The sequence below is a fragment of the Streptomyces sp. NPDC050988 genome (genome assembly GCF_044456225.1).
Classification (GTDB): Bacteria; Actinomycetota; Actinomycetes; order Streptomycetales; family Streptomycetaceae; genus Streptomyces.
On record NZ_JBITFQ010000007.1, the window covers coordinates 1 to 225,079 of the forward strand.

A 225,079-nucleotide genomic window follows, 5' to 3' on the forward strand; every position below is an offset into this window, starting at 1 on the left:
ATCATCTTCGTCGACACCGAAGCCTCCAACTGGACCTTCGACCCCGTCCGCAAGCAGTACTACTGGCACCGCTTCTTCTCCCACCAACCCGACCTCAACTTCGAAAACCCCGCCGTCCAGGAAGAGATCGTCTCCGCGCTGCGGTTCTGGCTCGACCTGGGCATCGACGGCTTCCGCCTCGACGCCGTCCCCTACCTCTTCGCCGAAGAGGGCACCGACTGCGAAAACCTGCCCGCCACGCACGAGGTACTCAAGCGGGTGCGGGCCGAGATCGACGCCCACTACCCCGACACCGTCCTGCTCGCCGAGGCCAACCAGTGGCCCGAAGACGTCGTCGACTACTTCGGCGACTACAGCGCCGGCGGCGACGAATGCCACATGGCGTTCCACTTCCCCGTCATGCCCCGCATCTTCATGGCCGTGCGCCGCGAATCCCGCTACCCGGTCTCGGAAATCCTCGCGAAAACCCCGGCGATCCCCTCCGGCTGCCAGTGGGGCATCTTCCTGCGCAACCACGACGAGCTGACCCTGGAAATGGTCACCGACGAAGAACGCGACTACATGTACGCGGAATACGCCAAAGACCCGCGCATGCGCGCCAACATCGGCATCCGACGGCGGCTGGCCACCCTCCTGGACAACGACCGCAACCAGATCGAACTCTTCACCGCCCTGCTGCTGTCCCTGCCCGGCAGCCCGATCCTGTACTACGGCGACGAGATCGGCATGGGCGACAACATCTGGCTCGGCGACCGCGACGCCGTCCGCACCCCCATGCAGTGGACCCCGGACCGCAACGCCGGTTTCTCCTCCTGCGACCCGGGACGGCTGTACCTGCCGACGATCATGGATCCGGTCTACGGCTACCAGGTCACCAACGTCGAAGCCTCGATGTCGTCCCCGTCGTCGCTGCTGCACTGGACCCGGCGCATGATCGAGATCCGCAAGCAGAACCCCGCCTTCGGCCTGGGCTCCTACACCGAACTGCCCTCCTCCAACCCCGCCGTCATCGCCTTCCTCCGCGAACACGGCGACGACCTCGTCCTGTGCGTCCACAACTTCTCCCGCTTCGCCCAGCCCACCGAACTCGACCTGCAAGCCTTCAACGGACGCCACCCCGTCGAACTCATCGGCGGCGTCCGCTTCCCCGCCATCGGCGAACTCCCCTACCTCCTCACCCTCGCCGGACACGGCTTCTACTGGTTCCGACTCCGCGCGGTAGCTCCCCACACCAAACAGCGATTGATGGTGTGCGCCTGAAAGGACGGGTCGCCATGCGCAAGGTCGTATCACCCCGCCCCAGCAGTCACAGTCCGGCTCTTCTGCTGACGTCTCTCGCGGGACTGCTGCGGACGTGGTTGCCGGAGCAGCGTTGGTTCGCGGGCAAGGGCCGGCGGGTCACGGAGCTGGCGCTGCTGTCGGCGACCGAGCTGCATCCGGGATGCCTGCATCTCCTGGTCAGTACGCGGCACGACACCGCCGCCCATCTGCCCGGGGACTGCTACCAGTTGCTTCTCGGTGTCCGGGAGGTCCTGCCGCCGCGGCTGGCCCACACCCGTATCGGCCGGGCGAGCGAGGGACCGCTGGCCGGAATGATGGTGTACGACGCCCTTCAGGAGCCCCGGTCGGCGGACCTGCTCCTGGAGCGGCTGCGCACTCCGGGGACGGTGGGCCCGCTGCGGTTCGAGCGCGAGGCGCATGTGGCGATCCCCGCCGGTCTCACTCCGCGTCTCCTCGACGCGGAGCAGTCCAACTCCTCGCTGGTGTACGGGAATTCGTACATCCTGAAGATCTTCCGGCGCGTCCAGCCCGGCATCAACCCGGATCTCGAGGTGCCCTGGGCGCTGGCCCGGCAGGGCTGCACGCGCGTACCCGCACCGGTGGCATGGTTCCGGACCTCGCAGCCGCAGGCGGCGACGCTCGGCGTCCTGCAGCCCTTCCTGCGCGATGCCGCCGACGGGTGGACCCTGGCCCTTGAATCACTGTCCGCGGGAAGGGACTTCACCGACGAGGCGTTCGAACTGGGGCGGGCGACGGCCGAGGTGCACCTGGCGCTGGCCGGCGCGTTCGCCCTCGGCGCCCCGGTCGGACGCCGGAGCAGACGGCTCGCCGCCTCGATGAACGAGCGGCTGGACGCCACGAGCCGGTCGGTGCCGGACCTCCTGCCGTACGTGGACGGACTGCGGGGTGCCTTCGACGCGCTGGCCGCCCTCGACTCGGGCCGTCCGGTGCAGCGGATCCACGGCGATCTCCATCTCGGTCAGGTGTTGCGGGCCGGGAAACGGTGGTTCGTCATCGACTTCGAGGGCGAACCGGCCCGCCCGATCGCCGAGCGACGGCACCCCCAGCCTCCCGTACGCGATGTCGCGGGCATGCTCCGCTCCTTCGACTACGCCGCCCGCAGCCGTCGCCCGTGGCGTCCGGAGTGGGCACGGCGCTGCCGGGACGCGTACTGCGCGGGGTATGCCGCCCAGGCACGCTGGGACCCGCGCGCCGAGCCGGAGTTGCTGCGCGCGTACGAGACGGACCGGGCCGTGTACGAGGTGCTGTACGAGGCCCGGCACCGGCCCGACTGGCTGCCCGTACCGATGGCGGCGATCGCCCGCCTCGCGGAGTTCGCCCCCGCATCCTCCGGCCCTGGTTCGCAGAAGCCGGTCCCGTCCTTCCACAGCGCTCAAGGAGGCTGAACCCGTGGCCCGCAACATCACCGCAGCCGTGACTCTTCCGGTGACCGAGGACGTCCGGCCCGCAGTGCGGCCGCCGGCGTTCCCCATGGACCTGACGGACCGGGAGCGTCTGCTGTCGGGCGCCCACCACGATCCTCATGCGCTGCTGGGGGCCCATCCCGTGCAGGACGGGGTCGTCTTCCGCGCGTTGCGGCCGTTCGCGACGGCCGTGGCCGTGTCGTTGGCGGACGGGCGGCGCATCGAGCTGGACAGCGAGGGTGACGGGCTCTTCTCGGGTGTGCTGTCGCTCGATTCGCTTCCCGAGTACACCTTGCTGGTCAGATACGAGGGCGGTGGCGAGCTGGCGGTGCAGGATCCCTACCGGTTCCTGCCCTCGCTCGGTGAGTTCGATCTGCATCTGTTCGGCGAAGGGCGGCACGAACAGCTGTGGAAGGCGCTCGGTGCCGAGCCGATGGCCCACCAGGGCGTGGCCGGCACCCGCTTCACCGTCTGGGCACCGAACGCGCGGGGCGTCCGGGTGGCCGGGGACTTCAGCCACTGGGACGGGACCGCGTTCCCGATGCGGTCCCTGGGCTCGTCCGGGGTGTGGGAATTGTTCCTGCCGGGCATCGGCGAGGGCGCGCGGTACAAGTTCGAGATCACCTCGCGGCACGGCCACCGGTTCCTCAAGGCCGACCCGATGGCACGCCGGGCCGAGGTGCCGCCCGCGACGGCGTCGATCGTGACGGCGTCCCACTACGAGTGGGGCGACCAGGACTGGCTGGCGCACCGCGGGGACATCGCCGTGCACGAGGCGCCGTTCTCCGTCTACGAGATCCATCTGCCGTCCTGGCGACCTGGACTGACGTATCGTCAACTGGCGGAGGAACTCCCGGCGTACGTCAAGGACCTGGGCTTCACCCATGTTCAGCTGATGCCGGTGGCGGAGCACCCCTTCGGCGGTTCATGGGGCTATCAGGTCACGGGTTTCTACGCGCCCACGGCTCGGCTCGGCACGCCGGACGACTTCAAGTACCTGGTCGACGCGCTGCACCGGGCCGGGATCGGCGTGATCATGGACTGGGTGCCCGCCCACTTCCCGAAGGACGACTGGGCGCTGGCCCGCTTCGACGGGGAGCCGCTGTACGAGCCGGGCGACTCGCGCCGCGCCGAGCATCCCGACTGGGGGACCTACGAGTTCGACTACGGGCGCACCGAGGTGCGGAACTTCCTGGTCGCCAACGCGGTGTACTGGTGCGAGGAGTTCCACATCGACGGCCTGCGGGTCGACGCGGTGGCGTCCATGCTCTACCTCGACTACTCCCGCGAGCCCGGGCAGTGGACGCCCAACATCCACGGCGGGCGCGAGGATCTCGCCGCGGTCGCGTTCCTCCAGGAGATGAACGCGACGGTGTACCGGCGGGTGCCGGGTGTCATGACCATCGCCGAGGAGTCGACCGCCTGGGAGGGGGTGACCCGCCCCACCGACAGTGGTGGTCTGGGGTTCGGTCTGAAGTGGAACATGGGCTGGATGCACGACTCGCTCGAGTACATCGCCCACGAGCCCGTCCATCGCAAGTACCACCACAACGAGATGACGTTCTCGATGGTGTACGCGTACAGCGAGAACTACGTCCTGCCGATCTCCCACGACGAAGTCGTCCACGGCAAGCAGTCGTTGGTGTCGAAGATGCCGGGCGACTGGTGGCAGCAGCGGGCCACACACCGGGCGTATCTCGGCTTCATGTGGGCGCACCCCGGCAAGCAACTCCTCTTCATGGGGCAGGAGTTCGCGCAGGGTGCGGAGTGGTCCGAGGCGCACGGGCCCGACTGGTGGCTCCTCGACCCGTCGTACACGGCCGCCGCCGATCACCAGGGTGTGCGGGACCTCGTCCGGGAGCTCAATCGTCAGTACGGGGTGACGCGGGCGCTCTGGGAGCGGGACTGCGATCCCTCCGGGTTCGCCTGGGTGGCGGGGGGTGCGGCGGAGGACAACGTCTTCGCGTTCCTGCGGTTCGACGCGGACGGCTCGCCGTTGCTCGCCGTGTCCAACTTCTCGCCGGTTGTCCGGCACGAGTACCGGCTCGGGGTTCCGGATGACGTGCCCGCCTGGGGGGAGGTCCTGAACACCGATGCCGTGTGCTTCGGGGGCAGCGGTGTGACGGGGCTCGGCCCCGTCAAGGCTGAGGCCCAGGGGGAGCAGGGGTGGCCGGCGAGTATCCGACTCACACTGCCTCCGCTGGCTACGGTGTGGCTGCGCCCGGCTTAGCTTTTTCTCGCCCCCGCCGCCCCTACCCATTCCCGTCCCCTGGGGCTCCGCCCCAGACCCCGTGGGGGTTTGTTGTCGGGTGCGGGCCGGTGGGGGCTTGTCGCGCAGTTCCCCGCGCCCCTAAAAACCCTAGGGGCGCGGGGAACTGCGCAATCTTTTGGGGGTTCGGGGGCGAAGCCCCTGAGTCAGGGACGGGAATGGGTAGGGGCGGCGGGGGCGAAAAAGGCCTACACACTCCCCCGATACCGCCGCAACGCCGGCATCATCGCCGCCAGAACCAGCATCATGACGACCACCAACAGCCCGCCACCGGCGACAGCCGTACGGGCACCCAGGGCGGAGCCGGCCGTCCCGTGGAGGACGTCGGCAAGGCGCGGACCCCCCGCGACGACGACCGTGAAGACACCCTGCATACGGCCCCGCAGCTCGTCGGTCACGGCCGACAGAAGGATCGCCCCGCGGAAGACCATGGAGACCATGTCGGCAACCCCGGCGGCGGCGAGGAACGCCACACCCACCCACAGATTGGAACTCAGGCCAAAACCCGTGATGGCCACACCCCAGGCGACCACCGCGGCAATGACCATGAGCCCGTGCCGCCGCGCACGCGAGAACGTCCCGGACATCAGCCCACCGAGCACCGCACCGATCGGAATCGCCGCGAACAGAAGCCCCAGCGCGAGCCCCTCGCCGTACGGGGCGTACGTCTGGGCGGCGAGCTGCGGGAACAGGGCACGCGGCATACCGAAGACCATGGCGATGATGTCGGCGAGGAAGGACAGCAGGAGCACCTGGTTGAGGGAGATGTAGCGGAAGCCCTCCGCGATCCCCCGCAACCCTGCCCGCCCGGCGGCCGCCGTGGTGGCGCCCAGGGGCGGCAGGGCGGGAAGCCGGTAGACCGCCCATACCGTGGCGCACAGGGCCAGGGCGTCGATCAGGTACAGCTCGGCGAGGCCCACGACGGGGATGAGGGCTCCGGCCAGCAACGGTCCGGCGACGAGGCCGGTCTGCATGACGGTCGAGCCGAGGGCGTTCGCCGCGGCCAGTTCGTCCTTGGGGACCAGTCGGGCGATGGACGCCTGGCGGGCCGGGGAGTTGAGGCCGAAGAACGCCTGTTGGACGGCGAGCAGCACCATCAGGACGCCGACCGACTCGAGTCCGGTGACGGCCTGTATCCAGAAGAGCAGGGAGGTGACGGCTATCCCGATGTTCGTGACGAGGAGGAGCTTGCGCCGGTCCACGCTGTCGGCGATCGCACCGCCCCACAGCGCGAAGACGACGAGGGGCAGGAGCCCCGCGAAGCTCGCGTAGCCGACCCAGGCCGAGGATCCGGTGATGTCGTAGATCTGCTTGGGTACGGCGACGGCGGTGAGCTGGCTGCCCACGGCCGTGACGATGGTCGAGGACCAGAGGCGGCGGTAGGCGGGTCGGCGCAGCGGCCGGGTGTCCATGGCCCAGAGGCGCCAGCCGCCGCGCCTCTCCGGTTCCGCCGGGTCGGCCGGCTCCCGCGCCCCGGTCTCCGATTCCGCGCTGTTTTCCGGACCACTCTTGCTCGTGTCCACGCCCGTCCTGGTTCCTCGACCTGATTGCTTCGACCTGATTGCTCGATACATCTTTCGATTCGAGGATCACTATCGCCGATGCGGGGCCACCTTCGCCCGGCGGACCGATCCGTGGACGGGACGACACCGGACGGCAGGCGGACAGCCAGGCGTGTCAGCCGGTCGCGTCAGTCCGTCGTACTCGCGTCCTCGACCGTCACCAGAAGCGCTGCCGCCTGCTCACGGGCGTGGTCGAGTGCGCCGGGAAAGATGCGGAGACCGTGGGCGACGAGGGCGCCCTCGTGGAGCAGCATCAGAGTGCGGCCCAGGGAGTCGGCCGAGGCGGGCGCGAGAGGGCGTACGAGGTCGGTGAACAGGGTGAGCATCCACTGCTTCTGGCCGGTGATGATCGCGTACGCCGGATGGGACGTGTCGTCGATCTCCGCGTGGGCGTTGACCATGCTGCAACCCCGCGGACTGGACGCGTCCATCCACGCGCGCGAGGCCTCGAAGACGGCGAGGACGCCGTCGTGCGGGGTCCGGGCCGCGTCGACTCGGGGTGCGAGGAAGGCCCGCCAGCGCTCGTCGCGATCGGCGAGGTACTCGACGACGATCTGCTCCTTCGAGCCGAACCGGTCGTAGAGCGTCTTCTTCGTGACGCCGGCCTCGGCCGCGATGAGGTCGACGCCGACGGCATGGATACCGCGGTCGTAGAACAGCCGCCCGGCCGCCTCCAGAGCCCGCCGGGCGCCGGGGGTCAGCGGCACTCGGCGCGGCCCGTTCGAGGTGGTCGACGTACTCGACGTACTCGACGGGCTCTGCGCGCTCTGCGTCTTCGAGGTGCTCATTTCTCCATAGTAGACCGATCTGTATACTCGATGCCAGGTATACAGATCGGTCTACTTCGGTCGGTCGTCCGGCCTTGGAGGTGTGCGGTGTCGTGAACATCCTGTTGTCGATCGCGTTCGTCGGAGCCTGGAGCTCCGGTTTCATCGGGGCCAAGCTCGGGTCGGGCAGCGCCCCGGCCGTCACGCTCCTCATGTGGCGCTTCCTGCCGCTGGCCCTCGTCCTGGGCGTCGTCGCGCTGACCGCGACGCGGGCTTCGTGGCGTGGGCTCACACCCCGCGTTCTCGTCCGGCAGGCCGCCGTGGGGGCGCTGTCGCAGAGCGGCTATCTCCTGACGGTCTACTACGCGATAGAGCTGGGCGTCTCCAGCGGCACTACGGCTCTGATCGACGGCACGCAGCCCCTGGTGGCCGGAGCACTGGCCGGGCCGCTGCTGGGCCTGCCGGTGTCGCGCAGGCAGTGGCTCGGACTGGGGCTGGGCGTGACCGGTGTCGCCGTCGTCACCGTGGCCGACGCGGGCGCCGGGACGGGCGTCGCGTGGTGGGCGTATCTCGTGCCGTTCCTCGGCATGCTCTCCCTGGTGGCGGCGACCTTCCTGGACCGCCGGTCCCGTACGGACGTCCGCCCGATGGTGTCGATGACGGTCCACGCCGTCACAAGTGCCGTCGTGTTCACGGCACTTGCCGCGGCCACGGGGGCGGTGACACCACCCGCGAGCGGCTCCTTCTGGACCGCGGTGGTGTGGCTCGTGGTGCTCTCCACCTTCGGCGGGTACGGGCTGTACTGGCTGATCCTCCGGCGGTCGGGGGTGACCAAGGTCAACACCCTGATGTTCCTGATGGCCCCCGTCACGGCCGTGTGGGGTGCGCTGATGTTCGGCGAACCCTTCGGGACGCAGACGGTGGTGGGACTGGCACTCGGCCTCCTGGCCGTCGCCGTCGTCCACCGAGGAGACCGCCACGACCACCACAGCCACCACAGCCACCACGACCGCCACGCCCGCGACCGCGACGGCCAGGACCGCCAACAGCCTCCGGCCCCGGGGTCGTTCACGCCCCGGCGATCAGCGTGGCACCGAGCGCGATCATCATCGCGGCGACCAGAGCGTCCAGTACGCGCCACGCCGACGGCCGGGCCAGGAAGCGGCTGAGCAGCCGGGCGCCGAAGCCCAGCGCGGCGAACCAGACCAGGCTGGCGAGGACTGCGCCGAGGCCGAAGGTCCAGCGCAGCGGGCCGCGGTCGGCCGCGATGGAGCCGAGCAGGAACACGGTGTCCAGGTAGACGTGCGGGTTGAGCCAGGTCATCGCCAGACAGGTGAGTACGGCCCGCCGTCGCGAGCCGGCCGTCCCCGTCTCCACGATCAGCGCCGAGGGCCGGAACACCCTGCGTACGGCGAGATAGCCGTAGGCGATGAGGAAGGCGCCGCCGATCAGCGCGACCGCGGTCAGCGCTTCCGGCCAGGCCACCACCACCGCGCCGACACCGCCGACGCCGAGCGCGATGAGTGCCGCGTCGGACAGGGCGCAGATGCCCACCACCGCGAGCACGGCGTCCCTGCGGATGCCCTGCCGCAGGACGAAGGCGTTCTGTGCGCCGATGGCGACGATGAGGGAGAGGCCGGTGCCGAACCCGGCGGCAGCGGCGGTCAGAGTGCTGGTCACAGGGACACGCTAGGAAGGCGGTCGTCAAGAGTACAGCTAAAGATTCTTACGTATCATTAGCACTCGTGATGACAGAGCTTCCCCTCGACCAGGTGCGTACCCTGCTGGCCGTCGTCGACGAGGGCACGTTCGACGCGGCGGCCACGGTGCTGCATGTGACGCCGTCGGCGGTGAGCCAGCGGGTCAAGGCGCTCGAACAGCGCACGGGGCGCGTCCTGTTGATGCGCACGAAGCCGGTCCGGCCGACCGAGTCCGGCGAGGTCGTCGTGCGGTTCGCGCGCCAACTGGCCCGGCTTGAGGACGAGGCCAGGACCGAGCTCGGCATGTCGGGCGCCGACGAGCCGACGCGGCTGTCGATCGCGGTGAACTCCGACTCGCTGGCGACCTGGTTCCTGCCCGCGCTCGCCCGCGTACCGGAGGAACTCGGCCTCTGCTACGAGTTGCGCCGCGAGGACCAGGACCACACGGCCGCGCTGCTGCGCGAGGGGCTGGTGATGGCGGCGGTGACCTCGTCGCCGGAGGCGGTCACGGGTTGTTCCGTGCGGAGTCTCGGGCGTATGCGGTACGTCCCGGTGGCCGGCCCCGATTTCGCCCCGCGGCGCCTCGGCGGGTGGCCGAACACGCCGTTGCGGGATGTGATCGGCGACGCGCCCGTGGTGGCCTTCGACCGACGTGACGATCTCCAGGACGCGTTCGTCCGGGGGCTCAAACGCGGTCGCGGCGCGGCGAGTTCACTGCGGCATCTCGTGCCGACCTCGGAGGGGTTCGTCGACGCCGTCGCGGCCGGAATGGGGTGGGGCATGGCTCCCGAGGTGCAGGCGGCGCCGCTGCTCGACGCGGGACGGCTCGTCAATCTCGCGCCGGACTCGAAGATCTACGTTCCCCTGTACTGGCAGCAGTGGAAGCTCGACTTCCCCGCGCTCGCCGCCGTGTCCGAGGCCGTCGCGGCGGCGGCCTCCGAGGCCCTGGACTCGGGGCGAGGCCGCTGATTCTCGACCGGAGCGGCTCTGACCAGAAGCGCTCTGCCTTTCCAGGCGTCAGGAAGCCGGACCCTGGCCCGCTTCCCTCTCCAGGAAGCTGATCACCTGGGCGGCGAGACCGTCCGCGGCGGATTCCGGGCGGGCACCGACGCCGATCGCCGGCTCGTGCAAGCCGATGCCGCCTGACCAGAGGTAGCGCTCGGTCCACTCGTCGTCGACCTTCAACTGGACCTGGATGTCCACGTGGGAGAGGCCGCTTTCAGGAGCCGCGGCGAACAGGACCGCGGTGGCCCGCCGCAGTGGATAGACGTCGAAGCCCTCGATGAACTGCGAGTTGCGCCAGTCCAGAAACGCGCTCTCGCCGTCGGTTCCGATACGGATGTCGAGCTGGCCGTCTTCGAGATGAATGCCGAAATGCTCGGTCGTCCGGTTTTCGACGGTCACCCGGAATCGGAAGTAGATCAGGCCCTCGGCCGCGTCGTCACGCCCGCGCGGCGGTTCCGCCTTCTCCAAGCCGTGGACGCGAATGCGCAGGCCGGCGTGCTCATCGTCGTACTCCTGCCAGTCCCCGACCACATTCGGCTCGTACACAGTTCACCTCTCGACCTCCGAGGGCTGCTGTCTATCTGTGCGCGCGACGAGGTGTCAAATGAGCGGAATGGTCGCTGGCCAGGGATTTCACCCGTCTTGATCGCTGATCAAGCCGTGCCCAGCCAGAACCGCACTCACAGGCGTCACGGCCGTCACCCCGGCGTGCTGCACATCACGTCCCCGAGCCACGCCTTGAGCCCAGGCCGCCGATGCCGCGGCGAGAGCTCGCCGAAGACGCCTCACAGCTTCGAACCGGCAGCGCGCCCCGCACCATGGCGACCTGGCGCAACCTCGCCATCGGCGCCCTACACATCGTCGGCACCCACAACATCGCCGCCGCACTCCGCACCAATTCCCGCCACCCGAAACGCCCGCTCGCACTATTCGGCCTCACGTGATCACGAACCGGACATCACGCGACCATGCCGAAAGCCCTGCCCCGCCAGCAAGCCCGGCAAGCCCTCCGTCAAATGACACCGACGAGACGAGAGGGGGGAATTACGCGAACTTTCCAGCGAGCGCCTGCGAGCGGTCAGGAAATCCCCGCGTGCGCGGGAAACCCTGCGCGGGAAACAACGCGCCAACAACACCCTCACCGGACCGACACGGGAGCATCCCCGCGCGCGTGGGGATGCTCCCGCCCGCCAGCGCCGTCGCCCGGGAAGCACTCCTCTGACAGGCGCTGCGCCGCTTACTTTCTTCAAAGCAGAAAAAACTTTCCTGCCGAGTGGAATGGTCGCACTCTTGGCGGACAGCAGCCCCGCCCGACGCCTCAGTGGAGGAACAAAACCATGGTCGACCCTGCACTCGCCGCCGCCACCGTACGCGCTGACTGGCGTCCCCACCAGGGCGTCAACGCCCTGGGCACCTGGCGCCAATGGCTCACCCGCCACCCCGTGGGAGGCGCCCTGCTCGCGGGCGCCGTCGCCACGCACATGGCAACAATGTTCGGCATCTGGTTCCACGGAATCGGACTACCCGACCTCAACTGGCCTGCTGTCAACGGAGCAGTGATCTTTCCCCAGGCGGACAGCGTCGCTCAATACTGGGCTGGATTCGTCGTACACAGCTTCGACGGCCTCGTCTTTGCATTGCTGTATGCGCTACTCGTTCATCCCAGACTGCCTTTCCGCAACAGCAACGTCGGCAACGTCGTGAAGGGCATGCTTTACGGGACCATTCTCGCCGTCGTCAGCATTGGCTTCATGGTGCCCTACGTGTACTTCCCGCACAGCGGGGCCGGGGTGTTCTCCACGGGCTTCGGGTCCAAAATGATCTTTGCCATATTCCTCTGGCACTGGGCCTACGGATTCTTCCTCGGCACGGTTTACGACCCCACTGAAGCCGACTGACGCACGACGCATACGAGTACGCCGCCCTCGATCACCTCGCGCAGTGCGTCGTCGCGATCGCGGGCAGACTCAAAGGCTGAGATGTGACGTCCTACGCCTGCGGCCTTTCCAGCCGCAGGCGGGCTATCCGCCCGTGCGTGCCTCGACCGTGCCGCGATTGATCGCGGCCGCCGTGTCGGACAGGGCGCTCACCCACTCCGGAATCTGATCGCGCTGAAAGCGCGCGCTCGGCAACGCGAGCGCGACCGCGGCGATAGGCGGATCCACCGGGCCTCCTACGGGCACCGCGATCGCGGTGAGACCGGTCTCCGTCCGCTCGGCGTTGATCGCGAAGCCGCGCTTGCGAGCCATGGTGAGTTCGCGGCGCAACCGGGTGAGGTCGACATCGGCCCGTCCTTCGTACAACGCGGTGACCTCGTCCTGCGGCAGGGCGGCGAGCAGTGTGGTGCCGCCCGAGGTGAGGTGCGACGGCAACGTCCGGCCCTCCCGGCTGCCCACCCGCAACGTCCGCACGCACTCTGCGGACGCGATGAACCGAGTCTCGGTCCCCGCCAGCACCATGAGGTTGACCGACTCCTGCACCCGGTCGACGAGCGCCTGCATGTGCGGCCGGGCGACTCGGCGCAGCAGTGCCACGGGCGCCTCGGTGGCGATCGCCGGACGTAGCACGTCGCCGGACTGGTAGCGCCGGTCGGGCCGCTGCTCGGCGAAGCCCCGGTAGACCAGCATGGCGAGCAGCCGGTGCGCCGTCGATGGGGAGACCCCCAGCCGTTCCGCGGCGTCGCTGACCCGCAGCGGACCCTCCTGCTGCAACACGATCGCGAGATGCAGGGCGTGGTCGACCGAGGTGATCGGGTAGGGCGGCTCATTCCTCATAGCAGAAAAATTTATCCTGCTGGAAAGAACTTTGTAAGACTTGCGGCAGCTCTCCCCGCGCTTGGGCTCAAGCGGCAGAGGGTCCGGCTCACGACGGGGAGGTTCCCATGACGCAAGGCACGTCCGTACCACCCGACCAGGCCGCAGACGCCGCCGGCCAGCCCGAGCGGACCCCGGCGCTGGAGGCCCTCTACCGCACCTTCGAGCAGCAACTGCTGATCCCGCTCTGGACGCAGATCGGCGACCTGATGCCGCCGTTCCCGGAAGCCAGCGCGGTGCCCCATCGATGGCGTTGGAAAGACCTGCTCCCGGCGGCCGAGCAGGCCGGGGAGCTGGTCCCGGTCGGCCGCGGCGGTGAACGACGCGCGATCGCCCTCGCCAACCCGGGCCTCGGCGGCCGGCCCTTCGCCACCTCGACATTGTGGGCGGCGATCCAGTACCTCAACCCCGGCGAGGATGCCCCGGTCCATCGGCACAGTCAGAACGCGTTCCGCTTCGTGGTCGAGGGCGAAGGGGTGTGGACGGTCGTCAACGGCGATCCGGTTGCCATGCGGCGCGGCGACTTCCTCCCGCAGGCCGGCTGGAACTGGCACGGCCACCACAACCGGAGCCACCACGCCATGGCCTGGATCGACGGTCTCGACATCCCGTTCCAGCACTACACCGAGGCCACCTTCTTCGAGTTCGGCACGGACGAGGTGGAAACCCGTGAGACGCCGGAGCGGTCCCGCTCGGAGAGGCTGTGGGGGCATCCCGGACTGCGCCCGCTGACGCACCTGCGGCCGAGCCCGGCGACCCCGCTGCTGGCCTATCGCTGGGAGTACACCGATCGGGCCCTGACCGAGCAACTGGCGCTGGAGGCGGACGGTTACCGCGTGACCGCCGAGGCCGGCCATGCCGCGGTCCGCTACACGAACCCCACCACCGGCGACGATGTCCTGCCGACGCTGCGTACGGAATTCCACCGGCTCGCCCCGGACACCGGGACCGCCGGGCGCAGGGAGGTCGGCTCCTCGGTCTTCCAGGTCTTCGATGGCAACGGCCGGGTGACCGTCGGCGAGTCGAGCTGGACCGTCGAGCGCGGAGACCTGTTCGTCGTCCCCTCGTGGCAGCCGTTGTCCTTCGAGACCGGGACCGGCATGGACCTCTTCCGCTTCACCGACGCACCGATCTTCGAGCGGCTCGGCCTGCACCGCTCCCACCAGGATGGAGTAACCGCATGAAGCTCGCGACCGTACGCGTCGACAACGGGTTCCGCACGGCACGCGTCGAGGACGGCGGCTACGTCGACATCGGTCCCGGCGACGTCGGCGAGCTGCTCGGCCGGCCGGACTGGCGCGCCGCTGCAGCCGCGAAGGACGGACCACTGTTCACCGTGGAGCCGTCCCGGCTCGCCCCCGTCGTCACACGTCCCGGAAAGATCGTCTGCGTCGGGCTGAACTACCGCAGCCACATCACCGAGATGGGACGCGACCTGCCGGAGGTCCCCACCCTGTTCGCGAAGTTCCCAGAAGCGCTGATCGGTCCGAACGACACGCTGACGCTGCCGCCCGAGTCCGACGCGGTGGACTGGGAGGCCGAGCTCGTGGTGGTCATCGGACGCAGCATCCGGCGCGGTGACCGGGCGGAGGCCGAGGCAGCGATCGCGGGGTACACCGTGCTGAACGACGTGACCCTGCGCGACTGGCAATTCCGCACCCGCGAGTGGCTGCAGGGCAAGACCTGGGAGGCCACGACCCCGCTCGGCCCGTGCATGGTCACCCCGGACGAGTTGCCGTCCGACGCCGAGATCAGCTGCACCGTCGACGACGAGGTCGTGCAGAAATCCACCATCGGCGACCTGGTGTTCGACGCCCCGGACCTGGTCGGTTACGTGTCGACCATCGTGACCCTGCAGCCCGGCGACCTGATCGCGACCGGCACGACCGGGGGAGTGGGTCACGCCCGCAAGCCTCCGCGCTATCTGCAGGACGGCCAGACCCTCGTGACGCGCGTGCAGGGCATCGGCGAGCTGACAACACCGGTACGTCGGGAGCCGACCCCGTGACCTCGACCTCTTCGCAGTGGATGGCCGAGGGGCACGAGTATTTCCTGTCGTGCCTCAAGAACATCAGCGACCGGGAGCTCGACGGGCCGAGCAGGCTGCCCGGCTGGAGCGGCCGGCACCTGCTGTCCCACGTCGGCCACAACGCCCGGGCCCTGGCCAGGCTGGCGCACTGGGCGGCGACCGGTGAGCAGACGCCGATGTACGCGACCACGTCCGCCCGCGCGGAGGAGATCGACGTCGGCGCCCGGTGGCCCGCCGGGCAGTTGCGCGACTTCGTCGTGACAGAGCAGGACCTGCTGACCGGCGCGCTCAGCCGCATCTCCGGCGGCCGATGGCAGTTTCCCGTCGTCACGGCGCAAGGCCGCACCGTACCGGCGAGCACGATTCCCTGGCTGCGCAGCCGCGAAGTCTGGATCCACGCCCGCGACCTCCCGTCGGGCGGCGACTTCACGGACTTTCCGGAGGCCTTCCTCGATGCGCTGATCGACGACGCGCTCGAGCGCCGGCGCGCCACGCGATCCCTCGACCTCGACGTCCAGGCCACCGATCGTCCGGCGCGGCCCGGCGGGGGCGGTGAGCAACAGCTGCTGGGCACCGCGGCAGATCTCGCCCGATGGCTCACCCGGGGAGAACGGTCCCCGGCGCTGCGCATCCGCAGCGGCATTCCGGTGCCACAGCTTTCGCCTTGGCTCTAGCGTTGCCCGGTTTGCCTCCAGGCCGGACGATCAGGTTCCGGCGACGGGGTCTTCACGGAGAGGGAGACATCATGTCGACAACCATCACGGCCGCCGTCGCTCCGAGCACCGGTCGGCCGCTCGCCATCCAGCAGCTCCAGCTCGACGATCTCTGCCCGGACGAGGTGCGGGTACGTATGGTGGCAACCGGCGTCTGCCACACGGACGCCAATGTGCGCAACGGCTTCATGCCCACGCCGCTTCCTGCCGTGCTGGGCCACGAGGGCGCCGGCGTCGTGGAGGCCGTCGGTGGCGGCGTCACCTCCGTGGCGCCCGGCGACCATGTCGTGCTGTCGGCCGCCTACTGCGGGCGCTGCCGCACGTGTCGCGCCGGGCTCATGGCGTACTGCGAGGACCTGATGGCGCAGGACTTCGGCGGTCGGCGCCGCGACGGCTCGACCTCACTGAGCTCCGCGGACGGGCCGGTCTCGTCCCACTTCTTCGGCCAGTCGTCGTTCGCCACGCACGCGAACGTCGTCGAGACCGCCGTCGTCAAAGTCAGCCCGGACGTCCCGCTGCAGACGCTGGCGCCGCTCGGTTGCGGCATGCAGACCGGCGCCGGCACCGTCCTGAACGAACTGCACCCCGAGGCCGGCAGCTCGCTCGTGGTCTTCGGTGTCGGCGCGGTCGGCGCCGCCGCCGTCATGGCGGCGCGCGTGGCGGGCTGCACCACCGTGATCGGTGTCGACCTGCACGAATCCCGGCTCGAGGTGGCCGAGCGGATCGGCGCCACCCACACCGTCAACCCGGCGACCACCGACGTCGTGGAAGCGATCGCGAAGATCACTCGTGGCGACGGTGTCCAGTACGCCCTGGACACCACCGCAGTCCCCGCGGTGCTGCGCCAGGCCGCGACCAGCCTGGCGATCCGGGGCACCCTGGCCCTTGTCGGCGCTTCGCCTGCCGGTACAGACGTGGGCTTCGAGATCGGTGAGTCCTTGGTCAAGGGATGGACCTTCAAGACCGTGATTCAGGGCAGCGCCGTGCCTCAGGTGTTCATCCCCCGGCTCGTCGATCTGTGGCAGCAGGGCCGTTTCCCGTTCGACGAACTCGTCCAGACCTACGCCTTCGACGACATCAACACCGCCTTCGCGGATTCCGCGAGCGGCAAGGTCATCAAGCCCGTCATCGTCTTCTGAGCCCACCTGTGGTGGAACCCAGGCCAGTCCGTTGTACGGCACTGCCGTCCGGCACCCTCTGATCGCGTCCGTCAAAGGAGATACATCGATGATCAACGACGCCGAGCTCCCGCACGCCCGCCACTACATTGCCGGCGAGTGGATCGATTCCGGCAGACGCACCGAGTCCCGTAGTCCGGCCACCGGCGAAATACTGGGCACGTTCGCCGACGGTGGCGCCGAGGAGGCGAGGGCGGCGATCGTCGCTGCCCGCCACACCTTCGACACCACGGGCTGGTCCCGTAACCGCGATCTGCGGGCCAAGGCCCTGTTCGAGATGGCCGACCTGCTCGAGCAGCGCCAGGAGGAATTCATCGGTCTGCTGGCCCGCGAGAACGGCAAGATCCTCGGTGAGGCCGGGTTCGAGATCAGCCTGACGATCCCGAAGTTGCGCTACTACGCCGCGCTGGCTCTGGCCGACCACGGGAGCAGCGCCGAGGTGAAGCCGGGCCTGTACTCGATGACCTTGCGCGAAGCGGCCGGGGTCGCCGGCGTCATCGCGCCGTGGAACTCGCCGGTCGTACTGGCGGTGCGGTCGTTCGCCCCGGCCCTGGCCGCCGGCTGCACTGTCGTGGTCAAGCTGCCGGGCCAGACCGGCCTGGTCAACGGCCTGCTCAGCGAACTTGTCGCCGCGACGACCAGCCTGCCGGCCGGTGTGCTGAACATCTTCACCGAGTCCGGCAACGACGGTGCGCCCCTGCTGGTCTCCTCGCCGGACGTGGACGTGGTCAGCTACACCGGGTCGACCGCGGTCGGCCGGAAGATCATGGAGCAGGCGGCGCCGACGCTCAAGCCGCTGTCGCTGGAACTCGGTGGCAAGAGCCCGATGCTGGTGTTCGACGACGCCGACCTGGATGTCGTCGTGCCGGTGCTCACCAAGGCCGTCACCACCTTTGCCGGCCAGTTCTGCATGACCGGCAGCCGCATCCTGGCGCAGCGAGGCATAGCCGACGAACTCCGCCGCCGGATGGTCAACTCGCTCACCGCCGTGAAGGTCGGGCCGGGCGACGACCCGGCGAGCGAGATGGGCGCCATGATCGACGAGCGCAGTGCCGAGCGCGTCGAGGGGCTCGTGGCCGATGCGGCCGGCTACGCCGACGTCCTTCTCCGGGGCGCGCGGGACGGGGTGTTCATCCATCCGTCCCTGGTCGAGGTCGAGGATGTCACCGCGCCGATCGTGCAGCAGGAGGTGTTCGGCCCGGTCGCCACCTTCGAGGTCTTCGACACCGAGGCGCAGGCCGTGCAGCGGGCCAACGCGACCGAGTACGGCCTGGCCGCCTCGATCTGGACCCGCGACGTCGACCGCCCGCTCCGCGTCGGCCGCGAGATCAAGGCAGGCACGGTCTGGACCAACACCTGGGCCGTGGTCCACGACCAGTTCGAGGAAGGCGGCTTCAGGCAGTCCGGCATGGGCCGGCTCAACGGCGTACGCGGGCTGGAGGAATTCCAGGAGACCAAGCACCTCGTCCACCCCGTCGCGGCCATCGGCTGACCTCACACCATCGCGAGCCACCTTCATGACGACGATGCGCGCGGTCGTGCTCACCGAGCCCGGCCCGGTCGACAACCTCCAACTGCGTGACCTGCCCCTCCCGCATCCCCGCCCGGGGTGGGTCCGCATCGCGGTCAGGGTGTTCGGGCTCAACCGCTCCGAGCTGCACCTGCGTCTCGGCATGGCTGAGGGCGTACGGCTGCCGATCGTGCCCGGCATCGAGGCCGTCGGTGTCGTCGACGCCGCACCCGGCAGCGACCTGCGCCCCGGCCGGCAGGTCGCCGCGATGATGGGCGGGATGGGCCGCGCCTACAACGGCGGATATGCCGAGTACACGGTCGTGCCACGGGGCCAGGTCGTGCCGTTCCGGTCGGACCTGCCCTGGTCGGTGCTCGGCGCCGTACCGGAAACCCTGCAGACCGCCCACGGATCACTGACCACCGGGCTCGACCTTCAGCCCGGGCAGACCCTGCTCATCCGCGGCGGCACCTCGGCCCTCGGGTTCGCCACCGGGGCCCTGGCCAAGGACCTCGGCGCGACGGTGCCGGCCACCACCCGCCAGCGCGACCGGCTCGACATTCTCGCCGCGCACGGGGTCGGTCACCCGATCCTGGGCGACGGTGCCGTGGCCGGGCAGGTCCGCCGGATCGTCCCGGGCGGGGTCGACGCCGCGCTGGAACTCGTCGGTACGCCGACCCTGCCCGACACGCTGTCCGCGACGCGCGTCCACGGCACCGTCTGCTTCGCCGGGATGCTGTCGAACCAGTGGACGGTCCCGGACTTCTATCCGATCGCGTACCTGCCGCGCGGGGTGCGGCTGACCGCGTACGGCGCGGAAGGGTGAGCAATGATGCGCGCCCCCTTCCAACTCCCCGCCGTCCTGGGACACGAGGGGGTGGGCATCGTCGAGGCCGTCGGCACCCACGAGTCGGCGACCTCGCACCCGGCGACCGGGTGGGAATGAGCTTCACGCCGTGCGGTGTCCGCACGAACTGCCGATGCGGCGACTCCGGACAAAGCGGCCTGGGTGGCCTCAACGGCCCTCGCGGGCTCACCGAGTTGCGGGCGGACAGGACCTACGTCCAGATCCTCGGCTGATGACCTGACCACTCCTTTGTCGTGCCAGAACTCGACAGGCGTTTCTGGCAGTAACCACTCCTGGAAGGAACCAGTTCATGTCCAACCGTCGTACCCTGCTGCGCAACAGCGCCGCCGCCCTCGGCGCCACCGCCCTCGGCGCCTTCGTCTCCGCCCCCGCGGAGGCTCGGACACGACAGCAGCCCCGATCGTCCAATGCGCGGCAGCATGCCGAGATCGTGGCGGTACTGAGGAGCTATGAGCGAGCGCTGAATGCCAGTGATGTCGCAGGCGTGGTGCGGCTGTATACCGCCGATGCCGTGTTGATGGCCCCGAACGCTCCGGCCGCGATCGGCACCGATGCCGTGAGCGCGGCGTACACGGGTATCTTTCAGGCGATTGACCTTGATCTCGCCTTCGAGGTCGCCGAAGTACACGTCGTGTCTCCCGAATGGGCGTTTCTGCGAAGCACCTCCAATGGCTCCGTAGTTGTCCTGGCCAATGGCGCGCAGATCCCGAGTAGCAACCAGGAGTTGTTCGTGCTGCAGAAGTGCGAAGGCCGTTGGAAGCTGGCCCGCTACAGCTTCTCGTCGGTCCTGCCTTCGGCGTAGTAGGGCCACGGGGTCCATCACCTTTGGCGATCTGCAGCTCACCGCCGTAGGCGGTGAGCTGCAGATCTTCGCCGCTTCAACGCGCGCGGGGCCCTGTTCAGCCGCCGGCCCGGCCCGAAGAGCGGGCACATCTCCCGCTAAGGAACGAAACGGGCCACCGTGTTGACGAAAGGGACGTCCAGGTGCGGAGATGCTCCTGCGACATGACGGCCGACCGTGAGGGCAGGGCAAGCGAGCGATGGCATTGCAGATCAGCGCCACCAACCCGGAGCATCCCGCGCTCCTGCTCGACCTGCCGTGGCAGCTGCCCCTGGAGGAGTGGCCGGAGCACTACCTGGTGCCACTGCCTCGGGGCATCTCGCGGCACGTGGTGCGCTACGCGCGCGCCGGCACGGAGGTCGTGGCGGTCAAGGAACTCGCCGAACGGCCCGCCCTGCGGGAGTACGAGCTGCTGCGCAGTCTCGACCGGCTGAACATCCCGTCGGTGGACCCGCTCGCCGTGGTCACCGGCCGCACCGACGAGGGCGGCGAGCCGCTGGAATCCGTACTGATCACCCGCCATCTGGGCGGCTCGATGCCCTACCGGTCGATGTTCGAGACGACGATGCGACCCGCCACCATGCACCGGCTCATGGACGCGCTGGCCGTGCTGCTCGTCCGGCTCCATCTCGCCGGGTTCGCCTGGGGCGACTGCTCGCTGTCCAACACACTGTTCCGGCGGGACGCGGGCGCGTACGCCGCGTATCTCGTCGACGCCGAGACCGGGGAGCTGCATCCGCAACTCAGCCCGGGGCAGCGCGAGTACGACCTGGACCTCGCGCGCGTGAACATCAGCGGGGAGCTGCTGGACCTGGAGGCGTCCGGCGCCCTCCACCCGTCGGTGGACCCGATCGAGTTCGGTATGGAGATCTGCGCGCGCTACCACCGGCTGTGGGAGGAGCTGACCCGCACGTCCGTGTACCCGGCGGGCAAGCACCACTACATCGACCGCCGCATCCGCCGCCTCAACGACCTCGGTTTCGACATCGCCGAGATGCAGATCGCGCACTCCTCGAACGGTGACACGGTCACGTTCGTGCCGAAGGTCGTCGACGCGGGCCACCACCAGCGCCAGTTGCTGCGGCTGACCGGGCTCGACGCCGAGGAGAACCAGGCGCGGCGGCTGCTGAACGACCTGGAGGCCTGGATGGCCACCCAGGACGACTACGCGCCCGGCGATCCGCTCGCCGCCCGCCCGGAGGTGCTGGCCCACCGCTGGGTGCGGGACGTCTTCCGCCCGACCGTGCGTGCCGTACCGCACGAGCTGCGCGGCTCGATGGATCCGGCCGAGCTGTACCACGGGCTCCTCGAACACCGCTGGTATCTGTCCGAGCGGGCCCAGCACGACATCGGCCTGGACACAGCGGTCGAGGACTACGTCAAGAACATCCTGCCCCCGATGCGGGACGCGCTGCCGCCGCCGACGGACGATCCCGCAGCCTCGGTCTGAGACGAACGGTCAGGCCGACGGGACGACCGCCACCGGGCAGGGCGCGTGGTGCATGGCCGCATGGGCCACCGAACCCACCCGTGCGCCGACGGCGGAGCGGTGCGCGCGCCGGCCCACCACCAGCAGCTGGGCCGGCGCCGCCGCCGTGAGCAGTACCTCGCCCGCACTGCCCATCTCGACGTGCTGTGTCACTCGCACCTGGGGGAACCGCTCCTCCCAGGGCCGCAGCGCCTCCGCGAGCGCCTTGTTCTCGTACTGCTCCAGTCCCCCGGCCTCGTCGGCGAGCTTCAGCGAGGCGGGGCTGAAGGTGAAGACGGTGGGCAGGCTCCAGGCCCGTACGACACGCACGCCGGCGCCGCGTGCCGCGGCCGTCTCGAACGCGAACTCCAGTGCCGCCGCGCTGTCGTCCGGGCCGCCCTGCTGCCCGACGACGATCTCGCGCCCGGCCGCCTCGGACTCGGCGAGATCCCCGGCGCGTACGAGGACGACGGGCCGCGCGGACTCGGCGACCACCTGCTGTCCGACGGAGCCGAGCAGGAATCCGACGATCGCCCCGTGCCCGCGGGTGCCGAGCACCAGCGTCTCGGCGTCAGCCGCCGCGGCGACCAGCGCCTCGACCCGGTCGCCTTCGAGAAGGTCGGTGGTCACCGGCAGGTCCGCGTGCCGGTCGGTGACCTCGCGTGCGGTCTCGGCCAGCGCGTCCCGCACGTCCCCGGTCCGGTCCTCGCCGTCGGACTTCTCCCAGGCGTGCACCACACGCAGCGCCAGTGAACGGCGTACCGCCTCCCTGGCCGCCCAGTGCACTGCGGCCAGGGATTCGGCGGAACCGTCTACTCCCACGGTGATCGGGCGGGTCATGTGACAGCCTCCGTCGCGTTGGTTGATGTGCCCACGCTACAGAGCCATTACGCCGGCCCGCACGGCGGTGCTGTCAGCTCGTCAGACGGGCGAGTTCGGGCGATGCGTCAGCGTGATGCCTCGGTGTTTCGCCTCAGCGCGCTGCTCGTGCGGAGCAGTCGAGGCTCTTGAGGTCGACGGCGTCGGCCATCGCCTGCATGCCCTTGTCGTTGGGGTGCAGACGGTCGCCGCCGTCGAAGACGGGGAGGATGCGCTCGTGGTCGTAGGGGCTGCGGAGGATGCGGTCGAAGTCGGTGACGGCGTCGAACTCCCCGCTGTCCCGGATGAATTGGTTGATCTCCTGGCGTACGGACTCGGCGGCGGTGTCCCACTCGTACCAGCCCTTGAAGGGCGCGACGGTGGCTCCGACCACGCACTTCCCCGCTTTGTGGGCGCGGTCGATGATCTCGCGATAGCCCTTGATCATGTCCTGGGCCGTGACACCGGAGTGGGCCTTGATGTCGTTGACGCCCTCGAAGAGGAACACCGTGCGGACGCCCGGCAGGGAGAGGACGTCACGGTCCAGCCGGTTGAGGGCGCTTTGCCCAGCGCCGTCCGTGAGGACCTTGTTTCCGGAGATTCCCTCGTTGGCAACTCCCTTGACCTGACCGGTCGTTGCCTTCAGCCGACGGGCTAGGTAGTCGGGCCAGCGGCGGTTCAGATCGCTCGTGGACTGCCAGCCGTCCGTGATGGAGTCGCCGAGCGCGACCACGGCCCCGGTGGCCGAACTCGTCCGTACGGACACGGCGTCGAGGTAGAACCACGAGCCGATCGGCTGGGTCCAGGAGGTCGCGGCCTCCTCGCCCGTGTGGTCGCCCTCCGCTGCGTACGAGGTCTGCATGGCCATGGAGTGCCCGGTGGCCGTGCCGCTCGCCTCGCTGGTGTGGATACTGACGGCCAGGTCGGTCGCGGCGGGCAGCTTGCCGGGGAGCGGGTCGCTGTACGCGGTGGCGCCGGCCGGGACCGTGACGGAGCGGGAGCCACCGAACGTCAGCCGCTTGTTGGTGCCGCGGACCACGGTGGCGCCCTCCTGCCGGATGCCGGCGTAGACGCTGTCGAAGGTCAGCGGCCGGTCGCCGAAGGCGTTGGAGAGCCGGATGCGCAGGTCGTCCCCGGCGACGCTGGTGCGCACGATCAGGCGGTAGCTGCGGTCGTTGACGGCGTCGCCGATGCGGTCCGCGCTCGCGCCCCAGGTGACGACGTCGTGCCGCTGCGCGGCGGCGGCTTCGGCCGTGGTCGCGTGTGTGTCGGCCGGCCGCGCCGCCGCGGGCGTCACGTGGACGCCCGCGGCGATCAACAGCAGGACGGCCAGACGGCCGCCCGCTCGGGCGAAACGGGCCGTCATCGGGCGAAGTCCCGCAGCGTGACGGACCCGCCGGGCTTCAGCGTCACCGTCCGGGACGTGTTGCCGTACGCCACCGTCGTGGTCCGGCCGCCGACGCTGTGGAGCCGGGCCTCGGTGGGCTTCCCGTCGCGCCAGCGCAGGTCGACGGTGAAGCCGCCGCGGACGCCGACTCCCGTGACGGAGCCGGACTTCGCCCAGGCGTCGGGCAGGGCCGGGAGCAGCTCCAGGTGGCCCGGGCGGGAGTAGAGGAGCATCTCGATCATCGCCGCGGGTGTACCGAAGTTGGCCTCGATCTGGAAGATGCCGCGGCCCTTCTCCACTTCGTAGATGTCGAAGAGGTTGGGGGCGGTGCCGTTGCCGCCGTCGATCGACGGGCGGAGGTTGTTGACGACCAGCTGGTAGGCCTTGTCCGCGTCCTTGAGCCGGGCCCAGCACAGACTGCGCCAGGCGTTGGCCCAGCCGAAGCTCTCCATGCCGCGTGCGGCGAGCAGGGCCGTGGCTCCCTCGACGATCTCCGGCGGGGTGGAGTCGTCGGGGCGGATCCGGTCTCCGGGGAAGAGCCCGATCAGCGGGGACAGGTGGCGGTGGGTGGTCTCGCCGAGGTTGTCGGGCGACATCCACTCCTCCAGCCAGCCCGTCTTCGGGCTCACCTTCGGCATGTAAAGCCGCTTCTGGAGGCCACCGATCTTCTTCGCGTAGGCGGAGTCCTTCTTCAACTCCTTGGACGCGGTGAGGAAGTGGTCGAACAGCACCCACACCAGTTCCTGCGCGTACGTCATGCCCTTCGCGTCCTGCGGGCCGTGCTCGGGCGACCAGTCCTTGTCGTCGATGAGCACTTCCTGCGAGGTGCCGGGGAGCGTCGTCGTGATCAGTCGCGCCTCCCAGAACTCGCAGGCACCCTTGAGGAGCGGGTAGATCCTCGCGAGATGGGAGCGCGACCGGGTGAACTCGTAGTGCTCCCACAGGGTCGTGCACAGCCAGGCGTTGCCCGCCGGATGCCACCACCAGCCGCTTCCGCCATGGATGTTGGTGGAGAAGGCGACGGCCCAGCCGGCGACCTTCCCGGTGGAGTTGCGGAAGCGGTTGCGCGGGTCGTTGTAGAGGTCGTTGGTGAGTTTCGTCCAGGACGGGAACTGGGCGAGGCAGTAGTCGGTGAGCGCGTCGAAGCACTGGGACAGCCCGGCCCGGTCGGCCATCCAGTAGTTCATCTGGATGTTGATGTCCGTGTGGTAGTCGCCCATCCAGTCCGGGTCGTTGCCGTCGAGCCACAGCCCCTGGAGGTTGAGCGGGAGGCTGCCGCGGGATCCGGAGATCATCAGATAGCGGCCGAACTGCAGGTAGGCGGCCTCCAGTTCGGGATCGGGCTCGCCGTCCCGGGCCCGCGCCCCGAGCCGGTCCCAGGTGTCGAGTGAGCGCTGCTCGTCCGACGACGTGCCGAGCGAGATGTCCAACTGCTCGAACAGCTCGCGGTGGTCGGCTACATGGGTGCGCAGCAGGGTGTCCGCCGAGTGGTCCGCCGCGTCACGGACCTTCGTACGGGCCAGCCGCTCGGGGTCGAGAGACGGATCGCGGTAGCCCTTGGCGGCGTCGGGCGCGTAGTTGGTGCCGCCGCTCACCACGACGGTCAGTTCCCTGCAGCCGGAGAAGTCGATCCGCGGGCCGTTCACCCGGACGCTGCCGCCGCTGCTCGACGCCTTCACGGCCGCGCCGTAGCGCAGACCGTTCGGGAAGGCGGCCCCGAAGGAGGTGCCCGTCACGCTCTCGTCGTGCGTCCCCTCCAGGGAGATGCTGCCGGTGTAACGGCCGCCGCCGCTCTGGGAGAAGTGCAGGACGATCGCGTCGTCCGGGCGGCTGGCGAAGATCTGCCGCTTGTACGTCACTCCGGAGCGGACGTACGACGCAGTCACCACGCCCTGCGCAAGGTCGAGGGTGCGGCGGTAGCCGTTCACGGCGCCCAGGTCGTGGTCGGGGATGTCGACGGTGAGGCGGGCCAGGAGCGTGAAGGACCCGAAGTTCTCGCGGTCGTAGGGGAATTGGCCGTCCGAGTCGAGCTTGTCGTTGAGGCCGCCGGTCCACATGGTGGCGTCGGTGATCAGGAGGAGTTCACGGCCGGGGTCGTTGCTCGCGAGGGCGCCGAGGCGGCCGTTGCCGACGGGCAGGCCCTGTTCGATCATCGAGTGCTCGTCGCCGGGCGACTGCCACCACAGCTGGTTCCGTGAACTCCCCTTCGGGAACGGGGCTTCGGCGGGGCGCTGAGGTGCGGCCGACGCGGTGAAGGCGGGCAGGCCGCCGAGGGCGGTGGCGACGCCGGCCGCCGCGGCCAGTGAGAGGAGTCTTCGTCTGCTGGGCTCGGTCGGGTTGTTGTCCATGGTGCGGCTCCAAGGGGATGAGAACGGCGGTCAGGACGACTTCGGGACGTCGATGCGGTCGATGTCCGGGGCGTAGCCGGTGCCGCTGTCGAAGGTGATGGTGTTGGCGCCGGCCTTGAGGGTGACGGGCACGCTGACGGTCTCGGCGGTTCCCCAGTCCCCGGTGGAGGGGAACTTGTGGTGCCTGGCGCCGTTGCCGTTCGCGGAGACGTCGATCGAGCGGGCGTCACCGCTGACGTAGGCGACCTTCACCATGTACGTGCCGGCCTTGGCGACGACGACGTCGTTGAAGCGGAGCTTGCCGCCGACGTAGAGGTTGCCGACCTTCTTGCCGCCCGAGCAGGCGGAGCAGTCGGCGACGGAGGCGTTGCCGCTGAGGGCGTTGGCGGTCGACTCGGCCTCGTAGCCGGTCGAGGAGAGCGCGGCGCCGCGCGGGGTGACGGTGAACAGGCGGGAGCCGTGGGCGGGCAGGGCCTGCGTCACCTTGTTCGTGTGCGTGCCGAGGTTCTCGCGGTTCCACAGGTCCCGTACGGAGGCCTTGCCGGTGAAGCCGAGGGTCGACCAGTCGGCGGTGACGGGGGCGGGAGAGTCGGCGAGGTTGAACAGGGCGACGGTGTAGCTGCCGTCGGCGTTCTTGGCCGCCCACACCTGCTGCGGGTCGGACGGGGTGACCGGACGGGCGGGCGGTGTGCTGCCCTGGTTGAGGGCGATGACCTCGCGGTTGGTCAGCAGCGACACGCCGTAGGAGTCGAGTTTGGTCAGGTCGTCACCGGTGTAGAGCGGGGACTTGGCGATGGCCCACAGGGTCGCGTAGCTCTGCCGCTCGGCCTTGGTGAGGCCGTCCATCTGGCCGTTGCCGACGTCCAGGGAGTCCAGGTCGTTCCAGCCGCCGGCACCTGCGTGGCGGGTCCAGCCGGGGGCGTCATCCCAGCGGTCGTCGACCGAGTTCTCCCAGCTGACAAGGGTGTTGCAGTAGCACTCGACATCGGTGTCGATGCGCCAGCCGTTGGAGTACTTCTTCCAGTCGGCGACCCGGCCGATGTCGAGCGACCAGGAGATCTCCAGGTGGATCGGACGGCCGGTGGCGGCGATGGCCTTCTGCCAGGCGGCGACGTCGGCAACGTTGTCGTACTGGTCGCCGTTCTTGCCGGAACCCGGTCCGACCCCGTCGAGCTTGAGGAAGTCGTAGCCCCAGTCCGCGAAGAGCCGGGCCTGCGAGTCGACGTACTTCTGGGCGCAGGGGTTGGAGAAGTCGAGCTTGTAGGCGCTGTCCCAGCCGTTGGTGGTGCGCAGGTCGCTGTACACGATGTCGGCGGTCGTGCAGCCCTCGGCGTTCCAGATGGGGGTCTTGCCCTCCCCGTACGCCTCCTTCTCCAGGCCGACGGGCAGGTAGATGCCCGCCTTGAGTCCCTTGCCGTGGATGTGGTCGGCGATCGGCTTCATGCCGCGCGGGAAGCGGTTCGGGTCCGCCTTCTGACGGGCGTACTCGTCGAATCCGGGCTTCCAGTCCTTGGCACGCCACCATCCGGCGTCGAGGTTGACGTACTCGTATCCGTACGGCTTGAGCTTGGCCGCGAGGGCGTCCGCCTGCTTGAGGACGTTCTTCTCGGTGAGGTAGCTGTAGTCGCCGTCGGGGTTGAGGCCGGGGTACTTCGAGGACTGCATGCTCCAACTCGACCAGCCCATGTAGGGCTTGGCCGCGACCGCCTCGGCACCGGCGTCGGCGATGGACGTGGATGTGATGGTGGGAGTGGTGGCGGTGGGCGTGGCGGCCTGGGCCGCCGGGAGGGTCGTCGCCATGGCCGCGGTGAGGGCCACGACGAGCACGGCTCTGGTGGAGCGACGGGCGGGGGTACCGGGAGAGTACGAGGATGACCTCATGGGTCGGACCTCCAGTGATGGGTTCGGCTCTGCGCGGGTGCGGTGATGCGTTGGTGCGGTGGGGCAGTGATGTGTCGGTCCGGTGGGGCGGGAACTTCCTTGGAGGCCAAGGAGCTTGACGGCCCGTCAGGAGTCCATCAGGAATCCGTCAGGAGGTGGGGCGGCTCATCCCTGGCCGCGGGTCGGACCACTGATGAAGGACTGGATGGCGGTGGCCGCGGCTCCGCGCGCCCACTCGTCGAAGGGCAACGGACGTGTCAGCAGGTCGCATCGCGCGGCCGTGCCGAACGCCGACGCGGTGAAGGCATCGCGGATCTGCTCGGCGAACAGGTCGTACGCGGCGAGACCCTCGCCGGAGATGATCACGCGCTGGGGCCCCATGAGGTTGGCGACGGTCGCGATGGCCCGGCCGATCGCCTCCCCGGCCCGCGCGTACACCTCGCGGGCGCCTGGGTCGCCCCGGCGGGCCAGGTCGACGGCCTGCGCGGCGTCGGCCACCGGCAGGCGGGTCGCCTCGCGCACCGCTGCGACGATCGCGGGGTCCGCGGCGATGGCCTCGGCGCACCCGTGGTTTCCGCAGTGGCACGGGGGTCCCGTCGGGTCGATGACCACGTGCCCGATCTCGCCGGCCACCCCGTGCGCGCCCGACACGACCTTGCCGTGCACGACCAGGCCGCAGCCGATGCCCGCACCGACCGTCACCACCGCGAAGTCGGAGAGGCCGATGCCCGCGCCGAACCACTGCTGGGCGACGGTCAGGGCCCGGACGTCGTTGTCGACGGTGACCGGCAGTCCGGTTGTCGTCTCCATGAGTTCGGCGAGGGGAAGGTCGCGCCACTCCAGGAAGGGCGAGAAGCGCACCTCTCCGGCGGCGCGGTCCACATCGCCGGAGACGGCGACGCCGAGCCCTTGGACCTGGACGCCGAACCCGTCGGCCTCCGCGAGGAGTTCCTGCGCGAGGGCGGCGACCGAGGCGAGCACGGCCTTCGGTTCGCGGTCGTCGAGGGGTACGTGCCGGGCGACGCGGATCCGGCAGCACAGGTCGGTCAGCACGGCGATGATCTCGTCGCCGGTGATCTTGACGCCGATGAACAGGGCCCGTCCGCCGTCCACCCGTACGGGGTTGGCGGGCCGCCCCAGGGACGGGCGTGCCTCGTCTCCCGCGTCCTCCACCAGGTACCCGGCCTCGATCAGCGGCCGGACCGCCTTCGTGATCGCGGCCGCCGAAAGACCGGTCCGGACGGCCATGTCCGACCGGGTGAGCGGGCCGTGGGACAGCACGGTGGTGAAGATCTGGGCAGCGGCCGGCGTGTGTGCCGGGAACGCCTCCGTACCAGGAGTCGAGCGCATGCCCGGAACCTAGGTCCGTTCTTTTCCGCCGTCAATAAAAGAAGCAAGGATCCTTTGAAGAGGGGGGATTTGACGCTTTGGCCCTACGGATGCACCCCATCACCGGATATCGCACCGGCACTTGCCCGGCGCCATCCCCTCTCATGCTTGAAGTCCATGGCCTCCTGGCATGCTGCCTCCATGCCGATACCGACAGGGCCCCGCCCGCCCGTTGCCACTTCCACCGCTCCGGTCGACGGCCTGCGGATCCAGGCGCGTCGGCTCACCCAGGAGGTGAGCGGGGCGGGGCGCGTGCTCGACGACGTGTCCCTCATCGCCGCGCCCGGGCGGATCGTCGTGATCGCCGGGAGCAGCGGCGCGGGCAAGACGGTGCTGCTGGAAACGCTCGCGGGACTGCGGTCGGCCGGCGAAGGTTCCGTACTGCACGACGGGGCCCAACCGGGCCCGCCCGGACCGGAGTTCGGGTTCGTGCCGCAGGAGGACATCCTGCACCGCGACCTCCCACTGCACCGGACTCTGGTGTACGCGGCGGGTTTGCGGATGCCACCGGGGACGTCCGCCGAGTCGGTCACCGCTGCCGTCGACCGGGTCCTGGACACGCTGGGGCTGGCACACCGGGCCGGTACGCCCGTCCGCGCACTGAGCGGTGGCGAACGCAAACGGGCAAGCATCGCCGCCGAGTTGCTCACCAGACCGCGGGCGCTCTTCCTCGACGAACCCACGTCCGGGCTCGATCCCGTCACCGGGGCGGCCCTGTTGCGGACCCTGCGCGCCCTCGCCGAGCACGGCACCACCATCGTCCTGACCACCCATGTCCTCGCGGACCTCCTCCGTGGCGACGACGTCGTGTTCCTGGCCCCGGGCGGACAGGTCGCGTACACGGGTGAACCGGGCGCCCTGTGCCGGGAGTTCGGGGTCGGCACGGTCGAGGAGGTGTACGAAGCGGTGTCCGGCGGCGCGCGCATCGAACCCGCGGTGTCCCCTGGACCTGGAGAGCCCGCGGAGTCCGAGAACGGCGCGGTCCGTCCTCAGCCGCCGGGGTCACGGCCTCGCGTCGGCGCCGTACTCCAGTGGTCGCTCCTCACCCGGCGCGGAACGGCTCTGCTGCTGCACAACCGGCTCTCGGTCGCTGTGCTGGCCGGTTCGCCCGTGATGATCGTGGCGATGTTCGCGGTGCTGTTCCGCGCGGGCGCGTTCGATCCGGCGGACCCGGATCCGGGGTCGACCGCGATGATCATGTTCTGGATCGCGTTCGGCGCGTTCTTCTTCGGGTTGACCTACGGCCTGTTGCAGATCTGCACGGAACTGCCCGTGCTCCGCCGCGAATGGCTGGCCGGGCTGCGGATCGGCCCGTACGTGGCGTCCAAGCTCACCACCATGCTCCCGGTGCTGGCGTCTGCGGACGCCCTGCTCCTCGCCGTGCTGCGCGCCCTGGACCGGCTGCCCGCGGCGGGCTGGGACACGTACGTCTCGCTGTTCGTGTCGAGCGTGCTGGCCTCGGCGGCCGCCCTCGCCCTGGGGCTGCTCGCCTCCGCCGCCGTGACGGACCCGGGGCAGGCGACGCTGATGCTGCCGCTGCTCTGCTTCCCTCAGGTGCTGTTCTCGGGGGCGTTCGTGCCGGTGCCCCGGATGACGGCGGCCGGAGAGGCGATCAGCTGGGCGATGACCAACCGGTGGGCGTTCGAGGCGCTGGGCAGCGGTATCGGCCTGGAGTCCCTGTGGCGCGACGGTGCCTCCCGGCTGGGACCGCCCCTGCTGGACTCGTACGGTGACTCGTTCGCCCATCCCGCGAGCCGGGGCTGGCTGATCCTGGCCGGGTTCACCCTGCTGTTCCTGGCGGCGACGTGGGCGGTGCTGGTGCGCAAGTGCCGGAACGGGGTGGTGCGTGGGCGGGCGGGAAGATGAGCCGACGCCTGTCGATCGCTCAGCAGCCCGCCCTCGCCTCCAGTCCGGTGGCGCCTGGCACCCGGTCCCGGTAGGTCTCCCGTACGAACGTCAGGAACGTCTCGATGTCCCTGGGCTGTGACGACAGGCCGAGCGAGATCCGGACGGCGCCCGCCGACGGCAGACGCAGCAGCTCCAAGTACTCCTCCAGGGACGCGACTTGGCGGCGTGCGGCCGAGCGCAGCCGTCGCGGTGCCAGGGCGAAGGCCGCCTCGCCCGCGCCCGGATTGCAGAAGCAGCCGGTGCGCAGCGAGATCCCGCGCCGGGCGCTGTCGCGGGTGACGACCCGTTCGTCGATGACACGGCCGTCGGCACCCAGCAGGTTCAGCGCGACCGTTCCGCCGCGGGCCACCAGGTCGACGGGACCGTACATCCTGACCAGCGGCGAACCATCGCTGTGCCGCAACTGCCTTAGCCCCGCAAGGAGTTGACTGGTCAGCGCGGTGACGTGGGCGTGCACGCGATCCATGCCGATGTTGTCGATCCACTCCAGCCCGGCCGTCACGTCGGGAACGGACAGGAAGTTGACCGTGCCGTCCTCGAAGGCCGCCTCGTCGTCCGCGAGGACGTGCCACTGCGCCTGCGCGCTCACCGCGTAGATGGTGCCGCCGGAAAACCAGGGGCGTCGCAGCCTGGCGAGCGCGTCCCGGCGAGCGATCAGGCTGCCGACGCCGGTGGGGTGGCCGAAGACCTTGTACCAGCTGACGACCGTGAAGTCGGGGTGGTACCGGCTCAGGTCAAGGGTGTTGGCGGGTACGTACGCCGCCGCGTCGAGCAGGACATCGTAGCCGCGCGCCTGGGCCGCCGCGATCCAGGTGAGCGGGTGCTGGACTCCGGTGAAGTTGCTCTGCGCCGGGTAGGCGAGCAGGCCGTGCGGGCGGTCGCCGGCGCGGCCCCGCCGCGGGCCCGGGCCGAGTCTGAGCCCGCGTCCGAGTCCGCGTCCGAGTCCGGGGCCGCGTTCGCGCGCGGGCAGGGCGGCTCTCAGCCGCTGCTCGTCCATCCGCAGCCCGGGGCCGCTCACGGGTACGTACACCGTGGCCGCGCCGCGCGAACGCGCGTACTCCCGCAGGCCGTTCACCGAGTTGTGGTTGTCCAGCGACATCACCAGCCTGCTGCGGCGGGTGAAGGGGTACGCCTCGCCGACCAGTCGCAGCGCGCCGGTCGCGTTGGCGGTGAAGACCACGGCGTATTCGGCCGGGTCCGCGTTGAAGTGGCGGAGGACCGCGCGGCGGGCCTGGGACAGCAGTTCTCCCGAGGCGCGGGAGGCGGGGCTCTCGGAGTGCGGGTTGCCGAAGAGTCCGCCGGTGATGCGGGCGGCGCTCGCCCGCACGAGCGAGGTCGGCGGAAGCCCTGCTCCAGTGTGGTCGAGGTAGGTGTGCCCACCGGCGTCGAGGTAGTCGAAGTCCTCGTCCCGTAAGTCCGCCAAGTCCCGCGTGTGGGCGTCGTCTTCGGGTATGTGGCCGGTGGTCTGCGCCTTGTCCACTGATCCTCCCGCATGAGAGGCCCGGCCCGTCCCCGAGTCCTGGGCCGGGCACGGTCTCCCAACATCATGCTGCCATTCGTCCCGGTGGGAAGAGGCTGCCGGGAATCGGCGCGATCGTGCCGCTGGGGCCGGAGCGACCCGGTCAGTCAGAGGGTGCCGACGGGCTCGGCCAGGACGGTGGTGACTCCGCGTGCGCGCAGTTCGGCGAGGATGCCGGGGTCGGCCGTGCCGTCCGTGACCAGGGTCCAGCCCTCGGGGAGGGTGGCCCAGGCGTGGAAGGGGCGGCGGCCCAGCTTGGCCGAGTGGGCGAGTACGTAGACGTGGTCGGCGCGGCGGGCCATGAGCTCCTTGAGGCGGGTCTGACGCAGGTCGGCCTCGCAGATCCCGTGCTCCGGCGAGACGCCGTCGGTGCCGAGGAAGACCCGGTCGAAGGTGAGCCGTTCGAGGGCCGCCTCGGTCAACGGGCCGACGAAGCCCTGGCTCAGCGGTCTGAGGGTGCCGCCGAGGCACTCGACGTGCACCGTCTCGACGTCGGCGAGTTCCTGAAGCGCCGTCAGTCCGGTGGTCGCGATGGTCACGTCCTTGGCCGTACGCAGTTCGTGTGCGAGCGCGCCGACCGTGGAGCCCGCGTCGAGGAGCAGGGTCTCGCCGGGCTGGACCTGGGCCGCCGCCCAGCGCGCGATGGCACGCTTGGCGTCGTAGGCCTCGCCGGTGCGCTGGCGCAGCGAGGCCTCCGGGTGCGCGGACAGGGCCATCGCGCCGCCGTACGTACGGGCGAGCCGTCCGTCGGTGGTGAGCCTGGCGAGGTCACGGCGGATGGTGGAGGCCGTGACGCCGAACAGCTGGGAGAGTTCCTCCACGCTGGTCAGGCCGGTGGTGGTGGCGAGTTGGACGATCCGGTCGCGCCGGGCCTTGGAGCCGATCGCAGACATCAGTCTCTGTCCTCTGGTGTCCTGTGGTGCCGATGGTGCCGATGGTGCCGACGGGCCGGGGTCAGCGGGCGGCGGCCGGAGCGGATGACATCTCGGCGGCCTGGCGCAGCGCCTCGACCATGCTACCGGCCTCGGCGCGGCCCGTTCCGGCGATGTCGAAGGCGGTGCCGTGGTCGACGGAGGTGCGGATGACCGGCAGGCCCACGGTGAGGTTGACGCCCGCCTCGATGCCGAGGACCTTCACCGGGCCGTGGCCCTGGTCGTGGTACATGGCGACGATGAGGTCGTAGTCGCCGCGCCCTGCGAGGTAGAAGGCCGTGTCGGCGGGGAGCGGACCGCGGGCGTCGATGCCGTCGGCGCGCAGGACCTCCAGGGCGGGGACGATCTTCGTCTCCTCCTCGCCGTAGCCGAACAGACCGTTCTCGCCCGCGTGCGGGTTGATTCCGCACACCCCGATCACGGGTGCCTCGACGCCCGCGCGGACCATCGCGTCGTGGCCGCGGCGCACGGTGCGCTCGACGAGTCCGGGCTCGATCCGGTTGACGGCGTCGATCAGACCGATGTGCGTGGTGACGTGGATGACCTTCACCTTGGGAGTCGACAGCATCATCGACACCTCCTCGACGCCGGTGAGATGGGCGAGGAGTTCGGTGTGTCCGGGGTAAAGGTGCCCGGCGGCGTGCAGGGCCTCCTTGTTGAGGGGCGCGGTGCAGATGCCGTGGACGTCTCCGTTCAGGGCGAGTTCGGCGGCGACCCGGATGTACTGGTACGCGGCGTCGCCGGCCTTCGCCGAGAGGGCGCCCCAGGGGAGGTCGGCGGGGAGCAGACCGAGGTCGACGACGTTGATGCGGCCGGGTGTGAACTCGGCCTGGGCGGGGGCGTCGACGGGCACGATGTCGCAGGTGACGCCGAGGATGCGGGCCGCCTCCCGGAGGCGTTCGGCGTCGCCGATGACGACGGGGCGGCAGCCGCGCAGGGTGTCGGCGTTCAGCAGGGCCGGGACGATGACCTCCGGTCCGATGCCGGCGCCGTCGCCCATGGTCACCGCGATGATCGGGAGCGGACGTCCGGCGGTGCCGGGCTGCTCGGCGGGCGCGGCGGTGGGGGCTGCGTTCACGTGGGTTCTCCTAGCGGGGCGGACGGGACGGGTGGGGCGACCGGCCGGCCGACGGGCGGCTGGTCGGAAAGCGGCTGGTCGGGGAGCGGCGCGAGGCCGGGGCGCAGTGCGCGCGCGATGCGCAGCAGTGAGTCGGTGTCGCCGTAGCTGCCGGGTCGGGTGACGACGCGACGGCCGTCGGCGGTGCGGGAGCGGACGGCGCCGTGGTGGATCTGGTCGAGCGGCAGGAGTTCGCGGATGCCGAGTGCGTCGAGGACCCGGCGGGCGGTCTCGCCGCCGGTCAGGACGAGGTCGCTGTCGTGCGCGGCCTCGGCGACCGCGTGGGCCAGACCGGCGGCGAGGCTGCGAGCCGCGCCGGGGTAGACGGCGTGGGTGCCGTCGATGCTGACAACGGTCACTCCGTCCGGCGTTCGGCCGCCTTCTGTACGGATGTTCAGGGGTGGCCGGGAGGAGTGATCGGTGAGGGTGTGCGCGGGCAGCGGTACGTGGTGCGCACCGGCCGCGACGAGTTGCGCGATCTGCGCAACGGCGGTGGGTTCGGCGGTGCCGACCACCACCAGCAGGGGTCTGGAGGGGGTGCCATCGAGGGCCGGTGACACGTCGTCGGCTCGTGCGGGACCGGGCGTGTCCGTTCCGGTGGGATGGCACAGGTCGGCTTCAGCGGATCGGTCGCCGTCCGTTCCCGGGAGCCCGGCCCCGGCCGCCAGATCCGCCTGATCCGCCTGATCCGCCAGGTCCGCCTGATCCGCCAGGTCCGCCCGGTCCGCCCGGTCCGCCCGGTCCGCCCGGGCGAGCCTGCGTCCCAGTGCCGCCGCGAGCCCGCCCGTGCCCATCAGGCGTATCCCCGGACCGAGTCGGAGTGCCGCCTCGGCGATCGCGTCGAGGTCCGTGTCCGTCTCCGCGTCGCACACCGGGTGGTATCCCTCGGCGACGAGCGCCCGTAGCCGGTCGTGCAGCGCCGGTTCGGGCGCGCGCACCGTCGCCAGTGGCACCACCCGCGTGGGTACGCCACCCAGGGCGGCCCCCACCGATACGGGCGCCGCGCCCGACTCCGCGCGCCAGGCGTCCGTCCTGTGCAGGGCGGTGCCGTGCAGGTTGACGACGCCCTCGCGGACGGTACGGCCGGCCACCGGCAGGGCGGGTGCGATCACGACGCCCGTGGCACCGGTCGCGTAGGCGGCCGCCTCGGCTGCGAGGTTGCCCCGCAGCAGCGAGTCGATCTTCTTCAGGACAACGCCTCCGTCGGCGTACGCCAGCGCGGCCCGTACCGCGTTCGCCGCGTCCTCCGGGGCCAGCTGCCGGGTGTCGAGGTCCAGGACGACGGATTCGCCGTCGCGCGGAGGTGCCGCGGCGGGGCCCAGCACGATCCGCCCGCGCAGACCGAGCGCGGCGGCGACCTCGGCGGCGCCGGACAGGTCGTCCGCGAGGGCGAACACGCGGGGCGCGAGCACCGTGCGGGTGGTGCGGGACACGCGGACCTCCTTCGACGGGTACCTGTTCGGACGGTCCGGACAGGCGGACGGCCTCGGCGCCGATGATGACACAGCTTGCGTGAAGTGCGCGAGAGGTCTTGCGCACTTCGCGCAGTCGTGCCACCTTTTCCGGCGCGACACCTGTTCGTCGCCCGGTGTCCGGGCGACGTCAGCGAGAGCCGGTCGCCCTCCAGAATCCGAGAAGGTCGACGATGACCCCAACTCCTCACCTCCTTCCCCCGCCCGGACCGTCCAGCCGCCGGACCGTGCGGCGTGCCGTGCACGAGGCGCTCTCCCGGGTCGGCCCGGATCTGCGGTTGTGGCTGCGGCTGCGGCCCCGGCTCGTTCACGCCGACCGGTTCGAGAGGACCGCGCCCGCCGCGTGGAGCCTGCGGCTGCGGGAAGGTGTCCGCCACCGGGAGGGCGGCCCGTCACCGTCCCGGATGAGGAGGCCACACTCTTCTCCCACGCCCGCCAAGTCCGTCACGTCTGCCACCACCCCCGCATCCCCCGCATCGGAAGGAAACCGCTCGTGACCACCGGCATCACCCTGCCGAACACCACTGTCCCGCTCTCCCGGCTGGTCCTCGGCACCATGACGTTCGGCGACACGGTGGACGCCACCGGAGCGGCGGCCATGCTCGATGCCGCGCTCGACGCCGGGATCACCGGCGTCGACACGGCCAACGGCTACGCGGGCGGCGAGAGCGAACGCATCCTCGCCGGGCTCCTGCCGGGCCGCCGCGACCGGATCGTCCTGGCGACCAAGGCCGGGATCCCGCACCCCGACCAGGGGGAGCACGCCCCGCTCTCCGCCGCCGGACTGCGGGCCGCCCTGGAGGGCAGCCTCAAGCGGCTCGGCACCGACTCGGTCGACCTCCTCTACCTCCACCAGCCCGACCGCGCGACCCCGCTCGCCGAAACCCTCGCCACCGTCGCCGAGTTCGCCGCCGAGGGCAGGATCCGTGCCCTCGGCGTCTCCAACTACGCGGCCTGGCAGATCGCCGAACTCGTACGCGTCGCCGAGGAGGTGGGCGCGCCGCGTCCCGTCGTCGCCCAGCAGCTGCACAACCTGCTCGCGCGACGTATCGAGGAGGAGTACGTCGAGTACGCCGCCGTCAGCGGCCTGCGCACGATGGTCTACAACCCGCTCGGCGGAGGCCTGCTCACCGGCCGGCACCGCTTCGAACAGGCCCCGGAATCAGGGCGGTTCGGAGATTCCCGGGTCGCCGCCATGTACCGGGAGCGCTACTGGGACGAGCGCCTCTTCTCCGCGGTCGACCGGCTCGCCGCCGTCGCGGACGCCGCGTGCATGCCGCTCACCGACCTGGCCCTGCGCTGGCTCCTGAGCCGCGACTCCACCGACGCGTTGCTGCTCGGCGGGTCGAAGACGTCGCATCTGCTCGCCAACATCGCCGCCGCGCAGGCCGGTCCGCTGCCGGCCGATGTGATGGCGGCCTGTGACGAGGTCGGGGTGGGGTTGCGGGGGCCGATGCCCGCGTACAACCGGTAACCGAGGCAGCACTTCCGGTGCGGGTCGTTCGTGGCTGGTCGCGCAGTTCCCCGCGCCCCTTACGGGGCGCCCCTCCGCAGCCCCCCACCCACCTAGACCGGCCAACCATCCGTCAGTCATCCAAAGTCGCTTGAACTGTACGAACCCTCAAGGAGCCCCCATGTCCACCCCCTCCCCCGGAACCCCTGCCGCTTTCGCGGCCGCCCTGCGTGCCCGTGAACCGCTGGTCGGCTACTGGTCCGTCCTCGATTCGCCGGTCTCGACCGAGCGCATCGCCCGTCTCGGCTACGACTATGTGGCGCTGGACGCCCAGCACGGGCTGTTGGAGTACGCGGGCGTGCTGGCCTCGCTGACGGCGATCGACACCAAGGGGTCGACCGCGGTCGGTCTGGTCCGGGTCGAGGCCAATGACCCGATGCCGATCGGCAAGGCGCTGGACGCGGGCGCGGCCGGTGTCATCGTCCCGCTCGTCGACAACGCGCGGGACGCCGCCGACGCGGTGGCCGCCGTGCGCTATCCACCACTCGGCAAGCGCTCGTACGGACCCATGCGCTCGGGCCTGCGCATCGGACCCAACCCCGCCGACGCCCACGCGCAGACCGTGGTCCTCGCGATGATCGAGACCGCCCAGGGCCTCGCCAACGTGGACGAGATCTGCGCGACCGACGGACTCGACGGGGTCTACATCGGCCCCTCCGACCTGCGCATCGCGCTCGGCGGTACCACCTCCACCGACCCGGCGGTCGCGGACGAGTTCGAGGCCGCGCTGGTCAGGGTGCGGGAGGCCGCCGCGGCCGCGGGGATCGCCGTCGGCGTCCACAACGCGGACGGCGCCAGCGCCGCCAAGCGCCTCGCCGAGGGCTTCACGTATGTCACCGTCGCCTGTGATCTCGTCCATCTGGAGCAGGCCGCGAGTCAGCACCTGACCTCGGCACGCGCCTCGGGGCTCGTCCGATGAGGTCGCGACCGACGCTCGCGGACGGCGCCGTGCACCGGAGCGTGCCGCACGGCACTTGGGCGGACCGGGGGCTCCCCGTATGACGACGACCCTCATCACCACGCCCACCTTCTCCCGCCACTCCCCCGAGCCCTGGCGGATCCTGGAACAGGCGGGCGCGGGCCCGGTGCGCCCGTACGACAACACCGCGCTGCCGGGCAGCGAACTGCGCGAGCGGATCGGCGGGGTCGACGCACTGGTGGTCGGCATGGACGCCGTCACCGCCGACGTCATCGACTCGGCAGACCGGCTCAAGGTCATCGCGAAGCACGGTGTCGGCGTCGACACCATCGACGTGGCCGCCGCTCGGGCCCGAGGCATCCCCGTGGTGTGCGCGCCCGGCAGCAACTCCCGTGCGGTCGCCGAGTTCACCTTCGGGCTCATCATGGACGCCAACCGCCGCATCACCGCGTCCCACCAGCGTGTGGCGCAGGGTCAGTGGCCCAAGCTGTTCGGGCCCGAACTCGCCGGAAAGACCCTGGCCGTGGTGGGCTTCGGCCGCATCGGGCGCCTGCTCACCACCTACGCCCTCGCCTTCGGCATGACCGTCCTCGCGCACGATCCGTACGTCGACGACGCGGACATCCGCGCGCTCGACGCCACGCCCGCCCCGCTGGACGACTGCCTGGCCCGTGCGGACATCGTCAGCCTGCATCTGCCCGCGACGTCCGGCGCGGGCCCGCTCCTGGACCACCGCCGGCTCGCCGCCATGAAGCCGGGCGCGTTGCTGGTGAACGCCGCCCGGGGCGGGCTCGTCGACGAGGAGGCACTCGCGGCGCTCCTCGTCGAGGGCCACCTGGGCGGAGCCGCGCTCGACGCCTTCGCACACGAGCCGCTCGGCGACAGCCCACTGCGCACCGCCCCGAACGTCCTGCTCACCTCGCACATGGCGGCATGCAGCCACGAGGCCAACCGCACGATGGGCGCGATGATCGCCGAAGACGTCGTACGGGTCCTCGCGGGCCGGCAACCGCTGCGCGCGGCCCACTGAACCGTCCGCCCTCCCCTGAACCGTCCGCCCTCCCCGAAGCCCCGCAGAACCCTCCCCTCCCCCGTCCCCGAGTCCGGGCAACGACGCCGGACACCTCGAAGGACCCCGCCATGCCTGAAACGACTGCCCGGACGGCATCCGCCGCCGTCCCGACCGAACCCGACCCGTACGCCCTGCGCGCCGAGGACGTCCGCGAGGCGCCGACCACCTTCACCGGGCGGCTGCGCCATCTCGGCCCCGGTTTCGTCCTGTCGGCCGCCGTGGTCGGCTCCGGCGAACTCATCGTGACCACCTCGCTCGGCGCGCGCGCCGGGTTCGTGCTGCTGTGGCTGGTCGTCATCAGCACCGGGGTGAAGGTGTGGGTGCAGATGGAGCTGGCCCGCTGGACGATCCTCAACGGCCGTACCGCGCTGGAGGGTTACCGCGAGGTCGGCCCGCGGATCGGCCCCGTGAGCTGGATCAACTGGCTCTGGATCGGGATGGACTTCGCCAAGATGTTCCAGCGGGGCGGCATCATCGGCGGCACGGCGGCCGCCTGCTCCGTGATGTGGCCGATCACCGGCGAGGCACTGAGCTACCGTTCGCTCGCGGTGTGGACGGTGCTCGTCACCGCCCTCGCCGTGGTGCTGCTCAGGACGGGCAAGTACAACATCGTCGAGCAGCTCTGCGTGGCGTCCGTGGTCGTCTTCACCGTGGCGACCGTGGCGCTGGCACTCGGGCTTCCGCTGACCGAATTCGGTTACGGGACCGGCGAGTTGGGCGAAGGCCTCAGCTTCCTGATACCCGCGGGCACGGCCGGGGTGGCACTGGCCATGTTCGGGATCACCGGTGTCGGCGCCGACGAGATGACCACGTACACCTACTGGTGCATCGAGAAGGGCTACGCCCGCTGGACGGGTCCGGACGACGGGACCGAGGAGCGTGCGCGGCGGGCCGAGGGGTGGCTGAAGGTGATGCGGCTGGACGTCGCCGCCGGATGGCTGGTCTGCACGCTCTGCACCCTCTCGTTCTACGTCATCGGGGCGGCCGTGCTGCATCCGCAGAATCTGGTGCCTGAGGGCAACTCGATGATCACCACCCTGTCCCGCATCTACACCGACACGATGGGCCCCTGGGCCGAGTACCTCTTCCTCATCGGCGCGTTCACCGTGCTCTTCTCGACGCTCGTCGGATCGACGGCCAGCGTGCCGCGGCTGTGGACCAACACGCTCGGGCTTCTCGGGATCATCGACTGGCACGACGTCCGCGTACGGCGGCGCACGATCCAGATCCTGACCTGGTGCCTGCCGGCGATCTGGGCGTCCTTCTTCCTATTCGTGCAGTCGCCGGTGCTGATGGTGCAGATCGGTGGCATCGGCGGCGGAATCTTCCTGCTCGCCGTGGTGATCGCGGCATGGCGTCTTCGGTCCACGGGTGTCGATAAGCGCTTCCGGGGCAGCCCATGGCTGACCGTGGCGCTCGCCGTCAGCAGCGCGGCGATCGTGTTCCTCGGTGTCTACGGCGTGCTGGACGTCTTCGGCGTCAGCCTCACGGGATCCTGAGCCGGCCGGATCCGTACGGAGCAAAGGGCCAGGTCAGACCTCCGGAGCTCCCGATGGCCGCCGCCGACCGGGGGAAGGAGAATGGGTTGGTCGGCGCGCGGCGGCCGCGCCCTGCGGCAGGTCGCGGGAGAGAGCGGCGGGTCGTGGGAGAGGTGAGCGGCGATGACCGACCTCCTGGGCTCGTTGCCCGACCACCACAGACGGCTGCTCCGTGAGGCGCCTCCCGGTGTGGAACTGGCCTCGCGGCCGATGCTCGCCACGCTGAGCGACCGTCGCGACTTCCCCGGCGAGTGGCTTTTCGAACGGAAGCTGGACGGGGTCAGGGTCCTGGCGGTCCGGGAGAACGGGCGGACGCTGCTCCTCTCCCGCGCCGGCAATCGCCTCAACGACACCTACCCCGAGATCGTCGAGGCGCTCGCCGCGCAGTCGTGCACGGACTTCACCGTCGACGGCGAGATCGTCGCGTTCTCCCGCGGCCGTACCGACTTCTCCCGCCTCCAGCAGCGCATGGGGCTCACCCGGCGCCGGGACATCGAGGCGAGCGGCGTCGCCGTGACGTACTACGTGTTCGATGTGCTCCGTCTGGAGGGCGCGGACCTGACTCGGGTGCCGTTGCGTACGCGCAAGTCGCTGCTCCGACGGACCCTGACCTACCGTGCGCCGCTGCGCATGACGATGCATCGCAACGATGGTGGGGCCGAGTTGCTGGCCGACGCGTGTGCCCGGGGCTGGGAGGGACTGATCGCGAAACGGGCGAAGAGCCTTTACCAGCCCCGCCGTTCGCCGGACTGGCTCAAGCTGAAGTGTTCCCGGGCGCAGGAGTTCGTGGTCGGCGGCTTCACCGAAGGAGGCGGCACCCGGGCCGGGTTCGGCGCGCTGCTGCTCGGCCACTACGAAGCGGACCGGCTGCGGTACTCGGGCAAGGTGGGCACGGGCTTCGACCGTCGTACGCTCGTCGGGCTGCGTGGAGTCCTCGACGAACTCCGCGTCCCCGCGTCGCCGTTCAGCGACCGGGTGCGTGAGTCGGGCGCGCACTGGGTGGAGCCGAGGCTGGTCGCGCAGATCGCGTTCACGGAGTGGACCCGGGACGGCATGCTGCGGCACCCGCGGTTCCTCGGCGTGCGTGACGACAAAGCGGCACGGGACATCGTGCGCGAGCGGCCTTCCGCCTGAGCGACCGGGGGCGTCGGAACACGGGACGCCCCCGCCGGGCGCAGGGGCCTGAGCCCTGTGCGGCCGTCCGGGGGCGTACCAACGCGTGGGGTCCGTCTACCGCCCGGACTTCTTGGCGCGCTCGGAGGCCTTCGCGGCGAGCTCCTGGGCCCGGCCCGTCATCTGCTCGCCCCGGCCCTCGGTCTCCATGGGCATGTCGCCCATGGCCCGGCCGGCGGTCTCCTTCATCTTGCCCTTCATCTGCTTGGCCTTGCCCTTTGACTTACCCATGGTCTTCCGTCCTTCGATGAGGGTTGGACTGGCGTAACCACCCTGCGCCCGGCACTCGCCCTTCGCAATCCGTGAGCGCCTCATCACCATGTGTATTCAGGTGAATGCTGGGTAGGTGCCGCGCTGGCATGCGCCCGGTCGAGTGGTGACGATGGACTGGAGCGACGCAGTCACACAGAGAAGCGACGACATAGACCTTGCACGTGTTCCGACCTCGGAGGGGAACGGATGACCTCGGACGCCGGCTCGAAGGCGGAGGAGCCGGGGCGCGACCTCCCCGACCGGGCCGCGCCCGACGAGGACGCGCCCCGGATCGCCGAACTGCAGGAGGAGATCGGCCAGTTGAAGGAGGCCGTGACCTCTCATGCCGTCGTGGACCAGGCGATCGGCATGATGGTGGCACTCGGCCGGGTGACGCCCGACGACGGTTGGGCCGTACTTCGGGAAGTGTCCCAGCACACCAACATCAAACTGCGGAATGTCGCGGAGATGATCCTCGTCTGGGGACAGAAGGGGGATCTCCCGCCGGATGTCCGAGCCACGCTGGAAGACACTCTCGACCGCTATGGACCCACATCGCTTCCGGAAGATTCTCCGCCACTGCGATGAGGGTGTTTTAGTCAGCGCGCACTGGTTAGTTCGAGAGGTGGCAGTTCACTGGCAAACCGCTCCCGGGAGGGTTCGGCAGTGAGCTCGCCACTCAGCCGCCCGGCCCGGGAAGTCCCGTGACGGGCGGTTGACTCACCCTCTCCGTCAGCCGCCACGGCCTCCGCCAGGGCCTCGTCGCGCACCTTGGCGCAGCAGCCGTTGAGCAGCCGGGAGACGTGCATCTGCGAGATGCCGAGCTGCTCCGCGATGCGGCTCTGGGTCATGCCCCGGAAGAAGCGCAGGTACAGGATGGTCCGCTCGCGTTCGGGGAGCGCCGCCAGACACGGCTTCACGGCCTCGCGGTCGATCACGAGGTCGAACCCGGAGTCGGACTCCCCCAGGGCGTCCCCCAGCGCGTAGCCGTCGTCGCTGCCGGGCAGTTCGGCGTCCAGGGAGAGAGCGGTGAAGCTGTCGAGGGCCTCGAATCCGGCGCGCACGTCGTCCTCGGTCATGTGCGCGTACGCGGCGATCTCGGCGATGGTGGGGTTGCCGCCCGGCGCCGTCTGTGACAGCTCCTTGACGGCGGCGCGGACCCGGTTGCGCAGGTCCTGGACCCGCCGCGGCACATGGAGGACCCACATGTGGTCGCGGAAGTGGCGCTTGATCTCGCCGGTGATGGTCGGGATCGCATAGCTCTCGAAGGCGTTGCCGCGCTCGGGAGCGTACCGGTCGACGGCCTTGACGAGGCCGAGAGCCGCCACCTGACCGAGATCCTCGACGGACTCACCTCGCCCCCGGTAGCGCAGGGCGATGCGGTTCGCCATGGGCAGCCAGGCCCGCACCAGCTCGTCACGCAGGGCTTGCCGCTCGGGCCCGTCGGGCAGGGCGGCCAGGCGTACGAAGTCCGCGGCCGAGTCGGGGGCGTCGTCGTGCGGGTGCTGCTTCGTTCTGACGGTGATTCGCATGGCGCGTCGCATCTCCCTCAGAGGGTGCTGACGGGACAGTCACCATGGGAGTGAGGCGCGCACGGACTGCTCTGGACACACCCGCGATCTGGCGGAGCCAGCTCCCACGGACGTGCCTCCTGTCCGAAGCACTAATAGACCAACTTCCCAAATTCGGTCATTCCAAAACGAAGCACCGAATATCGAGAGCCCGCCGCGACAATCAATAACCGACCGGTCGCGCAAAGTGACGAAGTGGCAAAGTCGCGAAGCAGCGACGTGAATCGAATCGGGGGCGACGAATTTCGGCGGGGGTGCCGACGGATTCGCCGGAAAACACGCTCCCGTGAATTTGCGCGCGGATATCAAAACCCGATTCGGGAGGGCATGCGACCCTCGCGTCCGGGCCTCGGGTGGTCGAGACCCTGTTTCGGTCGGCGGCGCCGGGTACTCGCCGGGGATGGACAACGACACGACACAACTGGCCCTCTCCGGCGCGGTGGTGGGCGGAGTGGTGCCGTTCCTGGTGGGCGTCGTCATCGTCGGCGCCCTGATCTGGGCCGTGTGGTGGGGCCGTCGGATCCGAGCCCAGGAGCCCGGCCCGCCCCGCCCCGAGGAACAGCCCCGGCTGCCCGACTCCGGCCCCGTGGGCGAGGTCCGCGAACGGCGCGACCCCGCCGAGATGCCCCGCGGCAACCATCGGCTGACCTCGCACCGGCTCCCCGGCCACGGAAACAGCCCGACCCGCCGCGCGACGAAGCAGAAGCCTCCGACCTCGAACGAGAACAACGGCGGAGGCTACGACAGCGGAGGCCCCGGCCGAACCTGACGCGAACGACGCGCAACGCACACCCGGACCCGGACCGGGACCGAACCCGCACCCGCACCCGCACCCGCACCCGCAGGGGTCCCCGCGGCAGGACACCAAAAAAGGAGCCCTCACACCGGCGGGCATCTGCTTCACTCGGCGCATGCTGAAGATCGGATCCGTGGTGTTGGGTGTAGGGGATGTCCCGCGTGCGACAGCATTCTGGACGGAGGCTCTCGGGTACGTCCCGCGCGACGAGCCGGAGGACGACTGGGTGGTGCTGGTGCCCGCGCAAGGGGCCACGGGCCCCCAACTGTCGCTCGGTCTGAGCGAGACGCCGGTCCAGGACTATCCGCGGGTCCATCTGGACCTCTACGCCGGAGACGCGGCGGATCAGGCCGCCGAGGTCGAGCGATTGGTCTCCCTCGGTGCCCAGCGGGTCGACTGGGACCGGTATCCCGACGACCCGGACTTCGTGGTGCTGGCCGACCCCGACGGAAACCGCTTCTGCGTCATCGACACCGGCCGGGAGTGACATCCGCAGCCGCTCCGACCGCAGGGCGACGGCACGTCTGAGGCGCGAGCGGCTCACGAGGCATCGGCGTACGCCGGCCGGGGCACCCGGCGCGGATGGGTGCCCTTCTCGCGCTGGCCTCGGCAACCTGCTACGGCATTGTCGACTTCGCCGGTGGACTGCTGTCCCGCCGCATTCACTTCGCCGTGGTCACTTTTCTCGGGCAGATCGGCGGGCTGCTGCTGGCGCTCATGTTGGCCTCGGCGCTGCCCGCGGACGCCGTACGGTCCGCCGATGTGCTGTGGGGAGCGCTGTCCGGGGTGGGCAGCGGTGCGGCCATGCATTTCCTCAACCGCGGTCTGAGCCGCGGCGCCATGAGCATCGTGGTTCCGGTGAGCGCCGTGACCGGGGTGGCGCTGTCCGTGCTGTGCGGCGTCTGCTTTCTGGGCGACCGGCCGACTCCCCTGGCCTGGCTGGGCATCTGCGTGACAGTGCCCGCGCTGTGGTGCGTCTCCGGTGGGGGCGACCGCGGTACTGGTACGGCACGGGCGACCGTGGACGGTCTGCTCGCAAGCGCGGGGGTGGCGGTGCAGTACATCGGGCTGGCGCAGGCCGATCCAGGGAGCGGGGTGTGGCCCGTGGTCGCCGGGCGCGTGACGGCCGTCGTCCTGCTGCTGCCGAGCGCCTGGCGGTACCGCTCGCGGTTCCGCCAGGCGCCCTGGCCCCTGGCCCAGGCCGTCGTGATCGGCGCGGGCGCGGCCCTCGGCCTGGTGCTCTATCTGTGGGCGGCTCAGCAGCAGATGCTGGCCCTTGCCGTCGTCCTGGCATCGCTGTACCCGGCGATACCGACGGTGCTGGGGCTTGCGCTGCTGAACGAGAAGGTCAGCCGATGGCAGGTCTCCGGACTGCTCGGCGCAGGCGGCGCCGTCGTCCTGCTGACCTTGGGATGAGCCGGCCCGGCCGGTCGTGTCCGCACGTCCGTGCCGGTCACGTCCACCGAGACCGGCAACGCTTTCGCGCGGCTTCGACGGGCCGTCCGCTGCTGCTCAATCCTGCTGGACGCCCCGGACGATTCGGCCGACGAACTCCGCGGCCCGCTCCGGATTCTCCTCGAACCAGTCGCCGAGGTGTTCCCGGACGCCCTCCTCAACACAGCCCCGCACGTCGGTGTTGCCCAGCAGCCCGCGCGTGGCGCCGAGGTATTCGGGACGGTCGAGCTTCACCGACACGACTGCCGTGAGGCTCCTGCAGATCCGGTCGGCGCCGGGATCAGGTTCCGCCGCCGGCAACCCGTGTGCCCGTGCGTACGCGGTGACCGCGGCCGCCACTCCGTCGCGGAAGCCCTCCACGTGCGTACCGCCCTGGTGAGTGGCCCGGCTGTTGGCGAAGCTGCGCATCCGCTCCTCGCGCGAGCCGCACCACAGGAGGGCCACCTCCATCGCCCCCGCCATCCGCGGGTCCTCCCGTTCGAAACCGATGACGTCCGGGTGGACGGCCGCCCCCGTCTCCGCGTGGAGGGCGGCCACGAAGTCCCGTACTCCCTCCGGGAACCGGAACGAGACCGCCCGGGCCTCGCCGCCCGTAGGACGTTCGTCGGTCAGCGAGATCCCCAGGCCCCGGTTGAGGAAGGCCACCTGCCGGAATCGCTCGGCCAGCACGGCGAACGAGCATCTCGTCGTCTGGAAGATCTCGCTGTCGGGCCAGAAGGCGACGGTCGTTCCGCTTCCGGTCGCGGACCCCGTGGTGGCGGACGGGGTGACCTCGACGCCTCTCGCGTACTCGTGGATCCGGCGGCCCCCCTCGGACGGCACCTCGGCCGTCAGCCGGCTCGACAGGGCGTTGGCGACGAAGAGCCCCCCACCGAGATGGCCCACTTCCGCGATGTGTCGGCCACTGGGCTCGGGCCCGGCGGGAAAGCCGGTCAGCAGCGCTTCGAGATCCGGGCCCAAGGTGTTTCCGACGGCCTCGAAGGGACCCCCCGTCCCGTCGTCGGTGACCCGTACGCCGCCGTCGGGCGTGAGCGTGACGGCGACGGAGCCGCCGCCGCGGGCCAGGACCTGGTTCACCGCTCGGCCGACGACGTCGAACACCAGTTGATGCAGGCCGCGTTCGCCGGTCGAGCCGACCCACATCCCGGGCCGTTTCCGAACGGCTTCCCGCCCCTCCAGCACCTCGATCCGGGCAGCGTCGTACCCCGTGCCTTCCTCACTCACAAAGACCCCTCCCATGGCGTCCAGTAGGCCTCCCCAGGCTAGGAGAAATCCAGGAAAACACCAGGTCAGAGCGGTTTCGCCGAGACCGTGGACGGGCGGGTGAGGGCCCGCCCGGAAGTGGTCGACCCGGGGCCCGCGCACCGCGCCCAGAACGCGTCCGAGGGCCCACCGAAGCCGCGTACGACCCCGTTCAGGGCGCCTCCGAGGCCCTCAATTCCGGTACGTGGGAAGGGCACTTGGGGCTCTGCGGACCGGGAGGACTACGCATCGTCCGAGGCCGCGTCAGCCGACCATGTCGAAGTGGGCCCGGGCCCGGTCGAAGTGGCGGCCGGCCAGGTCGTCCCGGCGAATCACCCAGTGGACGACGCCCAGGTCACCCTCGGTCACACCCTCGCCCCCGACCTCCGCGAGCAGCACCCAGTCACCCGGGCCGTGGTCGTGATCCGTGATGGGATCGGCGTTCCAGACCCACGGGAAGCCGCCCATCTGTACCAGTCCGTCCGTCGTCATCTCGCCGCAGGTCTTCCACCACACGGATCCCAGCTCGCTGCCGTGCGGGAACTCCTCGGTGTCCGAACCGCGGTTGGGCAGCGAGGGCGTGATCGTCAGATGCAGATCCCGGGCCGGGCGGACCTCCGGCAGCCACTCGCAGCTCGAAGCGCGTTCGGAGACGGGCGTGCCGACCGGGACGTAGACGAGCCGGTGCCAGTCGTCGCCGCTCCACGGGTCCTCCGTGTCCGCGAAGAAGAGCAACGTGCCGTCCTCGGGCAGCGGGAGGTCCGTCGCGCCCGGTGGGACGGCCGCGAGGTCGACCGCGGCGAGGAACGGCAGGTCCGGCGCGGGCTCGTCATTGGGCATGGGCGGCAACCCACCCAGCCGTCCGGCAAGCGGGCCGGCGAGCGGCGCCTCACCGGCGAGGCCCAGCATCGCGCAACGACGGGCGGTGTCGAGCCACCGCTCGACCTCGTCCTCGGGTAAACCACGGCTGCGGGCTTCGTCGCGGAACGGATCCATCGATGTCATTCGCAGGGTATGCCGGCGCTGGTCACGTCTCCTCCCGCGGCGAAATGAACCGGTCGCGGGCCCCGACAGCCGACGCCGTTCCGGCCCAACCGGCAGACACCGGAGAGGTGTTGGGTTCGATCGCCGTGCGTCGACTGTCGGGGCCCGGTCACTTCACGAAGCGGTACTTCAGATGAGTGGCCAGAGGGGTGCCGACCACGCCGACCGGCTCAAGGCGCCGCCCGGCGCCCAGTCCCTCGAAGAGCCTCAACCCCTCCCCGAGGAGCGCGGGCACCACGTGCAGCTGCAACTCGTCGATGAGCCCTTCCCGCAGGTACTGCTGCACCGTGCTCGCCCCGCCCGCGATGTCGACGTTCCGGTCCCCCGCGGCGGCCTTCGCCCGGTCGAGCGCGCTGTGGATACCGTCGGTGACGAAAGTGAAGGTGGTGCCGCCCTCTTTGACGAGGGTCGGCCGGGGCCGGTGGGTGAGGACGAAGACCGGGGCCCGGAAGGGTGGGTTGTCGCCCCAGAACTCCTCGCCGGTGTCGTACATCATCCGGCCCATGACCACCGCTCCGGTGGCGTCGAACCACTCGCGCATCAGCTCGGAGTCGCGGTTCTCCTCCCCGCCCGTCATGCCCTGGCGCTCGCGCCAGCTCGCCAGGTTGTGGATCCACTCAAAGAGCGGCTCGGCGCCGTCGCCTCCCGGGTTGTCGATGGCGACATTGGCGCCGGCGATGTAGCCGTCGAGGGAGATAGCCATATCCGCGGTTACGGTCACGATGGGTGCTCCTGAGTCCTGGAGGTGCTGCCTACACCCTTGCGTCGATCGGGACCCGGCGCATTCGACATGGCTTCCGAAAGTTGTCGGTGCTCTTCCGCGATCCCGCAGCCACGGACCGCGATAGCACACACATTCGAATACATGGGTACCCTGGAAGCATGTCCACGCACCTCCAGGGTTCACTGTTCGACCAGACCGACGAGGTCCGCCTCGGCCCGCTCGACGGGCTGCGCCGGACCGTGCTCGGCGACGGGGCGTGGATCGATCTGCTGCCGGGCTGGCTGCACGGGGCGGACGCGCTGTTCGCGCGGCTGGCCGCCGAGGTGCCCTGGCGGGCCGAGCGGCGGCAGATGTACGAGCACATGGTGGACGTGCCGCGGCTGCTCGCGTTCTACGGTGCCGACGACGCGCTGCCGGACCCCGTCCTGGACGAGGCCCGGGAGGCCCTGTCCGCGCACTACGCCGACGAGCTGGGGGAACCGTTCACCACCGCCGGGCTCTGCTTCTACCGCGACGGCCGGGACAGCGTGGCCTGGCACGGGGACCGGATCGGCCGGGGCGCTCGCGAGGACACGATGGTCGCCATCCTGTCCGTGGGCGCTCCGCGCGACCTGCTGCTACGGCCAAGACGGGGCGGCACCCCGGTGCGGCGCCCTCTCGGACACGGCGACCTGATCGTGATGGGCGGCTCCTGCCAGCGCACCTGGGAACACGCGATCCCCAAGAGCGCCCGGGCGGCGGGTCCCCGGATCAGTGTCCAGTTCCGCCCGCACGGCGTGCAGTGACCCTCCGCGGGGGCGCCGACCGCCACGGCGCCCCGACGCACTCACGACGCCCCGACGCACTACGGATGAGGGACCGGCTCCTGCCGACGGCGCCGCCACGACCGGGCGCGCCGTGGTTCCTGGTCCGGCAGCCAGCCGAAGGCCAGGCAGCTGCCGACGACGCCGAGGACCAGCCCGATGAAGAAGCCGCCCAGGTTCGAGGTGACCCAGGTCCCCAGGGAGAGCAGGGCACCGAGGATCGAGTAGAAGAGGCGCTGGGCGGGGTTGAAGAGGATCAGCAGGCCGAGAATCAGCATGAGGGTCGGCAGGAGGTAGCCGGCCAGGCCCTGCATGCCGATGTGCATGACGACCTTCAGTGACGCCTTCTCCGTGATCAGGATCTCGGCTCCGCCCAGGGCGAGCAGCAGCCCGCCCCAGAAAGGACGGGCCGCGCGCCAGCGCCGGAAGGCGACCATCAGCAGCCCTTGTCGCTGAAGCTCAGCTTCAGACCGGGGAGCTTGAAGACCGCCGCGGTGGTGGCGTAGTTCGTCTGCCGCAGGTTGGCGATGCGGACGGTGTCGGCCTGCTGGCTGAAGACGCCCTTCGGACCCTGCGAGTGGGACTTGTCGAGCGTGCTGGCGTCGTTGCCGATCTCGATGTTGTCGAAGGACGCGTCGCCCGAGAGCTCGGTGGAGTCGGTGGTGAGGTTGACCGCGGACACCTTCTGGCTGCCCTCGCCGGCCCTGATGAGCAGGTTCGTACCGCCGAGGTCCACGCTCTGACAGAGTTTGGTGAGGGTCGCCTTCTTGATCGCGGAGACCACCACGAGGACCTGGCCACCGGTATCACCCTCGTTGGGGCTGCCCTCGGCCATCTGGTCAAGTCCGCCGTACTGCGCGAAGCCCTCACCGTTGAGCTCCGTGGCGGTGACGGTGAACGGCATGCCGGAGATCGCGAACTGCACGCCCAGGGCCCCCTGGGCAGTCATGATCATCAGGCCGGCCGCGACCGCGGTGGCAGGCACCGCCATCACCGCGGCGCGGCGCAGACGGACCCGCCCGCGTCTCTCGGAGCCTTCTGCGCTCTCCGAGATGGAACCGCTTTCCGGCACTTCGGAGGGCTCGGGGGTGGAACCGGCTGACGAGGTGGCGTCCGAGGACGAGGCCATTTTCTGCTCCCAGGGGCGTGTATCAGTGCGGGTAGGGCTTCAGTGGCACGTTGTCCTGGCGCGGACAGCGCCTACCGCGTACGCCTCCTCACACCTCCCGGTGGGCGCAAGGGCTTTCTCGTTACGCAGCAGTAACCGCGACGGAAGTTACCCCCGGTAAGCAATGAGGGTCAAGCACCTTGTGGAAAAAGGAAGTCGGAGATGTGACCAAGCCGTGGAGAGTCCTCCTTCGGCGCCTGTCCGACGCCAACTGCCGCACTCCGCGCAGGCATTGAACTTCCGTCAACTTCCCTGCTGCACCTTGACGTTGAACATCACTCAGGTCTACAACTCTCCCTGGTTAGCACGGATCCGTGGCGCCGGATCCGTCCCGCGGCGCACGTCGACTCCCGGGCTCCATCCCGTCACACGGTCGGCAGGCCGGTCACATGGTCGACAGACCCGACACACGACCGGCCGACCGCACGTGCGGTCCGCATCCACTCCTCCATGGCACCGGCACGGTCGCTTTCCCCCCTCCTGGACCGCGCCCGGTCGCCCTGCCGCCGGTCCCGTGCCGGAGGCCGTCCATCGACGCCTCCGGCCAATCTCCCGGCAGCCACCGCCGGTCCGTCGCGTACGGAGAAGGCGCGACGGACCGGCGGCGGCCCAGCTCCCCCACCCCTCTCTCGGAATGAGGCACACCCGCATGCGTACTCGGACCTCCCTCGCACTGTCCGCCGCCGTCACGGCGCTCGCCCTCTCGGCGGCCGGCCCGGCCTCCGCGGCCGACGGCTCGGTCCTGACCACCGGTGGCGCAGGCGGTACCGCCGTCGCGGCCGGCGCCGTACTCAACTCCTCGCTGGCCGCCGGCACCAGTGCCACGCTCTACTCCAGCAGCACCGGCACGAGCGGTCTCTCCTGCACGTCGTCGAAGTTCGTCGCCTCGGTCGTCGACAACCCGGCCGCGCCCGGCACGGCCACCGAGTCGGTCACCGAGCACACCTTCGACAGCAGCAGTTGCACCAGCAACGTCGTCGGCGTACTCGGCGTCACCAGCATCAAGGTCGACAACCTGCCCTACACCTCGGCCGTGGGCTCCGACGGCTCGGTCACCATCACACCGGCCGCCGGCTCAACCATCCAGACAACCGTCGTGCTGCGTACGCTCCTTGGCAGCATCACCTGCGTCTACCAGGCACCCAGCCTGTCCGGCACGGCCGACAACGCCGACAACAGCATCTCGTTCAGCAAGCAGCAGTTCACGAAGTTCTCCGGCTCGTCGCTGTGCTTCAGCAACGGCTACTTCACCGCCAAGTACGCCCCGGTCACCGACACGACGCAGACCGGCAGCCCGGCGGTCTTCGTCAACTGACGCGGACCGGCAACCCGCATACGAACGCCTGTGGGGCGGGGAGAGATCTCCCCGCCCCACAGGCGTTCACGGTTCACTTCAGGTCGCTCTTCTTCATGTAGCCCGAGTCGATGAGCACCTGCTCGTAGTTGCCCTTGTCGACGCTCACGGGCTCAAGGAGGTACGCGGGCACGACCTTCTTGCCGTTGTCGTACGTCCTGGTGTCGTTGACCGCCGGCTTCTTATCGTGGACGACGGAGTTGACCATGTAGGAGGTGACCAGTGCCAGCTCGCGGGTGTCCTTGTAGACGGTCTGGGTCTGCTCGCCGTCCACGATCGACTTGATGGAGGGCGCCTCGGCGTCCTGGCCGGTGACGATGGGCAGCGGCTTCCCCGCACCTCCGTACCCGTGCTCCTTCAGCGCGTTGAGGATGCCGATGGACATTCCGTCGTACGGCGAGAGGACCGCGTCGATGGTCTGGCCGTTGTACTTCGAGTCGAGGATCTTGTTCATGCGCTTCTCCGCCGTGGGGCCGTCCCAGCGGAGGGTGGTGACCTGGTCGAGATCCGTCTCCCCGGATCTGACGATCAGGTCGCCGTTCTGGATGTAGGGCTCCAGCACTTCCATCGAGGCGTCGTAGAAGTAGCGCGTGTTGTTGTCGTCGGGCGAACCCGCGAAGAGCTCGATGGTGAACGGGCCCTTGCGGCTGCCGTTGACGAGCCCCAGCGACTCCACGATGAAGTCGGCCTGCTGCGAGCCGACCTTCACGTTGTCGAAGGACGCGTAGTAGTTGACGGCGTCGCTGCCGAGGATCAGCCGGTCGTAGGAGATCACGGGGATACCGGAGTCCTTGGCCTTGCTCAGGACGTCGGTGAAGGCACGCCCGTCGACCGAGGCGATGACGAGGGCGTCCACGCCGTCGTCGATCATGGCCTCCACCTGCGCGACCTGGTTCTTCGGGTCGTTGTCGGCGTACTTCAAGGTGGTGTTGTATCCGAACCCCTTGAGCTCGTCGACCATGTTCCGGCCATCGTCGATCCACCGCTGCGACGTCTTCGTGGGCATGGCGATCCCCACGGATGCGGTCCCGTCACCGCTGCCGGCGTCGGAACCTTCACCGCATGAGGCGAGAGAGAGGGTCAGGACCGTGGATATGGCCGCAGCTACGGTCGTGCGGGCGCGCATGCTCATTGTTCCTCACTGGGTGACAGGCAGTCGGTGGGACTCGGCGACCGCGTGTGCGCCGGGCGGCCGACGGCCGTCGTCCACGCCCGGCCGGAACGGCAGATCGTGAGGGAGACGTCCGCAGCGCACGGTTCCAGGGCGGAGTCCGTTGTGCGTCGTTCGGTGCCGAGGTCGCGCCGAGGCTGCCTTGACAAGGGGGTTCGGGGCGCCGCACCGGAAGGGCTCGTACTGGTACCGGTGGCGGACGCCGAGGGTCGGCCGGTGCCCGGGCGCGTGGAGCCTTCCGGAATCGGCTGGACTCACCGGGTCGCGGTGAGGGTGGAGCGTCAGACCGGACGGTATGTCTCTCGCGTTTGGGCTCCGCTGAACCCGCACACGACAAGCCGGGGTGACCGGCCTCCACGGGCGCGGACTCGAACGTGGGTGCGCGGGGAGCGTATCCCGGCGTACGCCCCCCGTGGCGCTCTTTCATCACATTAGTTGCGACGGCGCACGATCGGCCTGGCCAGGGCGATCGCCACTTACGGCCTTATGTGGACGATCCGGTTCCTAGTAGTCGTCCCGCTCGGCCAGTTGCTCGATCGCGCGGACAACGACATCGACGTGTGCACGGACCGCCGGCATCCGACCGTCCCACGACTCGCTTCCGGGTACTTCGGAATCGGAGGGCTCCATGAGGCTGTCCTGGCCGCCGAGGTAGAGGGAGCGCGCACGGGCCAGTACGGGCCGGTGCCGGTCCGGGAGGCGGTCGAGCGCCCAGGAGGCCGCCGCGTCCTTCGAGGTGACGGTGCCGGTCGCGAGGGTCGTCCAGACGCGGGCGAGCGTCAGCAGGACGTTGCGGGTGTCCGACGCGAGGTCGGCCAGCAGTTCCGGCACCCCGGCGACGATCGCACGCCGGAGGTCGTCGTGCGGCACGGGGTCGAGGAGCCGCGCGGGCGGCGGCCCGAAGAGCGGGGTGTCCCCGAGGAGGATCATCGTGATCAGCGGCGCCAGATCGGGCATGACCGCCGGGGCGGGCACCTCTCCCCGCTCGAACTCCTCGCGCAGCCACTCGCCGTAGAGGAACTCGCAGCGCGGCGGATACCGCCAGGGCCGGACGTCCCCTTGGGCGACGACGATCAGCTCGACCGGCCGACCCGGCTCTCCGCTCCGGGCGCCGCGGCCGGAGATCCAGAGCAGCCCATCGAGCAGGTCCCGTCGCTCGCGATCCGTCATGCGTCGCCGGGCGACGACGAACACGTCGAGGTCACTGTCGGGCCGCAGGCCGCCGAGGACGGCCGAGCCGTGCAGAAAGACGCCCGCCACTTCCGCGCCGAGTACGTCGCGCACCAGGCGGAGGACCTGATCGAGCTGGGGCCGGTGGTCGCTCATGGCACGGATCGTAGGCGGACCGAAGGTGGGCATTCACGTCAGTTTCCAGGCGTGATCGACACCACGGGACGCAAGGGAACCCGGAAGATCACCGCCACGAGCCGCGCAGAGAAACGAAGTTCCCTGGCAGGGGCCTCCGCCGGCCCTCTCCACAGCAAGATCACCCTTGTTCAATCTTGTATGACATGTAGCGAATTGTCCGTATCGCAGCCAACCAGGTCGCCACGGTTTCCCCGCTCCCCCAAGGGCCCGATAGGCATACGAATCGTCAACCGGCCCAATTCCGGCGGCATATGCGACAGCGCCTGCCCCCGGACCGAGCACAAGGACGTATCCGCATGCCCGATCCCACTCGCCGTCTCGCACTGCGAGGCGCGGCCGGACTGGCCGTCACCGCCGGCGCGTTCACCGCGCTCTCTCCTTCGCCGGCCTCCGCCGCGGACCACCACGGCGGGCCCACCCCCGCACCCTCCCCCGCGCCCTTCGACTTCGACGAGGTCTACCGAGGCCGTCGAATACAGGGCCGTCCGTCCGGCGGAGGCCATCACCACGGCGCGGGTTACGCGGTGTTCGTGGACGGCGTCGAGCTGCACGTGATGCGCAACGCCGACGGCACCTGGATCAGCGTCGTGAGCCACTACGACCCGGTGCCGAACCCGCGCACGGCGGCCCGCGCCGCCGTCGAGGAGCTCCAGGGCGCGCCCCTCGTCCCTTTCAACTGACCTACAGAGCAATGGAGTTCACCGCAATGACCGTACGCAAGAACCAGGCGAACCTGACCGCCGACGAGAAGCGCAGGCTGGTCGCCGCGCTGATCGAGCTGAAGCGCACCGGCCGGTACGACGGCTTCGTCACGACCCACAACGCGTTCATCCTCGGCGACACGGACAGCGGCGAACGGGTCGGCCACCGTTCACCCTCGTTCCTGCCCTGGCACCGCAGATTCCTCCTGGAGTTCGAGCGGGCGCTGCAGTCGGTGGACGCCTCCGTGGCGCTGCCGTACTGGGACTGGAGCGCCGACCGCACGACCCGGGCCGCCCTGTGGGGGCCGGACTTCCTCGGTGGCACGGGCCGCTCCGTCGACGGACGGGTCACGGACGGTCCGTTCGCCGCGTCCACCGGCGACTGGCCCATATCCGTACGCGTCGACACGCGCACGTATCTGCGCCGCTCGCTCGGCGGCAGCGGCCGTCAACTGCCCACCCCCGCCGAGGTCGAGTCCGTACTCGCCATGTCCACCTACGACATGGCACCGTGGAACAGCGCCTCCGACGGCTTCCGCAACCACCTGGAGGGGTGGCGGGGCGTCAACCTCCACAACCGCGTCCATGTGTGGGTGGGCGGGCAGATGGCCACCGGTGTCTCCCCGAACGACCCGGTCTTCTGGCTGCACCACGCGTACGTGGACAAGCTGTGGGCCGAGTGGCAGCGCAGACACCCGGCCTCCGGCTACCTGCCCCTCGCGGGCACACCGGACGTCGTCGACCGCGGCGAGACCATGAAGCCGTGGAACGACTCCACACCCGCCGACCTGCTGGACCACACGAGGCACTACACCTTCGACACGGCCTGACCGCCGCAACCCGACGACAGCGGGCCCGCCCTCGGCCTCACGGCCCGGGCGGGTCCACCGCGTCGCTCAGAGGCCCGGGTCGCAGCATCCGTCCCGGCGCATCAGGCGTCCGACGTCCAGCCAGTCGTCTTCGCCCGCCGCGTGGCGTGCCGCGCGTTCGGGGACCGGCTCGTACGCGGCGACGAGGTCGTCGGTCGTGTACGGCACCCCGCCCCGGAGTACGGAGACGGTTCGTACGAGCGTGTCGAAGTCCTCGAACGGGTCGCCGTCCACGATGGTCAGGTCGGCGAGTTTGCCGGGCTCGACCGTGCCGAGGTCGTCCTCGACACCGAAGAGTCGGGCGGGCAGCACGGTCACGGTGCGCAGGGCCGCCGCCGGGGACAGGCCGCCCCGGTGCAGTGCGCGCAGTCCGATGTGGAGGGAGAGGCCGACGGCGACGAGCGGCTGGTCGGTGCCGAGGGCGACGATGCCTCCGGCGGCCAGGATCCGCCGGTAGATGTCGGTCTCCGTGCGCAGCGTGGCCAGTTGGGCCGGGGTCGGCGGCACGCCCGCCCCCTGCCGGACCAGGGCGGCGTCCCAGGGCGGCATCACGGCGGTGACCCGGGGGTCGTCGGCGAGCCCGGGGTCCGCGCCGAGGAGCGGCGCGGAGGTGAACGGTGTGGCGATCAGGCCGAAGTTGACGCCGCGTGCCGTGTAGATCTCCAGCAGGTCCTGGTAGGCGCGCCCGGAAGCGGTGATCGCGTGTCCGGACTCGTAGCGCTGGGTGGCCTGCAGATGGGTCGTCAGATCCTGTCCCAGTTGCACGCCGGGCGAGAGCAGATGGCTGCCCGAGCGCACGCCGAGCCGCTCGTGTCCGAACCGGGCCGCCTCCTCCATCACCCAACTCGGCGCCCGTACATAGGTTTTCACGAAGTCCCAGTCCAGCGCGGCACCCCGTTCCAGTGAGCGCCGCAGCCCGTCCCTGGTCCGGTGGGCACGCCCCATGCTGTACGCGACCCGGGAGCCGTCGAGCAGTTCGCCGGTGGTCAGCAGCCGGGGCCCGGCGAGCTGACCCGCCGTCACTGCCTCGCGGATCCGGGCCTGTTCGTAGGCGAACCCGCCGAGGGACACGGCGGTCGTGATGCCGTAGGTGAGCTGGCCGACGGTCTGCCGGCCGCCGTAGGTGACCTGCCACGGGTGGGTGTGCGTGTCCCACAGCCCCGGCACGACGGTCCGCTCCGAGGCGTCGATCAGGCGCAGGGCCGTGCGTCGGCGGTGCGGTTCGACGGCGGTGACGCGGCCGCCACGCACGACGATGTCGACGTCGTCCCGTACGGACTCGCCGGTACCGTCCCACAGTTGACCGGCGTGCACCACCGTGTCGGCCGGTGCCGGGCGGCGCTGGTCGAGCGGCACGCGGACGGTACGGGCCGGGCCGCCGTCGACGCCGATGAGCCGCAGCCGAGTGCCGGACAGGTACAGCAGGGTCTTCGAGTCGCCGGACCAGGACGGGTGGTCGGCCGGTTCGGTCGTGAGGGTGCGCAGGGCACCGCGCGGGGTGCCGTCGGGTGCGACGGGCAGCAGGCACAGCGCGGACTCGACGATCACCGCCATCCAGCGCCCGTCGGGCGACCAGACGGGCCCCGAGTCGTACCGGTCGGAGAGCGAGACATGCGGCGCGACCGCGTGCAGCCGGTCCGTACCGGTCGTGGTGTCGACGACGCGGACGAGGTTGTAGCCCTCCCGGAAACGGAGGTTGAGGCGGTTGCGGTCGCAGAGGGCGAGGTAGCGGCCGTCCGGCGACCAACTGGGCCGGCCGGGCAGACCGCCCGCGCCGAGCGGCGTCGCCAGCACCTGTTCCGCACCGGCCGCGAGGTCCCGGACGACGAGCCGCCCGCTCATGTCGAGGCAGGCAAGCCGTTTCCCGTCGGGCGAGAGCGCCGGATGCACCCGGCCCCCGGTGGCGAGCGCGGTCTCCTCGCCGGTGGCCAGATCTCGCCGGTACACGCCGAGCAGCCCGTCGCGGTCGTCCGCGTACAGCAGTGAGCGTCCGTCGCGCGCCCACGAGGGGCCCAGCAGGTAGCCGGTGGGTGCCGACCGGCGCAGCCGCTCCGGCGCCCGGCCTCCCGAACTGTCGGCCACCCAGAGCGAGTTGAGGGCGGCGAAGGCGACCTGCCGCCCGTCGGGCGAGAGCGCGGGCAGGTGGATGCCCCGCACCGGCCGCGCCCGTCCCGCCTCACCCAGGTCGTACTCCTTGACCTGATAGCGCGGCCGGTCCACGGGCAGTACGCCCTCGAAGGGGATCGCGTCCGCCTCGGCCGGCTTCTCCGGTCGCACGACGGTGAAGCTGCCGTCCACGGTGAGCAGCAGCTCGCCCTCGGGTGTCCAGCGGGGAGGCACCGGCGCGATGTCCCCGGCGACCGCGACGGGTTCACCGTCGACGACCAGCGTGCACGAGCCGTTGGGTGACGCGGTGGTCCGCAGATACGCCAGGCGGCGGCCGTCCGCCGCGAGGACGGGGGCCACGATCTGGGCGGCCGCGGTCTCGGTGTGCTCCACGACGACCGGGCCCGCGCCCGACGCGGGGACGGCGGCGACGGTCCGGGCGTCGAGCCCGAGGCCGTTGGCGGTGGTGACGCCCTTCGCCCGGACGAAGAGGATCCGCTTCCCGTCCGGCGACCACGTGGGGTCGAAGTCCTCCCACGCCCCGTCCTGCGCAGGACCCTCCTGCCCCGGCAGACCGGTCACCCGGGCGATGTCACCGGAACGCAGGTCCAGTACATGGATGCGGTACGGACTGCCGGTCACCTGGTCGCCGCCGCGCTCGGAGGCGAAGGCGATCCGGGTGCCGTCGGGCGACCAAGCCGGTCCCCGGTCGTCCCAGGGCCCGTCGGTGCGCTGCCGTACGTCCGAGCCGTCGGGCCGCATCGTCCAGATGTGGAAGCCGCCGCCCCGGTAGGCGCAGAAGGCGATGAGCTTGCCGTCGGGGGCGTGCACGGGACGGTTCGGTTCGAGGTCCGCCGGGGTGAGCGGTACGGCCTTGCCACCGGTGCGCGGGAGGGACCAGAGCACGTTCTGGACCTCGGCGATCAGCCGGCCCCCGCCGGGCGCGAGGGTCGCCGAGCCGTTGGTGGCCGCCGTGAAGGACAGCGAGAGCTCGCGGGGCGGCTGCGCGGCGGCCGGCGCGACACCCATGGCGGTGACGGCACCGGCGGCGCCCGCGGCCGCGAGGAGTTGACGACGGGAAGGGGAGAGAGGGAGGGAGAAGCCAGGATTGAAGGCGGCGTTGCTCCGGTCACGGTCCATGACTCGGAACGCTCGCGCATCTCCCGGCGCGTGAGCAACACCGCCATTCTCGCCAAAAGGGTGGGACGTTGACGAGACGTCAGCCCCGCTTGGCGTGCAGGGTCCGCGCGACCTTCGGGCCCAGCCACCGCTTGAGTCTGCGCAGCGCTTCGAGCTGTCCTGCCGCCCGGTCGATCCGGTAGTAGAGCTGCGGGGGAATGTACGGGAGCAGCGGGGAGTGCCGTTGACCCAGGAGCGCGAACATCTGGGCCGGAGGCAGGCCGATGTAGCGCGGCAGGCTCTCGTACCACTGGGCGCTGTGCCGGGCCGCGCTCTGCACGGAGAGCAGCGCGGCCTTGCGCTCCTTCTCGTACGCGGCAAGGGCGGGGGCGAGTTCGGGCTCCGCGCGCAGGGAGTGTGCGAGTGCGATGGCGTCCTCCAGGGCGAGGGTGGTGCCCGCGCCGATGGAGTAGTGCGTGGTGTGGGCGGCGTCGCCCAGCAGGACGACGTTGCCGTGGGACCAGGCGCGGTTGGTGAGGGTGCGGAAGTTCAGCCACTGCGCGCTGCCGCCGGTGTTCGCCCGGCCGATCAGCCGGTGCCCGTCCAGCAGCTTGACGAAGAGCTCTTCCAGGCGGACGAGGCCCTCGGTCTCGTCCGCCCGGTCGAGGCCGAGGCCCGTCCAGGTCTCCGGGGAGCACTCGACGACACAGGTGCTGTGGTCCGCGCTGAACCCGTAGGCGTAGCACCAGATCCAGCCGTGCGGTGTGTCCACGAAGGCGAAGGTGAACGCGTCGAAGACCTTCGTGGTGCCCAGCCAGATGTACTTGTTCCGGCCGAGCCCGACCTCCGTGCCGAAGTGGCCCGAGTGCCGCTCGCGCACCCCGCTGTGGACGCCGTCGCAGGCGACGACCAGGTCGGCGTCGGGCAGTCGGTCCCCGTCGGCGATCTCGTTCTCGTACTGGACGCGTACGCCCAGGGAGCGGGCCCGCTCGGCGAGAAGGTCCAGCAGCTGCCTGCGGCCGATGCCGAAGCCCTCGTCGCCGTGGTGCGTCGTCGTACGGTCGCCGACGTGCGCGACCCCGTCGCTCCAGCGGACCGAGTTCTCCTTGACGGCGCGCGCCGACTCCGGGTCGCCCTCGTGCAGTTTGTCGAGCAGGCTCCCCCAGTACGTCACCCCCCATCCGTAGGTGGAACCGGCCGGGTTCCGTTCATGGACCGTGATGTCGTGGTCCGGGTCCTGAAGCTTCATCAGGATCGAGAAGTACAGGCCGGCGGGCCCACCGCCGACGCAGGCGATCTTCACACGCACACCCCACTGTTCGCTCAAGGTGATCAATCGACAGCACAGAGTAGGGGTGCGACCGGGGGCACGCCGACGTCCCGCGCCGCGTGTCGGACCGGCTCGCCGGTGGTGAAGCGGGCGAACCTGGGCATTCGAAGAGGAGCAGCGGACGAGCCGGGGAAGGGCTGATGGACACCAACACATGGATTCTGGTTCTCGCCGTCGCGGCCGTGCTCGCGGTGGCCCTCGGGGCGGCGGTCGTCCTGCTGGTCCGACTGGTCCGTACGCGGCGGGACCTCCGCCGCGCCGGGCTGCCGACCGGTCCCCGCTGGGTCTTCTGGGGAGCGGTCGCCTATGTCGTGCTGCCGACCGACCTCATGCCCGACCCCGCCTATTTCGACGACATCGGTGTACTGCTCCTGGCGCTGCGGTCGATGCGCGCTTCGTCCGACCCCCTGCGCTGAGGTGCCCGCGGATCTGCTTGGCTGTGTCCGTCAGGCAGGGACCTCTAGGTCGGGACGATCATGCAGGCAGACATCCATCAAGTCGCCGACGGCATCCATCTGGTACACGGCAGCAACACCAACTGGGTGATTCTCACGGAGGGGGACGCCGTCACCCTGGTGGACACGGGCTACCCCGGAGACCGCGAGAGCCTCCTCGCCTCCCTGTCGGCCGTGGGCAGTTCGCCCGAAGCGGTCGCGGCCGTACTCGTCACGCACGCCCACAACGACCACATCGGCTCGGCCGAGTACCTCAGTCACACGTACGGCACGCCGGTCTACACCCACGAGGCCGAAGTCCCGCACGCGCGCCGGGACTTCCTCCATCAGGTGAACATCGGCAAGGTGCTGCGGAACGCCTGGCGGCCCGGTGTGGTGCCGTGGGCCGTGCACGCGCTGCGCTCCGGCGGCACCGCCCACATCCCGGTGACCGAGCCGCGGCCGTTCCCCGGTGAGGGCGCTCTCGACCTGCCCGGCCGCCCCGTTCCCGTGCACACCCCCGGCCACACGGCGGGCCACTGCGCCTTCCATCTGCCGGACGCGGGCGTCGTCATATCGGGCGACGGGCTGGTCAGCGGACACCCCACCTCACGCGTGAGCGGCCCGCAGTTGCTGCCCACGATGTTCCACCGGGACCTCCCCGGCGCACTGTCCTCGCTGGACGCCTTCGAGGCGCTCTCGGGTGACGTCCTGCTGCCCGGTCACGGCCCCGTGCACCGCGGTTCCGTACGCGAGGCGGCCCAGCGGGCCCGGGAACGGGCCGCCTGACCCGATCAGACGTCTACGGACGGCCGCCCGTCGTCCACGGACCGACCGTCGCCGCGTACCACTTCGAGGTACGCGGCGATCGCGTCCCGGTTGCGGGCGAGGCAGTCGATGCGCCGGGTCATGCGGTCGAGTTCGATCTCCAGCGTGGTCAGCATCTCCGGAGTCGGATCGGGGAAATGGATGGTGCCGGGCCCGTCGAGGCAGGGCAGGATCTGCTTGATGATCCGGGTCGGCAGTCCGGCGTCGAGCAGTCCTCGGATCTGCTGGCGCGCTCCGGCAGCTCTCCGATCCGTATCAGACCGACCTCGCCCTTCGCCGCTTGACCTTGACATCAATGTGAGGGTTCGGGCATACGCGGCATGAGCACCCACACCACAGAACCGGCCGGTTCCTCCGAGGTGGCCGAGGGAGCCGAGAGCCGCGGGCTCCGGTTCCCTGCAGGGGGCGACCGGTTGTTCTGAAGCTGCGGGCCGTCCATGGCCGAGCGCGCGGGTCCCCGCGCCCCTTTCAGGGCGCGGGGACCCGAAGGCTTTGGCTTTTAGGGGCGCGGGGAACTGCGCGACAAGCCCCCACCGGCCCGCAGCCGACAACTACCAGCGGGCTTCCACCTGCTCCTTGATGCGCCTGTCGTACAGGCCCGAGATCGCGGCCAGCGTCTCCGCGGAAAGCGGCGACAGCTTGCCGGCCTCCGCGTTCGCGCGGGCCTGCTCGGGCGAACGGGCACCGGGGATGACCGTGGTGACGCCGGGCTGCTGAACGATCCAGGCCAGCGCCAGCTGGGCCGGAGTGACGCCCTCGGGAGCGAGCGCGGAGAACTCGGCCGCCGCCTCGACCCCCGTGGCGTAGTCGACACCGGAGAACGTCTCGCCCTGGTCGAAGGCCTCACCATGGCGGTTGAACGTACGGTGGTCGTTCTCCGCGAAGACCGTGTCCTTCGTGTACTTGCCGGAGAGCAGCCCGGAGGCGAGGGGCACGCGGGCGATGATGCCGACGCCGGCCTCCCGCGCCGCGGGCAGGACCCGCTGGAGGGGCTTCATGCGGAACGGGTTGAGGATGATCTGGACGCTGGCCACACCCGGCCGGGCGATCGCGGTCAGCGCCTCGTCACAGGTCTCGACGCTCACGCCGTACGCGGCGATCCGCTCCTCCTCGACCAGGGTGTCGAGGGCGTCGAACACCTCGTCCGACGAGTAGACGGAGGTCGGCGGGCAGTGCAACTGCACCAGGTCGATGCGGTCGACACCGAGGTTGCGGCGCGAACGGTCGTTCCAGGCACGGAAGTTGTCGAGTACGTAGTTCTCGGGGACCTGGTCGACCCGGCGGCCCATCTTGGTCGCGACCAGCACATGCAGGTCGGGCCTGCTCTGCACGAAGGTGGCGATGGTCTCCTCGCTGCGCCCGTCCCCGTACACGTCGGCCGTGTCGAAGAACGTCACGCCCGACTCGGCGGCGGCCTCCAGGACCGCGAGGGCTTCCTTGTCGTCCACGTCGCCCCAGTCGGCGCCGAGTTGCCATGTGCCGAGTCCCACGACCGATGCGTGCTGTCCTGACCTGCCGAATTCGCGCTCATCCATGGGGGCAGTCTGGCACCCGGTCCCGGATTCCTCGGACTCAGCCCCCGTACGGCGGACCCGTTCAGGCGACGGCCGCGGTGAGGGCGACTCCGGTGAGGCGTTCGGCCTCGGTCCACAGGCGGCGGTTCGCCTCGGTGTTCAGGGCGCGGCGCGTGATGCGGGCGGTGGCGGTCGGGCCGACCAGTCCGAACCTGCCACCCGGGCCGTAGTACCCGCCCGCCGTCGCCTCGGGACTCGTGGCGGCGTACAGCAGCGGTTCGGCGCCCTCCTCGACCTGCTGCTTGGGCAGGATGCCGACAGTGGTGAACCGCGCGTGCCTCGGCGTGTCGCTGCCGATGCTGGCACCGGCGGTCTGGAGGTTGGTCACGGTGTAGCCGGGGTGCGCGGCCGTGCTCAGCAGGTTCCAGTCGCGCTCGGCGGCGACGGCCGCCAGCTGTCGGGCCATCATCAGATCGGCGAGCTTGGACTGGGCGTACGACAGCATCGGGCTGTAGCGGCGGCGCTCCCACTGGAGGTCGCCGAACGAGATACGGCCGTAGGTCGTGACAATGCTGCTCATGGTCGTCACGCGCGGCGCCGGTGCGGCGAGCAGGGCGGGCAGCAGTCGGATCGTGAGGGCGAACGGGCCGAGGTAGTTGCTGCCCATCTGCAGTTCGAAGCCGTCGGCGGTGGTCATCCGGGTGGGCGGAGCCATCACTCCGGCGTTGTTCACGAGCAGGTCGAGCGGGGTGCCGTCGGCCAGGATCCCGTCGGCGAAGGCCTCGACGGAGGCCAGGTCCGCCAGGTCGACGCGCCGTACCTCCAGCTGTGCGTGCGGGTGCCGGGCCAGGATCTCGGCGCGGGCCCGCTCGCCCTTGGCGACGGTCCGCACGGCCATGACGACACGGGCGCCGGCCTCCGCGAGACGGCGTGCCGTCTCCTTGCCCGTACCGCTGTTGGCGCCGGTGACGACGGCGAATTTCCCTGTCTGATCGGGGACGACGTACGAGGTGGCCACGGTGACTCCTTCGGTGTTCGCGCGGCACTCCAAGAAATAGGAGACCGCCGGTCTGTTGCGTTTCAAGCTAGCAGACCGCCGGTCCGATAACAACAGACCGGGGGTCTGTAGACTGCGGCCATGGCAAACACCTTCCAGCGCGCCCGCAGCGAGGAGCAGCGCGCCGTGCGCCGCGAGGCGATCCTGGACACCACGGCCGCGATGCTCGGCGAGATGCCCGTGGCACAGGTGAGCCTCAACGAACTGAGCCGCCGGGTGGGGCTCGCGAAGTCGAACGTGCTGCGCTACTTCGAGTCCCGCGAGGCCGTCCTCCTGGAACTGCTCGGTGCCGCGTCGCGGGAACTGCTGGTGCATCTCGACACCGCGCTTCCCGAGGCCGTCGACGCCGACGCCCCGGTGACCGAGCGGGCCGACCGGCTCGCCGCGGCCCTGACCGACGCACTCGCCGAGCGTCCGGTGCTCTGTGACCTGATCAGCGCGCAGGGCGCGGTACTGGAGCGGAACGTGTCGACGGAGGTCGCCGCCCAGTACAAGCGCTCCTCCATCGACAACGCCTTCGCCCTGGCGGAGCGGGTCCGCACCCACGTACCCGAACTCGACGAGCGGGACGCCGTACGGTTCGTCGTCGGCATGCTGATGGTGGTCACGGCCGCCTGGCCGCACGCGCACCCGTCGCCCGCCGTGCTCGCGGTCTACGAGTCCGACCCCGAACTGGCGGTCCTGCGCCTCGACTTCACCACGACCCTGCGGGAGTCGCTCGAGGTCCTGCTGTCCGGCCTGCTGGCCCGGGCGGCAGGCTGACGAAGCCGGGGGGCCGGGGCTGAAGAACAGGGGGCCGGGGCTCAGGAACCCGCGCGCACCCGTGGGACGTTGTCCGTGCAGCGCCCCTCGGGGCGGGCACAGTGACCAGCACCCCGACAGGCGGCACGATGAGCGAGTTGGTTCCCGGCGGCAATCTGCCCCTGCCCGGCGGCATCCTGACCCTTCATGTGCCCGGCCCGTTCGACGTGTCCGCGCTCATTACGGACGACAGCGGCAAGGTGCGCGGCGACGGCGACTTCGTGTTCTACAACCAGCCGACCGCGCCCGGTGCGCGGCTGCACGGCGAGACGCTCACCGTGGACCCGCCCGCGCTGCGGACCGGGGCGAGCCGTGTCACCGTCGTCGTCAGCCCCGCCGAGCCCGGCACCGCACTGGGCCGGCTCCCCGCTCCGACCCTGCGCGTGACCGGCCCTGGCGGCGGTGTGCTCGCCCGCTTCACCCCGCCCCGCCCCCAGCAGGAGACGGTGCTGCTGCTCGCCGAGATCTACCGCCGCGGGACCGCGTGGAAGCTGCGCGCCCTGGGCCAGGGGTACGCGGACGGACTCGCCGGGATAGCCCGGGACTTCGGGGTCGAGGTGAGCGAGGACGCCGACGCGGGGGCGAACGGCCGTACCTCTCCCGGGAGTTCCGGCGTCCCGGGAGCCAGGGGCGCCGGTGTCGCGACGGCCCTGAACGCCGCGCGTGCGGGGCTCGGTCGGCTCCGGGGGTCGGGTCGCGCCCCGGCCGGGAGCTCCGGTCGCACTCCGACGGGCAGCACGAGTCGTCCCACGGCCGGAAGCCCGGCTCGTCCCCCGGCCGGGAGCACCGGACGCACGCCCGCCGGGAGCACCGCCTGGAATGCCGGCAGCGCTTCGGCCGGAGGGCCCTCTGCCGCCGCTCCCGGCGTCGCGGGGCCCGCCCCCAACGAGTTCCTCGGTCTCGTGAACTCCGCCCGCGCCACCGTCGGCGCCTCGCCGGTGTCCCTCGACGCCCGCCTCACCGCCGCGGCGCACACGCATGCCGCCGGCATGGCCGCGCGGGGCAGCCTGGGCTCCGAGGGCGCGGACGGGCTCTCGGTCTACCAGCGCCTCACCGCGAGCGGCTACGCGTATCTCACGGTGGGCGAACACCTGGTCTCCGGCCCGCGCGACGCCGCGGAGTTCGTGGAGTACTGCCTGTCCTCAGAGCAGTCCCGGCGCACGATCCACGACCCGGCGTTCACCGAGGCCGGTGTGGCGTACGTGCCCGACGGCCGCTCCGGCACCCTCTACTGGACGGCGCTGTGGGCCCGGCCCCTCACCCACGGCGGGCTGGCGCAGACGGCCGCGGAGGTCGTGACGCTCACCAACGCCGAGCGGGCCAGGGCCGGTCTGCGACCGCTGGCCGTGGACTCCCTGCTCACCAACGCGGCGCAGGCGCACAGCGCGGACATGGTGGCCCGCGCGTTCTACTCCCACACCTCCCCCGACGGCAGCGAGCCCTGGCACCGGGCCGCGGCCGCGGGCAGCACCCGACGCACCATCGGCGAGAACATCGCGTGCGGCCAGCGCTCCGCCGCCGAGGTCGTCCAGGGCTGGATGGACAGCCCCGGCCACCGCGCCAACATCCTCAAGCCGGCCTTCACCCACATAGGCGTCGGCTTCGCGGGCGGCGGCTCGGCGGGCACGTACTGGACACAGCTCTTCGGCGCCTGACCCCGTCCCGCCGAGAATTCTTCGCCGCAGGTCAGAGGCCTGTTAACGATGATGACAACGGTCACCGGTGCAGCCTTTGCCGATCTCCGCGAGGTGCGCTTCACTGCGGAGGTCGGACACCGTATCGAGGGGGACACACATGACCAGCGCGCACCACGACCACCACGGGTCGGACGGGCACGCGGGGCACTCGCACGGTGTGTCGGCGGACGCGGACCGCCGCTGGCTCGCGATCGCGCTGACGCTGATCACCACGTTCATGGCGGCCGAGGTCGTCATCGGCATCCTCGCCCAGTCGCTCGCCCTGATCTCCGACGCGGCGCACATGCTGACCGACGCCGTGTCGATCGTGCTGGCGCTCATCGCGATGCGGCTGGCCGCGCGGCCGGCCCGCGGCGGCTTCACGTACGGCCTCAAGCGCGCCGAGATCCTCTCCGCCCAGGCGAACGGGCTCACGCTGCTGCTGCTCGGCGCCTGGCTGGCGTACGAGGCGGTACGGCGGCTGATCGATCCGCCCGAGGTGGAGGGCGGGCTGGTGTTCGGCACGGCCCTGGCGGGGATCGTGGTGAACATCGCGGCGGCCTGGTGCATCTCGAAGGCCAACCGCTCCTCGCTCAATGTCGAGGGGGCCTACCAGCACATACTCAACGACCTGTTCGCGTTCATCGGTACCGCGATCGCCGGTCTCATCGTGCTGCTGACGGGCTTCGCGCGGGCCGACGCCATCGCCACGCTGGTCGTGGTGGTCCTCATGTTCAAGGCGGGCTACGGGCTCGTACGGGAGTCGGGGCGGATCTTCCTGGAGGCGGCGCCCGCGCACCTCGATCCGGACGACATCGGTGACCAGCTGGTCGCGCACCCCTCGGTCTCCGAGGTGCACGACCTGCACGTGTGGACCATCACGTCGGGGCAGCCGGCGTTGTCCGCGCACATCCTGGTCGAGCCCGTCGCGGACTGCCACACGGTGCGCCGGGACCTGGAGAAGATCCTGCAGAGCGACCACGAGATCACTCACACCACCCTCCAGGTCGACCACGCCCCGGCCGAGGTTCTGGAGGTCCGCACCGGGGCCGCCTCCGACGACGGCTCGCACTGCGAGGCCCCACACGGCCCGGTGCACCGCGACGAGCCGCATCCTCACTGAACACCGGGGACGCGGGCGGGAGTTCACCAGGGCGGTGACCCCGCGCCGGAGAATCCGGTCGCGTCCGGCGATGTGATCGTGCACGATGCCCGCATGACGTCGACCCGAAAGGACCGTGCCGCGTAGGCGGCCCGGTGCCGTCCGCGCCGAGCGGTGGCGGCCCTCCAGACATGTGACCGTCCGCCGGATCGGTGGTGTCTCCGCGCGCACCCGCGCGGCCGTCCGCCGGATCGAGGCGGAGCATCTGTGGCGCGACGCCGTCGCCGACTCGCTCGCCACGTACGAGTCCGCCCTTCGCTTGCCCTGGCAGGACCTCGCCGCGTGGCTGATCGACGTGAACTGCCCCTGCTGCTGTCCGCTCGAAGCCAGGGACACGCTGGAGGACGCCCTGTACCGGCTGCCGCCGGGCGCCCGCGCGGATCTCAGGCGCCGACTCGCCCGCGCCGACGAGGAGTTGGCGCGGCGGACCCTTCCCGAACCGCTGAGGCGTGGGACTCCTCAGTGGCAGCCGCCCGGGGCCTGGTGGCGGCAGCGGCTCCTGGAACGGTGAGGGCCGGGGCTTCGCCGAGGGCAGAACGCGATGACCTCGCCGAATCGCGCCGCGCTTTCTAGGGTGGAGAGGTGAGCAGCCACGCGTCCGACGAAGCCCGTGTCATTCCCCTGCGACCCGTACCGGCCGCGCCGGCGAAGCCGGAGGAGCCTGCCCCCAAGGAGCCGTTGTGGCGTGACGTCGTGGGAGACGTCCTGCGGCGCGAGCGGCTCGCCCAGGAGCGGACGCTCAAGGACGTGGCCGACGCGGCCCGGATCTCGATGCCGTACCTCTCCGAGCTGGAGCGGGGCCGCAAGGAGGCCTCGTCCGAGGTCCTCGCGGCCGCCGCGCACGCGCTCGGGCTCGGCCTCGCCGATCTGCTCGCCCTGGCGCACCGCAGGCTCGCGCGACCGGCCCAGCCCCTCAGGTCCCGGCCCCTGACGTCCCAGCCCCTCGGGTCCGGGTCCCGCACCGCGCCCCGGCGCACCGAGGCGCGGTCCCGGCTGGGCGACATCCGCCTCGCCGCCTGAGGCCCAGAAGCACAGATACCCGAGACCCTGAGTCCGCTGAGGCTCCGCGGCGGCGGCCCCGTCACCCGTCAGGCCGCCGCGGGCACCAGCCGTCGGCTGAGCACCTCGTCGGCCAGTCCGTACGCCACCGCCTCCCGCGCGGTGAAGATCTTGTCGCGGTCCATGTCGGCGCGCAGGGTCTCGACGGGATGGTGGGTGTGCAGGGACAGGACCTCCTCGACCTGGGAGCGGATGCGGATCATCTCCTTGGCCTGGAGGCTCAGGTCGGAGACCGTGCCCCGCGCGCCGCCGCTCGCGGGCTGGCCGAGCAGCACCCGCGCGTGTTCCAGGATGAAGCGCCGGCCGGGGTCTCCCCCGGCCAGGAGCACCGCGGCGGTCGAGGCGGCCTGACCGACGCAGAACGTCGAGATGGGCGCGCCCACGTAACCCATCGTGTCGTAGATCGCCATCAGTGAAGTGAACGATCCGCCGGGCGAGTTGAGGTAGATCGCGATCTCGCGCTCGGGAGCGGACGACTCCAGGTGGAGCAGTTGCGCGATGACGACGTTGGCGACGCCGTCGTCGATCTCGGTGCCGAGGAAGATGATCCGCTCGGACAGCAGCCGGCTGTAGATGTCGTACGCGCGCTCGCCCTGCGGGGTGCGCTCGACCACGTTCGGGATCGTGTACTGGCTCATGTCAGAGTCCCATCCGTCGCTTCGAGGAGGCCGGGCGGACGTCGTCGAGTGACTCAACGACCCGGTCGACCATGCCGTACTCCCTGGCCTGTTCGGCGGTGAACCAGCGGTCGCGGTCGCCGTCGCGCCCGATCGTCTCCACGCTCTGGCCGGTGTGTTCGGCGGTGATCCGCTCGATCGTCTCCTTGGTGAACTGGAGGTTCTCGGCCTGGATGGCGATGTCGGCGGTCGTGCCACCGATGCCTGCCGAGGGCTGGTGCATCATGATCCGCGCGTTCGGGAGCGAGTAGCGCTTGCCCGGGGTGCCGACGGTGAGCAGGAACTGCCCCATGCTCGCGGCGAAGCCCATGGCGAGGGTCGACACGTCGTTCGGGATGAGCCGCATCGTGTCGTAGATCGCCAGGCCCGCGTGCACCGATCCGCCCGGGCTGTTGATGTAGAGGCCGATGTCGGTGCGCGAGTCCTCCGCGGAGAGCAGGAGCAGCTGGGCGCAGACCCGGTTGGCGGAGACCTCGTCGACCTGTGTGCCGAGGAACACGATGCGCTGGTTGAGGAGTTGGGCGGCGAGGTGGTCGTCGAACCGGGACGGCGGGGTGTCCCCCTCCTCGGCCCTCGGTTCCAGGGTGCTGCTGAATCGTGCCATCGCTCCTCCTTGTGGTGACGCGGCCGGGATCACCGCTGTGTCTCCACCCTCGGCCGGACCACGGCGGCGCGGAAGGAATCTCGGCCCGCAGCAGATTCGCCAACAGCAGAGCCGACGCGGAGCCCACTGAGCCCAAACAGAGCTCCCGGAGCGAGCAGGGGCTACTTCGTCACCACCAGCGAGAACTCGTACAGATCACCCCGGCACAACGACTCGCCGTACTCCACGACATGCCCCGTGTCGTCGAACGCCGTGCGTCGTACGAGCAGGGCGGCTGAGCCCTCCTTGACGCCGAGGAGGCGGGCCTGGCGGCCGGTCACGTTCACCGCCCGGATCTGCTGGGTCGCACGGACCACCCTCACTCCGTGGGTGTTCTGCAGCGCTTCGGACAGTGAGCCCTTGAGGAGGGACTCGTCCAGGCTCGGGAAGCGTTCGGCGGAGAGGTGGACGGTCTCCAGGCAGATGGGGAAGTCGTCGCCGAGACGCAGCCGTTCGATGCGGTGCAGGGCGGTGCCGGGATCGACGCCGAGGGCCGTGGCGTGGTGCAGGTCGGCCTCGACGACCTCGGCGGCGAGGAGTTCGGCGCTGGGGTGGTAGCCGCGCGAGCGCAGGTCCTCGGAGAACGAGGTCAGCGTCGACGTCTTGGTGATCTGGGGGTGCGAGACGAAGGTGCCCACACCGCGCACGCTGCGGATGAGGCCGTCCTCGCGCAGTGCCTGGAGCGCGCGCCGGGCGGTCGCTCTGCTGACGTCGTAGCGTTCGGCGAGCTGCCGTTCGGTGGGCAAGGCCTCGTCGGGCCGCATCCGGGCGATGTCGGCCTGGAGCAGCCGACGCAGCGCCTCGTGCTTGAAGGACTCCGTCTTGTAGGAGTCCGCGTCCGGGCCGTCGTCCCTGCGCCTGTCTTCGAGCGTCACAATCAGCGCCTGTCCTTGAGCATCACGATCACTCCGCGGTTCGCACGTGTCCGCTAGCCCCGAGAGGCGCGGTAACGGGGCATCAGCGTACGCACCACGGCAAGGGTCGCGGCGGCGGTGTCCGGGCCGGGCGTCGCCTGCTCACTCCGTTCAGTGGTCCAGCGCTCCTCCCATTCGATCAGGGAGGCCTCGAACTCCTGGGCGCGGTAAGGGGATCCGGTGTCGAGTGCCCGCTCGATGTGCTCGTACCAGCGTCGCCAGCGCGGGAGGTAGAACGAACGGACCAGGCCGGCCCAGTGCCGGCCCGAGTAGTCGTGCAGCTCGCTGTGGGAGTGCCCCCAGACCGTGAGGATCCGTCGCGCGTTGGCCTCGTACAGCTCGGCCTCGGCGGGGGTGGACGCCCAGCTGTCGGCTTCGGCGAGCCAGGTGTCCAGCCGGTGTTCGGGACGGGTGGCCAGCAGTGTGTCCAGGTCCTCGATGGTGGTGAGCAGTTCGTCGGCGGCGGCTCGGAAGCGGTCGGCGTCGCGCGCCAGGGCCGCGTCCGCCGCCCTGCGCTGCTGGTCGCACGCCACGTGGGTGAGCACCTGCGCGGTGACGTCGCACAGGTCCCGGCCGAGCGGGCCCGCGCTGTCCTCCTCCGTCGTCTCACCGGCCAGGAGCGTCCACGCCTCGGCCAGACCGGGTGGCACGGACGGCGAGGGCGGCGCCGCCAGGTGCACCGGCGGCTCGGGGCGCAGGTCCCCCTGCAGTGTGGGCCGGCAGACGACGACGGAGCCCGGTGGTCCTGGGCCGTCCGCGTCGTAGACGGTGGCGTGGAGCAGTTCCCAGGCGCGGAGCAGACCGGGGGTTCGGCGTCCGTACCGGGCCTCCGCCCAGTCTTCCAGCCATGCTCGTACGTCCTTGACCGAGCCGTTCCAGGCAACGTCGGCCAGCAGTTCGTACAGGACGGGGTCGCCGCCGAAGGCCTCCATGCTCGCGCCGACTCCGGAGAGCGAACCGCCGCGTGCGTCGGCGCTCGCCTCGGCGGGACCGGCGGCGATCTCGTCCAGTTTCCCGTAGAGCCCGGGCCGCCCGCCCAGGCTGTGGAGCATGCACCACACCCAGGGTTTTCCCCGGTGGCCGTCGGTCTGCCGCCAGACCGGCTTGTGCTCCGCCCACAGGTCCAGGATGAGCATGCGGTCGTCCGGGATGGCGTCGAGGAAGGCCCGGGTCCGGTCCGGTGTCCAGTAGTCGGAGCGGTAGGAGAAGGGCCATGCCTGGAGCACCCAGGTGGCCTCGCCGTCCACCGCGGTCATGGCGCCGTGCACGGCGCGCGCGACCCGGGCGATGTCGGCGGGGTCGGTCACCGGCGGGATCGTCTCGATGAAGGGGTCGGCCGCGTAGAGGTGGTCGGTGCCGAAGAGGCGGGTCTGCTCGGTCAGCAGCGCGGTGCCGAACTCCTCGAACAGCGGGTCGCGGGGGTCCAGGATGCCGACCTCGAAGTCCCACCAGGGAAGGGTCGTCGACCGGGCGCCCCGGCCCGTGATGAGTTCGCGGGGCACATGGCCGGAGAAGCCCTGGAGGATCGGGCGCATGCCGAGCGCGCGCTCCCGGTCCAGGATGCGGCGGCCCAGGTCCGCGTGGCCGTCGATCCAGCTCTGCGGCAGTGGCCCGCCCCAACTGTCCAGTGAGGCGAGCCAGTTCCACGGGAGGTGGGCCGGGCCGCCGAGGAAGCGCCGGGCGGTCTCGTCGTCGAGGCCGGTGCGCAGGAGGGCTTGTTGCCAGGCGGCCTCCGCGCCGGTCATCGCGAGCGGTGTGGTCACGCCGTGCAGCGCCATCCAGTCGATGTGGCGCTCCCAGCGGTCCCAGTCCCAGAACGCCGTGGTGTAGCCGAAGGTGCAGACGTTGAAGTGGTAGCGGTGGAGGTAGGGGGAGGTCGTCCGGGCGGCCGTGCCGGTGCTGGGCAGGCGGTCCGGCAGCCGGGGCACGGGGGAGTCCCAGGTGATCTGCGTCCGGCAGGCGGTGCGCAGATACCAGCGCAGCGCCGAGGCGACCGCCACACCGCTGGACCCGCGCAGCGTCACACCGCCCGGCCCGGCGTCGACCTCGAACCAGTCGGGCCTGCCGACGTCGTGCCCGTCCCCTACGGGCACGACGTCGGCGGTGAACTCCGCGGCCCTGTCCCCGAGGAGCCGCTGGAGAAGTTGTCGGGCGGACTGATTCTCCGATGCCTGTGGTCCGTACCACATGCGGCTCAGGTTAGGACGGGTGTGCGGGGTGGTCAAGGAACAAAGCTGTTGTGACAGCACACTTGTCCGGAGGGCTGGGCAGTCGCACGGCCCTCTGGTACGGTCCACAGCCACGCGGACGGCTCCCGCAGCCACGCAGACGGCCTCGCAGCCATGCAAACGGCTCCCGCTCGACACCCCAGGTGGTCTCGACACGATGAACGCCGATCTCGCCTACTTCGCCGCTCTCCAGGAGAACCTCACCGCGCTGACCGACGCCGAGCGGCCCGCGATCGAGCGCGCCGCCGCTGCCATCGCGGACAGCATCGCCGCCGGAGGTGTCGTCCACTACTTCGGCAGCGGCCACTCCCAACTCGTCGCGATCGAGCCGCTGTTGCGTGCGGGCGGCCTCGCGCCGGTCAACGTGATCGCCGACCCGGCGTTGTCCCCAGCCGCCCCTCGGCACGCGGGTGCGGCCGAGCGCGTCGGCGGCTACGCGGCGGCGATCCTGAGCACGGCGGACATCCGGGACGGCGAGGTGGTGGTCGTCGTCTCCAACTCCGGCATCAACGCCGTACCGGTCGAATTCGCCCTGGGCGCCCGCGCGTTGGGGGCGACGGTCGTCGCCGTCACCAGCCGGGCCCACTCGATGGGCGCCGAGTCCCGGCATGTCGACGGGCGGCGCCTGCTCGACGTGGCCGACATCGTCATCGACACGCACGGCCGCCCGGGTGACGCGGTGGTGCCCCTGGGAGACCACACCGTGGGCGCCCTGTCGACTGTCGTCGGGGCGGCGATCGTCAACGCCCTGACCTGTCGGGCAGCCGAGCTGCTCATCGAACTCCACGGCCAGGCACCGCCGTTGATCGTCAGTCAGAACACCGGCGGTGACGCCGAGCGCCACAACAGCGCCCTACTGGAGAAGGTCAGGGACCGCTGTCCGCGGGGCTGACACACCGATCCGAACACCGAGACCACGCCGAGACGCCGAGACGCCGAGACTACGCAAGGAGGCCGATGATGGAGAGGACGCACCGGGTGCTGCGCCGCCGCGTCGCGGCGACGGTCTGTGCCGCCGCCCTCGTGTTGCCGCTCACCGCCTGCGACGCCCTGACCCCCGGGAGCGCAGCTGCGGTGCCCGGTCCGCGCAGTGTGCCGTCGTCGACCGCCGTGCCGGACGGGGACACCACCCTGCGTCTGCAGTTCGCCGACGCCCCGTTGATGGTCGACGCGCTGATCGCCGCGTTCGAGAAGGACCACCCGAACATCAGTGTCGAGCCGCAGTACAAGACGTTCTCGGACTACGTGCAGAACCTGAAGCTCACGATGACCTCGGACACCGCCCCCGACATCGCGCAGTACGCGGTCGGGATGACCGATCTCGCGGCGGACGGCCACATCCTCGACCTTGCGCCCTATCGGGAGGCGTACGGCTGGGACGAGGCCATTCCCCCGGTCAGCCTCGACCAGTTGACGGCGGGGCAGACCAGCGAGGCCACCGGCGGGCGCGCCCTGTTCGGGGTCCCGGCCGGTCTGTCGATGACCGGCATCTACTACAACAAAGAGCTCGCGAAGAAGGCCGGCATCGACGGTCCGCCCAAGACGGTGGCGGAGTTCGAGGACCAGCTCGCCGCGGCCAAGGACGCGGACCTGACACCGCTCGGCGTCGGCGCGCTCGACTCCGGCGGCCTGCACCTGTGGGCCGCGCTGCTCAACCAGTTGATGCCGACGGATGATTACTGGGACTGGGTGAACGGCACCAAGGGCGCGACCATCGAAACGCCGGCCGCGGTCACGGCCAGCAAGATGGTCATCGACTGGGGCCGCAAGGGCTACTACAACGACTCCGCCAACGGCACCGCTCAGGTGGACTCCACCGCCCAGTTCGCCAAGGGCGACAGTGTCTTCCTCATCAACGGCAACTGGGCGGCAGGGCAGTTGGCGACCGTCATGGGAGACAACGTCGGCTTCTTCCCGATGCCGGGCGAACAGGCCTCCGCCCCCACCGTGGCCTCGGGCTTCAGCGTCTCCTACGCCGTCTCGTCCAGGACCGAACACCCCGAGGCGGCAGGCGCGTTCCTCGACTTCCTGACCACTCCCGAGGCCGGCCAGATCATCAGCGACAACGGCTTCATGCCACCCAACCCCGACGCCGTGAAGAAGCCGGAAGGCGTGCTCGCCGACATCGCGGAGGGCCACCGCAGGGCGGTCGCCGACGACGGGATCACGACGTTCCCCGACTTCGCCGCCCCCGCCATGCTCGACCGGCTGCGCTCCGGCGTCCAGAAACTCATCGCGAACCGCATAGATCCCTCGGACTACCTCGACTCACTTCAGGACGAGTGGGAGGAACATCATGCCGAGTAGGCCGCCGGTCCAACAGCCCCCGGACCTCCGGGTCCAGCCGCCGGAGGTCCGGGCCCAGTCCCCGGGCGCCCGCCGGCGCGGCTCGTATCGCGGCTATGTGTACGTGCTGCCCGCGTTCGCCGTCTACTTCTGCTTCGCGGTGCTGCCCGCCCTGCACACGGCGTACCTCTCGCTGTTCGAGTGGGACGGCGTGACGCTGGGCGACTGGGTCGGCCTCGGCAACTACCAGGAGATCTTCCAGGACTCCATCCTGCGCCGATCCGTGCTCAACGCCCTGGTGCTGGTGGTGTTCTTCTCCTTCATTCCCATCGTGGTCGGCCTGGCGATGACCGGTCTGCTGGCCCGTTTCCGGCGGCCCGGCATGGGGGCGTACCGCTTTCTGTTCATGCTGCCGCAGGTCGTCCCGCTCGTCGCCGTCGGCGTGACCTGGCGCTGGCTGTACGGGGACGACGGGCTGGTGAACCAGACGTTCCGCGCGGTCGGTCTGGACGGGGTGACCCGGGCGTGGCTCGGCGACTTCGGCGCCGCGCTGATCGCCGTGGGCCTCGTCGGCACCTGGGTGCTGAGCGGGCTGTGCATGATGCTCTTCCTCAGCGGCGTACAGAAGGTGGATCCCAGCCTGTACGAGGCGGCCCGGCTCGACGGGGCAGGACCTGTCCGGGAGTTCGTCTCCGTCACCCTGCCGCATCTGCGCGGCGAACTCGCCGTCGCGATGACCGTGACCACGGTGGCCGCGCTCGCCAGCTTCGACATCGTGTACGTGACGACGAACGGCGGCCCCGGCGAACAGACGACCGTTCCGGGCCTGCTCGTGTACCGACTGGCGTTCTCCGAGGGCAAGGTGGGGCTCGCCGCGGCCCTGGCCGTCGTCCTCGGCTGTCTGATACTCGGGATCGTCTATCTCATCAACCGTCTGTCGAGGTCGGAGTCATGAACACCGCCACGCGCCAGGAACGCTGGTCGGGTTACGCGCTGCTGACGGTCATGGCGATCGCCGTCGTGATCCCGTTCCTCAGTGTCTTCCTCGCCTCCCTGCAGCCCGCGGGCACGCCAGTGGTGGGACTGACCTGGCCGGAGCGGTGGAGCTGGGACAACTACGAACAGGCGTGGTCGGTGGCCGGGTTCTCCGACCTGATCCAGCACAGCCTCACCATCGCGGTCGGTGTGGTCCCCGCCTCCCTGGTCCTGGCGGCGCTGGCGGGCTACGCGCTCGGCACGATGAAACTCCCGGGCGGCAACGCGGTCGCGGCCTTCTTCATCGCCGGACTCACCATCCCGGTCGAACTGATCGTGGTCCCGCTCTACTTCGACCTGCGGGGTCTCGGCCTGACCAACTCGTACCTGGGTGTGATCCTGGTGGAGATCGCGCTGTTCATGCCGTTCAGCGTGTTCTGGATGCGCACCCACTTCCAGTCGACCCCGCCGTCGCTGGTGGAGGCGGCCCGGATCGACGGTGCCTCGTCGGCCACGATCCTCCTGAGGATCCTGCTTCCACTGGCCAGGCCGTCCCTGATGACACTCGGGCTGCTGGTGTTCATGTGGTCGTGGAACCAGTTCCTGCTGGTGCTGGTGCTCATCCAGGACACCACCAAGCACACGGCGCCCGCGGGCCTCGGTTTCTTCGTCGGTCAGAACAGCACGGACATCCCCACGCTGGCGGCGGGGACGATCATCGTGATGCTGCCGATCCTGATCCTCTTCGTGATCTTCCAGCGCAGCTTCATCGCGGGGCTGCTCCAGGGGGCGATGAAGGGCTGACGCCAGGCGCCAGGGAGGCGGCTCGCCCGGTCAGGCAGGTCAGGCCGGTCAGGCGGCCTTCGACGAGTCCGTATGCGAATGGCCGGAGTCCGTGTGCGAATGGGCGCGCGGAGAGGCCGCCGCCCACTCCAGGACGAGCCGCTGGTACTCCCGCCGCTGCTCGCCGCTCAGCGTCCCACCGCTCCGCAGCCACAGGGCTCGGATCTCCTCGTTGACCTCGGCGGCCGATCGCTTCGGCGCGATCGACGCGCGGCGGTGGGTGGTGGACATGCCGTGAATCATACGGGCCCCCGCGTGAAGACCATGTGAGGAGTCACTGTCAGCAGGACTACTTACCGGTAGCCCCCGCATGGCCATGTCCGGCGGCCACCCGATAGCCAGGTCCGGCAGCCGTTCCACAGCCGGGTCCGGCAGCCGTTCCACAGCCAGGTCAGGCCGCCCCCGCGCCGAGGACGAGCACCTGGATCGCCAGGACAGCGCCGCCCCGCGCCCAGTCGTGGAAGTCGGACACCTTGGTCTCCAGATTGACCGGCTCCGCCTGCGGGTGGCGGTTGGCGAGGATGGCCGCCTCGATGTCCGGGCCGGCAACGTCGACCAGGCCCACACCCTCGCCGGCGAGGACGATCTTCTGGGGCATGGCGAAGTTGGAGATCTGCGCGATCAGGGTGCCCAGGGCGCGGGCCGCCTCGCCGATGACGCGGGCGGCCATGGGCTCACCCTCGGCGGCCAGGGCGAGGATCTCCTCATACGAGAAGTCACGGCCGGTGGCGGCCCGGATCTGGTAACGGATGCTGGGAATGCCCAGCAGGGAAACGGCGCTGCCGCGCTCCCCGTCGGGGGTGAGCGGGCCGTGGGGGTTCACGATCCAGGCGCGGCCGACACCCAGTCCGTCCTCGGGAGTTCCGACCCTCTTGCCGCCGCTCACCAGTCCGTAGCCGACGCCCGCGCCGATCGTGAGCACCGCGAACCGCTCCAGGCCGCGGCCGGCGCCGAACCACCGCTCGGCCTCGACGAGTGCGGACACATCGTTGTCGACGACGGCGGGCAGCCCTGTGCGCTCCTCGGCGAGTCGGGCCAGGGGGACCTCGCGCCAGCCGAGAAAGGCCGACTCGTCGACTACGGACCGGTCCGAGGAACGTCCGCCGAGGCCGATACCGATACCGGCGAGGCCGGGGAAGTCACGTGCGAACGCGCCGGTCAGCTCCCCCAGCACGTCCACGACGTGGGCCGGGTCATGGCTGGTGATGGGCAGGTCGCGGCGGGCGACGATATCGCTCTTGAGGGTGGTGACGACGCCGTAGACCATGTCCTGGGTGATCTTGAACCCGGCGAAGGTGCGGGACTCGGCGACGATGTCGAGCGGCTGGGACGGGCGGCCCTGGCGCACCTCGAGCAGCGCGGCGCCCTCGGGGACCTCGATCAGCAGTCCCGACTCTATGAGCGGCTTCGTCAGCCGGGTGAGACTGCCTGCTGAGAGGTCGAGCCGACGGGCGATGTCGCTGCGCGACAGAGGGCCGTGCGTCAGCACCTCGATGGCGACGGCACGCTCACCGGGACTGAGCGGCAGCCAGCTGGCGGCACGTGCGGTCATGAACGAACCCCCACATTGTTTCTTTCGACGCAGAAGTAATGACACCACCCTATGTCGTCGAACCTCCCCGGGAAAAGATGCGTGCACACCTCTTGACGGCTGGATTCTTTCGGACCAAAAGTAAGTGGCCCGAGGACGAGCCGCAGACGAGGGAGTCTCCTGATGACCGTCGCCTCCAGCCCTCCGTCGCGTCTGCCATTGCGCGACATCGAGGGGACACAGCCGAAGCCGAGAGCCCGCGAGAAACGAGAACGCGACGGTGGCGGACGTGGTGACGGCGCCCTCGCGGCCCTGTTCATCGCTCCGGCCATGCTGGGCTTCCTGGTCTTCCTGCTGTGGCCGACGCTGCGGGGCATCTATCTGAGCTTCACCCGCTTCAATCTGCTGACCCCGGCGGAGTGGGTGGGGCTCGACAACTACCGGCGCATGGTCAACGACCCCATCTTCTGGGACTCGTTGAAGGTCACGGTCGAGTACGTGTTCATCAACATCGGCGTGCAGACGGTCTCCGCACTGGCCATCGCCGTCCTCCTCCAGCGGCTCACGCAGTCGGCGGTGCTGCGGGGCATAGTGCTGACGCCGTATCTGATGTCGAACGTCGTCGCCGGCATCGTCTGGCTGTGGATGCTCGACACCCAGCTCGGCATCGGCAACGAGATCATCGCGGGCCTGGGCTTCGACCGCATCCCGTTCCTCGCGGACGAGACCTGGGCGATCCCGACCATCGCGCTGATCAACGTCTGGCGGCACGTCGGCTACACCGCGCTGCTGCTCTTCGCCGGGCTCCAGGCCATCCCGAACGACATGTACGAGGCGGCGAGGGTCGACGGCGCGAGCGAGTGGCGGATGTTCTCGCGCATCACCATGCCGCTGCTGCGGCCGGTGCTCGCGGTGGTCCTGATCATGACCGTGATCGGTTCGTTCCAGGTCTTCGACACCGTCGCGGTGACGACCAACGGCGGTCCGGCGAACGCCACCAACGTGCTCCAGTTCTACATCTACGGCTCGGCGTTCGGCCGCTTCCAGTTCGGCTACGCCTCCGCGATGTCCGTGGCACTCCTGGTCGTGCTCAGCGCGATCACCATCCTCCAGTACCGGCTCACCCGGGCCGGACAGACCGACCTCGGCTGAGCGGAAGGAGACACCGACATGGCTGCCGTGACAACACCACCGCCGACCACGACGACGACCGTACGACGCACCAGGCGCAGACCCTCCTTCGGGCGGGTCGTGGCCTGGACGGTGATGGGGGCGATCATGCTGATCACCCTGCTGCCGTTCTACTGGATCCTGCGCACCGCGCTCTCCACCAACGCCGGGATCTCGGCCGACCCGGCCTCGCCCCTGCCGGTCGACCCGACGAGCGGCGGCTTCGCCCGAGCCCTCGGCCTGCAGTCCACGAAGGAGGCGATCGCGCAGGGCGGCGCGGGTGGCGGGCTCGACTTCTGGCGCTATCTGCTCAACTCGGTGATCGTCTCCACACTGATCACCGGCTGCCAGATGTTGTTCTCCGCGATGGCCGCGTACGCCTTCGCCCGGCTGCGGTGGCGCGGCCGGGACAAGGTCTTCGCCCTCTTCCTGGGCGGACTGATGGTGCCGACGATCTTCACCCTGCTGCCGAACTTCGTCCTCATCAAGCAACTCGGTCTGATCGACTCGCTGTTGGGCATCGCCCTGCCCACCATGTTCATGACGCCCTTCGCGGTGTTCTTCCTGCGCCAGTTCTTCATGAACATTCCGCGCGAGGTCGAGGAGGCGGCCCTGCTCGACGGCGCCGGGAAAGTCCGGATCTTCTTCCGGGTGCTGCTGCCGATGGCGGCCACCCCGGTGATCACGCTGTCCGTGCTGACGTACATCACGTCCTGGAACGACTACTTCTGGCCGCTGATGGTGTCGTACAGCGACAGCTCCCGCGTGCTCACAGTCGCCCTGGCGATCTTCCGGGCACAGAGCCCTCAGACCGGCATCGACTGGTCGGGGCTCATGGCGGCGACCCTCATCGCGGCGCTCCCGATGCTCGCGCTCTTCGCGTTCTTCGCGCGCCGGATCGTCAGCTCCATCAGCTTCACCGGAATCAAGTAGGAGGCACCCGATGCGATTCCGAACGCTCGTCGCACTGACCGGAGCGATGGCACTGTCCCTGGCGGGGTGCGCGAATGGCGACTCCACCGGATCGTCGTCGAACACCGTGACGTACTGGCTGTGGGACGCCAACCAGCTGCCCGCGTACGAGGCCTGCGCCAAGGACTTCAAGAAGCAGAACCCCGGCCTGAACGTGAAGATCACACAGATGGGCTGGGACGACTACTGGACCAAACTCACCGCGAGCTTCATCGCGGGCACGGAGCCCGACGTCTTCACCGACCACATCGTGAAGTTCGGGCAGTTCGCCGACCTGAAGGTGCTGGAGCCGCTCGACGAACTTCCCTCGACCAAGGGCATCAAGGACGCCGACTACCAGCCGGGCCTCGCCGCCAACTGGATCGGACAGGACGGCCACCGCTACGGCTCCCCGAAGGACTGGGACACCGTCGCCCTCTTCTACAACAAGAAGATGACCGAGCAGGCGGGCGTCGACGCGAAGACGCTGAACGGCCTCGACTGGAACCCGAAGGACGGCGGTACGTTCGAGAAGACCATCGCCCATCTCACCATCGACAAGAACGGCAAACGGGGCGACGAGCGGGGCTTCGACAAGAACAACGTCAAGGTGTACGGCCTGGCCACCAACGGCGGCGGCGACGGCGACGGCCAGACGCAGTGGAGCAACTTCGCCGCCTCCGCGGGCTGGACCTACACGAACCAGAAGCGCTGGGGCGACCACTACAACTACGACAGCAAGACCTTCCAGTCGGTCATGAAGTGGTACTTCGGCCTGGCGAAGAAGGGCTACATGGTCCCCTTCACCGACTGGAACTCCCAGTCCAACCAGGCCAACACACAGGTGGCCGCGGGCAAGGCGGCGACGGCGTTCGACGGTGCCTGGATGATCTCCAGCTACGACGCCTTCAAGGGCATGGACATCGGCACCGCCCTCACGCCGACCGGCCCGACCGGCAAACGGGCCACCATGATGAACGGCCTCGCGGACTCCATCACCAAGAACGCCCCCAACAAGGAGGGCGCCGAGAAATGGGTGGCGTATCTGGCCTCCGACGAGTGCCAGACGACCGTCGGCAAGTTCGGCATCGTCTTCCCGGCGACCCCCGGCGGTACGGACGCGGCCGTCGCCGCCTACAAGAAGAAGGGCATCGACGTCACGGCCTTCACCCGTCCGGTGGACGAGAAGAAGACCTTCACGACCTTCTCCTACCCGATCACCGACTACGCGGCGGACGTGCTCGCGTTGATGAAGCCCGCCATGCAGGACATCTTCGGCAACGACGCGCCGGTGAGCGGGCTCGACGAGACCAACAGCCAGATCAACTCGCTCCTTTCGCAGTAACTCCCCTCCCTGTCACCCGTGTCACCGAAGGGCATCTTCATGACGTTCTCCCTCGGCATCGTCGGCGCCGGCCAGTTCTCCGGTCAGTTCGCGAAGCTGTTTCTTGCCCACCCGGGCGTCGGCGAGGTCCACGTCACGGATCTCCTGCCCGAGCGAGCGGAGCAACTGGCCGCCGCCGAGGGCCTGACGGGAACCTTCCCCTCGTACGAGGCGATGCTGGAGTCGAAGGCCGTCGACGCCGTCGCGATCTTCACCCAGCGCTGGACCCACGGCCCGCTGGTGCTCCAGGGGCTGAACGCCGGCAAGCACGTCTACTCGGCGGTGCCCATGGCGATCACCCGCGAGGAGATCGCGGCGATCATCGACGCGGTACGGGCCACCGGACTGACGTACATGATGGGCGAGACCAGCCAGTACAACCCGGCGACCGTGCACGCCCGCAACCAGATCGCCGACGGGGCTTTCGGACGGCTCTTCTACGCCGAGGGCGACTATGTGCACGACATGGACCTCGGGTTCTACGAGGCCTACCAGTACAGCGGCGGCGAGAACTGGAAGGAGACCGCCAGCTATCCCCCGCTGCTCTACCCCACGCACTCGGTGGGCGGGGTCCTCGGTGCCTGGCAGACGCACGCGGTGAGTGTGTCCGCGATCGGGGTCAAGGACGATCGCGGGGACGGGGTCTTCGACGAGGACGTCAGCCAGTTCGGCAACGACTTCTCGAACGCGACCGCGCTGTTCGAGGTCGCGGGCGGCGGCTCGTTCCGTACGAACGAGTTCCGGCGGGTGGGCTATCCCTCGCACATCCGGGAGTCGCGTTTCCGGTTCTTCGGGACGGACGCCAGCATGGAGCAGCTGGCGACGGTGGCCTTCTGGCAGGACAAGAAGGGGGTCAAGGACATCAGTGAACTCCTCGAGCCCAAGCCCACCATGGCTCCGGACGACCCGTCCCTCCAGCACATCGCGCCGGACCTGCGGGCTGCCTTCACCTCAGGCTCGGCGCCGGTGCACGACCGGGCGCGACTGCCCCGGGAGTTCGACAACCTGCACAACGGGCACGAAGGGAGCCACCACTTCCTGGTGGACGACTTCGTCACCGCGGTGAACACGCGCACACTGCCGTCGGTGAACGCGTGGGTGGCCGCCCGCTACACCCTGCCGGGCATCGTCGCGCACGACTCCGCGCGGCAGGGTGGGGCGAGGCTGGAGATCCCGGACTTCGGAGACCCGAGCTGATCAACCGTCGACTCCCGTCGCCCCGCCCTCTTTCGGGGCGCGGCCGTGGTCGCCCATGCCCGCGTCGCGTGCCCGGGCGACGGCGGCGGCGCGGTCGGAGACCTGGAGCTTGTACAGAATCGACGACACGTGGTTGCGGACGGTCTTCTCCGACAGGAACAGCCGTCCGGCGATCTGGTGGTTGCCGCAGCCGAGCGCGACGAGATCCAGCACCTCTCGTTCGCGCTCGGTCAGTCCGGGGAAGACCTTCGCCGCGTACTCGCGGTGCGCCCCGGTGAAGAAGTCCACGATCCGCCGGGCCACCGCTCCGCCGTAGACCGCGTCTCCGGCGGCCACGGTGAGGACGGCCCGGACGATCTCCGCGGAGTCGGTGTCCTTGAGTAGGTAGCCGCGGGCCCCGGAGCGGAGCGCGCCGAACAGTGCCTGGTCGCCCTCGTGCATGGTCAGCACCAGGACTCCCAGCGCGGGGTGACGCGCCAGCAGCGCGCGCGTGGCGGCGGTGCCGTCGAGGCCGGGCATGGCCAGGTCGGTCACGACGACGTCGGGTGCCGTACGGTCGACGGCCGCCAGCAGATCGTCGCCGTTCGCGGCCTCGGCGACGACCTCGACGTCCCCGCTCGAAGCCAGTGCGGCGGCCAGGCCGTAGCGGTACATGGGGTGGTCGTCGGCGATGACCACGCGGACAGCGCGGGACCCGTTGCTCACCGCTCCTCCATCTGGCTCGCTGGGCGTTCTCTCGTCTGTGCAGCGTCGCGCCTGTGGTGTCCCGGTGGCCATGCTTCCGGTCCCGGTCCCGCCGGTCGATCCGCCCGGTGGCGACGGGACCCGCACCCCGCGCCGGGACGGCGGTTCCGCGCGAGCATGGTTTCCCTTCCCCGCACCGGCATCGCGGCCGCGGCATGCGACCGCCTCGGTGTCATGTTCGCGGGAACCGTCCCGTCACCCGCACAGAGGGAGTCCCATGTCGTCGAACCACCACCACTCCACCGGCGCCTCGCGGCTGTCGACCGTGATCGCCTCCGTCCCTCCTCTTCTCGCCGCCACCATCGGACTGCTGCTGCACACGCACAACGCCGAACAGGTCGCCCAACTCACGGCCGGCGTGGCCACGTTGATCATGGCCGGTCTGCCACTGCTGCAACGCTCCACCACCGCGGACTGCCGGCGGGCTGCCGGTCCCCCGGGCGGGCCGGTCCCCGTCCTCGGACCACGGCCCGGGGTCGTGCCGAGCCGTACCACCGTCGTCCTGACGACGGTGCTGGGTGTCGCGGCGTTCTGGCTGCTCTATCTGCTCACCACCTGGCTGGGGCTGGGCAGCCTGGGGTACTGGAGCGGCGAATACCCCGACGACCCGTCGGAGGTCTACCGCGCCATCGCGCTGCGCAGTCTCCCGGTCCTGCTGCCCGGCGTCTTCGCGGTCGCTGTCGCCATGGCGCACCGGCTGCACCACGTGGCCAGGCCGGCCCTGATCACGACGAGCGCCCTGTACACCGCCGCGGTGCTCACCACCAACGCGGTGCTGGTGCACCACTGGCGCAGCGAGCCGTTGCCGGAGAACGTGTACGTGCCTCTCCTGCTCGGTGTGCTCGCCTGGCTGGTCTGCCTGCTCGCCCACTGGTACGCCGCCCGCACCCAGGAACTCTTCGACGCCTTGCAGGCGGTCAGGATGGAGTTGCGGCGCGGTGCGCAAGGAGGTCGTCCCTCCGACGGTGCCGAGGAGCTGGCAGGGGTCGAGTGAACGCACTGGGCCGTCGGGGCCGGCCGGAGTGCGGGGCGGCGGGGGGGGGGGGGGGGGGGGGGGGGGGGGGGGGGCCGCCGGGGGGGGGGGCCCCGCGCCCCCCCCCCCCCCGCGGCACGTCTCATCCCGTCGGACCCGTCGGACCCGTCGGGCTCATCGGGCTCATCGGGCTCATCGGGCTCGTCGGGCTCTTCCTCACCAGACGCACTGCGTCCGCCGCCCGTACGAGCCCGTATCCCGTCGCGTTGTCCGGTCCGCGGCCGGCAATGCCACCGGTGTCCTTGTTGCTCCTTCCACTGGTGACGTCGAGAGCACTGTTCTGGAGCGCCGCACGGACTCCTGCCAGTGACAGATTGGGATCGGCCTCCAACAACAGGGCGCAGACACCGGCTACTTGGGGGGCGGCGGCGGAGGTGCCGCTCAGGACCACCCATCCGTCACCGGGCGAGGTCCCGTCCCCCTTCGGATACGGTTCCTTCGCGCGCCGCTGATCGATGGCGGAGCCCGGAGGGGCCGGCAGCAGGATGTACGCCCCTCCTGGCAGCATCCCGACCAGACCACACACGTCGGGAACGTCGCGCCCCGGATACACGGCGCTGGTGAACCCACTCGCGTAGTTGGACGCCTCCAGGTTCCCGTGCTCGTCCAGATACACCCCGCCTGCGGCGATGACGTCCGGGTGCTGGGCCGGATAGGCGTGATGGCCGTTGCCCGCGGCGCACACCACGACGATACCGGCCTCCACCGCGAGCGACACCGACTCCGCCAGGACGACATTGATGGCGTCCAGGAAGGGGCTCTTGGCCTGGTACGCCAGGCTCATGCTGATGATGTCGGGCCTCTGCGACTGGCGCCTGGCCGTGTCGAAGGCCCCGATCACGTTGGTGTCCCGGGCCTTGACCATGGTGAAGTCGATACCGGGCGCCACCGCGAACGCGTTGGCCGACTCACAGGTGCCGTGCCCGTCCTCGTCGACTCCGGGGTCCGCGGTCCCCGGGCCCAGGACGACAGTGCCGTTCAGACCCTCGTCCACGAAGTACGGGACACGTTCCCACCCGGTGTCCACCATGGTGAGACGGACCCCGGCGCCGGTGATCTCCTCGTCACGCGCGGCTCGCGCGCCCAGATGCTGGGCCACGTCGCCGAGCGTCAGGTGCCAGTAGCCGAGCTCCGGAGGACTGCCGGGGCCGGACAGCCTGGTGGCGGGCTGCTCCAATGCCACGCCTTCCAGGAACTGGGCGGCCGCTCCCCGGGGCCGCGGCGTGATGAGTCCGGGCCGGTCGGCCCTGGCGCTGTCGAGGAACGTCCGGGTGTCACGCATCTCCACCGCCCCCGGCTGGATGACCTCCCGTTCCTCCGTGACCAGGGACGTCTCGAAGTAGCTCTCGTACAGGGCCGGTGGACCGGCGATGTTGATCGTCGCCTCTCCACGGTCGAGGACGGTGAATCCCACACGCTGGAGTTCTTCGACAGCGTCCTGGATCACCTGTGTCTGCGAGACGAAGTCCTGTGCGTTGTGGGCTCCGATGGAGCCCGCGTCGAAGAGGGATGTGCCCCCTTGCGAATGGGGTGACGCCTGGGCGTACACCAGATGCGGCAGTCGGTCGTTGATTTGGTAGGCCACGGACACTTACCCCCGATACATCAGGGCCGGGTCGCTGGAACCGCCAGCGCCACGGTCAGCGGGCCGTCCACGAACACGAGCCCGGCCTCCGAGAATTCATTGAGTACGCGCTGCACCCCCTCGACGGATCCCCGCAGCCCCAGCCTCTCCCGCACCGCGCCCGCCGTGACAGGGCGATCGCAGCAGGCGAGGTAGAGGTCGGCCGCCGGACCCTCAAGGAAGTAGGTGCCTTCGGTCTCCTTCCGTCTCCTGTCGTGGATCTGGACGTAGTGCGGGGCCTGCCGGTACTCCAGTACCGGCCTGTCGTCGCTCTGCCAGGCGCTCTCCCAGTCGGCGATGGCCCTGCGCAGGGCCGTGTAGTCGTCCTCCGGGAGTGCCCCCTCGATGTCACAGCTGAAGAAGTAGGCGACCTTGTCGAGGTCGACGTCCACGGGGTAGACGTGGGTGTAGGCGGCCACGGGCCGCAGGTCGCGCAGCAGCTTCTCCCCGTCCGAGAAGAGCGGGCTGAAGCGCTCCATCGTGAGGCGGCCGGCGCTGTCCGGCGGCTTGAGGTGCCGCAAGTGCGGCACTGCGGCGGTCTGTTCGGAACAGTCCTGGCGCGTCTCGCCCGGAAAACCCCAGAGCAGGTTCCAGGAGACGTCGATTCCGTAGTGCTGCGCCCAGCGAAGGAGGTTGATGTTCTGTGCGGCGGTCACACCTTTGCGCATCAGCCGCAGCACCCGGGAACTCAGCGACTCGATGCCGGGCTGGATCTGCGACACCCCGGCCTCCGCAAGGAGTTTGAGCTGCGCACGGGAGAGGTTCGCCTTGACCTCGTAGAAGATCTCGTAGCGTGCGTCGCTGTCGACCAGGGCAGGAAAGAGCGTCCGGAAGTACCGCATGTCGACGATGTTGTCGACGGCCTCGAACCGGAAGCTGCGGTATCTGCGCGCCTGGTGCGCGAACTCGTCCAGGACGCGCTCGGCCGACTTGGACCGGAAGTGCATGGACTCCGCGTTCAGACCGCAGAACGTGCAGTGGTGTTTCATGCCCCACCAGCAGCCACGGGCGGTCTCCAGGGGGAGATACACCGCGCGGGACGCCGTTCGGGGCAGGAGCCCGAGGTTTTCGGCGCGCTGGAAGTACTCGTCGTAGTCGGGTATCGGCAGGTCGTCGAGCCGCTGGACGAGCGGCGCCTGCGGCCCGGTCACCACCTTGCCGTCCACCCTGCGTGCCAGCCCGGGCACGGCGCCGAGGTCGCCGTCGTCGGCCAGGGCGTGCAGCAGCAGGGGGAACGCCGTGTCGGCCTCGCCGATCACCGCCGCGTCGATGCACTCGACGGTACTTACCAGCTCCACGCCCATGCAGGAGTCGAAGTTGGCCCCGCCGAACAGGGTGAAGAGCTCCGGATGCCGCTCCTTCAGCCGTCGGGCCAGCGCGATGGAGGCCGTGTTCTGCTGGAACGTCGAGGTGAAGCCCACAAGACGGAACTCGTCCCACGGGTACGCGTCGACGAGCGCTTCGAGATAGGCGGGGACGTCGTGGTGCCTGATCTGCAGGAGGCGGTCCCTCAGGCGTGCGGGGGATGTGCCTTGGGCCCGCGCGATCTCGTCGGCGTACACATCGAGGAACCAGTCCTGCGGATCGGGCGCGGCGGATCCGAAGGCGTCCAGCGAGAACAGCCAGTCCCCTACCAGATGGCCGGACCGGTCGGCCAGCGCCCGATACTCATCCACACCGAGTCCTGCGGCGAAATCGAGGTTCGCGTGCAGGGTACGCGCCGGGAAACCGTGCGCCCGCGCGATGGCGCTCAGCAGCCCGATCTGGAGGGAGGGCCGCCTGTCGTCCATGAACGGCATGCACACCAGGAGCACGGGCCAGGCGTCGCGCCGCGGATCACATGCACTCGACATCGCCGGCCCCCTCCCCCTGTGTCATGGCGTCGATGGGTGGAACTGTGTGGCGTCACTCCTCGGCGGGTTCTGCTCGCGGCAGCTTCTCTTCGGCGCGCGTGTCCTTGGGCTCCGGAGCCGGCTCTCCCTCGTACAGTTCGCTGACCTTGAACGCCTTGGAGTTCCGTTTCGGGTCGGAACCCGGGACGAAGGTGAACGACGCGTCGGCGAACACCGCGCGCCGCGCGTCCGCAAGCACCGCATCCCTGTCGCCCGCGAAAACCCCGTTCCCGGCGTCCGCGAGCACCGCGCGGTTCTCGTCGACGAGCAGTGTGCCTGCCACGTCGAAGACCATGGTCAGCGCCCTTCTGTCCGACTCGGTGAACTCCCTCCCCAAGGAGCCCAGTTTGTTCGCGAGATGCTCGACTTCCTGCCAGTCAACCTGTTCCTTGCTCACGGAATGACCCCCGTTCACAGACCTGTCGAAGGCGGCTCTGCACCGAATGCCGGGGAGTCTGACGACGGGACACCCCTTCGTCAAGTACCGCCATTTTCCTGACGATTGGGCTCCGGATCGGCGCGCAGACGGGCGCGTACCTCGGCGGCCTTGCGATGCCCGAGCTCCTCCAGCAGCACGGCCGCGCGCTGCCAGGCCGCCCGGGCCGAGCCGGGATCACCGGCCGCCTGGTGCAGGTCACCGAGGGAGGACAGGGTGTCGGCCTCGTTGTAGCGGTCGCCGATCTCCCGGTAGATGGCCAGGGCCTGGCGATAGCTTCCGGCGGCCTGCTCGTGCTGGTGGAGGCGCTGGTGCACATGGCCGAGGCTGTCCCAGGTGTCGGCCTGGTCGAAGCGGTCTCCCGCCTGTTCGAGCAGCCGCAGGGCCCACTCGCAGTGGGCAAGTGCCTCCTCGTGCCTGCCGAGTTGGGAGCAGAACCAGCCGACCGCGTTCAGGGCCCTGGCCTGCCCGGTGCGGTGTCCGGCGGCCTCGAACAGGGCCACCGCCTGCCAGGCGTGGTCGAGGGCCTCGACGTACTGTCCCTTCTGGTCCCCCAGCCACGTGAACGTCCGATGCGCGTGCGCTTGCCCGAGGGGATCGCCGAGCGCCTCGAACAGGTCCAGGGCCTGCCGCATGTGGGTGGCGACGTCCTCATACCGGCTGAGCCTCATGTACGCATAGGCCAGACATCCGTGGGTCACCGCCTGACCGTGGGTACTCCCTTCACGCCGTGCGGCCTCCAGCGCGCGCCGGTACAGGGTCACGGAGTCGTGCCAGTGCCCGCGGCGGTCGAGGTAGGGCCGCAGGGTCCACGCCAACTGCCAGGCGTGGGCGTCCAGTCGGCCGCTCAGGGCCTGCTGCTGCACCGCGAGGAGCACCGCGTGCTCGCCGAGGAACCAGGACAGCGCCTCGTTGTGCCCGGTGAACTCCTCCCCGGTGACCGGAGGTTGCGGAGGTGTGAGAGTGATGGGGTCGTCCCGGTGCGGGTTCAGGTGCAGGCCCGCGTTGTAGGCGCTGTGCAGGTAGTGGTCGAGCATCCGGTGGACCGCCGACTGCCGGTCCGCGGGAGCCTCGTGGGTCAGGGCGAGTTCACCGGCGTAGACACGCAACAGGTCGTGGAAGGCATAACGGCCGGCCTCGGTCTCGGTGAGCAGGTGACTGTTCGTCAGTTCGGTGAGCAGCGGCCGGACCTGGCCCGGCGGCAGTCCGGCGAGACCGGCGACCGCGGATGCGCTGATGTCGGGACCCGGGTGCAGTCCCAGCAGCCGGAACAGCCGGGCGGCGGGTTCCGTGAGCCGCTGATAGGACCAGGAGAACACCTTGCGGACGTCTGTGGACGCGTCGCCGCCGTCGAGCAGGTCCAGCGCCCCGCCCGCGACGCGGAGTTCCTTGGCCAGGGCCGCCAGGGGCTGTTGCGGGTGGGTGGCCGCGTGCGCGGCCACGATGGCCAGAGCGAGCGGGAGGCGCGCGCAGGAGGAGATGATGTCCCGCAGCGCGCCGGGTTCCGCGGCGAGGCGGTGCGGTCCGATGCGGCGGCCCAGTACGTCCGCCGCTTCCGCACCGGACATCAGGTCGAGGGCGACCGGCTGGGCTCCGTCGGTGATCAGCAGGCCGGTGAGCCGGTTGCGGCTCGTGATGACGCTGAAGCAGTCCGGCGAGCCGGGCAGCAGCGGACGCACCTGGTCCGCGTCCTGGGCGTTGTCGAGGACGACAAGCATGCGCCGGTTCGCCAACAGGCTCCGGTACAGGCCGACTTGGCCCTGCAGATCGATGGGGATCCGCTTGGGCGGCACGTCGAGGGCGTCCAGGAAGCCGCGGATCGCCTCGGCCGGCCGCATGGCACGGCCGCTCGGGTCGTAGCCGCGGAGGTTGACGTAGAGCTGCCCGTCGGGGAAGCGGTCCCGGACCCGGTGCGCCCAGTGCACGGCCAGAGTGGTCTTGCCGACTCCGGCCGTGCCCCGGATGGCAGTGATCACCACCGCGCCGCTCCCGCTTCCCCCGCCGCCTGTGCCGCCCGTGACGCCCGTGACGCCTGTGCCGGTCTCCGGCAGGAGGGAGTCCAGTTGGGCGAGCGCCTCGTGCCGTCCCACGAATCCGGCCACGGGATGGGGCAGTTGGGCGGGGGTCACCGTCGTCGGGGGGTCGGCATCCGTCGCCGTCCGGTCCGTGACGACGACCCGAGCCATCGCCTTCGTATCCTTGTCCGGGCGCGCGTCGAGGTCCGGATCGCCGGCCAGGATCCTCGCGTGCAGGCGCTGCAGCCGCTGCCCCGGCTCGATGCCCAGCTCGTCACGCAGCCGACGACGGGCCTGGCGGTAGGCGGCCAGTGCCTCCGCCTGCCGCCCGGAGCGGTGCAGGGCCAGCATGAGCAGACCGTGCAGCCCTTCCCGCAGCGGGTGGTCGACGGTGAGCTGCCGTATCTCGCCCACGAGGTCGAAGTCGTCCCCGAGCAGCAGGTCCGCCTCGATGCGCTCCTCCAGCACGCTGAGGCGCCGCTCGGCGAGCCGGTCCCGCTCCGCGTCCAGCAGCGGACTGGCCATGCCCTCGCAGACCCGGCCGTGCCACAGCCGCAGGGCGGTGTGCAGGCTCTCCCCGGCCGTGTGCAGGTCGCCGCGGGCCCGGGCGGCGTGTGCCGTGTCGATCAGCTGGTCGAACACCCGCACGTCGAGCCGTCCCGATCCGAGGGTCAGCAGATAGCCGGCGTCGGTCCAGGCCAGCAGACCTGAGGGCGCCCGGGGCATGCGGTCGGGCTCCAGCACCCGACGCAGTCCAGAGACGTGCCGTTGCAGCAGGTTGGCCGCCCGGGCCGGTGCCGCCCGACCCCAGACCGCGTCGACGAGCCGGTCCCGCCCGACCGGGCTGTCGGCGTGCAGGAGCAGCACGGCGAGCACCACGCGCTGCTGCATCTGCCCCAGGTCCAACTCGGTCTCGCCGCACCATGCCCGCAGCGGTCCCAGGAGTTGGAAACGCAGTTCAGTGAACGGCTCTCGCCCAGTCATCACGAGCCCCACCCCAAGCAGCAAGGACAGCGACCGCCCTCCGCCTGCTGTCCAAGCTAGCGCCGAACCGGCACCGGCATGGCCTCCTCGCCGCACGACCTGGAGTGCAACGGCTCCTGCAGCGGCGGCTGCAACCGCGCCTCACAGGATGTGTGCGAACCGGAGCGGCGGCCAGGACGTGGCTCCCCGCTTCGGCCCCCACTCCGACGACCACCGACGAGGACCACATGACCGACCTCCTGACCGCAGCCCGGGCCGAGGCGTTGTTCAGCAGCGACCTGGTCACGGACTCCGAACCGACCCGTTCCGAGATCGCCGCGGCCATCCGGCAGGCGATCGCCCTCCTCGGCGGCAGCCGCGGCTGCGCGTGTGCCCTCGCCTGGGCCTATGGCGAGCGCCCCGAGACCGCCGTGCCCCGGATGCGCTGGGCCCTGCGACAGGTCCTGGTCGCCTACCCGCGGAGGAGTCCGTGGCTGCCCGAGGGCGGCGACCCCACCGGCTGACGGCTCCACCCGTCGAGCCCCACTCGGGATACCGCACCCGCGGCACACCACGCCGCCCGAGTCACCCGGCCGCGCCAGGAATCCCCCGCCCCGGCCGCAACGGGCACCGCCCGATCCCTCCGCGCACGGTTCCGCGCGCAGCAAGCACAGCGACCACAGCGACCGCAGCGACCACGAGAGGACAGAGCAGATGAAGGGAAAAGCACGGACCACCGGCCGCCCCGCACCCCCGCGCCCGTCGGGGACCGACGTCCGGCGCGCGCCGGGGACCCCGCCGGCGATGGTCGTGCAGATCTGCCTGGCCTTCCAACTCGCCCTCTGCGGCTTCTTCCTGGAACAGGCCGGGACGGCCCTCGCCCTCTACGGCACCGTCTCGGTGGGCGCCTTGCTGCTCGGCACGCGGCAGGACCCTCGGTCGTACCGTGCCACCCCTGTTCTCAGCCCTCCGGCCGGGGCCGTGCCGCAGCCACAACCCGCGGACCCGGAATCGGAGACCGAAGCACGCCTCAGGCAGGCCGTCGAGGTGGAGCGTGCCAGGCTGCGCCACGATCTCCACGACGGGCTCGGGCCCCTGCTGTCCGGCATCGGCCTGTGTGCCCAGGCGCTGTCGGATCTGCTCGGCGAGCGAGGGCTGGAGACCGAGCACGACCTGCTGGACCGCATCCGTGCCGAAGTCCTGAACGCCACGGCGGAGATCCGTCGCCTCGTCGACGAACTACCCCCTGCGGCCGTCGAGATGCGGGGACTTGTCGAAGCGCTGCGTCACCACGCCCGTTTCGCGCGGCCGACGACGGCGGTCGAGATCGTGGCGTCGGAGCTGCCGTTGCTGCCTCCGGCACTGGAGGCCGCCGTGTACCGGATCGCCACGGAGGCGATGACCAACGTCGTGCGCCACGCGCACGCCCGGCACGCCCGCGTCACCCTGGCGGCCCGGGACCGCTCGCTGCGGATCAGCATCGCCGACGACGGCCAGGGCATCACGTCACCGCCGACAGGAACAGGTCTGATGTCCATGCGCCGCCGTGCCGCGGATCTGGGCGGCACCCTGGCCATCCGTACGGCGCCGGGACGCGGGACCGAGGTGACCGTCACGCTCCCCCTGGCGCCCGGCCGGACCTGCTGAGCCCGGAACCCCGCCGACGTGTCCCACGCCGCGGGGGATTCCCGCCCGGTCCGGACAGGACTGCCGCCCCGCGCGCCCGCCGAACCGGGCGCCGCACGGTGGGAGCCGTCAACCACCAGCCAGTCCTCTTCAAGGAGTCACCACACATGGCAACTGGAACCTTCCAGACCCTCCCCGTACCGACCACCGCACTCGACGGGCGCATCAGCGCGATCGTCCTGGACCCCGGGGGCAACCCGGCCGACGTCGTCGCCAAGGGCACGCCGGTCACCGTACGGGTCGACTGGAACCTCACCGGGTTCCTCGTTCCGCTGATCGCCGGCAGCTGGAACCTGCACGTCAGCGTCGACGAGATCGGCGGCTCGCACGACTTCAACCACCCGACGCCGCCGCAGTCCGTCCCGCTGAACGGCACCTCCGGATACCAGCAGGACATCGTCCTCACGACACTGCAGGCCGGGCGTACCTACGCGCTCGTCGCCTCCCTCACCTACCGCAACGCCGCCGGCGCGCCCGCGTCGCTCGGCGGCTACGTGAACGTCGGCACGGTCAACGTCCTCCTCTGACCGCCGACAGCTCCGCCGAACCACCATCACACCGGGGGAGTCCGCGTCCCGTCCCGCCTCGCCGGCGGGGCGGGACGCGGGCATGTGCGGTCAGGTGCCGGGCTTGTGGCCGTACACGTAGACGTCGTCGTTCTTCTTCAGGAGCGACCAGTACTTCTTGGCGTCCGTCTTCGTCATGTTGACGCAGCCGTGCGAGCCGGGCGGGTTCCACATGCTCACGCCGACCGAGTGGAAGGCCTGGCCGCCGTCGAAGAACTGGCTGTAGGGCATGGGCACGTCGTAGATCGTCGAGACGTGGTCGATGTTCCGCCAGTAGATCTTCTTCAGACCGGTGCGGGTCTCGTACCCGTTGCGGCCGGTGCGGACCGGCACCGGGCCGTACACGAGGGTCCTGCCGTCCTGGATCCAGCTGAGCTGGAGCGTGAGGTTCACACAGGCGATGCGGCCCTTGTTGACCGGGCATTTGCCGTCCCTGTTGGGGTTCTTCCCGACGGCCTTCTGCTTGTTCATCAGATCCATCACGCCCCAGGTGACGGAGCCGGCGTAGCCGATGTTCGGGGTGATGCCGTGCTTGGTCTGGAAGGCTTTGATCGCCTTGCAGTCGGCGGCCGACTGCCTGCCGTCCACCGGCCGGCCGAGGAACTTCTCGACCTTCTTCTGGTACGGGCCGGTCTGCGTGGTGCAGCTCGCCGCCTGGGCCGGAGCCGCGCCGAGCGCGACGGCCAGCGGCGCCATCAGTCCGGTGACCCCCAGTACGACGGCTGCCCGTCTGCCTATGTCCCCCATGATCAGGCCCTTCTCGTTCGTTCCGGTCAATCTCTGCCAGCTAGACCCACTCGGGGCGGAATGGGTTGTGGGGGCGGCCGGGCTGAGACGAAACGATGACATTCCGCGCCGTGGCGTACTTGATCGTGAGTAGCCGGGAGGGTTGGCGCCGACGACGGGACGGGGCTCAGCTGGTCGTCTTCGCCTACCGGTCCGGGCTCGTGCGGGCACCGCGCCGAGACGTGACGGCGGGCCGATTCGTAGCGGCGCCTTCGGGCTCGGTCCCGTACGGGGAGCCGCGCCCGGAACCCCTTGTGGTGGGCGCCACACCTGGACGGTGGAGCTCCACCCGGCCGACGCCCGCAGGGGTCGTCGCCAGCTCTTTCCGTGCGTCGGCTCCCGCGGCACCGGGTGCGTGACCGACCCCGTGGACGCTCAACTGCCGTATCAATCGGTCAAGTTCGGCCATTGTCGGGTGTGGCGGCGGCATGATGTGCGGCATGGACCAAGCCAACACGGTCATCTGGGCGACCGCCCTCGGTATCGGGGGGACCTTGGCCGCCGGGCTGACCGGACCGCTGCTCCATGCCAGGTCCTCGCGTCGGCAGGCACAGGAGCAGGAGACCTTCCAGGTCCGGCACCGTCTGCGTGACGAGCGGCGTGCCGCCTTCGCGGCCGTGCTCGACGAGTGTGAGGCGTTCCGGCAGAACATCAACGCGGTCATCGAGGCCCGCGTGGCTCTGGAATGGCGGAGCGAGGACGAGCATCGAGGGCTGTGGGAGCCGACCGTGGCCGCCCTGGGCGCGCTGAGTCGGGCGGCCACGAACGTCGCCATCACCGGCCCCGCGCCGATGGGCGAGCTGGCCGACACCGTCCACGCGGCGGCCGTCCGGCACGCGGACGTCTGGCGCATGCGGCTGGATCTCGACGACCGCCTCGTGCGGAACGGTCAGGCGGACAGTGACCTCATCGACGCCCGCAGACAGTTCATCGCCGCGGCGGAGAAGGTCCTGGCCCCGCCCGACCGGGGCACCCGGCAGCGGGGCGCGCTGCGGCGTTCACGGTGAAGAGGGTCCGACAAGGGGACGAGGGTCCGACAAAAGGCCGACAAGAGGTCGGCAAGAGCCGGCAAAGGGCCAGTTTCCCCCGACTGGACCGGGATTTCCGTGGGGTGGCCTGCCTACGCTGCCGCTCATGGACCGCGTACTCGCCGACGATCTCTCCCGGCTCCCCGAACTCCTCCAGTCCGCCCGTGACTTCGCCGCCCGTGAGGTGTCGGGGCTCGAAGCGCGGCCCGTGGCCCACCTGGGCAAGGCTCCGGACGCCGAGCCGCTGCCGGCCGGGGGCGCGGGTGCCGAGGGCGCTCTCGCGCGGTTCGCCGAGCGGTGGGCGCCGGGGTTCTCCGCCTCCGCGGGCCCTCGCTATCTCGGTTTCGTGACCGGGGGCGCGACCCCGGCCGCTCTCACCGGGGACTGGCTGACCAGCGCGTACGACCAGAACGCCACCGGCTCCGGCGATTCGTCGGCGACCGCGCTGGAGCACGAGACGCTGGGCTGGCTGCGCGAACTGTTCGGTCTGGGCGAGGCGCACAGCGGCGCGTTCGTGACCGGTGCGACCGTCTCGAACACCGTCGGGCTGGCCCTCGCGCGGGAGTGGCTGGGCGAGCGTCTGGGCGTTTCCGTGTCCGAGGCGGGTGTCGCCGCGCTCGGACCGGTCGACGTGCTGTCCGGCAGCCCGCACTCCAGCATTCCCAAGGCCCTGTCCGTCCTGGGCATCGGCCGTGACCGGCTGCGTACGGTGCCGGTGCTGCCCGGTGGGCGGGAAGCCGTCGACGTGGCGCGGCTGGCCGAGGCGCTCGACGAGCTGGACGGGCGGCCTGCCGTCGTCGTGGCCAATGCCGGGACCGTGAACACGGTGGACTTCGATGACCTGCGGGCGATCGCGGGGCTCAAGGAGCGGTACGGCTTCTGGCTGCACGTGGACGCCGCCTTCGGCGGTTTCGCCGCGCTGTCCCCGGAGCACGCGCATCTGACCGAGGGCCTCGACGCCGCCGACTCGGTCTGCGTCGACCTTCACAAGTGGCTCAACGTCCCCTACGACGCGGCCGTGCAGTTCACCCGCCACCGGGATCTCCAGGTGCGGGTCTTCCACAACGCGTCGCCGTATCTCGGACTGCCCACCGGGGAGCCCGACTTCGTCCACCTGACACCCGAGAACTCACGCCGGCTTCGCGCGCTCCCGGCCTGGTTCTCACTCGCCGCGTACGGCCGTGAAGGACACCGGGAGATCGTGGAACGGAACATCGCGCTCGCCCGGCGCCTGGGTGACCGGATCACCGACGCACCGGGCCTGCGGCTGCTGGCGCCGGTCCGCCTGAACGTCGTCTGTTTCACGCTCGACGGGGACCCCACCCGGGAGCGGGTGCACGCGCTGGGCCGGGCCGTCGCCGAATCCGGCGAGGCGTTCATGACGCCGACCTTCTACGAGGGGACACACGCGATGCGGGCCGCGTTCAGCAACTGGCGTACGACAGAGGCCGATACGGACCGGGTGGCCGATGCCCTGGAGCGTGCGGTCAGCTCTTTGTGACGGGTACTGCTCCGAGGGCACAGGCCTGAACGGCTCTTCCCCCTTGGGTCCCGCTGTGCTTGTCTGGGGGCCGTTTTCGGTGGCCGGGGCGGGAGTTGCCGTATGCGCAAGCCGTGGATGGTCGGGGTACTGGCCGGGTTACTGCTGCTCGGCGCGTGCGGGGACCCCTCGTCCGGCCCCGAGTCCGCGGCGCCGCCCGTCCCCTCGGCGCCCAAGGCATCCTCGACGACGCATCAGCGGCCGGCCGCCACCCCCGGAGCGGAGACCGACACCGAGACCGAGCCCAACACCGAGGCCGGCACCGGAGCCAGCGCCGGGGCCGGGGCACCCTCACAGCGCGCCCGCCCCACCGTCCTCTACCTCGGCGACTCCCTCGCCATGGAGAACCAGAAGGTCCTCGGCGGCCTGATGCGCGACGAGTTGAAGGCCCGCTACACCAGCGCCCCGTACTCGGGCACCACTCTCTGCGACTACCTGGAAGGCACGGGCAAGGACTCGCTCGTACCGCCGAAGGACAAGGCCGCCGCACTGGTGCGTACGCTGCGGCCGGACTTCGTGGTGCTGCAGTTCTGGGGCAACGCGTGGGGCTACACGCCGTGCATGGACGGCATCACCCATGACAAGGCGCGGGACAAGTACTTCGCGCGGTACACCGCCGACGCTCGGCGACTGACCGACCAGATCGCGGGCGCGGCGGGCGGGGACCGGCCGAAGGTCGTCTGGGTGCTCCAGGGTCCGGACCCCATGACGCCCGACCGGGTCCGCCGCGTCAACGCCGTCTACGAGCGGCAGGCCGCCGCCTCCGGGGACCTGCTCGCGGACGCCGGCAAGGCGGTGAGCCCGGCCTCGGCCCGCTACACGTGGAGCCAGTACCTTCCGTGCACCGCGTACGAACGCGAGCACACGGCGTACTGCACCCAGCCGGGCAGCGGCCGGACCGCCCTGCACATCGACGACGACTACCTGCACTTCTGTCTGGTCCCCACCACCACGACGCCCAGGCCCTGCCCGGTCCGCTCCCCCGGCATCCTGCGCATCACCCGGGCGATCACCCGGGCCGTGGCCGCACAACTGGACTGACCCCTGCGGTCCGGTCCCAGGTGGCGGCGGTGACGCCCCGTTCGCGCAGTACGGTCTTGCGGACCTTGCCGGTCTCGGTGAGCGGCAGTTCCGGGACGGTCTCGATGAAGCGGGGCACGGCGAAGGTGGGCAGCTCACGCCGGCAGTGACGTACCAGGTCGTGAGGGTCCAGGACGCTTCCCGGTCGCGGGAGCACCGCCACCATGACCTCGTCCTCCGCCAGTTCCGAAGCCACCGGGAAGGCCGCCACATCGGCGACCGCGGGATGCGAACGGACGGCCGACTCCACCTCGTACGAGGAGATGTTCTCGCCGCGGCGGCGGATGACATCCTTGACCCGGTCGACGAAGCGGTACGAGCCGTCGGGCTCGCGGATCACCCGATCGCCCGTACGTCGCCAGGAGTCGGGATGTCGGTCGCGGTCGCCCAAGTAGCCGGTGGAGAAGGCGAATCGCCGATGGCTGCGGACGACCAGCTCTCCGGCTGTGCCGTCCGGGACGGGAGCGAGGTGTTCGTCGACCACGCGGGCGGAGAAACCGTCGCGCAATGTGCCCATGCGGCCGGGGCGCTGGGCTTCCGGGGTCGAGCCGATGACGAGGTTCGTCTCCGTGGAGCCGAAACCGTCGACGAGGGTGACGCCGAAGCGCTCGCGGAACGGCTGCCAGGCGGAGACGGGAGTGGCCGGTGACAGGCCGCGCCAGGCACGGTGCCCGCGGTCGTGCCTGCCGGGCGGCTGCGCCAGCAGCATGGGCGCCATCGCGCCGAGCAGGTACACGGCGGTGGCCCCGGCCTCGGTCACCTGGTCCCAGTACCGCGTGGCGGAGAACCGCTCCCCGATGACGCAGGTGGCGCCCACGGTCATGGCGTGCGCGAGCGTGTTGAGGGCGTTGGTGTGGAACAGCGGGAGGCACGTGTGGAGCACATCGTCGGCGGTGAGGCGCAGCGAGTCCGCGACGTTGCGGCCCCACCAGACGGTCTGGGCGTGGGGACAGCGCACGCCGCGCGGGGTCCCGGTGGTTCCCGAGGTGAACAGGACGAATGCGGTGTCGTCCGGGCGGGCAGGTGTCGGCAGGACCGCGGGGGCCTCGCCCGGCACCGGGACGGCCTCCTCCCCCAGCACCCACAGCGTGCCGCGGAAGCCGGCCTCCACGGCCCGGTCCGCCGGCCCGGCCTCCGCGAGCAGGAACGACGGTTCCGCCTCGCGCAGGACGTGCCTCAGGCCCTGGCCACGCAGGCCGGTGTTCAGCGGTATCAGGACCGCGCCGAGCCAGGCGCAGCCGAGGATCAGGTCGACGAACTCGATCCGGTTGCCTGCCATGACGGCGACGCGGTCGCCCGGCCGGCAGCCGCGTGCCACGAGGGCTCCCGCCGTCTCCGCCGCCGCCCCGAGGGACTGCCGGTACGTCCGGGTCACGTCTCCCACACGCAGGAAGACCCGGTCGCCGAACTCCTCGGCGGCTGAGGCCAGGAGGCCCGGCACGGTCATGGCGTCCACCACGGCACCGGGGTGTCCGTTCGCCTCGACTCCCGATTGCTCAATCACCTCAACACACCGTTGGCGCGCAGATGTTGGATCCGTTCCGGGGACAGTCCCGCCACGTCGCGCAGTACCGCGTCGGTGTCGGCGCCGAGTACGGGCGCGGGCTCGCGGATGCCGCCAGGTGTGCGCGTGAGGGTGATCGGCACACCCTCGTGGAGGAAGGCTCCCGCGACCGGATGCTCCTTGTAGACGTAGAAGCCGCGGGCCCGCAACTGCGGGTCGTGTTCGACGAGTTCGCGGCCGTCCTGTACGGCTCCGGCGGGGATGCCGCGCGTCTGGAGCAGTTCGGCGGCGGCGTCGGCGGACATCGTGCGGGCCCAGGTGCCGAGCGCGGCGTCGACCAGTGCGGATTCACGCCTTCGTGCCTCGGCGGTACGGGTCCTCTCGTCGGTGGCGAGTTCGGGGCGGCCGATGACCTCGCAGAGGGCCGCCCATTCGGTGTCGTCGCGCACGCTGACGGCCAGCCAGCGGTCGGCGCCCAGGGACCGGTACACGCCCTGCGGGCTCCATGTCGGGTGGCTGTTTCCGGCCGGCCCCGCCGTCGTCCCGCGCAGGAGGCTGGTGCCCATGTGGGCCGTGATCGCCTCCAGTTGGGACAGGTCGATGTGCTGGCCGCGTCCGGTTCCGGCGCGGTGTTCCAGCGCGGCGATCGTGGCCAGCGCCGCCTGGAGGCCCGCCACGATGTCTCCGTGGCCGTAGATCACCCCGACCACGTCGTCCGGTCCCCAGCCGGTCAGTCCGGTCAGCCCCGAACTCGCCGACACGGTGTCCGCGTACGACACCCAGCCGTTGCGCGGACCGGTGTGCCCCAAGCCCGACATGCTGACGTACACGATGTCCGGGTTGATCGCGCGCAGCGCCTCGTGTCCCAGGCCGAGCTTGGTCATGACCGTGGAGCTGAAGTTCTCGACGAGGACGTCGCTTTGGGCGATGAGGTCGCGGAGTACGGCGACACCCTCCTCGGTGCGGGTGTCCAGGGCGATACTCCGCTTGTTCCGGTTGACCTCGTTGAAGTAGCCGTTGGTGTTCGGGTCCGTGTGAGGGCCCCGGGACAGGTGCATGAAGGGTGCGAACCGCGTGGGGTCCGGTCGGCCCGCGGACTCGACTTTGATCACTTCTGCGCCGTGGTCGGCCAGGATCTTGGTGCAGTACGGGCCGGCGAGCACCCAGGTCAGGTCCAGGACGCGGACGCCGTCCAGGGCGGGCCGCCGTACGGGCTCGTCGTGCGCCGGTGTCGTACATGTCGCGCGGAGCGGATCGTCGAGCAGGCTCTGGTCGTCGCCCAAGCCTGGCACGACGAGTTCCGTCCTGCGGCGGCCTTCGGGAAACGCGAAGGGGAAACCGAGGTCGGTCCGCTCCCCCTCGGGTGTCGTGACCCGGGTGAAGAAGTCGCGGGCGGCGAGCTGCGGGTTGTCCGGCAGTTCGTGGGGCAGGTCGACGGCGGCCCAGGGCAGCTTCCTGGCCTGGGCCTGCCGGGCGAACTCGGCCTTCGGCCGGGTGCCCACGAAGTCCTGGACGACCTTGAAGACGTGGTCCTGGTGTTTCTTGCGTTCGACCGGGTCCTGCCAGCGCGGCTCGGCGAGGTCGGCGTCCGCGTTCTCCTCGCGCAGCCAGTCGAGCAGCGCGTCCCACATGCGGGGGCTGCCGCCGAGCCCTCCGCCGAGGTGCCCGTCGACCGCGCGGAACAGCCCGTGCGGGACCAGCGGATGCACGCTGCCCGGGCGCGGCGGGACCCGGTCCTCGTGCAGGTAGGCGAGGGTTCCGGCCTCCAGGGCCGCTGCCACGCACGCCTGCGCGGAGACGTCGATGAGCTGCCCCGGTCCGCGGCGCCGTGCGCGCAGGCCGAGCAGGGCGGCGATCGCCGCGTTGACGCCCGCGAGCTGCTCTGCCTGGTTCTCCGGGAGGCGCAGCGGCGGACCGTCGGGGGCGCCGACCTGCGCGAGCATCCCGCCGAGGGCGGCCACCACGAGGTCGGTGCCCTGCCAGTCACTGCGGGGCCCCACCAGCCCGAACGGGGTGACGCGTACGTGTACGAGGTGATCGAGTCCCCCGGCGGCCGCCTCCGCGCCGTGCGGGGTGCCGTCGAGCAGGATGTCGGCGCCCCGCAGCAGTCGGCGCAGCTGTGCGGTTCCGTCGGGCGCGGCGAGGTCGACGGTCACCGAGCGCTTCCCGGCGTGCCAGTGGACGAACGCGTCACCGCCCTGTTCCCGGCGGGTCTCGTCGCCTTCCGGGGGCTCGACCAACACGACCTCGTGACCGAGCCCGACGAGCAGCCGGCCCGCGAAACGGGCGAACGGGCTGGACAGTTCAACAACACGCGGAGCCGGCTCGGTCACGTTTCCTCCGGGAGGGTCTGTCGGATACAAGCGGCCTGTGTGGACCCCGGTGCAGTACCGCGCCCCGAAAGGGGCGCGGGGAACTGCGCGATCAACCCCCACCGGCCCGCAGATTGATCACTGCTTCCGAGCGGAACTCAACGCTGGTTCAGGAAGCCCGTGACCACGCTGTGGTAGTCGTACGGCCGTTCCTCCTGCGGATGGTGGGAGGCCTCGCTCATGATGTGCAGATTGCCCCTGGGGACCATGCGGGCCAGCATCAGCGGGTAGTCCGGGGTCAGGAACGCGTCGTACATGCCCCACAGGAAGAGCGTCGGCGCGGCGATGAGGCCGAGTTCGACGGTGAGGTCCTGCCAGTCGCCGCGCGGGTTGTCGGAGGCGCCGGCCAGCGCGGTCTCCTCGGGGTCCAGGCTCTGCTCAAAGCGGAGCGTCACCGTGCCGTCGGGGACGGCGTCGGCGTCGTACCACTCCAGACGCGCGATCAGCTCGCGCATCTTCTCCCAGGACGGGCCCGAGCCGCCGTAGTACACGTCGCGGGCGTTGCGTCCGCGACGGCCGCCTTCCGGGAGTGGGGCGAGCGGGCCGTGGAAGACGGGCATGCTGCCGGTGATCACCAACGACCGTACGCGCTCGGGGTACTTGGCAGCCAGGTTGAGCGCGATCGTGCCGCCCCACGAGTTGCAGACGAAGTCGGCGCGCTCCACGCCGAGGGTGTCGAGGAGTGCCACGGTCTTTGCCGCGTGGTAGTCCCACATGGGGCCCTCGATGACGGGCTTCGCGGATTTCCCGTACTGCAGGATGTCGACGAGGAGGCACCGGCGGTCCGCGGCGAACAGAGGTGCCACCTGCCCGAAGTCGGACCAGCCGGTGCACCCGGGGCCGCCGCCGTGCAGGAAGACGGTGGGACTGCCCTCCCCCAGCTCGACGTAGTGGTACTTGACGCCGTCCGCTTCCGCGTAGGTGCCCTCCGGGGGCGCCTGGATGTCCATGAGGTCCATCCCCCGATGCTGTGACAGCGGTGCTGACCCGCCCAAGCGGATCGGTCCGCTGAGCGGGCCGGGTCCATGGCCGTCGTGCGCCACGTACGTCTACCGTCCCCCGGGCACGACCGAGTGAGGGGAGGCCGCGGATGTCCGCGTGGGAGTCGGCCGAGGAACGGGCCCGGGCGTTGATCGGTCTCTGGGAACGGCGGCCGCTCGGGGTCGTACGGGCCGAGGACGCGGCCGAGTTCGCGCGGGCGGCCGGGGAGAGCGACCTGCGGCTGATCGATCCCGGCCGGGCCGACTTCATCGTCCATCCGATGTACGCGGTGAGTCTGCTGCGCGCTGCTCCCGGCGCGGATCCGGCGGAGTTCCGGCCGGACGGCATGTACCGGGACGAGGTCCCCGGCACCGACGGCCTCGACGTCCGCCTCATGGCGGGCGGCCAGCATGTGCGCTGGCTGGGCGAGGTGCGGGTCGGCGACCGGATCGAAATGCGGCGGGCCGTGACGGCCGTCGAGCGCAAGAGCACGGGGTTCCTGCTGCTGACGGTCGAGAAGGTGTACGGCACGGAGGAGGGCACGTTGGTCGAGGTCACAGAAAGGTTCATCGTGCGATGACCGATCAGGTCCAGTCCGTACAGCCGGTCGAGCTGACGCCGGACGCCGTCACCCTGCTGCGGTTCGGTGCGGTCACCCGCAACGCCCATCGCATCCACTACGACACCGAGTTCGCCCGCTCCGAGGGGCTGGCCGGGCCGGTCGTCATGGCGCAGCTGCACGGCTGTCTCTTCCACCGCGCCGCGGCCGAGTTCGTGGGCCCGGGCGGCCGGGTACGGGAGGTGAGCTGGCAGAACCGGACGCCCGCGTACGCCGGTGATCGCCTGGTGGTGACGGGCGAAGTGCGGTCGGTGGACCCCGCCGGCGGGGAGATCACCCTCGACCTGGTGGAGCGCTGCGGGCCGGAGGGTGTGGTGTGCTGCCGGGGCCATGCGGTGGTGATCCCGCCGCAGGACGGCGATGTCGTACCCCTCTGACACGATTCCCGGACGACGACCTCGCACGCCGAAGTGCCCGAGCTCCTGGAGGACATCGAGCCCTGGGACGTACGGGGCAAACACCACCGGCCCGACGCCGTGAACATCGGTCTCATCGACTCCGTCGGCCGCGTCTCGCACAGGTCCGGCCCGAGGGCGCTGCCCGCCCTGGAAGGCCGGCAGCGCCCTCGGGCCGGGGTCAGCCCAGCTCCAGCACCACCTTGCCGATCGCCTCCCCGCTGCGAAGCCGGCCCACCGCCTCCTCCAGCCCGTCGAGGCCGTACCGCTCTATCGGCAGGGTCAGTTCCCCCGTGCGCAGTTCGCCGAGCAGCCGTTCCGCGTCCGCCTTGACCTCACTGCCCCGGGTCATCAGGTTGACCGGCAGCAGGGAGACGTCCGCGAGGAGAAAGTCCGCGAGGTCCACGGTGAACTCACGGCCCGCGGTGTAGCCGACCAGGGCGGCACGGCCGCGGGGGCGTATCAGGGGCAGGGCGTCCCGCAGGACCGGGCCGCCCACCGTGTCGATGACGACGTCGACCGGGCCGCCCACCGACTCGGCCGACAGGTCCGCTGCCAGCAGGGGCTTGGCGGCGGCCGGGACGTGGTCGAGTTTGCCGGGGCGGCCGACCACGCCGATCACCTCGGCCCCGGCCCGCGCGGCGACCTGCACGGTCAGGGATCCGACCGCGCCCGCCGCTCCGGTCACCAGCACCCGCTCCCCCGGCTGGACGTCGGCGACCACATGGACGGCCGCCCAGGCCGTGCCCGCCGGGGAGAAGTAGCTGCATGCCAGCGCCGGGTCGGTGCCTTCCGGAACCGCCTGCACCGCCGCGTCCGGCACCAGCGCGTGCTCCGCCCAGCAGCCGTCCCGCCGCATCCCCAGGCCCTTGCCGCCGAGCCGGACCAGGCTGCCCTCGGGGTGGGTGTCCGAGGCGAGCACGATTCCGCAGCCGGTGGTACCGGGGACCGCCGGAAGGTCGGGCAGGATCCCGAACTTGCCGTCCACGACGTTGAGATCGAGGTGGGCCACCTGCGCCGCCCGCATCCGTACGAGGGTGTGGCCGGGCTGCGGCTCCGGAACGGGCCGCTCCACCGGGCGCGGCAGCGAGCCGAACCGGTCGAGCAGGAGGGCACGGGATGTCCCGGAACTCACAGTTTCACTCCGTATCGCAGCAGGACCCGGGACGCCACGATCCGCAGCACCCGGTCGAACACGAACCCCAGGATGCCCAGGGTGATGATGCCGACGAAGACCCAGTCGATCCGCCCGTAGTTGCGGGAGGTCCAGATCAGCGAACCGAGCCCGACCTGGGCGGCGACGATCTCGGCGGAGACGATGGTCAGGAAGCTGTTGCCCATGGCCAGGCGCGCCCCGGTGACGATGTGCGGAACCGTCGACGGCAGCACGATCCCCAGAAGGATCTGCCGGCGGCTCGCGCCCAGACTGGCCGCCGCCCGCAGCTTCGACTCGTTCACCGCCATCACCCCGGCGCTGGTGTTGAGGGTGACGATGAAGACGGCCGTGTAGAAGATCAGGACGACCTTCGACGACTCCCCGATGCCGAGCCACACCACGGCAAGGGTCACGAAGGCGATGGGCGGGATGAAACGGAAGAACTCGATGTACGGGTCGAGGAGTTGGCGTACGACCTTGATCTGGCCCACCAGCAGGCCGACCGGGACCCCGACCAGCACGCCGAGTCCCCAGCCGATCAGGATGCGGCGGCTGGAGGCGATGATCGAGTTGGTGAGGGTGCCGTCGCTCGCCAGCTCCCGGGCGGCGGACAGGGTCTGGCTCGGGGAGGCGACCAGCGAGGGGCCGTACCGCATCGCCAGCAGTTGCCAGATGCCGACGCCGGCGAGGACGGACAGGATGTAGACGCCGGCGGTGCGCAGTGTCCGTACGCCCGTCCGGATCGCGCGGCGATCAGTACCCGTGGCGGTGGCGCCCGCCGCAACGACGGTCATCGTGCGTCCCCCTCCGGGTCGAGGCCCTGGTCGCGCAGGGCTTTGCGTACCTCTTCGCCGATGTCCTGCCGCAGGGCGCGGCGCAGCTCCAGGGCGGCCGGGTCGGACTCCTCCCGGGGCCTGGGAAGGTCCACCGGATAGACGGACTTGACGGAAGCCGCCGGGCCCGCGGTCATCACCGCGATGCGGTCGGCCAGCAGGATCGCCTCGTCGATGTCGTGGGTGACGAAGACGACGGTGCAACCCGAGGCGCGCCAGATGCGGTCGGTCTCCTCCTGCATGACCTGCCGGGTCTGCGCGTCGAGCGCGCCGAACGGCTCGTCCATCAGTACGACGTTCGGTTCGTTGGCCAACACCCGGGCGATCTGCACGCGTTGGCGCATGCCGCCGCTCAACTGGCCCGGAAACCGGTCCGCGCAGTGCCGCAGCCCGACCAGGCCGAGGTACTCGTCGGCCAGCCGCGCCTGCACCGCGCGGGAGCGGCCGCGCATCCTCGGCCCGAACACCACGTTCTGTCGGACCGTCATCCAGTCGAAGAGGGCCTCGCTGCTCTGGAAGACCATGCCGAGGTCGGGATCGGGGCCGGAGACGGGCGCGCCGCCGACCGTGAGGCTGCCCGAGTCCACGGTGGTGAAGCCTGCCATGGCGGACAGCAGGGTGGACTTGCCGCAGCCACTCGGACCGAGCAGACAGAGGAACTCACCGGCGTCGATGTCCAGGGAGATGTCCCGGACGGCCTCGAAGGAGCCGAAGCGGATGCCGACGCCCTCGGCGCACAGGGCCGCGCCGCGTCCGTCGCCGAGACCGGCTTCGGGGCGGTCGGTCTCGATGGCCTTCGTCATCAGGATCCCTTCACGTTGTCGGTGAACCAGCCGCGCTGGACGACCGCCGTGACATCGGGTTTCGCCTTGACATTGCCGCTGTCGAGGACGAACTGGGCCGTGTTCTGGTACCCCTTGAGGTCCGCGTCGGTGAAATCACGTACACCGAAGTCGATCTCCTTGATCGCGGTCACGGTCTGCGCCGCCGGGACCTTCACGGCCTTCTCGGTCGCCTCGGCCGCCGTCTGCGGATCGGACTCGGTCAGCCGTGCCGCCTCCTCCAGAGCCTCGGCGACCTTGACGGCGGTGTCGGTGTTGGACTTCAGCCAGTCGGACTTGGTGAGCAGCCACTGGGCGTACGTCAGCCCGTAGGCGCCGGTGTTCTCCAGGACCTTGCCGCCCTGCTCGACGCCCTTGGTGGGCCACGGCTCCCACAGCACGTACGCGTCGACGTCGCCCTTCTGCATCAGGGCGGGGATCTCCGGCGGGTCGGCGGTGACGAACTCGACCGACTTCGGGTCGATGTTCTTCGACTCCAGGAACCGGGTCGCCGCCATCTCGGACAGTCCCGGGGCGATGGCCATCTTGCGGATCTTCGAGGGGGACGTGACCTTCGGCCCGAGCACGACCTTCAGATACTTCCCGGACTGTTCGTACACCAGCAGGGACCGCAGGTCGGGGGACTGCTGGAGCATGCTGATGGTGGTGGTGTCCGAGTTCCCGGACATCTGCACCTGCCCGGCGACCAGGTTGTTGACGCCCTCGCTGCCCTGCCCGAACTGCACGAGCTGCACGTCGACGCCGTGCTTGGCCCACAGCCCTTCGGCGTCGGCGAGGAAGAAGGGCGCGTACGAGGCGTCGATGCCGACGCCGATGCGGATCGTGGGACCCGCGGCGTCGTTGCCGGCGGCGGTCGAGTCGGTGGTGCCGGCGCCGCACGCGGTGAGCGCGAGCAGCGCGGCGGTGAGAGCTGCGGGGCCTGCGAGGAAGCGTCGGGTGCTGAACGGTGTCTGCATGGGGCACCTCAGGGGTTGCGGCAAGTCGTCGGAGTGGGGCCCTGGAATTGGCGCACCGTAGAACGCGGGATGCCGAGGACGCATCGACGAAGGTCCGCTGAGCGGGACTCGCAGGTCACGGCCGGGTCCGCGGCCCGGCCCCACTGCCCGGATCGGTGCGGTCTGCTCAGCGAGACAGGTCCCTTGGACGGATCCCTCGTCGACCGCATGCTCGCAATCACCGTTCACCCGGCAGCAGGAGGACACGCACGATGACGGTCGAGGACTCGCCCGACGCACCACCCCCTGTCCGGAGCCGCCGCAGACCCGCGGAGCCCGGCCGGCAGGACTGGAAGTCGTGGCCCCACTACGACGCGGCCGGAGCGGGTTTCCGCGGCTACTGGTATCCGGTCACCTGGTCCAGCCAGATCACGGACAAACCGCTCCCGTTCACCATCTGCGGCGAGAAGATCACCCTGATCCGGGACGGCGGCACGGCGTACGCGCTGCACAACCGCTGCCCGCACCGCGGGGTGCCGCTGTCCGAGGGCGACCAGCAGTTCCCCGGCACGGTGAGCTGCCCGTACCACGGCTGGACCTTCGATCTGCCGACCGGGAAGCTGGCCGCGGTCATCACCGACGGGCCCGGCTGCCGGCTGACCGGCAAGGTGTCGGTCCGTACGTACTCCGTCGAGGAGCGGCTCGGCATGGTGTGGGTGTACATCCCCCTCGCCGACGAGGAGCCGCACCCGATCGACTCGCAGCTGCCGGAGGAGCTCGTCTCCAACGCCTTCGTGATGGGCGGCCGGATCGACCCGCGCAGCGGCAACTGGCGCTTCGCCTGCGAGAACGGCTTCGACGAGGGACACGCCAAGTACCTGCACCGCACGGCCCTGTGGCGGCTGTTCAAACCCATGCCGACCTGGAACATCACACGGATCGTGCCCAAGGGCCGCTGGATCTTCCGCGTGCAGGACGAGGTCTACTGGGAGGCGGAGTTCCCGGGAGTCGGCCGCTGGACCAACAAACGCTGGTGGAAGTTCCAGCCGCCGAAGGAAACCTTCAACATCGGCAACACCGGCAAGGCCGACAAGATCAACCCGACGATCGAGGCCCAGGAGTTCCCCGGCTTCGCGTCCCTGTCGATGCCCGGTGTACTGCGCATCGCCTACCCGAACTTCATCCACTACGAGTTCTACGTCCCGGTCGACGAGGACAACCACCGCTATGTCGGCGTGATGGTCAACTTCACCGAGGGCTGGGACACCCTGCGCTTCTACGGCAAGTACCTGGGCGCGATCCGCTGGCTGTTCCACGGCCAGTTCTCCGGCCAGGACGCCTGGATGGTCGACATCACGGACGCGCCCCCGGAGAAGCTCTACCGGCCCGACATCTCGCTGACCGCCTGGCGGAATCTCAGCGAGGAGGAGTACGGCAAGAAGCTGGCCGCGACGGGCACCGACGGTAAGGAGGCCTGACCATGGGCCGCACACTGCTCACTCTGCTGATCGGCGCCGGGATCGCGATCGGGCTCCCGCTCGCGAAAAAGCGCTTCGAGCGCACCACCATGACCCAGGTCCACAGGATCAACCAGTGAGCGCCGCGGGCGAGTTGGCGGGCCTGGACGACAAGCGGGCCGCCTGGGCCGCCGAGGCCTGGAAACACGTCACCGCCGACCGGCTGCGCGACCTGATCACCGGGCTCGTCGACATCCCGTCCCCGACCGGTGACGAGGCCCCGCTCGCCACGTACATCGCCGACACGCTGAAAGCGGCCGGCTGCCGGGCCGCGGTCCAGCCCCTCGACGACCGGCAGGCCAACGCCTGGGCCCGGCTCGACGGCGACGGCACCGGCCCGGACCTGATGCTGTACGCGCCCATCGACACCCTGACCGTGGGCGAGGAGAACGAGGATCTCCCCTGGATCGGGCCGGAGCTGCGGGACGACATGCGCCCGAGGGCCACCGTGTACGACGACCTGGTCGTCGGTCTGGGGGCCTCCAACCCGAAGGGGCACGCCGCCTGCGTGATGATGGCCGCCGAGGCGATCGCGCTGGCCGGAATCCCGCTCACGGGCGATCTGGTGGCGGCGTTCGGCGCGGGCGGCATGCCCACCAACGCCCGGCCGGGCAGCGTCAGGCGCAACACCGGCCAGGGCGCGGGCTGTTCGTTCCTCCTGGAGCAGGGCCTGTGGACCGACTACGCGGTCATCGCCAAGCCCGGCTGGACGGTCTCGTGGGACGAGGTGGGCCTCGTCTGGTTCGAGGTCACGGTCCGCGGCACACACACCTATGTCGGCTCGCGCCACCGGCTGCCCTACGACAACGCCATCGCCCGCGCCGGAGAGGTCGTCCGGCACCTGGAGGAGTGGTTCGTCGAGTACGCCGAGCGGCACACCGTCGGCACGGTCGCCCCGCAGGGCATCGTCTCGTCGGTGCGCGGCGGCTGGCCCCGGATGGCGGCGGTCACCCCGGCCGCCTGCACCCTCATGGTGGACCTGCGCATCGGCCCCGACACCACGCCGATGCGCGCCAAGCGGGAGTTCGCCGCCGCGCTCGACGCGATCCGCGACAAGCTGCCCGGCCTCGATGTCACGGCCGAGATGGTCCTGGCCATCCCCGGGACACGTACGGCACCGGACAACTGGATCACCCGCAGTGCCACGGCCGCCTGGGCGGCGTTCGAGGGCCGCGGACACGAGGCGATCCTCGGCAACAGCGGCGCCACCGACGCCAACATCCTGCGCGGACGCGGCATCCCCACGGTCCGTGTCGGCATGCCGAAGGTGAGCGAGGCGGAGACGCCGTTCGACATCGACTTCGCCCGCGGCATGAACACCGTCTCCGTACGGGCCATGGAGCGGCTCACGCGCCATCTGGTCCGTACAGCCGTCGACACCGTCACCCGCTCCCGCGCCGAACTGGAGCCGGAGTCCGAAGGAGAACCGGCATGACCGAGATCGTCCTGGGTGTGGGCGCGTCGCACAGCACGCTGATGAACACCCACTGGGAGGAGACCTTCCTCAAGGACCGTGCCGAGCGGTTCCGGGACGCGCTCGCCGAGGCGCGCGAGGCGCTCGCCGCGGCCCGTCCCGACACGGTGATCCTCGTCGGCTCCAACCACTTCCGGGGCTTCTGGCTCGACCTGATCCCCAGCTTCACCATCGGCGTCGGCGAGTGCGTGGCCAGCGGCGAGTCCGGTACTCCGAAGGGCCCGCAGCCGGTCGACATCCCACTCGCCCGGCACCTCGCCAACTCCCTTGTCGAGGAAGGCGGTTTCGACCCCGCCTTCTCCGCCCGCCTCCAGATCGACCACGGCCAGTCGCACGCCATCCAGTACCTCCTGGAGGGCCTGGACGTGGACCTCGTACCGATCGTCGTGAACGTCTTCGCCCCTCCCCTGCCCACGCTCACGCGCTGCGAGGAACTGGGCCGGGCGATCCGGGACGCCGTACTGGCCTTCCCCGGCGACCGGCGCGTCGCCGTGGTCGGCTCGGGCGGGCTCTCGCACCGGCTGCCCTGGCCCGACTGGCGTGAACCGCAGGGCGACGACGAGGAGTTCATGGTCGGCGCCTGGCTGAACGGCCGGGAGAACTGGCAGGACTACGACGTCAGGCGCCGCGAGATCATCCGGGCCGCCGAGGCCTCGCTCAACCCCGAGTTCGACGAGGAGTTCCTGTCCCTCGTCTCGCGCGGCGAGATACGGAACATCACCGCGTACTCCACCGAGGAGCTGGAGAAGGTCGCGGGCAACGGGGCGCAGGAGCTGCGTACCTGGCTGCTGATGTCGGCCGTGCTCGACCACGTGCCCGGCCGCCGGCTGGCGTACGAGCCGATGCCCGAGTGGCTCACCGGGATGGCCGTCGCCGTCCTCGACCCCGCACACCCCCAGGAAGGGCAGTCATGAGTATCTGGACCGAACTGTCGGGCATCGACTACCGCCACGCGTACGTCGAGACCGGCGACGTCACCACCCGCGCCCTCCAGGCCGGCCCCGAGGACGGCGAGCACGTCGTCTTCCTGCACGGCACGACCGGCCATCTGGAGGCGTTCGTCCGCAACATCCCGGCGCACGCCTCGGCCGGCTACCGCTGCCACGCCATCGACATGCTCGGCCACGGCTACACCGGCAAGCCGGACCGCCCGGGTGAAATACCCACCTACGTCGAGCACTTGATGGCCTACCTGGACGCGGTGGGCGCCGAACGCGCGCACCTGGTCGGCGAGTCGCTGGGCGGCTGGGTGGGCTCTTGGGCGGCTAGCGAGTACCCGGAGCGGGTCGCCTCCCTGCAACTGCTGTGCATGGGCGGCACGAAGGTCAACCCGGCGGTGATGGAGCGGCTGAAGACCTCCACCCGGGCCGCCGCCGTCAACGAGGAGATCTCCTACACCCGGGACCGGCTGCGGCTGCTGTGGGCCGAGTGGGACGAGGAGTTGGGGGACGAGCTGACGCAGGTCCGCTACGAGATCTACCACCACCCCGACTTCCAGAAGAACCTGCACAACCTGCTGGCGTTGCAGGAGGTCGAGGCCCGCGAGCGCAATCTGCTCCGCCCCGACCGCATGGCGCGGATCAAGGCCCCGACCCTGGTGGTCTGGGGCAACAAGAACCCGCTCGGCGACGTCCCGGAGGCCGAGGCGATCGCCGCCGCGATTCCCGGGTCCCGCCTTGAGGTCTTCAATGAGTGCGGGCACTGGCCGCAGCACGAGAAGGCCGATCTCTACAACCCGCTCAGCCTGGCGTTTCTCTCCAAATCGTCGTGAGGTGCCTGCCATGACCGTCATCCCGATCGACCACGCCGAATCGCCCTCCGCGTCCGCGGATGCGCCTGTCTCTCCCTTTCCCGACCCGATGAACTCCGTCCTCGGCAAGGTCCGGCCCATCCTCGAGGCGTTCACCGTCGACGACAGTTCCCTCTCCCTCGCCGACCTGGTGCGTCGTACGGGCGTGGCGAAGGCCACCGTGCACCGGCTCTGTCAGGAGCTGGTCGTCTGGGGGCTGTTGGAGAGAGCGGGGTGCAACTACCGGCTCGGGCTGAGGCTGTTCGAGATCGGGCAGCGGGTGCACCGGCAGCGGATCCTGCGCGAGGTGGCCCAGCCGTACATGGAGGACCTTCTGCTGGCCACGCGGGAGACCATCCACTTCGCGATCCACGACGGGCTCGACGTCGTCTATCTGGAGAAGATCCTGCCCCACCGGGGGCTGAGCGAGGAGTCCCGGGTGGCAGGCCGGCTTCCGCTGTACTGCACCGCCACCGGCAAGGCGATCCTCGCCTTCTCCCCCGCCACCCTGTTCGGTGAGGTGGTCAGGAACGGGCTGAAACCGTTCACGCGCCACACCATCACCTCACCCGGTCTGCTGCGCGGTCAGCTGGAGCGGATCCGGGAGCAGGGCATCGCCACCGAGGCGGAGGAGATCCGGCTCGGCTACATGAGCATGGCCGTACCGGTCTTCGGCCGTCAGGACGCTCCGGCGGGCGCGCTGTCCATCACCGCTCCCACCTACCGGGTGGACGCCGCGGCGCACGCGAGCGCGCTGCGCGCGGCGGGTCTGGGCATCGGCCGGGCGTTGCGGGCGGCCCTGTGAGCGTGTTGGACGACGTGCTGTCCCGGGCCCGTGGCCTGATCGGCCGGTGGGAGGACGAGGACTGCGGCACGGTGACCGTCAAGGACTTCTGCCGGTACGCGGCGGCGGTCGACGACCTCGGCTATCTGCGGCGGGCGCGGGACCGGGAGGCGTCCGGGCAACCGGTCGAGGCTCCGGCACTCTTCCTCGCGGCGACCATGAGCTGGGAGGACGGGCCCGCCGAGGAGGAGCTGCGGCCGGACGGCCTGGCCGTCAGGGAGTCACCCTGCACCCAGGGCCTCCCGGTGCGCCAGGTGCACGGCGGACAGGCGGTGCGCCTGACCCGGGCCCCGCTCGCGGGCACCCGGGTCACAGCGTCGCGTGCGGTCACCTCGGCCGAGCGGAAGCACGGCCGGTCCGGCGACTTCGTACTCCTCGGCCTCACCACCCGCTACACCTCGCCGGACGGGACCGAACTGACCGCCGTGGACGAGACGGTCGTCGTCCTGGCCGCCCTCCCGAAGAGAGCCACCGCGTGAACACTCCTGCCGCCGTCGGCGATGTCTGCCCACCGCGCCGGTACTCCCACAGCAGGCTGCAGCTGTTCCGGTTCAGCGCCGTGTCGTGGAACTCCCACCGCATCCACTACGACGCCGGGTTCGCCGCGTCCGAGGGCTTCTCCGACGTGGTCGTGCAGTCGACGCTGCACGGTCAGACGCTCACCCGGTACGCGCTGGAGTGGGCCGGGCCCGACGCCTGCCTGGAGTCGGTGAGCTGGCGCAACGTCGCGACCGCCGTGGCCGGCGAACCGCTCACCTGGAACGCCACCGTGCGTACGGTGGCGCCCTGCGACTCAGGGATGCGGGTGACGCTCGACGTCTCCGTGCTCCGGGACGACGGCGCCCCCTGTGTCACAGGGCAGATCGACCTCACGTGCCGTGCTGGTCGATGATCTTGCGCAACTCGACGACCTCTCACATGGTCATGGCCTGGTACACGAGGTTTCGCAGTTGACGGCGGACGGGCGTTCGGTGCTTGCCCCATGTGACGACCTGGGTGCAGAACACGGCCGTGACACTGTCGACCGGGTCCACGAAGAAGTGGGTGTTCGCCGCACCGGACCAGCCGAACTCCCCCTTGTTGCCGAACGAACCCGCGACCACGGGATCCGTGACGACATAGAAGCCCAGCCCGAACCCACAGCCGCGATGCTCGTCGTCGGGGTACCGCCCGAAGGAGTTCAGATCGGCGTCCCCGGGCAGGTGGTTCGTCGTCATGAGCGCGAGCGTCCGGGGGCCGAGCAGCCGCTCGCCGTCCAGTTCACCGCCGCGTACGAGCATGGTCGCGAACCGGTGGTAGTCCTCCAGGGTCGACACCAGTCCGGGGACACCGCTGCCGGACGGGAACTGGGCCGGCTCCCGGAAGGTGCGGTGCAGTTCCTGGTTCACGGCGAGCCGGCCCGACTCGGGTTCCGGGCTGTAGACCTCCGCCAGGTCCGTCACGCGCTCGGGCGCGAGCGAGAAGGCCGTGTCGGTCATCTTCAGCGGGCCGAGCACATTCATCTCGATGAACCTGTCGAGGGTCTCGCCGCTGCAGACCTCGATGATCCGGCCCAGTACGTCGACGCCGAGGGAGTAGTTCCACGCGGTGCCCGGTTCGAACAGCAGTGGCAGGCCGCCCACATCGGCACACATCTGCTGGAGGGTCGTACCCGGCAGCGGAAGCACGTCATGGCCCGCCTGGCGGTACAGCGCGTCCACCGGGTCCATGTGGGCCAGCCCGAGGGTCAGCCCGGCGGTGTGCGTGAGCAGGTGGCCCACGGTCACCGGGTGAGCTGCCGGGCGGACCCGTACGCTCCCCGGCGACCCGCCGTCGTACACCGCCATGTCCGCGAACTCGGGGATGTACGCGCTGACCGGGTCGTCGAGTCCGAGCAGACCCCGCTCCACCAGCATCATGGCAGCGACCGACGTCACCGGTTTCGTCATGGAGTAGAGGCGCCACAGGGTTGTGGGCTCGACCGGCAGTCCGAGTTCGAGGTCCCGGAGGCCGCCGCCCGCCGCGTAGACGGGTTCTCCATGGCGGGCCACGAGCGCCGACCAGCCCGGGATGACCCCGAGTTCCGTCTGCCGGTCGAAGAACTCGGCGATCCGCCCCAGCCGTTCCGCGCTGAAACCGGACTTCTCCGGGGGCTTGGTGACGCCGAAACGGCCGTCGAACTGCTGCATGTGGACCTCCGTGTACGGGAGTTGGGGACCGCGCGCGTCAGCGGGCGGCGGGAGTCGGGGCGCTGTCGACCCCGGCCGCCGCCAGTAGCCGTTGTGTGTAGGGATGCTCCGGGGCGGCGTAGACGTCCTCGGTCGTGCCCCTCTCCACGACGTCACCGCGGTACAGGACGACGATCCGCTGGGCGAGATGCCGTACTACGGCGAGGTCGTGGGAGATGAAGAGGTAGCTGACGCCGGTCTCCCGTTGGAGATCGGTGAAGAGGTTCAGGACCTGTGCCTGGACCGACAGGTCGAGCGCGCTGACCGGCTCGTCGCACACGATGAGTTTCGGCGACATCACCAGGGCCCGGGCGATCGCGATCCGCTGCCGTTGGCCTCCGGAGAACTGGCGCGGGTATCGGTCGGCGGCCTCGGCCGGCAGCCCCACCAGCGCCAGCACCTCCCGTACCCGCTCAAGGACCACGGACCGTTCGTCCCGCGAATGCACCAGAAGCGGTTCGGCCAGGGTCTGGCCCACGGTCAGCGCCGGGTTGAGAGAACCGTTGGGGTCCTGGAAGACGGCCTGGATGCTCTTGCTCAGCTCCCTGCGCCGGGCACCGACGGCATGGGTGATGTCCTGGCCGTCGAACAGGATCGTGCCCCGCGTGGCGGCCGTCAGACCGAGCACGGCACGGCCCAAGGTGGACTTGCCGGAACCGGACTCCCCGACCAGAGCGACGGTCTCGCCCGGCCGGATGTCCAGGGACACGTCCCGGATGGCCGGAGTGCCCTTGCCACGACGGTGGTAGGACACCGACAGATCGCGGATGTCGAGCAGCGGCCGTTCGGTCGTGCTCACGAAGACACCTCCAGCTCTTCCCCTGCCAGGATGCAGCGGGCGACACCCAGGTCATCGGGCTGCACGAGGACGATCGGCGCCTCTGTGCACTGGGAGACACGATCGGGACACCGGTCGGCGAAGTGACAGCCGACGGGCCACTGCCCCGGGGGCGGCACAGTGCCGGGGATGGTCGGGATGGGCTCGCCCACCGTCGCCAGCCGCGGGTTCGCCGCGAGCAGCTTGCGCGTGTACGGGTGCGTCGGCGCGGTCATGACGCGGTCCGTCGGACCAGCTTCCACCACCTGGCCCGCGTACATGACCAGGGCGGTGTCGCATGCCTCCGCGATGACGTCCCAGTCGTGGCTGATCATCAGCAGGGCCATGCCCGTGTCCCGCTGGATCGTGCGCAGCAGCTGGACGATCTCGCGCTGGACGGTGACGTCGAGCGCGGTGGTCGGTTCGTCGGCGACGAGGATACGCGGGCGCCCGGCCAGCGCCACGGCGATGGAGACGCGCTGCGCCATGCCGCCCGAGATCTGCGACGGGCGCAGCTTCAGGACCCGGTCCGGATCGGGGAGTTGCACCTGGGCGAGGAGTTCACGGGCCCGGAGCGTGGCTTCCTTGCGGGAGAGCTTCTCGTGGGTGCGCACGGCCTCGCGCAGCAGGTTGCCGATGGTGAACAGAGGGTCGAGGCCGACCATGGGCTCCTGCGAGATGAAGGCGATGGTGCCGCCGCGCAGTGCACGCCACTGAGCTGCCCGGAACGAGCCGACGTCGGTGCCGTCGATCTCGACCGTGCCCGAGGAGACGCGGGCCCCGGTCGGCAGCAGGCCGAGCACCGCCAGCCCTGTCATGGATTTGCCGCACCCGGATTCGCCGACCAGTCCCACACTGCGGCCCTGCCCCACGGACAGGCTCACGTCGCTGATCAGATCGGCCTCACCCTGCGCGGTGTCCGCGGTGACGGTCACCCTGGTGAGCCGTACGACCGGATCCGGCTCCGCCAGCAGCCAGGCGTCGTCGGACTCCAGTACCTTCGCGGCGGCCACCGCCGGGGCGGATGTCCTGCGGCGCCGGGTCGGCGTCGCGTGTGACGCGCCGGACCAGCGCTCGGCGAGCATGTCGCGCAGGCCGTCGCCGAGGACGATCAGCGCCGCGGCCGTGACGGCGACGAGACCGCCGGTCGGGATGGCCAGCCAGAGGCTGTCGTTCAGCGTCTGCGCGGCGTCGGCCATCATGCCGCCCCAGGAAGGAGCGGGCGGCTTGACACCGAGGCCGATGGCGTTCAGGCCGGCCGCGATGAGCAGGGTGTTCGCGCACGCCAGCGCCGCGTTCACCAGGATCAGGCCGGTGATCCGCGGCAGCACGTGCCGGCGGGCCACCCGCCAGGTGCTGAGCCCGGACACCTGAGCCGCGGCGACATAGGTCTCCCGGCCGACCGTCAGCGACGCCGACCGGACGACCCGCATCATGCCGGGGATCGACAGCAGGCCGATCACGACCATGGCCGCGGTCATGCTCTGCGAGAACAGGGCCAGCACGATCAGCAGCAGAATGACGCCGGGGATCGACATCACCACGTCGGCCAGCCGCATCAGCACCGCGTCGACACGGCCCCGGCGCAGGCCGGCGACCAGGCCGAGGGGAACCGCGATCACCAGGGTGATCCCCACGGCGATCGCGATCTCCCGGAACATGTCCGAGCCGCCGTACATCAGACGCGACAGCACGTCGCGGCCGAGCCGGTCGGTGCCGAGCAGATGCCGCGCGCTCGGCCCGGTCAGCGCCGCGCCGAAGTCCGCCTGCTGCGGCGGGTACGGCGCGAGCCACCGGGCGCCGAACGACGCGATCAGCTCCAGGACCAGGATCACGGCCGGAACCACGATGCGCGGTCGGCGCAGGACACGGCGCGGGAGGGACACATGCGGTGGGCGCGCCGGGGCGGAGGCCGGGGAAGCCGGGGAGACCGGGGAGACCGGGGAGACCGGAGCATTCTCCACCTGCTCGGAATGCCCAGGTTCAGGGCGCCCGGGTTTCGCCATCGATATCTCCGATGCCTCTGATGTCTCCTGTGTCTCCTGTGTGCTCATGCGGCCACCGCCTGTGGGTTGAGCCAGCCGATGGCGAGGTCGAGCAGGAGGTTCAGTCCGACCACGATGAGGGTGAAGTACACCGCTACTCCCTGGATTACCGGAATGTCACCGCTGGACGCGGCCGTGACCGCTGCGCTGCCCAGACCGGGCAGGCCGAAGAGTTCCTCGATCACCACGGCCGATCCGAGGAGGCCGATGAGGTTGTTGCCCGCCACGGTCAGGACAGTGACGGAGATGTGCCGCAGAGAGTGCTTGAACAGGATCGACCGCTCGCTGACGCCGTTGGCCCGCAGGTTCCGCACGAAGTCCCGGTTCAGCACGTCGGCGAACTGCTCCCGCGTCTGCTTGGCGATCACCGTGACCAGGGCGAAGGCCAGGGCGGCCACCGGCAGCAGCAGCGAGCGCACCCAGCCGCCGGCGGACGTCCCGAAGAACACGTATCCGTTCGCGGGCAGCAGGCCGAACTGGGTGTTGAAGATCCAGATGCCCAGCAGACCGACCCAGAAGGCGGGGATGGTCATGCCGGCGATGGACGCGGAGTCCGCGGCGAGCCGCGTGGTGCGGCCGCCGCGAGCGCTTGTCATACCCAGCACGACTCCGATGAGCAGCGCGAGCAGGGTGGTCGCGATCACCAGGGAGAGCGTCACGCCGAGGCGGGTGTTGAGCGTGCCGGCGACCGCCTCGTTGTTGCTGATCGACCGCCCGAGGTTGCCGTGCACCGCGTCGCCCAGCCAGGCCCAGTAGCGCTCCCAGACCGGCTGGTCGAGGTGGAGGGTGTGGCGCAGTTCGGCGATCGACTCGGGTGAGGCGGTCAGCCCTCCGATGGACCGGGCGGCGTCACCCGGAATGAACAGCTGGAGGAAGAAGGTGAGCGCCGAGACGAAGAGAAGCAGGGGCACAGCCTGCACGATCCGCATTCCGCTGGTTCGCCACATGACGTGGTGCCTTTCTCCGCAGGGTCACTTGGCGGCGTAGAAGTTCGTCAGGTCCGGCGTGAGGTTGGTGGTCGAGAGGTCGACACCCTTCAGGCCGGGCCGCACATAGACGATCTTCTCCATGGAGACCATCGGTATCGTCCACGACAGGTCGGACAGGCGCTGTTCGAACTTCTGCCACCCCTGCTCCTGCTGCTCCGCGGTCGGTGCCGAAGCCGCCTGGCCGTAGAGCGTGTCGAGCTGCTTGTCGCTGACCTTCAGCGGGTTGCCCCAGCTGAACAGGAGATCGTTGCCCTGGGCGTACGGCGGGGCGATACCGGCGCCGTAGTCGAACATCATGCCCGCGTACTTCGAGTACGTGGAGAAGAGCTCGTTCACGTTCGCCGGGACGGTGATCTTGACGTCGATCCCGATGTTCGCCATCTCCGCGGCGAAGGCTTCCGCGGCCTGGGACTCGCCGACGCCCGTGAGGTTCACGGTGATGGGCAGGGTGAAGCCATTGGGGTAACCCGCCTCCGCCAGGAGCTTCTTGGCCTTGTCGACGTCGTAGGGGTACTTTCCTGCGCTGCCCTCGGTGTAGCCGCTCGTGTTCGGGAGAACGGGATAGTCCCAGCCCTTGGCGTACGAGCCGTACAGGGCCTTGGCGATCGAGTCACGGTTGATCCCGTACATCATGGCCTGCCGTACGCGCAGGTCACCCAGGGCCTTGACCATGGTGCCCGCCCGGTCCTGAATCATGAGCTGCATGATCGAGTAGGGGTTCGACAGGACTTGCAGTCCGGCGGACTTCGCAGCTTTCGCGGTCGTGGATTCACCTAGGGCGTAGTCGACCTCCCCGGAGCGGAAGGCACTGAGCGTGGTGTTCTCGTCCTTGATGACCTTGACGACGACTTTCTTCCAGTGCACTCGCGACTTGTCGTAGTACGTGGGGTTGGGGACGTAGGTATAGGTCTGGCCGGAGACGGTCGCCGACGCGTCGATCATGTACGGCCCGGCTCCGTGCGTGGTGGTCCCGAGTTCGTCCTTCTTGTTGAGGCCGATGGGGCTGATGATCTCCCCGGTCGTCGGTCTGGAGAGATAGAACGGCAGCAGCGGATCGGACGTCTTGAGGTGGATGCGGAGTTTCAGAGCGGAAACGACGTCGATCGATGACACGGGGGCCAGGTTGGCCGCCAGTGGGCCGCCGGCCTTGGCGTAGTACTGAAGGGATTTCTTCACGCCTTCGGCGGTGAGTGCGGAGCCGTCGTTGAATTTCACGCCGGACCGCAGGGTGATGTCGAAGGTCTTGCTGTCGGAGCCGACGAAACCCCATTTGGTCGCGAGGGCGGGCGTGTACTTCCCGCTCGGGTCCTGGCGGATCAGCGTGTCGTAAGCCAGCTCGAAGAAGTACTGCTGCGGGTCGGCGGAACCGCCCAGAGCCGGGTTGAGACTGTTGGGCGCGATGGCCGAGGCAACCGTCAGGGTGGTCGAGTTCTGAGCCGTCGCGGTGCCGGACGAAGCGTCGTTTCCGCCGCCGCATGCGGTGGTCAGGAGCGCCAGCCCGGCGGCGCCGACCATAGCTGTGAGAGTAGGGCGCGAGTGTGTCATCTGAACCTCCGCTGTTGAGGCGTCGAATGGGTACACGGGGTTCACCGGGCGTGGGGGAAAGAGGCCACCGTCACGGTGGATGCTCCATGGTGTGGTCCGCGCGATCTGGGGCGGCTTGACGGTCTCCGAGGGGTGGGTGTTCGGAAAGCCGCAGGCATGTCCCGGCTGAATGCAGAACACCCGATCCGTACTTCTGGGATTGCCGCCGCCGACGGGTGGCATGGACACGGCACTTCGGGTAACCGCCGACTGGGCCGGTGTTCGTGGTGCTGCACCCAGTACGGAAATTGTGCTTTTCAGTCGACTCTTGTGGAGGTCGGCCTGAGTAATGTGCGGGGCCCGACGATTGCGATCGGTACTCTCGCGGCGATATTACGCATGAAGCCGCCTCTCAGCGGAGCCCCTGGAACCGAGTAGCCTCATTATTCGGTAAACCGGTCCGGCCCCAAACAGCAGCAGTCCGCTGAGCGGACCGCTGTGCAGATGAGGAGATGACGCGCGACGCCCGGAGCGCGTCCGCTCACTGATCACTGATCGCTCATCGCTCTTCGCGGTGATGGAGAAGGCACCGACGCGACCGCCGGCAGCGTGGCGACGGCTTGCTCGCGCGGCCGGCCCTCGACGTACCACCAATCGGCCGGGCCGTACGCCTGCGCGGTGTGATGGCGGCCGCCTCGCCCTCGACGCGCCCGCCGGGAACTGGTGGTGTCAGCACCCGTGTTCCTGCGGCGACGGTGCGCGGTGGACGCTGAAGTCGCGGTGGGGGCACGCCCTGCTTGAGCGGTGCGTCCCGTCAGGCGGACCGGTTCCGTTGGGCGGCGGTCGGGCCGTCCATACGCTCCTGCACCATGAGCGTTTCTACTGATGAGCCGGTCGCCCCGGACGCGTCGTCGGTGATCGATACCGACATCCTGATCATCGGCGCCGGCCCGTCGGGCCTGTACGGCGCCTACTGCGCGGGCTTCCGCGGCCTCGGCGTCACGGTCATGGACGTCCTCCCCCAGTGCGGCGGCCAGATCAGCGCGATGTACCCCGAGAAGCCCATCTTCGACATCGCCGGCTTCCCGGCGGTACGCGGCCGCGACCTGGTCGAGGGCCTGGTCGCCCAGGCACAGCCGTACGGTCCCCGCTACCTCCTGGGACACCGGGCACTCCACATCTCCCACGCGGCCGACGGCCGGCCGGTCGTGCACAGTGACAAGGGAACTGCCGTGCGGGCCGGGGCAGTTGTGATCACCGGCGGAGTCGGGACCTTCACCCCCAGGCAGCTTCCCGCGGGTGAGGGCTATCTCGGCCGCGGCCAGGTCTACTTCGTGCCGGACCCGGTCGAGCACACCGACCAGGACGTCGTGGTCGTCGGAGGCGGAGACAGCGCCTTCGACTGGGCGGCGACACTGGCCCCGATCGCCCGCTCGGTCCGGCTCGTCCACCGCACGGAGCGCTTCCGGGCCCATCGGGCGACGGTGGACAAGGTACGGGCCCTGGGCATCGAGATCATCACCGACTCCGAGGTGAGCGCCCTGCACGGGGCATCCCGGGTCGAGCGGATCGAGGTCCGGCACCGCACCACCAAGGACACCCGGCTGCTGCCGGCACACACCGTCGTCGCCGCTCTCGGCTTCATCGCCGACCTGGGCCCGCTCAAGGACTGGGGCCTGGAACTCCGGGCGAGACGGATCGCCGTGGACACCCGGATGGCCACCAACCTGCCCCGCGTGTTCGCCGCGGGTGACATCACCGACTACCCGGGCAAGGTGCGCCTGATCGCCGTGGGCTTCGGCGAGGTCGCCACCGCGGTCAACAACGCGGCCACCGTCATCGATCCGGAGGCGGCCCTGTTCCCCGGGCACTCCACGGACAAGGAGAACTGACATGGCGTACGTCATCGGGTCGGCCTGTGTCGACATCATGGACCGGTCCTGCATGGAGGAGTGTCCGGTCGACTGCATCTACGAGGGCGAGCGCAAGCTCTACATCAACCCGGTGGAGTGCATCGACTGCGGCGCCTGCGAGACCGCCTGCCCGGAACAGGCCATCGCCGTCGACCGCCTCGCCGACCCCGAGTTCCGCGCCGACAACCGCCGCTTCTTCGAGGAGCCGCTGCCGGGGCGTACGGCCGCGCTGGGTACGCCCGGTGGGGCGACCGGACTCGGTCCCGTGGGCGTCGACACGCTGTTCGTCACCTCCACGGCGGGCGGTGCGGAATGAGCGCCGCGGAGGTGGTCAAGGCGGCCGACGAGCTGCGGGACGCCGCCCGGACGAACACGCCGTGCGCTCCGATACGCACGTACGTCACCGGCGTGGAGTCCGCCTATGCGGTGCAGCGCGTGAACGTCGAGCGCGGCCTGGCGGCCGGACGGCGGATCGTGGGACGCAAGATCGGCCTGACCTCGCCCGCCGTGCAGGCCCAACTCGGCGTGGACCAGCCGGACTTCGGGACGCTTTTCGCCGACATGACGGTGGCGGGGGACGGTTCGGTCCCGGCCGGGCGGCTGATCCAGCCGAAGGTGGAGGCGGAGGTGGCCCTCGTCCTCAAGGCCGATCTCCCGCACCGGGACTGCACGGTGGTCGACGTGCTGCGGGCCACGGACTTCGCGCTGCCCGCCCTGGAGATCGTGGACAGCCGGATCGCCGGCTGGGACATCAGCCTGGTGGACACGGTCGGGGACAACGCCTCCAGCGGCCTGTTCGTCCTCGGGGGAACTCCCGTACCGCTCACCGGACTTGACCTGCGGGGCGTGCGGATGACGATGACCCGGGGCGGCGAGGTGGTATCCGAAGGCACCGGCGCCGACTGTCTGGGCAGCCCGCTCAACGCGGCGGCCTGGCTCGCCTCCACCCTGGCCGGCATGGGCGATCCGCTGCGGGCCGGGGACGTCGTGCTCACCGGAGCTCTCGGCCCGATGGCGGTCGCCGCCCCGGGTGACCGCTTCGAGGCACGCATCAGCCAACTCGGCCGGATCGCAGTGGAGTTCGCGACGGAGGGAGACAGGTCATGAGCACCCGTACGAAGGTGGCCGTCATCGGCTCCGGGAACATCGGCACCGATCTCATGATCAAGGTGCTGCGGTTGTCCGAGGCCCTGGAGATCGCCGCGATGGCGGGCATCGACCCGGAGTCGGACGGCCTGGCCCGCGCCCGCCGGCTGAAGGTCGCCACCACGCACGAGGGCGTCGACGGCCTGATCACCCTCGACGAGTTCGCCGACGTCCGGATCGTCTTCGACGCCACCTCGGCGGGCGCCCACCGCCGCCACGACCAGGTGCTGCGGGGTCTCGGCCGCACGGTCGTCGACCTCACGCCGGCCGCGCTCGGCCCGTACGTGGTGCCGCCGGTCAACGCCGACGCCCATCTCGCCAGCACGAACGTCAACATGGTCACCTGCGGCGGACAGGCCACGATCCCGATCGTCGCCGCCGTCTCGGCCGTGACCCCCGTGCACTACGGGGAGATCGTCGCCTCCATCGCGTCCCCCTCCGCGGGTCCCGGCACCCGGGCCAACATCGACGAGTTCACCGAGACCACCGCCTCCGCGATCGAGAAGGTCGGCGGCGCGACCCGCGGCAAGGCGATCATCGTGCTCAACCCGGCCGAACCGCCGCTGATCATGCGCGACACCGTGCACTGCCTGGTCTCCGCATGCGACGAGCAGGCGGTGACCGCGTCGGTCGAGGAGATGGTCGGACGCGTTCAGGCCTATGTGCCGGGCTACCGCCTGAAGCAGAAGGTGCAGTTCGAGCAGGTCGGCACGGACGACCCGCTGCGGGCCCTGGTGCCCGCCGGCGCCACACCACTGAAGGTGTCGGTGTTTCTGGAGGTCGAGGGCGCCGCCCACTACCTGCCCGCCTACGCCGGCAACCTCGACATCATGACCTCGGCCGCGCTGCGCACCGCGGAACGCCTGGCCGCCCACCAGAGTGCGGAGGCAACCAAGTGACCGCTCTGTATGTGCAGGACGTGACCCTGCGGGACGGCATGCACGCCATCCGCCACCGCTACACCGTCGACCAGGCCCGTACCATCGCCGCAGCCCTCGACCTGGCCGGAGTCACGGCGATCGAGGTCTCCCACGGCGACGGACTCGCGGGCTCCAGCATCACCTACGGAGTGGGCGCGCACACCGACTGGGAGTGGATCGAGGCGGTCGTCGGCGCCGTACACCGGGCGGTCCCGACCACCCTCCTGCTGCCCGGCATCGGCACCGTCCACGACCTCAAACAGGCCCACTCCCTGGGCATCCGCTCGGTGCGGGTCGCCACCCACTGCACCGAGGCCGACATCTCCGCCCAGCACATCGCCGCCGCGCGCGAGCTGGGCATGGACGTCGCCGGATTCCTGATGATGTCCCACATGGCTGAACCGGCCGAACTGGCCCGCCAGGCCAAGCTGATGGAGTCGTACGGCGCGCACTGTGTGTACGTCACCGACTCCGGCGGCCGCCTGACGATGGACGGCGTCCGCGACCGCTTCCGCGCCTACCGGGACGTCCTGTCCCCCGACACCGAGTTGGGCATCCACGCCCACCACAACCTCGGCCTCGGCGTGGCCAACAGCGTGGTCGCCGTGGAGCACGGCGTCACCCGCGTCGACGCCTCGCTGGCCGGACAGGGTGCCGGGGCGGGCAACTGCCCCCTGGAGGCGTTCGTCGCGGTGGCCGACCTGATGGGCTGGGAGCACGGTTGCGACCTCTTCCCGCTCATGGACGCGGCCGACGATCTCGTCCGCCCGCTCCAGGACCGGCCGGTACGCGTCGACCGCGAGACCCTCAGCCTCGGCTACGCGGGCGTGTACTCCAGCTTCCTGCGCCACGCCGAGACCGCGGCCGCCCGCCACGGCCTGGACACGCGAGCCATCCTCGTCGAGGTGGGCCGCCGCCGGATGGTCGGCGGCCAGGAGGACATGATCACGGACGTGGCCTTGGACCTGGCGGCAAGGGGGCAGCAGCAGTGACAGCGCCCCTTCAGGGGCGCGGGGAACTGCGCGCCCAGCCACAGCCGACCTGCAGCCATGGAACAACCCCGCCGGCGGAGCGCCCGGCGCAGCCGACGCCGCCGCAGGACACAGCGGGCCCCGAACGGCCCCCGCTGCGCATAGGCATCCGCATCCCCCCGTGCGACCGAGCAGACCGCGTCGTCGAAACAGTCCGCCACGCGGAATCCCTCGGCTTCCACGACGCCTGGTTCCCCGACTCACAACTACTGTGGCGCGACGTGTTCACCACACTGACCGCCGCCGCTCTGGGCACCGAGCACATCGGCCTCGGGACGGCGGTCACCAACCTGGCGACGAGGCACCCAGCCGTAGTCGCGTCGGCCGCCCGCAGCGTGGCCGAACTCGCGCCCGGCAGGTTCAAGCTCGGCCTCGGCGTAGGCAACAGCTCGGTCGGCCCTGTAGGCCTTCGGCAGACGACCTCGGCGGCGATGCGCGAGGGCCTCGGCCTGCTGCGCGCCCTGCTGGACGGCGAGGAGTGGGAGTTCGAGGGCAAGGTCCGCTCGCGGCTGCGCGACCCCGTGCCCGGCGTGCCGCTCCACCTCGCCGCGAGCGGGCCCAGGAACCTGCGGCTCGCCGGTGAGATCGCCGACGGTGTCATCCTCCTCAGCGGTGTCTCGCCGGCCACTCTCGCGACCGCCACCGCCCGGGTCCGGGAAGGCGCCGAGACGGCGGGCCGCGCGGCCGACGCGATACCGCTGACCGTTTCCGCGTTCTGCGCGGTGACCGACGACGTGGCGGCCGAGGCACGGCTGCTCAAGCCGATCTGCGCGTCGATCGCCCAGAACGGCGGCGCGTCCTTCCTCGCCCTGGCGGGGATCGACGTCGACGTACCGACCGAGGTGAAGGGGATCTACCCGGACCTGGTGCACGCCGAGGACTGGCCCGAGGCCGTCGAGATCTGCTCGGCCTGGATCAGCGACGAGAACGCGCTCCGCTTCGCCGAGGAGTTCTGCCTCTTCGGCACCCCGGCCCGGATCGCGGAACGCCTCCGCGACCTGCACACCGACGGAGTCACCGGTGTCCTGCTCCAGCACGTCGGCTCGTACGACCCGCCCACCGAACTCATGGAGGCCATCGGCAAGTCAGTACTGCCGGCCCTCTCCCCCTCCACTCCTGGAAAGGCGGACCCCCGATGACGGACACCCTGCGACGAGGCTACGTACCCAGCCCCTTCGGGCAGTTGCACTATGTGGAGTGCGGCACCGGCGAGCCCGTCCTGCTGCTCCACCAGACCCCGCGCTCCTGGACCGAGTACCTCGATGTGCTGCCCCTGGTCGGCACGGCGCACCGGGCGATCGCCATGGACACCCTGGGCTTCGGCGCCTCCGCGAAACCGGCGGGACCGCACTCCATCGAGCTTTTCGCCGACGCCGCCGGCGCACTGATCGAAGCCCTGGGACTGGAACGCTTCCATCTGGTCGGACACCACACGGGCGGGGTCGTCGCGGTCGAACTCGCCGCCCGCTACCAGGACCGCGTGTCCAGCCTGCTGCTCTCGGCCACGGCCTTCATCGACGACGAGAAGCGTCGTACGGCCACCGAGCGCAAGCCCGTCGACCACGTCGTCCCCATGCCGGACGGCTCACACCTGCTGGAGCTGTGGAACCGGCGCCGAGGCTTCTACGAGGTGGGCCAGGAGGCCGCCCTCAACCGGTTCATGGTCGACGCGCTGACCGTGCTCGACCGGGTGGAGGAGGGGCACGAGGCGGTCCGGCGGTATGGCATGGATCGGCGGCTGCCGGACATCACGGCCCGTACGCTCGCCGTCTGTGCCCCGGGCGACCACTACTCGATGCCCGGGCTGGCGAAGTTCGCCGCGGCGCTCGGCTGCGAGACCCGGGTCCTGTCCGGCGGCCATGTCCCCGTCCCCGAGCAGCTGCCCGAGGAGTTCGCGAAGGTCGTGCTGGAGTGGACGGCTCGCGGCTGAGACGAGGCGGCGCGGGCGGCGTACGAGAACCTTCTGTGCCGTCGCCGACCTTCTGTGCCGCGCCACGCGAGCCGACGGCACATGGCCGACTCCACCGGATCCCACCGGTGGAGTCGGCCTGCCGTGTGCGGGGGTCACTTCAGACCGATGCCGGCGCCGGGTCCGAGCGGCAGGTCGAAGCCGTAGAAGACGCCCAGGATCGCCAGCCACACCAGCATGAACGGCACCACGAAGATGGCGAGCCGGGAGATGAGCGTGCCGAGCTTCGCGTCGGGCTCGTACTGGCGGAGCATCGCCAGGATCAGGAACACATAGGGATTCATCGGGGTGATCACGCCGGTCGCCGAGTCACCGATCCGGAAGGCGGCCTGGGTGAGCGCCGGACTCATCCCCATCAGCATGAACGCGGGGACGAAGACCGGGCCGACCAGGGACCACAGGGCCGAGCCGGAGAGGATGAACAGGTTGAGGCAGGAGACCAGCAGGACGAACACCAGGATCGCCCAGAAGCCGGTCACGCCCGTCGAGTCGAAGAGCGCGGCGGCCTTCACGGCCAGCAGCACACCGACGTTCGACCAGGTGAACAGGGCGATGACCTGGGCGGCGACGAACATCATCACGAGGTAGCCGGACATGGTCCGCACCGACTCGGTGACGGCCGTGGTCACGTCCTCGGCGCTGGTCAGCTGCTTCACGCTGAAGCCGTACGTCAGTCCGGCCAGCAGGAAGGCGCCGAACAGGACGGGGACGATGCCGGAGAGCAGCGGCGAGGGCACGAAGGCCCCGCCCTCACCGCGCAGCGGCGCACCTTCCGGCAGCCACAGGGCGAGTACGCCGGCCAGGTAGACGAGGACGACCAGCGCGGTGCGCAGCAGGGCCCGCCGCTGGACCGGTGTGAGGGTGAGGTCGCGGTCCTCGGGTTCCTCGCCGGCGGGCTCGTAGGCGCCGAGCCGGGGTTCGAGGACGCGGCTGATGAGGAATCCGCCCACCGCGGCCAGTGCGAGGCTGCTCGCGGCCGTGAAGAAGTAGTTGATGAGGAGATGGATGTCGAGGCCGTCGGCGGCCGGGAGCACCGCGGCGGCCTGCTGGGTGATGCCGACGTACAGGGCGTCGAGGGAACCGACGGTGAACCCGGCCGCGTAGCCGGCGGTCACACAGGCGAAGCCGCCGATGAGGCCCGCGACGGGGTGGCGTCCGGCGCTCTTGAAGACCAGGGCGGCGAGCGGGGGCAGCACGATGGCGGCGACGTCGCTCATCATGTGCGCCTGGCTGGCGATGAGCGCCACCGCGTACGGCAGGACCGCGCGGGGCACCCTGGCCAGGGTGCCCCGCATCAGGGTCTCCAGCAGGCCCGTCTTCTCGCAGAGGCCCACCACCATGATCAGCACCAGTACGGCGCCGATCGGCGGGAAGGTGGCGAAGTTGACGATGAGGTTCTCGACCAGCCATTTCACACCGTCGCCGGTGAGGAGGCCGGTGATGTGCTTGGTCTCGTCGCCGCCGGGGACCTTGACGGACACGCCGCCCAGGTCGAGCGCGGTGGAGGCGACCGCGAGGAGCACGAACAGCACCGAGAACAGCACGACCGGGTTGGGCAGGGCGTTGCCGGCCCGCTCGATGAGCGAGAGCACCCGGTCGAGCGGGGTGGCTCTGCCGGTCTCGGGGGATTTGGTGGGTGGCGCGGGGAGGTCGGTCTGTGAGGACATCAGGGCCGCCTTCCGGTGGGCAGGGTGTCGTTGGCCGGGGCCGGGAGGTTCAGCAGGTCCTTGCGGACGACGCCGTCCTGGACGACGCACACGATGTTGGCCGGGTCTCCGAGGACGCCGATGTCCTGGAGCGGGTCGCCGTCGCAGAGGACCAGGTCGGCGGTGCGGCCGGCGGTGAGGGTGCCGAGCCGGTCGGCGATGCCGAGCAGCTCGGCGGAGGTGCGGGTGCCGGCGACGATGGCGGCCATGGGGTCCATGCCGAGGTCCACCAGATAGCTGAGTTCCATCAGGTTCACGCCGTGCGGGCCGACCGCCGCGTCGGTGCCCAGCGCGATGCGGGCACCGTACTCGATGGCCCGTGCGATGTTCTCCTTCGTGGTGCCGGACCAGCGGACCTTCTTCTGGTAGTGGTAGTCCGGCATCGTGTCCTTGTTGATGCCCGCGTACACGGTGGACAGCGTCGGTACGACGAAGACGCCGCGTTCGCCCGCCATGTCCAGCGCCCGGTCGTCCAGACCGTAGCCGTGCTCGATGCTGGTGACTCCGCCGCGGATCGCGGTGAGGATGCCCGCGTTGCCCTGGGCGTGGGCCGCGACCGGCTTGCCGCCGTGCCGCCGGGCCTCGTCCACGACCGCCCGGATCTCCTCCTCCAGCAGGCCTTCGTCGTCGGGGTCGTCGTAGGGGCTGCCCATGCCGCCCGTGGCGCAGACCTTCACCAGGTCGGCGCCGTCGCGCAGGACCCGGCGCACCGCGAGCCTGGCCGCGTCGGTGCTGTCGGCGATCTCGGACATCCCGGCGCTCAGGTCCGTGCCGTCGGGCATGCGCACGTCGGCGTGGCCGCCGGTGTGGCTGATGATGCGGACGGCCGTGTGCAGGCGCGGGCCCACCGTCCGTCCGGTCTCGACGGCCGTGCGGTAGCCCGCCGACAGACCGCCCAGATCGCGAGCGGTGGTGATTCCGGCGTCGAGGGTCTGGCGCAGCCGGGCGGCCGTGTCCAGGGTGACCAGGACCGGGTCGAGCTCCGCGCGGCGGCTGGGCGGCGAGCCCTGCGCGTAGGCGAGGTGGACGTGGCAGTCGAAGAACCCGGGCAGTACGGTGCGTCCACCGGCGTCGACGACACGCACCGACGAGTCGGTGGCGGCCGGGGGCTCGGTCGCGGCCGGTCCGGCGTAGGTGATGGTGCCCTGGGCATCGATGGTGACGACGGCGTCGTCCACGGGGGCCGTGCCGGTGCCGTCGATGAGCCGGGCGTGGTGGATCCGCAGGGCGGTCCGAGTCGTCTCCGGGGTGATGGCAGGCGTCATGGGGTGCGGTCACTCCTCCGTAGTGGATGCAGGCGAAGGGAGTGTGGAATGCACAGAAAAACGCGGTGTCACGGTGCAGATATCTCGCCGGATTCCCTCGGCGTGCGCAGAGAAGCGCCGCCCCTGGGTGTGCAGGATTCTGCCGCGCGGGATGCTGCGGCGGACACCTCGGCGGGGGTCTCCATGGAACTCGACGAACTCGACGAACTCGACCGGGGCGTCGTGCACGTCCTGCAGATCCATCCGAGGGCCCCGTGGACGCTCGTCGGCGAGGTGCTGGGGGTCAACCCGGTCACGGCCGCGCGGCGCTGGCACCGGCTGGAGGAGGCGGGCCTGGCCTGGGTGACCGCCTATCCGCGGCTGTCCAACTCGCGGATCGTGGTGACCGGCGTGGTGGAGGTGGACACCGAACCGGGCGTCGCCGAGGACGTGGCGATGGCCTTCGCCCGGGACCCGTCGGTGGCGAACATCAAGCTCACGGCGGGCGGCCGGGACCTGGTGGTGGCAGTGCAGGCCCGCAGCCTGGACGAGCTGGCGCGCGTCTCGACACTGCTGTTCCAGCGGACACCGGGCGTACGGGCGACACGTACGCATGTGTCGACGGGCGTCCCCACCGAGGGGAGCCGCTGGCGGCTGCGCAGCCTGGACGAGGTCCAGAGCGCGCGGGTCGAGGCGGCCGTGCCGCCGTCCGTGCTGCCCGCGCAGGCGGCCGAGAGCCGTTGGGACGACCTGGACACACGTCTGATGGAGCTGCTGGGCACGGACGGGCGCATGTCGCTGAGCGACCTGTCGACGGCGACGGACACGAGCCTCACCACCGTGCGCCGCAGGCTGCAGTCGCTGCTCGCCGCCCGGCTGATCCTGCGCTGCGATCTGGCCCGGCCGCTGTCGGGGTGGCCGCTGTCCGCCGTGTACTTCGCCTCGGTCCCGGGGCAGTACGTGGAGGAGACCAGCCAGGTGCTGTCCGGGGTGCGCGAGGTCCGCTCGTGCGCCATCACGACCGGCCCGCACAACCTGGTGATCGACGTGTGGCTGCGCGATCTCCACGACGTGCACGCCTTCGAGGCCCACCTCTCGCGGCGGCTGCCCCGCCTCACCATCAGCGACCGCTCGGTGGTGCTGCGCACGGTCAAGCACATGGGGCGGCTCCTGGACCGGGACGGCCGCTGCGTGGGCGTCGTCCCGCTCCGGCACCCCCAGGCACCCCACCCCGCCCTCGAAAACGTCACAGCGAGTACATCGCCAGGAAATTGAGGAGCGCCTATATTTCATTTCCTCGTTCTGGTGGACACCCCTGCCGGGGAACGCGCCACCGAGGTGAGGAGGACACATCGTGACAACCGCGAGCGCCCACCGTGAACACGCGGACGTGGCCGGAGGAGACGGCGAGCCTCCCAAGACGGTCCTCGGCAAGGTCGGGCTCATCCTGGGCGCCTTCCGGGACACCGACTTCTCGCTCAGCCTCACCGAGCTGACGGCCCGCACCGGGGTCGCGAAGGCCACCGTCCACCGCCTCTGCCAGGAACTGGTGGCCGGCGAACTCCTGGAGCGCGAGGGCTCCCACTACCGCCTCGGGCTGCAGCTGTACGAGATCGGCCTGCGCGCACCCCGTCAGCGGACCCTGCGCGAAGCGGCGCGGCCCGTCATCGAGAACCTCGCGCAGAGCCTCGACAACGCCATCACGCTGTCCGTGCCGAACGCGTCGGAACTGCTGTGCATCGAGAACGTCGGCGGGCACCGCAACCGGGCCAGGTCCAGCCTGACCGGGCGGCACATGCACCTGCACAGCACCGCCGCCGGAAAGCTGACCCTCGCCATGCTCCCGGACCAGTACCCGCTGCCCTCGGTCGTGCCGCTGATGCTCCGCCGCACGCCCCGCACCCTGACCGCCGCCCAGCTCCCCGACGAGCTGGCCCGCATCAGGGAGCAGGGCTACGCGACGGAGATCGAGGAGCACCGCCAGGGCTACCTCGCCGTCGCGGTACCCGTGCGGGGCACCGACCAGCCCTATGTGGGTGCCCTGTCGGTGATCGCTCCCACGGCGGGCAGCAACATCGCCCGGATGCTGGTGGCGCTGACCACGGCATCACACACGATCACTTCCCGGCTCACGGTCTTCGAGGCGTACCGCGCCCCGCTGTGACGAGGTCGGCACCGCGACGGGGCTGTTCCCGACCTCGGACGCGGGCGACAATGATCACGTGGAGGAACAGGACGCGACCCCGCGGGGGGACAACGGCATCGACCGGCTCGTCGAACCGCTGACGACGAACATGCCCGACGCCGGGGACTTCGGCTTCGAGGCGATCCAGCGGCTGGGGAACCCGGTGCCGATGCTGGTGCGGAACAGCGGCGCGGAGCAACTGCAGCTGTGGCTGGAGCCGTTCGGGCAGGACTACTGGCTGAAGCCCGGCGAGGCCGTGACCGTCACCTCGTACGGGACGTGGAACGACCAGCCGTTCGTGACGGTCCACGAGGCCGACTGTGTGACCGTCTGGGCCACGTCCTGGTTCGCGACGGTCTCCGACCGCGACGGGAACGAGTTCCCGCCGGGTAGCCGGGACACCGCCTGACCTGCGGCCGCCTCCCCTGACGCGGACCAGGATCAGATACTCACGAAGCGCCTACCGGCCGTCCGTCCGCAGCTCGGACTCGACCAGCCGGTACAGGTGCCGACGGGCGTCCTGTGTGCTCAGCGCCGGCGACTGCCGCAGCCGCTGGAGGGCCAGTCCGTCGGAGAGTGCGGCGAAGCGAACGGTGAAACCGGCCGGGTCCGCGCAGACGAACTCCCCGTCGGCGACGCCTCGTTCGACCAGGGCACGGATCTGGCTGTGCCAGTCCTCGTACCGCTTGGCCTGGCCGCTCGCGAAGGCCTGCTCGGGGTCCTGGTCGCGGTCGCCCGCGCTCCAGTAGTCGAACCACATCCGCCAGTGCCGGTCGGTGTCCTCCGTGAACAGCGCGTCGATCAGCAGCCGCAGGGCCTCACCGCTGCCCGCCGCCTGCTCGGCGGCCTCGTTCAGCGCCGCGTAGTAGCGCTCGATGTGCAGCACCATCGCCTCGGAGAGGATCTCCTGCACACTGCCGAAGTGGTACGTGACCGTCCCCACCGACACCCCGGCCGCGGCGGCGACATCCCGAACCCCCACCGAGGCGTACCCGCGCTCCGCGATGAGCGGGACGGCGGCCTCCACGATGAGCCGGCGGCGGACCTCGGTGGGCTGGCGGGTGCGGTCGGCGGCGGCGACGGCACGGCGGGGCGTCTTCGCGGCGTTCACGCCGACGTCCTCGGGGTGGTGCGGTGCCATGCGCGCTTGACCACTGTCTCTCCGTCCGCCCGTGTCTCCATGCGACTGTCCATGATGAACTCCGTGGCCGTGGCCCGCAGCTCCGTACGCGTCATGATCTCAGCGTCCCAGTCGTCGCCGCGCCGCAGCCGGATCGTCCACTCGGAGACGGCCCGCGCCGACAGTGGATCGTCGGCCCGTATCCGGTACGTCTCTCGGGCGCTCTCCTCGTAGCGCAGCCCGTCCGGGTAGACCCGCGATCCGCCGTAGTTGGGGTCGACCTCCAGCGTCCACTCGCCCTTCGCGACGTCACAGATGACCAGCCGCTCCGGTGTCGCCTCGGCGGACCGCTCATAGGTGACGGGCAACGGCGGGGCCTGCTCGGGTTCTTCGAACCGGATGGGCGCGCTGCCCTCGTCCTCGTCGGACGCGGGATCCCGTACGGGCAGGAGCAGCGCGCTCCCGGCGGGCAGCACGGTCAGCTGGCCGCGCTCGCCGTGCGGCCACACCCAGGGCCAGTACGTGTCCGAGACCGCGACCCTGATGCGGTGACCGGGCGGGAAGGCGTACCCGATGCCGTTGAGCTCGAACTCCACGGTCTCGTACGTGCCCGGGGTCCACTCCACGGCCCGGTCGCGCCCGTGCCTGCTCAGCAGGTTGAGGACGCCACGCGTGACGAGGGTGGACGAGCCGTCGGGCGCGACGTCGCACACGCGGACGACGACATGGGCGCGCGGTGTCGCGCTGTCCAGACGGAGCCGGACACGCGGACGCCCCAGGATCTCCACCCTCCCGTCCAGCGGCGCCGAGTCGAAGCAGACCGAACGGCCGTCCTCCTCCCGCTGATCGGGCGGCAGATCGCTCGCGTTGCCGAACGGGAAGAAGCGCCCGGCGTCGAGACCGGTGTGCTGCGGCGAGCGTACAAGGACGGGGGTGTCGCCGTCCCCGAGCAGCCGCGCATCCCAACTGACCGAGGGCGAGGGCCAGTTGTGGTCACCCACCCAGCGTCCGGGCATCTCGTCGTACGAAGTGGCGGGCGGGACAGGGTCGTTCAGCCAGGCACGTAGTTTCGGCTCGCGCATGACGCCGGTGTCCTCGCCCTTCAGGTGCTGGTCCCACCAGCGGAGGGTCTCCTGGAGGAACCCGATGGCCGGACCGGGCGGCAGCCCGCGATCCGGGTACTGATGCGACCAGGGCCCGACGATCCCCCGTACGCGGTCGTCGGGCAGGTGCTCCACGAGCCGCAGCACGGTGTCGCGGTAGGGGTCGTTCCAGCCGCCGACGGCCAGGACCGCCGCGTCGATCGCCGAGTAGTCCTCGCAGACACTGCCGTGCCGCCAGTAGTCGTCGCGTTGCTGGTGTGCCAGCCAGGTGTTCAGGAAGGGGTCGAGCGCTTCGAGGCGCTCGCGCCACATCGGCAGCCAGCGGTCCTCACCGACACTCGTCGGGTCCGGCGGACGGGCCGCGAACGCCAGCATCGTGCCCGCCCAGGCGAGCATGTCGATGCCCAGGACCGCGCCGCCCGTGTAGTGCACGTCGTTGTCGTAGCGGTCGTCCGTCGAGCAGACCGTGACGATCGCCTTCAGCGGCTCTGGGGCCAGGGCGGCGATCTGGAGCGAGTTGAAACCGCCCCACGAGATGCCGAACATGCCGACCTTGCCGGTACACCAGGGCTGCTCGGCAAGCCAGTTGACGACGTCCACGCCGTCCGCGAGTTCCTGGGCGTCGTACTCGTCGCCGGGCGTTCCCTCGCTGTCGCCGTGGCCTCGGATGTCCACGCGTACGGACGCGTAGCCGTGGCCGGCGTACCAGGGGTGGCGTTGGGCGTCGCGGGGGGCGGTCCAGTCGGTCTTGCGGTACGGGAGGTATTCGAGGAGGGCGGGCACGGGTTCTGCCTCGGCGTCGTTGGGGCGCCAGATGCGGGCGTGCAGGTGCGTTCGCCCGTCCCGGGTGGGGATCCAGACGTCCTCACGGGTGACCTGCCGGTCGAAGTGCTCGCGGTATTTCACGGGGCTCCTTGGGTGTACGGCTTGCGGCGGGTGGTGGGTGGTGTGTTTTCGCCCCCGCCGCCCCTACCCGTTCCCGTCCCTGAGGGCTGCCGCCCCCAGACCCCCGCATCGGCCTGAACGGCCTCGTCCTCAAACGCCGGACAGGCTGAAAATGTCGGCCCGGCCGCGAAAATCCAGCCCCTCCGGCGTTTGAGGAGCGGGGGTTCGGGGGCGGAGCCCCCGAGTAGGGAAGGGAACGGGTAGGGGCGGCGGGGGCGAAATCCCCTACCCCACCCCCTCCCACCGCCGAACCCGATGCCCATCCCCCCGGTCGACCCACAGATCGTCCGACCCCGCGGCGTCAACCCAGTCCTCGACCTCGTCGACAACAAAACCCGCCCCCGGCGAAGGCTCAAGCACGGCAGCCATCAACTGCCGCGTGTACGGATGCCCAGGCGCGGAGAACACCGCGTCCGTGGGCCCCTCCTCCACCACAACCCCGTGCCGCAACACGACAACGCGGTCGGCAAGCCCCCGCACTACCGCGAGGTCATGGCTGATGAACAGACAGGCCAACTCCCGCTCCCGCCGCAGATCATCGAGCAGCCGCAGCACATCGGCCTGAACCGACACGTCCAACGCGGTCGTGATCTCGTCCGCGATCAGCACGTCCGGCTCGCCCGCAAGCGCCCGCGCGATCCCGATCCGCTGCCGCTGCCCACCGGAGAGCTGCGCGGGCAGCCGCTCGGCGAGAGCAGGCTCGAGACGCACGTCGGAGATGAGCTGCCGAGCCCGATCGACGGCCTCCGCCCGAGAATCCACCGTCCCGAAGAACCGCAACGGCCGCCGGACGGCATCACCCACCGAACGACGCGGATTCAACGACGTATCGGCGTTCTGGAAGACGAGCTGAACACGCCGCCGGAGCGACAACGGCCGCTTCCCGGCGGGCCGGGCCAGGTCACCCGACTCACGATCACTGGACTTGGGGTCGCCCAGCTCGTGGTCGCCCGACCCATGGGTCATCGTGCCGCCGGACGGAGTCCGCAGCCCCGCGAGAGCCCAGGCAAGCGTGGACTTGCCGCTGCCCGACTCCCCCACGAGGGCTAGGACTTCACCGCGCCGGACGTCGAAGGAGACACCGTTCACGGCACGCGCGGACCCGTAGTCGATCGTGACGTCCCGCGCGGAGACGGCGACGGGCGCCTTGTCGGACACAACGGCCCTCGGCCGTACCTCCCGCTCCCCCGCCGCACCCACAAGAGCCAGCCCCTCGTCATCGAGCCGCGGCACACTCGCCAACAGCCGTCTGGTGTACGGGTCTTGGGGCGCCGCGAACAACCGACTAGTCGGTGCCGCCTCCACCACCCGCCCAGACCGCAGCACGGTCACCTCGTCAGCCATGTGCGCGACGACGCCGAGGTCATGGCTCACCAGCACGGCAGCGAGGCCGAGTTCGTCGCGGAGCGCCCCGATCAGGTCGAGGACACCACGTTGGGTGATGACGTCGAGCCCGGTCGTCGGCTCGTCGAGGGCGAGGACCTTCGGGCGGGCGGCGATGGCCATGGCGATGGCGACGCGCTGCTGCTGGCCGCCGGAGAGTTCGTGCGGGTAGCGGCGGGCGAGTTCGGCGGGGCGGGGCAGCCGGACCTGTTCGAGGAGGTCCACGACGGGGACGTCCCCGCCCGCCTCGGCGATCTGCCGTCCGATCCGCATGGAGGGGGTGAGCGCGTGCCCCGCGTTCTGCGCGACCATGGCGACGGTCCCGCCCCGCAGCCGCCTCAACTCCCGTGCGGGCAGGGCGAATACGTCGGCCCCGCCGACGCGCACCGAACCGTCCGTCACGCGCGAGCCGTGCCGCAGGTGCCCCAGCAGCGTCGCCGCGACGGTCGACTTGCCGCTGCCCGACTCGCCGACGAGCGCGTGGGTCTGCCCGGGCAGCACGTCCAGGGACACCTCTCGCACCACGGGCACGTCGCGCCCGCTCGAACGGTAGGCCACGGACAGCGCGTCCACCGAAACGATCGCGGTCATCAGGACCCCTCCCTGATCCGGTCGACGCCCCACGCCTTGGAGAGGCCGTCGGCCGCGAGATTGAGCCCCACCACGAGCGTGGCCAGGGCGATGATCGGTGCGAGGCTCGCCATCGGGACGACGGTGATGGCGGTGCGGTTCTCGGCGACCATCAGGCCCCAGTCCGGGGTGGGCGGATCGGCGCCGAAGCCGAGGAAGGACAACGAGGAGATCAGCAGCACGACCCACGAGGCCCTCATGGCGAACTCGACGCACACCACGTCGGTGATGTTCGGCAGGATCTCGCGCCGCAGGATCGCCCAGGTGGACTCGCCCCTGGCCCGCGCCGCGGTCACGTAGTCGGCGGGCACGACCGCCAGCGCGGCGCCGCGCACGACGCGTACGACCTGGGGGACGTACACGACGGCGATCGCGAGGACGATGACCGAGGGGCCGGTGCCGAGTGCGGTGACGATGACCAGCAGTGCCAGGACCGACGGGACGGAGAGGACGGCGTCGAGGACCCGGCCCAGCACGTCGTCGAACCAGCCGCCGCGCAGGGCCGCCGCGCATCCCACGACCGTGCCGATCAGCAGGGTCACGAGAGTGGCGGCGACCGAGACGCCGAGGGCGTAGCGGCCGCCGTACAGGACGCGTGCCAGGACGTCACGGCCGTACTGGTCGGTGCCCGCCCAGTGCTCCCAACTCGGCCCGAGCAGCGCCTGGTCGGCGTTGTTGGCGATGGGGTCGTACGAGGTGAGAACCGGTGCGAGGAGTGCGATCACGACGTGCACGGCGACGATCGCGAGGCCGATCGTCGCCGCCCGCGAGGAACGCACCGTGCGCCAGGCCCGGGCTGCAGCGGAGGGTGGTGCGACGGGGACTGCGGGGGCCGCCGCCGGGGTGTCGAGGGTGGTCATCGGGTCCTCCCGCGCGTACGGAGCTTGGGGTTGAGAGCCATGGCGCCGAGGTCGGCGGCGAGGTTGCAGACCACGTACACGACCGCGCTGATCAGTGCGATGGCCTGGATGACGGGCAGGTCCCGGTTCTGCACCGAGGCGAGCATCAGCTTGCCGATGCCGGGGTAGTTGAAGACGTTCTCGACGACCGCGACTCCGCCGGCCAGCCAGGCGACGTTCAGCGCGATGACGTGCAACGTCGGGAGCAGGGCACTGGGCAGCGCGTGCCGGGTGACGACCCGCCAGGTCGACAGGCCCTTGAGTCGGGCCGTGGTGACGAACTCGCTCGCCATGACGTCGATGACGGACGTGCGGGCCATCCGGACGATGTACGCGGCCATGACGACGGCGAGCGCGAGGGCCGGAAGCCATACGGCGGGCATGAGTTGGCCGACGCTCGCCTCGGGGCCGTACAGGACGACCGCCGGGAACCACGGCAGGGCGACCGAGAAGCAGAGCACCAGGACGGTGGCGACGACGAACTCGGGGACGCTCATCCCGACCAGGCTGACCGTGGAGATCAGATGGTCCGGCCAGCGGTCGCGGTACAGGCCCGCGAGGATGCCGAGGACGATCGAGCCGGTGACGGCGAAGAGGACGGTCACCAGGGCGATGAGCGCGGAGTTGCCGAGGTACAGGCCGACTTCGCCGCCGACCGCCTTGCCCGACACGAGAGAGAGGCCGAAGTCGCCGTGCAGGGCGCCGCCTATCCAGTCGATGTACCGCTCCCAGGCGGGCTGGTCGAGTTTCAGTTTCTCGCGGAGGGCGGAGACGGCGTCCGGGGTCGCGTCCTTGCCGAGAACCTGCGTGGCGACGTCGCCGGGCAGGGCCTGTACGGCGAGGAAGACGAGGACGGAGGAGAGGAACAGGGTGCCGACGGCGGCGCCCGCTCTGCGGGCGATGAAGGAGAACATGTTGGTCAGGCCCCCTTCAGGCCGATGCCGAGGTAGTCGAACTCGAAGCCGTGCTCGGCGTATCCGCGTACCTTGCGCGAGAGGCCGACGAGCCGGTCGGCGAACATCGGGGTCATCGCCCCGCCCTTCTCGACGACGAAGGTCTGCGCCTCGCCGTACAGTTCGCGCCGCCGTTCGTCGTCGGTCTCCTGGCGGGCCCGGTCGAGCAGCGCGTCGAACGCCTTGTCCGACCAGGCGGTCTCGTTGTACGAGGAGCCGCTGCGGAAGACCTGGGTGAAGAGCTGGTCGACGGGTCTGCCGGTGTACCAGTAGGTGGCCATGAGCGGCTTCTTCATCCAGATCTGCGTGTAGTACGAGTCCGCCGAGGCCGTCTTCACCCGGATCCGGATCCCGGCCCGCTTGGCCGAGTCCTGGTAGGCGAGCGCCATGGGCGTGAAGACCGGGTCGTACGAGGACGTGTAGAGGTCGACGGTGAGGCCCTCGTGGCCCGCCTTCTTCAGCAGATGCCGGGCCTGTTCCGGATCGTGTTCCGGATGGGTGGTGATGTGGGCGGGGTCGCTCGGTGGCACAGGGTTGTCCCAGCCGGCCGTGCCCGCGCCCTGCAGCGCGACCTTCACGACGTGCTCGGGGTCGTAGGCGAGCTTCATCGCCTGCCGGACGCGTACGTCGGTGAAGGGCTTCTCCGTGGTCAGCATCGGCAGCACGTACCACTGGGCGTTCTCGACGCGGGCGATCGTGGCGCGGTCGGAGGCGGCGACGACACGGGCGGTCGCGAAGTCCAGGTTGGTCTGCGAGAGGAGGTCGACCTGGCCTGCCAGCAGGGCGTTCGAGCGGGCGGACATGTCGGCGACGGAGTAGAAGTCGATGGCGTCCAGGACCGGGCGGCCCGCCCAGTGGTCCTCGTATGCGGTGATGCGGCCCGGGCCCGCGGGCGTGAACGACTCCAGCTTGAAGGGGCCGGTGCCGATGCCCGTGCGGCCGATGCCGCGGGCGCTGCCGTCGGGGATGACATAGCAGTTGTAGTGCGTGAGGAGGCTCGGGAACTCCGCGTTTGGGGTCTTGAGCGGCACCACGAGTGTGCGGGCGTCGGGCGTGCGCAGCTTCCCGGGGTCGATGAGCGGAGCGAGGACGGCCGCCTGCGGGGACGCGGTCGCCTTGTCGAGGATGTGGCGCAGCGTGTACGCGGCGTCGGCGGAGGTGAGGGTCCGGCCGTTGTGGAAGGTGACGCCCGCGCGGATGCGGAAGGTCCAGGTGCGCGCCTTGGCGTCCGGTTCCCAGGACTCGGCGAGGTCGGGGACCAGGTCGCCGTTGGCGCCGACGCGGACGAGGCGGTTGTAGAGGGCGCCCAGGTACTCGTACGCGGACAGGGCGCTCGCCGGGTCGAGGGTCTCGGCGTCGGATGCGGGCGGCCGGGCTATGCGGAGGGTGCCGCCGCGGTCGGGGCTGCCCCCTTTCGCGTCCGTGGGCAGCACGGGGGCGGCCGAGGCCCCCGTACAGCCGGTGAGCAGCCAGGACGCACCGAGCGACGCGGCGCCCGCCGTGGCCGCGGCAAGGACGGAGCGCCGTCCCGGGTGGTGGATGTCGGGCATGGACCGACCGTCCTTCTCGCTATTCGTTCAGCGGAACGATTGAGTGAAGTGCGTGAACGATAACCAGCCAATGACTCCGCGCCAACCCTCGGAACGCGGAAATTAACCGGGGAAACCGAGCCGTTACGTGGCCCGGGTAGGCCCCGGTGTCCTAGCTCAGACACCAGCCGCAAAGTAGCGAGGTGATCACGTACGCGCCGCCATGGCGGCCTGCTCGTCGTGTTCACGCAACATCCGCATGACGGTCGCAGGTGAGGGGTGTTGACCCTTCTTACTGATCGTTTCAGAATGATCGCGAGAGCCGCCGCAGGCAGATGATGGAGCAGGCGATTTCTAGGAGACCCTGGTGAAGGTCCGCCCGGTGCTCGTAGCGGATGCGCAGGCGCTTGAAATGGTGCAGCCAGGCGAACGCTCGCTCCACGACCCAGCGCACTTTGCCGAGTCCGGAGCCGTGAGCAATGCCGCGTCGGGCGATCATCGGCTTGATGCCGCGCTTCCACAGCTGGCGGCGGTACTTGTCGAAGTCATAGCCCCGGTCGGCGTACAGTCGCCGGGGCCGACGGCGCGGCCGCCCTCGCAGACCCCGGATCAATGGGCCCGCATCCACCAGCGGCAGGAGCTGGGTGACGTCGTGTCGGTTGCCGCCAGTGAGCGTGACGGCCAGCGGGGTACCGTTGCGGTCGACGATCAGGTGGTGCTTTGAGCCGGGACGGGCACGGTCGACCGGTGAGGAACCAACATGATCCACCCTTTCAGGGCTCGGATGTGTGCGCCGTCGACGGCGCAGCCGTCCAGGTCCAGCAGGCTCGCTCGCCGAAGCTCGGTCAGCAGGGCGGCGTGCAGTCGGGGCCACACTCCGGCCTCGGTCCAATCCCGCAGCCTGCGCCATGCCGTGACTCCGGAGCAGCCCACGGTCTCTGCTGGCACATCGCGCCAGGCAACGCCGATCCGCAGCACGTACAGCACGCCTGCGAGCGCTATCCGGTCCGGAACACGCAGACGTCCGGGGTAGCGAAAACGACGCTCGGGAACGGGCGGCAGCAGCGGCGCGACGCGCTCCCACAGGGCATCCGGCACAAGATCAGCAGGCACCCGCACAGCCTGCCGATCAAGATCGCCAGACGCAAGATCGCAGACTCGCTGAAGCCAACGATAAGATCGGCCAGTGGCTTTGTTCTGGCAGGATCGACGTACCGCCGATGCCGCTTTCGCCGCAGCTTGCATCGCAATAGGTCACGGCCCCGACGAGCGCCACGAGGAAGCTCGCGGGACAGCCTTCTGGTGGACCACCAGCCTTCCTGCGTGGCCTCACGGGGCGATCGTGTTCTGGCGACACGGCCGAGACTGGCGGTTCATCCCCCTGGACCGTGATGAGAAACCAGTCCAGGACGGCGCCGAACGACTCCCCTGGCCGGCCGAGCTACCACCGGACGAGGCCGCCCAGCGGGTCGCAGAACTACTCGGAGAAGGACTCCGCCTGACATGAGGCGGCGACCAGCGCAGCAGCCATTCTGAAACGATCAGTTAGTGCCGGTAATGATGACGAGGCGTTTGGCGACGTCGCACAGGCTCGTCTCCTGGTCGCGCAGGTGGAGGGCCATAGACAGCATGTCCTCGTCGGTGACGCCCGCGCCACCGATGGTCTTACCCCGCTTGCGGGCGGACTCGTGGCCTTCGAGAGTGCGGTCGCGGATGTACTCACGCTCCATGCCGGACATGGCCGCGAGCACGGTGACACGATGCCGGACGGGTCGTGCGAGCCCTTCAGCTCCCCGGGGAGGAACTCCAGGCCGACGCCGCTGGCCTTCAGTTCCTCGGCGAGCATGGCGAGTTCGATGCCGCGGCCGAGCCGCTTGTGCTCGTGGACCACGAGAGTCACGGTGACGCCGGAGGAACGGATCTCCCCGGCGAGCTTCACGGCGGCCTCCAGCTCGGGGCGCCGGGTGGCGCCGGTGGAGAACTTCTCGGAGAAGACCCGGGTCACCCCGGCCTCGGCGAGGGAGTCGAGCTGCGCGTCGAGGGACTGCCGGGCGGTCGAGGCCCGTGCGTAGCCGAGGCGGACGTGGCCGACCGGTTCGGCACCAGCGCTCACTGGCCGGGGCAGCTCGATCCGCACCGCCCCCGGCTTGCGTACGGCCGGGGTGGGCACACTGAGCGTCTTGGCGAGTTGGGGCACGAGGCAGAACCGGGCGGTGTGGTACTGGATGGCCACTTTGCCTTTCGGGTCCGGCACGGGGAGCCCGCGGGGGCGGCACAGGTGGACATCGGGCAGTCGTGCGCTTCCACGCGCTTGAAGTCGTCGCTCACGACCCCGGAGTGTTTGAGGAGGGTGTTTCAGGAGCCCAGTCGTTTGCAACAACTCATGAGACATGGTCGCCCCAGGCGGACCGCCAGGCGAGCGGGTGTTCCATGAGCGACCACCTATGAAACGCACCCGTAACCATTTACGGTCCCGTGGTGCGCCAGGTCCCAGGCACAGTGAGCCCCGCTGGCAGGGGCGCCGTGTTCGGCGGAACCAAGTTAAGCGGTGCTGTGCCGGTCGCTCCGTCGAAGCGGACTGTGCTGCCGGAGAAGGTGGCCAGGCCGAAGGTGACCCTGCTGCCGGAGAACTCCGCCCCGTCGAAGTCGACCAAGCCACCAGAGAGCTTCGCCCCGATGAAGTTGGCCTCGCCACCGGAGAACTTTGCCTGGCCGAAATAGACAGTGCCGTTGGAGAACTCCGCATCGACGAAGAAGACCTGGCCAGCGGAGAACTTTGCCCGGCCGAAGTTGACCATGCTGTCCGAGAACTTCGCATCGACCAAGTAGACCCCGCCACCCGAGAACTTCGCATCGACGAAGGTGACTGTGCCGCCCGTGAACTCCGCTCTGTTGAAGTAGACCTTGCCGCCGGAGAACTCCGCCCCGTCGAAGCTGACCGTGGTGCCCCAAAAGAACTCCGCCTCAGCGAAGTCGCCGCCGTCGAACACGACTCCAGTCAGATCGAAGTTGTGACGCTGCCAGGTCCGTGGATGCCTGAAGTTCAGGCGGAGATGGTCACGGATGAGGCGAATGATGGTGTGCCGGACTTCACGCAGGGCCATATAGGTGTGCCTGGCTTCTGCGTCGCCCGTCGGCAGGTCGGCTTCGGCGGTGTAGGGCAAGCGAAGGTAGGCGCACAAAACGTCGATGCAGGTTTGGCGCAACTCGCGGGTGGGGGCATCGTCGGCAAGCCCGGCCAGGGCATGCACTCCGCCGAGCCGGACCGCGGCAGAAGCGTCACCGAGCTGGCCGACAGCGGCGGTGAAGCGCTCGGTATGCAGACGGGTGGCCTCGCGCAGGGCGCCGTCCTCATCAACGCGTTGAAGGCGGTAGGCCACAACCAGGGCGACCAGGGCTCCAGCCCCAGCGACGACGCCGAAGGCGAGTTTCACCAGATCGAACAGCACCTTGGAGTCGATGAGGGGCTCAGGCTTCAGCCCTCGCACGGAGAGTAGGTGCCATCCGGTGTAGAACACTGCGGCGGCGACGGCGATCGCTGTGTTGAAGGCGAGGACTAGGACGAGACCGACCGGCCAGAGGCGCAGGCCGCGCCATTCCGCTTGGCGACGGGGCAGACGAGGGGGCACTAGTAGTGAGACACGGGTGGGGTACAGCTGGTTGCGGTCGACCTGAAGGAACCTGACGCAGCGAGAGGAACGTCAGACACAGGCGCTGGAACCCGCCCGCGCCTGCCAGGCGCACCACTGAGAAGAAGCTCGCCGAAGCCCGCGCGGCTCGATGCCGAGATCGCCGTTGTCGTGAAGCTCAACACGGCGAGCGATAAGCGCAAGTGAAACTGGCCGATAAAGTCCCTGGATGTTCGTCATCGTGTTTCGGTGGCCGATCGATCCGCAGTGTCCGCTGGCGTGCGGGGGCGGGGTACGGCGGATACCGGCCCCAGGTCGAAGCGTTGGTCCATCTCCAGGCGGAACGTGCCGTACGGGTTCACGTTGGACCAGGACAGCGCGGTCAGTCCGCGCCGGTACTCGTCGCTCAGCTTCTTCGCCGAGGCCGGTTCGGCAGGACCTGCTGCACCAACAGGGTGTTGACGTGCACGAGCGCGGACTGGAGCAGATGCAGGGCGAACATCAACGTCTCGGCGTGCTCCTTGTCCGGGCCGGTCAGGGCGCCGTCCTTGCCGGAGTGGAGCACGGTGTTCGCGCTGTTCCAGTTCTCGACGACCTGGAGCCCGCCGTGGCTCTCGCGGCGCAGGCCGGGGCTGGCGAGGTAGTCGCACGCGAAGATCGTGCGCACGGCGCGGCCGAGTTCTTCGAGGGCCTGGTAGGTGGGGTGCTTGGGGCCGCCGCGGGTGAAGCGTCGCAGTACCTGCTCCGCCTCGGCGGTGCCGAGCCGGAGCGCGGTGGCGTACTTGACCATCTGGTCGTACTGCTGCTCGATCTTTCCCAGCGGATCGGCCGCGTCAGCGAGGCGCCGAGCGCCGGCCAGCCGGGCGGCGTGTCGTCCGGGCGGTACAGGCGGATGCTGCCGATGTTCTTCAGCCTCGGCAGCAGGCGGAAGTTCAGCAGTTCGGTGCAGGCGGACCCGACGACGCGCGCCGTGCGTGTCGACGTAGTTGGACTCGATCTCGGCGTCCGTGCAGTGCCTCAGCAGGCCCTCGATCATCGCCGCGACCTCGGGAGGAGCAGCTCTTGAGCCGGGAATAGATACAGACGTTCTTTCCCTCGACGTGCCAGTAGATCATCACGCCCTTGCCGGAAGCGCGCGGGTTCGCCGATTCCTGGACTCGAACGGGGCGGAACCCGCGCGTGGTTGGGAGAATGGCGGCCGAGGTGGGGTGGGTCCGTACTCCGGGAGCGGCTCGGCGGAGTTCCCGCGGGCACGGGCGCAGGAGACCGGCGTTCTTGCGCACCCTCCGCCTTTCGACCACAGCCGAAATGATGACGGTTAGCCGCGAGAGGCCGTCCTGGCCGCCCGGCTCCACATCTGGCGGCGTCGATCCTCTGCGCTTCACGAGCAACTTCACCCGTTCGGGGCTCAAGGGCCTGCAGATCTCTGGGCACTATCCCTGTGTCCGTCGCTTCGATGGGCACGGGCGAAAGAAGGCGATCATGCGGGTATCGGCATTCGTGCTAGCTGTTGGTCTGGCGCTGCCCCTGTTCGGGGCCACCCCCAGCGCTTCTGCTGCTGAGCCCTCGCTGCCTCACAGCTCGCGCTCCGTGGCAGCGGCACCGCTCGCCTGCGCGCCCATCATCAGGAAGAAGTACAACCCGTATCTCGACTTCTGGTGGGCGACAGTCCAGAACGACTGCGGCCGCAACATCTACGCAAGCGTGCAGGTCGATTACAACCCGGATCCGCCTTGCGCCTGGATCGCCAACGGCGAGACGCACCGCTTCGGCTGGGGCGGGCTGCCAACCGCGAAGCCCAACTACGCATACGAGTGCTGACCAGGCTGCAAGGCGGGGACCCCCTGGCAACCGATCGGTCCGGGAGCATCTGCGTCTGCAAGTGGTTGATCAGGCGGCCTGTGCGCGGTGGAACGGGCTGACGTCACGCCGTTCGGCGGGCTGGGTCTTGCGGCGGGTAAGCCGCCAGCTATGCAATGCCACCCGCGAAGTTCGCTTGTGCGTCCTATTCCGCCAGGATGGCGTGGGTCCGCATCATCGCCAGAGGGTGGACCGGCGTTCGGGGTGGGCGACGTAGATGTACTTCATTGCGGTCTCGGCGGCGATGCCGAAGACGTGCATGAGGTGGACAGGGTCGGCGGTGTGGCGGGCTTCGTCGAAGATGCGGTCCTGGCGGAGCGTGGACATGGTCAGTCCCAGAGGGCAGAAGATGTCGTTCATGACCATGGTGGAGACGGGCTGACCAGCAGGTAGGGGTTGGCCGTCAAGGGCCACCGCTGGTGACGGTCGCGAAACCAGTCGGCCTTGGCTACGGCGATGGCCTGCAGAAGGTCGTAGTCGGCGAGGTCACGGTCGCGGATGCGCCGGACATGCTCCTGTGCGAGCTGCCGACGCGGGCGGAACAGGAGGAACTGGCCGCCTACGGCCGGCGGAGCCACGCGTGGGTCGTCGCTCGGTTCGGCGGCCGCGATGCGTTGACGGTCCAGCCAGGACCGCTGGCGGGTCGCATCGCGATGCTGCCCTTTCTGCGGGCGATCGATCGGCTGCGAGGTCGGCAGGCGGACGCCGGACAGGATCAACGCGAGCTGGCACGGCTGCCTGGAGACGGGCTCGGCGATCCAGCCGGGATCGAAGGTTCGGATGACCTGGAGACACAGTCGACACAGCCCGCCGGTGTTGATGTGACTCTCGTGCCCAGTCCGCGAACAACCCGCCGGGCAGCCCGTGCTTGCGCACGCCGTTGAGCTTGGTCATCTCCGTAAGCAGGGAGTCCAGACCCACCGCGCCCGGGTCGCGCTTGAGCGCGGCCAAAAAGGCGGTACCCGCCTCGTTGTCCTCGGCCACTGGGGACAGCATTCGATCCGTGCCCGCCGCACCCAGGCGGCCGATCGTGTGGGCGGACAGCATCTACTCCCACTTGCCCCGCGCCGCGCCAAGCACCTTCTCCACCCGGGTCCGGGCGCCGTACGGGACTTCAACCTCTCCGTCGCGCCGGGCGAGACCATCGCGCTCGTCGGTGCCTCGGGGGCCGGGAAGTCCACGGTGCTCAGTCTCGTCATCGGGTTCATCCGGCCGGCCTCGGGCCGGGTGCTGCTGGACGGGGCCGACATGAACACGCTGGACCTGCGGACGTACCGGCGCTTCGTGTCTGTCGTGCCGCAGGAGTCGATCCTGTTCGACGGGACCGTGCGGGAGAACGTCGCGTACGGCATGGACGACGCGGACGCCGACGAGGCGACCGTGCGTGCGGCGCTGCGGGACGCCAACGCGCTGGAGTTCGTCGACCGGCTGCCGCGCGGGCTCGACACCGTGGTGGGCGAGCACGGGGCGCGGCTCTCGGGCGGCCAGCGGCAGCGGCTGGCCATCGCACGGGCCCTCATCCGCAATCCGCGGGTGCTCATCCTGGACGAGGCGACGTCCGCGCTGGACACGCGGTCGGAGGCGCTCGTGCAGCAGGCACTGGCCCGGCTCATGCGCAGGCGCACCGGCTGTCCACGATCCGGGGTGCGGACCGGATCGTGGTGATGGGAGACGGTGCCGTACGGGAGATCGGGTCGCACGAGAAGTTGCTGCGGCGCGGGGGCGCGTACACGGCACTGCACAGCGGCCGGCTCGCCTGAGCCGCTGGGTCACCAGGACTCGCCTGGGCTGGTGGGGCGCAGGCCTCACCTGGTCCGGTGGGGCGGGAGGTCGCCGGCCGCCGTGCCGGTCGCCTCATTCGCCCGCGTAGGCCTTCTCCAGGGCCGCGACGTCGATCTTGTGCATCTTGAGCATGGCCTGCATGGCCCGATCCGCCTTCTGCTGGTCGGGGTCGCTGATCATCTCGATCAGCCTGGTGGGGGTGACCTGCCAGGAGACGCCGAACCTGTCCTTCAGCCAGCCGCAGGGGCCCTCCTCGCCGCCGCCCTCGGTCAGCGCCTTCCAGTAGTGGTCCACCTCGTCCTGGCCGTCACAGCGGACCTCGAAGGAGATGGCCTCGTTGAACTTGAACTCCGGTCCGCCGTTGAGGGCGTAGAACTTCTGGCCGTTGGCCTCGAACTCGACGGTCAGTACGGAACCGGGCTCGCCGGGCCCCACCTCGGAGTAGCGGAGGATCGTGCCGATGCGGGAGTTCTTGAAGACCGAGACGTAGAAGTTCGCGGCCTCCTCGGCCTGGCCGTCGAACCAAAGGCACGTGGTGAATCCGTCGGTGTTCATGGGTACCTCCTGGGGCGGGAACGCTGTCACCTATGTAGACGGATCCTCGTGCGAAAACTCATCGGTGGCTCGGAAAGCCGGGCCGGGTGGGTGACGCCAGGGGCTGAGGCCCGGCCGTCGCGTCTGGCCCCGCCCCACAGGCCGGGGCAGCGGCGTGGCGGAGCGACGGCCCGGGCAGTAGCGGCACTGACCGGATGGTCGGCCCTGGCCATGGCAGGGCCGGCCATCCCGCGGGCGGCCTTGGCCCCGGGAAGGTCAGCTCGGTCGTGGCACGGGAGAGCCGGCACGGCCGTGGCGCCAAGGCCGGTCGGGCGGCCCGCACGGCGAGCCCGGCGGCCTCCCCTCGTGGCCGCCTGACCGGCCGGTGACCACGGCCTTTATTCACGCGACCGGATGCCGGTGCCGAACTAGCATGGCCCGCCATGACCTCCCCGCACGACGACACGATCCGGCCATTCGTCCTGGACATCCCCCAGTCCGACCTCGACGATCTGCACGCACGCCTCGATCTCACCCGCTGGCCGGACGAGCTGCCGGGCGTCGGCTGGGAGTACGGGGTCCCGCGCGACTACCTGAACGAACTCGTGCGGTACTGGCGGCACACCTACGACTGGCGGGCGGCCGAGGCCCGGCTCAACGAGTGGCCCCAGTTCACGACGACGATCGACGGGACGAACGTCCACTTCGCGCACATCCGCTCACCCGAACCGGACGCGACGCCGCTGATCATCACCCACGGCTGGCCGGGCTCGATCGTCGAGTTCCTCGATGTGGTGGGGCCGTTGACCGATCCGCGCGCCCACGGCGGTGATCCGGCCGACGCCTTCCACGTGGTGCTGCCGAGCATTCCGGGGTTCGGTCTGTCGGGGCCCACACGGGACAGGGGCTGGGAACTCAGGCGGGTCGGCGCCGCGTTCGCCGAGCTGATGGACCGGCTCGGCTATCAGCACTTCGGCGCGCAGGGCGGCGACTGGGGTGCCGGGATCTCCCGTGAGCTGGGCCGTGCCTTCCCCGGCCGAGTGATCGGCGTCCATCTGAACCTCCTGCCGGGCGCCCACGCGAGCACCGAGCCCACCCCCGAGGAGCTGGCCGCGCTGAGCCCGCGGGAGCGCGAGCAGACGCTCGCCTCGTGGCGGCGCAACGAGGAGTGGACCCGCGAGCGACTGGGGTACGCCGCCGTCCAGATGACCCGGCCGCAGACCCTCTCCTACGGGCTCACAGACTCACCCGTCGGCCAACTCGCCTGGATCGTCGAGAAGTTCAAGGAGTGGACGGACTCGCACCAGCGCCCCGAGGACGCCGTGGACCGGGACCGGCTGCTCACGAACGTGATGCTGTACTGGCTGACGGGGACGGCGGGTTCGTCCGCGCGGATCTACTACGAGCGGGCGCACGCGGACGGTTGGGGCGAACCCGTGCAGCCGTCGACGGCACCCACCGCGCTCGCCGTCTTCCCCCGGGACAACTTCATCCCACTGCGGCACGTCGCGGACCGCACGGAGAACATCGTGCGATGGACGGAGTTCGACCGGGGCGGGCACTTCGCGGCGATGGAGGAGCCGGATCTGCTCATCGGGGATGTCCGGGCGTTCTTCCGTGAGCTGCGGCCGGACCGAAGTGGCGTCGGCGATCGGAGCGTTCGGGTCGGCGGCACCGCATGACCCGTTCGCTGCGAGGCATCTTCGACGAGGACGCCGAGTTGTACGACCGGGCGCGACCTACCTATCCGCCCTCCCTGGTCGAGGAGTTGGCCACCGGCGTGGGTCTCGACGCGGACAGCCGGGTCCTCGAATTCGGCCCCGGAACCGGCCAAATGACCGTGTCTCTCGCCCAGTTGGGCTGTCACATCACAGCCGTGGAGCTCGGTCCGTCGATGGCGGCGGTGGCGCGACGCAACCTGCGGGCCTTCCCGCGGGCGCGCGTCGAGGTGGCCGACTTCGAGCAATGGCCGCTGCCCCGGGAGCCGTTCGACCTGATGGTGGCCGCGACGTCGTTCCATTGGCTCGACCCCGCGACGCGCCTCACCAAGGTGGCGGACGCGCTCCGCCCGGACGGAACGCTCGCCCTCGTCATCACGCATCACACGGCGGGCGGCAGCCGCGACTTCTTCGTCGAGGTCCAGGACTGCTACGAGCGCTGGGATCCGGCCACACCCCCTGGTCTGCGGCAGTCGACCGACGCCGAAACGGCCACGGACACAAGGGAGTTCGAGGTGCTCGGCCGGGTCGAGTCGCTCCGGTTCCCACAGGAGATCACGTACACCACCCAGGCCTACATCGACCTGCTGCTGACGTACTCGAACCATCGAGCGCTGGAACCGGCCGCCCGCAAGGGCCTGTTGGACGGCATCCGCGAGCTGATCGACACCCGCCACGGAGGCAGCGTCACAAAGCGGTACCTGCACGAGCTGATCCTGGTGCGGCGGGGCGAGGGCTCGCGGCAGGGCGGAGGCTCGCGGCGGGGCGGGGGCTACTGACCGACGCGTCCGTCGATGCGCTTGCGCCCCCGGAGGAAGTCCGCGAACCGTCCCACGAACGCTAACCGGGGCCGCCAGTCGTCCCACGCCTCCGCGACGGCCCGGCACGCGCTGGAGGTCCGCGACCGCTCTTCTGGTCGCCTCACGGAAGTTGAACACCAGGGGCTTCCCTGCCGTCGCCCGTGGAAACTCGCGTACAACCCTTCAGCCCCATCCGATGTCAAACACGGCGCCGGACAAGGAACGGGCCCTTTCCGGACACCCCCGCGCTGCCCGGTCGTCCTTTTCGTCAGGAGCCGAATCATGCGCAAGGACCGTTCCGCCGCTCTGGCCGCGGCGTCATTTCTTCTCGTGGCCGGTCTGGGGATCGCCGCCGCCCCGTCCGCGTACGCCGGAACACCGGGCGGTACGCACGCCGACGACCGGAACAGCGACTTCAACGGCGACGGATACGAGGACGTGCTGGTGGGGGCGCCGGGGGCGACCGTCAGTGGCAAGAAGGGTGCCGGTCTCGTGACCGTGCAGTACGGCTCGTCGAGGGGCATCGGTACGAGCGACGTGGCGCGGTTCAGCCAGTCCACGGGCGGTGTCGCGGGCGCCGCCGAGGCGGGGGACGCGTTCGGCAAGGCGGTCGCGACCGGTGACCTGGACGGCGACGGGTACGACGACGCGATCGTCGGCATCCCCGGCGAGGACCTCGGTACCGTCGCCGACGCGGGTGGCGCGGCGATCCTGTGGGGCTCGAAGGCGGGGCTCACCGGGGCCGCCAGTGACTGGCTGGAGACCGAGGAGCCCACCGCGGGCGAGCGGTTCGGCGTCGGGCTCGCCGCGGCGCACTTCACGGACGAGACGCCGGGCGACCTGCTCGTCGTGCTCGACCACTACGACCTGGAGCTGTTCAGCTACGGCACCGCCACACCCGGCTCGCGGAAGGAAGTCCAGGAGCGGTCGTCGACCCCGCTCTCCGCACGGGCCCAGCAGCGCCACATCCTGCCCAAGTCGCTGACCACGGGCGACTACGACGACAACGGCTACGCCGACCTGGTCGTCTCGGGTGTGACGGTCGGCGACGAGTCCGGCCACGGCTGGTCCACCTACCTGTCCGGAAACGCCGACGGGCTCACGTACGAGCGGGATGTACGCGGTGGCACGGAAGCCGCCTCCGGAGACATCAACAACGACGGCTACGACGACCTGGTGACCGGCGAGCCGAACTCCCCCGACGACGGCGGCGAGACCCTCACCGGCGGACTGGTCGGGGTGCGCTACGGCGGCGAGAACGGCCCCGCCGACGAGGTCCAGTGGTGGACGCAGGACTCCCCCGGTGTCCCCGGCACCGCCGAGCGCGGCGACGGCTGGGGCACGGACCTCTCGGTCGCGGACACGGACGGCGACGGGTACGCGGACGTGGCGATCGGCGCCGCGGGCGAGGACATCGGCACGGTCGCCGACGCGGGCGCGGTGTGGGTGCTGCGCGGCGCGTCCGCCGGTCTGACCGCGACGGGCGCGAAGTCCTGGGACCAGAACTCCGCCGATGTGCCGGGCGTCCCCGAGAAGGGCGACAAGTGGGGCGGCCAGGTCCGTCTCACCGACCCCAACAGGGACGGCCGTTTCGGACTGCTGGCGTCGGCGCCCGGCGAGAACGCCGGTGACGGGTTCATCTGGGTGCTGTCGGCCGGAGCGGGCGGCATCACGGCCGCGGGTTCGTGGACGTACGGCGCCGACACCCTCGGCGCCCCCTCCCTGGGCGCCGCCTTCGGCGCGGCGATCGACGAGTAGGCCGCCGGAGCGGACCGGCGCTCACAGCCCCGGGGCGGTCGCGGCCGACTCCGGGGCGCTGTGACTGGAGGTCGTGATGTCGGCCGATGCCGAGTCGGGCGCCGACTCGGAGGTCTCCTCCGTTGGGGGCTCGGACGAGGGCGACTCGGTCTCCGGGGACGGTGACGAGGGTGTCGCCGAGGACGTCTCGGGGCAGGGGCTCACCGAACCGTTCGGCTCCGCGGTCGTGCCCGGGGGCAGGGACACGCACGGCGAGGCGGAGCTCGGCGACAGCGAACTCTCGGACGGCGAGGGCCGGTCCGTCGGCGGAGCCGTCTTCTGGTCCTTGTCTCCGGTGTCGCCCTTGTGCCGCTTGAACCAGTCGCCGCTGTCCGGGTCGAAGATCACGAAGACGTTGATGACCTGGGTCGCGGGCGCGACGACCACGACGTTCGACGGCCGGTAGGACGGCCAGGAGTCGCCGGTCCGCTTGGGCGTGGACTTCAGCGCGACCGGCGGCAGCAGCGGGTTGCCGCACGCGCACCGCACCCTGGGCACACCGCGGTCGTCGACGAGGACGGCGGTGCCGGCCTGGAGGACCGCCTGATAGCCGGTGGCCTTGCCGTCGCGGTAGCCGTGGTTGGTGACACGGGTGTCCATCCGCAGCTGTACGGGGGTGAGCGAGCGCAGATACGCGGGCACGCCGGACGGCTGGAGGCCCAGGACCGAGGCGAACGCCTGGTTCTTGGCCGGGGCCTTCCGGAGCGCGGAGATCTGCTTCTCGACGTCGCAGCTGGCCACCTTGCGCGTACCGCCGTAGAGGCCGGGCGCCGAACCCTCCACGCCCCGCGTCACGTTGCCGGACTCGGCGGTCTCCGTCGGCGAGGGCGTCACGGGCGGAGCGGAACTGTCCTCCGCGGTCGACTCGGTGAACGGGTCGGGGCCCGACTTGCCCGCGGCCTGGAGGAAGACCTCGCCGCCGCCCGCACCCGAGGTGCCACCACCGTCCGAACGGGTGAAGACGACGACCAGCGTGACAGCGACGACGATCGCGGCGGCGATGACGGCGACGCGTGGGGCCGACTGCCACCAGGCCCGGTCGGGTCCCTTTCCGGACCCCTGGCCCGGCTCGTCCGGACCGGACGGGCCTCCGGGACCACCTGGACCGCCGCCGGACGGGCCCGACGGCCCGGAGGGACCGCCACCCGATCCGCCACCCGAAGGACCCGACGGCCCCGACGGCCCCGAGGGGCCCTGGCCGCCCGGAGGTGGCGGCGTTGGGCTCGGCTGGGTCGGCCCCGACAGGGGGCCGGAGGGCGGCCCTGTGGGGCGGCCGGACGACGGCGGTTCGACGCTCACGAGCTCTTCTTCCCGGCGTAGGGATCCCGCGGCACTCCTGACGTTTCATGCCGCTTTCTTCCACAACGAGCCCATTGTGTGCTCCTGTCCCGTACCGCTCGCAAGCCGACGCGGTCGGCCCTCTCGGCGGGCGCACCGCCGAAGGCCTGCTTAGCGTGAGCAGGGTGAGCCTCCAGACAGTCCCCGCCCAGGCAGTGGCCCGCCATGGCTGGGTCCACGCCCTGGTGACGGTCCTGGCCGGGCTGATCGCCATGATCGTGGTCGCCGCGCTCGGCCTGTGGGCCGCCGGGGCGGCCGACCTGCCGGACGGCGCGTTTCCCCGGGTCGTCGCGGCCACCGTGGTGGTGGCGGTCGGCGGCTCGATCGAACTCACCGGAGACGCCGGAGCGCTCGCCGAGACCAAGGCGGGGATGTCGGTCACTCCCCTGTCGGTCACCCTCGCCGGAGTCCTGGTCGTCGCCGCCGGATTCCTCCGGCCACTGCGGCACCGGGCCGTCGCGGGCGCCCCCGAACTGGCCGGCTGGGCCGCGAGAATCGCCGTCCTGTGGCTCCTCGCGCTGGCCGCTCTGGCGCTGTCGGCCCGTCAGACCTTCGCGATCTCGCTCGGCGAGGGCACGCTCGCCGACATCGGTGACATCTTCGGGGCCTCGTCGCCCCGGGTCGGCTTCAAGGCCGACGTGCCCGTGACGCTGGCCTTCGGCCTGCTGTGGCTGGCGGGCGTCCTCGTCATCGCGCTGCTCGTCTCGCCCAGGGCCCCGCTCCCGGCCCGGCTGCTGCGTTTCCAGGAGTCGGTACGGCCTGCCGCGTACGCCATGGTCGTGCTGCTCCTCGCCTTCGTGGCCCTGGGCGTGGTGATCGCACTCGTGGTGGCGGTGACACGCGGCCGTGCGCCGGAGACGCTCGCCGTGGTCCTCCTCGGGCTGCCGAACCTCGTCTGGCTGGTCTTCACCATCGGTCTCGGCGCCTCCTGGGAGGGGCACGTCGAGGGGCCGTTCGGGCTGCCGATGCCGCGCGTACTGGACAGCGTGCTGCGGACACCCGACCTCTCGACCCTCGACCTGCGGACGCTCGCCGAACAGGACGGCAGGGTGTGGTGGCTCGTGGTCGTCGACGCCGTGCTGCTGCTTGCCGCCGCGTTCCTGATGGCCAAACGCTCACCGGCCCGCACACGGGCCTGGCAGCACGCCGTACACATGGCGGTGGCGCTCGCCCTCACGGTGCTCACGGTCTGCCTCATCGGCCGGCTCGACGCGCACTACGGCTTGTCGCTGCTCGGCATCGGCGACGTCGGCGGCGGCCTGTCCGGCGAACTCTTCCTGCGGCCACAGCTGTGGGGGGCGGTCGGCTTCGCCCTGCTCTGGGGCCTGGTCACGGGCTTCCTGGGCGCACTGCTCGCCTCTCACGTACGCCACCGCGGCGAGGTGGAGAACCCGAAGGCCTGATGTCAGTGGGGCGTACTACGGTACGCACCCATGATCGAACCAGACTTCCTGCGCACCACCCGAACGGCCTACGACTCCATGGCCGCCCTCTATGCCGAGGCCTTCGCCAACGGTCTGGAGGAGCATCCACTGGACCGGGCCATGCTCATGGCCTTCGCCGACCTCGTGCGGGCGGACGGCGGCGGTCCGGTCGCCGACCTCGGCTGTGGCCCGGGCCATGTGACCGCGTTACTCCATTCGTTCGGCCTGGACGCGTCGGGCGTCGACCTCTCGCCGGAGATGATCGCGATCGCCCGGGCGGCCCATCCGGAGCTGCGGTTCGAGGTGGGTTCGATGACCGCCCTGGACCTGGCGGACGGCAGCCTCGGCGGTGCCCTCGCCCGCTACTCGATCATCCACACCCCACCGGAGCAACTGCCGCGGGTGTTCGCCGAGTTCCACCGGGTCCTGGCGCCCGGCGGCCGCCTGCTGCTCGCCTTCCAGGCCCACGACGACCCCTCGGAGCTGGCCGAGTCCTTCGACCACAAGGTGGCGCTCGCCTACCACTGGTCCCCCGACCGCGTCTCCGCCCTGCTGAGCGGGACGGGCTTCACAGAGACGGCCCGCCTACGGCAGACGGCCCCACCGGACGCCAAACGCCCCTTCCCGCAGGCTCACTTGCTGCTGAGCAAGGACTGAGTCCTTAGCGTTGAAGGTGGGCCCGCACAACAGCGTCCCGTCAGGGGCGCGGGGAACTGCGCGACCAGCCCACTACGACCCGCACGAACCCACCGGTCCAAGCAGGCCCTCACCCCGCGGACCCAGGAAACACGGGCCGGGCCCATTCCGGTGGCTCCGGCGGCGGTCCCGGCCGCCGAGGCCCGTCCACGGCACGCATGTCCACCTGCGTGGGCGCATGACCGGCGACCACGCCCGTCGCCGCCGCACGCAACGCGGTGACGAAGGCAAGACACGACTCGTACCGGTCGTCGGGACTCTTGGCGAGCGCCTTCGCCAGGACCCCGTCGACCGGCTCGGCGAGTTCGGGCCGCTGCGAGGTCAGCGTGGGCGGCTGGTCGTACTGGTGGGCCCACAACAGCGCCATGTCGTCGTCCCGTTGGAAGGGCGGCCGGCCCGTCAGGGTCTCGTGGACGACGCAGGCGAGGCTGTAGACGTCACAGCGGCCGTCGACCGGACGGCCGGAGATCTGCTCGGGCGCCACGTAGTCGAGCGTGCCGACGAACTGGCCGACGGTCGTGAACCCGGTCAGGGACAGCGACTTCTTGGTGAGGCCGAAGTCGGTGAGGTAGACGTGCTCGGGATGGTCGCTGTCCGTGCCCGCCGCGACCAGGATGTTGCCCGGTTTGACGTCCCGGTGGACCAGGCCGTGGTCGTGGGCCGCGTCGAGCGCGGATGCCACCTGGATGGCGATACGTGCGGCGTCCGCGATCGCCAACGGGCCCTCGCGATCCAGGAGATGGCGCAGGTCGCGACCGGCGACGTACCGCATGGCGATGTAGAGGACGCCGTCGGTCTCGCCCGCCTCGAAGACCGGCACGATGTGCGGGTGGTCGATCGCGGCGGCCACTCGTGACTCGTGCGTGAAGCGTTTGCGGAAGGTGTCGTTGCGGGCCAGTTCCGGGGCGAGCAGTTTCAGGGCGACCGTGCGGTCCAGGCGCAGGTCCTTGGCGCGGTAGACGACGGCCATACCGCCGCGGCCGACCTCGCGCTCGATCCGGTAGCCGGCGATCTGCTTGCCGATCAGGTCGGAGGGCCGCCCCGAGTACAGGCTCGTGTCGTGCGGCATCAGCCGTCACCGTCGCCCGTGACGAACCGGGTGGGCGCGTGGCCGCGGTCTTCCTCGGCTTCGGCCGGTTCCGGACCTGTGTTCTCCACAACCCGTGTCGGTTCCGGACCCGTGTTGCCCACGACCTGTGTCGGTTCCGGATCCGTGTTGCCCACCGCCTTCGTCGGTTCCGGTCCGATGCCAGGCACGACCTGGGTGGGCTCGGGGTCGCCCGACGCGGGCGGCTTGGGTCGGGCCGCGGCGGGCGGCTCGGGGCGTGCCGCGGCAGGCCGCTCGGGTCCGGCCTCGTCACGGGGCCCCGACCCGTCCTCGACCGACTTCGGAGTCGCGTACGTGCTCAGCCGGGTGCCGTCGCAGTACACCCACCGCTCGTGCTCGGCCTCGTACAGCCACACGGCCTCGCCGTCGACGACGATGCCGACCCGCATGCCCTGCGTACGGCCGTGGAACTCCTCCCCGTCGAGGCGTCCGGCCGCCAGTTCCTCGACCGTCTGCCGGTAGCGGCCGACCGTCTCCTCGACGCGGGCGAGCAGGGGGCGCGGGTCGGCCGTGCGGGCGAGGGGCTGTCCGGCGGCGGGCGGTTCCTGCGGTACGGCGAGCAGCAGGCGGCCGTCCACCCACGCCGACCAGCCGTTGGCGCACAGGACGTGCCCCCAGTCACCGCGCCGCTCGACGAGACGGACCGGCAGGAGGGCGTCGAGCGGCACGGTGGGTCTGGTCGGGTCCGGGGCCTCCCAGGCCGGCAGGCCGTCCTGCGGGACCACGTGGGTGGGGCGGAAGTCCTCGGTCGTCGTCATCGCGCCTGCTTCCTGCGGGCTACTTCCGCATGACTTCGGGTTCGTGCCGCCTCAGCAGCCGGGCGACCAGATAGCCGAAGACGGCCGAGAGGACGACGAGCATGCCCATGTTGAGCAGCCACACGCCCACCGAGTGCTTGAACAGCGGGTCGGCGGTCAGGTCGCCCGGGACGAGCCGGGCCAGGCCGATGGTGCCCGCCATGGCGCCGAGCGCCCACCGGGACGGCACCAGCCAGGACAGCTGTTCGATGCCGGGGACGCCGTCGAGCTTCAGCAGCGCGCCGCAGAACACGACCTGGACGATGGCGAGGAGCACGAGCAGGGGCATCGTGACCTCCTCCTTGCGCACCAGCGCGGAGACGAGGAGCCCGAGCATCATCGCGGTGAAGGAGAGCAGGGCGACAGCGACCGTGATCTCGACGAGGGGCGGCATGAGCACGCCCTCGCCGCCGGGCGCGTTCAGGTCGACGCCGAGCAGCGCCACCAGGGTCAGGACGACGGCCTGGAGGACGGTGATCGTGCCGAGGACGACGACCTTGGACATCAGATACGCCGATCTGGACAGGCCGACAGCCCGTTCTCGCTGGTAGATCACCCGTTCCTTGACCAGTTCGCGCACGGCGTTGGCCGCGCCGGTGAGGACTCCGCCGACGCAGAGGATGAGCAGCGCGTTCATCGCCGTCTCCTGCGTCAGCTTGCTGCCGGCCAGGGCCCGGGCCATGGCGCCCATGACGAACGGCAGGGCGATCATGATGGCGAGGAACGTCCGGTCGGCGCTGAGCGCGGCCGCGTACCGGCGCACGAGCGTGCCCAGCTGGGAACCCCAGCTCTGCGCCTTGGGTGGGCGGGAGACCGTGCCCGGGGCCGGGGCGGCCTGGCCCATGTGCGGCTGGGCGGTGGAGTTGACGATGTACTGCCGGTGCTGGAGTGACGCCAGGTAGTCGCCGGCCCAGTCCCGTTCGCGGTCCCGCTCGAATGCCTCGAACGCCTCCGGCCACTGTTCGTAGCCGAAGAAGGCGAGGGTCTCGTCGGGCGGCCCGTAGTAGGCGACCTTGCCTCCGGGTGCGAGGACGAGCAGCCGGTCGCAGACGTCGAGGCTGAGGACACTGTGCGTGACCACGATGACGGTCCGCCCGTCGTCGGCGAGGCCGCGCAGCATGTGCATCACGGAGCGGTCCATCCCGGGGTCGAGGCCGGAGGTCGGCTCGTCGAGGAAGAGCAGCGAGGGCTTGGTGAGCAGTTCCAGGGCCACACTGACGCGCTTGCGCTGGCCGCCGGAGAGGCTGTGGATGGGCTGCCCGACGCGCTGTTCCAGGCCCAGCTCGCGCACGACCTCGTCGACCCGGGCCCGGCGCTCGGCCTTCGCGGTGTCCTGCGGGAAGCGCAGCTGGGCGGCGTAGGTGAGGGCCCGCCGCACGGTCAGCTGGGCGTGCAGGATGTCGTCCTGCGGTACGAGTCCGATGCGCTGGCGCAGCTCGGCGTAATCACGGTAGAGGTCACGGCCGTCGTACAGGACCGTGCCCCGGTCGGCGGGCCGCTGGCCGGTCAGGGCGTTGAGCAGCGTGGACTTTCCGGCGCCGCTGGGCCCGACGACGGCCAGCAGGCATTTCTCGCCGACGGGGAAGGAGACCCGGTCCAGGAGCGTCTTGCGGCCCTTGTCGACGGCGACCGACAGGTCCTGCACGTCGAGGGAGACCTCGCCGGTGTCGACGTACTCCTGCAGCTGGTCGCCGACCAGGCAGAACGCCGAGTGGCCGATGCCCACGATGTCGCCCGCGTCGATGGGGGCCCGGGTGACGGGCTGCCCGTTGAGGAACGTGCCGTTGTGGCTGCCCAGGTCGACGATCTCGTACGTGCCGTCCGGCAGGGCGCGCAGTTCCGCATGCCGTCTGGACACGATCAGGTCGTCGACGACCAGGTCGTTGTCGCCGCCGCGGCCGATGCGGACCATGCGGGCGGGCAGCGGGCGCACCGTCGTGGGCTGCCGGAAGGTGCCGGTCGCGGCGGGCAGGGAGACCGCGGAGGGGCGCTCGGGGGCGGGCGGGGGCCGGTCGGCGAGCACGGCGCTCGGGCCGTCGGCGGGGTTGCCGAAGCGGATGACGCTACCGGGGCCGACGTCCCACTCGTGGACGCGGCGGCCGTCGGCGTACGTACCGTTCGTGCTGTTCTCGTCCCAGAGTGTCCAGTGGTCGGCGTTGGGCCGCAGGACCGCGTGGTGCCAGGAGACCCGAGCGTCGTCGATGACGATGTCGCTCAGCGGGTCGCGGCCGACGTGATAGTCGTGGTTCGGGGTCATCACCAGGGACCCCGTCTCGGTTTCGAGGACGAGTTCGGGCGCCGCTGAACGCTCTCCCATGCCTGAATTCTAGCTATTCGTCCACATGTGCGCCTGCTGCGCCTGGTCGGCGGGGGCCGCGCCCGAGCGGCTCCGCCGGATCAGGGATCAGGCGGCCGGCATGGACAGGAAGGGGAGGGTGCGCTGCATGCGCAGGGCGTCGACCGACTCCGCGAGCAGCTCGTACTCGGTGGTGTCGTCACTCGTGGCGATACGGACCAGATGTCCCGCGGCCAACTGCTCGGCGGCCAGCTCCTGTTGGAAGATGTCGCCGCACCACGCGCGCAGCACGCCGGGCACGTCTGGGGCGGTGGCCTGGACGGGCATCATCGAGTTCGGCGGGAAGTACGGGGCGTCGGGGTTCGGGTCGAGGCGCTCGGCCATCCAGGACGCCCGGTCCCGTAACCACCACATGGCCAGCGCCAGGGTGGGCGCCCGGTAGGTGCCGAGCGGTACGCCGACCCACATGCCTCCGCACACTCCGTACGCGGTGACATGGCAAAGGAATTCGTCGTGCACGATCGCTCCCCCATTGCATCCGCTTGCTGCGGGTCCGGCCTCTCTTTCCTGCGGCTCGCTGGTGGTGCACGATGGCGCTGCTCTTCGGTCGGTCCGCCGGGTGATCCCCTGGCAATTCCCGAGCCGTTCTCAGGGCTGTGAATAGCCCTAGCATTCAAGTATCGCCACTCCTGACACACTGTCACCACGCCATTCCAGCCAGTCTCCTGGCATATTCCTCACGGTCACTGGCTGAAATGACACGGCCGTGGAGATCGCGGTCCTCCCGGGGCATCGCCGGAGGGGTGTCCGCGGGCATTACCCGAGGGGTAATCGACGGGTCCGAAGACGCCCGGCATGGTTGCGGTACCGGATCCCGAAGACGTCCGATCCGGGCCCTGACCAGTACGTACGAGCACGTACGACCTCGATGGAGGCTGATCTCCCATGTCCGCGAACCAGGACCGCTACGAAACCGCCGTCGCCCGTTACTTCGAGGCCTGGAACGCGGGCGGGGAGCAGGCCCTTGCGAAGGCCGTGACCGCCGCCTGGACCGCGGACGGCACCTACACCGACCCGCTGGCCGACGTCCGCGGGCACGAGGGGATCGCGGCGGTGATCGCCGGGGCCCACGAGCAGTTCCCCGGATTCGAGTTCCGGCTCACCGGCGCCGTGGACGGGCACCACGATCTCGCCCGATTCGGCTGGGAGCTGGTCGCCGTCGCGGACGGCTCGGCGCCGGTCGCCGGCTTCGATGTGATCACCCTGAGCGACGACGGGCGGATACGGAGCGTGCACGGATTCCTGGACCGGGTGCCCGCCGGGGCGTGACACCACGGCTGTCGCGATGAGTTTCACCCCGCCCGGTGGTCTCGTATAGGAGAGCCCACCGGGCAGCAGAGACCACCGGGACAGCGGAGGACATCATGAGCACGGGCACCGAATTGGACCAGCAATTCACCGCGGAACTTCGGAAGAGCCCCGAGAAGGGTGGCTGGACCTATCTCGTATGGCCGGAGTCCGTCGGATTCTTCGGCACGCGCGGACTGGTCAAGGTCCGCGGGACGATCGACGGCCATCCCTTCCGGAGTTCGTTCATGGCCCTCGGTGACGGCACCCACAAGCTTCCCGTGAAGGCCGACGTCCGCAGGGCGATCGGCAAGGAGGCCGGGGACACCGTGACCGTACGGCTGGAGGAACGCGTCACGGACTGACCCCCAAGCCCACGGCTCGGGGGTCAGTCTTTCGGTCGGTCCGTACCTGGTACTCAGGCCTTGGAAGCCTGCCGCACGATCTCGTCGATACGGGTCAGCTCGTCCTCCGAGAAGTCCAGGTTGCCCGTGGCCGCCACGCTGTCCTCCAGCTGCTGCGGGCTGCTCGCGCCGATCAGTGCGGAGGTGACCCGACCGCCGCGCAGTACCCAGGCCAGCGCCATCTGGGCCAGGGACTGACCGCGGGTCTTGGCGATGTCGGCCAGGGCGCGCAGGTTGCCGACGAGGTCTTCGGTCACCGTGTCGGCGCTCAGGAAGGGGCTGTCGCTCGCGGCCCGCGAACCCTCCGGGATGCCGTCGAGGTAGCGGCCGGTGAGGAGGCCCTGCTCCAGCGGCGAGTAGGCGATGGAGCCCACCTTCAGCTCGTCGAGGGTGTCCAGGAGCCCCTGCTCCTCGGGGCGCCGGTCGAGCATCGAGTAGCGCGGCTGGTGGATGAGGAGCGGGGTGCCCAGCTCGCCCAGGATGCGTGCGGCTTCGCGGGTCTGCTCCGGCGAGTAGTTGGAGACACCGACGTACAGCGCCTTGCCCTGCTGGACCGCCGAGTGCAGCGCGCCCATCGTCTCCTCCAGGGGAGTCTCAGGGTCGGGGCGGTGGGAGTAGAAGATGTCGACGTAGTCGAGGCCCATCCGGCCCAGGCTCTGGTCGAGCGAGGACAGCAGGTACTTGCGGGAGCCCCATTCGCCGTACGGGCCCGGCCACATCAGGTATCCGGCCTTGGTGGAGATGACCAGCTCGTCGCGGTACGGGCCGAAGTCCGCCTTGAGCGCGTCACCGAGGGCCGACTCGGCGGCGCCGGGCGGGGTCCCGTAGTTGTTGGCCAGGTCGAAGTGGCTGACGCCCAGGTCGAACGCGCGGCGCAGGATCGCGCGCTGCGTGTCCACGGGACGGTCGGGGCCGAAGTTGTGCCACAGGCCGAGGGAGAGCGCGGGAAGTTTCAGGCCGCTGCGTCCCGTGCGCCGGTAGGGCATGTCCGCGTAACGGTCGGTGTGTGCGGTGTACAACGCGTTCTCCAGAGGGGTCGGTACGGAGTGGACCGGTGTCCACTCTCGCCTGCCCGCTCGACAGCGGTCCAACAGGAGAATCGGATGGGATTCAGCGGATACGCTTCTCAATCATGGAATTGCGCCACCTGCAGCACTTCGTCGCGGTCGCCGAGGACCAGCACTTCACCCGGGCAGCGGAACGCCTGATGGTGTCCCAGTCCGGTCTGTCGGCATCGATCCGCGCCCTTGAGCGGGAGCTGCGGGCCCCGCTGTTCGTCCGCACGACCCGCCGCGTCACGCTCACCGAGGCGGGCCGGGCCCTGCTGACCGAGGCGGAGCGGATCCTGGCCCAGGTCCGCGCGGCCCAGGACGCGGTGGCCGCCGTACAGGGCGTGCTGCGCGGCACGCTCTCGCTGGGCACCGAGCAGTGCATCGCCGGGGTGCCCGTCGCACAGCTGCTGGCCGCGTTCCGCAGGCAGCATCCGGACGTGGAGATCCGGCTGCGGCAGGCCGGCTCGGGCGCGCTCGCCGAGGACGTCGCCGCGGGCCGCCTGGACCTGGCCTTCGCCGTGACGACCCGCGCCGACACGGAACAGCTCCGTTGTCTGCCCCTGACCAGCGAACCGATGACCGTGCTCTGCCACCCCTCGCACCGGCTGGCGACCGGAGGGCCCGTCACCCCGGACGAACTGGGCGGCGAGCCCTTCGTCGACTTCCACCCCGACTGGGGACCGCGCCGCACGACCGACGCGGCCTTCGCGGCAGCAGGCGTGCACCGCACGGTCGCGCTGGAGGTCAACGACGTGCACAGCCTCCTGGACCTCGTCGAGGAGGGCCTCGGCATCGCGGTCGTACCGCGCCACTTCGCCCACAAACGGCGGGTCCTGCCCGCGCTCTCCCTCAAGGCCGACACCGAGACGCCGTACGAGACCGTCGCCATGCTCCCGCCCCCGGAGGCGACCAGTCCGGCCGCCCGGGCCCTGATGTCGCTGCTCGAAACAGGGGGTCTGGCACCACCCCAGGAGGGGCTCCAGGACTCCTGACCGGGCCCTCTCCCCCGCCGCAGACTCGTGCACATCGATCACGACAACTGCGGCACGGGAGTGCGGAGATGACGGAGCACAGCCGACGGAACGTACTGCGCGGGGCGGCGGCCATCGCGGCGGCGAGCGGACTCGTGGGGGTGAGTGGAGGACTCGCTGCCGGTGCTCCCGCCACCGCGCGGGAGCGCCACTTCCCCTTCCTGGAGGGGGCGTTCGCCCCGGTCACCGAGGAGCTGACCGCCTTCGGCCTCCCCGTCACCGGACGTATCCCGCGCGAGCTGAACGGCCGCTACCTCAGGAACGGGCCGAACGTCCTGGGCCTTGAGGACCCCCGGGCGCACCACTGGATGCAGGGCGACGGCATGGTGCACGGTGTCCGGCTGCGGGACGGCCGCGCCGAGTGGTATCGCAACCGCTGGGTCCGCTCCTCCCGCGTCGCCGAGAAGCTAGGCGAGCCCTACCCGGGGCCGGTGCCGCCGGACGACTTCCCGTGCAACACCCACGTCATCGGGCACCGCGGACGGGTCCTGGCCCTCCAGGAGAGCGGCCCGCTGCCGTACGAACTCGACTACGAGCTCAACACGGTGGGCACCTACGACTTCCACGGCACCCTGGAGGGCGCGTTCACGGCGCACACCAAGCTCGACGCGGAGTCGGGCGAGCTGCACGCGATGACGTACTACCCGACCTGGAACCACATCCGGCACCTGGTGGTGAACGCCGCGGGGCGGGTCGTCCGGACCACCAGGATCCCGGTGTCGGACAGCCCGATGATCCACGACTTCGCGCTCACCGAGAAGTACGTCGTCATCTTCGACATGCCGGTCACCTTCGACCCGGCGGGCGCCGAGCGGGGCGACCTGGTGCCGTACGTGTGGAACGAACGGCACCCCTCGCGGGTCGGCGTCATGCCGCGGACCGGCGGGCGGGTCCGCTGGTTCGAGGTGGAGCCGACGTACTACTCGCACACCCTCAACGCGTACGACGAGGGGTCGTCGGTGGTCGTCGACTTCACCGCCTATCCGGCGCCCTTCTTCGTCGCGGGGCGTGGCTCCGGCGGGCCCTACGGGGCCGGGACCGTCCGGCTGCACCGCTGGACCATCGACCGCGACCGGGGCCGCGTACGCACGAAGGTCCTGGACGACCGGCCGCAGGAGTTTCCGCGCGTCAACGAGGCACTGGTCGCGCGCAGGCACCGGTACGGGTACACGACGGCCGCCGCAGAGATGTCGCTGGCGTATGTGACGGCCGACGGGAACCCGCCCGACCGGGCCTTCAGCAGCGAGCTGGTCAAGCAGGACCTGCTCCGCGGCACCTCGCAGGTGCACCGGCTGCCCCGGAACGCGGCGGTGGGCGAGGCGGTGTTCGTGGCCTCGGATCCGACGGACCCAAGGGCGGCCGAGGACGACGGCTACACGCTCGCGTACGTGCACAATCCCGACCGGGGCGCGGCCGATCTGCTGATTCTGTCCGCCCAGGACTTCACGGGTGAGCCGGTGGCGCGGGTCCATCTGCCGGGGCGCGTACCGCTGGGTTTCCACGGGAACTGGGTGGCCGACGCGTGAGAGCGCACAAGAGGCCGGCCGGAACCGCTGAACGGTCCGGCCGGCCTCGGGGTGCTCAGAGCTCGTAGCCCGGCAGGACGACGTCCCGGATGAGGGCGGCCCGCTCGTCGTACGGGATGAACGCGCTCTTGAGGGCGTTGACCGTGACCGTGCGCAGGTCGTCGAGGGTCCAGCCCGCCTCGTCGACGAGCAGGGACATCTCGCGGGTCATGGTCGTGCCGGAGACCAGCCGGTTGTCGGTGTTGAGGGTGACGCGGAAGCCCAGGTCGCGCAGGTGCGTGATCGGGTGGTCGGCGATCGAAGTGGCCGCGCCCGTCTGGAGGTTGGAGGTGGGGCACATCTCCAGGGCGATGCGGCGGTCGCGCACCCAGCCCGCGACGCGGCCGAGCTTGCCATCCACGATGTCCTCGGTGATACGGACGCCGTGGCCGATGCGTTGGGCGCCGCAGACCTGGAGGGCCTGGTGGATGCTGGGCAGGCCGTGGGCCTCGCCGGCGTGGATGGTGAACGGGACGTTCTCGACGCGCAGGTGCTCGAAGGCGGCGAGGTGGTCGGCGGGCGGGAAGCCGTCCTCGGCGCCCGCGATGTCGAAGCCGACGACGCCCGCGTCCCGGAAGGCCACGGCCAGGTCGGCGGCCTCGCGGACCCGGTCGAACATTCGCATCCCGCACAGCAGCGTGCCGACGCGGACCGGCGTGCCCTGGGCCGCCGCCTTCGCCATACCGGCGGCCAGGCCCTCCTGCACGGTCTCGACGACCTCGGAGAGGGCCAGCCCGCCATTAACCAGCAGCTCGGGGGCGTAGCGCACCTCGCCGTAGACGACACCGTCCTCGGCCAGGTCGAGCACGTACTCCTCGGCGGTGCGCAGCAGGCCCTCGCGGGTCTGCATCACGGCGAGGGTGTGCTCGAAGGTGGCTATGTAGCGGACCAGGTCACCGGAGTTGGCCGCCTCGTAGTACCAGGCGGCGAGCGCGTCCGGGTCCGTGGTGGGGAGCGTGTGGCCGACCGCGTCGGCGAGTTCGACGAGCGTGGTGGGGCGCAGGCCGCCGTCGAGGTGGTCGTGCAGGACAGCCTTGGGGAGCCGGCGGATGGTGTCGGTGTCGATGCGGGACGCGGTCATGCGGTGTTTCCTCGGCAGGTTCTCGGTGGATGTCGTCGGTGGATGGGGAGTGCTGATCACTGAGCGGTTGCGTCGGGAGCGGCGGGTTAGCGGGTTACAGGTCGGGCGCGGCGGGCTGCAACAGGTCCCACCGGTTTCCGTACAGGTCCTGGAAGACGACGACCGAGCCGTACGTCTCGTGCCGGGGCTCCTCCAGGAAGGTGACGCCCGCCGCGGTCATCCGTGCGTGGTCGCGGGCAAAGTCGTCGGTGTGCAGGAAGAAGCCGACGCGTCCGCCGGTCTGGTCGCCGACCCGGCCTCGCTGGGCCTCGTCCTTGGCCCGGGCCAGCAGGAGGCCGGTGCCGACCCCGCCGGTGTCCGGCTCCACGACGACCCAGCGGGAGCCGTCGGGGCGCGGGGTGTCCTCGGCGAGCCGGAATCCGAGGGCCTCGGTGTAGAAGCGGATCGCCTCGTCGTAGTCGTCGACGACGAGGGTGACCAGGGCGACGCGTTTCATCGGAGCCTCTCGGAAGGTCGGGGGGACGTGCGCGGAGGGTTATACGTAACACGCGAGGATACGGCATCGAAAGGAGTGGTCCGGCAAGGTCGCTTCGGTCGGTGGCGCGCGATGCCTGCCCGGGCAGGGGGCCGCGTGCCGTCGCCGTACCCGCCTCCTGCATGCTGGAGTCAAGATCAAGCGACAGGAGTGACACACCATGTCCGAGACGCCCAGGTCGACCGGAGCTCCCGCCCACCAGAACGTCACGTTCCCGAGCGGCGGCACCACCGCGCACGGCTATCTGGCGCTGCCGCCCTCCGGACAGGGGCCCGGCGTCATCGTGATCCAGGAGTGGTGGGGCCTCACCGACCACATCGCGGACGTCACCGAGCGTCTGGCGAAGGAGGGCTTCGTGGCGCTGGCTCCCGACCTGTACGGCGGCAATGTCGCCCACGACAGCGCCGAGGCGTACCGCATGATGCAGGACCTGCCCGTGGCGCGCGGCGTCGAGCTGCTCTCCGGCGCCGTCGACCATCTGCTCGCGATGCCCGAGGTCACGTCCGAGACCGTCGGCTCGGTCGGCTTCTGCATGGGCGGCGGTTTCGTCCTCTACCAGGCCGCAACCGACCCGCGCGTCCACGCCGCCGTCCCCTTCTACGGCGTCATCCAGGGCGAGACCCCCGACTTCTCCGGCCTCAAGGCGCAGATCCTCGGCCACTACGGCGAACGCGACTCGGCCATTCCCGTCGACTCCCTCGCCCCGCTCCGCGACACGATCCGCGACCAGTCCGGTATCACCCCGGACTTCCGCGTCTACCCCGCCGACCACGCCTTCTTCAACGACGGCCGCCCCGAGGTCCACGAGCCCGAGTCGTCGGCCCTGGCCTGGCGGAGCACGGTGGACTTCCTGCACGCACAGCTGGGCTGACCGGAGCGGCGGTACGGCGGTGCCGTGACGCGGGTCGCGAATGGACCCCCGGCACGGCACTGGTGGGTCGCGGCTCAGTCGGACGCGGTGATCCGTACGCGGTCGCTGTCGCCGTCGGAGAGGAACACGGCCAACTCCCGCCCCTGCTCGGCCACATCGGTGCGTTCGGCCCGGGAGAGGCGGCGCAGCGGGGTGACCTGCACAGTGTCCGCCTCCACGTGCCAGGTCGCGGAGACCCGGCCGTCGACCAGGACGACGCGAGCGCCGGTGACCGACAGGCCGCGGTGGGCGTCGTCGATGATCCGGCCGCGATCGTGGTAGCCGAGGATCGCGTTGTCGAACGCCGGCAGGAACCGCGCCGGGGCAGGGGTTTCGGGGTCGGGGCGCGGTGCGTCGGGAAGGTCCAGCAGTTCCCGGCCCCGCTCGTCGCGGAAGCTCACCAGCTCCTCGCGCACGGCGGTGATCGCGGCCGGCAGTCCGGCGAGACCGCACCAGGCGCGCAGGTCGGCCGAGGCGGCGGGGCCGAACGCGGCGAGATAGCGCCGCACCAGCTGCTGGCCCACGGGGTCGGAACCGTCCGGGGCCGGCGGGTCGATCTCGCGCCCGAGCCAGGCGGAGAGCGGGGCGTTGCGCACTCCCGCCCGGGTGCGCCACAGTCCGCGCGGTGGCAGCTGCACCATCGGAATGAGGGCGGCGACCAGCATCTCGCCCAGTGGCCGCGGCCCCGGTTTCGGCCAGCGGTCGCCGAGTGCCCGTGCGAGTTCGGTCATCGAGCGGGGCTCGCCGTCGGCCATCACGGCCCGGCCCGCCGCAGCGAGTTCGTCGAGATCCACTCCGGCGAGTTCGCCGCGGTAGACGCCGAGTACCCGTTGGCGCAGCATGGCGTCGTGGCGGGCCCGCCAGGCCAGGGCGTCGTCGGCGGTGACGAGGTGGACGGTGCGGCGCATGAGATGCGTACGCACCACGCTCCGCCCCGTCAGCAGGTCCGAGAGCACCGCCGGGTCGAACGCGCGCAGCCGCGACCAGAGCCCGACGAACGGTTCCTGTGGTTCCTGCGCCTGCATACCGCCGAGGTGCGCGACGGCGTCGAGCACCGGCATGTCGGCCCGGTCGAGCAGCAACTGCCGTGCCAGCGTTGCCCTGTTGAGCGCCCGGGCGTCGAGAACGGTCATCGGGTCACCCCCGCGGCCTGTCCGAACCTCATGGTGCGCTCTTCCCTTCAAAACGGGCTTCGAATAGGGGCTTCGGATATCGGCTTCGGATACGTACGTCGAGTACGTGCAGGATTCCGAGGTCGGGTCCGGGTCGGGGCGATGGCCCGACCCGGACCGGATCCGTCGGTGTCAGGTCGACTTCTGCCCGTCGAGCGTCTCGCGCAGGATGTCCGCGTGCCCGGCGTGCTGGGCGGTCTCGGCGATGACATGCGTCAGCACCCGGCGCACACTGCGCACGGCTCCCGGCTCGTGCCAGGGCGCCTCCGGCAGCGGATGCGTCGCCGAGAGGTCGGGCACGGAGGCGATGATCTTCTCGCTGTGGGCGGCGACCTGCTCGTAGCGCTCGACGACGCCGGCCAGCGTCTCGCCGGGCAGCATCAGGAAGTCGTTCTGGTGGTCGATCATCCACTGCGGGAACTCACGTGCCGTACCGGCCGCGATGTCGGCCCAGGTGACGCCGTCGGGCAGGTCGTGGCGCATCGCCGACGGGCCGTCGACCACGAAGCGCAGCCATCCCTCCTCGATGGAGGCGACGTGCTTGATCAGCCCGCCCAGGCACAGCGCGCTGACGGTCGGGCGTTCACCGGCCTGCTCGTCGCTGAGCCCGCGCACGGTGTTGGTCAGGGCCGCCCGGGCGGTCGCGAGCGCGGCGATCAGGTCGGCCCGCTCGGCGTCGGGGGTGGAAGGGGGCGTGGTCTTGGCGGTCACAGCGATCGTTCCTTCTGCCTCGTTCTCGGTGTTCGGTACGAGAACGACAGTCGCAGAGGAAGCGGTCAGGGAGTGTCCTCTTCTCGGGGCAGGATGGGTGTCATGCCGAAGACATCAGCCCGACTGCTGTCCCTGCTCTCGCTGCTCCAGGCGCGCCGGGACTGGCCGGGGGCGCTGCTGGCGGAGCGGCTCGACATCAGTCCGCGTACCGTGCGCCGCGATGTCGACCGGCTGCGCGAGCTCGGCTATCCCATCGTGGCCTTCAAGGGGCCCGAGGGTGGGTACCGGCTCGACGCCGGAACCGAGCTGCCGCCGCTGCTCTTCGACGACGAGCAGGCCGTGGCCCTCGCCGTCGCGCTCCAGATCGCCACGACCACCGGCGCCGGTATCGAGGAGGCCGCGGCGCGTGCGCTGACCACCGTCCGGCAGGTCATGCCGTCGCGGTTGCGCCGCCGGATCGACATGCTCCAGGTCACGGCCGTGGGGCGATCCGCGACGAACCGCCCGGAGTCGCAGGTCGACAGTGGCGTCCTCATGGCACTCGGCGCCGCCGTCCACGCCCGCGAGGTGCTGCGCTTCGACTACGCCTCCCCACCGGGAGCGGGCGACGACGATCCGGCCATGGCCGCACCGCGCCGAGTGCAGCCCCATCACCTCGTCACCTGGGGTGGGCGCTGGTATCTGGTCGCCTGGGACCTGGATCGCGAGGACTGGCGCACCTTTCGCGCCGACCGGATCAGCCTGCGCGTGCCTACAGGGCCCCGGTTCACGCCACGTGAGCTGCCCGGAGGCGATGTGGCCGCCTTTGTGGCCGGCCGGTTCCGGGGTTCCGACGGGTCCGGCGGCGCCGGTGAATGGCCCTGCCGCGGCGAGGTGATCCTCGGGCTCCCCGCCGCCGAGGTGTTCCGCTACTCCCGCGACGGAGTCGTCGAGGCGCTCGGCCCGGGCCGCTGCCGGCTCGTCCTGGGTTCGTGGTCGTGGGCCGGCCTGGCCGCCGACATCGGCCGGTTCGACGCCGACATCGAGGTCGTCGGCCCGGCCGAACTCCGGGATGCCTTCACTCAGTTGGCCCGCCGCTACGCGAACGCGGCGACGGGCCAACTCGGCGAGAAGAGTCAGTACGTGTAGGTGTTCAGCGTCGACACCGCGGACGCCGGGTTTCCGAGGTCGTACCGGTCCACCGCGAGGAAGTTGGGCTTCTTGCGGGCCGCGGGCTGGCAGAAGCGCTGGGCCCGGTCGAGGAGTTTGGTGTTGTCGGTGGTGGCCGTGGAGGCGATCGCCGCGTCACGGAAGTGGTTCATGACGAAGAGCGGACGGAACGGCGGCGCCGTGGAGGTGAGGGGCACATTGGTGTCGGCGCCGTACCAGCGGCTGTAGCAGGACCAGTCGGAGCCGCCAAGCCCGGAGCCCATGGACCAGTAGTTCTCGACGGTCCACTCGCGCTGGTACATCACTCCGAAGCTGTCGCGGGTGAGGCCGGCGGACTGGTCGGCGGAGCGGCTGTGGTCGGTGAAGATGAGGAGCCGGTCGTTGGCGGCGATGAGTTCCGACATCTTCGGCCAGCCCTTGGTGCGGACGCCGGTCTGGTCGGGGCGGTAGAGGACGTCGGACAGGCCGTTGACGCGGGCCAGTTCGCTGCGCAGGACGCCCGGGTCGACGTAGTCCTCCAGGAAGACGGTGACGAACTCGTTCGGGTTCGCCCTCAGGTAATCGACCATGCGCTGGATGTCCACCCACAGCGCGACCGGCCGGCTGACGAGGGTGCAGCTGTTGTGGCAGAGGATCGCGCCGTCGGAGGTCTGATGGATGTCCAGCATGAAACCGCGTACGCCGTCGGTGAGTTGCTGGTTGATTCCCCGGCTCTGGTTGGGGACGAGATTGACGAAGGGTGGCGCGAATCCGCCGTCGACGCCGTTCGCGTAGGCGTTGTGGGACGTGAGGAACGTGACCTGGTCCAGGGTGCGTTGGTCCGGGGACGGCATCGGAGAGGTCGGGGACGTCGTGGGAGTGAGGTACCAGGACGCCAGGTTCCCCGCCGCGCCCAGGGTCAGCTGGGCTGGGTAGTTGGAGCCGGACGGCTTCGCGGCGACCGTCAAGTACTGGTCGGCGCCCGGGACTTTGAGCCGGTACTGGTCGGTCCCCGTCGCCGCGATCTCCCACGGGGCGTCGCCGCTCGTACAGGCCACGGTTCTCGCCTGACCGCCGGAGCGGCCGAGGCAGCTGCCCGCCGTGTCGGTGCTCTCCAGCACGTACGACGCACCGCTCGACCGGAGCGTCCACTGCTGACGGTCCTCGTTGCCCTTGGGGTTGCGCTGGACGACCGCTCCCCCGCTGTCGGCGGCGTTCAGGCCGGTGACCGCGCTCTGTACATAGAACACACCTCCCGTCGGCACGGCCGCCGCCTGGGCGGGAGCGGCGAGGGCGGTGGTGAGTGCCGCTCCGGCGGCGGTGAGGGCAAGCAGGGGTCGATGCATCCGCATGACGGTCGGGGTCCCTTTCGGCAGCACGGCGACGCCGGAAGCGGCGGGCCGGAAAAAATGGGGGGTCTGCGCGGGACACTCAATCGGGGTTGGTATGGACTGGTCAAGAGCATGACAGGGCGGAAAGGGCGGCGGCACCGGGCCGCCGCCCTCAGGCTGCCGGGGGTATCCGATTACCTCAGCAGTACAGGTTGTTGCCCGTCGTCGTGCCGAGGATCTGGGTGAACCGCGTGTAGTTGTTCACCCGGCTCTGCACCTGGGCGGGGTTCTTGCCGTCACACTCCAGGCCACCGTTGATGGAGCGGATGGTCTGGCCGAAGCCCGCGCCGTTGACCATCGCGTTGTGGCCGGTCATCGTGCCAGGGCCGTTCTGCGTGTTCCAGTACCAAAGGCCCGTCTTCCACGCGACGGCGGAGTCGTTCTGCACGAGCCAGGGGTTGTTGAGGAGGTCGATGCCCAGCGCGTCGCCCGCGGCCTTGTAGTTGAAGTTCCAGCTGAGCTGGATCGGTCCGCGGCCGTAGTAGGCGGCCTGCCCGGCCGGGCAGCCGTACGGCATGCTCCAGTTGCAGTAGTGGGGGTAGTTGGCGGTGTTCTGCTCGACGATGTGGACCAGACCGCCGGTCTCGTGGCTGACGTTGGCGAGGAAGGCGGCGGCCTCCTGCTTCTTCACGGTGTCGCTGCCGGTGTTCGCGAAGCCGGGGTAGGCGCTCAGCGCGGCCGTCAGCCCGCTGTACGTGTAGAACGAATTCCGGCCCGGGAACATCTGGTTGAACTGCGCCTCGCTCACGACGAAGCCGGACGGCTGGGAGCCTCCGTCACAGGCGTACGGCTCCCAGAACCAGGTGCTGATGGTGGGGTCGTAGCCCGGGTTGTCGTGCTCGGCTATGTAGGCCTTGCCGTCGGTGTAGCGGACGATGTTGCCGGTGACGTAGGACTTGCCGGCCACCCAGCTCGGGTAGCTCGAACAGGCCGCCGCTGACGCGCTCGACGCCGGCAGGAGCACCGGCGCGGCGCTTGCGAGCATGAGCGCGGCCACGAACGCGGAGATACGACGCCTCGACACAGGACCAACTCCTTCGCGGAGCACGGCCACGCCCGTACGCGGGCACAGCGAAGCGGAACCTTGTGCGCGCAGGCCGGTGTGACCGGCCACGGCGTACGGGGCGGCCGTGGTGGGGGGTGTGGAGGCACACTCAACTCCCTTGGTCTGGACCAGTCAAGGGTGTAGACCAGTCAACCCGCCCTGCGGCCGCTCCGATTCAGCCCAGCGGCTTCTCCAGAACCGCCTTGCGGTGACTGAACGTCTCGATGGAGTAGCGGCCGTGGTAATTGCCCATGCCGCTCTCGCCGACGCCGCCGAACGGCAGGTCGGAGACTGTGAGATGGGCGAGCGGCAGACCGAAGCCGAGGCCGCCGGAGGACGTTTCGGCGGCCAGCCGCTCGCGGGTGACGTCCGACTCGGTGAAGACGTACAGAGCCAGTGGCTTGTCCCGGTCGTTGATGAATTCAACGGCCTCGTCGAGCCCCGGCACGGTCACGATCGGCAGAACCGGGCCGAAGATCTCCTCGCCCATGACCGGCGAATCGGGGTCCACGTCGGCCAGAACGGTCGGCGCGATGTACTTCGTGGCGCGGTCGCTGTCACCGCCGACCACGACACGGCCGGACCCGAGCAGTCCGCTGAGGCGGTCGAAGTGTCGCTCGTTGATGATTCGGCCGTACTCGGTGGAGGTGGCGGCGTCGGTTCCGTACAGGCCCTCGACGGCCTTGGCCAGCGCCGGCTCCAGGGCGCGGGCCGTCTCGGGGTCGGTGAGTACGTAGTCGGGCGCGACGCAGGTCTGCCCTGCGTTGAGGAACTTGCCGCGGGCGAGGCGGTCGGCGACGACGGCCAGGTCGGCGCCCCGGTCGACGAACGCCGGGGACTTGCCGCCGAGTTCGAGGGTGACCGGGGTGAGGTGCTGGGCGGCGGCGGTCATGACGATGCGGCCGACGGCGCCGTTGCCGGTGTAGAAGATGTGGTCGAAACGCTCGGCGAGCAGGGCCGTGGTCTCGGGGATGCCTCCCTCGACGACGGCGACCGCGTCGGTGTCGAGGTACTCCGGCAGACGACGGGCCATGAAGGCGGAGGTGGCCGGGGCCAGCTCGCTGGGCTTGACGACGACCGCGTTGCCGGCGGCGAGCGCACCGAGCATCGGCGCGAGCAGGAGCTGCGCCGGGTAGTTCCAGGGCGCGATGACCAGGACGACGCCGAGCGGGTCGTACCGCGTCCAGGCCGTCGCGTCCTCGCCGAGGTGCGCGGGGACGGGGGCGGACTCGGGGCGCAGCCACTCGTCGAGGTGCTCCAGGGTGTGGTCGATCTCCCGCACGACGAAGTTGATCTCCGTGCGGAACGCCTCGGTGGAGCTCTTGCCCAGGTCGGCGTGGAGGGCCGCGGCCAGGCCCTCGCCGTGCTCGGTGAGCAGCTCGCGCAGGCGGCGCAGCTGGGTGGTGCGCCATACGACGGGCTTGGTACGGCCGGAACGGAAGGTGGCGCGCAGCCGGGCCACGACGTCGGCGGGCTGCTCGGGGGTGGGCTGGTTCACGGTGCCTCGCTGGTCGGAGCGGGCCGGTGACCCGCGTGCGGTGGGGTCGAGCGACAAGCTCGATGTATATGCCAACCATTTATACGGCATCATGATTCCGCAGCACGCGAAGCAACTGGCCGCGAGCGTCACAGATCACACCGAGGGCGCAACGGCGGCTCGCGGCGAGGCCCTCCAGCTGCCGACACCTACACGGAGGACTCGGCCGCCGCCCCGTCGAGCGTGTCCGCCAGCCGGTGCAGGAGCCCCCGCAGCAGTTCGTCGTCGCCGTCGCTCAGGACGGGCCACTGGGCGCGGACCTCGCGGTCGACGCGCCGCCAGTGGTCCTCGCCGCGCGGGGTCAGGTGGGCGAGGATGCGGCGCCGGTCCAGGGGGTCGACGCGTCGGTAGACGAGGTTCTGGTCGACGAGTTGGTCGACCAGTTTGGTGAGGGTCGGGGGCGGCAGGAAGGCCGCCTCGGCGACCGCCGCCATCGGGTGCCCGTCACCGTCGGAGAGCAGGGAGAGCACACGCCAGGCATCGAGCGAGCAGCCGTGCTCGCCCAGGGCGGCCTGGAGCCGGCGCGCCGCCAGTCGCTCGGCCCGCGTCAAGAGGTGCATGAGGTCCTGAGACCGACGCGGAGGTGGGGTCGGCATCCTTCTCCTCGCTCCCGGGGGTCAGCACATCGTACAAGTCCCGCTTCCCACAAGGATCTCCCGCATCTGCCACCGCACGCGCGCACCTCGTGCCAGGGTCCGGCCACCGCACACCCATCGAGTCCAGGTTCCTGCCGCCCCGGGCGCGGACCGTACCCCGAGACGGATTGGAGTTCACCCGGCGTTCCCGGAATCATGCCCCCATGGTCCGGCTCGACCCGCCTCCGCTCGACTGGTTCACGGCCGACGACTCGGTCGTCAGCGTGGCGCTGGTCTTTCCCATGCAGGGAGCCGCGGGGATCTTCGGGCCCACATGCGAGTTGTGCGCGCGGCTCGCGGCGGAGGAGGTCAACCGCTCGGGCGGGGTGCTCGGCAAGGAACTGCGGCTGCTGCCGGTCGACGGCGGCGCCGAACCGCACCGCATCGCCGAGAACGTCGAGGCACTGGTCGACCTCGGCATCGTGCAGGGCGTCACCGGCTGGCACATCTCCTCCGTACGCCAGCAGCTGGCACCGCGGATCGCCCACCGTGTGCCCTACGTGTATACGGCGCTGTACGAGGGCGGCGAGGACACGGCCGGGGTGTTCCTGACGAGCGAGACCCCGAACGACCAACTGCGGCCCGCCATGCGCCTGTTGGCCCGTGAGCACCGGGTGCGCCGGTGGTTCGTCGTGGGCAACGACTATGTGTGGCCGCGCCGTACGGCCCGGGCGGCGCACCGCTACGCGCGCGAGTCGGGCGGCGGTATCTGCGCGGAGGCGTATCTGCCGCTCGGCACGCACGACTTCGACGGCGTGCTGCGACGGATCGAGCGGTCGGAGGCGGATGCCGTACTGATGCTGCTCGTGGGCAGCGACGCGGTCCGGTTCAACCGTGCGTTCGCCGCGTCCGGCCTCGACGAGCGGTGTCTTCGGCTCAGTACCCTGATGGACGAGAACATGCTGATGGCGAGCGGCCCCACGGCCACCACCGGCCTCTACAGCACGGCCGGGTTCTTCGCCTCCCTCGCCAACCAGGACACCCTCGACTTCCACGGCCAGTACGCGGGACGGTACGGAGTCGAGGCACCGGTCCTCGGCAGCCTCGGCGAATCGTGTTACGAGGGAGTCCTGCTGCTCGCCGCGCTCATCGACCGGGCCAGGACCCTCGACGTCTCCGCGATCGGCGCGGCGGCGGACACCGTCTCGTACGAGGGGCCGCGCGGGCTGCTCCACCTGCGCGGCAGTCACGTACGCCAGCGCATCTACCTGGCGCGGGCGGACGGCGTGGACTTCGACGTCGTGGCCCAGCTGGATCTTCACGAAACCCGGCCTTGACATGTCCGCGCATCCGCGAAGATACTTCCCGCAGGAAGTAATTAGAATGCCTCGGGCGAACTGTGAATTCATGCGAAGAATTCCGCCCCGGGCATTTTTTGTTTCCCGGTGAGAGCCGGAAGATACCGCCGGGAAAGTACCGTGAAACACCGTGGAAACAGGATGACTTGAGGCTGTGGACCGCACTTCAGGAGGAGGTTGTCCTCCCAGCCCGAGGGGGTTCTTTTGTCCAGCGGTTCCAGCGGTTCCAGTCGTTTCAAGGGTTTCAAGGGTTTCAAGGGGTCCGGCCCTTCCCGACGCCGGGTGATGGCGGGCGCCGCCGCGCTCGCCGCCGTCGTCGTGCTCTCCGCGTGCGGCGCCAAGACGGACGCGGCGGGCGGCTCGTCCGACGCGGCCGCCAAGGCCGACACGAGCGGCGACACGGTCAAGGTCGGCCTGCTCAACTCGCTCTCCGGCACCATGGCGATCAGCGAGGTGACCGTACGCGACTCGCTGAAGCTGGCGATCGACGAGATCAACGCCTCCGGCGGAGTGCTCGGCAAGAAGGTCAAGCCGATCAGTGAGGACGGCGCCTCCGACTGGCCGACGTTCGCCGAGAAGGCGAACAAACTCATCAAGGAAGACCGGGTCGCGGCAACCTTCGGCTGCTGGACCTCCGCGAGCCGCAAGGCCGTCAAGCCCGTCTTCGAGAAGAACAAGTCACTGCTCTTCTATCCCGTGCAGTACGAGGGACTTGAGGAGTCCCCGTACATCTTCTACACGGGTGCCACCACCAACCAGCAGATCGTCCCGGCGCTCGACTACCTCAAGAGCCAGGGCAAGAAGAGCATTTACCTCGTCGGCAGCGACTATGTCTTCCCGCGCACCGCCAACAAGATCATCAAGGCGTACGCGAAGGCCAATGGCATGAAGGTGCTCGGCGAGGACTACGCGCCCCTGGGGTCCACCGAGTTCAGCACCATCGCCAACAAGGTGAAGGCGTCGAAGGCCGACGCGGTCTTCAACACCCTCAACGGCGACTCGAACGTGGCCTTCTTCAAGGAGTACAAGTCGGCCGGTCTGACCGCCACAAGCATGCCGGTGGTCTCGGTGTCGATCGCCGAGGAAGAGGTCAAGTCGATCGGATCGCAGTATCTGGCGGGCCAGTTGACGGCCTGGAACTACTACCAGACGACCACGGGCGAGGCGAACACCAAGTTCGTGAAGGCGTACAAGGCCAAGTACGGCCAGGACAAGCCGACCAGCGACCCGATGGAGGCCGCGTACACCTCGGTCTACCTGTGGAAGGCGATGGTCGAGAAGGCCAAGTCCTTCGACCCGGAGAAGGTGAAGGCGGCCTCCGACGGCATCACCTTCGACGCTCCCGAGGGCAAGGTCACCGTGGACGGCGCGAGCCAGCACATCTACAAGACCGCCCGGATCGGAAAGATCGGCACCGACGGACTGATCGAGCAGGTGTGGGACTCCGGCAAGGCGATCAAGCCGGACCCGTACCTGAAGGGCTACTCCTGGGCCTCCGGCCTCTCCTGACCGACCGTCACGTGCGGGCCGGCCCTCGGCGACGAGGGCCGGCCCCGCGTCCCGCCTCCCCGGAGCCGCCGTATGACCGTGATCCTCGGTCAGACCTTCACCGGCATCAGCATCGGTGCCGTCCTGCTGCTCATCGCGCTCGGTCTCTCGCTCACCTTCGGCCAGATGAACGTCATCAACATGGCCCACGGCGAGTTCATCATGGCCGGCGCCTACACCACGTACGTGCTCCAGAAGTCCATATCCAGCGCGGGCCTGTCGCTGCTCGTCGCGCTGCCGGTCGCCTTCCTGGTCGCCGGTGCGCTCGGCGCGCTGCTCGAGTGGGTGCTCATCCGCCGCCTGTATCTGCGGCCGCTCGACACGCTGCTCGTCACCTGGGGTGTCTCGCTGATGCTCCAGCAGGCGGCCCGGGACATCTTCGGCGCGCCGAACGTGCAGACCCGCGCGCCCGATCTGCTCACCGGGAACATCACCGTCATCGGCGGCGACGATCCGCTGACCTTCGCCAACAGCCGTCTGTTCATTCTGGGGTTGGCGATCGCGGCCGTGGTCGCGCTGTCGCTGACCCTGCGGCTGACCCCGCTCGGCCGCAGGATCCGCGGGGTCGTGCAGAACCGGGATCTCGCCGAGGTGTCCGGAATCTCCACCTCGCGCGTGGACCGGACCGCGTTCTTCCTCGGGTCCGGGCTCGCAGGTGTCGCGGGCGTCGCGCTGACCCTGGTCGGCCCGATCGGTCCGACGATGGGCACCAACATCATCATCGACGCGTTCCTGGTGATCGTGGTCGGCGGCATCGGACAGCTCAAGGGAACGGTCATCGTCGCCTTCGTCCTCGGCGTCCTGCAGTCCGTCCTCGAATACTCCACCACCGTCAGCGTCGCGAAGGTGCTCGTCCTCGTGGCCATCGTCGCGTTCCTCCAGTGGCGGCCCCAGGGGCTGTACACGCTGCGTACGAGGAGTCTCGTATGACCCTGCCGACACTGCTCAAAGGCCGGTCGGCGCGTGCCTGGTCCGGATTCGCCGCGGCCGCGCTCGCCCTGTTCGCCGTGGCCCCGCTGGCCCTCTCGGACTTCCGGCTCGGGCTGCTCGCCAAGTACCTGTGCACCGCGATGGTCGCCGTCGGCATCTGCCTCGCCTGGGGCCGCGGCGGGCTGCTCACCCTCGGGCAGGGCGTCTTCTTCGGGCTCGGCGGCTACGCCATGGCGATGCATCTGAAGATCGCCGACGCGGGTCCTGGCAACCTTCCCGACTTCATGCAGTTGTACGGCACGGCCACCGAACTCCCTTGGTGGTGGCGGCCGTTCGAGAACCCGCTCTTCGCGCTCGCCGCGACCGTGCTGCTGCCGATGGCCGTCGCCGCGATCCTCGGTTCGTTCATCTTCCGCCGCCGGGTGAAGGGCGCGTACTTCGCGATCCTCAGCCAGGCGCTTGCCGCGGCCTTCGCGATCTGGCTGATAGGCCAGCAGGCCACGACCGGCGGGACCAACGGACTCACCGACATCCAGGGCTTCTTCGGCTACGACCTCAACGACCCGGTCAACCAGCGGATGGTGTACTTCATCATCGCCGCCGCGCTGTTGCTGCTGATCGCCCTCGCCCGGCAGCTGATCCACAGCCGGTACGGCGAACTCCTCGTCGCCGTACGGGACTCGGAGGAGCGGGTGCGCTTCCTCGGGTACGACCCGGCGAACGTGAAGCTTGTCGCGTACGTCGTGGCGGCCGGCATGGCCGGGCTCGCCGGCGCGCTGTTCGTGCCCGCGGTCGGCATCATCTCCCCCGCGATGATCGGCATCGTGCCGTCGATCGAGTTCGTCATCGGTGCCGCGGTCGGCGGCCGGGCGAGCCTGGTCGGCGCGGTGCTCGGCGCGATCGGGGTGGCCTGGGCGAAGACGGCGCTGTCGGAGGAGTTCCCGGCCGCCTGGACCTACTTCCAGGGGCTGCTGTTCATCGTGGCCCTGGCGTTCCTGCCGGGTGGTCTCGCCTCGCTGGTGGGGATCGTACGGCGGCGCAGGTCCTCGCGCGCGACCGGCGACGCGGCCGACGACGGGACCGGGGACAAGACGCCCGCCCTTCCTCTTGGAGAAGCAGCATGAGTGCTCTTGGAGACGCAGCATGAGTGAACTCTCGGGCCTTGAGATACGCCGACTGCGGGTGTCCTTCGACGGGTTCACCGCCGTCGACGGTGTGGACCTCGACGTACGGCCGGGCGATCTGCGCTTCCTGATCGGACCCAACGGCGCGGGCAAAACCACGCTCGTCGACGCCGTCACGGGCCTCGTGAAGGCCGAGGGCTCCGTGCTCTTCGGCGGCACGGAGCTGCTGGGGCGGAGCGTGCACACCATCGCCCGGTCGGGGATCGGCCGGACGTTCCAAACGGCCACCGTCTTCGAAGAGTTGACGGTCCTTCAGAACCTGGACATCGCGGCCGGTGCCCGACGCGGCATGCTGACGATGCTGCGGCGCCGCAAGGGCGTACCGGAGCCCGTCGCGCGTGCGCTGGAGACGGTCGGGCTCGCGGAGCTGGCCGACTCCCCCGCCGGGACGCTCGCCCACGGGCAGAAACAGTGGCTGGAGATCGGCATGCTGCTCGTCCAGGACGTACGCCTGCTGCTGCTCGACGAGCCGGTCGCCGGGATGAGCCACGACGAACGGCAGGCCACGGGTGAGCTGTTGGAGCGCATCAGCGAGGAGCGGACCGTGGTCGTCATCGAGCACGACATGGACTTCATGCGGTCCTTCGCGCGCAGCGTCAGTGTGCTGCACGCGGGCAAGGTGCTGAGCGAGGGGACGGTGGCCGAGGTGCAGGCCGATCCCAAGGTGCAGGAGGTGTATCTCGGACACGCGGCGATCGAGGACGCCGAGCTGATCCTGCCGGAGGAGCCCGAGCCCGCGATTGGCGCCGCCGCGCCGAGTGCGGCCGTACAGGAACAGGAGGCGTGAGGCGGACATGAAGCTGGAGATCGACGACATACGGGTCGGCTACCACCGCAGTCTGGTCCTGCACGGAGTCTCCGTGGAGGTGCCGGACGACGGGGTCGCCGCGGTTCTCGGGCACAACGGCGCGGGCAAGAGCACGCTGCTGCGGGCGGCCGTGGGACTGCTCACCCCGTCGAGCGGCGCGATCCGTCTCGACGGCGAGGACATCAGCCGTCGCAAGCCCCACGAACGTGTGGCGCGCGGCATGGCGTACGTGCCGCAGGGCCAGCAGGCATTTCCCCATCTCACAACGGCGGAGAACCTCCAGCTCGTCGCGGACGGCCGCAAGCGTGGCAGGGCGGCGATCGACGAGGCGCTCGACCTGTTTCCCGCGCTGAGGGCTCTGTCGGGGCGGCGGGCCGGACTGCTCTCCGGCGGTCAACGGCAGCAACTGGCCATCGCCCGGGCCCTGGTGACGGACCCTCGGATCCTCCTCCTCGACGAGCCGACCGAGGGCATCCAGCCTTCCGTCGTGGCCGAGATCGAGGAGACGATCCTCGCGCTGGCCGCCCGCGGCGGACTCTCGGTACTCCTCGTCGAGCAGCACGTCGGCTTCGCGATGCGGGCGGCGCAGCGGTACTACGTCCTGGAGGCCGGCCGGGTCACGTCGTCCGGCGAGGGCGGGCAGGAGGCGGAGCGGTCGGTGCGCGAGGCGCTGAGCGTGTAGCGGTTCACACCACGTTGAGTGTGTAGCGGCGGCTCACTCCACCTGGAGTTCCGTCCTGCGGCGCTCCAGGTGGGCGCGCTCGGCCGGGTTCTCGGTGAGGGCGACGGCTGCCTCGTACGCGGCCACCGCTTCCGTCGGCCGCCCGGTACGCCGCAGCAGCTCGGCCCGTACGGCGTGGAAGGCGTGGTAGCCGTCGAGATCGAGGGAGTCGACGAGGGCGAGGGCCGTGCGCGGGCCCTCGGTCTCGGCGACCGCCACCGCGCGGTTGAGGGCGACGACCGGGCTCGGGGCGAGGGCCATCAACTGGTCGTAGAGCGCGAGGATCTGGCCCCAGTCGGTGGCGTCCGCGGTGGGCGCGTCGCTGTGGACGGCGTTGATCGCGGCCTGGATCTGGTAGGGGCCGGGCTGGTTGCGGCGCAGACAGCGACGTACGAGGGACTGTCCCTCGGTGATCAGGTCACGGTCCCAGAGGCTGCGGTCCTGGTCGGCGAGGAGGACCAGGTCTCCGTCGGGGGTCTCCCGGGCCGGACGGCGCGCCTCGATCAGGAGCATCAGCGCGAGCAGCCCGAGGGCTTCGGGTTCGTCCGGCATCAGCTCGGCGAGGACGCGGCCGAGGCGGACTGCCTCCGCGCAGAGGTCCTCCCGGCCCCCGTATCCCTCGTTGAAGATGAGGTAGATGACGGCCAGCACGCCCCTGACTCGATCGGGGAGGTCGGCGTCTCGCGGGACGCGGTACGGGATGCGGGCGTCGCGGATCTTGGCCTTTGCCCTGCCCAGGCGCTGGGCCATGGTGGGCTCGGGCACGAGGAAGGCGCGGGCGATCTGTGGCGTGGTGAGCCCGCCGAGGAGGCGCAGGGTGAGGGCGACCTGGGCCCGGGTGGCGAGCGCGGGGTGGCAGCAGGTGAAGATCAGGCGGAGCCGGTCGTCGCGCACGGGGCCCTCCTCGGGCGGTGCGTCGGGGGCGTACAGCTGGGCCGCCTCGGCGTGCCGGGCCTCACGCGTGGACTCGCGGCGCAGCCGGTCGACGGCCCGGTTCCGGGCGGTGGTGATGATCCACCCGGCCGGGCTCGGCGGGATCCCCGTCTCCGGCCACTTCCGCACCGCCGTGGCGAACGCGTCCTGGACCGCTTCCTCGGCGAGGTCGATGTCGCCGAGGAAGCGGACGAGGACGGCGACCGCACGGCCGTATTCCGCGCGGAAGACGGCCTCGATGTCCGCGTTCGAGGTCATCAGTCCTCAGCCCTCACTCCTCGGTCCTCGGCCCTCAGTCCTCGGCCTCGCCCATGAAGGGCCGCACCTCGATGGGGAGCGTGGTCGCCACAGTCGCCTTGCGGCCCCATTCGAGCGCCGCGTCGAGGTCGGGTGCCTTGATGAGACAGATTCCGCCGAGGTACTCCTTGCTCTCGGTGTACGGGCCGTCGGTGATCAGTACGTCCCCCTTGTCGGCCCGCAGCACGGTGGCCGTCTCGGGCCCGTGCAGTCCCCCGGCGAACACCCAGGCGCCGGCCTCCTTCAGCTCGGCGTGGAATACCTCCAGGTTGTGCATGATCCCTTCCAGGACCTCGGGCTCAGGCGGCTCCCCCACCGGCTGCATCACGCTCAACAGGTAGTGCTTCATGGCATGTCCTCCTTGGTGGTCTCTCACTGACTACACGAAGGGGGAACCGCCGGATCGACACACGCCACGACATCCGCGGGAGATTTTCTCGGTCACCGCCCGGACGCACGCGCCGGTGTGGAGTCCGGCGTGTAGTAGTGGGCCCGGACCCGGCGCAGCCACGCCTCGACAGGCGCCTCGTCGGGCTGTTCCGGCAGGGCGCTCCGGGTCTCGTCGAAGGCCTCCTCGTAGCTCTTGAGCAAGGGCAGCGCGGCCATGGCGTCGGCTGCCACCTGTTCGCCGAAGCGGTGGTACTCCTCCGGGTTCTCGACGCGGATGCTCACGCGGCCGGTGGCGTACAGCTCGAAGCCCTGGTGGCACAGGCGGCGCAAATGCCGGGCATGCTTCGCGGTCCGCTTTCGGGTGTCCGCGGAGAGGGAGCTGTCGCCACGGTCGTAGAGGCGCTTGAACTGCTGGGTGGCATACCCGAGATAGGCATCGCGGACTCGCTTCGCGGACAGCAACGTGGTGCGGATGCCGATGAGTTCGTCGCCCAGCGGGGTGCGGACCTCGTACAACTCGTCGGGCAGCCACACCAGTTCGGTGACCGTCGGATTGCCGCGCAGGGCGAGTCGGCACCACTTGGCCGCTTCGTGGAGCGTACTGTCGGGCTTGGTCGTGACGTGGGACTCCTTCGGCGGGTGCAGGCCGTGGAGGTCGTCGGTGGGGGCGGCGAACATGCCGAGGCGATCCACGTCCGAGCCCTCGTGTGCAAGACCGTAGGCGGTGGAACCGACGATGCCGGACAGCAGGATGTTCGAGGTCGTCACAGCCGTCCCCCTTAACTGTGTGAGTTGCCTTGTGCGAGCCGGGCGGCCGGATCCTGCCGGGGCCCGGGTCAAGGTCACCACCTGGGAGGTGTCGGAGTACAGCGGTTTTCCGGGGGCGAGCACGGCCGCGCCCCCGGATCCTCAGCTCGCGAACGGCACCTGCGCCGCGGGGGCCGACCGCTCGGCGAACGGGTGCCGCCACAGCCCCTGCGCGGCGAGCCGGGGCAGGACGCCCTCGCCGAACCAGTACGCCTCCTCCAGGTGCGGATACCCGGAGAGCACGAACTCCTCGATACCGATGGCCTGGTACTCCTTGATCCGTTCGGCGACCTCGTCGTGGCTGCCGACCAGGGCGGTGCCCGCGCCGCCGCGCACCAGACCGATGCCGGCCCAGAGGTTGGGGTGGATCTCCAGGCCGTCTCGGTTGCCACCGCCGTGCAGGGCGAGCATCCGCTGCTGCCCCTCGGACTCGCTGCGGGCGAGACCGGCCTGTACGGACTTCACGGTCTCCGGGTCGAAGCCGGCCAGCAGGCGGTCCGCCTCGGCCCAGGCCTGCTCGGAGGTGTCCCGGGTGATGACGTGCAGCCGGATGCCGAAGCGGACGCTGCGGCCCTCCGTCTCCGCCAGCGCACGGACCCACGCGATCTTCTCGGCGACCTGCGCGGGCGGTTCGCCCCACGTCAGGTACACGTCCACGTGCTTGGCCGCGACCTCGCCCGCGATGGGCGAGGATCCGCCGAAGTAGACCTCGGGGACCGGGTCGGGCACGCGGGCGAGCCTGGCGTCCTCGACCTGGAGGAACTCGCCGGACAGGTTGACGGTCTTGCCCTCCCACAGGTCCCGGACGATCTGCAGGAACTCGCCGGTACGGCGGTAGCGGGCGTCCTTGTCGAGGAAGTCGCCGTAGGCGCGCTGCTCGTGGCTCTCACCGCCGGTGACGACGTTGAGGAGGAGCCGTCCGCCGGACTGGCGCTGGAAGGTGGACGCCATCTGCGCGGCGAGCGTCGGGGAGACGAAGCCCGGCCGGAAGGCGACCAGGAACTTCAGCCGCTCGGTGTTCTGGCTGACCATCGCGGTGGTCAGCCAGGCGTCCTCGCACCAGGCGCCGGTGGGCGTGAGCGCGCCGACGAAGCCCAGGTCCTCGGCGGCGCGGGCGATCTGGCTGAGATAGGCGACCGTCGGCGGCCGGTCCCGGCCGGACACCGTGGCCGGGGTGCCGTGGCCGCCGCCGACGACATGGCGGCTGTCGCCGTTGGTGGGCAGGAACCAGTGGAAGGTGAGGGACACGGGTCCGTTCTCCGATCGGGGGATGCTGGTGGGGTGCCTGGGCGCTTTTCCGGGTCTCAGAGGAGTCCGGTCTCAGAGGAGTCCGTGCCGTGGAGGCAGCGTGCCATTCAGTACGTACCGGCCGATGTGCTGGATCTTCCAGCGGGCCGGGTCGTGCAGTGTGTGGGTGCGGGCGTCGCGCCAATGCCGGTGCAGATTGAGGGAGTTGAGGGCGGACCGGGTGCCGGACACCTCGAAGAGCGCGCCCGACACCTCGACGGCGGTGCTCGCGGCGTGCGCCTTCGCGGCGGCCACAGCGATGGACGCCTCGGCCGCCGTCGCCTCCGTGAGATCGGCGCGGGCCGTGTCGACCGCCCGGGCCGCTGCGCCGAGCAGGGCCTCGGTGGCCCGCACCTGGACGGCCAGCTCCCCGAAGCGCTGGATGAGCAGCGGATCCTCGGCGGCGGTCTCGACGCCGCTCTCGAACCACGGGCGGCTCTTGGTGCGGACGAACTCCGCGGCCTCGGCGAGCGCGCCCGCCGCGATCCCGGCGTCGATGGCGGCGTGCAGCAACTGGGCCACCGCGCCATGGAGTTGGGGCCCCTGGAAGGTGAGGTGGTGCGGGAGGACCCGGTCGGCGGGCACTGGTACGGCGTCGAGCCTGACGGTGCCGCTGGCGGTGGTGCGCTGGCCCATGCCGTCCCAGTCGTCGACGATCGTGAGTCCTTCGGCGTCCCGGGGAACGTACGCGACGTGCAGGTTGTCGTCCTCGGCGCGGGCGAGCACCGGAATCCAGTCGGCGAAGAGGGCGCCCGTGGAGTAGTGCTTGACGCCGGTGAGGACGTACGAACCGGTGCTTGACACCGGTGAGGACGTACGAACCGCCCGGGGCCGGCTCCAATCGGGTGCGGATGTCCTGGACGTGCTTCGTGCCGGCCTCCGACTGGGCGTTGCCGAAACGGCGCCCGGCCAGCACCTCGCCGAAGAAGAACTTCCGCTGCTCCGGGGTCCCCTGACGGCGGATCACATTGACGTAGACGAAGTGGCTCTGCGGAATCTGGGCGAGGCTGGCGTCGGCCGAGGCGAGGAGCCGGAAGATCTCGGCGAGGGTCTCCTGCCGTACATCGGCGCCACCATGCTCGGCGGGCACGGTGACGGCGAGCAGGCCGGAGTCGGAGAGCCGGTCCAACTCCTCCCGGGGGAGCCTGCGTTCGGCGTCCCGCCGGGAGGCCCCGGCCCGGAACTCGTCGGCCAGCGCGGCGGCGACGATCAGGGCCTCGGCATCGTCGGCGATCAGCTTGGCGGTACCCCGTACGGAGACCTGCGAGGAAGCCTGGGCGGAGGCCTGGTCGGAGGCATGGCCGGACACGGTCAGCCCGCCGCGGCCAGGATCGGCGTACGGCCCAGGGCCTCGGAGAACTGGTCGAGCACCTGGGTCAGTGCCTCGGCGGCCGCGGGTGCCACCGTGAGTCCGCCGTCCTCGCCCACCGCGATGTCCTTGTCGAGGGTGAACCAGCCCTGGACGATGTGCCGGGCGCCCATGGAGCTGAGCACCGGGCGCAGGGCGTAGTCGATGGCCAGCACATGTGCGGTGGTGCCCCCGGTGGCCAGGGGCAGCACGGTCTTGCCGGTGAGGGCGTACTGCGGGAGCAGGTCGAGCAGCGCCTTGAGGACGCCGGAGTAGGCGGCCTTGTAGACGGGGGTCCCGATGACGATGCCGTCGGCGCGGGCGAAGAGCGCGGTGGCCTCGACGATCGCCGGATGCCGGAAGTCGGCGCCGAGCAGGGCCTCGGCGGGGATCGTACGGACGTCGAGCGGGATCACCTCGTGGCCCTGCGCGGTCAGCCGGTTGTCCAGGTGGCGCAGGAGTCGGTTGGTGCGGGAGGAGGCGGAAGGACTGCCGGAGACGGACAGGACGGTGGCCATGGGTCCTCTTTCGGGACGGGGGATGCCTCCGCGCGGGAGGCGCCTGGGGACGGGCGGTCAGGCGTGGACGGGCGTGGACTCGGGCTCGGTGTCCGGGAGTTGGGCTTCCAGTTCGCGTACGAGGGGCAGCACGCGGCGGCCGAAGTACTCGACCTCCTCGTGGTAGTGGAGGAAGCCGAGCAGCAGGAGGTCGACGCCGAGGCGCTTGTACGCGACGATCCACTCGGCGATCTGTTCCGGGGTGCCGATCAGCCCCGTACGGAAGCCGTCGTTGTACTGGACGAGGTCCTCGAAGGAGGAGTCCTGCCACATGCCCTTGCCGTCCGCGGCGGACTGTCCGGCTTGCTTCACTGCTGCGCCGAATCCCTCGACGGCCTCGCGGTCGGCGTGGGCGACGATCTCACGGAGGGTCTCGCGGGCCTCCGCCTCGGTGTCGCGGGCGATCAGGAAGCCGTTGAGGCCGAACTTCGGTGCGGTGCGGCCGACTTGGGCCGCCGATGCCCGTACGTCCGCGAGCTGTTCGGCGACCCCGTCGAAGTCCTTGCCGTTGGAGAAGTACCAGTCGGAGACCCGGCCGGCCATCGCGCGGGCGGCGGTGGAGTTGCCGCCCTGGAAGATCTCCGGGTGCGGGCGCTCGACGGTGTTGAGGGGCTTGGGCTTGAGGGAGAAGTCGCGCAACCGGTAGAAGTCACCGGCGAGTTCTGTGTGGTCCTCGGTCCAGATCTGGCGCAGGGCCTGGATGAACTCCTCGGAGCGGCGGTAGCGCTCGTCGTGTTCCAGCCAGGGCTCGCCGAGGGCGGTGAACTCGCCCTTGAACCAGCCGGAGACGACGTTGACGGCGAAGCGGCCGTTCGACAGGTGGTCGGCGGTGGCGCCGAGTTTGGCGAGGACGCCCGGGTGCCACAGGCCCGGGTGGACGGCGGCGATGACCTTCAGGCGCTGGGTGGCGAGCAGCAGGGCGAGACTGAAGCTGGTCGACTCGTGCTGGAACTCGGCGCCGTAGCTGGCCATGTAGCGGACCTGGCTGAGGGCGTAGTCGAAGCCGTTGTTCTCGGCGAGGACGGCGAGTTCGCGGTTGTACTCGTAGCCCCAGTCGGTGCGCTGCTCGATCTTGCTGGTGACCAGGCCGCCGCTGACGTTGGGCACCCAGTAGGCGAAGCGGACGGGGTCTGCGGACGGGTTTTCGGCAGGCATGCGGAACTCCTGTTGCGGGGAATTCAGGCACGCGCGAATTCGGCGAGAAGCGGTGGTTCGCCGAATTCGGGCGGCGGAAAGCGACTCACGGCTTTACGGCAGCCGTGGGCGTCGGGAGAAGAGGGGGTGAGAGGCGCAGCGGATCCGGTGGATCAGGCCACGGAGCAACAGGCGGCGCTGGAGACACGCGCGAGGTCGACGTGGCGTCGCCGCGTGAGGTCCAGTCGCATCATCATGTTCTCGATCGTGGCAGCCGTCGGACGGGACCGTCAAGGAATACCCGATCGGTCTCGCATCGCGGACCGGCGAATTTCACGAAGGCGTGACAGGGCAGCCCTTGAACAGGGCGGTGCGCGCACCTCATTCTGCTGGGGTGCGAATAGAGCAGCTGGAATACATCACGGCGGTCACCCGGCTCGGTTCGCTGCGCCGCGCTGCCGAGGAACTCCACCTCTCCCAGCCCGCGTTGAGCGAAACCGTGCGGAATCTGGAGCGAGAACTCGGCGTCGACCTCCTGGAGCGCAAGCGGTCCGGCGCGAAGATGAGTGCGGAGGGGCGGGAGCTGCTGCCGCACATCATCAACGTCCTCGACGCGGTGGACCGGCTGCGGGGCGCCGCGGGCGAGCAGCACCGCATCAGTCGCATGGTGCGCGTCGGCACGGTGAACGCCGCGACGGTGCCGCTGCTCATTCCTGCCGTACGGGAGTTCCGCGCCACGCATCCGGCGACGCAGGTGGAGGTCGTCGGCGCCCAGCAGTCGGAGATCCACCGGACCCTGTTGGAGGGCGGCTTCGACCTCGGGCTGGTGAATCACCTGGAGGGTGACGACGTGGCCGCCGACTTCGACTCGACGGAGCTGCTGCGCGGGCGGCCGGTGGTGTGCGTGCGGCCGGACAGTCCGCTCGCGTCGCTCCCGGTGGTGTCCGTGTCCGACCTGCTCGCCGAACCGCTCATCGCGATGCGCTCCGGCTATGTGATGCACCGCTACGTCCACCGGCTGCTGGGCGACCGTGAGCCGTCCTTCTCCTACTCCACCGACGGTGCGGAGATGGGCAAGCTGATGGTGGCGGAAGGGCTGGGGGCCACGGTGCTGCCCGACTTCAGCGTGATCGACGATCCGCTGGAGCGGCAGGGCTCGATCGTCTGCCGTCCGCTGGCCGACGACTCGACGCGGGTGCTGTTGATGCTGCAGCGGCGCAAGGCGGACTCAGTGCCGCGGGCCGCCCACGATCTGCACGAGGCCTTCGTGGCCCGGGCGGCGGCACTCGGGGGAACGGTGACCGGCCGACCGTGACGCGGCGCCGGCCGTGACGCGGCGGGGGCCGCGCTCGCCCCGGGGCGGCGCCCGCCCGTGCGGGATCAGTCCTCGTCGCGCGCCGGGATCACCACGAGGAAGGCATCCGACTTCAGGTCCATCACGACCGCCGCGGGCTGCCCCTCGGCGCGACGCCGTGCCGCGTACTCCTCCGCGGGCCACGATCCACGCGGGGCTCCCGCGGGAAACCGCTCCAGCACCTTCGCGCCCATGACGGCAGCCACCTCCAGCATCGACCGACGAGTCTCTTCCTGGACTTCGTCTGCCCCCGATCTGCGCGGACATGTGCCGACGCCCTCGACCCGGATGGCCGCAGTGGCCCGGTCAGCGCATCCAAAGGGACCTCCATCAGGGAAGTGATCGTGAGGGGGACACCGACACGGAAGGCTGAGAACTCATGAGCGGTGACGTCTCCGAAGGCGGGCTGCGGTGCCTGGTGACGGGCGCGACGGGGTACATCGGCGGCCGACTCGTCCCGGAGCTGCTCGCCGCGGGCCACCGGGTGCGCTGCATGGCCCGCTCCCCCGGCGCCCTCCGCGACCATGAGTGGGCGGGTGACGTCGAGGTCCGCGAGCTTCCTCACGAAGACGCTGTACGTCGACTGGCGGGTCGGCGCCCGTCACTTCCTCGAACTGCTGGTGGACGACGACATCGCGAACAACCAGCTCAACTGGCAGTGGGTGGCGGGAACCGGCACCGACACCCGGCCCAACCGGGTCCTCAATCCGGTCCTCCAGGGCAAGCGGTACGACCCGGAGGGCACGTACGTCAGGCGCTGGGTGCCCGAACTCGAAGGGCTCGGCGGGGCGGCCGTGCACGAGCCGTGGAAGCTCAAGGGACTCGAACGCGCCGCCTACGACTATCCGGGGCCGATCGTCGAACTCGCCGACGGGCTGGCCCGGATCGCCCAGCGCACCGGCCGGCCGCTGGGGACGGTCGAGAGCCATGCCCGACGCGGGCTGTACCGGCTGCGTCGCTGTGTGCGTACGGACTCCGCAACTCCTGCCTCCTCCGGCCCGCTCACCTCTACACATAAAGAAGAAATAAGAGCAGAATGTATATACGCGGCGTCTACCGCATACCGCACAGTCGCGGTCAGGCCTGCAGAGACAAAGGAGTCGAGTCATGGCCAACGTCTCGAACACCAGAGGTGACATAGCCAGTCACCCCGATGTGCCCGAAATGCGGGATCGCTACGCCCGCATGCTCGGTGGTCGCGATGTGGCGCTCGTGGACGGACCGGTGTTCCTGCTCGGTCTGTACTGCGCCACCTCCCCGTGGATACTCCACTACACGACAAGCCAGCCCGCACTCGTGACGCACAACCTCATCATGGGCATCGCGATAGGCGTTCTGGCCCTCGGATTCACCACCACCCCGACCCGGATGTACGGCCTGAGCTGGGCCATGTGCGCGATGGGTACGTGGATGATCATCTCGCCGTGGATCGTCGGCGAGAGCCCTGACGCGGGCGTCGTGCTCAACAACATCATCATCGGCGTCCTCGCCGTGGTGCTGGGGTTCCTGTGCGCGGCCACGTCCACGAAGAGCACATCACAGACGTAGCAGGACGTCTGCGCCGATGAGGACCGTCGGCCGGTCCGCGCGTTCACACCGCGGGCCGGCCGACGCACGTGGACCCCTCTGCCCCACCGGGGCCCCGGGCCGGTCGGCATGCACTACGGCACCAGCCACGGCTCCTGCGGCAGCGGGCTGCCGGTCTCCAGGAGCGACTTCAGGTTGGCCAATACGGCGGACCAGCCGGCGGACACCTCCTTGACCGCGGTCTCGTCGGCGAGGTCCTCGTGCGTGACGGTGAGCCGGACGATCCCGCCGTGCGGCCGGATGTCATAGGTGACCCTGGAGTACTTGTCGTCCTGACCCTCGTCCTCGGGCGAGGCCCAGGTGGCCACCAGCCGGGTGGGCCGCTCGCTCTCCACGACGGTGCCGACCACGTCGGCGATCCCCGATCCGTCGATGCGCCGGTGCTCCCACCGGGATCCGGGGCGCCAGTCCTCGGAGACGTTGCTGTGGCCCCAGTACGAGGCGGTGAGGTCGGCGTCGGTGAGCGCGTCCCAGACCTTCTCGGGCGTGCTGGCGATGTAGGTGACGTACACGAATGTCGGCTTGTCGCTCATGTCTTCCTCGGCTCGTCGTTTGACCTCGCTCAGCGCGCGCAGGCGCGGGCGCTCGAACTTGTCGATCCAGCGCTCCTGGATCTCGTGGAGCGGTACGGGGTTGAGGTAGTGCAGCTTTTCCCGCCCGCGCCGCACCGTGCTGACCAGGTTTGCCGCCTCCAGGACGGCCAGGTGCTGGGTGACCGACTGGCGGGTCATGTCGATGTGCTCGCACAGCTCTCCCAGGGTCTGTCCGCTGTGCTCGTGCAGCCTGTCGAGCAGCCGTCTGCGCGTCCCGTCGGCCAGGGCCTTGAAGACCTGGTCCGTCTCCGTGTCCCTGCCCGGCACTGATCCGCTCCCTGGTTCTGGTTCCTCGTCCGATCGCACACTCAACGTTATGCAGGCAATTACCTGCATGTCAATCGTCCCGTGCCGTCCGCCATCCCGTCCGGTGCGCCGTCTGCCATCCCGTCCGGCGCCGTCTGCCATCCGGGGTACCCCGGCGATATTCGCTGGCCGCGGACGGGCGGCTCGCTCAGACTGTCGCGGTGAGCCGAACTTTCAGTGCGTGGGTGACGTCGGGTGAGGACTTTCTCGGCGCCGTCGGCCCCTTCTCCGTCGACGTGCCGTGGTGGTCCGAGGTCGAGCCGGTCGCCCGGCGTCTGCAACAGGCGCTCGGGGTACGGGTGTTGGTGGTGCGCCTGCTGTCCGTGGACGGCGGGGAGGGCGGGCGGGACGGCCATGTGACGTACCACGTCGAGGCGTTGGAGCGTCCGGGCATGCTGCTCCAACTCCCGGCGGATCCAGGGACGTTGTACGGACTCGATCCGCTGCGGGCTCCCTGGGCGCGGATCGACGGACTCAGGGAGCTGCTCGACTGGTCGACGCGCACGCTGGCCGGGAGGGGTCGGCCGGTGACCGGGCCGGTGGAGCAGCGCCGCACATGGAACCTGGCCGGGCTCTTCCGGCTGCCCACCGGCCGGGGCCCGGTCTGGCTCAAGGCCACACCGCACTTCGCCGCGGACGAGGCGGAGGTCATCGCAGCCTTCGCCCGCGTCGATCCCGGGCTGGTGCCGACCGTCCTCGGCTCGGCCGACGGGCGCATTCTGATGGAGCACATCCCCGGCGAGGACTGCTGGAAGGCGTCGGCGGAAACCGCCGCCTCCGGAGTGCGCCGCTTCGTCGCGGCGCAGGCGGCCCTCGCCGTACGGCCGGAGGAACGGCCCGCGAACCTGCCGGACCGTCGTACGTCCGTGTTCGCCGAGCGGGTCCGGGAGTTGCTCGACGGGCCCGTCTCGGGCGAGCTGACCGCCCATGAGCTGGACGTGGCACGGGAGTTGACGGACCGTTGGCGGCTGCTCGACGAGTGCGGTCTGCCGGACACGGTCGTGCACGGCGACTTCCACCCCGGCAACTGGCGCAGCGACGGCGGGCCGCCGGTGGTCGTCGACTTCGCCGACGCACACTGGGGCAACCCGGCCCTGGACGCGCTGCGCGTGCACGACTTCCTTGCCGAGGACGTACGAGCCGGTGCCGCCCGCGTCTGGGTGGACGCGTGGCTGGAGCAGGTGCCGGGCAGCGATCCCGCCCGCGCCCTGGCCGTCGCCGAGCCGCTCGCACATCTCGCGTACGCGGTCCGTTACCAGGAGTTCCTGGACGGCATCGAGCCGTCGGAGCGGATCTACCACCAGGACGATCCCGTGTCGGTGATCCGCGAGGCCGTGCGCCGCGCGACCGCTCCCGACCAGGGGCTCGCCGATCTGGGGCGCTCCGTCGTGCGGTGAACGACACTCACGCGCCCTTGGCCGCCCGTCCGCGCGCGAGGCAGGATCACCTCATGGACAGCCCGCTGACACTCGCCCCGCCTCCGTACCTGCGGCTCGAAGGAGAGGGTATTCACCTGCGCGAATGGTCCGAGGAGGACATCCCCGCCCTGGTCGAGCTGTACGACGACCCGGAGATCGCCCGCTGGACGCCGGTGGCCTCGCCGTTCGACACGATGGCGGCGCAGATCTATCTCACCGAGGCCCAGGAGGCGCGGGCGCAGGGACGCAAGGTGCAGCTCGCGATCACCACGGACGGGGTCCTGCCCCAGGGCGAGGTGCTGCTGTTCCGCAGCAAGGCCGACGAGCGGGACGTCGAGATCGCCTACGGCGTGGGAGCCGCCCACCGGGGCCGGGGTCTTGCCTCCCGGGCCGTCCGCCTCCTCTCCGAGTACGCCGTGCGGCACACGGGAGCGCGGCGCGTGGTGCTGTGCATCGAGGAGGGCAACGCGGCCAGCATCGCCGTCGCCCGGTCCACCGGCTTCACGCTCACCGACGACGAGCCCGTCCTGCGGACATCACGTGGGCGGCCGACAACCCTGCGGACGTGGAGCCTGACCGGCGGCGCCACGTAACCCTTCGGGCGGTTCTCGATCGCGGGAGCGCGCCCCCGGCTGGCAGGCTGCTCCCATGGATCATGCGGAGGTTCTGCTCATCGGTGGGCGCGCGGGTGTCGGGAAGTCGACAGTGGGCTGGGAGGTCTCGGCCCGGCTGCGGCGGGCGCAGGTCGCCCACGCCGTGCTGGAGGGTGACTTCATGGGGCAGGTGCATCCGGCGCCCGAGGACGATCCGCACCGGGCGGGGATCACCGAACGCAATCTGGCGGCGGTGTGGGGGAACTTCGCCGAACTCGGCCACCGGCGCCTCATCTATACGAACACCGTGAGCGTGCTGACCGAGGCCGCGGGCATGTTCGAGCGGGCGATGGGCGAGAACGTACGGCTCGTACGGGTGCTTCTCACCGCCTCCGACGCCACCGCCGCCAAGCGGCTGAAGGGGCGTGAGCTGGGCTCCGAGCTGGAACAGGAGCTGCGGGGCAGCGCGTACAAGGCCCGCCTGCTGGAGGAACGGGCGCCCGCGGACACCGTACGGGTGGTCACGGACGACCGCGAGGTGATCGACATCGCGCGCGAGGTGCTCGAAGTCACCGGCTGGACCGGAACCGGCGCCGGCTGAGAGAAACCGCCCGGACTGCACTCACGCCGACGGGGCACTTGTAGAGGTAAGGAGTATGACGAACAGGGGCGAAGAGGGGCTGAGATGGAGATCTCGGGCATCATCAGTGCCATCGTGATCGGCATCATCATCGGTGTGCTGGGTCGGCTCGTTGTTCCGGGCCGTCAGCGCATCGGCATTCTGTGGACGATCGCGGTCGGCATCGTGGCCGCGCTCATCGGTTCGGCGCTGGCCAACGCTTTCGACGTGTCCGACACCAACGGAGTGGACTGGATCGAGTGGCTGATCCAGATCGGACTCGCGGCACTCGGTGTCGCGGCCCTGGACCGGTCGAAGGCAGGGCGCCGCTGACCACGACAGCTGGCGTCGCACCGCGTGCCGGGCTCCACGAGGTGTCCGCCGCCCACCGTATGGCGCGTCGCGGTACGAAAAGCTGTTGCAGGTCGTTCTCCGTCACGGCTAGCGTCTGCGGGTTTCCCCCCGCAGCCCGCACCGCACCTCAACCGTGACGGAGACACCTTGCCGCACCGCATCACCGCGCTCACCGATCCCCAGCCCAGCGCGTCGAGCCGCCGTCTGGCGTGGCTCGCGTCCGACGACGAGGGGGTGCCGGTCGGATCCGCCTTTCTACGGCTGTTCACCAAGGCGGGGCAGGAGCATCTCGCCGAGCTGGAGATCGCCGTGCACCGGGCGGAGCGCCGGTGCGGTGTCGGCGGCGGTCTCCTGGACGCGGCCGTCGCGGCGGCACGGGACGAGGGGCGCCGCTCCGTTCTCGCCCAGGCCGAGGCCGGTTCCCCCGGCGACCTCTTTCTGGCGGCGCGCGGCTTCCGCAGGGTGCTGGCGCTGACGTACGCCCGGCTCCCGCTGGCCGACGCCGACCTCCACCGCATCGACGAGATCGTCGAACAGCCCCATGAGGGCTACCGGTTGATCCAGTGGGAGGGCACGGTACCGTCCGAACTGGCCCTCACCTTCGCCCACTCCCGCCGGGCCATGGACGACATGCCGATGGACGGGACCGACTACGGCACGGTCGTCTGGGACGTGGACCGGGTGCTCTCGGCCGCCGAGGCGATCGCCAAGCGGGGCGAACTCCTGCACACGGTCGCCGTGGTGGACACCGCGAACGGTTCGGTCGCCGGCTTCTCCGAGCTCGTGGTTCCCGGTGACGGCCGGGGGGACGCACAGCACTACGGGACCGGTGTGCTGCCCGAGCATCGAGGCCACGGGCTCGGCCTCTGGATGAAGGCAGAGTCCATCCGGCAGGCCCGCGAACGCCACCCGGAACTCGGCGGCCTGCTCACGGACACGGCCGACAGCAACGCACACATGCGCGGCATCAACGACACGCTCGGCTATCTGCCGACGCACAGGGCGGTGGAGTACCAGCTCGATCTGTGACGCGGCGATGTCACCCGGGCCCGGGTGACATCGCCGTGTCCCGGCTACGAGGCCGAGTGCACGTACGGCGTGGTCGTCGTCAGTGGGGCGAAGCCGAGTCGTTCGAGGATGGGGCGGCTCTCGTCGGAGGCGTCGACCTGGAGGTAGCGGTAGCCGCGGTCGGCGGCGATACGGGCGCGGTGGGCGACCAGGGCACGGTAGATGCCCCTGCCGCGCCAGGCCTCGACGGTGCCGCCGCCCCACAGTCCCGCGAACCGTGTGCCGGGGACGAGTTCCATGCGGGCCGAGCTCACCGGCACGTCACCGGCGAGGGCCACGACGGCGACCACGGTGTCCGGCTCTTCGGCCAGCTGGGTGAGCAGCAGGTGGCGGAGCCTGGAGCTGTCCGCGCCGTAGAAGGCCTGCTCGTGGACGTCGGCCACGAGGTCGACGCCAGCGGCGTCGGTGACGGGTCGCAGTTCGATGCCCTGCGGCGGCCGGACGTCGAGGTCCAGCTCACCGACCTCGGCGATCATCAGCGTCTCCTCGGGTTCGGCCGTGAAGCCGGCCGCGCGCAGCCTTCGGCCCAGATCGACGGGCCGGTCGTGGGCGTACAGCTTCCACTCGAATTCCAGGCCAAGACTCCCGAAATGCCGCACCTGCTCGGCGATCGCCGCGTCGGCGTCGGCCTCCGAGAGGTCCGACCAGAGCACCCCGTTCCAGCCCTTCTCGGGTCCGACGTGCCGCACTACAGCTCCGACGCGCTCCACCACGGAGTCGAGGCCGAAGGGGCGCGCGCCCTCGCGCATGTCCCGGTCGAACAGTGCCAGTACCGCTGTGTGATCCATTACGCCACTCCAGCATCCGTGGGACGGGCGGGCAACGGAGTTTCGGGCGAGTCGGCGTCCGGGGGTGCCGACCGGTGATCATTTGGCGTCGTGGAAGATCAGCCCGAGGGTGCGTCGCCGCCCTGAGCGGACCGTGCTCACACCGTGCCGCATGGGGCCGATGGACCAGCCCCGCCTGGAGGCCACGGGCCGGTCGCGGGTGGTGAAGATCAGGCCGTGGCCCTGGGGCAGGGTCGTGGACGATCCTCTCGACTGGGCGCGCGGGCGCTGCTCGGTCATGATGAACTCGCCGCCCGTGAAGTCGGCTCCCGGGGCGTCGAGACCGATCACGACCTGGAGCGGGAAGAGCAGGTCACCGAACACGTCCCGGTGCAGGGCGTTCCAGTCGCCGGGCCTGTAACGCAGCAGGATCTGGGCCGACTTGGACTGTCCGGCCGCATGGCACCGTTCCACCCACTCCCCCAACGTGTCGGGCCAGGGCGCGGGTTGGCCCAGTCTCTCGGCCCAGTCGCGGGCGACGGGCAGGAGCCGCGGGTAGAACGCCTCGCGCAACTCCCTGACGACATCCGGCAGTTCATGCGTGAAGTAGCGGTACTGGCCGGAGCCGAAGCGGTGGCGGGCCATGTCGATGGTCGCGCGGAATCGGTCGTCCTCGTCGTAGAGGGCGGCGATCTCGTGGCACTGCCCGGGAGTGAGGAGCTGCCCGGTGAGCGCGTTGCCGTGCTCGTCGAGTTCGCCGGTCAGGGCGGCCCAGTCCTGTGCCGCGACCCGGTCCGCCGGATCTGTGGTGTGGTTCATGGTGAGCGGTACCTCAGGGGTCAGAGAAGGGTGGGCTGCAGGACGCCCTCGTGGGTGAGGAGCTGCACCTTGCGCTCCACACCGCCGGCGTAGCCGCGCATCGTGCCGTCCGCGCCGATGACCCGGTGGCACGGGCGCACCAGCAGCAAGGGGTTCGCTCCGATCGCCGCGCCCAGCGCCTGGATCCGTTCCCGGGGCACACCGAGCCGCTCGGCGAGCGCGCCGTACGTGGGCGACGTGCCGTACGGAATCTCCTCCAGCGCATGCCACACGCGCTGCTGGAAGTCCGTGCCGCTGGGGGTGAACTCGATGTCGAACCCGGTGAGTTCACCGGCGAAGTAGGCGGTCAGCTGCCCTGCGACGTCTGCGAAGCGGTCGGGGTCGCGCCGCCAACCGGGCTTCACAGCAGGGGCGTTACGCTGCCCCGGCATGGACAGCGAAGTCAACGTCACACCGTCCAGGGCTGCTTCACCGACCAGTAGCAGTTCGCCCAGCGGGCTGTCGATCGTCGTAAAGGCGGTCATCGTGGCCTCCCTTTCATGCGCTTTCGTTCCACTCCTCATACTGGGGTGTCCCGATCACGGATGCTGGCGGGATTCGGACGCCACGCTGCGCTGCCGGCGGAGGTGCTCACTCTGGCCCGGTTCCCCACGGGGCCGAGCCAGAGTGACCCTCGGGATCACTTGAAGAAGCGCAGCGGCACCGCCCGTGCCATGGCCTCCCGGCCCGCGTCGTTGGTGTGCAGGTGGTCGCCGCTGTCGTAGGCGGCGAGGAGTCGTTCGGGATCGGCCGGGTCGCGCAGCGCGGCGTCGAAGTCGATCACACCGTCGTACTCGCCGCTCGTGCGCAGCCAGTGATTGAAGGTGCTGCGTGCCGCCGCGTTCTCGGGTGTGTAGAAGCCGAGCGTGTCGTTCTTGAACGGCGTGATGGTGGCTCCGTAGATCCGCAGTCCGCGCTCGTGGGCACGGGCGATGAGCTGTCGGTGGCCGTCGATCAGGTCCTGTCCGGTCACTTTCTCGGAGAGCGGGGCGATGGTCCCCGGGTGGCCCAGGTCGTTCACGCCGAGCAGGACGAGAACGTGGCGGACTCCTGGCTGGGCGGCCACATCGCGGTCGAATCGTTTGAGTCCGCTCTCACCGAAGTACGCGGCGTACGCCTCAGCGGGGTGGCCTGCGGGCGGGTTGGGGTCGTGGAGCAGGCGGTTGCCGCTGATGCCCTTGTTGAGGACTCCGACGGGGTGGCGGGGGCCGCCGGGGCCTTGGAGTCGCTGAGCGAGATAGTCGGTCCAGCGGTGGTTGGTGCCGAGGGTGGTGTCGGCCGTGATGGAGTCGCCGAGCGCGACGGCGGCCGAGGCGTTGCCCGTGCCGGAGGGCCCCGCAGCCGTGGGCCCCATGTCCGTAGGCCCTGTGGAGGTGGCTCGGACGCTCACGCCGGTCAGGAAGTACCAGCGTTCCGTGACGGACTGGGGCTCGATCTCGGTCTCGCCCGTCACGTTGCCCGCCGCGATGTAACCGCGCTGCGCCGCGAAGGAGTTGACCGTCGATCCCGGAGTGCTCTCGGGCAGGTGGAGGCTCACGACGAGGTCGGAGCGCGCGGGCACGCGGAGTGTGACGGGGTCGCTGAGAGCGGGCGCTCCGGCGGGGATCGTGACCGATGACGTGCCCGAGAAGGTCAGTTCGCGGTCCGTGGCAGGGTCGATGGTCGCCTCGTCCTTACCGGACGCGCGGCGGGCCACGTGCACCTCGCCGATCTTCAGTGGCTGCTTGCCGAACTCGTTCGAAAGGCGGATGCGGAGGGCGGTTCCCGCGATGCTGGTGTGGACGATCTGGCGGATCGTGTGGTCGTGGAAGGTCGTGGTGTCCGTCTTGGGGATGGCGGTGGGGGCCGTGGCCCAGGTGCCGGTCCAGGCGGTTGGCGCGGGCGCCTGGGCGGAGGCCGAGGTCGAGGGAGCGAGGACAGCTCCCAGCAAGAGGGCTCCGGTGAATAACGCGGAGAGTCTCTGGCGGACAGTCAGGTGTTTCATGTGCGGCTCCTCGTCGTCCGGAGGAAGGGGTGGGCGGGCGCTGGGCGTTGGACGTCGGCTGCCGGTGCGTTGTGGCTTGTCGCGCAGTTCCCCCGCGCCCCTGACGGGGGCAGACTCGAATGTTTCGGGGACCTTTACGAATGAGCGGTCGCGACGATAGAGAGGGCCGTTGCCCCCGTCAAGACGTGGAGGCGTGCACCGTGGGAGACGGCGACTGTGCCGTCGTCGCCGACGGCCAACGCGACGGTGAAGGCCTGCTGGTTGGGCAGCGGGACGCCGGTCGGCGTGCGGTTCACCTTCACCGGCGCGGACCAGATGCGGCCGGCGTCGTCGGAGGCGGCCATGGCCACGGAGTCGACGGCGCCGTCGGTGAACCGCGAGTCCTGCCAGGCCACATGGCCACCTCGCTGCAGACCACGGTCTACAACGCGGGCATCGCGGCCGGTTCCCTCACCGGAGGTCTGGTCCTGGCGGGTCCGGGCGCCGGCACCCTCCCCTGGACGACGTTCCTGCTGGTCACGCTGACGCTCGCGATCGTGGCCGCCGGGCGCCGGCACGCCTTTCCCTCGCGGCGTCGTACGGAGTTGAGTACGGTCGGTCCAAGGTCAACAGGAGGGCGGGTACGGCATGGTGGGTGAAGCCGAGCTGAAGCATCTGCGCCGCTGCGTGGAGCTGGCGACCGAGGCGCTGGACTCCGGTGACGAGCCGTTCGGGTCGGTGCTGGTGGGCGCGGACGGCACAGTCCTGGCCGAGGACCACAACCGGGTGGCCTCCGGAGACCGCACCCGACACCCCGAGTTCGAGCTGGCCCGCTGGTCGGCGGCGCATCTGACACCGGAGGAGAGGGCCGCGGCGACCGTCTACACCTCCGGCGAACACTGCCCGATGTGCGCGGCGGCACACGGCTGGGTGGGCCTCGGCCGCATCGTGTACGCGGCGTCCTCCGAGCAACTGTCTTCCTGGCTCGGCGAATTGGGCGTCCCCGCTCCCCCGGTCCGTCCGCTGCCGATCCGGGAGGTGGCCCCCGGAGTACTCGTCGAGGGGCCGGTCACGGAGCTGGCCGACGAGGTGCGGGCCCTGCACCGGCGGTTCCATCACGCGGAGTGATAGGCCCCCTCGGCGGCGACCAGCCGTTCCGGTTCCGGACCGGCTGTCGGGCGCCGTGGTGGCCACTTTCGAACGGTTGCCCGCGCGACGCGCGAACGTACGCGACGACTGAGCCGTACGAGAGGGGGCAGGCGGGACAGATCGGTTGCCCGCCCCGAGGCCAGGAGATGTGGTGTCCCAAGACTTGTCAGCCCCCGCGCCCGTGGCTCTGCGGGAACGCCTACCGGAGAAACGGGCCAGGCCGGCGCCCGCCGGCAGGGACCCGTACTTCGACAACGCGAAGTACCTCACCATCGTGCTGGTGGCCTGCGGTCACGCGTGGGAGCCGCTGACCCACGGCAGCAGAGCCGCGACGGCGGCGTATCTCACCGTGTACGCCTTCCACATGCCGGCGTTCGCGCTCATCTCCGGCTTTTTCTCCCGGAGTTTCGACATGGCTCCGGGTCGGGTTCGCCGACTGCTGACCAGCATCGTCGTGCCGTACTTCGTCTTCGAGACCGCCTACACGCTCTACTACCGCTGGGCGCAGGACGATCCGGGCTACCCGCTGAGCCTGCTGGATCCCTGGTACGTGATGTGGTTCCTGGTCGCCCTGTTCATCTGGCGGCTGACGACCCCGATCTGGCTGGCGCTGCGCCACCCGGTGCCGGTCGCGCTCGGCATCGCCGTGTTCGCCGCCGTCTCACCCGACCTGGGCGGAGACATCTCGATCCAACGGACACTGGGATTCCTGCCGTTCTTCGTACTCGGACTGACGCTGCGCGCCGAGCACTTCGAGCGGCTGCGCACCTGGCGCGTACGACTGCTCGCGCTGCCGGTGGCCGCGGTGGCGCTCGGTGCGGCATACGCGGTGGCGCCCTGGTTCAGCGCCGGGTGGTTCTACCACCGGGGCAGCGTCACGGGCCAGGGCGCGCCTGCTTGGGCGGGGCTGTTCACCACCCCGGCCCTGTTCCTGCTCGCGCTGGTCCTGACCGGCTGCTTCCTGGCCTGGGTACCGGGCAGGCACCTGTGGTGCACCGCTCTGGGCGCCGGGACGATGTACGGCTACCTGCTGCACGGCTTCGTCATCAAGGGGTCCCGCTTCTGGGACTGGTACGACCACGCGTGGGTACGTACCCCGCTCGGCGAACTCGCCGTCACGGCGGCCGCCGTGGGACTCATCACGGCGCTGTGCTCGGGCCCGGTCCGCGCCGTGTTCCGGTTCGTCGTAGAGCCCCGCATGGCATGGATGTTCAGCCACAGCGGCGAGACCACGACGACGGCCGGCAGACGCCCCTCCGGCTAACCCAGTTCGAGTGTCGTGACCCCGATGACCCGGTCCGTTGCATGCGGACGGACGGGCCCGGTGTACATCCGGGCAGTCTCGAACGACGGGGTCAGACCGTACTCCTCGGCCAGGGCGACGCCCGTCGCGCTCGTCTCGGGGATGTCGACGGAGACCGGGCTGCCGTCGGCCTCGGCGGCCAGTGCGGCGAAGAGGGCGCGGGCGTCCTCGGCGGTGTCGGCGAACAGAGGTCCGATGCGCAGCGACGTGAGCGCAGGCCGGATCACGCTGTAACCGGTCAGCCGCCCGTCGACGATCCGGACCAGTGCGCGGTGCCCGGGCCCGGTGAGCCAGTGCTCGACGAAGAGTGCCCGGTCGGCGGGGTAACAGGCGCTGTCGTAGGCCGTGATCGCGTCGAGGTCCGCCGCCTCGGCGGCCCTGACGCCGGTTCCGGCGGACGTCCCCGCGACCGGGACGCCTCCGAACCGGAAGGTCTTGTAGGCGAGTTCGAACCCCGACTGACGGTAGTTGCCCTGCTGTGCGACCACCCCGTCGAGCCCGACCGTCCGGCCGCCCGCGTGGGCGAGGGCCGTCTTCCAGGTGGTGAGGCCGTAACCGCGGCCCCGCAGATCGGGGCGTACGAGATAGCAGCCCAGGAAGGCGTAGTCGGCGCCGTAGTTGACGACGGAGATCGCGGAGACCGGCTCCCCGTCGATCCTGCCGAGGAAGAACCCCTCCGGATCCTGGGTGAAGAAGCACGCGCCGTCCGACTCCCCCGGATCCCACCCCTCGTCCGCCGCCCACCCCTTGATCACCGGCCAGTCGTCGAGCGAGGCCTGCGTGACGACGAGGCCTTCGGGGCTCGGAGGGGTCATCTGTGCGCTCCATTTCGTCGGAATACCGGAAGAGGGGCGGAAGGGAGTCGGACGGGAGTCGGAACACGGCAAGCTGCGTGCGGTGATCAGCCGCGCCCGCGAAGCATCCTTCCCGATGGCCGACGTGCGTGGCGCGGCAATCAGCCAGTGTCCTTCCCAGGAGGGAATGCAAGGCCAGTGGCCGCGCCCAGGGTGGCCGTCCATGGATCACCTGACACTGCGCCCGGTGGACGAGGACGGCCTGACCGTGATGGAACGGTTCCTCATGGTGGGCACGCGGGCGCAGCGGCTGCTGGTCGAGTACCTGTTCGCGCACACCCAGGTGGTCCGGATCGAGGCGGACACCGAGGTGGAGAACATCGCCGAGCAACGGGCCCTGGAGAAGGCGAGGTTCACCCGCGAGGGCGTGCTGCGGAGTGCGGGGTTCCGCGATGGGCGGTGGCGGGACGGGGTGCGGTACAGCGTGCTGCGCGACGACGTGGCCCCGGCCGGCTCCTGAGCGCCGGCCCGTGAGGGAAGCCGCCCGGGTATGAGGGGCGTGGGGGCGCAGTCAGAGGGAGACCCCACCGGTTGGTGTGCCCGGTGGGGTCTTCCGTCCTCGGAGGTGTCACTCGGCTGAGAATCGACGCGGTGTGCCGTGGCGCGATTCAGCGCACTGCCGAGGGGGCGGCACGCGAACGACCGTGGGTACGGGTCGGTCCGCGACCGGGACCACGCCCGCGGGCCCGGTCCGAGTGGGCCACCGCGGGCCGGGACGACGTACGGTCACCGGCCCGGGTCGCGACCGGTCGTGAACCCGGCGGACCGACCGCTGCCCCGGGTCAGGAGCCGTCCGCGGACTCCGGCCCGCCCGCGCCGGCGTGCCCGGACCGGGGTGCGACTGCCGTCCGGAACCGCCGGTACAGCGCGGCGCCGCCCAGCATCAGCGCGGCGCTGGCCGCGACCGTCGGGCCCATCAGGTCCGTGCCGGTCTGGGCGAGGGACGCACGCGGCTCCTGCGGCACGGCCCGCGGTGCCTCGGGCTCCACCGGCTCAGCCGGCTTCGCCGGTCGCTCCGGCTTCTTCGGCGGCTCCACCGGCTTCGGGGCGGGCGGCGCCACCGGCCTGTCCGGGTGGTGCGGCCGCTCCCTCGACGTGTTCGTGGACTCGTTGCCGATGGCGGGATTGCCGATGCCGACGACGCTCACCGAGTTGCCGGTGACGTTCACGGGGAGCTGGATCGGGAGTTGCACACCGTTGCCAGAGATCACACCCGGTGAATCCTTGGCCCCTCCCTCAGCGACCGCACCGGCGGACCCCGCATGGGCACCGCCCTTGCCGTCGCCGTCCTTGCCATCGCCGTTGCCGTGACCGCCCTCGTTGGCGCAGCGGTTGCCCGCTGCGGGGTTGAGGAGTCCGACCACGTTCACCGTGTTCCCGCACACGTTCACGGGAACGTGCACCGGGAGCTGAATGGTGTTGCCGGAGATCACCCCCGGCGAGTGGGCCGTGCCGCCGTCCGCCGCGGAGTCCGCGTACACCGGCATCGTCACGGCCACGGCGCCGGAGGCGGCGGCCGCGATGATCAAACCATTTCGGGCAACCCGTTTCATAGGTTCCCTGCCTTCCAGACATGGACGCGGGCACTCGCCCGCACCGGATAAAACGCCGGTGGCCGATGCGGGTTAGTGGGTTGCCGATTTTTCACCCCAACGGGCGGTGCCCCACTCGAACTGTCCGGCGCGAGGTCGTGACACCGCGCCGTGGGGCGCGCGGAGCGCAGAGTAAGGCCTCCGGCGCAGGTCCGCCCGCCGGGAGGCGTGGCCGGGGGTGCCCCCTTATCGTGATCGAGGGGGAATCCCCGGCTGCGCGCCGGGGCGTTCCGGGAGGCCTTCATGCTGTCCACGCATCAACGCCGGGCGTTCACCGGTGCCGTGACGCTGGCCCTGCTGGGAGCCGGGCTGCCGACGGTCGCCGCGGCGGACACCGACCGGCCCGATCTGTCCCGCTTCTACGACCAGCGGATCAAGTGGTCCGCCTGCGAGGGCGACAGCCTGCCCGACGACCTGCAGTGCGGGAAGGTGACCGTCCCGGTCAACTACGCGAAACCGGCCGACGGGACACTCGACCTCGCCCTGGCCCGTATCCGGGCGACGGGGAAGGCCAGGGGTTCGGTGGTGCTGAACTTCGGCGGCCCCGGCGGGCCCGGGGTCAGCGAACTCGCCGCGGGCGGCGAGGACTTCATGGGCCTGACCGACGGCTACGACGTGGTGACCTTCGACCCGCGCGGCGTCGGCAGAAGCTCCCCGGTCAGCTGTGGCGAGGGGACGGGCGAGGCCGCGGCCGAGGCGGATCCCGACGCGGGCGACGGCGACGACCCCCGGGTCGCTCTCGACCTGCTGCGCAGGGCCGCCGACGAGTGCGCCGAGCACTCCGGGCCCGTGCTGCCCCACATAGGCACGGTCAACGCCTCTCGCGACCTCGACGTGCTGCGCGAGGCCCTCGGCGACAAGAAGCTCAACTACCTCGGATTCTCGTACGGAACGCGGCTGGGCGCGGTGTACGCGGCCCAGTTCCCCAAGAGAACGGGCCGGTTGGTGCTCGACGGCGTGGACACCCTCACCGAACCGCTGAGCGAACAGGGCATCGTCGGCGCGCAGGGCCAGCAGACGGCCCTCGAGGACTTCCTCGGCTGGTGCACCGAGGACATCAACTGCGCGTTCGGACAGGACACCCGCACCGCCCGGCAGGACGTGGTCCGGCTGGTCGATTCGCTGGACGAGGATCCGGTGCCGGGGGACTTCGGTGAACCATTCTCCGGTCAGGATCTGGTGGGCGCGATCGTTCAGGCCCTCTACAGCAAGGAACTGTGGTCGGCCCTCTCGCAGGCGCTCACCTCGCTCGTCCAGGACGGCGACACCCGGGGCATCATGCGGTTCGCCGGGGGCGGCATCTCCCTGCCCGGCGGCATCACGGTTCCCGGCGACGGCGGGCTCGCCGAGGACGGGGAGGGGGGCCTGGTCGACGAGGGCGACATTCCCGTCGACAACCTCCCGGCCGCGCTGATGGCCGTCAACTGCGCCGACGACCCCGACCGGCCCACCGCCGACCAGATCACGGAGAACATCGGCCAGCTGCGTGCCGAGTACGAGGCGGCGTCGCCGGTCTTCGGCGAGTATCGCCTCACCCAGGTCCTGATGTGTTACGGCCGCCCGAAGGGCACCACCTACATCCGCGACAAGGTCCGCGACGTCGACACCCCGAAACTGCTCCTCGTCGGCACCCGCGGCGACCCCGCGACCCCGTACCGCTGGACCACTGAGACGGCGGACCGGCTCGGCTCGTCGGCGGTCGTCCTCGACAACAAGGGCGAGGGCCACACCGGGTACGGGTCCTCCAAGTGCGTGCACCGGAAGGTCGACGACTTCCTGCTGTACGGCTCGCTGCCGGCCGACGGTAGCTCGTGCGGGGCGGAGGACTGAGGATCGTGACGGAGACAGCGCCCACCTCGCCGTTCGCCCGATCCGGCTCCTCCGCATGCCCGTTGACCCATTCGGTCATATGGTGCATATATGGAGCATGCGCTGAGCCCCACCACCCTCACCGAACTGCGCCGTCCGCGGCCCTATCCGGCCGTGTCGGTGCTCACTCCGACCCATCGCCGCGAGCCCGACAACGCGCAGGATCCCGTCCGGCTGCGCAACGTCCTGGCCGAGGCGAAGAAGCAGCTGGAATCCGATCCCGCGGTCACCCGTGAGCGGCGGATGGATGTCTTCGGGCAGTTGGAGCAGGCGCTCGCGGAGGTCGATCTGGCGCACGCCGAGGACGGCCTCGCGATCTTCGCCGCCCCCGGGGAGCACCAGGTGTGGTCGCTGGCCCGGACCGTGCCGGAGCGCGTCGTCCTCTCGGACACCTTCCTGACCCGCAATCTCGTCGCCGCACAGGCCGCCGAGCGTCCGTTCTGGGTCCTGGCCGTCTCTGCGGACCGGATCTCCCTGTGGAGCGGCGGCGGGGGGCATGTCGTCGAGTCCGAGGCGGCCGGCTTCCCGCTGACGCGCAGCCTGGAGGACCCGGACGCCGAGCGCAAGGAACGTATCGGCGACCTGCCGAGCACCTTCCGCGACGAGCAGACCCGCCACTTCCTGCGGGACGGCGACACCGTCCTCGCCAGTGTCCTGCGCGGCGACCCGCGACCGGTGTACGTCACCGGCGAGCAGGCCGCGCTCTCCCTCCTCGACGAGGTCGGCACCGTCACCAAGGACGCCGTCCACGTCGCGCACGGCGGTCTCGCGCACGCGAGTGCCGACGCCGTGTGGCAGGCGGTCAGCCCGCTGGTCACGGCCGAGGACCGCAGGAGCGCCGACACCGTGGCACGGGAACTCGAAACGGCCAAGGGCCGACGGGCGTTCGCGGCCGGCGTCGACGAGGTCTGGCAGAACGCGACCGCGGGCCGGGTCCGACTGCTGGCCGTAGAGGAGAACTACCGCGTGACCGTGCGCGACGACGGCGGCGACCATCTCGTCCCGGCCGACACCGACGATCTGGACGCCCGCGACGACATCGTGGACGAGATCGTCGAACAGTGCCTGGACACCGGCGCGCAGGTCCACTTCGTCCCGGACGGCACGCTGGGCGACGCGGCGGGCATCGCGGGAGTGCTGCGCTACTGACCGCGACGGGTCGACGGGCCCGGCAGCGCGACGGGTCGGCAGACCCGGCAGATCGACCAGTCACCGACAGCAAGGACAGCGTGTGATGAACACACCCTCACCCCGTGGCCGCCGCCGGCCACACAGGGCTCGTTCGGCTGCCGTCGCGCTGGCGGCGATCGCCGCGGCCACGAGCACGCTCGCGGCGTGCAGCACCGACAGCGACTCCGGCGGTTCCGACCCGTCCTTCAGTGAGCGGCCGTCCCCTCCCGACACGGCGTCCTTCTCGGGTACGGCCCCTTCCGTCAACGAGTCGGCCATCGAGTCCGCACGCGCCCAGGCCTCGGCGGCTGCTTCCTCCGCCTCGGCCGCGGCGTCCTCGTTCGAGGCGTCCGTGTCGGCGGAGGTCGCCCGCGCCAACGAGGCGGCGGAGAGCGAGCTCAAGGACGTGGACGGCCAGGGCAACGCGATGTCCGACGTCTCCATGACCGGCAAGCCCAGGGCCGAGACCGGCGGCGTGCTCGCCGTCGTCGTGAGCATCACCAACAAGACCGACTCGCAGGCCTCGTACGCGGTACAGGTCGACTTCCTCGATTCCTCCGGCAAGACGGTGGAGACGAGATTCGTGGGCGCCGAGGACCTCGCCCCGGGTGAGCGCGCCCAGCCGCTCGCCATCAGCCGCAAGCCCGCCGAGCCGGTGCTGACACCCAAGCTGGTCAAGGCCCAGCGGTACTGACGCTTGGCTCAGCGTCGCCGAAGCGGCGAAACCACGTCCGAGCACCGCACACACTCACGCCGAACATACGATTGAGTGAGTCGCAGCCACTGCCGTCACTCCATCAACTCGCCTATCCTGTCTACGACTTGACGGACCGGTCGCGTATTGAATTCACCTCGCCCACATCCCCCACGAGGACTACGGCATATGCCAGAGGCACCACTGAGTCGTGTGTTGCCAAATCCCTTACAGGGCGTCGCAGGCTGTGCGACAGTCGTAACCGGTCCTTCCTTCAGCCTTGGTCGTACCGTGCCTGTATCGGAGTACGTCATGCCGTCCCACCTCCCGGCGGACCACCCTGCCGCCCAGCCGCCCCCGCGCGGCTCGGTCGACGCGCTCATTTCGCAGACGCGCCGACTGCGGGGCGAGGTGGACGCCGTACGGCGCGACGCGCCGGCCGACGGCACGGACCCGGAGGGCCGCTGGCAGCGCGCCCTGTGCGATCTGGCGATGCATCAACTCAGCGACCTCGACGAGCACTTGGCGCAGTTGAGGGACGGCCCGTCGGCCGCTCCCGTCGAGCACGAGGCGGCGGCTCCCACCGTACGAGCCGTGCCGACCGCACCCCGGCACGGCTCACTGCTCAGCCGGGTCGGCAGCGCCGAGTGGAACCTCCTGACGGACGAGGCGACCTGGTCCGGCGAGCTCTACCAGATCCTCGGCCGCGACCCGGCCGCTCCCCCGCTCACCCTCGACGAACTGCCCTCCGTGGTGCTGGAACAGGACCGGCCGAGGCTGACGGCGATGGTCACGGACTGCCTCATCGACGCCAAGCCGATCGACGGCGAGTTCCGTATCGTCCGGCCCGACGGCGACGTACGGACCGTGCACGTGATGGGCGAGCCCGTGCTCGACACCGACGGCAGCACCGCCTCGATGTGGGCGGTCCTGCGGGACGTCAGCGAGCTGCGCCGCAGCCAGCGGACCGTCAGCGAGACCCGTGACTCCCTGCAGCACCAACGGCACTTCGCGCAGACCGAGCGCCGGCTCGCGGTCGAGTTGCAGGAGGCCGTGCTGCCGCCGTGGCGCGGTTCCCTGCGCCTCCCGCGCCAGGGACCCGAGACGCTGGATCTGGCCGCCCGCTATCTGCCGTCCTCGACGAGCGCTCTGATCGGCGGCGACTGGTACGACGCACTCGAACTGACCGGTGGGGACACGCTGTTGAGCGTCGGAGACCTCACCGGCCGCGGTGTGACCGTCACCTCGGGCATGGCGATGATGATCGGCGCCCTGCGCGGTATGGCCGTGGCGGGTACCGAACCCGGACAGCTCATGGCGTGGCTCAACCAGTTACTCGACGCCTCGGTCCAGCCGGCCCTGGGCAGCGCGGTGTGCTGCCGCTACCGGCCCGAGAGCCGCACACTGACCTGGGCGCAGGCAGGACACCCCGCCCCACTGCTGTTCCGCAACGGGACGGGGCGCGCGCTCGCACCGCCGGACGGCGTCCTGCTCGGCGCCACCTCCGGCGCTGTCTACGGACAGGCCGAAGAGACGCTCGAACCGGGCGACCTGCTCCTCCTTCACACCGACGGGCTGGTTCCCCGGCGGTGGGTGTCTCCACAGACCCAGTCATGGGACCGGTCCCAGCCATGGGAGTCCCACGACTCGAGCGAGGTCGAGGGTGGAGGCGACACCGCGGCCGTCAGCCGTCTCCTCGACCTGGCCCCCCGCTTCGGCGAGGCCCGAACCGCACAGGACTGCGTACGGATGGTCGTGGAGGAGTTCGGCGAGACGGAGCGTGAGGACGACGCCTGCGTACTGATCGCCAGGGTTGCCACCTGACGCGGGCACGACCCGACAGCAAGCGGGCAGAACCCGGCAGGGATGAACAGCCGCACAGGCCCCCTATGCCCGTGCGCTGTTGCCGCCCCTGGCCTTCAACGAGCCCTTGGGCAGCGCCAGTTTGATCTCCTCACGCAGATCGTTGATCTTCGGATAACTGGAGTACTGCCCCGTCAGCCGGTACATCTCACGCAGCCGGTCCCAGGTGCGGTGGGAGGAGTTCGAGCCCATCGACGTCAGGGCCAGGCGTGCGTACCGGTCGGCCTGTTCGGGGTCGTCGGCGATGAAGCAGGCGGACGCGAGCGAGATGTGGTCGAAGATCTTCGACCGGTCCCGGCCCTTCTCCCGCAGCTCCAGGGCTTCCTTGGCATGGCTCTGCGCGACGGCGGCCGCGGACGGGTCGTGCTCCGCGAGCGTCCGGTAGGCCAGGGCCTGCATCCCGTGCATGTCGGCCTCGTCGAACAGCTGCATCCAGCTCGGCGGCGGCACATCACCCTTGTCCGAGACGAAGAGGTCCTCCGCCTCCCCCAGGGTGCGCCGCATGGCCTGGCCCTTGCCCAGCGACGCCTGTGCCCAGGCCTCGATGGTGTAGAGCATGGCCTGGGTGCGCGGCAGGACCTCGTCACCGGATCCGGACTTGGCGAGCTTCATGAGGTCGAGCGCGTCGTCGGGCCGGCCCAGGTGCACCATCTGGCGGGCAGCTCGGGAGAGCGCCTCGCCCGCACGGGGCCGGTCACCGCCTTCTCGGGCCGCGTGCGCGGCGATGATGAAGTACTTCTGGGCCGTGGGCTCCAGGCCGACGTCGTGCGACATCCAGCCCGCGAGGACGGCGAGGTTGGCGGCGACGCCCCACAGGCGCCGCTGCAGATGGTCGGGGTGTCGGTAGGAGAGCATGCCTCCCACTTCGTTGAGCTGTCCCACGACAGCCTTGCGTTGCAGTCCGCCCCCGCGGGCCGCGTCCCAGGCCCGGAACACCTCGACCGAGCGCTCCAGTTCCTCGATCTCCTGCGACCCGATGGGGGCGGCCTCGTAGCGGTCGAACCCAGCGGGGTCGGCGTGCAGGGGATTGTCGATGTCAGGGGCGTCGGCCGCGAGGGCCGGATCGGAGTGCAGCCAGTCCTGCATGGCGCTGCTGATTGCGGATCCGGCGGCGAGCGCGGCGCCCGCGCCCACCAAGCCGCGTCGGTTGAGCATGAGGTCCATTCCCGTGAATTCGGTGAGGACCGCGGCAGTCCGCTCGGGCGCCCACGGCATACCGTCGGGATGTTCCACACTCCCGGCGCCCTGCCGTTTCCCCGTGCGCCCGTGCCGGACCAGACCGAGATCCTCGATGGTCACGACACGGCCGAGACGCTCGGTGAACAGTGCCGCCAGCACCCGCGGCACCGGATCTCGCGGGATCTCTCCCGTGTCGATCCACCGCCGCACCCTTGAGGTGTCCGTCGCCAGCTGGGGGTGGCCCATGGCCGCCGCCTGCCGGTTGACCATCCTCGCGAGTTCCCCCTTGGACCAGCCGGCCAGGCCGAACAGGTCCGAAAGGCGGGTGTTGGGTTGTCCGCTCACGTCAAGCCCCCAGGTTCTCGGCTGAGTTGACACTAACCGCCTGTCAGTTGCTGAGCGACTATTCGCCAGGGTTCGCCAGGGCACGCCAGATGGTGTGCCACTGGGCATCGGGTGTCAGGTAGGAAAGCGCCACCCCGACCCGGTCGCCGAAGGGACACTCCCCAGGGTGCACCAGAGCGGCCGGGGCGGGTAGCGCAGCAACTCGCAGGCACACGAAGGGATCTGTTTCGCCCATGTACGCAGCATCGTCCTCCGTGTCCGCTCCGCCCCGGTCACTGCACGCCCGCCCGGTCGGCAGCGGCCCATATCTCGACCCCGCACGCCCGGGGGCGGCTCCCGTGCTCGGTGCCGGTCGGTCCCGGCGCGTGCCGGGGCTCGGCACCCAACCGCTCAGCGGGAGACTCGACTTGTCCGGCCCCCAGGGGGCGCAGCTGCGCACGGCGATCGCGTCGGTGCACCGGATCTGTCCGGAGTTCTCTCCGGTGCAGGTGCTGCGCCGCAGCGGCCGCTCCGTGCTCCTGGTCGGCACGACAGGGCGCAGCACCGCCGTCGCCAAGTGTTTACTCGACCACTCTCCGGTGTGGACCGAGCGGATCCGTCACGAAATAGCGGCGTACCGCTCGTTCGTGCGGCACCGGCCCCCGGTGCGGGTGCCGCGCCTGATCGCGGCGGACCCGGACAACTGCACACTGGTGATCGAGCGGATGCCGGGACGGGTGGCGGCGCTGCAGCGGCACCCGGTGGAGTCCCCGCCTCGTGCGGACATCAGGGCGGCGCTCGGCGCGATCTGCCGGCTCAACGCGTGGCGGCCGCCGGCGGGAACGTTCGACGCCCCGCTGGACTACGCGGCCCGGATCTCCCGGTATCACGAGCTGGGGTTGCTCACCGACCGGGACATGGGTGATCTGCAGAAGCTGGTGCACGGCATCGCGCACTCGTCCGGCCGCCAGGGCATGGGCCAGTTCTGCCACGGCGACGCTCTCCTGTCCAACATTCTCCTGTCACCGGCCGGTCCAGTGCTGGTGGACTGGGAGCATGCGGGCTGGTATCTGCCGGGGTACGACCTGGCGACGCTGTGGGCGGTCCTCGGGGACGCGCCCGTCGCCCGGCGGCAGATCAGCCAGCTCGCGCAGTCGGCGGGACCGGCGGCGCGCGACGCGTTCCTGGTGAACCTCATGCTCGTGGTCACCAGGGAGATCCGTACGTACGAGACGGCCGTGCAGCGGTCGATGCACGAGACGACCCCGGCGGCACCGGGACCGGCCCACCCGGGTGCTGCGCCGTCCGGCGAGGAACAGCGGCTGCTGCTCAGGCGGCTGCACGACGACTGCCAGATGGCCCGCAAGGCCGTCCGAGCGGCGGTCGGCACTCGCTGACGGGGATGGTGGTCCGCGGTGTGCCCGGTACAGGGCGCATCGCGGACCTTCGTCATGTCGGGCCGCCGATCTCGCCCGGCACTCCTCCATCGAGGAACGTTCACCCGAACAGGCCACAGGTCCACTCCACTGACGCCTCGCAGGCCGGGTCACCGTCGCCGCGAAACCCGCGACACCCGCCGCTGACGTGGGAAATCAACTGTCTCTGGGCATGATTGACGGATCGTCGGAGAGCCGGTACCACTGACGCACGCCCGGCCCCGCACGCACCATCGCGACCGATCGTCCCAGGAGGCCTGCTTTGCGAGGATCCCCCAGCGACTCCAGCCCCTCCACCGGGCACAGACGCGCACGCAGGACGGCCGGTGCCCTCGCCTCGGCGGCCCTGCTGCTTCCGCTGCTCGGCGCCGCCCCGTACGACAGCGGCTCCCAGACGTCCTCCGCACGTCTGCAGAGCGCGTTCGCCGACGCGGCCGCCCAGTACCACGTACCGCGGAATGTGCTTCTCGCCGTCTCCTATATGCAGTCCCGCTGGGACGCGCACGGCGGGGCGCCGAGTGTCACCGGTGGCTACGGTCCCATGCATCTGACGGACGCCCGCACCGCGATCGCCCGGACGGTGGCACCGCACCACAGCGAGGGCATGGAGGACGCGCGTGGCGACGACTCACGCACCCCGCTGCTCCCCGACATCAAGATCCCCGAGAACACCCAACTCCCCGCCCGTCTCAAGACGTTGACGAAGGCGGCCGATCTCACCGGCATCCCGGCGGAGCGGCTGCGTACGGACGCGGCCGCCAATGTGGCCGGGGGTGCCGCGCTGCTGGCCGCCGCCCAGAAGCAGCTCGGCGAGCCGCTCAGTGACGACGCGGCCGACTGGTACGGGGCGGTGGCACGCTACTCGGGCGCCGACGACACGGCGACGGCGGCGAGGTACGCCGACGACGTCTTCGACGTGATCCGCCGCGGAGAGCACCGCACGACGGACGCGGGCCAGCAGGTCGCACTCGCGGCTCAGCCTGAACTGCGGGCCGTCACCCGGCAGTTGGGCGATACGGGACTTCGGGCGGCGCGCGCGGCCGGCACCGAGTGCCCGGCGACCGTGTCCTGCGAGTGGATTCCGGCACCGTACGAGGAGCTCGGCGACGGCGACTACGGCAACCACGACCTCGGCAACCGGCCCAAGTCCCAGAGCATCAAGTACATCGTCGTGCACGACACGGAGGGTGCCTGGGAAGGCGTCCTCAACATGGTGCAGGACCCCACCTATGTGTCGTGGCAGTACACCCTGCGCTCCACCGACGGGCACATCGCCCAGCATGTGAAGGCCAAGGACGTGGCCTGGCACGCGGGCAACTGGTACGTGAACGCCAAGTCGATCGGCCTGGAGCACGAGGGGTTCCTCGCGGCACCGGACGCCTGGTACACGGAGGCGATGTACCGGTCGTCGGCGCGGCTGGTGACGTATCTGGCGAAGAAGTACGGCATCCCGCTGGACCGGCAGCACATTCTCGGCCACGACACCGTGCCGGGAACGACGACGGCGAACATCCCCGGGATGCACACGGACCCGGGCCCGTACTGGGACTGGCAGCACTACTTCGCCCTGCTCGGCAAGCCGCTGCGCGCCGTCCCGGGATCGAACGGCGGGCTCGTGACCGTGCTGCCCCGATTCGCCAAGCACAAGCCGAAGTTCACGGGCTGCGTCACGAAGGGCGAGCCCTGCGCGGCGCACGGTTCGAGCGCCGTACGGCTGCACACCCAGCCGCGCTCGGACGCGCCGCTCGTCAAGGACATCGGGCTGCGGCCCAAGGGCGAGGACTCCACGATCGATGTGAACGACGTGGGTTCGCGGGTCTCCACGGGCCAGCGGTACGCGGTCGCCGGGCGCGACGGTGACTGGACCGCGATCTGGTACCTCGGCCAGAAGGCCTGGTTCAAGAACCCGGCGAAGCAGCCGACCGCGGTGAACGCGACCGGTCTCGTCGTGACACCGAAGGCCGGACTGACCGAGATCCCCGTCTACGGACGCGCGTACCCGGAGAAGGCGGCCTACCCGGCGGGCGTGCCCGTCCAGGAGATCTCGCCCCTGCCGTACAAGCTGCTCAAGGGGCAGAAGTACGCGGCGGGCGACAAGGTGCCGGGCGAGTACTTCTACGCGCCGACCTTCGACACGACGCCGCACCGGGTGGTACGCGGCAAGGACATGTACTACGAGATCCAGTTCGGGCACCGGGTCGCGTTTGTGCGTGCCGCCGACGTACGGGCGGTGCCGTCGGCCTCGTAGAGCGTCACTTCGGCGGCTCGTGGAGTCCGAAGGCGGAGCCCTGGTCGTCGCGGCACAGCTTGAAGCGGCCGAACCGGGCGGCCGACTCCTCGCTGTCGCCGCCGTCGCCCAGGTCCTCCACCGTGCCGCCCAGTTCACGGACCCGGGCGACGGCGGCGTCGAGGTCGTCCACCCGGAAGAAGAGGTAGGGGGAGGCTCCGGTGTCGCCGCCGTGCATTCCGCCCGGCACTCCGTCGGTGGTGATGGCGAAGCCTCCGCCTTCGGACGTGCCGGGTTCGAAGGTCCAGCCGAGGAGGGATCCGTAGAAGGCGCGGCCCCGCTCGGGGTCGGCCACGCCGATTTCGAAGAAGGTCGGTTCGCCGCTCATCGCGCGTCTCCCGTCGTGAGACATGTGTCGGGCGCCTCAAGCCACCGTACGCGGGACGGAACGCGGGCGCCCGCCGTGCCGGTGCCGCTCGTGCGGCGGGGGGCCGTTGTGTGACGGGGCCCGCGCGTGAGCGGGTTCAGCCCTCCTCGATCCGGCGCAGCCGTTCGGCGTCGCAGGTGCGGGGGCAGGTGGAGCAGGCCTCGGCGGGGCGGATCGTGTAGTAGAGGCAGCAGCCCATACGGGTACGGGTCGTGTGCTGCCGTCCGTCACTGCCGGTGAGCCGACGGAACTCCGCTCCGCCCGGGAAGGGTGCGACGGCCGAGGGCAGGAGCGCGGTGGCCGCCCGGACGGCGTCCGGCTCCTGGCCGAGCATGCGGCCGAGGTACCAGATGCCGGAGACGAGGTCGTCGGAGACCATGCCCCACAGGGCGCGCGGGCCGCGCCGGATGTGCGGGGCGATCGCGGAGAGCAGCGGTTCCATATGATCGGCGACGGCCACCCTCAACTCAGCACGCAGCGCCTCCTCGTGAGGGGCCGTCAGTGCACCGGGGAGGGCGGTTGCCGGGTCGCCCGGGAGGCAGGTGAGGTCCGAGCGCGGGCTGATCTCGAACACGCCGGTCGTCAGGTCGAGCCGTACGTCCTCCGGGTGGATACGCGGCACCCGGCCCGTGAGGTACCAGACGCCGCTCATCAGCAGCCCGACGGACCACGCGTAGTCGTGGAGGGCCCGGGAAGCGGCGACGTCCCGGCGCGGGGTGTGGTCGTAGCGGTCCTGGATACGGGTCGTCTCGGCCAGGAGGAAGGCGTCCAGGGCTTCCTGATCCTTCGTCAACTCGGCTCCGCTGACGCCCATTTGGGTGACGGCCGGATTCTGGTCTGCGACCCGCACGGTCAACGCCTCGCACACCTCGCCCAGTTGCCGGTACGTGTCCGCTAGCAGGCCGGACACGGACACGCCCGCACCGGTCGACAGAGTCTCCACGGCCACGGTCATTGGTACTCCTGTGCATGGGGGGCAAAGCGAGTGAAGCAGGTAAGGCTTACCTTAGTATAGAGATCACCGACAGCAGCGCGTGACCGCACCCTCGGGAGCAACGATCAAGGGAGGCGCATGTCACAGCCCATCCACAGCTGGTTGAAACATTAAACATGCCTAACCTAAGCTCACGTACCGTGACTGTGACCCAACGGGCCGCACCGACGGGTGTGCCGCGTCCCCTGCGGCCGCCGCGTACCGCGATCGGGCTCATGGCGGATGCCGCGCTCGCGGGTCCCAGGGCAGTCGCGCACGGCATCAGGCGCGATCCACCGGCCTCGCCGACGACGCTCGGCATCAACGCCTGTGCGGGAATCGCGGGCGTGACGACGGCCACCGGCGTGGAGCTTCCGAGGAAGTGACCCCCACCGCCAGGAACGTGACCGGCCTCCCGGACACGCCCTCAACCCTCCACCCACGAGCGGAAGTTGTCCTCGCGCATGCGTATGTATCTACTCGCCCTCAACCCGACCGACTCCGTCACCGAAGGGTTTCTGCCCGCCGCGGCGCGGCTCGGGCTGGACGTCACGCTCCTCACCGACCAGCCGGACGCCCACCGGAGCGTGTATCCGGAGGTCGAGATCCTGGAGTGCGACGTACGCGACTTCCGTGCCGTCGTCACCCGGATATCGACCCATCACCGCCCCGACGCGGTCTTCACCAACAGCGATCATCTGCAGACCCAGGCCGCCCTGGCCGCCGACTACTTCGGTCTGTCGGGCAAGGACTGGTGGGTCACCCTGCGTACCAAGGACAAGGCCGAGATGCGTCGCCATCTCACCTCCGTCGGCGCCGACACGGTGTGGTCGACCGAAGTCACCGATCTCGCGGGCCTGGCCGCCCTCGACGTCCCGTACCCCTGTGTGGTCAAGCCGCGCGAGGGCGTGGCCAGCGAGGACGTCGTGCTCGTCTACGGTCCCGAGGAACTGCTGGCGCGCTGCACGGAGATCCGCAGCCGTCGCCCGGGGGCCGCCCTGGTCGTCGAGGAGTACCTGCCGGGCGAGCTGTACACCCTGGAGACGCTCGGCGACGGCCACGTCCGCCATGTCCTGGGCGGATTTCACACCACGGTGTCACCACCGCCGTACTTCATAGAGGAACGGCTGACCTTCGTCGCGGCCCATCCCGAGCCGGTCGTCGCCCAGGTGCTGGCCCAACTCGACGCGCTCGGCGTGGGATTCGGCGCCTGCCACACCGAATTCGTCGTCCACGAGGGCAAGGCGCGGATCATCGAGGTCAACTACCGCGCCATCGGCGACCAGTGCGATCTGCTGCTGGCACGCCTGCTGGAGATCCCGCTCTTCGAGCACATCCTGCGTACGCATCTGGGTGAGCGTCTGCCGGCGGACCTGGGCGCGCGGGGTGACGGTGCGGCTCGGCTGGAGTACCCCTGTGCCGAGAGCGCCGGGACGCTGACCGCTGCCCCCGCCGCAACCGAACTGGCCGTCGACGGAGTGCAGTTGACGTATCGCCCGCTTCGGGAGGTCGGCGAGCGGCACGAGGTGTATCACACCAATCGCGACTTCCTCGGCGTGCTGCGGGCCATGGGAACCGACCAGGAGGCCGTGGACAAGGCGGTGGCCGAGTTCCTGGCCGGACAGCGGTGGGAGATCCAGCGGTGACGGGCCCGACTGCGACGATCGGCGACTCCTTCGAAGCGGGGGGCGGACACCGCCCGCGGCCGGAGACCGACCCCACCGAGGGCGAGTTGGTGATCCGAGTGCTCAGCGCCCTGCTGCGTGAGGACGTGGTCGGCCTGCGTACGCGCAGCACGCTGGTGCGACGACCGGACGGCGCCTGGCTGCAACGGGCCGACGGACAAGGGGGTCTTCTCCTGCTGCCCGTCGTCGAGGACGGGTTCCAGTGCGAGTTCGCTGCCCGGCTGCCGTTGCTCGTCGGGGAGTCCGAGGGAGCCGCGCCCAGCCCCTACGAGACGTGCGACGAGATCCTTGGCGCGCTGCGGGCCCTGGCCGACCCCGTCGACCAGGGCGGGTTCGACGCCTTCGCGGAGGAGTGCCGTCAGACGCTGGCCACCATGCGGCTGCACGACTCGGACCGGTCGGAGGTCGCCGAGCGGCTGACGGACCGGCTTGGTGCGGATCCGGCCGACTGGACGGGGCTGACGGCCGGGCTGGCGTTCGACGCCCTCGCCGCCCGTCTCGACCATCCCGTCTATCCCACGGCACGCGGCCGATCCGGGCTCGCCGAGGAGCAATTGCGGGCGTACGCACCGGAGTTCCATCCGCACTTCTCGTTGCGCTGGCTCGCCGTGCCCCGGGAAGCGGTCACCGGCATCTTTCCGGACCACTGGCCCACGCCCGGGCTTCTCGGGCTGGGGCCGCTCGACCGTACGCACGTGACCCTGCCCGTGCACCCGTTGACCGTCGGTGCGCCGCTGGAAGGGGCCCTGCGTGCCACCGGTCTGACGGAGCGCGCGGTGCTCGCCGACCGTGCCCACCTCGAAGCCGCGCCGACCCTGTCGATGCGTACGGTCGCCCTGTCCGCCGACCCGTTGCTGCACGTCAAACTCCCCCTGGCCACCGCCACGTTGGGCCTGCGCAACCGGCGGACCATCAAGCCCGGGACACTCGTCGACGGAGCCGCGGGACAGCGTCTTATCGAGCAGGTCGTCGCCCGCGAGCCCCGATTCCAGGACACGATCCTGCACGCCGACGAGACCATGTACGCGCACGCCGGGCACGAACTGCTCGCCGCGCTCTTCCGGCGTTACCCCGCCGGTCTCCAGGACTCCGTCGTCGTGCCGATGGCCGCGCTGCTCGCCGAAGCACCGGGTGGCCGGCTGGTCATCGACCACCTGGCCGACCGCTTCTACGGCGGCGACCCGCTCGCCCTGCTGGACGCCTGGCTCGCGCTGCTCTTCGACTGGCAGACCACGCTGTTCGGGTACGGGATCGCGCTGGAGTCGCACCAGCAGAACATCTCGCTCGTCCTCGACCGGCGCGCCGAGGGCCGCACACGGCTGCGGCTGTTGTTGAAGGACAACGACGGACCCCGCATCAACGCCGCGCGCCTGAGAGAGCAGTTGGGGGGCGATGCCACCGGCCCGCTTGACTTCGACGACGCCCGGACCTTCACCGAGAGCGACCAGCCGGTCGTCGACCTGTTCACCACCATCACGGTCCATCTGTGCGCGGGCGCCTACGCGTTCGGGCTCGCCCGGCACGGTCGCGCTCCGCTTCCGGTGCTGCTGCGGCTCGTACGCGACCGACTCGCCGAGGCGATCGAGCGGCTCGGGACGGGAGCAGGTGGACCCGGCGCCGCACTGCGGGCCCAGGTGCTGGACTCGCCCCGCCTGCCAGTGAAGGCGATGGTCACCGCGGGAACCCTGCTCACCAAGGAACGTTCGGGCGCTGCGGACATCAACAAGCACTACACGACCGGCCCCAACTACCTTCTGCGCACGGGGGATTCGGCATGACCGCCGAAGTCCTGCGGATGCCCCGCCCCGGGTTCGGCCCCCGGCACGTGCACGCGGTCACGGGCTGCTACTTCGTGGCGTCGTTCGCGGCGCTGGGGCTGCCGCCGTTCCTGACCGAGATCCTGCCGGAGCTGGGAGATCGGACGGCTCGCTGGGCGGGTCTGCTGTATGTCGTGCCCACCGTGTTCGGCGCGTTGGGTGCCCCTCTGTGGGGCCGGCTCGCGGACCGCTTCGGACGAAAACGGCTTTTGCTGTGCGCCCAGTTGGGGCTTGCCGTCGCCTTCCTGCTCGCGGGGTGGGCCGATTCGCTCGGCACCTTCACTGCGGCTCTGGTGTTGCAGGGCATCCTCGGTGGCACGTTCGCGGCGTCCAACGGCTACCTCGGCGCCGCGCTGGAGGGACCCCATCTGTCCAGGGCGCTCACGCTGATGCACGGCAGTGCGCGGGCGGCCCTGGTCGTCGCGCCGGTCGTCGTCGGCTTCCTGTCGTCCTGGCTGTCACCGCATCGCCAGTACGCGCTGCTCGCCCTTCTCCCGCTGGCGGCCGCTCTGTTGCTCGCCGTACTGCCCGAACCAAAGCTGGAGGAGGCCCACTTGACGGAGGTGTCGGAGACGTCCGAACCCGTCCCGGCGGCGGCGCTTCGCTCGCTGTACGCGCTCGAGTTCGCCTTCGTCTTCTCCACGGTCATCTCCTTCCCCTACCTCATCTCCCTTGTCGAGGAACGAATACCGGGCGCGTCACC

The 225,079-nt window shown here is 70.4% G+C and carries 207 protein-coding genes and 6 pseudogenes (1 of these 213 cut by a window edge); 112 read left to right on the forward strand and 101 right to left on the reverse strand.

From position 1 onward, the window contains the following. The 3 genes from treS to glgB form a co-directional block, all read left to right on the forward strand. Positions 1-1,260 (forward strand): maltose alpha-D-glucosyltransferase (gene treS / locus ACIBEI_RS17560; protein ID WP_398889629.1); only part of this gene is annotated, 1,260 nt, incomplete at its 5' end. Positions 1,261-1,274: 14 nt separating this feature from the next. Beyond that, the gene (locus ACIBEI_RS17565; RefSeq protein WP_398889631.1) at positions 1,275-2,687 is read left to right on the forward strand and encodes a maltokinase; all 1,413 of its coding nucleotides are present in this window, start codon (positions 1,275-1,277) and stop codon (positions 2,685-2,687) included. A gap of 85 nt (positions 2,688-2,772) precedes the next feature. Continuing rightward, positions 2,773-4,935, forward strand: coding sequence for a 1,4-alpha-glucan branching enzyme (gene glgB, locus ACIBEI_RS17570; protein ID WP_398890256.1), 2,163 nt, complete (start codon positions 2,773-2,775; stop codon positions 4,933-4,935). A 227-nt stretch (positions 4,936-5,162) separates the two neighbouring features. Here glgB and ACIBEI_RS17575 read toward each other — a convergent pair whose 3' ends face one another. Continuing rightward, on the reverse strand, positions 5,163-6,548 hold the full coding sequence (locus ACIBEI_RS17575; RefSeq protein ID WP_398889633.1) for an MFS transporter: 1,386 nt from the start codon (positions 6,546-6,548) through the stop codon (positions 5,163-5,165). Positions 6,549-6,664: 116 nt separating this feature from the next. Further along, positions 6,665-7,324 (reverse strand): TetR/AcrR family transcriptional regulator, encoded by a 660-nt coding sequence (locus tag ACIBEI_RS17580; protein WP_398889635.1) that lies wholly within the window; start codon positions 7,322-7,324, stop codon positions 6,665-6,667. Between the two features lie 92 nt (positions 7,325-7,416). On the opposite strand from ACIBEI_RS17580, the gene ACIBEI_RS17585 reads away from it, so the two are divergent. Continuing rightward, entirely contained in the window at positions 7,417-8,472 is a 1,056-nt protein-coding gene (locus ACIBEI_RS17585; RefSeq protein ID WP_398889637.1) for a DMT family transporter, read from the forward strand. Here the strand turns inward: ACIBEI_RS17585 and ACIBEI_RS17590 are convergent. After that, entirely contained in the window at positions 8,372-8,983 is a 612-nt protein-coding gene (locus ACIBEI_RS17590) for a LysE/ArgO family amino acid transporter (protein ID WP_398889639.1), read from the reverse strand. The genes ACIBEI_RS17585 and ACIBEI_RS17590 overlap by 101 nt on opposite strands. A gap of 68 nt (positions 8,984-9,051) precedes the next feature. Here ACIBEI_RS17590 and ACIBEI_RS17595 point away from each other — a divergent pair, with 68 nt between their 5' ends. Further along, a complete protein-coding gene (locus ACIBEI_RS17595; protein ID WP_398889641.1) occupies positions 9,052-9,972 on the forward strand; it encodes a LysR family transcriptional regulator ArgP in 921 nt (306 codons plus the stop codon). A 48-nt stretch (positions 9,973-10,020) separates the two neighbouring features. Here ACIBEI_RS17595 and ACIBEI_RS17600 read toward each other — a convergent pair whose 3' ends face one another. Further along, on the reverse strand, positions 10,021-10,554 hold the full coding sequence (locus ACIBEI_RS17600) for a hypothetical protein (RefSeq protein WP_398889643.1): 534 nt from the start codon (positions 10,552-10,554) through the stop codon (positions 10,021-10,023). Positions 10,555-10,763: 209 nt separating this feature from the next. Between ACIBEI_RS17600 and ACIBEI_RS17605 the strand changes: the two genes are divergently transcribed. Then, the gene (locus tag ACIBEI_RS17605) at positions 10,764-10,952 is read left to right on the forward strand and encodes a hypothetical protein (protein ID WP_398889645.1); all 189 of its coding nucleotides are present in this window, start codon (positions 10,764-10,766) and stop codon (positions 10,950-10,952) included. Positions 10,953-11,345: 393 nt separating this feature from the next. After that, entirely contained in the window at positions 11,346-11,906 is a 561-nt protein-coding gene (locus ACIBEI_RS17610) for a hypothetical protein (protein ID WP_398889647.1), read from the forward strand. Positions 11,907-12,029: 123 nt separating this feature from the next. Here the strand turns inward: ACIBEI_RS17610 and ACIBEI_RS17615 are convergent, their stop codons facing one another. Further along, on the reverse strand, positions 12,030-12,782 hold the full coding sequence (locus tag ACIBEI_RS17615; RefSeq protein ID WP_398889649.1) for an IclR family transcriptional regulator: 753 nt from the start codon (positions 12,780-12,782) through the stop codon (positions 12,030-12,032). A gap of 107 nt (positions 12,783-12,889) precedes the next feature. On the opposite strand from ACIBEI_RS17615, the gene ACIBEI_RS17620 reads away from it, so the two are divergent. The 8 genes and pseudogenes from ACIBEI_RS17620 to ACIBEI_RS17655 all read left to right on the forward strand — a co-directional run bounded on the left by ACIBEI_RS17620 (position 12,890) and on the right by ACIBEI_RS17655 (position 21,410). After that, positions 12,890-14,005, forward strand: a complete 1,116-nt coding sequence (locus ACIBEI_RS17620) for a cupin domain-containing protein (RefSeq protein ID WP_398889651.1) — start codon at positions 12,890-12,892, stop codon at positions 14,003-14,005. Beyond that, on the forward strand, positions 14,002-14,829 hold the full coding sequence (locus tag ACIBEI_RS17625; RefSeq protein WP_398889653.1) for a fumarylacetoacetate hydrolase family protein: 828 nt from the start codon (positions 14,002-14,004) through the stop codon (positions 14,827-14,829). Before ACIBEI_RS17620 ends, ACIBEI_RS17625 begins: the two co-directional genes overlap by 4 nt. Continuing rightward, positions 14,826-15,524, forward strand: a complete 699-nt coding sequence (locus ACIBEI_RS17630; RefSeq protein ID WP_398889655.1) for a maleylpyruvate isomerase family mycothiol-dependent enzyme — start codon at positions 14,826-14,828, stop codon at positions 15,522-15,524. Before ACIBEI_RS17625 ends, ACIBEI_RS17630 begins: the two co-directional genes overlap by 4 nt. A 71-nt stretch (positions 15,525-15,595) precedes the next feature. Continuing rightward, positions 15,596-16,702: an NAD(P)-dependent alcohol dehydrogenase gene (locus ACIBEI_RS17635; protein WP_398889657.1), complete on the forward strand. Its 1,107-nt coding sequence runs from the start codon at positions 15,596-15,598 to the stop codon at positions 16,700-16,702. 88 nt (positions 16,703-16,790) lie between these two features. After that, positions 16,791-18,233, forward strand: a complete 1,443-nt coding sequence (locus tag ACIBEI_RS17640) for an aldehyde dehydrogenase family protein (RefSeq protein WP_398889659.1) — start codon at positions 16,791-16,793, stop codon at positions 18,231-18,233. Between the two features lie 34 nt (positions 18,234-18,267). After that, positions 18,268-19,065: pseudogene (locus tag ACIBEI_RS17645) on the forward strand (alcohol dehydrogenase catalytic domain-containing protein); the annotation flags it as partial. Between the two features lie 343 nt (positions 19,066-19,408). Next, positions 19,409-19,921, forward strand: a complete 513-nt coding sequence (locus ACIBEI_RS17650; RefSeq protein ID WP_398889661.1) for a YybH family protein — start codon at positions 19,409-19,411, stop codon at positions 19,919-19,921. 238 nt (positions 19,922-20,159) lie between these two features. Then, complete coding sequence (locus ACIBEI_RS17655; protein ID WP_398889663.1) at positions 20,160-21,410, forward strand: DUF4032 domain-containing protein; 1,251 nt, start codon at positions 20,160-20,162, stop codon at positions 21,408-21,410. A 9-nt stretch (positions 21,411-21,419) separates the two neighbouring features. On the opposite strand, the gene ACIBEI_RS17660 is transcribed toward ACIBEI_RS17655, so the two are convergent. From ACIBEI_RS17660 to ACIBEI_RS17680, 5 genes are all read right to left on the reverse strand, one after another. After that, positions 21,420-22,268, reverse strand: coding sequence for a universal stress protein (locus tag ACIBEI_RS17660; RefSeq protein WP_398889665.1), 849 nt, complete (start codon positions 22,266-22,268; stop codon positions 21,420-21,422). Positions 22,269-22,401: 133 nt separating this feature from the next. Then, positions 22,402-23,652, reverse strand: coding sequence for an SGNH/GDSL hydrolase family protein (locus ACIBEI_RS17665; RefSeq protein ID WP_398889667.1), 1,251 nt, complete (start codon positions 23,650-23,652; stop codon positions 22,402-22,404). Next, positions 23,649-26,021 carry a glycosyl hydrolase family 95 catalytic domain-containing protein gene (locus ACIBEI_RS17670; RefSeq protein ID WP_398889669.1) on the reverse strand — a complete coding sequence of 791 codons (2,373 nt, stop codon included), beginning with the start codon at positions 26,019-26,021 and terminating at the stop codon, positions 23,649-23,651. Before ACIBEI_RS17670 ends, ACIBEI_RS17665 begins: the two co-directional genes overlap by 4 nt. 30 nt (positions 26,022-26,051) lie before the next feature. Next, a complete protein-coding gene (locus ACIBEI_RS17675; RefSeq protein WP_398889671.1) occupies positions 26,052-27,902 on the reverse strand; it encodes an alpha-galactosidase D in 1,851 nt (616 codons plus the stop codon). A gap of 165 nt (positions 27,903-28,067) precedes the next feature. Further along, the gene (locus ACIBEI_RS17680; RefSeq protein WP_398889673.1) at positions 28,068-29,252 is read right to left on the reverse strand and encodes an ROK family protein; all 1,185 of its coding nucleotides are present in this window, start codon (positions 29,250-29,252) and stop codon (positions 28,068-28,070) included. A gap of 180 nt (positions 29,253-29,432) precedes the next feature. Here ACIBEI_RS17680 and ACIBEI_RS17685 point away from each other — a divergent pair, with 180 nt between their 5' ends. Further along, positions 29,433-31,157: an ATP-binding cassette domain-containing protein gene (locus ACIBEI_RS17685; protein WP_398889675.1), complete on the forward strand. Its 1,725-nt coding sequence runs from the start codon at positions 29,433-29,435 to the stop codon at positions 31,155-31,157. Positions 31,158-31,176: 19 nt separating this feature from the next. Here ACIBEI_RS17685 and ACIBEI_RS17690 read toward each other — a convergent pair whose 3' ends face one another. The 4 genes from ACIBEI_RS17690 to ACIBEI_RS17705 all read right to left on the reverse strand — a co-directional run bounded on the left by ACIBEI_RS17690 (position 31,177) and on the right by ACIBEI_RS17705 (position 36,200). Next, entirely contained in the window at positions 31,177-32,679 is a 1,503-nt protein-coding gene (locus ACIBEI_RS17690; RefSeq protein ID WP_398889677.1) for an aminotransferase class V-fold PLP-dependent enzyme, read from the reverse strand. A 146-nt stretch (positions 32,680-32,825) separates the two neighbouring features. After that, positions 32,826-33,611 carry a DeoR/GlpR family DNA-binding transcription regulator gene (locus ACIBEI_RS17695; protein WP_398889679.1) on the reverse strand — a complete coding sequence of 262 codons (786 nt, stop codon included), beginning with the start codon at positions 33,609-33,611 and terminating at the stop codon, positions 32,826-32,828. A gap of 61 nt (positions 33,612-33,672) precedes the next feature. Continuing rightward, complete coding sequence (pdxA, locus tag ACIBEI_RS17700) at positions 33,673-34,728, reverse strand: 4-hydroxythreonine-4-phosphate dehydrogenase PdxA (protein ID WP_398889680.1); 1,056 nt, start codon at positions 34,726-34,728, stop codon at positions 33,673-33,675. Then, complete coding sequence (locus ACIBEI_RS17705) at positions 34,725-36,200, reverse strand: four-carbon acid sugar kinase family protein (RefSeq protein WP_398889682.1); 1,476 nt, start codon at positions 36,198-36,200, stop codon at positions 34,725-34,727. The genes pdxA and ACIBEI_RS17705 overlap by 4 nt, the downstream gene beginning before the upstream one ends. Before the next feature lie 532 nt (positions 36,201-36,732). On the opposite strand from ACIBEI_RS17705, the gene ACIBEI_RS17710 reads away from it, so the two are divergent. The 5 genes from ACIBEI_RS17710 (at position 36,733) to ligD (ending at position 42,415) form a co-directional block, all read left to right on the forward strand. Continuing rightward, positions 36,733-37,713, forward strand: a complete 981-nt coding sequence (locus ACIBEI_RS17710) for an aldo/keto reductase (RefSeq protein WP_398889684.1) — start codon at positions 36,733-36,735, stop codon at positions 37,711-37,713. A 160-nt stretch (positions 37,714-37,873) separates the two neighbouring features. Beyond that, positions 37,874-38,671, forward strand: coding sequence for an HpcH/HpaI aldolase/citrate lyase family protein (locus tag ACIBEI_RS17715; RefSeq protein WP_398889686.1), 798 nt, complete (start codon positions 37,874-37,876; stop codon positions 38,669-38,671). Positions 38,672-38,750: 79 nt separating this feature from the next. Next, on the forward strand, positions 38,751-39,701 hold the full coding sequence (locus ACIBEI_RS17720) for a phosphoglycerate dehydrogenase (RefSeq protein WP_398889688.1): 951 nt from the start codon (positions 38,751-38,753) through the stop codon (positions 39,699-39,701). Between the two features lie 110 nt (positions 39,702-39,811). Then, entirely contained in the window at positions 39,812-41,242 is a 1,431-nt protein-coding gene (locus ACIBEI_RS17725) for an Nramp family divalent metal transporter (RefSeq protein ID WP_398889690.1), read from the forward strand. A gap of 162 nt (positions 41,243-41,404) precedes the next feature. Continuing rightward, positions 41,405-42,415, forward strand: coding sequence for a non-homologous end-joining DNA ligase (ligD, locus tag ACIBEI_RS17730; protein WP_398889692.1), 1,011 nt, complete (start codon positions 41,405-41,407; stop codon positions 42,413-42,415). Positions 42,416-42,511: 96 nt separating this feature from the next. On the opposite strand, the gene ACIBEI_RS17735 is transcribed toward ligD, so the two are convergent. Beyond that, entirely contained in the window at positions 42,512-42,685 is a 174-nt protein-coding gene (locus ACIBEI_RS17735) for a CsbD family protein (RefSeq protein ID WP_398889694.1), read from the reverse strand. Positions 42,686-42,913: 228 nt separating this feature from the next. Between ACIBEI_RS17735 and ACIBEI_RS17740 the strand changes: the two genes are divergently transcribed. Then, on the forward strand, positions 42,914-43,294 hold the full coding sequence (locus tag ACIBEI_RS17740) for an ANTAR domain-containing protein (RefSeq protein WP_307529058.1): 381 nt from the start codon (positions 42,914-42,916) through the stop codon (positions 43,292-43,294). A 155-nt stretch (positions 43,295-43,449) separates the two neighbouring features. Here the strand turns inward: ACIBEI_RS17740 and ACIBEI_RS17745 are convergent. Continuing rightward, positions 43,450-44,238: pseudogene (locus tag ACIBEI_RS17745) on the reverse strand (SigB/SigF/SigG family RNA polymerase sigma factor); the annotation flags it as partial. Positions 44,239-44,677: 439 nt separating this feature from the next. Here ACIBEI_RS17745 and ACIBEI_RS17750 point away from each other — a divergent pair. The 3 genes from ACIBEI_RS17750 to ACIBEI_RS17760 all read left to right on the forward strand — a co-directional run bounded on the left by ACIBEI_RS17750 (position 44,678) and on the right by ACIBEI_RS17760 (position 46,489). Then, a complete protein-coding gene (locus tag ACIBEI_RS17750; protein WP_398889695.1) occupies positions 44,678-45,046 on the forward strand; it encodes a DUF6479 family protein in 369 nt (122 codons plus the stop codon). Positions 45,047-45,188: 142 nt separating this feature from the next. Beyond that, positions 45,189-45,560 (forward strand): VOC family protein, encoded by a 372-nt coding sequence (locus tag ACIBEI_RS17755; RefSeq protein WP_398889697.1) that lies wholly within the window; start codon positions 45,189-45,191, stop codon positions 45,558-45,560. A 95-nt stretch (positions 45,561-45,655) separates the two neighbouring features. Then, the gene (locus ACIBEI_RS17760; protein ID WP_398889699.1) at positions 45,656-46,489 is read left to right on the forward strand and encodes an EamA family transporter; all 834 of its coding nucleotides are present in this window, start codon (positions 45,656-45,658) and stop codon (positions 46,487-46,489) included. A 96-nt stretch (positions 46,490-46,585) separates the two neighbouring features. Here the strand turns inward: ACIBEI_RS17760 and ACIBEI_RS17765 are convergent, their stop codons facing one another. The 3 genes from ACIBEI_RS17765 to ACIBEI_RS17775 all read right to left on the reverse strand — a co-directional run bounded on the left by ACIBEI_RS17765 (position 46,586) and on the right by ACIBEI_RS17775 (position 49,535). Beyond that, a complete protein-coding gene (locus ACIBEI_RS17765; protein ID WP_398889701.1) occupies positions 46,586-47,752 on the reverse strand; it encodes a DNA gyrase subunit B in 1,167 nt (388 codons plus the stop codon). A 282-nt stretch (positions 47,753-48,034) separates the two neighbouring features. After that, positions 48,035-48,775, reverse strand: a complete 741-nt coding sequence (locus ACIBEI_RS17770) for a DUF1963 domain-containing protein (RefSeq protein WP_398889703.1) — start codon at positions 48,773-48,775, stop codon at positions 48,035-48,037. Between the two features lie 148 nt (positions 48,776-48,923). Then, the gene (locus tag ACIBEI_RS17775) at positions 48,924-49,535 is read right to left on the reverse strand and encodes a dihydrofolate reductase family protein (RefSeq protein WP_398889705.1); all 612 of its coding nucleotides are present in this window, start codon (positions 49,533-49,535) and stop codon (positions 48,924-48,926) included. Positions 49,536-49,696: 161 nt separating this feature from the next. On the opposite strand from ACIBEI_RS17775, the gene ACIBEI_RS17780 reads away from it, so the two are divergent. After that, entirely contained in the window at positions 49,697-50,323 is a 627-nt protein-coding gene (locus ACIBEI_RS17780) for an alpha-ketoglutarate-dependent dioxygenase AlkB (protein ID WP_398889707.1), read from the forward strand. 59 nt (positions 50,324-50,382) lie between these two features. Here ACIBEI_RS17780 and ACIBEI_RS17785 read toward each other — a convergent pair whose 3' ends face one another. Then, positions 50,383-50,778: a DUF6114 domain-containing protein gene (locus tag ACIBEI_RS17785; protein WP_398889709.1), complete on the reverse strand. Its 396-nt coding sequence runs from the start codon at positions 50,776-50,778 to the stop codon at positions 50,383-50,385. Further along, complete coding sequence (locus ACIBEI_RS17790) at positions 50,778-51,470, reverse strand: DUF6230 family protein (protein WP_398889711.1); 693 nt, start codon at positions 51,468-51,470, stop codon at positions 50,778-50,780. Before ACIBEI_RS17790 ends, ACIBEI_RS17785 begins: the two co-directional genes overlap by 1 nt. A gap of 688 nt (positions 51,471-52,158) precedes the next feature. Between ACIBEI_RS17790 and ACIBEI_RS17795 the strand changes: the two genes are divergently transcribed. Then, entirely contained in the window at positions 52,159-52,824 is a 666-nt protein-coding gene (locus ACIBEI_RS17795) for a Tat pathway signal sequence domain protein (RefSeq protein WP_398889713.1), read from the forward strand. A 73-nt stretch (positions 52,825-52,897) separates the two neighbouring features. On the opposite strand, the gene chvE is transcribed toward ACIBEI_RS17795, so the two are convergent. Further along, entirely contained in the window at positions 52,898-53,989 is a 1,092-nt protein-coding gene (chvE, locus tag ACIBEI_RS17800) for a multiple monosaccharide ABC transporter substrate-binding protein (protein ID WP_398889715.1), read from the reverse strand. A 549-nt stretch (positions 53,990-54,538) separates the two neighbouring features. Further along, positions 54,539-55,360: an aminoglycoside adenylyltransferase family protein gene (locus ACIBEI_RS17805; RefSeq protein WP_398889717.1), complete on the reverse strand. Its 822-nt coding sequence runs from the start codon at positions 55,358-55,360 to the stop codon at positions 54,539-54,541. Between the two features lie 338 nt (positions 55,361-55,698). Between ACIBEI_RS17805 and ACIBEI_RS17810 the strand changes: the two genes are divergently transcribed. Continuing rightward, on the forward strand, positions 55,699-56,082 hold the full coding sequence (locus ACIBEI_RS17810; RefSeq protein ID WP_398889719.1) for a tyrosinase cofactor: 384 nt from the start codon (positions 55,699-55,701) through the stop codon (positions 56,080-56,082). A 26-nt stretch (positions 56,083-56,108) separates the two neighbouring features. Next, the gene (locus ACIBEI_RS17815) at positions 56,109-56,933 is read left to right on the forward strand and encodes a tyrosinase family protein (protein WP_398889721.1); all 825 of its coding nucleotides are present in this window, start codon (positions 56,109-56,111) and stop codon (positions 56,931-56,933) included. A 66-nt stretch (positions 56,934-56,999) separates the two neighbouring features. Here the strand turns inward: ACIBEI_RS17815 and ACIBEI_RS17820 are convergent, their stop codons facing one another. Together ACIBEI_RS17820 and ACIBEI_RS17825 are read right to left on the reverse strand one after the other, a co-directional pair. Continuing rightward, complete coding sequence (locus ACIBEI_RS17820) at positions 57,000-60,218, reverse strand: amidohydrolase family protein (protein WP_398889723.1); 3,219 nt, start codon at positions 60,216-60,218, stop codon at positions 57,000-57,002. Positions 60,219-60,297: 79 nt separating this feature from the next. Further along, positions 60,298-61,500 carry an FAD-dependent monooxygenase gene (locus ACIBEI_RS17825; RefSeq protein ID WP_398890258.1) on the reverse strand — a complete coding sequence of 401 codons (1,203 nt, stop codon included), beginning with the start codon at positions 61,498-61,500 and terminating at the stop codon, positions 60,298-60,300. Between the two features lie 167 nt (positions 61,501-61,667). On the opposite strand from ACIBEI_RS17825, the gene ACIBEI_RS17830 reads away from it, so the two are divergent. Together ACIBEI_RS17830 and ACIBEI_RS17835 are read left to right on the forward strand one after the other, a co-directional pair. Continuing rightward, positions 61,668-61,943, forward strand: a complete 276-nt coding sequence (locus ACIBEI_RS17830) for a hypothetical protein (protein ID WP_398889725.1) — start codon at positions 61,668-61,670, stop codon at positions 61,941-61,943. A 60-nt stretch (positions 61,944-62,003) separates the two neighbouring features. After that, positions 62,004-62,750, forward strand: coding sequence for an MBL fold metallo-hydrolase (locus tag ACIBEI_RS17835; protein WP_398889727.1), 747 nt, complete (start codon positions 62,004-62,006; stop codon positions 62,748-62,750). A gap of 5 nt (positions 62,751-62,755) precedes the next feature. Here ACIBEI_RS17835 and ACIBEI_RS17840 read toward each other — a convergent pair whose 3' ends face one another. From ACIBEI_RS17840 to ACIBEI_RS17850, 3 genes are all read right to left on the reverse strand, one after another. Next, complete coding sequence (locus tag ACIBEI_RS17840; protein ID WP_398889728.1) at positions 62,756-63,082, reverse strand: hypothetical protein; 327 nt, start codon at positions 63,080-63,082, stop codon at positions 62,756-62,758. Between the two features lie 258 nt (positions 63,083-63,340). Then, positions 63,341-64,324: an aldo/keto reductase gene (locus ACIBEI_RS17845; protein WP_398889730.1), complete on the reverse strand. Its 984-nt coding sequence runs from the start codon at positions 64,322-64,324 to the stop codon at positions 63,341-63,343. A 61-nt stretch (positions 64,325-64,385) separates the two neighbouring features. Beyond that, the gene (locus ACIBEI_RS17850) at positions 64,386-65,321 is read right to left on the reverse strand and encodes an SDR family oxidoreductase (protein ID WP_398889732.1); all 936 of its coding nucleotides are present in this window, start codon (positions 65,319-65,321) and stop codon (positions 64,386-64,388) included. Positions 65,322-65,441: 120 nt separating this feature from the next. Here ACIBEI_RS17850 and ACIBEI_RS17855 point away from each other — a divergent pair, with 120 nt between their 5' ends. The 5 genes from ACIBEI_RS17855 (at position 65,442) to ACIBEI_RS17875 (ending at position 70,019) form a co-directional block, all read left to right on the forward strand. Then, on the forward strand, positions 65,442-66,122 hold the full coding sequence (locus tag ACIBEI_RS17855; RefSeq protein WP_398889734.1) for a TetR family transcriptional regulator: 681 nt from the start codon (positions 65,442-65,444) through the stop codon (positions 66,120-66,122). A 128-nt stretch (positions 66,123-66,250) separates the two neighbouring features. Beyond that, positions 66,251-67,816, forward strand: coding sequence for a CAP domain-containing protein (locus tag ACIBEI_RS17860; protein WP_398890260.1), 1,566 nt, complete (start codon positions 66,251-66,253; stop codon positions 67,814-67,816). Between the two features lie 139 nt (positions 67,817-67,955). Continuing rightward, complete coding sequence (locus ACIBEI_RS17865) at positions 67,956-68,960, forward strand: cation diffusion facilitator family transporter (RefSeq protein WP_398889736.1); 1,005 nt, start codon at positions 67,956-67,958, stop codon at positions 68,958-68,960. A gap of 115 nt (positions 68,961-69,075) precedes the next feature. After that, on the forward strand, positions 69,076-69,510 hold the full coding sequence (locus ACIBEI_RS17870) for a hypothetical protein (protein ID WP_398889738.1): 435 nt from the start codon (positions 69,076-69,078) through the stop codon (positions 69,508-69,510). 71 nt (positions 69,511-69,581) lie between these two features. Then, complete coding sequence (locus tag ACIBEI_RS17875; protein ID WP_398889740.1) at positions 69,582-70,019, forward strand: helix-turn-helix domain-containing protein; 438 nt, start codon at positions 69,582-69,584, stop codon at positions 70,017-70,019. A 68-nt stretch (positions 70,020-70,087) separates the two neighbouring features. On the opposite strand, the gene ACIBEI_RS17880 is transcribed toward ACIBEI_RS17875, so the two are convergent. The 4 genes from ACIBEI_RS17880 to ACIBEI_RS17895 form a co-directional block, all read right to left on the reverse strand. Beyond that, positions 70,088-70,696, reverse strand: a complete 609-nt coding sequence (locus ACIBEI_RS17880; RefSeq protein ID WP_388364961.1) for a ClpP family protease — start codon at positions 70,694-70,696, stop codon at positions 70,088-70,090. Between the two features lies 1 nt (position 70,697). After that, entirely contained in the window at positions 70,698-71,339 is a 642-nt protein-coding gene (locus ACIBEI_RS17885; RefSeq protein ID WP_190228341.1) for an ATP-dependent Clp protease proteolytic subunit, read from the reverse strand. 161 nt (positions 71,340-71,500) lie between these two features. Next, on the reverse strand, positions 71,501-72,253 hold the full coding sequence (locus tag ACIBEI_RS17890; RefSeq protein WP_398889742.1) for a GntR family transcriptional regulator: 753 nt from the start codon (positions 72,251-72,253) through the stop codon (positions 71,501-71,503). Between the two features lie 53 nt (positions 72,254-72,306). Then, positions 72,307-74,481: an alpha-N-acetylglucosaminidase gene (locus tag ACIBEI_RS17895; protein ID WP_398889744.1), complete on the reverse strand. Its 2,175-nt coding sequence runs from the start codon at positions 74,479-74,481 to the stop codon at positions 72,307-72,309. A 196-nt stretch (positions 74,482-74,677) separates the two neighbouring features. On the opposite strand from ACIBEI_RS17895, the gene ACIBEI_RS17900 reads away from it, so the two are divergent. From ACIBEI_RS17900 to ACIBEI_RS17915, 4 genes are all read left to right on the forward strand, one after another. Next, positions 74,678-75,412 (forward strand): sugar isomerase domain-containing protein, encoded by a 735-nt coding sequence (locus ACIBEI_RS17900; RefSeq protein WP_398889746.1) that lies wholly within the window; start codon positions 74,678-74,680, stop codon positions 75,410-75,412. Between the two features lie 65 nt (positions 75,413-75,477). Then, the gene (locus ACIBEI_RS17905; protein WP_398889748.1) at positions 75,478-76,827 is read left to right on the forward strand and encodes an ABC transporter substrate-binding protein; all 1,350 of its coding nucleotides are present in this window, start codon (positions 75,478-75,480) and stop codon (positions 76,825-76,827) included. Continuing rightward, entirely contained in the window at positions 76,817-77,761 is a 945-nt protein-coding gene (locus ACIBEI_RS17910) for a carbohydrate ABC transporter permease (protein ID WP_398889750.1), read from the forward strand. The genes ACIBEI_RS17905 and ACIBEI_RS17910 overlap by 11 nt, the downstream gene beginning before the upstream one ends. Further along, on the forward strand, positions 77,758-78,585 hold the full coding sequence (locus ACIBEI_RS17915) for a carbohydrate ABC transporter permease (RefSeq protein ID WP_189839118.1): 828 nt from the start codon (positions 77,758-77,760) through the stop codon (positions 78,583-78,585). Before ACIBEI_RS17910 ends, ACIBEI_RS17915 begins: the two co-directional genes overlap by 4 nt. 48 nt (positions 78,586-78,633) lie before the next feature. Here ACIBEI_RS17915 and ACIBEI_RS17920 read toward each other — a convergent pair whose 3' ends face one another. Together ACIBEI_RS17920 and ACIBEI_RS17925 are read right to left on the reverse strand one after the other, a co-directional pair. After that, positions 78,634-78,867, reverse strand: a complete 234-nt coding sequence (locus tag ACIBEI_RS17920; protein WP_398889752.1) for a hypothetical protein — start codon at positions 78,865-78,867, stop codon at positions 78,634-78,636. 148 nt (positions 78,868-79,015) lie between these two features. Beyond that, on the reverse strand, positions 79,016-80,176 hold the full coding sequence (locus tag ACIBEI_RS17925; RefSeq protein WP_398889754.1) for an ROK family protein: 1,161 nt from the start codon (positions 80,174-80,176) through the stop codon (positions 79,016-79,018). A gap of 162 nt (positions 80,177-80,338) precedes the next feature. On the opposite strand from ACIBEI_RS17925, the gene ACIBEI_RS17930 reads away from it, so the two are divergent. From ACIBEI_RS17930 to ACIBEI_RS17945, 4 genes are read left to right on the forward strand one after another with little or no spacing between them, the layout of a single operon-like run. Then, on the forward strand, positions 80,339-81,307 hold the full coding sequence (locus ACIBEI_RS17930) for a carbohydrate ABC transporter permease (RefSeq protein ID WP_398889756.1): 969 nt from the start codon (positions 80,339-80,341) through the stop codon (positions 81,305-81,307). Between the two features lie 18 nt (positions 81,308-81,325). Next, positions 81,326-82,258, forward strand: coding sequence for a carbohydrate ABC transporter permease (locus ACIBEI_RS17935; RefSeq protein WP_398889758.1), 933 nt, complete (start codon positions 81,326-81,328; stop codon positions 82,256-82,258). A gap of 10 nt (positions 82,259-82,268) precedes the next feature. Further along, positions 82,269-83,621, forward strand: a complete 1,353-nt coding sequence (locus ACIBEI_RS17940) for an ABC transporter substrate-binding protein (RefSeq protein ID WP_398889760.1) — start codon at positions 82,269-82,271, stop codon at positions 83,619-83,621. Positions 83,622-83,660: 39 nt separating this feature from the next. After that, the gene (locus ACIBEI_RS17945) at positions 83,661-84,857 is read left to right on the forward strand and encodes a Gfo/Idh/MocA family protein (protein ID WP_398889762.1); all 1,197 of its coding nucleotides are present in this window, start codon (positions 83,661-83,663) and stop codon (positions 84,855-84,857) included. Here the strand turns inward: ACIBEI_RS17945 and ACIBEI_RS17950 are convergent, their stop codons facing one another. Further along, positions 84,858-85,562: a response regulator gene (locus tag ACIBEI_RS17950; RefSeq protein ID WP_398889764.1), complete on the reverse strand. Its 705-nt coding sequence runs from the start codon at positions 85,560-85,562 to the stop codon at positions 84,858-84,860. Positions 85,563-85,818: 256 nt separating this feature from the next. Between ACIBEI_RS17950 and ACIBEI_RS17955 the strand changes: the two genes are divergently transcribed. Continuing rightward, positions 85,819-86,595, forward strand: a complete 777-nt coding sequence (locus ACIBEI_RS17955; protein WP_398889765.1) for a hypothetical protein — start codon at positions 85,819-85,821, stop codon at positions 86,593-86,595. Between the two features lie 121 nt (positions 86,596-86,716). On the opposite strand, the gene ACIBEI_RS17960 is transcribed toward ACIBEI_RS17955, so the two are convergent. From ACIBEI_RS17960 to ACIBEI_RS17975, 4 genes are all read right to left on the reverse strand, one after another. After that, the gene (locus tag ACIBEI_RS17960) at positions 86,717-88,219 is read right to left on the reverse strand and encodes a S8 family serine peptidase (RefSeq protein ID WP_398889767.1); all 1,503 of its coding nucleotides are present in this window, start codon (positions 88,217-88,219) and stop codon (positions 86,717-86,719) included. Between the two features lie 20 nt (positions 88,220-88,239). Further along, positions 88,240-90,111, reverse strand: coding sequence for a RiPP maturation radical SAM C-methyltransferase (locus tag ACIBEI_RS17965; protein WP_398889769.1), 1,872 nt, complete (start codon positions 90,109-90,111; stop codon positions 88,240-88,242). Positions 90,112-90,163: 52 nt separating this feature from the next. After that, positions 90,164-90,547, reverse strand: coding sequence for a hypothetical protein (locus tag ACIBEI_RS17970; RefSeq protein ID WP_398889771.1), 384 nt, complete (start codon positions 90,545-90,547; stop codon positions 90,164-90,166). Positions 90,548-90,627: 80 nt separating this feature from the next. Beyond that, positions 90,628-93,585 carry an AfsR/SARP family transcriptional regulator gene (locus tag ACIBEI_RS17975; RefSeq protein WP_398890262.1) on the reverse strand — a complete coding sequence of 986 codons (2,958 nt, stop codon included), beginning with the start codon at positions 93,583-93,585 and terminating at the stop codon, positions 90,628-90,630. Between the two features lie 227 nt (positions 93,586-93,812). On the opposite strand from ACIBEI_RS17975, the gene ACIBEI_RS17980 reads away from it, so the two are divergent. The 3 genes from ACIBEI_RS17980 (at position 93,813) to ACIBEI_RS17990 (ending at position 95,777) form a co-directional block, all read left to right on the forward strand. After that, entirely contained in the window at positions 93,813-94,088 is a 276-nt protein-coding gene (locus tag ACIBEI_RS17980) for a hypothetical protein (protein ID WP_398889773.1), read from the forward strand. Between the two features lie 190 nt (positions 94,089-94,278). Continuing rightward, the gene (locus tag ACIBEI_RS17985; protein ID WP_398889775.1) at positions 94,279-95,211 is read left to right on the forward strand and encodes a sensor histidine kinase; all 933 of its coding nucleotides are present in this window, start codon (positions 94,279-94,281) and stop codon (positions 95,209-95,211) included. Between the two features lie 146 nt (positions 95,212-95,357). Then, positions 95,358-95,777, forward strand: coding sequence for a hypothetical protein (locus ACIBEI_RS17990; protein ID WP_398889776.1), 420 nt, complete (start codon positions 95,358-95,360; stop codon positions 95,775-95,777). Positions 95,778-95,867: 90 nt separating this feature from the next. Here the strand turns inward: ACIBEI_RS17990 and ACIBEI_RS17995 are convergent, their stop codons facing one another. Further along, positions 95,868-96,563 carry a L,D-transpeptidase family protein gene (locus ACIBEI_RS17995; protein ID WP_398890264.1) on the reverse strand — a complete coding sequence of 232 codons (696 nt, stop codon included), beginning with the start codon at positions 96,561-96,563 and terminating at the stop codon, positions 95,868-95,870. Between the two features lie 479 nt (positions 96,564-97,042). Between ACIBEI_RS17995 and ACIBEI_RS18000 the strand changes: the two genes are divergently transcribed. The 3 genes from ACIBEI_RS18000 (at position 97,043) to ACIBEI_RS18010 (ending at position 100,211) form a co-directional block, all read left to right on the forward strand. Then, the gene (locus tag ACIBEI_RS18000) at positions 97,043-97,609 is read left to right on the forward strand and encodes a hypothetical protein (RefSeq protein WP_398889778.1); all 567 of its coding nucleotides are present in this window, start codon (positions 97,043-97,045) and stop codon (positions 97,607-97,609) included. 127 nt (positions 97,610-97,736) lie between these two features. Further along, complete coding sequence (locus ACIBEI_RS18005; RefSeq protein ID WP_398889780.1) at positions 97,737-99,131, forward strand: pyridoxal phosphate-dependent decarboxylase family protein; 1,395 nt, start codon at positions 97,737-97,739, stop codon at positions 99,129-99,131. 102 nt (positions 99,132-99,233) lie between these two features. After that, entirely contained in the window at positions 99,234-100,211 is a 978-nt protein-coding gene (locus ACIBEI_RS18010) for an SGNH/GDSL hydrolase family protein (protein ID WP_398889782.1), read from the forward strand. On the opposite strand, the gene ACIBEI_RS18015 is transcribed toward ACIBEI_RS18010, so the two are convergent. The 3 genes from ACIBEI_RS18015 to ACIBEI_RS18025 form a co-directional block, all read right to left on the reverse strand. Next, positions 100,180-101,754, reverse strand: a complete 1,575-nt coding sequence (locus ACIBEI_RS18015; RefSeq protein ID WP_398889784.1) for an AMP-binding protein — start codon at positions 101,752-101,754, stop codon at positions 100,180-100,182. The genes ACIBEI_RS18010 and ACIBEI_RS18015 overlap by 32 nt on opposite strands. Continuing rightward, positions 101,751-104,087: a CoA transferase gene (locus ACIBEI_RS18020; RefSeq protein WP_398889786.1), complete on the reverse strand. Its 2,337-nt coding sequence runs from the start codon at positions 104,085-104,087 to the stop codon at positions 101,751-101,753. The genes ACIBEI_RS18015 and ACIBEI_RS18020 overlap by 4 nt, the downstream gene beginning before the upstream one ends. A 137-nt stretch (positions 104,088-104,224) precedes the next feature. Continuing rightward, positions 104,225-105,085: an alpha/beta fold hydrolase gene (locus ACIBEI_RS18025; protein ID WP_398889788.1), complete on the reverse strand. Its 861-nt coding sequence runs from the start codon at positions 105,083-105,085 to the stop codon at positions 104,225-104,227. 131 nt (positions 105,086-105,216) lie between these two features. On the opposite strand from ACIBEI_RS18025, the gene ACIBEI_RS18030 reads away from it, so the two are divergent. Both ACIBEI_RS18030 and ACIBEI_RS18035 read left to right on the forward strand, forming a co-directional pair. Beyond that, the gene (locus ACIBEI_RS18030; RefSeq protein ID WP_398889790.1) at positions 105,217-105,687 is read left to right on the forward strand and encodes a MaoC family dehydratase N-terminal domain-containing protein; all 471 of its coding nucleotides are present in this window, start codon (positions 105,217-105,219) and stop codon (positions 105,685-105,687) included. Next, a complete protein-coding gene (locus tag ACIBEI_RS18035; RefSeq protein WP_398889792.1) occupies positions 105,684-106,103 on the forward strand; it encodes an acyl dehydratase in 420 nt (139 codons plus the stop codon). The genes ACIBEI_RS18030 and ACIBEI_RS18035 overlap by 4 nt, the downstream gene beginning before the upstream one ends. 199 nt (positions 106,104-106,302) lie before the next feature. On the opposite strand, the gene ACIBEI_RS18040 is transcribed toward ACIBEI_RS18035, so the two are convergent. Genes ACIBEI_RS18040 through ACIBEI_RS18055 form a run of 4 tightly spaced genes read right to left on the reverse strand, consistent with a single transcriptional unit; the run spans position 106,303 to position 109,908 of the window. Continuing rightward, entirely contained in the window at positions 106,303-107,256 is a 954-nt protein-coding gene (locus ACIBEI_RS18040) for a zinc-binding alcohol dehydrogenase family protein (protein ID WP_398889794.1), read from the reverse strand. Then, positions 107,253-108,071 (reverse strand): ABC transporter permease, encoded by an 819-nt coding sequence (locus tag ACIBEI_RS18045; protein ID WP_398889796.1) that lies wholly within the window; start codon positions 108,069-108,071, stop codon positions 107,253-107,255. Before ACIBEI_RS18045 ends, ACIBEI_RS18040 begins: the two co-directional genes overlap by 4 nt. Further along, positions 108,068-108,913, reverse strand: a complete 846-nt coding sequence (locus tag ACIBEI_RS18050) for an ABC transporter ATP-binding protein (protein ID WP_398889798.1) — start codon at positions 108,911-108,913, stop codon at positions 108,068-108,070. Before ACIBEI_RS18050 ends, ACIBEI_RS18045 begins: the two co-directional genes overlap by 4 nt. Further along, positions 108,913-109,908, reverse strand: coding sequence for an ABC transporter substrate-binding protein (locus tag ACIBEI_RS18055; RefSeq protein WP_398889801.1), 996 nt, complete (start codon positions 109,906-109,908; stop codon positions 108,913-108,915). The genes ACIBEI_RS18050 and ACIBEI_RS18055 overlap by 1 nt, the downstream gene beginning before the upstream one ends. Positions 109,909-110,159: 251 nt before the next feature. Here ACIBEI_RS18055 and ACIBEI_RS18060 point away from each other — a divergent pair, with 251 nt between their 5' ends. The 7 genes from ACIBEI_RS18060 to ACIBEI_RS18090 all read left to right on the forward strand — a co-directional run bounded on the left by ACIBEI_RS18060 (position 110,160) and on the right by ACIBEI_RS18090 (position 116,403). Beyond that, positions 110,160-111,365, forward strand: coding sequence for a Rieske 2Fe-2S domain-containing protein (locus ACIBEI_RS18060; RefSeq protein WP_398889803.1), 1,206 nt, complete (start codon positions 110,160-110,162; stop codon positions 111,363-111,365). A 115-nt stretch (positions 111,366-111,480) separates the two neighbouring features. After that, positions 111,481-112,839 carry a M20 family metallopeptidase gene (locus tag ACIBEI_RS18065; RefSeq protein WP_398889805.1) on the forward strand — a complete coding sequence of 453 codons (1,359 nt, stop codon included), beginning with the start codon at positions 111,481-111,483 and terminating at the stop codon, positions 112,837-112,839. After that, positions 112,836-113,792, forward strand: coding sequence for a catechol 1,2-dioxygenase (locus ACIBEI_RS18070; protein WP_398889807.1), 957 nt, complete (start codon positions 112,836-112,838; stop codon positions 113,790-113,792). The genes ACIBEI_RS18065 and ACIBEI_RS18070 overlap by 4 nt, the downstream gene beginning before the upstream one ends. Further along, a complete protein-coding gene (locus ACIBEI_RS18075; protein ID WP_398889809.1) occupies positions 113,789-114,649 on the forward strand; it encodes an alpha/beta fold hydrolase in 861 nt (286 codons plus the stop codon). The genes ACIBEI_RS18070 and ACIBEI_RS18075 overlap by 4 nt, the downstream gene beginning before the upstream one ends. A 10-nt stretch (positions 114,650-114,659) precedes the next feature. Then, entirely contained in the window at positions 114,660-115,472 is an 813-nt protein-coding gene (locus ACIBEI_RS18080) for an IclR family transcriptional regulator (protein WP_398889811.1), read from the forward strand. Then, on the forward strand, positions 115,469-115,990 hold the full coding sequence (locus ACIBEI_RS18085; protein WP_398889813.1) for a MaoC family dehydratase N-terminal domain-containing protein: 522 nt from the start codon (positions 115,469-115,471) through the stop codon (positions 115,988-115,990). The genes ACIBEI_RS18080 and ACIBEI_RS18085 overlap by 4 nt, the downstream gene beginning before the upstream one ends. Further along, positions 115,987-116,403, forward strand: a complete 417-nt coding sequence (locus ACIBEI_RS18090) for an acyl dehydratase (protein WP_398889815.1) — start codon at positions 115,987-115,989, stop codon at positions 116,401-116,403. The genes ACIBEI_RS18085 and ACIBEI_RS18090 overlap by 4 nt, the downstream gene beginning before the upstream one ends. 22 nt (positions 116,404-116,425) lie before the next feature. On the opposite strand, the gene ACIBEI_RS18095 is transcribed toward ACIBEI_RS18090, so the two are convergent. The 5 genes from ACIBEI_RS18095 to ACIBEI_RS18115 form a co-directional block, all read right to left on the reverse strand. Continuing rightward, positions 116,426-117,679: a serine hydrolase domain-containing protein gene (locus ACIBEI_RS18095; RefSeq protein ID WP_398889817.1), complete on the reverse strand. Its 1,254-nt coding sequence runs from the start codon at positions 117,677-117,679 to the stop codon at positions 116,426-116,428. A gap of 37 nt (positions 117,680-117,716) precedes the next feature. Further along, complete coding sequence (locus tag ACIBEI_RS18100) at positions 117,717-118,517, reverse strand: ATP-binding cassette domain-containing protein (protein WP_398889819.1); 801 nt, start codon at positions 118,515-118,517, stop codon at positions 117,717-117,719. Further along, positions 118,514-120,499 (reverse strand): dipeptide/oligopeptide/nickel ABC transporter permease/ATP-binding protein, encoded by a 1,986-nt coding sequence (locus ACIBEI_RS18105; protein ID WP_398889821.1) that lies wholly within the window; start codon positions 120,497-120,499, stop codon positions 118,514-118,516. The genes ACIBEI_RS18100 and ACIBEI_RS18105 overlap by 4 nt, the downstream gene beginning before the upstream one ends. A gap of 86 nt (positions 120,500-120,585) precedes the next feature. Then, the gene (locus tag ACIBEI_RS18110; RefSeq protein WP_398890266.1) at positions 120,586-121,509 is read right to left on the reverse strand and encodes an ABC transporter permease; all 924 of its coding nucleotides are present in this window, start codon (positions 121,507-121,509) and stop codon (positions 120,586-120,588) included. Between the two features lie 42 nt (positions 121,510-121,551). Beyond that, positions 121,552-123,084 carry an ABC transporter substrate-binding protein gene (locus ACIBEI_RS18115; RefSeq protein WP_398889823.1) on the reverse strand — a complete coding sequence of 511 codons (1,533 nt, stop codon included), beginning with the start codon at positions 123,082-123,084 and terminating at the stop codon, positions 121,552-121,554. Between the two features lie 878 nt (positions 123,085-123,962). Between ACIBEI_RS18115 and ACIBEI_RS18120 the strand changes: the two genes are divergently transcribed. From ACIBEI_RS18120 to ACIBEI_RS18150, 7 genes are all read left to right on the forward strand, one after another. Continuing rightward, positions 123,963-124,985: an NAD(P)/FAD-dependent oxidoreductase gene (locus ACIBEI_RS18120; protein ID WP_398889825.1), complete on the forward strand. Its 1,023-nt coding sequence runs from the start codon at positions 123,963-123,965 to the stop codon at positions 124,983-124,985. A 1-nt stretch (position 124,986) separates the two neighbouring features. Beyond that, on the forward strand, positions 124,987-125,322 hold the full coding sequence (locus ACIBEI_RS18125; RefSeq protein ID WP_398889827.1) for a DUF362 domain-containing protein: 336 nt from the start codon (positions 124,987-124,989) through the stop codon (positions 125,320-125,322). Further along, positions 125,319-126,113 (forward strand): 2-keto-4-pentenoate hydratase, encoded by a 795-nt coding sequence (gene mhpD / locus ACIBEI_RS18130; RefSeq protein WP_398889829.1) that lies wholly within the window; start codon positions 125,319-125,321, stop codon positions 126,111-126,113. The genes ACIBEI_RS18125 and mhpD overlap by 4 nt, the downstream gene beginning before the upstream one ends. Beyond that, a complete protein-coding gene (locus ACIBEI_RS18135; protein WP_398889831.1) occupies positions 126,110-127,051 on the forward strand; it encodes an acetaldehyde dehydrogenase (acetylating) in 942 nt (313 codons plus the stop codon). The genes mhpD and ACIBEI_RS18135 overlap by 4 nt, the downstream gene beginning before the upstream one ends. Then, complete coding sequence (gene dmpG / locus ACIBEI_RS18140; RefSeq protein ID WP_398889833.1) at positions 127,048-128,064, forward strand: 4-hydroxy-2-oxovalerate aldolase; 1,017 nt, start codon at positions 127,048-127,050, stop codon at positions 128,062-128,064. The genes ACIBEI_RS18135 and dmpG overlap by 4 nt, the downstream gene beginning before the upstream one ends. Positions 128,065-128,198: 134 nt before the next feature. Next, a complete protein-coding gene (locus ACIBEI_RS18145) occupies positions 128,199-129,242 on the forward strand; it encodes an LLM class flavin-dependent oxidoreductase (protein WP_398890268.1) in 1,044 nt (347 codons plus the stop codon). After that, positions 129,239-130,033, forward strand: a complete 795-nt coding sequence (locus ACIBEI_RS18150; protein ID WP_398889835.1) for an alpha/beta fold hydrolase — start codon at positions 129,239-129,241, stop codon at positions 130,031-130,033. Before ACIBEI_RS18145 ends, ACIBEI_RS18150 begins: the two co-directional genes overlap by 4 nt. Before the next feature lie 134 nt (positions 130,034-130,167). Here ACIBEI_RS18150 and ACIBEI_RS18155 read toward each other — a convergent pair whose 3' ends face one another. Beyond that, on the reverse strand, positions 130,168-131,739 hold the full coding sequence (locus ACIBEI_RS18155; protein WP_398889837.1) for an AbgT family transporter: 1,572 nt from the start codon (positions 131,737-131,739) through the stop codon (positions 130,168-130,170). Further along, positions 131,739-133,043, reverse strand: a complete 1,305-nt coding sequence (locus ACIBEI_RS18160; protein ID WP_398889839.1) for an amidohydrolase family protein — start codon at positions 133,041-133,043, stop codon at positions 131,739-131,741. The genes ACIBEI_RS18155 and ACIBEI_RS18160 overlap by 1 nt, the downstream gene beginning before the upstream one ends. Positions 133,044-133,226: 183 nt before the next feature. Here ACIBEI_RS18160 and ACIBEI_RS18165 point away from each other — a divergent pair, with 183 nt between their 5' ends. From ACIBEI_RS18165 to ACIBEI_RS18175, 3 genes are all read left to right on the forward strand, one after another. Then, positions 133,227-134,297, forward strand: coding sequence for an Lrp/AsnC family transcriptional regulator (locus ACIBEI_RS18165; protein ID WP_398890270.1), 1,071 nt, complete (start codon positions 133,227-133,229; stop codon positions 134,295-134,297). Positions 134,298-134,376: 79 nt separating this feature from the next. Beyond that, on the forward strand, positions 134,377-135,186 hold the full coding sequence (locus ACIBEI_RS18170; RefSeq protein WP_398889841.1) for an IclR family transcriptional regulator: 810 nt from the start codon (positions 134,377-134,379) through the stop codon (positions 135,184-135,186). Positions 135,187-135,244: 58 nt separating this feature from the next. Further along, positions 135,245-135,616 (forward strand): hypothetical protein, encoded by a 372-nt coding sequence (locus tag ACIBEI_RS18175; protein WP_398889843.1) that lies wholly within the window; start codon positions 135,245-135,247, stop codon positions 135,614-135,616. 51 nt (positions 135,617-135,667) lie between these two features. Here ACIBEI_RS18175 and ACIBEI_RS18180 read toward each other — a convergent pair whose 3' ends face one another. The 10 genes from ACIBEI_RS18180 to ACIBEI_RS18225 form a co-directional block, all read right to left on the reverse strand. Further along, positions 135,668-136,348, reverse strand: a complete 681-nt coding sequence (locus tag ACIBEI_RS18180) for a TetR/AcrR family transcriptional regulator (RefSeq protein WP_398889845.1) — start codon at positions 136,346-136,348, stop codon at positions 135,668-135,670. Then, complete coding sequence (locus ACIBEI_RS18185) at positions 136,315-138,336, reverse strand: CocE/NonD family hydrolase (protein ID WP_398889847.1); 2,022 nt, start codon at positions 138,334-138,336, stop codon at positions 136,315-136,317. The genes ACIBEI_RS18180 and ACIBEI_RS18185 overlap by 34 nt, the downstream gene beginning before the upstream one ends. A gap of 264 nt (positions 138,337-138,600) precedes the next feature. Further along, positions 138,601-140,349: an ATP-binding cassette domain-containing protein gene (locus tag ACIBEI_RS18190; protein WP_398889849.1), complete on the reverse strand. Its 1,749-nt coding sequence runs from the start codon at positions 140,347-140,349 to the stop codon at positions 138,601-138,603. Continuing rightward, the gene (locus tag ACIBEI_RS18195; RefSeq protein WP_398889851.1) at positions 140,349-141,248 is read right to left on the reverse strand and encodes an ABC transporter permease; all 900 of its coding nucleotides are present in this window, start codon (positions 141,246-141,248) and stop codon (positions 140,349-140,351) included. Before ACIBEI_RS18195 ends, ACIBEI_RS18190 begins: the two co-directional genes overlap by 1 nt. Then, positions 141,245-142,201: an ABC transporter permease gene (locus tag ACIBEI_RS18200; protein WP_398889853.1), complete on the reverse strand. Its 957-nt coding sequence runs from the start codon at positions 142,199-142,201 to the stop codon at positions 141,245-141,247. Before ACIBEI_RS18200 ends, ACIBEI_RS18195 begins: the two co-directional genes overlap by 4 nt. Positions 142,202-142,206: 5 nt before the next feature. Then, positions 142,207-143,790, reverse strand: a complete 1,584-nt coding sequence (locus ACIBEI_RS18205; protein WP_398889855.1) for an ABC transporter substrate-binding protein — start codon at positions 143,788-143,790, stop codon at positions 142,207-142,209. A 283-nt stretch (positions 143,791-144,073) separates the two neighbouring features. Continuing rightward, a protein-coding gene (locus ACIBEI_RS18210) for an IS5 family transposase (RefSeq protein WP_398889857.1) occupies positions 144,074-144,882 on the reverse strand; the annotation gives its coding sequence in 2 pieces (ribosomal slippage) (positions 144,074-144,537 and positions 144,537-144,882; 810 coding nt in all). A 364-nt stretch (positions 144,883-145,246) separates the two neighbouring features. Continuing rightward, positions 145,247-146,002, reverse strand: a complete 756-nt coding sequence (locus ACIBEI_RS18215) for a recombinase family protein (RefSeq protein ID WP_398889859.1) — start codon at positions 146,000-146,002, stop codon at positions 145,247-145,249. A gap of 232 nt (positions 146,003-146,234) precedes the next feature. Beyond that, positions 146,235-147,218, reverse strand: a complete 984-nt coding sequence (locus ACIBEI_RS18220; RefSeq protein WP_398889861.1) for a pentapeptide repeat-containing protein — start codon at positions 147,216-147,218, stop codon at positions 146,235-146,237. 586 nt (positions 147,219-147,804) lie between these two features. Next, positions 147,805-148,434, reverse strand: coding sequence for a Tn3 family transposase (locus ACIBEI_RS18225; protein ID WP_398889863.1), 630 nt, complete (start codon positions 148,432-148,434; stop codon positions 147,805-147,807). A gap of 239 nt (positions 148,435-148,673) precedes the next feature. Here ACIBEI_RS18225 and ACIBEI_RS18230 point away from each other — a divergent pair, with 239 nt between their 5' ends. Further along, positions 148,674-149,219 carry a hypothetical protein gene (locus ACIBEI_RS18230; protein WP_398889865.1) on the forward strand — a complete coding sequence of 182 codons (546 nt, stop codon included), beginning with the start codon at positions 148,674-148,676 and terminating at the stop codon, positions 149,217-149,219. Between the two features lie 213 nt (positions 149,220-149,432). Here the strand turns inward: ACIBEI_RS18230 and ACIBEI_RS18235 are convergent, their stop codons facing one another. Both ACIBEI_RS18235 and ACIBEI_RS18240 read right to left on the reverse strand, forming a co-directional pair. Beyond that, the gene (locus ACIBEI_RS18235) at positions 149,433-149,618 is read right to left on the reverse strand and encodes a hypothetical protein (RefSeq protein ID WP_398889867.1); all 186 of its coding nucleotides are present in this window, start codon (positions 149,616-149,618) and stop codon (positions 149,433-149,435) included. Beyond that, positions 149,615-149,977: a hypothetical protein gene (locus ACIBEI_RS18240; RefSeq protein WP_398889869.1), complete on the reverse strand. Its 363-nt coding sequence runs from the start codon at positions 149,975-149,977 to the stop codon at positions 149,615-149,617. The genes ACIBEI_RS18235 and ACIBEI_RS18240 overlap by 4 nt, the downstream gene beginning before the upstream one ends. 382 nt (positions 149,978-150,359) lie before the next feature. Here ACIBEI_RS18240 and ACIBEI_RS18245 point away from each other — a divergent pair. Further along, positions 150,360-151,018, forward strand: a pseudogene (locus tag ACIBEI_RS18245) (ABC transporter ATP-binding protein); the annotation flags it as partial. A gap of 94 nt (positions 151,019-151,112) precedes the next feature. On the opposite strand, the gene ACIBEI_RS18250 reads toward ACIBEI_RS18245, so the two are convergent. Then, entirely contained in the window at positions 151,113-151,595 is a 483-nt protein-coding gene (locus tag ACIBEI_RS18250) for a VOC family protein (protein WP_398889871.1), read from the reverse strand. A 422-nt stretch (positions 151,596-152,017) separates the two neighbouring features. Between ACIBEI_RS18250 and ACIBEI_RS18255 the strand changes: the two genes are divergently transcribed. The 3 genes from ACIBEI_RS18255 (at position 152,018) to ACIBEI_RS18265 (ending at position 155,850) form a co-directional block, all read left to right on the forward strand. Then, the gene (locus tag ACIBEI_RS18255) at positions 152,018-153,256 is read left to right on the forward strand and encodes an epoxide hydrolase family protein (RefSeq protein ID WP_398889873.1); all 1,239 of its coding nucleotides are present in this window, start codon (positions 152,018-152,020) and stop codon (positions 153,254-153,256) included. Then, positions 153,253-154,071 carry a class I SAM-dependent methyltransferase gene (locus ACIBEI_RS18260; protein WP_398889875.1) on the forward strand — a complete coding sequence of 273 codons (819 nt, stop codon included), beginning with the start codon at positions 153,253-153,255 and terminating at the stop codon, positions 154,069-154,071. Before ACIBEI_RS18255 ends, ACIBEI_RS18260 begins: the two co-directional genes overlap by 4 nt. 303 nt (positions 154,072-154,374) lie before the next feature. Then, positions 154,375-155,850 (forward strand): esterase, encoded by a 1,476-nt coding sequence (locus tag ACIBEI_RS18265; RefSeq protein ID WP_398889877.1) that lies wholly within the window; start codon positions 154,375-154,377, stop codon positions 155,848-155,850. Positions 155,851-155,871: 21 nt separating this feature from the next. Here the strand turns inward: ACIBEI_RS18265 and ACIBEI_RS18270 are convergent, their stop codons facing one another. After that, the gene (locus ACIBEI_RS18270; RefSeq protein WP_398889879.1) at positions 155,872-157,188 is read right to left on the reverse strand and encodes a DUF6777 domain-containing protein; all 1,317 of its coding nucleotides are present in this window, start codon (positions 157,186-157,188) and stop codon (positions 155,872-155,874) included. A 164-nt stretch (positions 157,189-157,352) separates the two neighbouring features. Between ACIBEI_RS18270 and ACIBEI_RS18275 the strand changes: the two genes are divergently transcribed. Then, positions 157,353-158,630, forward strand: a complete 1,278-nt coding sequence (locus tag ACIBEI_RS18275; RefSeq protein WP_398889881.1) for a streptophobe family protein — start codon at positions 157,353-157,355, stop codon at positions 158,628-158,630. A 30-nt stretch (positions 158,631-158,660) separates the two neighbouring features. Continuing rightward, positions 158,661-159,308 (forward strand): class I SAM-dependent methyltransferase, encoded by a 648-nt coding sequence (locus ACIBEI_RS18280; RefSeq protein ID WP_398889883.1) that lies wholly within the window; start codon positions 158,661-158,663, stop codon positions 159,306-159,308. Between the two features lie 109 nt (positions 159,309-159,417). Here the strand turns inward: ACIBEI_RS18280 and ACIBEI_RS18285 are convergent, their stop codons facing one another. The 4 genes from ACIBEI_RS18285 to ACIBEI_RS18300 form a co-directional block, all read right to left on the reverse strand. Then, positions 159,418-160,416 (reverse strand): serine/threonine-protein kinase, encoded by a 999-nt coding sequence (locus tag ACIBEI_RS18285; protein WP_398889885.1) that lies wholly within the window; start codon positions 160,414-160,416, stop codon positions 159,418-159,420. Further along, complete coding sequence (locus ACIBEI_RS18290) at positions 160,416-161,213, reverse strand: hypothetical protein (RefSeq protein ID WP_398889887.1); 798 nt, start codon at positions 161,211-161,213, stop codon at positions 160,416-160,418. The genes ACIBEI_RS18285 and ACIBEI_RS18290 overlap by 1 nt, the downstream gene beginning before the upstream one ends. A gap of 19 nt (positions 161,214-161,232) precedes the next feature. Then, a complete protein-coding gene (locus tag ACIBEI_RS18295; protein WP_398889889.1) occupies positions 161,233-163,569 on the reverse strand; it encodes an FHA domain-containing protein in 2,337 nt (778 codons plus the stop codon). Between the two features lie 87 nt (positions 163,570-163,656). Further along, positions 163,657-164,067 (reverse strand): hypothetical protein, encoded by a 411-nt coding sequence (locus tag ACIBEI_RS18300; protein ID WP_398889891.1) that lies wholly within the window; start codon positions 164,065-164,067, stop codon positions 163,657-163,659. 426 nt (positions 164,068-164,493) lie between these two features. Here ACIBEI_RS18300 and ACIBEI_RS18305 point away from each other — a divergent pair, with 426 nt between their 5' ends. Then, a complete protein-coding gene (locus ACIBEI_RS18305) occupies positions 164,494-164,877 on the forward strand; it encodes a nuclear transport factor 2 family protein (RefSeq protein WP_398889893.1) in 384 nt (127 codons plus the stop codon). Positions 164,878-164,972: 95 nt separating this feature from the next. Then, positions 164,973-165,260, forward strand: coding sequence for a DUF1905 domain-containing protein (locus ACIBEI_RS18310; RefSeq protein WP_398889895.1), 288 nt, complete (start codon positions 164,973-164,975; stop codon positions 165,258-165,260). 53 nt (positions 165,261-165,313) lie between these two features. Here the strand turns inward: ACIBEI_RS18310 and mgrA are convergent, their stop codons facing one another. Continuing rightward, positions 165,314-166,318: an L-glyceraldehyde 3-phosphate reductase gene (mgrA, locus tag ACIBEI_RS18315; protein ID WP_398889898.1), complete on the reverse strand. Its 1,005-nt coding sequence runs from the start codon at positions 166,316-166,318 to the stop codon at positions 165,314-165,316. Between the two features lie 113 nt (positions 166,319-166,431). Here mgrA and ACIBEI_RS18320 point away from each other — a divergent pair, with 113 nt between their 5' ends. Then, complete coding sequence (locus ACIBEI_RS18320; protein WP_398889900.1) at positions 166,432-167,343, forward strand: LysR family transcriptional regulator; 912 nt, start codon at positions 166,432-166,434, stop codon at positions 167,341-167,343. 68 nt (positions 167,344-167,411) lie between these two features. Further along, positions 167,412-168,908 carry a carotenoid oxygenase family protein gene (locus ACIBEI_RS18325; protein ID WP_398889902.1) on the forward strand — a complete coding sequence of 499 codons (1,497 nt, stop codon included), beginning with the start codon at positions 167,412-167,414 and terminating at the stop codon, positions 168,906-168,908. Between the two features lie 55 nt (positions 168,909-168,963). Here ACIBEI_RS18325 and ACIBEI_RS18330 read toward each other — a convergent pair whose 3' ends face one another. Further along, the gene (locus ACIBEI_RS18330; RefSeq protein ID WP_398889904.1) at positions 168,964-170,028 is read right to left on the reverse strand and encodes an adenosine deaminase; all 1,065 of its coding nucleotides are present in this window, start codon (positions 170,026-170,028) and stop codon (positions 168,964-168,966) included. Between the two features lie 94 nt (positions 170,029-170,122). Continuing rightward, positions 170,123-170,524: a VOC family protein gene (locus ACIBEI_RS18335; RefSeq protein ID WP_398889906.1), complete on the reverse strand. Its 402-nt coding sequence runs from the start codon at positions 170,522-170,524 to the stop codon at positions 170,123-170,125. 199 nt (positions 170,525-170,723) lie between these two features. On the opposite strand from ACIBEI_RS18335, the gene ACIBEI_RS18340 reads away from it, so the two are divergent. Further along, positions 170,724-171,434, forward strand: coding sequence for a dienelactone hydrolase family protein (locus tag ACIBEI_RS18340; protein ID WP_398889908.1), 711 nt, complete (start codon positions 170,724-170,726; stop codon positions 171,432-171,434). 74 nt (positions 171,435-171,508) lie between these two features. On the opposite strand, the gene ACIBEI_RS18345 is transcribed toward ACIBEI_RS18340, so the two are convergent. Together ACIBEI_RS18345 and ACIBEI_RS18350 are read right to left on the reverse strand one after the other, a co-directional pair. After that, on the reverse strand, positions 171,509-172,606 hold the full coding sequence (locus ACIBEI_RS18345) for a winged helix DNA-binding domain-containing protein (protein WP_398889910.1): 1,098 nt from the start codon (positions 172,604-172,606) through the stop codon (positions 171,509-171,511). 171 nt (positions 172,607-172,777) lie between these two features. Then, positions 172,778-173,356, reverse strand: a complete 579-nt coding sequence (locus ACIBEI_RS18350) for a DinB family protein (RefSeq protein ID WP_398889912.1) — start codon at positions 173,354-173,356, stop codon at positions 172,778-172,780. Positions 173,357-173,458: 102 nt separating this feature from the next. Between ACIBEI_RS18350 and ACIBEI_RS18355 the strand changes: the two genes are divergently transcribed. Then, positions 173,459-174,484: a helix-turn-helix transcriptional regulator gene (locus ACIBEI_RS18355; RefSeq protein WP_398889914.1), complete on the forward strand. Its 1,026-nt coding sequence runs from the start codon at positions 173,459-173,461 to the stop codon at positions 174,482-174,484. On the opposite strand, the gene ACIBEI_RS18360 is transcribed toward ACIBEI_RS18355, so the two are convergent. From ACIBEI_RS18360 to ACIBEI_RS18375, 4 genes are all read right to left on the reverse strand, one after another. After that, positions 174,472-175,836, reverse strand: coding sequence for a phospholipase (locus tag ACIBEI_RS18360; RefSeq protein ID WP_398889916.1), 1,365 nt, complete (start codon positions 175,834-175,836; stop codon positions 174,472-174,474). The two genes, ACIBEI_RS18355 and ACIBEI_RS18360, sit on opposite strands and share 13 nt — an antisense overlap. Before the next feature lie 178 nt (positions 175,837-176,014). Then, entirely contained in the window at positions 176,015-176,899 is an 885-nt protein-coding gene (locus tag ACIBEI_RS18365; RefSeq protein WP_398889918.1) for a glycoside hydrolase family 19 protein, read from the reverse strand. A gap of 196 nt (positions 176,900-177,095) precedes the next feature. Further along, a complete protein-coding gene (locus ACIBEI_RS18370; protein WP_398889920.1) occupies positions 177,096-178,475 on the reverse strand; it encodes an aldehyde dehydrogenase family protein in 1,380 nt (459 codons plus the stop codon). Positions 178,476-178,606: 131 nt separating this feature from the next. Beyond that, complete coding sequence (locus tag ACIBEI_RS18375; protein ID WP_398889922.1) at positions 178,607-179,017, reverse strand: MarR family winged helix-turn-helix transcriptional regulator; 411 nt, start codon at positions 179,015-179,017, stop codon at positions 178,607-178,609. 239 nt (positions 179,018-179,256) lie between these two features. Here ACIBEI_RS18375 and ACIBEI_RS18380 point away from each other — a divergent pair, with 239 nt between their 5' ends. The 6 genes from ACIBEI_RS18380 (at position 179,257) to urtE (ending at position 185,542) form a co-directional block, all read left to right on the forward strand. Beyond that, positions 179,257-180,369, forward strand: a complete 1,113-nt coding sequence (locus tag ACIBEI_RS18380) for a substrate-binding domain-containing protein (RefSeq protein ID WP_398889924.1) — start codon at positions 179,257-179,259, stop codon at positions 180,367-180,369. A 306-nt stretch (positions 180,370-180,675) separates the two neighbouring features. Continuing rightward, positions 180,676-181,899 (forward strand): urea ABC transporter substrate-binding protein, encoded by a 1,224-nt coding sequence (urtA, locus tag ACIBEI_RS18385; protein ID WP_398890272.1) that lies wholly within the window; start codon positions 180,676-180,678, stop codon positions 181,897-181,899. Between the two features lie 72 nt (positions 181,900-181,971). Further along, positions 181,972-182,868 carry an urea ABC transporter permease subunit UrtB gene (gene urtB, locus ACIBEI_RS18390; protein WP_361053713.1) on the forward strand — a complete coding sequence of 299 codons (897 nt, stop codon included), beginning with the start codon at positions 181,972-181,974 and terminating at the stop codon, positions 182,866-182,868. Continuing rightward, entirely contained in the window at positions 182,865-183,992 is a 1,128-nt protein-coding gene (gene urtC, locus ACIBEI_RS18395; protein ID WP_398889926.1) for an urea ABC transporter permease subunit UrtC, read from the forward strand. Before urtB ends, urtC begins: the two co-directional genes overlap by 4 nt. A 19-nt stretch (positions 183,993-184,011) precedes the next feature. Then, a complete protein-coding gene (urtD, locus tag ACIBEI_RS18400; protein ID WP_398889928.1) occupies positions 184,012-184,839 on the forward strand; it encodes an urea ABC transporter ATP-binding protein UrtD in 828 nt (275 codons plus the stop codon). Between the two features lie 7 nt (positions 184,840-184,846). Beyond that, positions 184,847-185,542, forward strand: a complete 696-nt coding sequence (gene urtE, locus ACIBEI_RS18405; RefSeq protein WP_398889930.1) for an urea ABC transporter ATP-binding subunit UrtE — start codon at positions 184,847-184,849, stop codon at positions 185,540-185,542. Between the two features lie 33 nt (positions 185,543-185,575). Here the strand turns inward: urtE and ACIBEI_RS18410 are convergent, their stop codons facing one another. From ACIBEI_RS18410 to ACIBEI_RS18445, 8 genes and pseudogenes are all read right to left on the reverse strand, one after another. Continuing rightward, positions 185,576-186,772, reverse strand: a complete 1,197-nt coding sequence (locus tag ACIBEI_RS18410; protein WP_398889932.1) for an RNA polymerase sigma factor — start codon at positions 186,770-186,772, stop codon at positions 185,576-185,578. A gap of 34 nt (positions 186,773-186,806) precedes the next feature. Next, positions 186,807-187,160, reverse strand: a complete 354-nt coding sequence (locus ACIBEI_RS18415) for a YciI family protein (protein WP_398889934.1) — start codon at positions 187,158-187,160, stop codon at positions 186,807-186,809. A gap of 92 nt (positions 187,161-187,252) precedes the next feature. Then, the gene (locus ACIBEI_RS18420) at positions 187,253-187,969 is read right to left on the reverse strand and encodes a DNA polymerase beta superfamily protein (RefSeq protein ID WP_398889936.1); all 717 of its coding nucleotides are present in this window, start codon (positions 187,967-187,969) and stop codon (positions 187,253-187,255) included. Between the two features lie 141 nt (positions 187,970-188,110). Next, positions 188,111-189,256, reverse strand: a complete 1,146-nt coding sequence (locus ACIBEI_RS18425) for an LLM class flavin-dependent oxidoreductase (RefSeq protein WP_398889938.1) — start codon at positions 189,254-189,256, stop codon at positions 188,111-188,113. A gap of 72 nt (positions 189,257-189,328) precedes the next feature. After that, positions 189,329-190,532: pseudogene (locus ACIBEI_RS18430) on the reverse strand (SfnB family sulfur acquisition oxidoreductase). A 74-nt stretch (positions 190,533-190,606) separates the two neighbouring features. Then, positions 190,607-191,161 carry an NADPH-dependent FMN reductase gene (gene ssuE, locus ACIBEI_RS18435; protein ID WP_398889940.1) on the reverse strand — a complete coding sequence of 185 codons (555 nt, stop codon included), beginning with the start codon at positions 191,159-191,161 and terminating at the stop codon, positions 190,607-190,609. Positions 191,162-191,218: 57 nt separating this feature from the next. After that, positions 191,219-192,355 (reverse strand): dimethylsulfone monooxygenase SfnG, encoded by a 1,137-nt coding sequence (sfnG, locus tag ACIBEI_RS18440; RefSeq protein WP_398889942.1) that lies wholly within the window; start codon positions 192,353-192,355, stop codon positions 191,219-191,221. Between the two features lie 152 nt (positions 192,356-192,507). Further along, positions 192,508-192,591 (reverse strand): putative leader peptide, encoded by an 84-nt coding sequence (locus tag ACIBEI_RS18445; RefSeq protein WP_359948811.1) that lies wholly within the window; start codon positions 192,589-192,591, stop codon positions 192,508-192,510. A 137-nt stretch (positions 192,592-192,728) separates the two neighbouring features. Between ACIBEI_RS18445 and ACIBEI_RS18450 the strand changes: the two genes are divergently transcribed. Continuing rightward, positions 192,729-193,649 carry a LysR family transcriptional regulator gene (locus ACIBEI_RS18450; protein ID WP_384079446.1) on the forward strand — a complete coding sequence of 307 codons (921 nt, stop codon included), beginning with the start codon at positions 192,729-192,731 and terminating at the stop codon, positions 193,647-193,649. Positions 193,650-193,714: 65 nt separating this feature from the next. On the opposite strand, the gene ACIBEI_RS18455 is transcribed toward ACIBEI_RS18450, so the two are convergent. Further along, entirely contained in the window at positions 193,715-193,903 is a 189-nt protein-coding gene (locus ACIBEI_RS18455) for a hypothetical protein (RefSeq protein WP_398889945.1), read from the reverse strand. 164 nt (positions 193,904-194,067) lie between these two features. Here ACIBEI_RS18455 and ACIBEI_RS18460 point away from each other — a divergent pair. The 3 genes and pseudogenes from ACIBEI_RS18460 to ACIBEI_RS18470 form a co-directional block, all read left to right on the forward strand. Beyond that, positions 194,068-194,238: pseudogene (locus tag ACIBEI_RS18460) on the forward strand (NAD(P)H-binding protein); the annotation flags it as partial. After that, a pseudogene (locus ACIBEI_RS18465) lies at positions 194,237-194,593 on the forward strand (FAD-binding domain-containing protein); the annotation flags it as partial. The pseudogenes ACIBEI_RS18460 and ACIBEI_RS18465, both read left to right, overlap by 2 nt. A gap of 202 nt (positions 194,594-194,795) precedes the next feature. Beyond that, complete coding sequence (locus ACIBEI_RS18470; RefSeq protein WP_398889947.1) at positions 194,796-195,236, forward strand: SPW repeat protein; 441 nt, start codon at positions 194,796-194,798, stop codon at positions 195,234-195,236. Between the two features lie 113 nt (positions 195,237-195,349). Here ACIBEI_RS18470 and ACIBEI_RS18475 read toward each other — a convergent pair whose 3' ends face one another. Continuing rightward, a complete protein-coding gene (locus ACIBEI_RS18475; protein ID WP_398889949.1) occupies positions 195,350-196,135 on the reverse strand; it encodes an ArsR/SmtB family transcription factor in 786 nt (261 codons plus the stop codon). Between the two features lie 200 nt (positions 196,136-196,335). On the opposite strand from ACIBEI_RS18475, the gene ACIBEI_RS18480 reads away from it, so the two are divergent. From ACIBEI_RS18480 to ACIBEI_RS18500, 5 genes are all read left to right on the forward strand, one after another. Then, complete coding sequence (locus ACIBEI_RS18480; protein ID WP_398889951.1) at positions 196,336-197,571, forward strand: aminoglycoside phosphotransferase family protein; 1,236 nt, start codon at positions 196,336-196,338, stop codon at positions 197,569-197,571. 53 nt (positions 197,572-197,624) lie between these two features. Then, entirely contained in the window at positions 197,625-198,185 is a 561-nt protein-coding gene (locus ACIBEI_RS18485; RefSeq protein ID WP_398889953.1) for a GNAT family N-acetyltransferase, read from the forward strand. A 55-nt stretch (positions 198,186-198,240) separates the two neighbouring features. Beyond that, positions 198,241-198,786 (forward strand): hypothetical protein, encoded by a 546-nt coding sequence (locus ACIBEI_RS18490; protein WP_398889955.1) that lies wholly within the window; start codon positions 198,241-198,243, stop codon positions 198,784-198,786. An 84-nt stretch (positions 198,787-198,870) separates the two neighbouring features. Continuing rightward, a complete protein-coding gene (locus ACIBEI_RS18495) occupies positions 198,871-199,137 on the forward strand; it encodes a GlsB/YeaQ/YmgE family stress response membrane protein (RefSeq protein ID WP_200400619.1) in 267 nt (88 codons plus the stop codon). A 168-nt stretch (positions 199,138-199,305) separates the two neighbouring features. Further along, positions 199,306-200,187 (forward strand): GNAT family N-acetyltransferase, encoded by an 882-nt coding sequence (locus tag ACIBEI_RS18500; protein WP_398889957.1) that lies wholly within the window; start codon positions 199,306-199,308, stop codon positions 200,185-200,187. 44 nt (positions 200,188-200,231) lie between these two features. On the opposite strand, the gene ACIBEI_RS18505 is transcribed toward ACIBEI_RS18500, so the two are convergent. The 5 genes from ACIBEI_RS18505 to ACIBEI_RS18525 form a co-directional block, all read right to left on the reverse strand. Beyond that, positions 200,232-201,014, reverse strand: coding sequence for a GNAT family N-acetyltransferase (locus tag ACIBEI_RS18505; protein WP_398889959.1), 783 nt, complete (start codon positions 201,012-201,014; stop codon positions 200,232-200,234). Between the two features lie 78 nt (positions 201,015-201,092). Continuing rightward, positions 201,093-201,812, reverse strand: a complete 720-nt coding sequence (locus ACIBEI_RS18510) for a 2OG-Fe(II) oxygenase (protein WP_398889961.1) — start codon at positions 201,810-201,812, stop codon at positions 201,093-201,095. 20 nt (positions 201,813-201,832) lie between these two features. Continuing rightward, positions 201,833-202,336, reverse strand: a complete 504-nt coding sequence (locus tag ACIBEI_RS18515; RefSeq protein WP_398889963.1) for a methylated-DNA--[protein]-cysteine S-methyltransferase — start codon at positions 202,334-202,336, stop codon at positions 201,833-201,835. Between the two features lie 155 nt (positions 202,337-202,491). Next, positions 202,492-203,835, reverse strand: coding sequence for an SGNH/GDSL hydrolase family protein (locus ACIBEI_RS18520; protein WP_398889965.1), 1,344 nt, complete (start codon positions 203,833-203,835; stop codon positions 202,492-202,494). A 134-nt stretch (positions 203,836-203,969) separates the two neighbouring features. Next, positions 203,970-204,230, reverse strand: coding sequence for a hypothetical protein (locus ACIBEI_RS18525; protein ID WP_398889967.1), 261 nt, complete (start codon positions 204,228-204,230; stop codon positions 203,970-203,972). On the opposite strand from ACIBEI_RS18525, the gene ACIBEI_RS18530 reads away from it, so the two are divergent. The 3 genes from ACIBEI_RS18530 (at position 204,231) to ACIBEI_RS18540 (ending at position 206,227) form a co-directional block, all read left to right on the forward strand. After that, complete coding sequence (locus tag ACIBEI_RS18530) at positions 204,231-204,473, forward strand: hypothetical protein (protein ID WP_398889969.1); 243 nt, start codon at positions 204,231-204,233, stop codon at positions 204,471-204,473. Beyond that, entirely contained in the window at positions 204,463-204,942 is a 480-nt protein-coding gene (locus ACIBEI_RS18535; RefSeq protein WP_398889971.1) for a nucleoside deaminase, read from the forward strand. Before ACIBEI_RS18530 ends, ACIBEI_RS18535 begins: the two co-directional genes overlap by 11 nt. Before the next feature lie 172 nt (positions 204,943-205,114). After that, positions 205,115-206,227 carry an acyltransferase family protein gene (locus tag ACIBEI_RS18540; RefSeq protein ID WP_398889973.1) on the forward strand — a complete coding sequence of 371 codons (1,113 nt, stop codon included), beginning with the start codon at positions 205,115-205,117 and terminating at the stop codon, positions 206,225-206,227. Here ACIBEI_RS18540 and ACIBEI_RS18545 read toward each other — a convergent pair. Further along, positions 206,224-207,081 (reverse strand): GNAT family N-acetyltransferase, encoded by an 858-nt coding sequence (locus ACIBEI_RS18545; protein ID WP_398889975.1) that lies wholly within the window; start codon positions 207,079-207,081, stop codon positions 206,224-206,226. The genes ACIBEI_RS18540 and ACIBEI_RS18545 overlap by 4 nt on opposite strands. A gap of 202 nt (positions 207,082-207,283) precedes the next feature. On the opposite strand from ACIBEI_RS18545, the gene ACIBEI_RS18550 reads away from it, so the two are divergent. Continuing rightward, positions 207,284-207,580 carry a GNAT family N-acetyltransferase gene (locus ACIBEI_RS18550; RefSeq protein WP_398889977.1) on the forward strand — a complete coding sequence of 99 codons (297 nt, stop codon included), beginning with the start codon at positions 207,284-207,286 and terminating at the stop codon, positions 207,578-207,580. Between the two features lie 322 nt (positions 207,581-207,902). Here the strand turns inward: ACIBEI_RS18550 and ACIBEI_RS18555 are convergent, their stop codons facing one another. Beyond that, complete coding sequence (locus ACIBEI_RS18555) at positions 207,903-208,673, reverse strand: chaplin (protein ID WP_398889979.1); 771 nt, start codon at positions 208,671-208,673, stop codon at positions 207,903-207,905. Between the two features lie 282 nt (positions 208,674-208,955). On the opposite strand from ACIBEI_RS18555, the gene ACIBEI_RS18560 reads away from it, so the two are divergent. The 4 genes from ACIBEI_RS18560 (at position 208,956) to ACIBEI_RS18575 (ending at position 214,269) form a co-directional block, all read left to right on the forward strand. Further along, the gene (locus tag ACIBEI_RS18560) at positions 208,956-210,542 is read left to right on the forward strand and encodes an alpha/beta hydrolase (protein ID WP_398889981.1); all 1,587 of its coding nucleotides are present in this window, start codon (positions 208,956-208,958) and stop codon (positions 210,540-210,542) included. Positions 210,543-210,632: 90 nt separating this feature from the next. Beyond that, positions 210,633-211,730, forward strand: coding sequence for a chemotaxis protein (locus tag ACIBEI_RS18565; protein WP_398889983.1), 1,098 nt, complete (start codon positions 210,633-210,635; stop codon positions 211,728-211,730). Positions 211,731-211,815: 85 nt separating this feature from the next. Then, a complete protein-coding gene (locus ACIBEI_RS18570; RefSeq protein WP_398889985.1) occupies positions 211,816-212,445 on the forward strand; it encodes a hypothetical protein in 630 nt (209 codons plus the stop codon). Positions 212,446-212,757: 312 nt separating this feature from the next. Next, positions 212,758-214,269 (forward strand): PP2C family protein-serine/threonine phosphatase, encoded by a 1,512-nt coding sequence (locus tag ACIBEI_RS18575; protein WP_398890274.1) that lies wholly within the window; start codon positions 212,758-212,760, stop codon positions 214,267-214,269. A 63-nt stretch (positions 214,270-214,332) separates the two neighbouring features. On the opposite strand, the gene ACIBEI_RS18580 is transcribed toward ACIBEI_RS18575, so the two are convergent. Further along, positions 214,333-215,832, reverse strand: a complete 1,500-nt coding sequence (locus ACIBEI_RS18580) for a hypothetical protein (RefSeq protein ID WP_398889987.1) — start codon at positions 215,830-215,832, stop codon at positions 214,333-214,335. Between the two features lie 233 nt (positions 215,833-216,065). On the opposite strand from ACIBEI_RS18580, the gene ACIBEI_RS18585 reads away from it, so the two are divergent. Together ACIBEI_RS18585 and ACIBEI_RS18590 are read left to right on the forward strand one after the other, a co-directional pair. Next, positions 216,066-217,208, forward strand: coding sequence for an aminoglycoside phosphotransferase family protein (locus ACIBEI_RS18585; RefSeq protein ID WP_398889989.1), 1,143 nt, complete (start codon positions 216,066-216,068; stop codon positions 217,206-217,208). A 301-nt stretch (positions 217,209-217,509) separates the two neighbouring features. Then, positions 217,510-219,495 (forward strand): N-acetylmuramoyl-L-alanine amidase, encoded by a 1,986-nt coding sequence (locus ACIBEI_RS18590; protein ID WP_398889991.1) that lies wholly within the window; start codon positions 217,510-217,512, stop codon positions 219,493-219,495. A 4-nt stretch (positions 219,496-219,499) separates the two neighbouring features. Here ACIBEI_RS18590 and ACIBEI_RS18595 read toward each other — a convergent pair whose 3' ends face one another. Both ACIBEI_RS18595 and ACIBEI_RS18600 read right to left on the reverse strand, forming a co-directional pair. Beyond that, positions 219,500-219,862: a VOC family protein gene (locus tag ACIBEI_RS18595; RefSeq protein ID WP_398889993.1), complete on the reverse strand. Its 363-nt coding sequence runs from the start codon at positions 219,860-219,862 to the stop codon at positions 219,500-219,502. 136 nt (positions 219,863-219,998) lie between these two features. Further along, a complete protein-coding gene (locus tag ACIBEI_RS18600; protein WP_398889995.1) occupies positions 219,999-220,856 on the reverse strand; it encodes a (2Fe-2S)-binding protein in 858 nt (285 codons plus the stop codon). Positions 220,857-221,035: 179 nt separating this feature from the next. Here ACIBEI_RS18600 and ACIBEI_RS18605 point away from each other — a divergent pair, with 179 nt between their 5' ends. The 4 genes from ACIBEI_RS18605 to ACIBEI_RS18620 all read left to right on the forward strand — a co-directional run. Next, positions 221,036-221,260 carry a hypothetical protein gene (locus tag ACIBEI_RS18605; RefSeq protein WP_398889997.1) on the forward strand — a complete coding sequence of 75 codons (225 nt, stop codon included), beginning with the start codon at positions 221,036-221,038 and terminating at the stop codon, positions 221,258-221,260. Positions 221,261-221,338: 78 nt separating this feature from the next. Further along, positions 221,339-222,520: an acetyl-CoA carboxylase biotin carboxylase subunit family protein gene (locus ACIBEI_RS18610; protein ID WP_398889999.1), complete on the forward strand. Its 1,182-nt coding sequence runs from the start codon at positions 221,339-221,341 to the stop codon at positions 222,518-222,520. Positions 222,521-222,537: 17 nt separating this feature from the next. After that, a complete protein-coding gene (locus ACIBEI_RS18615; protein ID WP_398890276.1) occupies positions 222,538-224,337 on the forward strand; it encodes an IucA/IucC family protein in 1,800 nt (599 codons plus the stop codon). After that, positions 224,334-225,079: the 5' portion of an MFS transporter gene (locus tag ACIBEI_RS18620; RefSeq protein WP_398890001.1), read on the forward strand. The gene runs 457 nt beyond the window's last position; the window shows 746 of its 1,203 coding nt (coding positions 1-746); it begins with the start codon at positions 224,334-224,336; the stop codon falls past the right edge of the window. The genes ACIBEI_RS18615 and ACIBEI_RS18620 overlap by 4 nt, the downstream gene beginning before the upstream one ends.

Bases quoted from the DNA above. Each gene is read 5' to 3' on its own strand.
- ACIBEI_RS17835 (WP_398889727.1), top strand. From the start codon at position 62,004: ATGCAGGCAGACATCCATCAAGTCGCCGACGGCATCCATCTGGTACAC.
- ACIBEI_RS18455 (WP_398889945.1), bottom strand. From the start codon at position 193,903: ATGCTGGAGGTGGCTGCCGTCATGGGCGCGAAGGTGCTGGAGCGGTTT.
- ACIBEI_RS18125 (WP_398889827.1), top strand. From the start codon at position 124,987: ATGGCGTACGTCATCGGGTCGGCCTGTGTCGACATCATGGACCGGTCC.
- ACIBEI_RS17610 (WP_398889647.1), top strand. From the start codon at position 11,346: ATGGTCGACCCTGCACTCGCCGCCGCCACCGTACGCGCTGACTGGCGT.
- ACIBEI_RS18050 (WP_398889798.1), bottom strand. From the start codon at position 108,913: ATGACGAAGGCCATCGAGACCGACCGCCCCGAAGCCGGTCTCGGCGAC.
- ACIBEI_RS18060 (WP_398889803.1), top strand. From the start codon at position 110,160: ATGACGGTCGAGGACTCGCCCGACGCACCACCCCCTGTCCGGAGCCGC.
- ACIBEI_RS17830 (WP_398889725.1), top strand. From the start codon at position 61,668: ATGGACACCAACACATGGATTCTGGTTCTCGCCGTCGCGGCCGTGCTC.
- ACIBEI_RS18120 (WP_398889825.1), top strand. From the start codon at position 123,963: ATGAGCGTTTCTACTGATGAGCCGGTCGCCCCGGACGCGTCGTCGGTG.
- ACIBEI_RS17750 (WP_398889695.1), top strand. From the start codon at position 44,678: ATGGACAACGACACGACACAACTGGCCCTCTCCGGCGCGGTGGTGGGC.
- ACIBEI_RS17935 (WP_398889758.1), top strand. From the start codon at position 81,326: ATGGCTGCCGTGACAACACCACCGCCGACCACGACGACGACCGTACGA.
- ACIBEI_RS18595 (WP_398889993.1), bottom strand. From the start codon at position 219,862: ATGAGCGGCGAACCGACCTTCTTCGAAATCGGCGTGGCCGACCCCGAG.
- ACIBEI_RS18200 (WP_398889853.1), bottom strand. From the start codon at position 142,201: ATGTTCTCCTTCATCGCCCGCAGAGCGGGCGCCGCCGTCGGCACCCTG.
- ACIBEI_RS18520 (WP_398889965.1), bottom strand. From the start codon at position 203,835: ATGAAACACCTGACTGTCCGCCAGAGACTCTCCGCGTTATTCACCGGA.
- ACIBEI_RS18095 (WP_398889817.1), bottom strand. From the start codon at position 117,679: ATGCAGCAGTTCGACGGCCGTTTCGGCGTCACCAAGCCCCCGGAGAAG.
- ACIBEI_RS17780 (WP_398889707.1), top strand. From the start codon at position 49,697: ATGTCCACGCACCTCCAGGGTTCACTGTTCGACCAGACCGACGAGGTC.
- ACIBEI_RS18180 (WP_398889845.1), bottom strand. From the start codon at position 136,348: ATGGCACCGCACCACCCCGAGGACGTCGGCGTGAACGCCGCGAAGACG.
- ACIBEI_RS17990 (WP_398889776.1), top strand. From the start codon at position 95,358: ATGGCAACTGGAACCTTCCAGACCCTCCCCGTACCGACCACCGCACTC.
- ACIBEI_RS18225 (WP_398889863.1), bottom strand. From the start codon at position 148,434: ATGATCGAGGGCCTGCTGAGGCACTGCACGGACGCCGAGATCGAGTCC.
- ACIBEI_RS17770 (WP_398889703.1), bottom strand. From the start codon at position 48,775: ATGACATCGATGGATCCGTTCCGCGACGAAGCCCGCAGCCGTGGTTTA.
- ACIBEI_RS18505 (WP_398889959.1), bottom strand. From the start codon at position 201,014: ATGGATCACACAGCGGTACTGGCACTGTTCGACCGGGACATGCGCGAG.
- ACIBEI_RS17975 (WP_398890262.1), bottom strand. From the start codon at position 93,585: ATGACTGGGCGAGAGCCGTTCACTGAACTGCGTTTCCAACTCCTGGGA.
- sfnG (WP_398889942.1), bottom strand. From the start codon at position 192,355: ATGCCTGCCGAAAACCCGTCCGCAGACCCCGTCCGCTTCGCCTACTGG.
- ACIBEI_RS17920 (WP_398889752.1), bottom strand. From the start codon at position 78,867: ATGATTCACGGCATGTCCACCACCCACCGCCGCGCGTCGATCGCGCCG.
- ACIBEI_RS17915 (WP_189839118.1), top strand. From the start codon at position 77,758: ATGAACACCGCCACGCGCCAGGAACGCTGGTCGGGTTACGCGCTGCTG.
- ACIBEI_RS17985 (WP_398889775.1), top strand. From the start codon at position 94,279: ATGAAGGGAAAAGCACGGACCACCGGCCGCCCCGCACCCCCGCGCCCG.
- ACIBEI_RS17650 (WP_398889661.1), top strand. From the start codon at position 19,409: ATGTCCAACCGTCGTACCCTGCTGCGCAACAGCGCCGCCGCCCTCGGC.
- ACIBEI_RS17845 (WP_398889730.1), bottom strand. From the start codon at position 64,324: ATGGATGAGCGCGAATTCGGCAGGTCAGGACAGCACGCATCGGTCGTG.
- ACIBEI_RS18555 (WP_398889979.1), bottom strand. From the start codon at position 208,673: ATGAAACGGGTTGCCCGAAATGGTTTGATCATCGCGGCCGCCGCCTCC.
- ACIBEI_RS18250 (WP_398889871.1), bottom strand. From the start codon at position 151,595: ATGAACACCGACGGATTCACCACGTGCCTTTGGTTCGACGGCCAGGCC.
- ACIBEI_RS18045 (WP_398889796.1), bottom strand. From the start codon at position 108,071: ATGACCGTCGTTGCGGCGGGCGCCACCGCCACGGGTACTGATCGCCGC.
- chvE (WP_398889715.1), bottom strand. From the start codon at position 53,989: ATGCGCGCCCGCACGACCGTAGCTGCGGCCATATCCACGGTCCTGACC.
- ACIBEI_RS18445 (WP_359948811.1), bottom strand. From the start codon at position 192,591: ATGATGATGCGACTGGACCTCACGCGGCGACGCCACGTCGACCTCGCG.
- ACIBEI_RS18310 (WP_398889895.1), top strand. From the start codon at position 164,973: ATGAGCACGGGCACCGAATTGGACCAGCAATTCACCGCGGAACTTCGG.
- glgB (WP_398890256.1), top strand. From the start codon at position 2,773: ATGGACCTGACGGACCGGGAGCGTCTGCTGTCGGGCGCCCACCACGAT.
- ACIBEI_RS17665 (WP_398889667.1), bottom strand. From the start codon at position 23,652: ATGACGGCCCGTTTCGCCCGAGCGGGCGGCCGTCTGGCCGTCCTGCTG.
- ACIBEI_RS18410 (WP_398889932.1), bottom strand. From the start codon at position 186,772: ATGACCTCGAACGCGGACATCGAGGCCGTCTTCCGCGCGGAATACGGC.
- ACIBEI_RS17880 (WP_388364961.1), bottom strand. From the start codon at position 70,696: ATGAGCCAGTACACGATCCCGAACGTGGTCGAGCGCACCCCGCAGGGC.
- ACIBEI_RS17715 (WP_398889686.1), top strand. From the start codon at position 37,874: ATGTCCACCCCCTCCCCCGGAACCCCTGCCGCTTTCGCGGCCGCCCTG.
- ACIBEI_RS17725 (WP_398889690.1), top strand. From the start codon at position 39,812: ATGCCTGAAACGACTGCCCGGACGGCATCCGCCGCCGTCCCGACCGAA.
- ACIBEI_RS17565 (WP_398889631.1), top strand. From the start codon at position 1,275: ATGCGCAAGGTCGTATCACCCCGCCCCAGCAGTCACAGTCCGGCTCTT.
- ACIBEI_RS18360 (WP_398889916.1), bottom strand. From the start codon at position 175,836: ATGCGGATGCATCGACCCCTGCTTGCCCTCACCGCCGCCGGAGCGGCA.
- ACIBEI_RS17860 (WP_398890260.1), top strand. From the start codon at position 66,251: ATGAGCGAGTTGGTTCCCGGCGGCAATCTGCCCCTGCCCGGCGGCATC.
- ACIBEI_RS17815 (WP_398889721.1), top strand. From the start codon at position 56,109: ATGACCGTACGCAAGAACCAGGCGAACCTGACCGCCGACGAGAAGCGC.
- ACIBEI_RS17660 (WP_398889665.1), bottom strand. From the start codon at position 22,268: ATGACCCGCCCGATCACCGTGGGAGTAGACGGTTCCGCCGAATCCCTG.
- ACIBEI_RS17905 (WP_398889748.1), top strand. From the start codon at position 75,478: ATGATGGAGAGGACGCACCGGGTGCTGCGCCGCCGCGTCGCGGCGACG.
- ACIBEI_RS18375 (WP_398889922.1), bottom strand. From the start codon at position 179,017: ATGCACCTCTTGACGCGGGCCGAGCGACTGGCGGCGCGCCGGCTCCAG.
- ACIBEI_RS17925 (WP_398889754.1), bottom strand. From the start codon at position 80,176: ATGACCGCACGTGCCGCCAGCTGGCTGCCGCTCAGTCCCGGTGAGCGT.
- ACIBEI_RS18575 (WP_398890274.1), top strand. From the start codon at position 212,758: ATGCCGTCCCACCTCCCGGCGGACCACCCTGCCGCCCAGCCGCCCCCG.
- ACIBEI_RS18150 (WP_398889835.1), top strand. From the start codon at position 129,239: ATGACGGACACCCTGCGACGAGGCTACGTACCCAGCCCCTTCGGGCAG.
- ACIBEI_RS17955 (WP_398889765.1), top strand. From the start codon at position 85,819: ATGTCGTCGAACCACCACCACTCCACCGGCGCCTCGCGGCTGTCGACC.
- urtB (WP_361053713.1), top strand. From the start codon at position 181,972: ATGACCGTGATCCTCGGTCAGACCTTCACCGGCATCAGCATCGGTGCC.
- ACIBEI_RS18320 (WP_398889900.1), top strand. From the start codon at position 166,432: ATGGAATTGCGCCACCTGCAGCACTTCGTCGCGGTCGCCGAGGACCAG.
- ACIBEI_RS18495 (WP_200400619.1), top strand. From the start codon at position 198,871: ATGGAGATCTCGGGCATCATCAGTGCCATCGTGATCGGCATCATCATC.
- ACIBEI_RS17655 (WP_398889663.1), top strand. From the start codon at position 20,160: ATGGCATTGCAGATCAGCGCCACCAACCCGGAGCATCCCGCGCTCCTG.
- ACIBEI_RS18380 (WP_398889924.1), top strand. From the start codon at position 179,257: ATGGTCCGGCTCGACCCGCCTCCGCTCGACTGGTTCACGGCCGACGAC.
- ACIBEI_RS18490 (WP_398889955.1), top strand. From the start codon at position 198,241: ATGGATCATGCGGAGGTTCTGCTCATCGGTGGGCGCGCGGGTGTCGGG.
- ACIBEI_RS17735 (WP_398889694.1), bottom strand. From the start codon at position 42,685: ATGGGTAAGTCAAAGGGCAAGGCCAAGCAGATGAAGGGCAAGATGAAG.
- ACIBEI_RS17670 (WP_398889669.1), bottom strand. From the start codon at position 26,021: ATGGACAACAACCCGACCGAGCCCAGCAGACGAAGACTCCTCTCACTG.
- ACIBEI_RS18565 (WP_398889983.1), top strand. From the start codon at position 210,633: ATGGAGCATGCGCTGAGCCCCACCACCCTCACCGAACTGCGCCGTCCG.
- ACIBEI_RS18235 (WP_398889867.1), bottom strand. From the start codon at position 149,618: ATGAACGACATCTTCTGCCCTCTGGGACTGACCATGTCCACGCTCCGC.
- ACIBEI_RS17820 (WP_398889723.1), bottom strand. From the start codon at position 60,218: ATGGACCGTGACCGGAGCAACGCCGCCTTCAATCCTGGCTTCTCCCTC.
- ACIBEI_RS18030 (WP_398889790.1), top strand. From the start codon at position 105,217: ATGTCCGCGTGGGAGTCGGCCGAGGAACGGGCCCGGGCGTTGATCGGT.
- ACIBEI_RS18355 (WP_398889914.1), top strand. From the start codon at position 173,459: ATGCCGAAGACATCAGCCCGACTGCTGTCCCTGCTCTCGCTGCTCCAG.
- ACIBEI_RS17675 (WP_398889671.1), bottom strand. From the start codon at position 27,902: ATGAGGTCATCCTCGTACTCTCCCGGTACCCCCGCCCGTCGCTCCACC.
- ACIBEI_RS17930 (WP_398889756.1), top strand. From the start codon at position 80,339: ATGACCGTCGCCTCCAGCCCTCCGTCGCGTCTGCCATTGCGCGACATC.
- ACIBEI_RS17840 (WP_398889728.1), bottom strand. From the start codon at position 63,082: ATGTCAAGGTCAAGCGGCGAAGGGCGAGGTCGGTCTGATACGGATCGG.
- ACIBEI_RS17615 (WP_398889649.1), bottom strand. From the start codon at position 12,782: ATGAGGAATGAGCCGCCCTACCCGATCACCTCGGTCGACCACGCCCTG.
- ACIBEI_RS17945 (WP_398889762.1), top strand. From the start codon at position 83,661: ATGACGTTCTCCCTCGGCATCGTCGGCGCCGGCCAGTTCTCCGGTCAG.
- urtE (WP_398889930.1), top strand. From the start codon at position 184,847: ATGAAGCTGGAGATCGACGACATACGGGTCGGCTACCACCGCAGTCTG.
- ACIBEI_RS17910 (WP_398889750.1), top strand. From the start codon at position 76,817: ATGCCGAGTAGGCCGCCGGTCCAACAGCCCCCGGACCTCCGGGTCCAG.
- ligD (WP_398889692.1), top strand. From the start codon at position 41,405: ATGACCGACCTCCTGGGCTCGTTGCCCGACCACCACAGACGGCTGCTC.
- ACIBEI_RS18585 (WP_398889989.1), top strand. From the start codon at position 216,066: ATGTACGCAGCATCGTCCTCCGTGTCCGCTCCGCCCCGGTCACTGCAC.
- ACIBEI_RS17740 (WP_307529058.1), top strand. From the start codon at position 42,914: ATGACCTCGGACGCCGGCTCGAAGGCGGAGGAGCCGGGGCGCGACCTC.
- ACIBEI_RS17580 (WP_398889635.1), bottom strand. From the start codon at position 7,324: ATGAGCACCTCGAAGACGCAGAGCGCGCAGAGCCCGTCGAGTACGTCG.
- urtD (WP_398889928.1), top strand. From the start codon at position 184,012: ATGAGTGAACTCTCGGGCCTTGAGATACGCCGACTGCGGGTGTCCTTC.
- ACIBEI_RS17795 (WP_398889713.1), top strand. From the start codon at position 52,159: ATGCGTACTCGGACCTCCCTCGCACTGTCCGCCGCCGTCACGGCGCTC.
- ACIBEI_RS17760 (WP_398889699.1), top strand. From the start codon at position 45,656: ATGGGTGCCCTTCTCGCGCTGGCCTCGGCAACCTGCTACGGCATTGTC.
- ACIBEI_RS18530 (WP_398889969.1), top strand. From the start codon at position 204,231: ATGGCCACCTCGCTGCAGACCACGGTCTACAACGCGGGCATCGCGGCC.
- ACIBEI_RS18255 (WP_398889873.1), top strand. From the start codon at position 152,018: ATGACCTCCCCGCACGACGACACGATCCGGCCATTCGTCCTGGACATC.
- ACIBEI_RS18075 (WP_398889809.1), top strand. From the start codon at position 113,789: ATGAGTATCTGGACCGAACTGTCGGGCATCGACTACCGCCACGCGTAC.
- ACIBEI_RS18470 (WP_398889947.1), top strand. From the start codon at position 194,796: ATGGCCAACGTCTCGAACACCAGAGGTGACATAGCCAGTCACCCCGAT.
- ACIBEI_RS18025 (WP_398889788.1), bottom strand. From the start codon at position 105,085: ATGGACCTCATGGACATCCAGGCGCCCCCGGAGGGCACCTACGCGGAA.
- ACIBEI_RS18155 (WP_398889837.1), bottom strand. From the start codon at position 131,739: ATGTCCTCACAGACCGACCTCCCCGCGCCACCCACCAAATCCCCCGAG.
- ACIBEI_RS18280 (WP_398889883.1), top strand. From the start codon at position 158,661: ATGATCGAACCAGACTTCCTGCGCACCACCCGAACGGCCTACGACTCC.
- ACIBEI_RS18070 (WP_398889807.1), top strand. From the start codon at position 112,836: ATGACCGAGATCGTCCTGGGTGTGGGCGCGTCGCACAGCACGCTGATG.
- ACIBEI_RS17640 (WP_398889659.1), top strand. From the start codon at position 16,791: ATGATCAACGACGCCGAGCTCCCGCACGCCCGCCACTACATTGCCGGC.
- ACIBEI_RS17940 (WP_398889760.1), top strand. From the start codon at position 82,269: ATGCGATTCCGAACGCTCGTCGCACTGACCGGAGCGATGGCACTGTCC.
- ACIBEI_RS18290 (WP_398889887.1), bottom strand. From the start codon at position 161,213: ATGACGACGACCGAGGACTTCCGCCCCACCCACGTGGTCCCGCAGGAC.
- ssuE (WP_398889940.1), bottom strand. From the start codon at position 191,161: ATGGCCACCGTCCTGTCCGTCTCCGGCAGTCCTTCCGCCTCCTCCCGC.
- ACIBEI_RS17805 (WP_398889717.1), bottom strand. From the start codon at position 55,360: ATGAGCGACCACCGGCCCCAGCTCGATCAGGTCCTCCGCCTGGTGCGC.
- ACIBEI_RS17625 (WP_398889653.1), top strand. From the start codon at position 14,002: ATGAAGCTCGCGACCGTACGCGTCGACAACGGGTTCCGCACGGCACGC.
- ACIBEI_RS18515 (WP_398889963.1), bottom strand. From the start codon at position 202,336: ATGACCGCCTTTACGACGATCGACAGCCCGCTGGGCGAACTGCTACTG.
- ACIBEI_RS18190 (WP_398889849.1), bottom strand. From the start codon at position 140,349: ATGACCGCGATCGTTTCGGTGGACGCGCTGTCCGTGGCCTACCGTTCG.
- ACIBEI_RS18335 (WP_398889906.1), bottom strand. From the start codon at position 170,524: ATGAAACGCGTCGCCCTGGTCACCCTCGTCGTCGACGACTACGACGAG.
- ACIBEI_RS18265 (WP_398889877.1), top strand. From the start codon at position 154,375: ATGCGCAAGGACCGTTCCGCCGCTCTGGCCGCGGCGTCATTTCTTCTC.
- ACIBEI_RS17595 (WP_398889641.1), top strand. From the start codon at position 9,052: ATGACAGAGCTTCCCCTCGACCAGGTGCGTACCCTGCTGGCCGTCGTC.
- ACIBEI_RS18545 (WP_398889975.1), bottom strand. From the start codon at position 207,081: ATGACCCCTCCGAGCCCCGAAGGCCTCGTCGTCACGCAGGCCTCGCTC.
- ACIBEI_RS17790 (WP_398889711.1), bottom strand. From the start codon at position 51,470: ATGGCCTCGTCCTCGGACGCCACCTCGTCAGCCGGTTCCACCCCCGAG.
- ACIBEI_RS17620 (WP_398889651.1), top strand. From the start codon at position 12,890: ATGACGCAAGGCACGTCCGTACCACCCGACCAGGCCGCAGACGCCGCC.
- ACIBEI_RS18305 (WP_398889893.1), top strand. From the start codon at position 164,494: ATGTCCGCGAACCAGGACCGCTACGAAACCGCCGTCGCCCGTTACTTC.
- ACIBEI_RS18325 (WP_398889902.1), top strand. From the start codon at position 167,412: ATGACGGAGCACAGCCGACGGAACGTACTGCGCGGGGCGGCGGCCATC.
- ACIBEI_RS18010 (WP_398889782.1), top strand. From the start codon at position 99,234: ATGCGCAAGCCGTGGATGGTCGGGGTACTGGCCGGGTTACTGCTGCTC.
- ACIBEI_RS18535 (WP_398889971.1), top strand. From the start codon at position 204,463: ATGGTGGGTGAAGCCGAGCTGAAGCATCTGCGCCGCTGCGTGGAGCTG.
- ACIBEI_RS18205 (WP_398889855.1), bottom strand. From the start codon at position 143,790: ATGCCCGACATCCACCACCCGGGACGGCGCTCCGTCCTTGCCGCGGCC.
- ACIBEI_RS17900 (WP_398889746.1), top strand. From the start codon at position 74,678: ATGAACGCCGATCTCGCCTACTTCGCCGCTCTCCAGGAGAACCTCACC.
- ACIBEI_RS17885 (WP_190228341.1), bottom strand. From the start codon at position 71,339: ATGGCACGATTCAGCAGCACCCTGGAACCGAGGGCCGAGGAGGGGGAC.
- ACIBEI_RS17755 (WP_398889697.1), top strand. From the start codon at position 45,189: ATGCTGAAGATCGGATCCGTGGTGTTGGGTGTAGGGGATGTCCCGCGT.
- ACIBEI_RS18005 (WP_398889780.1), top strand. From the start codon at position 97,737: ATGGACCGCGTACTCGCCGACGATCTCTCCCGGCTCCCCGAACTCCTC.
- ACIBEI_RS18570 (WP_398889985.1), top strand. From the start codon at position 211,816: ATGAACACACCCTCACCCCGTGGCCGCCGCCGGCCACACAGGGCTCGT.
- ACIBEI_RS18080 (WP_398889811.1), top strand. From the start codon at position 114,660: ATGACCGTCATCCCGATCGACCACGCCGAATCGCCCTCCGCGTCCGCG.
- ACIBEI_RS18160 (WP_398889839.1), bottom strand. From the start codon at position 133,043: ATGACGCCTGCCATCACCCCGGAGACGACTCGGACCGCCCTGCGGATC.
- ACIBEI_RS18560 (WP_398889981.1), top strand. From the start codon at position 208,956: ATGCTGTCCACGCATCAACGCCGGGCGTTCACCGGTGCCGTGACGCTG.
- ACIBEI_RS18000 (WP_398889778.1), top strand. From the start codon at position 97,043: ATGGACCAAGCCAACACGGTCATCTGGGCGACCGCCCTCGGTATCGGG.
- ACIBEI_RS18195 (WP_398889851.1), bottom strand. From the start codon at position 141,248: ATGACCACCCTCGACACCCCGGCGGCGGCCCCCGCAGTCCCCGTCGCA.
- ACIBEI_RS18055 (WP_398889801.1), bottom strand. From the start codon at position 109,908: ATGCAGACACCGTTCAGCACCCGACGCTTCCTCGCAGGCCCCGCAGCT.
- ACIBEI_RS17810 (WP_398889719.1), top strand. From the start codon at position 55,699: ATGCCCGATCCCACTCGCCGTCTCGCACTGCGAGGCGCGGCCGGACTG.
- ACIBEI_RS18345 (WP_398889910.1), bottom strand. From the start codon at position 172,606: ATGACCGTTCTCGACGCCCGGGCGCTCAACAGGGCAACGCTGGCACGG.
- ACIBEI_RS17695 (WP_398889679.1), bottom strand. From the start codon at position 33,611: ATGTCTGCGATCGGCTCCAAGGCCCGGCGCGACCGGATCGTCCAACTC.
- ACIBEI_RS18035 (WP_398889792.1), top strand. From the start codon at position 105,684: ATGACCGATCAGGTCCAGTCCGTACAGCCGGTCGAGCTGACGCCGGAC.
- ACIBEI_RS18415 (WP_398889934.1), bottom strand. From the start codon at position 187,160: ATGAAGCACTACCTGTTGAGCGTGATGCAGCCGGTGGGGGAGCCGCCT.
- ACIBEI_RS18600 (WP_398889995.1), bottom strand. From the start codon at position 220,856: ATGACCGTGGCCGTGGAGACTCTGTCGACCGGTGCGGGCGTGTCCGTG.
- ACIBEI_RS18330 (WP_398889904.1), bottom strand. From the start codon at position 170,028: ATGACCGCGTCCCGCATCGACACCGACACCATCCGCCGGCTCCCCAAG.
- ACIBEI_RS17720 (WP_398889688.1), top strand. From the start codon at position 38,751: ATGACGACGACCCTCATCACCACGCCCACCTTCTCCCGCCACTCCCCC.
- ACIBEI_RS18285 (WP_398889885.1), bottom strand. From the start codon at position 160,416: ATGCCGCACGACACGAGCCTGTACTCGGGGCGGCCCTCCGACCTGATC.
- ACIBEI_RS17605 (WP_398889645.1), top strand. From the start codon at position 10,764: ATGCCGCGGCGAGAGCTCGCCGAAGACGCCTCACAGCTTCGAACCGGC.
- urtC (WP_398889926.1), top strand. From the start codon at position 182,865: ATGACCCTGCCGACACTGCTCAAAGGCCGGTCGGCGCGTGCCTGGTCC.
- ACIBEI_RS18485 (WP_398889953.1), top strand. From the start codon at position 197,625: ATGGACAGCCCGCTGACACTCGCCCCGCCTCCGTACCTGCGGCTCGAA.
- ACIBEI_RS18340 (WP_398889908.1), top strand. From the start codon at position 170,724: ATGTCCGAGACGCCCAGGTCGACCGGAGCTCCCGCCCACCAGAACGTC.
- ACIBEI_RS17785 (WP_398889709.1), bottom strand. From the start codon at position 50,778: ATGGTCGCCTTCCGGCGCTGGCGCGCGGCCCGTCCTTTCTGGGGCGGG.
- ACIBEI_RS18260 (WP_398889875.1), top strand. From the start codon at position 153,253: ATGACCCGTTCGCTGCGAGGCATCTTCGACGAGGACGCCGAGTTGTAC.
- ACIBEI_RS17635 (WP_398889657.1), top strand. From the start codon at position 15,596: ATGTCGACAACCATCACGGCCGCCGTCGCTCCGAGCACCGGTCGGCCG.
- ACIBEI_RS17685 (WP_398889675.1), top strand. From the start codon at position 29,433: ATGCCGATACCGACAGGGCCCCGCCCGCCCGTTGCCACTTCCACCGCT.
- ACIBEI_RS17995 (WP_398890264.1), bottom strand. From the start codon at position 96,563: ATGGGGGACATAGGCAGACGGGCAGCCGTCGTACTGGGGGTCACCGGA.
- ACIBEI_RS17865 (WP_398889736.1), top strand. From the start codon at position 67,956: ATGACCAGCGCGCACCACGACCACCACGGGTCGGACGGGCACGCGGGG.
- ACIBEI_RS17965 (WP_398889769.1), bottom strand. From the start codon at position 90,111: ATGTCGAGTGCATGTGATCCGCGGCGCGACGCCTGGCCCGTGCTCCTG.
- ACIBEI_RS17680 (WP_398889673.1), bottom strand. From the start codon at position 29,252: ATGCGCTCGACTCCTGGTACGGAGGCGTTCCCGGCACACACGCCGGCC.
- ACIBEI_RS18115 (WP_398889823.1), bottom strand. From the start codon at position 123,084: ATGGTCGGCGCCGCCGGGCTGGCGCTCCTGACCACCGCATGCGGCGGC.
- ACIBEI_RS18295 (WP_398889889.1), bottom strand. From the start codon at position 163,569: ATGGGAGAGCGTTCAGCGGCGCCCGAACTCGTCCTCGAAACCGAGACG.
- ACIBEI_RS18550 (WP_398889977.1), top strand. From the start codon at position 207,284: ATGGATCACCTGACACTGCGCCCGGTGGACGAGGACGGCCTGACCGTG.
- ACIBEI_RS18110 (WP_398890266.1), bottom strand. From the start codon at position 121,509: ATGCGGATCGTGCAGGCTGTGCCCCTGCTTCTCTTCGTCTCGGCGCTC.
- ACIBEI_RS17980 (WP_398889773.1), top strand. From the start codon at position 93,813: ATGACCGACCTCCTGACCGCAGCCCGGGCCGAGGCGTTGTTCAGCAGC.
- ACIBEI_RS17575 (WP_398889633.1), bottom strand. From the start codon at position 6,548: ATGTATCGAGCAATCAGGTCGAAGCAATCAGGTCGAGGAACCAGGACG.
- urtA (WP_398890272.1), top strand. From the start codon at position 180,676: ATGGCGGGCGCCGCCGCGCTCGCCGCCGTCGTCGTGCTCTCCGCGTGC.
- ACIBEI_RS17895 (WP_398889744.1), bottom strand. From the start codon at position 74,481: ATGTGGTACGGACCACAGGCATCGGAGAATCAGTCCGCCCGACAACTT.
- ACIBEI_RS18610 (WP_398889999.1), top strand. From the start codon at position 221,339: ATGCGTATGTATCTACTCGCCCTCAACCCGACCGACTCCGTCACCGAA.
- ACIBEI_RS18165 (WP_398890270.1), top strand. From the start codon at position 133,227: ATGGAACTCGACGAACTCGACGAACTCGACCGGGGCGTCGTGCACGTC.
- ACIBEI_RS17855 (WP_398889734.1), top strand. From the start codon at position 65,442: ATGGCAAACACCTTCCAGCGCGCCCGCAGCGAGGAGCAGCGCGCCGTG.
- ACIBEI_RS18135 (WP_398889831.1), top strand. From the start codon at position 126,110: ATGAGCACCCGTACGAAGGTGGCCGTCATCGGCTCCGGGAACATCGGC.
- ACIBEI_RS18510 (WP_398889961.1), bottom strand. From the start codon at position 201,812: ATGAACCACACCACAGATCCGGCGGACCGGGTCGCGGCACAGGACTGG.
- mhpD (WP_398889829.1), top strand. From the start codon at position 125,319: ATGAGCGCCGCGGAGGTGGTCAAGGCGGCCGACGAGCTGCGGGACGCC.